The 203,610-nt window shown below is 71.0% G+C and carries 188 protein-coding genes, 3 tRNA genes, 1 other RNA gene, 2 pseudogenes and 1 riboswitch; of the genes and pseudogenes, 73 read left to right on the forward strand and 121 right to left on the reverse strand.

Translation table 11 applies throughout. The features are described 5' to 3' along the window. Positions 1-181 precede the first annotated feature (181 nt). From ABZU74_RS13415 to ABZU74_RS13435, 5 genes are all read right to left on the reverse strand, one after another. The gene (locus ABZU74_RS13415) at positions 182-769 is read right to left on the reverse strand and encodes a GNAT family N-acetyltransferase (protein WP_355422443.1); all 588 of its coding nucleotides are present in this window, start codon (positions 767-769) and stop codon (positions 182-184) included. Positions 770-909: 140 nt separating this feature from the next. After that, positions 910-1,851: a redoxin family protein gene (locus ABZU74_RS13420; protein WP_355422446.1), complete on the reverse strand. Its 942-nt coding sequence runs from the start codon at positions 1,849-1,851 to the stop codon at positions 910-912. Then, on the reverse strand, positions 1,852-3,075 hold the full coding sequence (locus ABZU74_RS13425; protein ID WP_355422449.1) for an epoxide hydrolase family protein: 1,224 nt from the start codon (positions 3,073-3,075) through the stop codon (positions 1,852-1,854). A 392-nt stretch (positions 3,076-3,467) separates the two neighbouring features. After that, positions 3,468-3,944: a nitroreductase/quinone reductase family protein gene (locus ABZU74_RS13430; protein WP_355422452.1), complete on the reverse strand. Its 477-nt coding sequence runs from the start codon at positions 3,942-3,944 to the stop codon at positions 3,468-3,470. Beyond that, positions 3,941-4,720: a glucose 1-dehydrogenase gene (locus ABZU74_RS13435; RefSeq protein WP_355422455.1), complete on the reverse strand. Its 780-nt coding sequence runs from the start codon at positions 4,718-4,720 to the stop codon at positions 3,941-3,943. The genes ABZU74_RS13430 and ABZU74_RS13435 overlap by 4 nt, the downstream gene beginning before the upstream one ends. Positions 4,721-4,864: 144 nt before the next feature. On the opposite strand from ABZU74_RS13435, the gene ABZU74_RS13440 reads away from it, so the two are divergent. Next, positions 4,865-5,509 (forward strand): TetR/AcrR family transcriptional regulator, encoded by a 645-nt coding sequence (locus ABZU74_RS13440; protein WP_355422458.1) that lies wholly within the window; start codon positions 4,865-4,867, stop codon positions 5,507-5,509. Between the two features lie 99 nt (positions 5,510-5,608). Here the strand turns inward: ABZU74_RS13440 and ABZU74_RS13445 are convergent, their stop codons facing one another. Then, positions 5,609-6,466, reverse strand: a complete 858-nt coding sequence (locus ABZU74_RS13445) for an SDR family oxidoreductase (RefSeq protein WP_355422461.1) — start codon at positions 6,464-6,466, stop codon at positions 5,609-5,611. A 124-nt stretch (positions 6,467-6,590) separates the two neighbouring features. Here ABZU74_RS13445 and ABZU74_RS13450 point away from each other — a divergent pair, with 124 nt between their 5' ends. Next, positions 6,591-7,193, forward strand: a complete 603-nt coding sequence (locus ABZU74_RS13450; protein WP_355422464.1) for a TetR/AcrR family transcriptional regulator — start codon at positions 6,591-6,593, stop codon at positions 7,191-7,193. Positions 7,194-7,298: 105 nt separating this feature from the next. On the opposite strand, the gene ABZU74_RS13455 is transcribed toward ABZU74_RS13450, so the two are convergent. Beyond that, positions 7,299-7,805: a cupin domain-containing protein gene (locus ABZU74_RS13455; protein WP_355422467.1), complete on the reverse strand. Its 507-nt coding sequence runs from the start codon at positions 7,803-7,805 to the stop codon at positions 7,299-7,301. Between the two features lie 112 nt (positions 7,806-7,917). Between ABZU74_RS13455 and ABZU74_RS13460 the strand changes: the two genes are divergently transcribed. From ABZU74_RS13460 to ABZU74_RS13475, 4 genes are all read left to right on the forward strand, one after another. Beyond that, on the forward strand, positions 7,918-8,835 hold the full coding sequence (locus ABZU74_RS13460) for an expansin EXLX1 family cellulose-binding protein (protein WP_355422469.1): 918 nt from the start codon (positions 7,918-7,920) through the stop codon (positions 8,833-8,835). A gap of 105 nt (positions 8,836-8,940) precedes the next feature. Continuing rightward, positions 8,941-9,447: a hypothetical protein gene (locus ABZU74_RS13465; RefSeq protein ID WP_355422472.1), complete on the forward strand. Its 507-nt coding sequence runs from the start codon at positions 8,941-8,943 to the stop codon at positions 9,445-9,447. A gap of 17 nt (positions 9,448-9,464) precedes the next feature. Then, positions 9,465-9,935 carry a hypothetical protein gene (locus tag ABZU74_RS13470; RefSeq protein WP_355422475.1) on the forward strand — a complete coding sequence of 157 codons (471 nt, stop codon included), beginning with the start codon at positions 9,465-9,467 and terminating at the stop codon, positions 9,933-9,935. A 155-nt stretch (positions 9,936-10,090) separates the two neighbouring features. Continuing rightward, the gene (locus tag ABZU74_RS13475) at positions 10,091-12,886 is read left to right on the forward strand and encodes a TIM-barrel domain-containing protein (protein ID WP_355422478.1); all 2,796 of its coding nucleotides are present in this window, start codon (positions 10,091-10,093) and stop codon (positions 12,884-12,886) included. 169 nt (positions 12,887-13,055) lie between these two features. Here the strand turns inward: ABZU74_RS13475 and ABZU74_RS13480 are convergent, their stop codons facing one another. The 14 genes from ABZU74_RS13480 to ABZU74_RS13545 form a co-directional block, all read right to left on the reverse strand. Continuing rightward, positions 13,056-13,766 (reverse strand): SDR family oxidoreductase, encoded by a 711-nt coding sequence (locus ABZU74_RS13480; protein ID WP_355422481.1) that lies wholly within the window; start codon positions 13,764-13,766, stop codon positions 13,056-13,058. 201 nt (positions 13,767-13,967) lie between these two features. Continuing rightward, complete coding sequence (locus ABZU74_RS13485; protein WP_355422484.1) at positions 13,968-15,167, reverse strand: site-specific integrase; 1,200 nt, start codon at positions 15,165-15,167, stop codon at positions 13,968-13,970. A gap of 2 nt (positions 15,168-15,169) precedes the next feature. Further along, positions 15,170-15,358 (reverse strand): helix-turn-helix domain-containing protein, encoded by a 189-nt coding sequence (locus ABZU74_RS13490; protein ID WP_355422487.1) that lies wholly within the window; start codon positions 15,356-15,358, stop codon positions 15,170-15,172. Between the two features lie 18 nt (positions 15,359-15,376). Beyond that, a complete protein-coding gene (locus tag ABZU74_RS13495) occupies positions 15,377-17,173 on the reverse strand; it encodes a replication initiator (protein WP_355422490.1) in 1,797 nt (598 codons plus the stop codon). Then, complete coding sequence (locus ABZU74_RS13500; RefSeq protein WP_355422493.1) at positions 17,173-17,436, reverse strand: hypothetical protein; 264 nt, start codon at positions 17,434-17,436, stop codon at positions 17,173-17,175. Before ABZU74_RS13500 ends, ABZU74_RS13495 begins: the two co-directional genes overlap by 1 nt. Further along, the gene (locus ABZU74_RS13505; RefSeq protein ID WP_355422495.1) at positions 17,433-18,290 is read right to left on the reverse strand and encodes a DUF2637 domain-containing protein; all 858 of its coding nucleotides are present in this window, start codon (positions 18,288-18,290) and stop codon (positions 17,433-17,435) included. Before ABZU74_RS13505 ends, ABZU74_RS13500 begins: the two co-directional genes overlap by 4 nt. Further along, positions 18,277-18,573: a hypothetical protein gene (locus tag ABZU74_RS13510; protein WP_355422498.1), complete on the reverse strand. Its 297-nt coding sequence runs from the start codon at positions 18,571-18,573 to the stop codon at positions 18,277-18,279. The genes ABZU74_RS13505 and ABZU74_RS13510 overlap by 14 nt, the downstream gene beginning before the upstream one ends. A 70-nt stretch (positions 18,574-18,643) precedes the next feature. Continuing rightward, on the reverse strand, positions 18,644-19,024 hold the full coding sequence (locus tag ABZU74_RS13515; RefSeq protein ID WP_355422914.1) for an RRQRL motif-containing zinc-binding protein: 381 nt from the start codon (positions 19,022-19,024) through the stop codon (positions 18,644-18,646). A gap of 20 nt (positions 19,025-19,044) precedes the next feature. Continuing rightward, on the reverse strand, positions 19,045-19,344 hold the full coding sequence (locus tag ABZU74_RS13520) for a hypothetical protein (RefSeq protein WP_196928500.1): 300 nt from the start codon (positions 19,342-19,344) through the stop codon (positions 19,045-19,047). Then, on the reverse strand, positions 19,341-19,739 hold the full coding sequence (locus tag ABZU74_RS13525; RefSeq protein ID WP_355422501.1) for a hypothetical protein: 399 nt from the start codon (positions 19,737-19,739) through the stop codon (positions 19,341-19,343). Before ABZU74_RS13525 ends, ABZU74_RS13520 begins: the two co-directional genes overlap by 4 nt. An 85-nt stretch (positions 19,740-19,824) precedes the next feature. Beyond that, a complete protein-coding gene (locus ABZU74_RS13530) occupies positions 19,825-20,034 on the reverse strand; it encodes a hypothetical protein (protein WP_112735095.1) in 210 nt (69 codons plus the stop codon). Continuing rightward, complete coding sequence (locus ABZU74_RS13535; protein ID WP_355422504.1) at positions 20,031-20,906, reverse strand: FtsK/SpoIIIE domain-containing protein; 876 nt, start codon at positions 20,904-20,906, stop codon at positions 20,031-20,033. Before ABZU74_RS13535 ends, ABZU74_RS13530 begins: the two co-directional genes overlap by 4 nt. An 83-nt stretch (positions 20,907-20,989) precedes the next feature. Further along, a complete protein-coding gene (locus tag ABZU74_RS13540) occupies positions 20,990-21,874 on the reverse strand; it encodes a hypothetical protein (RefSeq protein WP_355422917.1) in 885 nt (294 codons plus the stop codon). 294 nt (positions 21,875-22,168) lie between these two features. Beyond that, on the reverse strand, positions 22,169-22,486 hold the full coding sequence (locus ABZU74_RS13545; RefSeq protein ID WP_088951025.1) for a hypothetical protein: 318 nt from the start codon (positions 22,484-22,486) through the stop codon (positions 22,169-22,171). 146 nt (positions 22,487-22,632) lie between these two features. Here ABZU74_RS13545 and ABZU74_RS13550 point away from each other — a divergent pair, with 146 nt between their 5' ends. Together ABZU74_RS13550 and ABZU74_RS13555 are read left to right on the forward strand one after the other, a co-directional pair. After that, on the forward strand, positions 22,633-23,373 hold the full coding sequence (locus tag ABZU74_RS13550; protein ID WP_355422507.1) for an XRE family transcriptional regulator: 741 nt from the start codon (positions 22,633-22,635) through the stop codon (positions 23,371-23,373). A 3-nt stretch (positions 23,374-23,376) separates the two neighbouring features. Next, positions 23,377-23,844 (forward strand): NUDIX domain-containing protein, encoded by a 468-nt coding sequence (locus tag ABZU74_RS13555; RefSeq protein WP_355422511.1) that lies wholly within the window; start codon positions 23,377-23,379, stop codon positions 23,842-23,844. Here ABZU74_RS13555 and ABZU74_RS13560 read toward each other — a convergent pair. From ABZU74_RS13560 to rnpB, 4 genes are all read right to left on the reverse strand, one after another. Then, a complete protein-coding gene (locus ABZU74_RS13560; protein WP_355422514.1) occupies positions 23,841-24,389 on the reverse strand; it encodes an HD domain-containing protein in 549 nt (182 codons plus the stop codon). The two genes, ABZU74_RS13555 and ABZU74_RS13560, sit on opposite strands and share 4 nt — an antisense overlap. A gap of 618 nt (positions 24,390-25,007) precedes the next feature. Continuing rightward, positions 25,008-25,775, reverse strand: a complete 768-nt coding sequence (locus ABZU74_RS13565) for a hypothetical protein (protein ID WP_355422517.1) — start codon at positions 25,773-25,775, stop codon at positions 25,008-25,010. Positions 25,776-25,946: 171 nt separating this feature from the next. Then, on the reverse strand, positions 25,947-27,434 hold the full coding sequence (locus tag ABZU74_RS13570; RefSeq protein WP_355422519.1) for an RNA-directed DNA polymerase: 1,488 nt from the start codon (positions 27,432-27,434) through the stop codon (positions 25,947-25,949). Between the two features lie 287 nt (positions 27,435-27,721). Continuing rightward, an RNA gene (gene rnpB, locus ABZU74_RS13575) (RNase P RNA component class A) lies at positions 27,722-28,137 on the reverse strand. A 127-nt stretch (positions 28,138-28,264) separates the two neighbouring features. On the opposite strand from rnpB, the gene ABZU74_RS13580 reads away from it, so the two are divergent. Next, entirely contained in the window at positions 28,265-29,026 is a 762-nt protein-coding gene (locus tag ABZU74_RS13580; protein WP_355422522.1) for a sulfite exporter TauE/SafE family protein, read from the forward strand. A gap of 112 nt (positions 29,027-29,138) precedes the next feature. Here the strand turns inward: ABZU74_RS13580 and ABZU74_RS13585 are convergent, their stop codons facing one another. Further along, positions 29,139-30,371, reverse strand: a complete 1,233-nt coding sequence (locus tag ABZU74_RS13585; RefSeq protein WP_355422525.1) for an MFS transporter — start codon at positions 30,369-30,371, stop codon at positions 29,139-29,141. 54 nt (positions 30,372-30,425) lie between these two features. Between ABZU74_RS13585 and ABZU74_RS13590 the strand changes: the two genes are divergently transcribed. Next, complete coding sequence (locus ABZU74_RS13590) at positions 30,426-30,887, forward strand: MarR family transcriptional regulator (protein ID WP_355422527.1); 462 nt, start codon at positions 30,426-30,428, stop codon at positions 30,885-30,887. A 209-nt stretch (positions 30,888-31,096) separates the two neighbouring features. On the opposite strand, the gene mctP is transcribed toward ABZU74_RS13590, so the two are convergent. The 7 genes from mctP to ABZU74_RS13625 form a co-directional block, all read right to left on the reverse strand. Beyond that, positions 31,097-32,746, reverse strand: a complete 1,650-nt coding sequence (gene mctP / locus ABZU74_RS13595) for a monocarboxylate uptake permease MctP (RefSeq protein ID WP_355422529.1) — start codon at positions 32,744-32,746, stop codon at positions 31,097-31,099. Continuing rightward, complete coding sequence (locus ABZU74_RS13600) at positions 32,746-32,988, reverse strand: DUF3311 domain-containing protein (RefSeq protein WP_355422532.1); 243 nt, start codon at positions 32,986-32,988, stop codon at positions 32,746-32,748. The genes mctP and ABZU74_RS13600 overlap by 1 nt, the downstream gene beginning before the upstream one ends. Before the next feature lie 161 nt (positions 32,989-33,149). Beyond that, on the reverse strand, positions 33,150-34,319 hold the full coding sequence (locus ABZU74_RS13605) for a bifunctional RNase H/acid phosphatase (RefSeq protein ID WP_355422535.1): 1,170 nt from the start codon (positions 34,317-34,319) through the stop codon (positions 33,150-33,152). A gap of 3 nt (positions 34,320-34,322) precedes the next feature. Beyond that, the gene (locus ABZU74_RS13610; RefSeq protein ID WP_355422538.1) at positions 34,323-35,060 is read right to left on the reverse strand and encodes a C4-type zinc ribbon domain-containing protein; all 738 of its coding nucleotides are present in this window, start codon (positions 35,058-35,060) and stop codon (positions 34,323-34,325) included. Continuing rightward, positions 35,050-35,922, reverse strand: a complete 873-nt coding sequence (locus ABZU74_RS13615; protein ID WP_355422541.1) for a Nif3-like dinuclear metal center hexameric protein — start codon at positions 35,920-35,922, stop codon at positions 35,050-35,052. The genes ABZU74_RS13610 and ABZU74_RS13615 overlap by 11 nt, the downstream gene beginning before the upstream one ends. Positions 35,923-36,004: 82 nt before the next feature. After that, positions 36,005-36,577, reverse strand: coding sequence for a flavoprotein (locus ABZU74_RS13620; protein WP_355422544.1), 573 nt, complete (start codon positions 36,575-36,577; stop codon positions 36,005-36,007). Between the two features lie 16 nt (positions 36,578-36,593). Next, positions 36,594-37,823 (reverse strand): helix-turn-helix domain-containing protein, encoded by a 1,230-nt coding sequence (locus ABZU74_RS13625; protein ID WP_355422546.1) that lies wholly within the window; start codon positions 37,821-37,823, stop codon positions 36,594-36,596. A gap of 248 nt (positions 37,824-38,071) precedes the next feature. Between ABZU74_RS13625 and ABZU74_RS13630 the strand changes: the two genes are divergently transcribed. Then, entirely contained in the window at positions 38,072-38,743 is a 672-nt protein-coding gene (locus tag ABZU74_RS13630) for a bifunctional DNA primase/polymerase (protein ID WP_354972126.1), read from the forward strand. Positions 38,744-39,006: 263 nt separating this feature from the next. Here the strand turns inward: ABZU74_RS13630 and ABZU74_RS13635 are convergent, their stop codons facing one another. Genes ABZU74_RS13635 through ABZU74_RS13655 form a run of 5 tightly spaced genes read right to left on the reverse strand, consistent with a single transcriptional unit; the run spans position 39,007 to position 45,297 of the window. Further along, positions 39,007-39,729: an FAD:protein FMN transferase gene (locus ABZU74_RS13635; RefSeq protein WP_355422920.1), complete on the reverse strand. Its 723-nt coding sequence runs from the start codon at positions 39,727-39,729 to the stop codon at positions 39,007-39,009. A 49-nt stretch (positions 39,730-39,778) separates the two neighbouring features. Further along, the gene (locus ABZU74_RS13640; protein ID WP_355422549.1) at positions 39,779-40,396 is read right to left on the reverse strand and encodes an FMN-binding protein; all 618 of its coding nucleotides are present in this window, start codon (positions 40,394-40,396) and stop codon (positions 39,779-39,781) included. Positions 40,397-40,409: 13 nt separating this feature from the next. Continuing rightward, complete coding sequence (locus ABZU74_RS13645; protein WP_355422551.1) at positions 40,410-41,828, reverse strand: ferredoxin reductase family protein; 1,419 nt, start codon at positions 41,826-41,828, stop codon at positions 40,410-40,412. Then, a complete protein-coding gene (locus tag ABZU74_RS13650; RefSeq protein ID WP_355422554.1) occupies positions 41,825-43,207 on the reverse strand; it encodes a DUF1501 domain-containing protein in 1,383 nt (460 codons plus the stop codon). Before ABZU74_RS13650 ends, ABZU74_RS13645 begins: the two co-directional genes overlap by 4 nt. Before the next feature lie 8 nt (positions 43,208-43,215). Then, positions 43,216-45,297 carry a DUF1800 domain-containing protein gene (locus tag ABZU74_RS13655; RefSeq protein WP_355422557.1) on the reverse strand — a complete coding sequence of 694 codons (2,082 nt, stop codon included), beginning with the start codon at positions 45,295-45,297 and terminating at the stop codon, positions 43,216-43,218. A 431-nt stretch (positions 45,298-45,728) separates the two neighbouring features. Here ABZU74_RS13655 and ABZU74_RS13660 point away from each other — a divergent pair, with 431 nt between their 5' ends. Beyond that, the gene (locus ABZU74_RS13660; RefSeq protein ID WP_091409372.1) at positions 45,729-45,986 is read left to right on the forward strand and encodes a DUF3040 domain-containing protein; all 258 of its coding nucleotides are present in this window, start codon (positions 45,729-45,731) and stop codon (positions 45,984-45,986) included. A gap of 46 nt (positions 45,987-46,032) precedes the next feature. Here ABZU74_RS13660 and ABZU74_RS13665 read toward each other — a convergent pair whose 3' ends face one another. Both ABZU74_RS13665 and ABZU74_RS13670 read right to left on the reverse strand, forming a co-directional pair. After that, positions 46,033-46,929: an SWIM zinc finger family protein gene (locus ABZU74_RS13665; protein ID WP_355422560.1), complete on the reverse strand. Its 897-nt coding sequence runs from the start codon at positions 46,927-46,929 to the stop codon at positions 46,033-46,035. Positions 46,930-46,956: 27 nt separating this feature from the next. Then, entirely contained in the window at positions 46,957-50,136 is a 3,180-nt protein-coding gene (locus ABZU74_RS13670) for a DEAD/DEAH box helicase (protein ID WP_355422564.1), read from the reverse strand. 189 nt (positions 50,137-50,325) lie between these two features. On the opposite strand from ABZU74_RS13670, the gene ABZU74_RS13675 reads away from it, so the two are divergent. Then, positions 50,326-51,198, forward strand: a complete 873-nt coding sequence (locus tag ABZU74_RS13675; RefSeq protein ID WP_355422567.1) for a carbohydrate kinase family protein — start codon at positions 50,326-50,328, stop codon at positions 51,196-51,198. An 18-nt stretch (positions 51,199-51,216) separates the two neighbouring features. On the opposite strand, the gene ABZU74_RS13680 is transcribed toward ABZU74_RS13675, so the two are convergent. Beyond that, positions 51,217-51,735 carry a DinB family protein gene (locus ABZU74_RS13680; protein ID WP_355422570.1) on the reverse strand — a complete coding sequence of 173 codons (519 nt, stop codon included), beginning with the start codon at positions 51,733-51,735 and terminating at the stop codon, positions 51,217-51,219. 82 nt (positions 51,736-51,817) lie between these two features. Here ABZU74_RS13680 and ABZU74_RS13685 point away from each other — a divergent pair, with 82 nt between their 5' ends. Further along, a complete protein-coding gene (locus tag ABZU74_RS13685; protein WP_355422573.1) occupies positions 51,818-52,024 on the forward strand; it encodes a hypothetical protein in 207 nt (68 codons plus the stop codon). An 8-nt stretch (positions 52,025-52,032) separates the two neighbouring features. On the opposite strand, the gene ABZU74_RS13690 is transcribed toward ABZU74_RS13685, so the two are convergent. The 3 genes from ABZU74_RS13690 to ABZU74_RS13700 form a co-directional block, all read right to left on the reverse strand. Beyond that, complete coding sequence (locus ABZU74_RS13690; RefSeq protein ID WP_355422576.1) at positions 52,033-53,175, reverse strand: polysaccharide pyruvyl transferase family protein; 1,143 nt, start codon at positions 53,173-53,175, stop codon at positions 52,033-52,035. Positions 53,176-53,275: 100 nt separating this feature from the next. Then, positions 53,276-53,764: a GNAT family N-acetyltransferase gene (locus ABZU74_RS13695; RefSeq protein WP_355422579.1), complete on the reverse strand. Its 489-nt coding sequence runs from the start codon at positions 53,762-53,764 to the stop codon at positions 53,276-53,278. 109 nt (positions 53,765-53,873) lie between these two features. Beyond that, positions 53,874-54,536, reverse strand: coding sequence for an HAD-IA family hydrolase (locus tag ABZU74_RS13700; RefSeq protein ID WP_355422582.1), 663 nt, complete (start codon positions 54,534-54,536; stop codon positions 53,874-53,876). 204 nt (positions 54,537-54,740) lie between these two features. Here ABZU74_RS13700 and ABZU74_RS13705 point away from each other — a divergent pair, with 204 nt between their 5' ends. Next, on the forward strand, positions 54,741-55,484 hold the full coding sequence (locus ABZU74_RS13705) for an SDR family oxidoreductase (protein WP_355422585.1): 744 nt from the start codon (positions 54,741-54,743) through the stop codon (positions 55,482-55,484). Between the two features lie 100 nt (positions 55,485-55,584). On the opposite strand, the gene ABZU74_RS13710 is transcribed toward ABZU74_RS13705, so the two are convergent. The 7 genes from ABZU74_RS13710 to ABZU74_RS13740 all read right to left on the reverse strand — a co-directional run bounded on the left by ABZU74_RS13710 (position 55,585) and on the right by ABZU74_RS13740 (position 60,777). Continuing rightward, positions 55,585-55,656 (reverse strand) — tRNA-Val (locus ABZU74_RS13710). A gap of 75 nt (positions 55,657-55,731) precedes the next feature. Next, complete coding sequence (locus ABZU74_RS13715; protein ID WP_355422588.1) at positions 55,732-56,196, reverse strand: peroxiredoxin; 465 nt, start codon at positions 56,194-56,196, stop codon at positions 55,732-55,734. A 112-nt stretch (positions 56,197-56,308) separates the two neighbouring features. Then, positions 56,309-56,746 carry a DUF3052 domain-containing protein gene (locus tag ABZU74_RS13720; protein WP_030330240.1) on the reverse strand — a complete coding sequence of 146 codons (438 nt, stop codon included), beginning with the start codon at positions 56,744-56,746 and terminating at the stop codon, positions 56,309-56,311. A 112-nt stretch (positions 56,747-56,858) separates the two neighbouring features. Next, the gene (locus tag ABZU74_RS13725; protein WP_355422591.1) at positions 56,859-59,399 is read right to left on the reverse strand and encodes a thiamine pyrophosphate-dependent enzyme; all 2,541 of its coding nucleotides are present in this window, start codon (positions 59,397-59,399) and stop codon (positions 56,859-56,861) included. A gap of 51 nt (positions 59,400-59,450) precedes the next feature. After that, a complete protein-coding gene (locus tag ABZU74_RS13730; protein WP_355422923.1) occupies positions 59,451-59,855 on the reverse strand; it encodes a MarR family winged helix-turn-helix transcriptional regulator in 405 nt (134 codons plus the stop codon). A gap of 241 nt (positions 59,856-60,096) precedes the next feature. Beyond that, positions 60,097-60,501: a YjbQ family protein gene (locus tag ABZU74_RS13735; RefSeq protein WP_355422594.1), complete on the reverse strand. Its 405-nt coding sequence runs from the start codon at positions 60,499-60,501 to the stop codon at positions 60,097-60,099. A gap of 81 nt (positions 60,502-60,582) precedes the next feature. Then, entirely contained in the window at positions 60,583-60,777 is a 195-nt protein-coding gene (locus ABZU74_RS13740) for a hypothetical protein (protein WP_355422597.1), read from the reverse strand. Positions 60,778-60,955: 178 nt separating this feature from the next. Between ABZU74_RS13740 and aceE the strand changes: the two genes are divergently transcribed. Continuing rightward, positions 60,956-63,694 carry a pyruvate dehydrogenase (acetyl-transferring), homodimeric type gene (aceE, locus tag ABZU74_RS13745; protein WP_355422600.1) on the forward strand — a complete coding sequence of 913 codons (2,739 nt, stop codon included), beginning with the start codon at positions 60,956-60,958 and terminating at the stop codon, positions 63,692-63,694. Between the two features lie 134 nt (positions 63,695-63,828). On the opposite strand, the gene ABZU74_RS13750 is transcribed toward aceE, so the two are convergent. Beyond that, on the reverse strand, positions 63,829-64,275 hold the full coding sequence (locus tag ABZU74_RS13750; RefSeq protein WP_112582592.1) for an SRPBCC domain-containing protein: 447 nt from the start codon (positions 64,273-64,275) through the stop codon (positions 63,829-63,831). Positions 64,276-64,463: 188 nt separating this feature from the next. Here ABZU74_RS13750 and ABZU74_RS13755 point away from each other — a divergent pair, with 188 nt between their 5' ends. From ABZU74_RS13755 to gltX, 3 genes are read left to right on the forward strand one after another with little or no spacing between them, the layout of a single operon-like run. Continuing rightward, positions 64,464-65,813: a GH1 family beta-glucosidase gene (locus ABZU74_RS13755; protein WP_355422604.1), complete on the forward strand. Its 1,350-nt coding sequence runs from the start codon at positions 64,464-64,466 to the stop codon at positions 65,811-65,813. Then, complete coding sequence (locus tag ABZU74_RS13760) at positions 65,810-67,087, forward strand: MFS transporter (protein WP_355422607.1); 1,278 nt, start codon at positions 65,810-65,812, stop codon at positions 67,085-67,087. Before ABZU74_RS13755 ends, ABZU74_RS13760 begins: the two co-directional genes overlap by 4 nt. 51 nt (positions 67,088-67,138) lie before the next feature. Beyond that, a complete protein-coding gene (gene gltX, locus ABZU74_RS13765; RefSeq protein ID WP_355422610.1) occupies positions 67,139-68,548 on the forward strand; it encodes a glutamate--tRNA ligase in 1,410 nt (469 codons plus the stop codon). 171 nt (positions 68,549-68,719) lie between these two features. On the opposite strand, the gene ABZU74_RS13770 is transcribed toward gltX, so the two are convergent. Continuing rightward, entirely contained in the window at positions 68,720-69,325 is a 606-nt protein-coding gene (locus ABZU74_RS13770; protein WP_355422612.1) for a copper resistance CopC family protein, read from the reverse strand. A 252-nt stretch (positions 69,326-69,577) separates the two neighbouring features. Between ABZU74_RS13770 and ABZU74_RS13775 the strand changes: the two genes are divergently transcribed. Beyond that, positions 69,578-70,228, forward strand: coding sequence for a hypothetical protein (locus ABZU74_RS13775; RefSeq protein ID WP_355422615.1), 651 nt, complete (start codon positions 69,578-69,580; stop codon positions 70,226-70,228). Between the two features lie 56 nt (positions 70,229-70,284). Here ABZU74_RS13775 and ABZU74_RS13780 read toward each other — a convergent pair whose 3' ends face one another. Beyond that, positions 70,285-70,608, reverse strand: a complete 324-nt coding sequence (locus tag ABZU74_RS13780) for a hypothetical protein (RefSeq protein ID WP_355422618.1) — start codon at positions 70,606-70,608, stop codon at positions 70,285-70,287. Positions 70,609-70,821: 213 nt separating this feature from the next. Then, complete coding sequence (gene pyrE, locus ABZU74_RS13785) at positions 70,822-71,364, reverse strand: orotate phosphoribosyltransferase (RefSeq protein WP_355422621.1); 543 nt, start codon at positions 71,362-71,364, stop codon at positions 70,822-70,824. 119 nt (positions 71,365-71,483) lie between these two features. Between pyrE and ABZU74_RS13790 the strand changes: the two genes are divergently transcribed. The 7 genes and pseudogenes from ABZU74_RS13790 to fabF all read left to right on the forward strand — a co-directional run bounded on the left by ABZU74_RS13790 (position 71,484) and on the right by fabF (position 78,177). Then, positions 71,484-72,665: a histidine kinase gene (locus tag ABZU74_RS13790; RefSeq protein ID WP_355422624.1), complete on the forward strand. Its 1,182-nt coding sequence runs from the start codon at positions 71,484-71,486 to the stop codon at positions 72,663-72,665. Further along, positions 72,662-73,345: a response regulator transcription factor gene (locus ABZU74_RS13795; RefSeq protein WP_355422626.1), complete on the forward strand. Its 684-nt coding sequence runs from the start codon at positions 72,662-72,664 to the stop codon at positions 73,343-73,345. The genes ABZU74_RS13790 and ABZU74_RS13795 overlap by 4 nt, the downstream gene beginning before the upstream one ends. Before the next feature lie 30 nt (positions 73,346-73,375). Beyond that, entirely contained in the window at positions 73,376-74,677 is a 1,302-nt protein-coding gene (locus tag ABZU74_RS13800) for a helix-turn-helix domain-containing protein (RefSeq protein WP_355422629.1), read from the forward strand. A gap of 78 nt (positions 74,678-74,755) precedes the next feature. Next, positions 74,756-75,664 (forward strand): annotated as a pseudogene (locus ABZU74_RS13805) (ACP S-malonyltransferase); the annotation flags it as partial. Between the two features lie 14 nt (positions 75,665-75,678). Further along, complete coding sequence (locus ABZU74_RS13810; RefSeq protein WP_091409280.1) at positions 75,679-76,623, forward strand: beta-ketoacyl-ACP synthase III; 945 nt, start codon at positions 75,679-75,681, stop codon at positions 76,621-76,623. An 85-nt stretch (positions 76,624-76,708) separates the two neighbouring features. Continuing rightward, on the forward strand, positions 76,709-76,948 hold the full coding sequence (locus tag ABZU74_RS13815; RefSeq protein WP_030330276.1) for an acyl carrier protein: 240 nt from the start codon (positions 76,709-76,711) through the stop codon (positions 76,946-76,948). A 2-nt stretch (positions 76,949-76,950) separates the two neighbouring features. Further along, on the forward strand, positions 76,951-78,177 hold the full coding sequence (gene fabF / locus ABZU74_RS13820) for a beta-ketoacyl-ACP synthase II (RefSeq protein WP_355422632.1): 1,227 nt from the start codon (positions 76,951-76,953) through the stop codon (positions 78,175-78,177). Positions 78,178-78,227: 50 nt separating this feature from the next. Here the strand turns inward: fabF and ABZU74_RS13825 are convergent, their stop codons facing one another. Continuing rightward, complete coding sequence (locus ABZU74_RS13825) at positions 78,228-78,446, reverse strand: hypothetical protein (protein WP_112582579.1); 219 nt, start codon at positions 78,444-78,446, stop codon at positions 78,228-78,230. Positions 78,447-78,578: 132 nt separating this feature from the next. On the opposite strand from ABZU74_RS13825, the gene ABZU74_RS13830 reads away from it, so the two are divergent. Next, the gene (locus ABZU74_RS13830) at positions 78,579-79,247 is read left to right on the forward strand and encodes a lipoprotein (RefSeq protein ID WP_355422635.1); all 669 of its coding nucleotides are present in this window, start codon (positions 78,579-78,581) and stop codon (positions 79,245-79,247) included. Between the two features lie 30 nt (positions 79,248-79,277). On the opposite strand, the gene ABZU74_RS13835 is transcribed toward ABZU74_RS13830, so the two are convergent. Both ABZU74_RS13835 and ABZU74_RS13840 read right to left on the reverse strand, forming a co-directional pair. Beyond that, positions 79,278-81,011 (reverse strand): glycoside hydrolase family 3 N-terminal domain-containing protein, encoded by a 1,734-nt coding sequence (locus ABZU74_RS13835; RefSeq protein WP_355422638.1) that lies wholly within the window; start codon positions 81,009-81,011, stop codon positions 79,278-79,280. 87 nt (positions 81,012-81,098) lie between these two features. Further along, a complete protein-coding gene (locus ABZU74_RS13840) occupies positions 81,099-81,590 on the reverse strand; it encodes a DUF3145 domain-containing protein (protein ID WP_355422641.1) in 492 nt (163 codons plus the stop codon). A gap of 308 nt (positions 81,591-81,898) precedes the next feature. Here ABZU74_RS13840 and ABZU74_RS13845 point away from each other — a divergent pair, with 308 nt between their 5' ends. Continuing rightward, on the forward strand, positions 81,899-82,228 hold the full coding sequence (locus ABZU74_RS13845) for a hypothetical protein (protein WP_030330285.1): 330 nt from the start codon (positions 81,899-81,901) through the stop codon (positions 82,226-82,228). Between the two features lie 76 nt (positions 82,229-82,304). Here the strand turns inward: ABZU74_RS13845 and ABZU74_RS13850 are convergent, their stop codons facing one another. Continuing rightward, entirely contained in the window at positions 82,305-82,931 is a 627-nt protein-coding gene (locus ABZU74_RS13850; protein ID WP_355422926.1) for a carbonic anhydrase, read from the reverse strand. Positions 82,932-83,099: 168 nt separating this feature from the next. On the opposite strand from ABZU74_RS13850, the gene ABZU74_RS13855 reads away from it, so the two are divergent. From ABZU74_RS13855 to ABZU74_RS13875, 5 genes are all read left to right on the forward strand, one after another. Further along, positions 83,100-84,047 carry an alpha/beta hydrolase gene (locus ABZU74_RS13855; protein WP_355422644.1) on the forward strand — a complete coding sequence of 316 codons (948 nt, stop codon included), beginning with the start codon at positions 83,100-83,102 and terminating at the stop codon, positions 84,045-84,047. A gap of 108 nt (positions 84,048-84,155) precedes the next feature. Continuing rightward, positions 84,156-86,273 (forward strand): AAA family ATPase, encoded by a 2,118-nt coding sequence (locus tag ABZU74_RS13860; RefSeq protein WP_355422646.1) that lies wholly within the window; start codon positions 84,156-84,158, stop codon positions 86,271-86,273. A gap of 106 nt (positions 86,274-86,379) precedes the next feature. Continuing rightward, positions 86,380-87,297, forward strand: coding sequence for a cation diffusion facilitator family transporter (locus ABZU74_RS13865; RefSeq protein WP_355422648.1), 918 nt, complete (start codon positions 86,380-86,382; stop codon positions 87,295-87,297). Positions 87,298-87,415: 118 nt separating this feature from the next. Beyond that, a riboswitch (cyclic di-AMP (ydaO/yuaA leader) is annotated at positions 87,416-87,547 on the forward strand. Positions 87,548-87,603: 56 nt separating this feature from the next. After that, complete coding sequence (locus ABZU74_RS13870) at positions 87,604-88,617, forward strand: hypothetical protein (RefSeq protein ID WP_355422929.1); 1,014 nt, start codon at positions 87,604-87,606, stop codon at positions 88,615-88,617. A gap of 142 nt (positions 88,618-88,759) precedes the next feature. Continuing rightward, positions 88,760-89,269: a hypothetical protein gene (locus ABZU74_RS13875; protein WP_355422651.1), complete on the forward strand. Its 510-nt coding sequence runs from the start codon at positions 88,760-88,762 to the stop codon at positions 89,267-89,269. 68 nt (positions 89,270-89,337) lie between these two features. Here the strand turns inward: ABZU74_RS13875 and ABZU74_RS13880 are convergent, their stop codons facing one another. Further along, a complete protein-coding gene (locus tag ABZU74_RS13880; protein ID WP_355422653.1) occupies positions 89,338-89,805 on the reverse strand; it encodes an SRPBCC family protein in 468 nt (155 codons plus the stop codon). A gap of 188 nt (positions 89,806-89,993) precedes the next feature. On the opposite strand from ABZU74_RS13880, the gene ABZU74_RS13885 reads away from it, so the two are divergent. Together ABZU74_RS13885 and ABZU74_RS13890 are read left to right on the forward strand one after the other, a co-directional pair. Then, positions 89,994-90,971, forward strand: coding sequence for a PfkB family carbohydrate kinase (locus ABZU74_RS13885; protein WP_355422656.1), 978 nt, complete (start codon positions 89,994-89,996; stop codon positions 90,969-90,971). Then, positions 90,968-91,795: a 5'/3'-nucleotidase SurE gene (locus ABZU74_RS13890; protein WP_355422659.1), complete on the forward strand. Its 828-nt coding sequence runs from the start codon at positions 90,968-90,970 to the stop codon at positions 91,793-91,795. Before ABZU74_RS13885 ends, ABZU74_RS13890 begins: the two co-directional genes overlap by 4 nt. 18 nt (positions 91,796-91,813) lie before the next feature. Here ABZU74_RS13890 and ABZU74_RS13895 read toward each other — a convergent pair whose 3' ends face one another. Next, positions 91,814-92,176, reverse strand: a complete 363-nt coding sequence (locus ABZU74_RS13895) for an STAS domain-containing protein (protein ID WP_030330302.1) — start codon at positions 92,174-92,176, stop codon at positions 91,814-91,816. 388 nt (positions 92,177-92,564) lie between these two features. On the opposite strand from ABZU74_RS13895, the gene ABZU74_RS13900 reads away from it, so the two are divergent. Further along, positions 92,565-92,705, forward strand: coding sequence for a hypothetical protein (locus tag ABZU74_RS13900; RefSeq protein WP_238670080.1), 141 nt, complete (start codon positions 92,565-92,567; stop codon positions 92,703-92,705). A gap of 170 nt (positions 92,706-92,875) precedes the next feature. Further along, positions 92,876-93,274 (forward strand): hypothetical protein, encoded by a 399-nt coding sequence (locus ABZU74_RS13905; protein ID WP_355422662.1) that lies wholly within the window; start codon positions 92,876-92,878, stop codon positions 93,272-93,274. 154 nt (positions 93,275-93,428) lie between these two features. On the opposite strand, the gene ABZU74_RS13910 is transcribed toward ABZU74_RS13905, so the two are convergent. Continuing rightward, positions 93,429-96,152 carry a cellulose binding domain-containing protein gene (locus ABZU74_RS13910; protein ID WP_355422665.1) on the reverse strand — a complete coding sequence of 908 codons (2,724 nt, stop codon included), beginning with the start codon at positions 96,150-96,152 and terminating at the stop codon, positions 93,429-93,431. A gap of 357 nt (positions 96,153-96,509) precedes the next feature. Between ABZU74_RS13910 and ABZU74_RS13915 the strand changes: the two genes are divergently transcribed. The 3 genes from ABZU74_RS13915 to ABZU74_RS13925 all read left to right on the forward strand — a co-directional run bounded on the left by ABZU74_RS13915 (position 96,510) and on the right by ABZU74_RS13925 (position 98,324). After that, positions 96,510-97,196, forward strand: coding sequence for a BON domain-containing protein (locus tag ABZU74_RS13915; protein WP_355422667.1), 687 nt, complete (start codon positions 96,510-96,512; stop codon positions 97,194-97,196). 85 nt (positions 97,197-97,281) lie between these two features. Continuing rightward, positions 97,282-97,779, forward strand: a complete 498-nt coding sequence (locus tag ABZU74_RS13920) for a redoxin domain-containing protein (protein WP_355422670.1) — start codon at positions 97,282-97,284, stop codon at positions 97,777-97,779. Then, positions 97,776-98,324 carry a DsbA family protein gene (locus ABZU74_RS13925; protein WP_355422672.1) on the forward strand — a complete coding sequence of 183 codons (549 nt, stop codon included), beginning with the start codon at positions 97,776-97,778 and terminating at the stop codon, positions 98,322-98,324. Before ABZU74_RS13920 ends, ABZU74_RS13925 begins: the two co-directional genes overlap by 4 nt. 11 nt (positions 98,325-98,335) lie before the next feature. Here ABZU74_RS13925 and ABZU74_RS13930 read toward each other — a convergent pair whose 3' ends face one another. Further along, on the reverse strand, positions 98,336-101,182 hold the full coding sequence (locus tag ABZU74_RS13930) for a LuxR C-terminal-related transcriptional regulator (protein WP_355422674.1): 2,847 nt from the start codon (positions 101,180-101,182) through the stop codon (positions 98,336-98,338). 135 nt (positions 101,183-101,317) lie between these two features. On the opposite strand from ABZU74_RS13930, the gene ABZU74_RS13935 reads away from it, so the two are divergent. The 5 genes from ABZU74_RS13935 (at position 101,318) to serS (ending at position 106,673) form a co-directional block, all read left to right on the forward strand. Further along, the gene (locus ABZU74_RS13935) at positions 101,318-101,803 is read left to right on the forward strand and encodes a hypothetical protein (RefSeq protein WP_355422677.1); all 486 of its coding nucleotides are present in this window, start codon (positions 101,318-101,320) and stop codon (positions 101,801-101,803) included. Then, positions 101,800-102,948, forward strand: coding sequence for an alcohol dehydrogenase catalytic domain-containing protein (locus ABZU74_RS13940; RefSeq protein WP_355422679.1), 1,149 nt, complete (start codon positions 101,800-101,802; stop codon positions 102,946-102,948). The genes ABZU74_RS13935 and ABZU74_RS13940 overlap by 4 nt, the downstream gene beginning before the upstream one ends. 51 nt (positions 102,949-102,999) lie before the next feature. Continuing rightward, positions 103,000-104,181: a saccharopine dehydrogenase NADP-binding domain-containing protein gene (locus ABZU74_RS13945; protein WP_355422682.1), complete on the forward strand. Its 1,182-nt coding sequence runs from the start codon at positions 103,000-103,002 to the stop codon at positions 104,179-104,181. Positions 104,182-104,206: 25 nt separating this feature from the next. Then, complete coding sequence (locus ABZU74_RS13950; RefSeq protein ID WP_355422685.1) at positions 104,207-105,289, forward strand: MerR family transcriptional regulator; 1,083 nt, start codon at positions 104,207-104,209, stop codon at positions 105,287-105,289. A gap of 97 nt (positions 105,290-105,386) precedes the next feature. Further along, entirely contained in the window at positions 105,387-106,673 is a 1,287-nt protein-coding gene (gene serS / locus ABZU74_RS13955; protein ID WP_355422688.1) for a serine--tRNA ligase, read from the forward strand. A gap of 106 nt (positions 106,674-106,779) precedes the next feature. Here serS and ABZU74_RS13960 read toward each other — a convergent pair whose 3' ends face one another. From ABZU74_RS13960 to ABZU74_RS13980, 5 genes are all read right to left on the reverse strand, one after another. Further along, positions 106,780-109,923: a discoidin domain-containing protein gene (locus tag ABZU74_RS13960; RefSeq protein ID WP_355422691.1), complete on the reverse strand. Its 3,144-nt coding sequence runs from the start codon at positions 109,921-109,923 to the stop codon at positions 106,780-106,782. 77 nt (positions 109,924-110,000) lie between these two features. After that, a complete protein-coding gene (locus tag ABZU74_RS13965) occupies positions 110,001-110,840 on the reverse strand; it encodes a cytochrome c biogenesis protein CcdA (RefSeq protein WP_355422693.1) in 840 nt (279 codons plus the stop codon). Then, entirely contained in the window at positions 110,837-111,448 is a 612-nt protein-coding gene (locus tag ABZU74_RS13970) for a redoxin family protein (RefSeq protein ID WP_355422696.1), read from the reverse strand. Before ABZU74_RS13970 ends, ABZU74_RS13965 begins: the two co-directional genes overlap by 4 nt. Positions 111,449-111,499: 51 nt before the next feature. Next, on the reverse strand, positions 111,500-112,963 hold the full coding sequence (locus ABZU74_RS13975) for an NADH-ubiquinone oxidoreductase-F iron-sulfur binding region domain-containing protein (RefSeq protein ID WP_355422699.1): 1,464 nt from the start codon (positions 112,961-112,963) through the stop codon (positions 111,500-111,502). Then, entirely contained in the window at positions 112,963-114,609 is a 1,647-nt protein-coding gene (locus ABZU74_RS13980; RefSeq protein ID WP_355422702.1) for a ferric reductase-like transmembrane domain-containing protein, read from the reverse strand. The genes ABZU74_RS13975 and ABZU74_RS13980 overlap by 1 nt, the downstream gene beginning before the upstream one ends. Before the next feature lie 273 nt (positions 114,610-114,882). Between ABZU74_RS13980 and ABZU74_RS13985 the strand changes: the two genes are divergently transcribed. After that, a complete protein-coding gene (locus ABZU74_RS13985) occupies positions 114,883-116,328 on the forward strand; it encodes an alpha-amylase family protein (RefSeq protein ID WP_355422705.1) in 1,446 nt (481 codons plus the stop codon). 76 nt (positions 116,329-116,404) lie between these two features. Then, positions 116,405-117,316 carry a L,D-transpeptidase gene (locus ABZU74_RS13990; protein ID WP_355422708.1) on the forward strand — a complete coding sequence of 304 codons (912 nt, stop codon included), beginning with the start codon at positions 116,405-116,407 and terminating at the stop codon, positions 117,314-117,316. A gap of 16 nt (positions 117,317-117,332) precedes the next feature. Here ABZU74_RS13990 and ABZU74_RS13995 read toward each other — a convergent pair whose 3' ends face one another. The 4 genes from ABZU74_RS13995 to ABZU74_RS14010 are packed head-to-tail and all read right to left on the reverse strand — an operon-like array spanning position 117,333 to position 120,821. After that, a complete protein-coding gene (locus ABZU74_RS13995; protein WP_355422711.1) occupies positions 117,333-117,965 on the reverse strand; it encodes a response regulator transcription factor in 633 nt (210 codons plus the stop codon). After that, positions 117,962-119,092, reverse strand: coding sequence for a histidine kinase (locus tag ABZU74_RS14000; RefSeq protein ID WP_355422714.1), 1,131 nt, complete (start codon positions 119,090-119,092; stop codon positions 117,962-117,964). Before ABZU74_RS14000 ends, ABZU74_RS13995 begins: the two co-directional genes overlap by 4 nt. A 27-nt stretch (positions 119,093-119,119) precedes the next feature. Then, entirely contained in the window at positions 119,120-119,920 is an 801-nt protein-coding gene (locus ABZU74_RS14005) for an ABC transporter permease (protein WP_355422717.1), read from the reverse strand. A gap of 1 nt (position 119,921) precedes the next feature. After that, positions 119,922-120,821 (reverse strand): ABC transporter ATP-binding protein, encoded by a 900-nt coding sequence (locus ABZU74_RS14010; RefSeq protein ID WP_355422720.1) that lies wholly within the window; start codon positions 120,819-120,821, stop codon positions 119,922-119,924. 158 nt (positions 120,822-120,979) lie between these two features. Between ABZU74_RS14010 and ABZU74_RS14015 the strand changes: the two genes are divergently transcribed. Then, the gene (locus ABZU74_RS14015; RefSeq protein WP_355422723.1) at positions 120,980-121,834 is read left to right on the forward strand and encodes an alpha/beta fold hydrolase; all 855 of its coding nucleotides are present in this window, start codon (positions 120,980-120,982) and stop codon (positions 121,832-121,834) included. A gap of 201 nt (positions 121,835-122,035) precedes the next feature. Next, entirely contained in the window at positions 122,036-123,175 is a 1,140-nt protein-coding gene (locus ABZU74_RS14020) for a site-2 protease family protein (protein ID WP_355422726.1), read from the forward strand. A 23-nt stretch (positions 123,176-123,198) separates the two neighbouring features. On the opposite strand, the gene ABZU74_RS14025 is transcribed toward ABZU74_RS14020, so the two are convergent. Both ABZU74_RS14025 and ABZU74_RS14030 read right to left on the reverse strand, forming a co-directional pair. After that, positions 123,199-124,470 (reverse strand): FAD-binding protein, encoded by a 1,272-nt coding sequence (locus ABZU74_RS14025; protein WP_355422729.1) that lies wholly within the window; start codon positions 124,468-124,470, stop codon positions 123,199-123,201. Beyond that, positions 124,467-125,237, reverse strand: a complete 771-nt coding sequence (locus tag ABZU74_RS14030) for a hypothetical protein (protein ID WP_355422732.1) — start codon at positions 125,235-125,237, stop codon at positions 124,467-124,469. The genes ABZU74_RS14025 and ABZU74_RS14030 overlap by 4 nt, the downstream gene beginning before the upstream one ends. A gap of 101 nt (positions 125,238-125,338) precedes the next feature. Here ABZU74_RS14030 and ABZU74_RS14035 point away from each other — a divergent pair, with 101 nt between their 5' ends. After that, a complete protein-coding gene (locus ABZU74_RS14035) occupies positions 125,339-125,761 on the forward strand; it encodes a hypothetical protein (RefSeq protein WP_355422734.1) in 423 nt (140 codons plus the stop codon). Between the two features lie 33 nt (positions 125,762-125,794). On the opposite strand, the gene ABZU74_RS14040 is transcribed toward ABZU74_RS14035, so the two are convergent. After that, the gene (locus ABZU74_RS14040) at positions 125,795-126,724 is read right to left on the reverse strand and encodes an LLM class F420-dependent oxidoreductase (protein WP_355422737.1); all 930 of its coding nucleotides are present in this window, start codon (positions 126,722-126,724) and stop codon (positions 125,795-125,797) included. Positions 126,725-126,822: 98 nt separating this feature from the next. Here ABZU74_RS14040 and ABZU74_RS14045 point away from each other — a divergent pair, with 98 nt between their 5' ends. Together ABZU74_RS14045 and ABZU74_RS14050 are read left to right on the forward strand one after the other, a co-directional pair. Continuing rightward, complete coding sequence (locus tag ABZU74_RS14045; protein WP_355422739.1) at positions 126,823-127,134, forward strand: metalloregulator ArsR/SmtB family transcription factor; 312 nt, start codon at positions 126,823-126,825, stop codon at positions 127,132-127,134. Then, entirely contained in the window at positions 127,135-127,665 is a 531-nt protein-coding gene (locus tag ABZU74_RS14050) for an SRPBCC family protein (protein WP_355422742.1), read from the forward strand. It begins immediately after the preceding gene. Positions 127,666-127,695: 30 nt separating this feature from the next. Here ABZU74_RS14050 and ABZU74_RS14055 read toward each other — a convergent pair whose 3' ends face one another. From ABZU74_RS14055 to ABZU74_RS14070, 4 genes are all read right to left on the reverse strand, one after another. After that, complete coding sequence (locus tag ABZU74_RS14055) at positions 127,696-128,733, reverse strand: hypothetical protein (protein ID WP_355422745.1); 1,038 nt, start codon at positions 128,731-128,733, stop codon at positions 127,696-127,698. Further along, complete coding sequence (locus ABZU74_RS14060; RefSeq protein WP_355422748.1) at positions 128,733-129,002, reverse strand: hypothetical protein; 270 nt, start codon at positions 129,000-129,002, stop codon at positions 128,733-128,735. The genes ABZU74_RS14055 and ABZU74_RS14060 overlap by 1 nt, the downstream gene beginning before the upstream one ends. A 511-nt stretch (positions 129,003-129,513) precedes the next feature. Further along, entirely contained in the window at positions 129,514-130,308 is a 795-nt protein-coding gene (locus tag ABZU74_RS14065) for a class I SAM-dependent methyltransferase (protein WP_355422751.1), read from the reverse strand. Between the two features lie 168 nt (positions 130,309-130,476). Next, entirely contained in the window at positions 130,477-131,496 is a 1,020-nt protein-coding gene (locus ABZU74_RS14070) for an aldo/keto reductase (protein ID WP_355422754.1), read from the reverse strand. Positions 131,497-131,634: 138 nt separating this feature from the next. Between ABZU74_RS14070 and ABZU74_RS14075 the strand changes: the two genes are divergently transcribed. From ABZU74_RS14075 to ABZU74_RS14095, 5 genes are all read left to right on the forward strand, one after another. Further along, positions 131,635-132,042 (forward strand): GNAT family N-acetyltransferase, encoded by a 408-nt coding sequence (locus ABZU74_RS14075; protein ID WP_355422757.1) that lies wholly within the window; start codon positions 131,635-131,637, stop codon positions 132,040-132,042. 9 nt (positions 132,043-132,051) lie between these two features. Next, positions 132,052-132,531 (forward strand): hypothetical protein, encoded by a 480-nt coding sequence (locus ABZU74_RS14080; protein ID WP_355422760.1) that lies wholly within the window; start codon positions 132,052-132,054, stop codon positions 132,529-132,531. Between the two features lie 75 nt (positions 132,532-132,606). Continuing rightward, positions 132,607-133,902 carry an MFS transporter gene (locus ABZU74_RS14085; RefSeq protein ID WP_355422763.1) on the forward strand — a complete coding sequence of 432 codons (1,296 nt, stop codon included), beginning with the start codon at positions 132,607-132,609 and terminating at the stop codon, positions 133,900-133,902. Positions 133,903-134,034: 132 nt separating this feature from the next. Beyond that, positions 134,035-134,793 (forward strand): hypothetical protein, encoded by a 759-nt coding sequence (locus tag ABZU74_RS14090; protein ID WP_355422766.1) that lies wholly within the window; start codon positions 134,035-134,037, stop codon positions 134,791-134,793. Between the two features lie 33 nt (positions 134,794-134,826). After that, the gene (locus ABZU74_RS14095; protein ID WP_355422769.1) at positions 134,827-135,771 is read left to right on the forward strand and encodes an RNA polymerase sigma-70 factor; all 945 of its coding nucleotides are present in this window, start codon (positions 134,827-134,829) and stop codon (positions 135,769-135,771) included. A 16-nt stretch (positions 135,772-135,787) separates the two neighbouring features. Here the strand turns inward: ABZU74_RS14095 and ABZU74_RS14100 are convergent, their stop codons facing one another. The 3 genes from ABZU74_RS14100 to ABZU74_RS14110 all read right to left on the reverse strand — a co-directional run bounded on the left by ABZU74_RS14100 (position 135,788) and on the right by ABZU74_RS14110 (position 138,252). Next, positions 135,788-136,462: a response regulator transcription factor gene (locus tag ABZU74_RS14100; protein WP_355422772.1), complete on the reverse strand. Its 675-nt coding sequence runs from the start codon at positions 136,460-136,462 to the stop codon at positions 135,788-135,790. After that, on the reverse strand, positions 136,459-137,580 hold the full coding sequence (locus tag ABZU74_RS14105; RefSeq protein ID WP_355422775.1) for a histidine kinase: 1,122 nt from the start codon (positions 137,578-137,580) through the stop codon (positions 136,459-136,461). The genes ABZU74_RS14100 and ABZU74_RS14105 overlap by 4 nt, the downstream gene beginning before the upstream one ends. A gap of 84 nt (positions 137,581-137,664) precedes the next feature. Beyond that, positions 137,665-138,252 (reverse strand): hypothetical protein, encoded by a 588-nt coding sequence (locus tag ABZU74_RS14110; RefSeq protein ID WP_355422778.1) that lies wholly within the window; start codon positions 138,250-138,252, stop codon positions 137,665-137,667. Positions 138,253-138,504: 252 nt separating this feature from the next. Here ABZU74_RS14110 and ABZU74_RS14115 point away from each other — a divergent pair, with 252 nt between their 5' ends. Beyond that, on the forward strand, positions 138,505-139,692 hold the full coding sequence (locus ABZU74_RS14115) for an FAD-dependent oxidoreductase (RefSeq protein ID WP_355422781.1): 1,188 nt from the start codon (positions 138,505-138,507) through the stop codon (positions 139,690-139,692). Between the two features lie 112 nt (positions 139,693-139,804). On the opposite strand, the gene ABZU74_RS14120 is transcribed toward ABZU74_RS14115, so the two are convergent. From ABZU74_RS14120 to ABZU74_RS14135, 4 genes are all read right to left on the reverse strand, one after another. Continuing rightward, positions 139,805-141,232: a hypothetical protein gene (locus tag ABZU74_RS14120; protein ID WP_355422784.1), complete on the reverse strand. Its 1,428-nt coding sequence runs from the start codon at positions 141,230-141,232 to the stop codon at positions 139,805-139,807. Then, complete coding sequence (locus tag ABZU74_RS14125; RefSeq protein WP_355422786.1) at positions 141,229-141,759, reverse strand: SigE family RNA polymerase sigma factor; 531 nt, start codon at positions 141,757-141,759, stop codon at positions 141,229-141,231. Before ABZU74_RS14125 ends, ABZU74_RS14120 begins: the two co-directional genes overlap by 4 nt. A 333-nt stretch (positions 141,760-142,092) precedes the next feature. Further along, complete coding sequence (locus ABZU74_RS14130) at positions 142,093-142,977, reverse strand: hypothetical protein (protein ID WP_355422789.1); 885 nt, start codon at positions 142,975-142,977, stop codon at positions 142,093-142,095. A 33-nt stretch (positions 142,978-143,010) separates the two neighbouring features. Continuing rightward, the gene (locus tag ABZU74_RS14135) at positions 143,011-145,566 is read right to left on the reverse strand and encodes a BTAD domain-containing putative transcriptional regulator (RefSeq protein WP_355422932.1); all 2,556 of its coding nucleotides are present in this window, start codon (positions 145,564-145,566) and stop codon (positions 143,011-143,013) included. 126 nt (positions 145,567-145,692) lie between these two features. On the opposite strand from ABZU74_RS14135, the gene ABZU74_RS14140 reads away from it, so the two are divergent. From ABZU74_RS14140 to ABZU74_RS14165, 6 genes are all read left to right on the forward strand, one after another. Next, entirely contained in the window at positions 145,693-146,661 is a 969-nt protein-coding gene (locus ABZU74_RS14140; protein ID WP_355422791.1) for a helix-turn-helix domain-containing protein, read from the forward strand. A gap of 90 nt (positions 146,662-146,751) precedes the next feature. Then, positions 146,752-147,336 carry a hypothetical protein gene (locus tag ABZU74_RS14145; protein WP_355422794.1) on the forward strand — a complete coding sequence of 195 codons (585 nt, stop codon included), beginning with the start codon at positions 146,752-146,754 and terminating at the stop codon, positions 147,334-147,336. 35 nt (positions 147,337-147,371) lie between these two features. Beyond that, entirely contained in the window at positions 147,372-148,004 is a 633-nt protein-coding gene (locus ABZU74_RS14150) for a dihydrofolate reductase family protein (RefSeq protein ID WP_355422797.1), read from the forward strand. 57 nt (positions 148,005-148,061) lie between these two features. Then, positions 148,062-148,514, forward strand: a complete 453-nt coding sequence (locus tag ABZU74_RS14155) for a hypothetical protein (RefSeq protein ID WP_355422800.1) — start codon at positions 148,062-148,064, stop codon at positions 148,512-148,514. A 188-nt stretch (positions 148,515-148,702) separates the two neighbouring features. After that, positions 148,703-149,542, forward strand: coding sequence for a helix-turn-helix domain-containing protein (locus tag ABZU74_RS14160; RefSeq protein WP_355422803.1), 840 nt, complete (start codon positions 148,703-148,705; stop codon positions 149,540-149,542). Positions 149,543-149,607: 65 nt separating this feature from the next. Continuing rightward, on the forward strand, positions 149,608-150,189 hold the full coding sequence (locus ABZU74_RS14165; protein ID WP_355422806.1) for a dihydrofolate reductase family protein: 582 nt from the start codon (positions 149,608-149,610) through the stop codon (positions 150,187-150,189). Between the two features lie 490 nt (positions 150,190-150,679). Here the strand turns inward: ABZU74_RS14165 and ABZU74_RS14170 are convergent, their stop codons facing one another. Genes ABZU74_RS14170 through ABZU74_RS14180 form a run of 3 tightly spaced genes read right to left on the reverse strand, consistent with a single transcriptional unit; the run spans position 150,680 to position 152,434 of the window. Further along, positions 150,680-151,390, reverse strand: coding sequence for a uridylate kinase (locus tag ABZU74_RS14170; protein ID WP_355422809.1), 711 nt, complete (start codon positions 151,388-151,390; stop codon positions 150,680-150,682). Positions 151,391-151,407: 17 nt separating this feature from the next. Next, a complete protein-coding gene (locus ABZU74_RS14175; RefSeq protein WP_355422811.1) occupies positions 151,408-151,596 on the reverse strand; it encodes a DUF397 domain-containing protein in 189 nt (62 codons plus the stop codon). Further along, positions 151,586-152,434, reverse strand: coding sequence for a helix-turn-helix transcriptional regulator (locus ABZU74_RS14180; RefSeq protein ID WP_355422814.1), 849 nt, complete (start codon positions 152,432-152,434; stop codon positions 151,586-151,588). The genes ABZU74_RS14175 and ABZU74_RS14180 overlap by 11 nt, the downstream gene beginning before the upstream one ends. A 198-nt stretch (positions 152,435-152,632) precedes the next feature. Between ABZU74_RS14180 and ABZU74_RS14185 the strand changes: the two genes are divergently transcribed. Both ABZU74_RS14185 and ABZU74_RS14190 read left to right on the forward strand, forming a co-directional pair. Beyond that, positions 152,633-152,779 carry a hypothetical protein gene (locus ABZU74_RS14185; RefSeq protein ID WP_355422817.1) on the forward strand — a complete coding sequence of 49 codons (147 nt, stop codon included), beginning with the start codon at positions 152,633-152,635 and terminating at the stop codon, positions 152,777-152,779. Continuing rightward, the gene (locus ABZU74_RS14190; protein ID WP_355422820.1) at positions 152,779-153,963 is read left to right on the forward strand and encodes a helix-turn-helix domain-containing protein; all 1,185 of its coding nucleotides are present in this window, start codon (positions 152,779-152,781) and stop codon (positions 153,961-153,963) included. The genes ABZU74_RS14185 and ABZU74_RS14190 overlap by 1 nt, the downstream gene beginning before the upstream one ends. A gap of 259 nt (positions 153,964-154,222) precedes the next feature. Here ABZU74_RS14190 and ABZU74_RS14195 read toward each other — a convergent pair whose 3' ends face one another. The 5 genes from ABZU74_RS14195 to ABZU74_RS14215 form a co-directional block, all read right to left on the reverse strand. Beyond that, entirely contained in the window at positions 154,223-156,535 is a 2,313-nt protein-coding gene (locus ABZU74_RS14195; protein ID WP_355422823.1) for a P-loop NTPase fold protein, read from the reverse strand. Between the two features lie 460 nt (positions 156,536-156,995). After that, positions 156,996-157,072, reverse strand: a tRNA-Ile gene (locus tag ABZU74_RS14200). A 121-nt stretch (positions 157,073-157,193) separates the two neighbouring features. Next, positions 157,194-158,432: an FAD-dependent oxidoreductase gene (locus ABZU74_RS14205; RefSeq protein WP_355422825.1), complete on the reverse strand. Its 1,239-nt coding sequence runs from the start codon at positions 158,430-158,432 to the stop codon at positions 157,194-157,196. After that, positions 158,422-160,539, reverse strand: a complete 2,118-nt coding sequence (locus tag ABZU74_RS14210) for an MMPL family transporter (protein ID WP_355422828.1) — start codon at positions 160,537-160,539, stop codon at positions 158,422-158,424. The genes ABZU74_RS14205 and ABZU74_RS14210 overlap by 11 nt, the downstream gene beginning before the upstream one ends. A 156-nt stretch (positions 160,540-160,695) precedes the next feature. Then, positions 160,696-160,768: transfer RNA gene (locus ABZU74_RS14215), tRNA-Asn, on the reverse strand. Positions 160,769-161,029: 261 nt separating this feature from the next. Here ABZU74_RS14215 and ABZU74_RS14220 point away from each other — a divergent pair. Then, positions 161,030-161,434, forward strand: a complete 405-nt coding sequence (locus ABZU74_RS14220; RefSeq protein ID WP_355422831.1) for a hypothetical protein — start codon at positions 161,030-161,032, stop codon at positions 161,432-161,434. A 64-nt stretch (positions 161,435-161,498) separates the two neighbouring features. Here the strand turns inward: ABZU74_RS14220 and ABZU74_RS14225 are convergent, their stop codons facing one another. The 21 genes from ABZU74_RS14225 to ABZU74_RS14325 form a co-directional block, all read right to left on the reverse strand. Next, positions 161,499-162,506 carry a sugar phosphate isomerase/epimerase family protein gene (locus ABZU74_RS14225; RefSeq protein ID WP_030488695.1) on the reverse strand — a complete coding sequence of 336 codons (1,008 nt, stop codon included), beginning with the start codon at positions 162,504-162,506 and terminating at the stop codon, positions 161,499-161,501. Positions 162,507-162,719: 213 nt separating this feature from the next. Continuing rightward, positions 162,720-163,223 carry an ATP-binding protein gene (locus ABZU74_RS14230; RefSeq protein WP_355422834.1) on the reverse strand — a complete coding sequence of 168 codons (504 nt, stop codon included), beginning with the start codon at positions 163,221-163,223 and terminating at the stop codon, positions 162,720-162,722. A gap of 150 nt (positions 163,224-163,373) precedes the next feature. Continuing rightward, positions 163,374-165,482, reverse strand: a complete 2,109-nt coding sequence (locus ABZU74_RS14235; RefSeq protein ID WP_355422836.1) for a ThuA domain-containing protein — start codon at positions 165,480-165,482, stop codon at positions 163,374-163,376. 75 nt (positions 165,483-165,557) lie between these two features. Beyond that, entirely contained in the window at positions 165,558-168,413 is a 2,856-nt protein-coding gene (locus ABZU74_RS14240; protein WP_355422839.1) for a PQQ-dependent sugar dehydrogenase, read from the reverse strand. A 215-nt stretch (positions 168,414-168,628) separates the two neighbouring features. Beyond that, positions 168,629-169,696 (reverse strand): polyprenyl synthetase family protein, encoded by a 1,068-nt coding sequence (locus tag ABZU74_RS14245; RefSeq protein ID WP_355422842.1) that lies wholly within the window; start codon positions 169,694-169,696, stop codon positions 168,629-168,631. Beyond that, positions 169,693-171,108, reverse strand: coding sequence for a nucleotide pyrophosphatase/phosphodiesterase family protein (locus ABZU74_RS14250; protein WP_355422845.1), 1,416 nt, complete (start codon positions 171,106-171,108; stop codon positions 169,693-169,695). The genes ABZU74_RS14245 and ABZU74_RS14250 overlap by 4 nt, the downstream gene beginning before the upstream one ends. Continuing rightward, positions 171,105-172,304 carry a metabolite traffic protein EboE gene (gene eboE, locus ABZU74_RS14255; protein ID WP_355422848.1) on the reverse strand — a complete coding sequence of 400 codons (1,200 nt, stop codon included), beginning with the start codon at positions 172,302-172,304 and terminating at the stop codon, positions 171,105-171,107. Before eboE ends, ABZU74_RS14250 begins: the two co-directional genes overlap by 4 nt. After that, positions 172,304-173,161 carry a TatD family hydrolase gene (locus ABZU74_RS14260; protein ID WP_355422851.1) on the reverse strand — a complete coding sequence of 286 codons (858 nt, stop codon included), beginning with the start codon at positions 173,159-173,161 and terminating at the stop codon, positions 172,304-172,306. The genes eboE and ABZU74_RS14260 overlap by 1 nt, the downstream gene beginning before the upstream one ends. Continuing rightward, positions 173,162-173,770, reverse strand: a complete 609-nt coding sequence (locus ABZU74_RS14265) for an EboA domain-containing protein (RefSeq protein ID WP_355422854.1) — start codon at positions 173,768-173,770, stop codon at positions 173,162-173,164. Positions 173,771-173,825: 55 nt separating this feature from the next. Continuing rightward, entirely contained in the window at positions 173,826-174,920 is a 1,095-nt protein-coding gene (locus ABZU74_RS14270) for a sugar phosphate isomerase/epimerase family protein (protein ID WP_355422857.1), read from the reverse strand. Then, positions 174,917-175,864, reverse strand: coding sequence for an SCO3242 family prenyltransferase (locus ABZU74_RS14275; protein ID WP_355422860.1), 948 nt, complete (start codon positions 175,862-175,864; stop codon positions 174,917-174,919). Before ABZU74_RS14275 ends, ABZU74_RS14270 begins: the two co-directional genes overlap by 4 nt. Further along, a complete protein-coding gene (locus ABZU74_RS14280; protein WP_355422863.1) occupies positions 175,848-177,011 on the reverse strand; it encodes an inositol-3-phosphate synthase in 1,164 nt (387 codons plus the stop codon). Before ABZU74_RS14280 ends, ABZU74_RS14275 begins: the two co-directional genes overlap by 17 nt. Positions 177,012-177,649: 638 nt before the next feature. Further along, entirely contained in the window at positions 177,650-178,858 is a 1,209-nt protein-coding gene (locus ABZU74_RS14285; RefSeq protein WP_355422866.1) for a Gfo/Idh/MocA family oxidoreductase, read from the reverse strand. Between the two features lie 21 nt (positions 178,859-178,879). Next, the gene (locus ABZU74_RS14290) at positions 178,880-179,932 is read right to left on the reverse strand and encodes a substrate-binding domain-containing protein (protein WP_355422869.1); all 1,053 of its coding nucleotides are present in this window, start codon (positions 179,930-179,932) and stop codon (positions 178,880-178,882) included. Positions 179,933-180,029: 97 nt separating this feature from the next. Continuing rightward, the gene (locus ABZU74_RS14295; RefSeq protein ID WP_355422872.1) at positions 180,030-181,157 is read right to left on the reverse strand and encodes an ABC transporter permease; all 1,128 of its coding nucleotides are present in this window, start codon (positions 181,155-181,157) and stop codon (positions 180,030-180,032) included. Beyond that, positions 181,154-182,662 (reverse strand): sugar ABC transporter ATP-binding protein, encoded by a 1,509-nt coding sequence (locus ABZU74_RS14300; RefSeq protein ID WP_355422935.1) that lies wholly within the window; start codon positions 182,660-182,662, stop codon positions 181,154-181,156. Before ABZU74_RS14300 ends, ABZU74_RS14295 begins: the two co-directional genes overlap by 4 nt. Positions 182,663-182,795: 133 nt before the next feature. Then, positions 182,796-183,974 carry an ROK family protein gene (locus ABZU74_RS14305; protein WP_196919229.1) on the reverse strand — a complete coding sequence of 393 codons (1,179 nt, stop codon included), beginning with the start codon at positions 183,972-183,974 and terminating at the stop codon, positions 182,796-182,798. 290 nt (positions 183,975-184,264) lie between these two features. Beyond that, a complete protein-coding gene (locus tag ABZU74_RS14310) occupies positions 184,265-185,290 on the reverse strand; it encodes a YihY/virulence factor BrkB family protein (RefSeq protein WP_355422875.1) in 1,026 nt (341 codons plus the stop codon). A 64-nt stretch (positions 185,291-185,354) separates the two neighbouring features. Next, positions 185,355-186,164, reverse strand: a complete 810-nt coding sequence (locus tag ABZU74_RS14315) for an ABC transporter permease (RefSeq protein WP_355422878.1) — start codon at positions 186,162-186,164, stop codon at positions 185,355-185,357. A gap of 22 nt (positions 186,165-186,186) precedes the next feature. Further along, the gene (locus ABZU74_RS14320) at positions 186,187-186,975 is read right to left on the reverse strand and encodes an ABC transporter permease (RefSeq protein WP_355422881.1); all 789 of its coding nucleotides are present in this window, start codon (positions 186,973-186,975) and stop codon (positions 186,187-186,189) included. A gap of 289 nt (positions 186,976-187,264) precedes the next feature. Next, entirely contained in the window at positions 187,265-188,197 is a 933-nt protein-coding gene (locus ABZU74_RS14325; protein WP_355422884.1) for an ABC transporter ATP-binding protein, read from the reverse strand. A gap of 135 nt (positions 188,198-188,332) precedes the next feature. On the opposite strand from ABZU74_RS14325, the gene ABZU74_RS14330 reads away from it, so the two are divergent. Beyond that, positions 188,333-190,744, forward strand: coding sequence for a TRAP transporter fused permease subunit (locus ABZU74_RS14330; RefSeq protein ID WP_355422887.1), 2,412 nt, complete (start codon positions 188,333-188,335; stop codon positions 190,742-190,744). Beyond that, positions 190,741-191,760, forward strand: a complete 1,020-nt coding sequence (locus ABZU74_RS14335) for a TAXI family TRAP transporter solute-binding subunit (RefSeq protein ID WP_355422890.1) — start codon at positions 190,741-190,743, stop codon at positions 191,758-191,760. Before ABZU74_RS14330 ends, ABZU74_RS14335 begins: the two co-directional genes overlap by 4 nt. 9 nt (positions 191,761-191,769) lie before the next feature. Here the strand turns inward: ABZU74_RS14335 and ABZU74_RS14340 are convergent, their stop codons facing one another. Together ABZU74_RS14340 and dnaG are read right to left on the reverse strand one after the other, a co-directional pair. Next, positions 191,770-192,306, reverse strand: coding sequence for a hypothetical protein (locus tag ABZU74_RS14340; protein ID WP_355422893.1), 537 nt, complete (start codon positions 192,304-192,306; stop codon positions 191,770-191,772). After that, positions 192,307-194,209 (reverse strand): annotated as a pseudogene (dnaG, locus tag ABZU74_RS14345) (DNA primase). 113 nt (positions 194,210-194,322) lie between these two features. On the opposite strand from dnaG, the gene ABZU74_RS14350 reads away from it, so the two are divergent. Next, positions 194,323-195,528 carry a low temperature requirement protein A gene (locus tag ABZU74_RS14350; RefSeq protein WP_355422896.1) on the forward strand — a complete coding sequence of 402 codons (1,206 nt, stop codon included), beginning with the start codon at positions 194,323-194,325 and terminating at the stop codon, positions 195,526-195,528. A 7-nt stretch (positions 195,529-195,535) separates the two neighbouring features. Here the strand turns inward: ABZU74_RS14350 and ABZU74_RS14355 are convergent, their stop codons facing one another. From ABZU74_RS14355 to ABZU74_RS14365, 3 genes are read right to left on the reverse strand one after another with little or no spacing between them, the layout of a single operon-like run. Next, on the reverse strand, positions 195,536-196,384 hold the full coding sequence (locus ABZU74_RS14355; RefSeq protein ID WP_355422899.1) for a siderophore-interacting protein: 849 nt from the start codon (positions 196,382-196,384) through the stop codon (positions 195,536-195,538). A gap of 15 nt (positions 196,385-196,399) precedes the next feature. Then, positions 196,400-197,665 carry a deoxyguanosinetriphosphate triphosphohydrolase gene (locus tag ABZU74_RS14360; RefSeq protein ID WP_355422902.1) on the reverse strand — a complete coding sequence of 422 codons (1,266 nt, stop codon included), beginning with the start codon at positions 197,663-197,665 and terminating at the stop codon, positions 196,400-196,402. A 42-nt stretch (positions 197,666-197,707) separates the two neighbouring features. Then, positions 197,708-198,061 carry a VOC family protein gene (locus tag ABZU74_RS14365; RefSeq protein WP_355422905.1) on the reverse strand — a complete coding sequence of 118 codons (354 nt, stop codon included), beginning with the start codon at positions 198,059-198,061 and terminating at the stop codon, positions 197,708-197,710. Between ABZU74_RS14365 and ABZU74_RS14370 the strand changes: the two genes are divergently transcribed. Further along, positions 198,060-198,647, forward strand: coding sequence for a roadblock/LC7 domain-containing protein (locus ABZU74_RS14370; protein ID WP_355422908.1), 588 nt, complete (start codon positions 198,060-198,062; stop codon positions 198,645-198,647). The two genes, ABZU74_RS14365 and ABZU74_RS14370, sit on opposite strands and share 2 nt — an antisense overlap. A gap of 42 nt (positions 198,648-198,689) precedes the next feature. Here the strand turns inward: ABZU74_RS14370 and ppdK are convergent, their stop codons facing one another. Then, entirely contained in the window at positions 198,690-201,398 is a 2,709-nt protein-coding gene (gene ppdK, locus ABZU74_RS14375) for a pyruvate, phosphate dikinase (RefSeq protein ID WP_355422911.1), read from the reverse strand. 369 nt (positions 201,399-201,767) lie between these two features. On the opposite strand from ppdK, the gene ABZU74_RS14380 reads away from it, so the two are divergent. Beyond that, positions 201,768-203,396: a beta-N-acetylhexosaminidase gene (locus tag ABZU74_RS14380; protein ID WP_355422938.1), complete on the forward strand. Its 1,629-nt coding sequence runs from the start codon at positions 201,768-201,770 to the stop codon at positions 203,394-203,396. Positions 203,397-203,610: the final 214 nt, after the last annotated feature.

The raw sequence follows: 203,610 nt of genomic DNA on the forward strand, positions 1-203,610 counted from the left end.
ACTCAACGACCGCCCCCGCATGACCCTGAACTGGGCCACCCCCGGTGAGAAAATGACCCAGCTCCTCGGTGTTGCAACCACCGGTTGAGCCCGCCCAGCTAACGGAAACTGTCCAAGATCGGGCGGCGGGCCACGGGTGCACGGCTGCCAGCCCGGGGTTGATCCGCCAACCCGTGACGTCTCAGTGGGTCGGCTGCTGCATGATCCAGGTGGGCACCGGCACCGCCAGGGAGCCCACCACCTCCCAGCCGGCCCGGCGGTACAGCTCGACGTTGCCCGGGTTGCTGGTCTCCAGGATCGCCGGCAGGCCGTCAGCGGCGGCACGATCCAGCCCGGCCCGCATGACGGCGCGGCCCCAACCGCGTCCGGCGCTGTCGGGGTGGGTGCCAAGGACACCGAGATACCAGAACGGGTACGTCGGCAGGGCGGCGTGCACGACGTGGTCGTAGCCCTGCACCCGGGCCAGCACGTCGGCGGGGTACCGCGCTTCCTCCGGCGACCCGTGCCCGGCGGCCGGCACGGCAGCCGGTTGCCCGGCCGGCGGCTCCCAGATGGCGACTGACGCACCGCCAGCGATCGTCCAGATCGACGACCGGTGCACCCGCTTGTCGAAGAGGTGCCCGAAGAACGTGGCGGCGTGGCGCGGGTAGGTGTCCTCGTCGGGGAACAGGTGCCGCAGGACGGGGTCCTTGACGAACGCGGCGACCAGCGAACCGACCACGGCATCGCGGTCCGCTGGGGTGGCGATGGTGATCTCAGGCGTTGTCACAGCAGTCGACACTATCCGGACGAAGCGCCTTGACCCTGACACGGTGGCGGACCGGAGACCGGTTCCCTGGACCTCGACGACTACCGGAGACACTCGCCGACGCCGACCTCACGACACGGTGAGCACTGTCGATCTGCGGGTCAGCCGAAGGTGAAGGCGTACGCCTCGGCGTCGGGCTCGCCGAACGTGATCTCCAGGGTCCGTTCACCGACCGAGCCGTCCTGGCGGACGAGTTGGTAGAGGCGGCCGTCCTGGAGTACGCCGTTGCCGTCGGCGTCGACGTCGACGCCGTGTGACGGGCCGGGAGCCGCGCCGTCGAGCAGCACCCGGAACGGGATCGACCGGCCCGCCCCGGGGGCCAGCACGAGATGCGCGTCGCGGGCGTGGAACCGGACGGCGATGCCGCCGCCGGCCTGGTTCAGCACGACGTTCTCCGACCCGATCGTCCACTCCCCCGCCAGCGCCCACTGGTTGAGGCCGAGGTTCGCCGGCACCTGGTAGGCGCGGCGTTCGTCGAGCGCCGGGCCGTTCGGCGACGCGAAGTGTTCGCCGCGACTGAAACCGAGGTACGTCTCGGGCGTCCGCAGGTTGGCCCAGTCGGCCTCCGCCTCCGGGCCGACACCGTTGACGGGTACGGGGTCCCGCTCGATGCCCAGCAGTTGTTGCAGCGTCCGCTCGGACTGCTCGTAGCGTCCCTCGCCGAAGTGCTCGTCACGGATGACGCCGTCGGTGTCGACGAAGTAGAGCGCCGGCCAGTAGTGGTTGTCGAAGGCGCGCCAGATCGCGTAGTCGTTGTCGACCGCCACCGGATAGTCGATCGATCGGGCCGCGACCGCCCGCCGCACCCAGTCGACGTCGTGCTCGAACCCGAACTCCGGGGTGTGCACCCCGACGACGACCAGCCCGTCATCCCGGTATGCCTGCGACCAGGCCCGCACGTACGGCTCCTGACGCAGCCAGTTGATGCAGGTCAACGTCCAGAAGTTGACCAGGACGACGCGTCCGCCCAGGTCGGCCGGGCCGAGTGGCTCGGAGTTGAGCCACTCGGCCGCCCCGTTCAGTGGGGGCAGGTGCACGGCCATCTAGCGCAGCGACCGGAAGGCGGTGCGCATCTCTTCCGAGAAGAGTTGCGGCTGTTCCCAGGCCGCGAAGTGCCCGCCCTTGTCCAGCCTGTTGTAGTGGATGAGATTGGGATACGCCTGCTCTGCCCAACTCTGGGGAGCCTGGTAGAGCTCGTCAGGGAACACGCTCACGGCAACCGGGATCTGCACACCCTTGGCCGCGAAGAAGGAGAGCTGGTTCTCCGCATACAGGCGAGCCGAGGAAACCCCGGTGTTCGTCAGCCAGTAGAGCGAAATGTTGTCGAGGAGATCCTCCGGCGTGATGCCTCGGGGCTGGCCGGCGATGGACTCGGAAATGAGCTTCAGGCTGGCGGCGTCATGGTCGAGCATGTAGGTCGCCAAGGCGACGGGCGAGTCCGCCAATCCGGTCAGCGTCTGGGCGCGTCCCATCTCAAGGGCGTAGCTGGAGTGCTTCCAGAAGAAGTCCGCCTGCTCACAGGCGCGCTTCTCGTCCTCAGAGAGATTGGACGGGAGCGACCCGAGAGGATTGTTCGCACCGGTGATACCGGACTGGAGCATCGCGTCGATGTCGGGCGGATACACGCCCGGCATGTTGGTGTGAATGCCGATCAGTTCCGGAGGCGCCTGCACACCCATCAGCTCCGTGATGAGCGCTCCCCAGTCGCCGCCCTGCGCCACGAACCGCATGTAGCCGAGGCGCCTCATCAACTCGATCCAGGCGGTTGCGATGTGTTGCGGGTCCCAGCCAGGCATGCTCGGCTTGCCGGAGAAGCCGTAACCGGGCATCGACGGGATCACCAGATGGAAGGCGTCCGAGGCGCTCGCACCATGCGCGGTGGGATTGGTGAGCGGGTCGATGATCTTCATCTGCTCGATCACCGAGCCCGGCCACCCGTGCGTGATGATGAGCGGCAGTGCGTCCTCGTGCTTCGAACGGATGTGGAGGAAGTGGATGTCCAGGCCGTCGATCTCGGTCATGAACTGCGGCAGCGCGTTCAGCCTCGCCTCGACCTTGCGCCAGTCGTACTCTTTCTCCCAGTAACGCGCGAGGGCCTGCATCGTCGCAAGCTGCACTCCCTGCGACTGATCCGGCACGGTTTCCTTTTCGGGCCAGCGTGTGGCGGCGATACGCGCCCGCATCGCCTTGAGGTCCGCCTCGGGGATTTCCACCTTGAACGGCCGGATTTCCGTTGTTCCGGGTCGCGTCATGGTCTTGACAGCCATGGGTGTTTCCTCTCCGTCTAGGTTTGCGCCTCGCGAGGAGAAATCATGGGGTGAAGGCCCTGCCGGACTTTATGTGCCAACGATTGGGCACGCCGCCGCCATATCTCGGAGCCTAGTGTCGACCGACCGCGATGGCCGGCGAAGTTGCCACTTACTCGGCGGCCTTCCGGACACCGGGCGATACACCGACCATCAGGGTGGTTTCCCTATGCCGTCCACATGAAAGATCGGTCGATGTTGCGGGGACGACTACTGACCGAGAGCCTCCGTGTCGGCACCGACGTGCGCCTACCGTCATTACACAGGCCGCAGTGGAGCACGGCCGCGCCGTCGGCGTACCCGAGCATCAGCTCGACTGGGGCGACTGAGCGCATCTGTCGAGGGATCCGCGATCACGGCCGATGGCGGAAGCTGATGCGCATCAGCCGACTGTCAGCCCAGTCTTCGAGCCGAGTCGGCCGGATGGTGCCGGGGTCGTGGGGCTGATTGAGATCCGCCACGATCTCCGCCAGCACTGCCTGACGTTCAGCTGGGTCGGTGACAGGCGTGGCCCGTGCAGGCAGATCTGCACTAATCCCGTTCTTGAGGTGGAAGGTGAAGTTGGGATTGGCGAGAAGGTTCGCATGCCAGTCGGTCGCGGCACCGCCGGCGCCGCTACACAGGTAGGTGGCGCCCGCAGCTCGGTAGAAGAAGATCTCGATGCGGCGTGCTCGGCCGGTGCGGCGCCCCAGCGTCGTGATGTCGATGATCCGTTCTCTGGTGCCCGCGGCGGGGGTGATCTCGATGGCTTGTCGGATGTGGTTGGGCAGGTGGGACAAGGACGCGTCCCGTGCGGAGTCGTTCGGCCCGGTCGTGTCTGGAGTGCTCATGCGGCCTCGACCTGAAGGGCGGGGCCGAGGAGGAGTCCACCGTCGATGACGTACTCCGACCCGGTGATGAACGACGCGTCCGACGACGTGAGGAACAGGAGTAGACGGCTGACGTCGGTCGGCTCCCCGAGCCGGGGGATGGCGAACGGCTCGGGTGAGTAGAAGTCCGCGATTGCCGCGACCGCGCCAGCTGCTGGTTCGTGGATGAAGGAGGTCGATATCACGCCGGGGTGGATAGTGTTCACCCGGATGTGGTCGCGGCCGAGTTCGAGTGCTGCCGTCTGGGTGAGGCCTCGCACGGCCCACTTGCTGGCGACGTACGGCGCGTAGTGAGCCGTGCCGCCCAGGCCCATTGTCGAGGCGACGTTGACGATGGCTCCCCCTGCTGCCCGGCGCAGAGCGGGGGCTGCGACCTTGATGCCGAGGAAGGTCCCTGTGAGGTTGATGTCGAGGATGCGCGACCAGGTGGCCTGATCCGTGTTTTCGATTGTTGCGGGCGGGTTCTGCACGCCCGCGTTGTTGACGAGCACGTGCAGGGCGCCGAAGGCGCTCTCGGCGGCCAGCACGGCGGCGGACCACGAGCTCTCGTCGGTAACGTCAAGGCGGACGAAGCGAGCGCGGGTCCCGAGTTCGTCGGCGAGAGCGGCGCCGCGTTCCGCGTCGATGTCGCCGATCACCACGTTCGCTCCCTCGGCGTGAAAGGCGCGCACGTGGCTCGAGCCCTGGCCGCCGGTCCCACCGGTCACGAGCACTGTCTGGTTGTCGAAGCGGGGCATCAGATGTTCCTTCGGTGCGTGGGTGAATGACCGGGATCACCTGTGATGAGCCACGGCCAGTGGTGAGCCGATCGACTCACCACTCCCCTAACACTAGGTCGGCGGCAGTTGCGAGTCAAGCCACTCACCTCGTATGCTCGGCCCATGAGCAGGGTCGTGACGACGTATCACCAGCGCGTCGCCCAGGAGAAGCGCGCGCTGATCGTGACGGCCGCGACCGCCCTGTTTCTCGAGTTGGGCTACGACCGGACGTCGCTGGCGCGGATCGCAGAGTGCTCGGGCGTTTCACGGGCCACCTTGTTCAAGCAGTTTCCGAGCAAAGCTGCCCTGTTCGACGCCATCGTGGCCGAGTCCTGGTCGACCGCTGACGAGGAGGACCCTCCGCCAGCAGGCAACGTCGTCGACGGGCTCAGCATCATCGGTCGCCGTTACGCCGAGCTGCTAGGCCGTGCCCAGATGACCGACCTGTTCAGGATCGTCATCGCCGAGCTGCCGCGCTTCCCTGAGCTGGCCCATGCGCAGTTCTCGCACGGGAAGATGCCCTACTTCGAGTCCGTACGCAGCTACCTCCTGGCTGAACACGAGGCGGGAACGGTGCGGGTCGAGGACGTGGAGCTCGCCGCCACCCAGTTCCTGGGCATGATCTCCAACTACGTCTTCTGGCCGACACTCCTGGTGCCGGGCTGGGAGGTGAGCGCCGAACGCGTCGCTCAGGTGGTCGACGAGGCCGTCCGCACCATCGCCGCCCGGTACGCCACGACCGGACCAGGGGCGTCCAGCAACGACTGAGCCCCCACCGACCGTGACAGGGTCCCGGCACCCATGGGCGTTCGCGGGGCATCCCGGAAGAGCCGTGATGCCGCTCGTGGCCCGATCCGGGCTGGCCGGTTACGAGCGTCCAGGGGCCGCGACGGCGTGTTCGGCGGCGCGGCTGACCTGCTCCCAGCGCGCCCAGGTGTCCATCCGCCGGCGGGAGATGTCGAACGCCAGGTCGTAGACCATGCTCCCGAGCAGGAGCCGCAGCGGCGGGTCGTCGCTGTCGACCAACTGCAGCAGCGCCTCGGCGGCCAGCCGGGGCTCGCTGTCGATCGAGTCTTCCGCCCACTGTCGCTCCAGCTCGGCGCGCAGTGGCGCGTAGGCGTCCATCGGGGTGGTGGCGCTCAGACTGGTGTAGAGGTCGGTCCAGTATCCGCCCGGCTGCACGATGCTGACCGTGATGTCGAAGGCCGCCGCCTCCATCGCCAGCGCCTCACTCATCCCCTCCAGGGCGAACTTGCTCGCGCTGTACATGCCGGTGCTGGGGAAGCCGCCGAGGGCGGCGATGCTGGAGACCTGCACGATGTGGCCGGAGCGTTGGGCGCGCAGGTGTGGCAGCACGGCCTGGCTGACCCAGAGCGCGCCGAAGAGGTTCACCTCGAACTGGGCGCGCGCCTCGGCCTCGGTGAACTCCTCGATCATGCCCATGGACAGGGTGCCGGCGTTGTTGACGACGATGTCGAGCCGGCCGAAGTGCTCGACAGCGGTGTCCACGGCGGCGATGACCGCCGCACGGTCGGTCACGTCGAGGGTCAGGGCCAGCAGCCGGTCGGCGTACTTCTCGTCGAAGTCGTCCCTGGCGATGGTCCGGGCGGCGGCGACCACCCGGTCACCCCTGTCGAGTGCGCCGTCGGCGAAGGCGCGGCCCAAGCCGCGGCTGGCGCCGGTGATGAACCAGGTACGCGGGGCGGCGTCGGTTGAGGTGCGCATTGACTGTCACTCTCTTCTCTTGGCGAGACGAGACGGTCCGTCTCGTTATGCCAGAAGACTAGGCTGGTCGCGTCACTACGTCAAGACGAGACGGTTCGTCTCGCTGCTGCTACCGTGGTGCCCCATGACGCCCAACACGGCCCGCCGTCGAGAGACCTCGCGACGCGCCATCCTCACCGCGGCCTTCGACCTGCTTCAGGAAATGGGGTACGCGAAGCTCAGCATCGAGGGCATCGCCGCGCGGGCCGGCGTCGGCAAACAGACCATCTACCGCTGGTGGCCGTCGAAAGGCGCGGTCATCTTCGACGCCTTCCTCATGCTCAGCGAGGCCACCGAGGGTGGGCCGCCGACCCTGCCGGACACCGGCGACCTGGCGGCGGACCTGACCCTGGTGCTGCGCGCGACCGTCGAGGAGATGAACGACCCCCGGTACGAGCAACCGATGCGCGCGCTGGCCACCGAGATCGCGCTCGACCCCGAGCTGGCCGCTGCGTACGCCGAACGGTTGGACGGCCCGTTGAAGGAGGCCAAGCGGCAGCGCCTGCGCAGCGCGCAGCGAGCGGGCCAGATCGCCGAGGACGTCGACCTCGGCGTGGCGGTGGACCTGATCTGGGGTCCGTTGTTCAGCCGCTGGCTGCAACGCAGCGGGCCGCTCACCGCCGAGTACGCCGACCTCGTCGTCAGCACCGCACTCAACGGACTGCGCCCCCGCCGATCCGCCGAGTGACCAGCCCTGAGGCGCCGTGCACGTCACGGGATCACGTCCGCCAGCGGAGGGCGGTGCCAGGCGACCCGGCAGGCAGGAGCTGCCGGGCCGGCAGTCGCCGAGTTGTCAGAGCATTTCGGTGCGGTACGTAGGAGCCAGCTCGGCTGCGCGCTGCCGGCGCTCCGCTTTCTCGTCGTCGGTGAGCTGCGGCGGCGGCGCGTCCCTGCTCGCGACCTCGTCGCCGACGCGCATGAAGTATTCGTCCTGACCCGCCGGGGTGCACATGCACAGCATGCGCGCGGGAGCGCCGGAGACGTTGCGGAAGTTGTGCGGGGCGTTGGCCGGGATGTTCACCGTTGACCCGGCCCGCACAATGCGCTTCTCGTTGCGGAAATTGAACTCGATCTCGCCCTCGAGGATGGTGAACATCTCCTCGAAGTCGTGCCGGTGTGGCGGCGGGCCGCCGCCGTCGGGCACGCGCATGTCGATGAGGCAGTACTGCCCGTTGGTCTGCTTGCCCGTGATCAGGATGGCGTAGTTGCCCCCGGCGAGGGAGATGCAGGTGGTGGCGGGGTCGTCGGGGTTGGCCACCGTCAGCGTTCGGGTCGGGTCGTCGTCCGGGACTGCGGTCATGACTCGCATCCTAGGGACTCCGTTACGGCGAGGTACCGCAACCGAACTGACCGGAGCGGCCCGCTTTGGCGTTGTTGCGCCGCTGCGAGGTGCTGCGGCAACATCATGCGCCGTGACGGCACCAGGCACGGCCCCCGACAACGAGATCCCGGCCCGCACGCCCCGGTTGAGTCGGCGGCTCCGACACTGGTTGGCCGGCGCTGGGGTCACCGCTCTGGCCGCCGTCCTCGGCATCACCCTCGCCGTCCGCGGCGGTGCCACCCCGGCCTGCGCCGCGCCGCCGACGGGCAGCACCGTCCACAAGGGCAAGGCCAGTTTCTATGACGCGGGCCGTTCGGGCGGCAACTGCTCCTTCCCCGGCCCGCCGGCGGACCGGCTCTACGTGGCCCTCGGCGCGTCCCAATACGCCGGATCGGCGGCCTGCGGCAGCTACCTGGAGGTGACCGGCCCGAAGGGCAAGGTCCGGGTCATGGTGATGGACCAGTGTGGCGGCTGCGGGCCCAGCAAGATCGACCTTTCCACCGAGGCGTTCACCAGGATCGCCGACCGGTCGCAGGGCATCGCGCCCGTGACGTACCGGGCGGTGGTGAACCCGCCGCTCGACGGCGGGCTGACCTTCCGGATGAAGGGCGGCGCTTCGAAATACTGGTTCGCGGTGCAGGTCGGCAACCACGGCAACCCTCTGCGCTCGGTCGAGGCGAAGGGGCCGGGCGGCGGCTTCCGCAAGGCCGCCCGGCAGAGCGACAACCACTGGACCGTCGACGGCGGGCTCGGCCCCGGGCCGTTCACCATCAGGGTCACCGACGTGTACGGACGTCAGGCCACCGCCACCGGCATTCGCATGGTCACCAAGCAGTTGCAACGCAGCACGGCCATCCTCGCCAGCGCCTCCCCCACGCCCAGCAGCGCACCCTCGGCCCCGCCGAGCCCCACCGTCGCGCCCTCGCCGACGGCGACGGAGTCGGTCACACCGACGGCGACGATCGAAGCGCTCGCCGGCGCCGCTCCACTCGACCGTCCCCGCTGCTGATTCATCGCTCCCGCTCCACGGAGCATCATGTGGCTACCGGCCGGCGTTCTCCCTGCGAGGCTGAGTCGCCAGCGCAAAACAGTCGGATCGACAGAGGAGCGCGGCGTGGATTCGGTGGACTTGGAACTCTTCGCGGACTACCACCAGATCCACCTGAGCGACGACGGGTCGACGGGCGATCTGAGCGAGGCGTGGACCGATCAGGCGGTTGTCGACCGCCTGGCCGTGGTCGACGACGCGATGGCCATCGGCACCTCGGTCAACGTCACGGTGGCCGTGCGGGTCGACGTGTTGGATGCTCCGCCCGCCGACGACCTCGCCGACTACGACCACGTGGTCGAGGGGAGCATGCAGGTTCGGTCGGGGCGCATCGTGGTCATGGGTTGCACCGACTACGAGCCGGACGCGGCGCGGTTCCGGGTGCCGGTGGGGCCCGTTCGGGTCCGGGCGGCGAGCAGCAACCTTGCCGAGGCGGAGCGCTTGGGGGTCGACTCTGACGAAGCCCCGCAGACGATGGAGCGGCTGCGGGTGCAGGTGTGGCCGGCCCCGAGTGGCGAGCCCGTCGTGGTGAAACGCTGGGTGGGGGAATCTGGGTTGCGCCAGGGCAGGTAGCGGCGAAGCATCGCCGTGTGGATGCTGTGGTGCAATGGGTCCGCACGACGTGGACCAAGCGGTCGCGCGGCGGAGCCGAGGCAACCCGGCGTAACGCCGTACCGGTGTCGTTCGCCCTGCCGGCACAGGCGATGCCGCTCACCCATGAGGTTGACATGGCCGAGGCCGATGGGTTCGAGCCTCGTGAGGGCCTGGTACGCGCGCCGTACCGGAGCGAGGTGCGTCTCCGGCTGGCGGACGGCCAACTCCGGGTTGAACTGCTTGCGTCGGCCTGGGGTATGCCGCGCCGTCACCGCCGGCCGCCCGCGGTGCGACTCGCCTACGGCGAATGGCTGCGCTGGCAGATCAACTACCGCTTCACCGGGATGAGTGGTGGCGCCTGGCGGTACCGCTTGGACACGCTCAACCTGGCGCACGGCGCGGTTCCCGCCGACACCTTCCTCGGCGAGCCGCCTCGATTCATCGACGAACGCGCGCACATCTGGTAGCTGGGCCGGGACGCCGAACGTCCTGGCCCTGGACCGAGTGGTGGTCGTGCGGTAAAGAGAGAAGAGACACCCACCAAGATCCGTTGACATCCGTTTCGGGCGAGTGACAGCGTTGTCATCGACTCATTTCCTCCATATGAGACGAGGAGCGCATCTTGCTCTATCGGAACTCACAGCGTCGCCGCGCGACGGCAGCCGCAGCGGTCGGCATTCTCGTCACCGGGTTGGCGCTCGCTCCGGCCGGGCCGGCGCAGGCCAGCCACCACCGGGCGCAGGACGAAGCCATACGGTCGGGTGACGCACGTTTCGAGGTGCTGTCCCCGACCCTGATCCGCACCGAGTACCAGCAGGACGGCAGGTTCACCGACGCCGCCACCTTCAACGCCATCGGGCGCGACGACTTCCCCCGTACGCGGTTCAACAAGCGCATCGAGCATGGCTGGCTCACCATCGACACCGGCGCGATGACGTTGCGTTACCAGGTCGGCTCGGGCGCGTTCACCGCCGACAACCTCACCGTGCAGCTCAAGACCGGTAAGCAGGTCGTGCAGGGCCGACCCTGGGCCGGCCACACTGCCCCGGCCTGCGCGTTCGGCGCGCTCTGCGAGGCGGAATCACTGCAGCTGAGCGGTCCCGGCGTGGCCACCGACCACAAGGGATTCACCGGGCGCGGCTTCGCGGCCGGTTTCGCCTCCTCCGGCGACTCGGTCACGTTCGCGCTCGACGCGCCGGAAGCCGGCACGAAGCAGCTCACCCTCCGGTACGCCAACAGCACCGGCGGCGACGGCCAGAACGTGGCCCGCACCCTGACGGTGCAGGTCGACGGCGACGCCGGCCACACGCTGACCCTGCCGCCCACCGCGAACTGGGACACCTGGGGCACGGCCAGCGTGCCTGTCGACCTCACCGCGGGCCGGCACGAGATCAGCGTCGTACGGGGTCCCAACGATTCCGGCAACGTGAACGTCGACAGCCTCGCGGTGGTCAACCCGGGCGACCCGTTCCCGGCGCCGGCCCCACCCCAGCCGCAGCCGCTGCGGTTCGGCACGCTGGGCGAGGCCGAGACCGGCGCGCTGACCGGCGGCGCGAAGCCCGCGAACGACCACAACGGCGCCTCCGGTACGGGATTCCTGGCCGGCATGGAGAACACCACGTCCGCCGTCGCGCTCACCGTGACGGACGTTCCGTCCGCAGGCGACTACCAGGTGCAGATCCGTTACGCCAACGGCCAGGCCGGCGCCCAGCCGAGCCAGGCACGCACCATGTCGGTCACGGCCGGAACGGCCACGCCGGTCACGGCAACCCTTCCGCCGACCAGCGGGTGGGACTACTGGAACACCGTTTCCGTCCCGGTCCACCTCGACCGCGGCACCAACACCGTGACCATGGGGTGCCCCACGGCCGCCAGCTGCAACGTCAACGTGGACACGGTCGCCGTCACGAGCAAGGACTCCCCGCTGCTCGCCCCGCATGCGCCGCTCGGCGGCTACCGCCGGGGCCTGGACGGCGTGACAGGCGCCGCGCTCACCGCCCCGGGCCTGCTCTACCAGGACGGCTGGTACCTGCTCGACGACTCGGCCTCGGCCCTGAGCAACACCAAGCCCCGGCCCGCCCCCGAGCAGGACGGCTACGTCTTCGCGTACGGGCAGAACTTCACCCGGGCTCTGCAGGACCTGTCGACCCTGACCGGGCCCACGAAGCTGCTGCCCAAGTGGGCGTACGGCGTGTGGTACTCCGAGTACTACGACCGCACCGCCACCGAGTTCCAGAACCTGGTCGCCCGGGCCAAGGCCGAGGGTGTGCCGCTGGACGTGCTCGTCCTCGACACCGACATCAAGGCGCCGGACAAGTGGAACGGCTGGAGCATCGACCCCACCCGGATCCCCGACCCGAAGGCGTTCTTCGACTGGGCCAAGAAGCAGGGCCTGCACACCGGCATCAACATCCACCCGAGCATCCTCGGCTCGGACCCGAAGTTCGCCCAAGCGCAGGCCACCGCCAAGGGCAAGCTGCAGCGCGTCGGCTGCAACGGCGGCCCCGACTGCTACGCGTTCGACTTCGGCGACCCCGACCAGCTCACTGCGTACCTGCAGCTGCACGACGGGATGATCCCGGCGGGCAGCAAGGGCCCCGACCTGTGGTGGCTGGACTGGTGCTGCGACAACACGAAGTCCTCGCTCGCCGGGGTGACCGCGGACGCCTGGATCAACAAGCAGTACGCCGACAAGACCGGCTTCGCGTTCTCCCGCGCGTACGGCTCGTTGCAGGCCGGCGGCTACGGCAGCCCGACGCCGGTGTCGACCGGCCCGTGGGCCGACAAGCGCACCACGCTGCACTTCACCGGCGACACCACCTCCGACTGGTCGACGCTGCAGATGGAGGTCGGCTACACGCCGGGCGAGTCGGCAGCGACCGGGCTGGCCGCGGTCAGCCACGACATCGGCGGGCACACCGGCGGTCTCCAGGAGCCGGGCACCGAGCCGGGCAGCACCAAGCTGCCCGACGACCTCTACGCCCGGTGGGTGCAGTTCGGCACGTTCCAGCCGATCGACCGGCTGCACTCCAACCACAGCGACCGGTTGCCCTGGCAGTACGGCCCGGCGGCGAACGCGTCGGCCAAGAAGTTCCTGAACCTGCGGAAGGAACTGCAGCCGTACACCTACGCCGCCGCCAAGGAGGCCACCCGCACGGGCACGCCCATCGTCCGGTCGATGTACCTGGCGTACCCGAATGAGCAGGCCGCGTACGCCACCGCCGGTTCCCAGTACCTCTACGGCCCGGACTACCTGGTGGCACCCGTGACGACGCCCGGCAACACTGCGACCACGTCGGTGTGGTTCCCGCCGGGCAACAGCTGGACCGACATCTTCACCGGGAAGACGTACCGGGGCGGCACCACGCAGAACATCACCACCACGCTGGACACCATGCCGGTGTTCAAGAAGCACTGACGGTCGCCAGCCCTACGGGGCTGGCTTCCAGGGATCCGGACACCGGCCGGGTGGGGCAACCCACCCGGCCGGTTCGTGTCACGGAGCTCCGGGAGTTGACGCGGTCCAGAACAGATCTCTTGCTGGATTGTTGAGCCGCCTCACATTTCCTGGCGGCAGGAGGTGGTGGTCAGCTGAAGAGGGCGGTGGAGATGTCGGCGTAGAAGAGAGCCGGGTCGCGGGAGAGCGAGGCCTTCACATTGGCGGTGGGACTGTCGGCGATTACCTCGAGCTTGCCCGCTTCCAGGCCGTCCAGGGCCATGGCGACCACCTCGTGGGGTGGCAGTTTAGGGATGTCGTAGGCGGCCATCATGTCGGTGTCGGCTATCGCCAGGGCCAGAGCGGTGACCTGGGTTTTCTGGTCGGCAAGTTCGAGTCTGATGCCGTTGGTGAGAGACCATTCCGCGGCTTTGGAGGCGGCGTAGCCATTGCTGGCAGGGGCGAAGGCGTACCAGCTCAGCGCTGAGATGACGTTGAGAATGGCACCCCCGCCAAGCTTGGGAGCGAAGGCGCGGATGACGTTGAGGGTGCCCCAGAAGTTGGTGTCGAACTCGCGGCGGATGTTCTCCATGGAGGGGCCGAGCAGGGGCGCGTCCGTGGAGATGCCAGCGTTGTTGATGAGGACATCAAGTTCGCCCACCTCGGCTGCCGCGGCCTCGATGGACGTCGGGTCGGTGATGTCCAGTTGGAGAGGGACGACGCCGGGGATGTCGATGCGGTCGGGGCGGCGGGCGGTGGCGTAGACGGTGGTGGCACCGCGGGCGACGAGAGCCTCGGCAAAGGCCTTGCCGAGCCCACGGTTGGCACCTGTTACGAGGGCTTTCGTACCGTTGATCTGCATGCCCCCACGCTAAAACCTTACGTTAACGTCAGAGGCAAATATTTGCGACGTGGGTCACTGAACGGATCGGGGACGCGGCAATCGCGGCTCTGAGCTGGTGGGCGACGGACGAGTCGACCTGTACGCCGGATTCTGATAGTGCAACAGATGCTGAGCTGGGCAAACTCTGCCACTCCCCCACCTCAGGCCGTCTCCGGGCCGTCAGCAGGGGCCGGGTCGAAACAGCCGGTCGATGGCGTTGCGGGTGCGTTCCTCGCTGGCCGGCATGAGGTGCGTGTACACCCGGAGGGTGAAGCCGGGATCGGAGTGGCCGAGGTAGGAGGCGAGCGCCTTGACGCTCTCCCCGGCGTCGAGCAGCGCCGAGGCGTAGAAGTGCCGCAGCGCGTGCATCCCGGTCGACCGAGATGGCACGATGCCTGCCGCCGTCACGGCCGGTCGCCACGCTTTGGCGTCAAACCAGCAACGGTTGATCGGCTTGCGCCGGGTGGTGGTCAGGATCAGGCCGGTGGTGACCCGCTCCGCGCTGGTGGGGTCCTCCCAAGGAAGGGTGATGGTCAGCGGCGGGTGATCTTTCATGTGCTGCCGGAGGGCATCGGCGACTGATCCGGGTAGCGGTATCCGCCGGTCCCGGTTGTTCTTGGGCAGACCGAACACGAGCCGGTGACGGACCAACTTGACCTGACGTTGGACATGCAGCCAGCCGGCGTCGAGGTCGATGTCGTCGACGGCCAGGCCGAAGACCTCACCCTGCCTAATCCCACAGCCGGCCCCAAGGTTGACGACGGCCCGGTATCGCTCAGGCAGGCCGGCACGGATCGCGGCGATGTCGTCGAGCTTCCACGGCACCACGCGACGCTCGACGGGGCGTGGTTGGCTGACCGACCGAGCTGTGCACGGGTTCTTTGGTATGCGCTCGTCGTCGACGGCCGCGCCGAGGATGGTGCGCAGGTGGGCGAAGATCACGGACCGAGTCGACAGTGCCAGCTTGCCGACCATGCTGGCGTCCCACTCTCGGATGTGGCCTGGCTTGATGGCGGCGAGCTGGCGTGTGCCGAAGTACGGCAGCAGGTGCCTGCGTACCCGAATCTCGGTAGTCTCCCGGGTCGACTCGTCAAAGCTGCGAGTGCGGAGCCAGTTCTCGGCGTATTCAGCGAAGGTGATCCGGCCGGCCGCCGGATCGACGTACGCGCCACGCAGCTTGTCGGACTCGACCGAGACGAGGAACGCCTCCGCGTCTCGTTTGCCCCGGTCTGGGAAGGACTGGCTGCGCTCGCGTCCGTCCGGGCCGATGTAGCGCACCCGGTAGCGCTTCCCGGTGCCATGCCGGTCGGTCCTTTCGCGTTTGGTTCGCCCGTCCGGCCCGGTGGTGGTCCGGTACCAACGGTCCTCGACGTGGCCCATGGTCAGGCCACCCGACTTCTGACCCAGGCGCGGACCTCTGCCGGGTCGTAGCGCAGGTGCCGGCCGATGCGAGCGGCCGGCGGGCCGTACTTCACCTTCCGCCAGCGGTAGAGGGTTTCCACCGGCACCCGCAGGAAGGCGGCAACGTCGTCGACGGACCAGAGTTCGTCGACCGAATTTCGCGCGGTCACGGTCATCCTTTCGTGTCATCAGGCGGCGACCGGCACGGTGCCGGCGGGGATGGTGCCGAGTTCGTGGGCGAGTTCTTCGCGGCCGGTGGCGTGTCGGGCGCGGGCCATGGCGGCGGCCGTGTTGGCGAGCAGGGCGTCTCCGGTGGTGTGCCAGCCGACGCCGGCGAAGGTGAGGGTGCCGACGAGCAGGGTGGTGTCGTCGAGGTGGTCGACGGCCTTGATGGGGTCGGTGACGGCCTGGTCCTGGTCGTCGTTGCGTCGGTAGGTGACGCGGGTGTCGCGTAGGAGTTGGAAGGTGACGGAGTAGCGGCGGGTTTTGGTGAGGAAGTGGCCGCCGAAGCCGAGCATGTGTGCCCAGCGGCGCAGCCGGGCGTACGGATTGGTCGTGGCTCGTTTCGCCGGTTCGGCGTCAAGGCTGGCTTGACGTTCGGCGACGCAGACGGGGCAGGCGGCGTAGCGGGTGTGGGTGCCGCAGTCGGGGCACTCCCAGCGCTTCACGAAGCCGGGCCGGGGTCGGTGGTCCCGGGGCCGCTGCGAGAGCGGGACGGGGGTGCTGGTGGGTCGGCCGAGTCGCCAGCAGGCGTCGATGAGGCGGGCGGTGTGGTCGCCGTCGGGGTCGGCATAGTCGCCGATTGAATCGGCGGTGAGCCTGACGGAGCGGTGCCCGGTTACCTCGGTGCTCTTGGTGGCGTACTTGGCAAGGTAGCCGGCGACCATGCCGTCGGTTACCTCACCGCTTCCAGTCAGGCTGATGGGTCGGATGTCGAGGCCCTTGGACGGGTCGCCCCAGGCGATCGACCAGCCTTCGGGCCGGTCGGGGTGGGTAGGGGTCGTGTAGCTGACCTGGGACACGGCGTGGCGGATGGCGTCGTCGAGGTCGGCGGCGGTGAACCCGGGCGGTGGGGGGATGACGGCGGTGGGGTCGGTGGGGTCGACGCCGTCGAGGCGCACCAGGGCGTGGAAGTGGACTGCTCCGCGTGCTTGGAACTCGGCGGCTTTGCCGTGGGACAGCCGGACCGGGGCGACCGTGCGGACCTTGCCCGAGTTGGTGACCATCCGGGCCGGCGGGATGCCACGTCGGCGAGCAACCTGAGCCAGGTAGCGTTCCGCGGCTTGCTTCGTCCGCCGCCATAGTTCGCCTGCGAACACGTTCCAGACGACCTGGTGGTCGTGGTCGTAGCAGTCCAGGCACAGCGGCTGACCGAGAGCAGCGTCTGCGGATTCGTGGCGTGCCCAGCAGACGGCCGGGCGACCGTGGGCGCAGAGTCCGGCGGTGGGGTCGGTGCTGCGGCGGGCGTGGCAGGGGTCGGGTCGGCAGTCGCAGCGTTTGCGGTTGGCGCAGGTGTGCCGCTTGACCGCGCGGACGTGGACGGGGCCGAAGGACGGTGCGGTGAAGGTGGCGAACACGGCCGGGTGTCGCGAGACGGTGTCGGGGACGCCTTTGCCGCCGATGAGGCCGGCGCGCAGGAGTTGGTAGGCGTCGCGTTGGTAGACGCCTGCGCAGGTGGGGCAGACGGTGGCGCGGCGGTTGCCGCACGCCTTGTAGATCGCGGCGTCGGGCATGGCGTCGGTGTGCCGGGCGTCGAGGAGCCGGCCGGTGGCGGGCTCGACGGTGAGGAGCTGCCCGGCGAGGCGGATGGGCCGGGTGCAGCCGGCGGCGGCGCGGACGTGTTCGAGCCAGCCGAAGTAGTCGGGTTGTTGGGCGCGGGTGAACGCGGACCCAGCGGCGGTGTAGCCGACGAGCGGGACGGTGTCGGCGTTCGAGCCCACACCCCGGGCCGTAGCACGGGGTGTGAGGTCCAGCGTCGAATCCATCAGCCGACGACCTCGTGGTGCCGGTTGGTGATGGTGTGTTGGGTGACGATGATGCGGCAGGCGCCGCACTGGCGGTCGGCCGGTTCGTGCCGGTGGCATGCGATGGTGGCGGTCGTGTCGCCGCAGCGGATCGTGACCGGGGTCCGGCAGGGTCCGCCGGGGATGACGTCGATGACGGTGCGTCGGGTGTCGTAGGGGTGTGGCTCGGCGAAGGCCGGGCAGGTGTGGAAGGTGTAGTCGATGTCGACGACGTGGATGGTCATCGGGCACCACCCGTGACGGGGGTGCCGTTGACGGCCGGGGTGTGGCCGGTGATGGTGTGCAGCAGTTCCCGGGCGATGTCCGGGGTGACGGAGAGCAGGCCGGCGAGTTCGACGGTGGTGATGGGTCGACCGGTGCTCTGTTCGTGGCGTCCGATGACGAAGCGGGCGGTGGGCATCAGGTGCGCCGGGACCTCGGGCCGGGCGACCGGAATCGGAGTGAAGGCGGGTGCCGTGATGGCGGCCGGCGCAGGTGCTGGCGTGGTGTCGACGACCGGAACGGGTGCCGGTGTGGTGTCGACAGCCGGCGCAGGAGTCGGGGTGGTGTCGACGGGCGGGGTGGTGGTCGGTTCGGTGGCTGGTGTCGTGTCGGTGAGGTCGTTGACGGCGGCGAGGAGGGCGGCGGCTTCGGCTTGGATGGCGGCGAAGTCGGGGCGGATGCGTCCGGCGACGAGTTCGACGCCGATGACGAGGACGACGACCAGGGCGAAGACCAGGCGCAGGCCGAGGCTGCCTGGGGAGGCGAAGTTGATGGTGGCCGACAGCATGGCGGCGGCGGCGAAGACGACCATGGCTCCGCGTTTGGCGTCTTTGGCGATGCCGGAGGTGCGGACGACGGTCAGCATCGACACCATCGCGGCGTCGAAGATTAGCGGGACGAGGTAGGCGAAGTAGCCGGCGTTTTGGGTCCACAGGTAGTGGGCTTGGTGCAGGTAGCTGGTCAGCAGCGCACCGAGGAGAACGAAGCGGTTGTACCGCTTGATGGAGCTGATCGCCTTGAGCATGGTCGGTACGGCGTTGCGGGCGTACTCGGCGGCGAACTGCTCGGTGACGGCAGTGGGGTCAGTGGTGGCCATGGGGAGTCACCTCCGGGGCCGGGATGGCGTCGAGGGGGATGAGGTCGACCACGCCGGAGCAGTGGGCGCACATGATGGGGGTCAGCCCTTGGGCGGCGAGCTGCTGCCGGAAGCAGGGCAGGCAGGCGAAGTCGGCCGGGAACAGTCCGTCGCCCTCGCAGAGGGCGCAAGGACCGAGGCAGACGGGGCAGGGCTTGTAGACCGGGCCGAGGATGTCGTGAATGCCGGCAGGGCTGCTGCCCTCGATGCACCACAGGCACGGGTCAGACAGGTGGAAACTCATCGCACGCCTCCCATGTAAGCCATGGCGATACCGATGAGCAGGACGACGGCGAACGTGATCAGGACAGCCATCAGTGACCTCCGTGGCAGTCGAGGCAGCAGCCGTAACGGCGGGGGATGTAGTAGGGCTTGACCTGGCCGCAGTGCCGGCAGGTCCGGCGGGCAAGCAGGGCCTTGGCGATGGCCTCCCGCTGAGCGGGCGTGGCAGTGCGCTTCGGCGCGGCCATGTCGAGGCGGTAGAGGTAGGCGACTCGCCGGTTGTTGCGGTGCCGCCAATAGATCTGCGCAATGGGGTTTTGGCCGTTGGGGCGAAGACCGGCGGCGCGGAGCTGCCGCACGGTGGCCAGGCCGGTAGGGGCGCAGTGGTAGGGGAAGGTGGGGAACCCGTAGCGGGTGCCGAGCGGGTCGTAGAACTCGACCCGGATGCCGGTGCGATCGGCCAGGTTGTCCAGGTCGACGCTGCGCAGGTCGGTCATGGCTTGTCTCCCCAACGCTGCTGGGCGGCCTGCTTGGAGATCCCGAGCCGGGAACCGATCTCCGACCAGGAGTAGCCGAACGCGCGAAGCCCGATCACGGCCTCACCAATGGCGTCGTCAATGACCGATGACAGGGCGACCAGGTCGCGCAGTGCTTCCACATCGCCGGTGGCGACGCGACGACCGTGAGCACGGATGATCCGACGGCCGAACGCGGCGAACTCGTCGTTCTCGACGACCGTGCGTCGCTTCTGCCGAGGCACACGTGGCGTCAAGGGCTTCTTGACGGTGCTCATCGGTTGTCGCCTCCCTCGGTGTGGAGGGAGTCCCACCGGTCAGCGGCGGCGGTGAGGGCGTTGATGACGTCGTCGGCGGTGCGGCCGGGCTTGTCGTTCCACCCGAACAGGCGGGAGGTGCAACCCAGGTCGAGGAAGTCCCGCAGGACGCCCAAGGCGGCACGGAAGTCGGGCCGCTCGGGCCGGTCGACACCGAACGGGAAATCGGTGGCAGTGCCGTAGGCGGCCATGGCGACAGCGCCGGAGACGCAGGCCCGGGGGGTGAGGGCGTCGAAGACGACGGTGTAGTAGTCGCCCTGGGTCCAGCCGTGCTGGCGCAGGTAGAGGGCGGCCATCCGCAGCAGATCGGCCGGTGTGACCGGAGCGGCGGTGGGTGGGTTGTGGGTAGCCTTCATGGCAGCCACGTCCTTTCGGTAGGGCTTGGTGGGAGGTCGGCAGCACCGGCTTGCTTGCGAGGCTTGGTCCGGTGCTGTCGGCCGATCAGTGGGTGCGCAGCCGCAGGTAGCGGCGGTGGCGGGTGTCGTCGCCACCCATGAGGCGCGGGGCGGAGACGTAGACGAGTCGCCCGGTCTGGGCGGCGGCGTGGAGCATCGCGGCCAGGTCTTCGGGTGAGCCGACGATCCACATCTCGGTGAATTGCGCGGCGCGTTGGTTGTTGGCCTTGGCGTAGGTGCGCTCGCGGGTGGTCATGCCGCCATCTCCCATTCGGTGGGGTTGACCGCCGGGGTGCTGGCGCTGGTGCCGACGGGGCGGCGGGTCCAGGCGGCGTAGTCGGCGATGTTGTAGATGTCGGTGTCGGTGAGGTAGGCGGCTTTGATGCGGCGGGGGACGCCAACTTCGGCCAGGAGGTAGGCCGCGCCTTGGTTGGTGGGTGAGATGTCGGAGGCGGTGTAGCCCTGCTCGGCCCAGCCCTGTCCGAGGATGATGTTGGAGCTGTTCAGCGAGGTGCACCGGAACGCGGCCCGGTAGCCGAACAGGTCCCGCAACGAAGCGGGAATGATGTCCCAACTTGGGCGCTGTGTGGCGGCGACGACGGGCATGCCGCAGGCCCGGCCGAGGGAGACGAGGCCGCGCAGGAGGGTGGAGAACTCTTCCTGCTGGGCCTTGGTGCCGAGCACCGTGGAGAACATGGCGAGTTCGTCGATGATGGTGACGATGACGGACATGCCGTCGCCGTCGGCGAGCTTGCGGCGCCGGTTGGCAAGGAGCCAGGCGTAGCGGTTGGTGGCGACGACCAGGAGGCGACGCAGGACGTCGATGCCCTGGTCGATGTCGGGGCCGATGAACGCGTCGGCGAGGTCACGCCAGGGGCCGAGTTCGACGAGTTTCGCGTCGAAGAGCACCAGGCGGGTGTTGTCGCACAGGGCGGCGTGGCCGCAGATGTTGTTGATCAGGCCGGACTTACCGCCGCCGGGTTCACCTGCGGTGAGCAGGTTGCGGTAGACGACGTCCAGGTAGACGGGTTGGCCGAACTCGTCGATCCCGATGAAGATCGGGTCGAACATCGACAGGCCAGGACCCACCGGCACCGCCTCAGCAGTGGTGGGAATCGTGGTGGTCATGAGGTGCCCTCCTGGGCGTTGTGGGCGCGAGGAACCACACGAACGAGCCGCCATGGCTCCTCGCGTCCCGGGTTGGGTGTGGGTCAGATCCAGTCGGCGACGTCGTCGGTGTCGTCCGACGCGGAGGAAGCCGCGGGCTTGCTGCCGTTGGCCGTTGTCGCCGGCTTCTTCGCCGGCTTGCCCTGGGTCGGGAGGGTGACCGTCGGCATGTGAACGTCCGGCAGGTCCAGGGCGGTGGGCACCGTCAGCGGCGACGCCGAAACCGGTGCCGCAGGGTCGATCACGTCGACCAGCGGTGAACCGACGTGAGCGGTCAGCACCTCACGGCGTTTGATGTCGAACCGCAGGTAGGCGGCGTTGTTCTCCGAAGCGCGCTCGATGAGCACCGTGGAGGCGTGACAGGTGACCGCGATCTTGTCCAGGCGGCCTTCCAAGTCCTTCTCGGACAGGCCGGGGCGCAGGTAGACCCAGACCCGCTCGCCAACCGGGGTGGGACGTGCCCACAGGATCAGCGGGAGGCTGCCGGACTGGTTGGCGATGATGAACTGCGCGAAGCACACACGCAGCCGATGCCTCACCACGAGGCACCAGGTCCAGGCGATGACCTGGCGGCGGACCGGGCGAATGGCGGCGGGGACGCCGACGACCAGGGCGACCACGAGCAGGGTCACCAGGGTCGGGGTGTGGTTGGCGAGCTGCACCCACGCGGTGAGCAGCAGAACACCGAGGAGGGTTTCCGGGGCCCACCACCACAGCAGCCGGATCACCGGCCAGATCCGGACGAGCACCCAGACGAGCCCGCCGGTCGGGACGCCGATGACCGCGCCGACGAAGGCGGCGAGGATCGGGTGGATGGAGGAAGCGGCCACCACGGCCGCGAGAAGGCCGACGATGACCGCCGTGAGGATGAACGCCATGCGGGCGTTACGGGCCGAGGAGCGGTGGACTTTGGCCTCGATGACCGTCACCGTTCCGGTTGACCTGCCGGCGAACCGGCGGGGGCTAGACTTGGACACGACGAGTCCTCCCAAGTGCAAGTTGGGTTGGATGAGTTGGAGGGCACGGGGTCGGGTGATGTAGGAGTCAGACCGACCCCGCGCCAGCTCTACGGGGATGCCATCACCACAGGTGATGACCAGGTTCGGGAATGTAGGAGTCAGATTCACTCCCGGACCCATGGTGTGGAATTGGTCAGCGGACCATCAGGCCGCTTCGCGAGCCACGGACACCTGCGGCTCACACAGCACAGCGGTGCGAGGGACCTACTTGGCCGGAGAGCCAGTCTTCGGCTTCAGCGAGACCGCCCGGAACGCGACGCCGTTACGCCCGTTGGTCGCCCACGGAATGGCCTCCAACTGCTCGACGGCCAGGAAGTCGCCCACCTTCACGCTCGGCTTCTCTCCCGCCGTGGTGATGGTGATGACCTCCCCGCCGTTCTCGTCGAGCACGAAGACCTGGGTGGACCACATGAGCCGGCCCGTGTTCTTCTCGGACTTCTGATTGCCGTTCTGGTCGTTCTTCGGCTCCGGGTCCTTCGACGCCGTCACCTGCTTGCTCGTGGTGTCCACGTACAGCTTCACAACAGACCTCCTGTGTCTGAGCGCGTCCCCAGTGGACGACTGCTCCTGCTTCAAGAAGACATCGACGCAGGTGACGCCGAAACGCCTTTGCGTGGACGCTTGGGACGTTTATAGTGATGGAAACGTCCCCACCGTGAGGAGCGACGATGGCCAACGATCGTCTGCGAGATGCGCTTGACCGGTCCCGAGTGTCGCCGGCCGAGCTAGCGCTTCTCACTGAGTGCGACGTAAAAACCGTGAGCCGCTGGCTCGCTGGCAGGGTTCCGCATCCTCGCACCCGTTTCATGATCGCGAAGCGATTGAAGGAAGACGAAGACTTCCTGTGGCCGGGAGCGCAAAGAGCCGCCGACGACGTATCAAATTCCGCCGGGATGGTGCAGTTCTATCCCACACGAGGGGCGGTGCCGCCGAACCTCTGGGACCGGCTACTCGACGCAGCGACAGCAGATGTGGGCATTCTTGTCTACGTGGGAATGTTTCTTACGGAGAAGCCTGACCTCTTGAATCACATGCACAAGAAGGCGGCTGCTGGCGCGAGGATACGCATACTGCTTGGCGACCGGGAAAGCATAGCGGTCAAACAGCGAAGTGTTGATGAGGGGATCGGACCAGAAACAATTTCGGCAAAGATCGACCAGGCCAATGCTTTCTTTGGCTCGCTCACGGACGTGCCGAACATCGAGGTGCGGAACCATTCGACAGTTCTCTACAACTCTATCTACCGCTTCGACAACGAAATGATTGTTAATCCTCATGTCTACGGTAAGACCGCACCTATGGCACCGGCGATGCATCTCCGCAAGACGGCAACGTACGGCCTCTTCAACACGTACTCGGACAGCTTCGAGGCAGTCTGGCGATCGGCAACACGCGAAAGCAGGAGCTAGTTGATGCCCAAGACTGACTACCTAAACGACCCAGCCGCGCCTCTGGCCAACTCCCTGGTGGTGGCCGTGACAGTCTTCGTCCAGGACGAACGAGGACATGTCCTGCTCATCAGACGATCTGATAACAGCCTCTGGGCCTTGCCCGGTGGCGCGCAGGACGTCGGAGAGTCGACCGCACAGGCGGCCGTGCGTGAAGTCGAGGAGGAGACGGGCCTCCACGTCAAACTCACCGGGATCTCTGGCATTTACTCGGACCCTGCTCACGTTATCGCCTACGACGACGGCGAGGTGCGGCAGGAGTTTTCGATCTGCCTGCGAGCCCGGGTAGTCGGCGGCCAGCTCCGCACTAGCAGCGAATCGTCAGAGGTAAAATGGGTCGACCCAGAGAGCGTCCAGACCCTTCCGATCCATCCGTCCATGCTTCTACGGATCGAACACGGCTTGGAGGACAGACCGCCCTACCTGGGTTAGCCGGCGAACTCGCGAAGTCGGCTCGTCGTTCTGGCAATAGCATCTGCCAGGTCACGCTGGGCGCTGTCTATAAAAACGGTTACTAAATCACCCGGACCATACCGCTCCTTGATCTCAGCAACCCTGCTCACGAAATCCGTCGGCTCTCCGTCAGGCGTTGTGGTGAGATCACACATCCACAACGCGTCTCTGACCGGCCCTTCTTCATCCCGAAAGTCGGCCAGTTGTCCTTCCAGACCTCGGAGATGGGCCTCCCTCACAGCGCATGAGTGATGCGCGACGAGATGGACGAGCCGACCCGGTGCGTCTATGCCCTTCAGATAGACAGCACCATCGAGCGGATGAAATCCAGTCTTCGCCAGGTGCGGTGCGTAGCCGACATCATGCAGGATCGCTGCGGCTTCAAGCAGGGCAGCATCATCACCAACAGCTGCGGCAAGAGCCTGTGCCTTCTGAGCGACGCCCTGGACGTGAGCCCAGCGGCGAGGCAAGGTGCTCGCCAGGTTTTGGCGGGAGACCTCGTAGGCCCACGGAACCAGCGACATGGATAGACGATAACGCCGTTGCTAGCCCCTTCAGCACTGCCCATTCGTACGGCTAGCCGGCCGAACTGCCGGCGATGTTGTGCAAAGTTTCTGTACGTCTTCAAGGCGGCCCGAGACGGGCCGCACGCGCCGCCGCCTGGGCGCGCGTCTGACCCCTCCCTTGGCCGGTCGGGGCCAGCCACGCCATCGCCCGGCGGCTGGCGCGGAGAGCGGGAAGCCCAGGGGCCGCCGTAGACGGTAGTGGCGAGAGCGGTTGGGATTCGTGGGCCGGCAGCCGGCCGGGCCGCGCCGATCGGCGCGGCGGAGGCAAGGGCACGCCGGGTCCGTGCGGCGGGTCGCGGCGGGGGTTGGTCGCGGTTACCGCGCCTCCGGCGGGGGCGCAACGACTCCGAGATGGTCGGGGGTCCGTCGGCGGGTTGCGGTCCGTGGTGGTTGCGCTGGGCCATCCCGTTTGCCGTCGACCCGGGCAAGCCGAGCAGACCACCGCCCGACCCGCCAGCGTCCGAACGTGCGTCAAGGCCGTCTTGACGTGGCGGGCCGGGCAATGGCCCGCTCCCAGGAGGGCGGGTCGACGGCAAACGGGATGGCGAGAGCTGAGGTTAGCTTTACGACCCGCGTTTACTGGGGGTCTTCGAGGGCCTTTTGCCGTTCAACGAGCCGAATCACCAATGCGATTGAAGCTAGATAGACGTAAAAGAGCCACGCCCACCACAGTTCCCGGTCGTAATCTTTATACTGATCCGGCTTGTTGTGACGAATCCAAAATTTGTTCGCAATCTCAAAGAAAGCGCCCTCATCCTTTGGCAGGAGATGAGCCTTCACGCTCGGCCGGTAATGTTCTAGCACGTCAGCCAAATCTCGAATTGCATCTCGCCGATCGGTTGGCGTTGCGCCCCTCCGCCGAAACTTGCTGATTGCCGCTTCCACAAGAGTGCGATTGTGGGGATCGATCCCTTTCGGTGCGCTCTTCATCAACGCCTCAGTGCCAGGAACAAGAGTGCGCTCAATTACGCCATCTTGCCCTAGCTGAAATCCAATCTCGCATCGCCGAAAGATCGTGTTGATTCGGCCTCGATACTCATCCTGAGCCGACTTGGCATGGAACCGCGAATAGTGCCATCCGCAGCCAGAGTACGAATGAAAACCGCCTGCCGTTTCGTCGCCCTGGGAGACACGGTCATAAAGGTACTCGACCATATCGAATAATGTGTCCTCGTCCCATGCTTGAACCTCAGCGCTGGACAAGGGCCATGAGATTTCCCGCCCGAGATCCAGAAGGATCCGGTCTCCAATCTCTTCGCCCATCAACCCAGGCACATAGCCAGCGTCGACGCATTCATATCCGAAGTGCTCTTGCAGGAGGTTGCGGCGGTCAAAATCCTGCACCAGGACAACGAAAAGCCGGCGAACTGCGGCTTGCCCTATTGCACCACCAGGGCGACGACCTTGCCGCTCGGACCAGTAAGTCCGCTCCAGGTCAGTGAACCCTGGACGAGGCTCCATGCAACACCTCCAACAATCATGCAAGGGAGCAGCAGAAAGGCTGTTTGTACAACGTTAGCTGCCAGTAAAGTCCGGCTTCAACGGAAGCTTGCTAAATGATCGATCCCGTAGCAATTCTAGGGTAACCGCGTTCTCAGGGAACTCACTCAGCCACTTAGTAACAGTGGTACGGGAGCAGCCGGCTTCTAGACCTGCAAGGGCAAGAACGCGCCTGTGGAGCGGATTCTCAGTCCGTTTGACGGCCTCAGCGATTACGACCTGGGCTGCCTTGGGGTTCCACTTCGCAAGACGCTGGGCAGCGACTGCGGTCATGGGTAGCGAGGTTCCAGCTCGGGAGAGGATGGACGCAAACTCGTCCTGAATGGGGCGACCAACTTTTCCGCGCGACGGGAACATGGTCCCGAGTTGGGCCGCCGCCCACTCTACCTTGGACCAGGGCTTTCCGAGGTAATCGATGTACCAGTCCTCCATGTCGCCGGTCTTTTTCGCATCCCGGAAAAGCCGCGCTAGCGAGTCAGCAGCTTGCGGCATTCGCATGGCCACTTCGATGAAGCTGTCGATCTTTACGAAATGCTTGTAGGTACGCATCCGAGTGGTGGCGAACTTGATGGAAGTGCGGCTTGCGGTTTCTTTGGCATCAACTAGCCGCTCTACTAGTTCATCAAGTCGCTTGGTGACGAGCTTCCTTCTGAAGAGGATTTTCCCAAATGAGAGTTCCTCGTCGATTGCGCTGTGCTCGACCTCACGAGCACTGATAGCAACCTGATCCCCCTCCAGCAGTTCAGTCTTCCCGGAGTTCATGTGGAGGCCTAAATCATTGAGCGCACTATTGATCTCGACTTGGGCACGGCGGAGGTCGCCAGCGTCGCCACCGAAGAGCCATACATCGTCCATCCATCGCACGAAGCTACGCCGCGTACCCGAACCGTAATCGACGTCGGATGAATGGTGATCAAGAACCGCGTCCAACTGTGACAGATATAGATTCGCAAGCACGGCTGACGCCTGAAAGCGTTGAGGAATGCCACTTCGACCTGAGACCCTGCTCCAATTCCTTAGGCGAGGAAAAAGGTGGTCAACTATGGGTCGAGCGCTTGCCCGAATGATTTTATCTTCGATCTCTTCGATCAGCCGGTCGATTGGGATACTTGCAAAGCAAGAAACGATGTCAGTTTTTAGCGCTACATCGAACTCTCCGGCTAGGTGCGACAAGTACGAACGGTAATTCTCCCACTGCCTGTCATTTGGGGAATAGACGCCTGGAGTCATACCCTTCACAGGGAGCCGCCACCCGTATGCGTTGCGATGCATTCCGCCGATCAAGGGCTGGCTGAGGTGGCCTACGAGCGCCTGATAGGCGAGTCGATCCAGCGGGTCCATCACCATCGCCGGCCGGATCCCGAAGTTCTCCTTCGGGACATCGATCTTGGAGATGGTCCTCACATCCGTGCTCTCGATGCGTGCCTCTATGAAGTCACGCCGGGTTGAAACCACCCAGTCCAGCTCGGGCCAGCCCCATGGATCACGGAACCAGTCGCCCACCAGGTCATAGTGGCACGCGGCCAGAGCCCTGTTCAGGTCCAATGATGAGGCCCAAGACACGGCGCACCTACCTTCTCAATTGGGCGCGAGAGTCCCAATCTTCGCCGAGCCGACCCGATGTTGGCTAGCCACTATTGGGCCAGTTGAACTGCCGTCTGGGCCGTCGCGGGGCCGTCTGGGACGTGACGGGGCCGTCAAACGCCGACCGACGATGACCAACGGAGACCGGCAGCACCCAAAGAAACGGCAGGTCAGCCCCCTGCGAAGGCGGCCGACCTGGTGGGCGACGGACGAGTCGACCTGTACGCCGGATTCTGTGCGCGGCGCGTACCCCGAGGGGTTTGCGCCGGCGGCGGCCATCCATCTCGGCCTGCCGTTGCCGGCAGGCTCCAGCGGCCTACCCGCAGACATCGGGCGGGCAGCCCTCAAGCGTCTGCGCCGGGTCGTCATCTTGCGGTGACGGCCCTTGCTTGGCCTTGCTCCGGGTGGGGTTTACCGAGCCACCCCGGTCACCCGGGGTGCTGGTGGGCTCTTACCCCACCGTTTCACCCTTACCGTCCCCGTTGGGGTCGGCGGTCTGTTTTCTGTGGCACTGTCCCGCGGGTCGCCCCGGGTTGCCGTTAACAACCACCCTGCCCTGTGGAGTCCGGACGTTCCTCGGCGGCGGGCCGAAGCCCGCCGACGCGGCCGCCCGGTCGACTCGTCCGTCGCGCTCTCATCCTAACGACGAGCGTGCGGCCGGTATTGCCACCCCGCCCGGGCAAGATCGCGCAGTTCAACTGCGATCCGGCGAATCTCTCTCGCGGGGCGGCGGCTAGCCTCGTGGGGCTATGGATCTCTCCCACGCCGCGCTGCTGCTCGCCGCCGGTCTCGCCGCTGGCACTGTCAACGCGGTGGCTGGTGGCGGTTCGCTGATCACCTTTCCGGCGATGATCGCGATCGGGTTGCCGCCGGTGCCGGCGAACGTCAGCAATTCTGTCGCCGTCTTCCCCGGGTATCTGGCCAGTGTGGCGGGCAGCCGGCAGGATTTGCCGCGCCCCCGCGCGCTGGCCACGCTGGTGCCCACCACCATCGTGGGCACGATTGTCGGGGCGTTGCTGCTGCTGGCCACTCCGGCCCGCGCGTTCGAGCTGGTCGTACCGTTTCTGGTGCTCGGCGCGACAGCGGTCCTGGCCTTTCAGGACCCGCTGCGCCGGCTGGTCGGCCACCCCCGGGACCTGTCGCCACGCCGGCGGACGGTCACCGTGCAGACGATGGTCGCGCTGGGTGCGGTGTACGGCGGGTACTTCGGTGCGGCGCTCGGGGTGATGTTGGTGGCCGGGCTGGCCCTGGTGCTGGACGCGACACTGGCCCGGGTGAGCGCGATCAAGAATCTGCTCTCCGCGCTGGTGGGGTGCACGACGCTCGTGGTTTTCGCCCTGTTCGGCCCGTTGAACTGGGCGGCCGTCGCGGTGGTCGCTCCGGCCACCCTGATTGGCGGGTACGCGGGCGCCCGGCTGGTCCGTCGGCTGCCGCCGGTGGTGCTCAAGACGGTGATCGTGGTGTTCGGCACGACGATCGGCCTCTACCTGCTCTGGCGCGCCCTGAACTGACCCGCCGCCGGACGCCAAGATCCTCGCGGCTTACCGGGAAACCGCCGCGTCAGCGCGCGTTGAAGCAGCGATTTCCCGGTAAAGCGTGTGGATTCTCGGAAGCGAACCGGGGTCAGTACGCCTCGCCGACCGGCTCTTCGGTGGAGTTCTCGGCACTCGCGGCGCTGCGGTTCCAGCGGGACCAGAGCACCCGCTCGCCGTAGCCGGCGGCCATCACGTGCGCGAAGGCCAGGTAGACGAGCACGCCCACGGCGAGCACCCCGAAGCCGACCCAGAACGGCAGCGCCAGCGACTGCTCGGCGAGCTTGCCGGAGATGATCGGTGCCGGCGCTGCGGCACCCCAGCGGACCAGGTTGAACGCGCCGGTGGCCACCCGACGGTCGCTGGAGCCGAGGCCGAGCGCCAGGTCGGTGAGGTTGGCGTTGGCGAGCCCCATGCAGAGGCCGGCGAGCACCAGCACCACGAGCGCCTCGGCGGTGCTGGTGGAGGTGGCGAAGAGGACCATGCAGACCAGCAGGCCGGCGATGGCCACGCCGACGGTCTGTACCGCGCCGATGCGGTGGGCCAGCCGGTGACCGATGATCAGGATGCCGGTGGCCAGGCCGAGACCCCAGCCGGTGAACGCGAGCCCCAGCGGGACGATGCCCAGACCGAGGAAGAGCGGCGTGTAGCCGAGCACCACGAAGAACACGAAGTTGTACGCGGCGGTGACCACGCAGAGGGCGATGAACGCCGGCCGGCGGTAGGTGGCGAAGATCTGGCCGACGCGTACCGGGGCCTGCCGGTTGGTGGGTTCGCGGAGTTTGCGGGAGGCCACGCCGAGGGCGAGGACCATGAACACGCCGCAGACGAAGAACGGCAGCCGCCAGCTGACCTGGCCGAGCAGGCCACCGATCAGTGGTCCGACGGCGAAGCCGAGACCGAGGGCGGTTTCGAAGAGGCCCACCACCCATTCCCGGTCGATGGCCAGGTTGACCAGCACCACCATGGCGGTGGCGAAGAACATCGCGTTGCCGAGCCCCCAGACGCCGCGCAGCACGGACAGCTGGACGATGTTGTCGCTGAACGAGGCGAGGATCGCGGCGAGGCCGACCACGGAGACGCCGGTGATGAGCACCGGCTTGAAGCCGAACCGGCCGCTGGCCAGCGTCGCGGGGATCATGCCAAGGGCCATGACCGCGATGTACGCGGTGAACAGCAGCTCGACCTGCCAGGCGGTGACACCGATCGCCTCGCCGATGGCGGGGAGGATCGGGTCGACGACGGCGATGCCGGCGATGGCGAGGAAGGCCACCAGCGTGGTGGCGTAGATGGCACTGCGGTTCGGTTCGGAACGCCGATCCACTCCGACTCCTCAGATAGCTGTATTGCACAGGTACTTATTCTGTATCATACAGCTATGAGCGACGACCATGACGCGAGCATCCTCGGCCGGATCGAGACCGAGGTGGCCCTGTTGATGCGCTTCGGCGAGGCCACCCGGCGGGCCACCGGCACCGCCGAGCACCGGGTGCTGGACCGCGCGGCGTACGTCATCCTGCGCCACCTGGCCGACGCCGGCCCACAGAACGTCTCGGCGCTCGCCGCCCGGCTCAATCTCGACGGCTCGACAGTCACCCGGCAGGTGTCCGCGCTTCAGCGCGACGGCCTGATCACCCGCACCCCGGACCCGTCCGACGGGCGCGGCACCGTCATCTCCCCCACCCCGGCCGGTCTGCAGCGGATGGCCGCCGTGCAGGCCGCCCGCACCCGGCTCTACGGCGACATGCTGGCCGACTGGAGCGCCGAGGACCGGGACACGCTGGCGGCCCTGCTGAGCCGCCTCAACCAGGCCCTGGTGAACCGCAACCGCCGCCGCTGACCAACCCGCGACGCCTTTGCCACCGCGACGCCACCACCACCGCCAAGATCGCGCAAGATCCTGGTTGTAGTGGTCTCCCTCGCGGTCCGACACCACTACAACAGAGAGATCGAGCACGATCTTGACGCCTTGGCTGCCAGGTCGGGCTGGCGACCAGCGGGCGCGCCGCTACCCGGGCGCCGACCTCGCGTCGACGCCCGGGAGCGGTGTCAGGCGACCGGCTCGCGGGCCGAGTCGGCGTCGCGCTCGATGCCCGGGGTGACCCGGGGGTCGCCCTCGTCGGCGAAGTAGTCGTCCGGCTCGGTGCCGTCGACCCCTTCCTCGACCTTGCTGGCCCGCAGCGCCAGCGTCACCAGCGCCGCCACGGCCAGGTTGACCGCCACCGCCACGATGCCGACGTAGATCGTCCGGGTGGTGTCGAACCCGAATTCCGACAGCGGGAACGCCGAGCCACCGAAGTGCTTCTTCGTCGGGCTGGCCACCTGGTAGAGCATCCACATGCCCAGCCCCATGCCGACCGCCCAGCCGACGATCAGGCCGGTGCGGTGGAACCAGCGGGTGTAGAGACCCAACGCCACCGCCGGCAGCGTCTGCAGGATGATCACGCCGCCGATCAGCTGGAGGTCGATCGAGAACTGCGGGTCGAGGAACACGATGCAGGCCACCGCGCCGACCTTCACGACCAGTGAGGTGATCTTCGAGACGTTCGCCTCCTGGGCCGGGGAGGCGTCCCGCTTGAGGTACTCCTTGTAGATGTTGCGGGTGAACAGGTTCGCCGCCGCGATCGACATGATCGCCGCCGGCACCAGCGCGCCGATGCCGATCGCCGCGTACGCGACACCGGCGAACCAGTCCGGGAACTGCTGGTCGAACAGCAAGGGCACGACGGTGTTGTTGTCCACACTGCCGGTCGAGGCCCCAGGCAGCGGCTTCACGCCTGCCGCGATGGCCATGTAGCCGAGCAGCGCGATCAACCCGAGCAGCAGGCTGTACGCGGGCAGCGCCGACATGTTCCGCTTGATCACGTCGCGGTTCCTGCTGGCCAGCACACCGGTGATGCTGTGCGGGTAGAGGAAGAGCGCCAACGCCGAGCCGAGCGCCAGCGTCACGTACTGAAGCTGGTTGTTGCCGTTGAGCAGGATGCCGTCGTTCGGGTTGGGTGAGGCGTCGAACTTCGCGTCGGCGGCGGCGAAGATGTCACCCCAGCCGCCCAGCTTGTACGGCAGGTAGATGACCGCCACCAGGATCACGATGTAGATCAGGCTGTCCTTGACGAACGCGATCAGCGCGGGCGCGCGCAACCCCGACTGGTACGTGTAGGCGGCCAGGATGGCGAACGCGATGATGATCGGCAGGTGCCGGGCCAGCGCGTTGTCGCCGGTGACGCCCATCGTCTTGAGCACCGCCTCGATGCCGACCAACTGCAACGCGATGTACGGCATGGTGGCGACGATGCCGGTGATGGCGATCAGCAGCGCCAGCACCGGCGAGTCGAACCTGCTGCGGACGAAGTCGGCAGGCGTGACGAACCCGTGCCGGTGCGACACCGACCAGAGCCGCACCAACACCAGGAAGACCAGCGGGTAGATGACGATGGTGTACGGCACGGCGAAGAACCCGGCCGCGCCGGCACCGAACATCAACGCCGGCACCGCCACGAAGGTGTACGCGGTGTAGAGGTCACCGCCGACCAGGAACCAGGTGATCCAGCCGCCGAAGCTGCGCCCGCCCAGCCCCCACTCGTCCAGGTGCGCCATGTCCTTCGGTGCCCGCCATCGGGCGGCCACGAAGCCCATCGCGCTCACCAGCAGGAAGAGGAACGAGAAGACGATGATCTCGGTGAGATGGTCGCGCCACATCAGGATCCACCCCGCTTCTTCGTCATCTGGTAGACCAAGGTGGTGGTGCTGACGCCGAGCAGGATGAAGGCCAGTTGCAGCCAGTAGAAGCGCGGGAAGCCGAAGACCCGGGGCGAGTCGCCATTGAAGAACGCCGGGATCAGCGGCACCACGATGGGGATGAAGAGCAACCAGTTCCAGGGGCTGTGGTCCTTCGCCCTGGTCGGCGCCGTGGTCGGCGCCTCTGGTTCGGGTGCAGCCATCAGACACACCTCCGGGGAGTCGTGGCTTCCGATGTAACGGCCGGAGGCTACGACTCTGTGATGGCGGTCACCTGACCCGCCCGGAGGGTGCTGCGCCGAACGGCCGGTCGGCTGCGCCGAACGGCGCGGCCGGCCGGCCGTGGCAACGGAGGTGCGGCGGGTCAGTCGAGCGCGGCGAGGTGGGCGGTGTCGTTGACAGTGCGCACGGCCACGCCGCCGTCGGGCCACATGTCGAGCACCGAGATGCCGGCCGCGTCCAGGAAGAGCCGGTGCAGGAAACCGTCGCCGGCCGCGAGGGCGTCGCGCAGCATCAGCTTGATCGGCGAGACGTGCGAGACGACCACCACGGTCTCACCGGGGTACGCGGTGAGCAGCCCGGTGATGACCCGGTGGGCGCGTTCGGCGACGTGGGTGAACGACTCCCCGCCCGGCGGCGCGATCCGCGGTGAGGCGAGCCAGGCGTCCATCTCCCCCGGCCACTGCTGGCGCACCTCGGCGAAGGTCCGCCCCTCCCACTGGCCGAAGTCACACTCGATCAGGTCGTCCTCGGTGCGGACCGGCACGTCACCGAGCGCCCCGGCGATCGACGCCGCGGTGGCCGTACACCGGGACAACGGTGAGCTGAGCACGGCCGCGACGGACGGGGCCAGCTCGGCCACCCGGGCGCCGGTGGCCTGGGCCTGGGCCCGGCCGCGCTCGGAGAGCGGCACGTCGCCGCGCCCGGAGTAGCGCCGCTGCTCGGTGTACGCGGTCTCGCCGTGCCGGACCAGGATCAGCCGGGTGGCGGTGAAAGTCGGCCGTGGCTCCCAGGAGGCCGGCGCGGTCGCCGGGTCGCTGCCGGTCGCGGGCGTCCCCGCAGGCTGTGCGGTGGCTGCCGGCGCCGCGGCACGGCCAGGGGCCGCAGTCGCCGGCGGACGACCCGCGGCGGCGTCCATTGCGGCGTTGGCGAGGGCGTCGGCGTGCCGGTTCTGCTCACGCGGGATCCAGCTGAACCGGACCGCTGCGAACCGGCCCACCAGCGCGGCGGCCTGGGCCGCGAGGGGGCGCAGGCCGGGGTGCTTGATCTGCCACCGGCCGCACATCTGCTCGACCACCAGCTTGGAGTCCATCCGGACGTCCACCTCGACGGCGCCCAACTCGGCGGCGGCGGTCAACCCGGCGATCAGACCCTGGTACTCGGCGACGTTGTTGGTGGCCGTGCCGAGCGACTCGGAGCGCTCGGCGAGCACCTCACCGGTCTCCGGGTCGCGCACCACCGCGCCGTAGCCGGCAGGGCCGGGGTTGCCCCGGGACCCACCGTCGGCCTCGACGGAGACCACGCGCGGCGCCATGACCTACAGGCCCGACTCGTTGGTACGAACCATGATCCGTCGGCAGTCCTCGCAGCGGACCACGTCGTCGGGGGCGGCCTTACGGATCCGGGCCAGGTCGGCACCGGACAGCTCCAGGCGGCATCCGCCGCAGCGGCCCGCGGTGAGCAGTGCGGCACCCAGCCCGGTGTCCTCGCGGATCTTGTCGTAGAGGTTGACCAGCTCGCTCGGGAGGTCGGCGGCGAGCGGCTGACGGGCGCCCCGCTTGAACTCCTCCTCCTTGGCGATCTCGGCCAACGCTTCGTCGCGGCGCTGCTCGGTGGCGGCCCGCTTGTCCCGGGTCTCGGCCAGCCGCTGCTCCACGCCGTCCAGTACGCCCTGCGCGGTCTCCCGCTGCTCCATCAGCTCCAGCTCGGCGTCCTCCAGGTCGCCCTGGCGGCGCTTGAGCGAGACCAGCTCGTGCTGCAGCGCCTCCAGCTCGCGGGCCGGACCGGTGCCGGCGGCCAGCCGGTTCTCGTCCTTCTCCTTGCGGGCCCGGACCTGCTCGACGTCCTTCTCCAACCGGGCGATGTCCCGGTCCAGGTCGTCCACCGCCACCTGGGCGCGGACCCGCTCGTCCTCCATCGACGACAGCTCCCGGGCCAGCGACTCCAGCTCGGCCCGCTCGGGCAGGGAACGCCGACGGTGGGCGAGCTGGGCGAGGTTGGTGTCGATCGCCTGGAGGTCGAGCAGGCGGCGCTGCACCTGAGGGTCAGCCTTCACGGTCGGGCTCCTTGTCGTCCACAACGGGTGCGGCGGCGTGCACGGTCCACGGGTCGGTGTCCAGGTCGGACACCAGCGTCTCGACGTCCAGCGCCTCCCTGAGGAAGGCGGCCAGGTCGTCCAGCCACGGTCGTTCCGTCGCCCAGTGAGCGGCGTCGATCAGGGCGGGACCATCGGCGGCGAGGTGCTCGCCGGCCGGGTGGTGCCGCAGGTCGGCGGTGAGGAACGCGTCCACCCCCGCGGCGGTCGCGGCGCCGAGGAAGCTGTCCCCCGACCCGCCGCTGACGGCGAGGGTACGAACCATACGCCCGGGATCCCCCGCCGCGCGAACTCCCCAGGACGTGACGGGAAGCACCGCGGCGGCGTGCCGGGTCAGTTCGGCGAGGGTCATCGGCTGAGGCAGCTCGCCGATCCGGCCGAAACCCCTGTCGTCGCCGTGGGCGGGCGACCCGGGCGCGGGCCGCTGGAGCGGGCGTAGATCGGTGAGCCCGAAGCGGGCGGCGAGGGCGTCGGAGACGCCCGGGGAGGCCACGTCGGCGTTGGTGTGCGCCGCGTAGAGCGCCACCCCGGCCCGGATCAACCGGTGGATGATCCGGCCCTTGAAGGTCGTCGCCGCGACCGTCGAGACCCCGCGCAGCAGCAGCGGGTGATGCGCGACGATCATGTCCGCGTCGGCGGCCAACGCTTCGTCGACGGTCTCGGGCACCACGTCGACCACGCAGAGCACCCGGCGGACCGGGGCGGCCGGCTCGCCGAGCACCAGGCCCACCCGGTCCCATTCTTCCGCCCAGACTGGCGGAAAGCGCCCTTCCAGCTCGGCTACCACGTCGCTCACCGTGGGGGCGGATCCGCTTGTGCTCACGGCGGGCCAGCTTACCGGCGTGGAGGCCACCGGACGGTGACACCCGGCCCGGCCGCGTCGGGCCGAAGATCTGCCGGATGCGCTAGGCGGCGCTCCAGGAGACGGTCTGCAACGCGGCCAGCGGCATCGCCCAGGGGAAGGCGTGCGTGTGCTGCTCCCCCGTTCCGGGCGGATGCAGAGCGATCACATCGTCGCCGAAGAGCACCGTGACGCCCCACTCGGCCAACCGGGCCACCCCGGCACGAAACGCCGGGTGGCAGGCCATCGCCGCGTTTGTGTACGGCACCGCCACGATGGGGACGCCCTTGCCCTGGGCCTCGACCAACAGCCCGAGCGCCAGGGTGTCGGTGATCCCGGCCGCCCACTTGTTCACAGTGTTGACGGTGGCCGGGCAGACGATCATGGCGTCGGCGGACGGTAACACATCCGGGTCACCGGGATTCTTGTAATGCGTCCGCACCGGATGGCCGGTCTGCCGGATCAGGGCCGGCTGGTCGACGAACTTCGCGCCGTCCGGCGTGGTGATCACGCAGACGTCCCAACCGTCCTGTTGAGCCAGGTCGACCAGACGACCGACGTGCCGGGCCAACGGCGAACCGCAGGCGATGACGTAGAGCACCTCGCGGTGCCCGCTGTTGCGCGCTCCGCCGGCCATCACACCGGCTCCGCGCTCATACCCCTACTCCCATGTGCTCAGCCAACTCCGCTACCGGAGAAGGCGGCGCACCACGTGTGCGACGAAGGATGTCGGACATCACCTCGTGCGCGATCGGCCGGCAGCGGATCTCCGACGGAGCGAGCCGATCACCGAGCAGCAACATCTCGCCGGCGTTCGCCACGTCACCCAGCTGGGCGTACCCGCGGGCGATGTCGAGCAGGTGGTGGGCGCGACGCTCGGGCAGCAACGCGTTGAACGACGGCTCCGCGATGCGCAGCTGGTGCACCTCCACGGCCCGCCCTCCGTCGCCCAGCTCCACAGCGGCGGCAGCCCGGTGCAGTTCGACGTTTGTCGGGCCGAACGACGTCCAGTAGTGGTTGTGGTCGCCGCCGAGCAGCGTGGCGGCCTCCTGCGCGCAGTTGATCAGGTCGTCGACGCTCGCCGAGTCGCCGATGCGGGACGCGGCCATCGCGCCCTGGAGCAGCAGCATGCCGTAGACGGAGAGCCGGGCCGGGGAGACCTCGTTGCTCCCACCCGGTGCCAGCCGGTTGGCGATCTGGACGTTCAGCTCCAGCGCGGGACGGGCCCGCCCCATCGCGACCAGGGCGTTGCACACCCGGGTGGTGGCGATCCCGGCCAGCAGCGGGTCGTCAGCCCGCTGGGCCACCGCCATCGACCGGTCGGCGGCCAACCAGGCGAGCTCGCACTCGCCGAGCTTGCGCAGCACCGAGGAGGCGATCTGGTAGACCTGCCCGAGCAGGTGGGCCGCCTCGGCGGCCTGGTCACCGCCGTACGCGGCGTCGGCCGCCTGGGCGTCGCGCAGCAGCTTCGGCAGCGCCCGGGTGAGCATCCCGTAGCGGCCGTACTGGTAGGTGAGCCAGGCGTGGTTGACGGCCTTGCGCATGTCGCCCATCGGCGGCGGGCACGGCACCGCGTCGAAGTACGCGCTCATCGAGTCGTAGCGTTCCAGCGCCGCCCGGATCTCCTGCACCTCGACCTGGTCGATGCAGTTGAGGGCGTCGGCGCGCCGCTCCGGGTCCCTGCCCATCAGCAGTTGGACATCCATCTGCAGGATGTCGGCGATCTCGTAGAGGACGGAGAACTTGTCCAACCGGCGGACGCCGCGTTCGACCTTGTCCACCCAGCTCTTGGACTTGCCCAGCCGGTCCGCGAAGACCTGTTGCGACATCTTGCGTCGCCCCCGCCAGTAGGCCACTCGCCGGCCTATGGGTAGCTCGTCCATCTCCCCATCCTCCCCTGCCACCGACGACCAATCGAGTCGGGGCGATGTCCGCGGGTGCGGCGACTGCCGTTCACTTTCAGGTTTTGCCTGGTCGCACAGGATGTACGTCAGCCGTACAGCTGGTCCTCGTACTTTTCGTGCAAGTTGCACGGGCCGTTCGTCAACCTCAACGATCGTGGGTTACGGCAGTGACGGTGCTCGACATGCGACCTGGCGAACGCCGGGACCGCCGAGAGGAGTTGGCACACATGTGGGGGAATGTCGGACCGCGCGTCGCCGAACTGTCGCCGTTGGAACGGGTCCGGCTGCGCCGGGTCGCCATCCGTTACGCCGTACACGGTTGGGAGGTCACCCCGGGTGCCTGTCTGGCCCGCAGCCGCTTCGTCTGTGGCCGGGCCGGCTGTCCCACAGTGGGCTGCCACCCCGCCCTGGAGAACTGGGAACTGGCCGCCAGCGCCGACCCGGCCCGGGTGGCGACCTGGTGGCGGAGCCGACCGCACGGGGTGCTGTTGCCCACCGGCCGGGCCTTCGACGTGCTGGAGGTGCCCGCCCACCTTGGCCGGCACGTGCTCGACGCGGTCCAGATCCACCCGGCCGGGACCGGCGTACGCGGGCCGGTGCTGGTCACGCCCACCGGGCGGTGGATGTTCCTGGTCCGCCCCGGCGATCCGCTCCGGCCGGAGTTGGAGCACTGCTTCCACGTCGTCCGGCACGGGCCGGGCTCGTGGATCCCCGCGCCGCCCACCCGGCTGCCGGAGGGCACCGTCCGCTGGGCGGTCGCCCCGGAACAGGCGCGCTGGCAGCTGCCGGACTCGTACCTCGTGCAGAACACGTTGATCGGGGCGCTGCGCGCCGCCGGGGTGACGCTCGCCCCCGACCTGCTCCCCGGTCACCTGCCGCTGCCCCGACGAGGCATGTGAAAGCGGCCCGATCGACGATTCGATCCGGTGCCCGACAGCGTCGCCGAGGCGCTGGTCCTCGTTGACAGGGGGACGGTGCGAACGCGCGCCACGAACGGGGGAACGATGTCCACCAACGACAGAGCGCCTCACCCTGGCGGCACCGAGCCGCCCCGGCGCAGCCACCCAGGACGCCGCTGGGCCGGCACCCGACCGTCCGGCTCCCGCCCCGGCCGTCCACGCCCCACCGGATCCCGCCCAGCCGGCACCCACCGCCCCCTCCGCTAGTCGGTGAGGGGGAGGTCGACGGAGTGGTACTGGCGGGCGTTGTCGGTTATCGCGGCGTGGGTGTGGTCGTTCAGGCGGCCCAGCCAGTTGAGGCCGGGGGTGCCCATGGCGAGGGCGGCGGTGGCGTACGCGTCGGCCAACCCGAGGTCGGTGCCGACCACAGTCACCGAGCGCAGCCCACTGGCCGGCGCGCCCCGGCGCGGGTCCAGCACGTGCCGGCCCCGCTCGTACACCCCGGACGTGGCCACGGCCAGGTCGGTGCCGGTGAGCACCAGGCAGGCCGCCATCGCGTCCCACGGGTGCCGGATGCCGATGCGCCACGGCTCCCCCGACGGTGACAGGCCCCGCACCCGTACGTCGCCGCCGGCGTTCACGCAGTGGTTGACGGCACCGGCGGCGACGAGGCGGTCCGAGGCGACCTGAGCGGCCCAACCCTTGACGAAGCCGGACGGGTCGAGCCGACCGGTGGCGTACGCGTCGAAGAACCCGTCGGTGGCGCCCCACAGGTCGGCGCAGGTCTCCAGCACGTACCGCAGGTCAGCGGACGCCTCGGAGAGCAGCACCTCACCCCTGTCGAAGCGGCACACCTCGCTGTCCGGCTGGTAGGTGCTGAACCGCCCGTCCACCTCGTGCATCCAGGCGAAGACCTCGTCCGCCAGCTCGCGCAGGGTCGCCGGTGGCAGATCGTCGGCGAGGTCCAGGGTGATCGTCGTACCCATGATCTGTTCGACCCGGCACAGCCCGGGTCGGGTCAGCGTGGCCCGCACGTCAGAACGCCTGCTCGATGGCGGAGCGCAGGGACTTCTTGTAGGCGTCGCTGGTCGCTGTGGCACCGGAGACGGTGTTGAGGTTGGCGTTCTGCTTCTGCACCACCTGGCCGCCGCTGCCGTCGTAGGAGCCGCGGACGTCGCCGCTGTGGATGTCGGACTCACCTCCGCTGGGCAGCGACAGCGCGACGGCCTCGACGATCCGGTTGCCGGAGACGACGATCTGCACCTGCACGTACCCGTACTTCTCGGAGCTGTCCTCCGCGTCGAAGCCGGTGCCGGTGATCCTCCGGGTGGTCGACTGGGGCGCCTTGGTGGTGGTCCGCGGAGCGCTGGTGGCCTTCGTCGTCCTGGTGCCCGACGGGCGGGCGGTGGTCTTGCCGGGCTTGGGCGACGTCGACGGCTTGGCGCTTTCCGATGGTGTCGGCGTGCCGCCGGCCGGGTCGGTGCCCGGCGCACCCGCGGCGACGCCAGGTTCGGTGCCCGGCCCGGAGGGGTTGACCGGCTGGGCGGTCGGCAGGTTCTGGGCGACCTGGTTGGTGCCGGGCGAGCCCTTGAACACCACAAGCGCTGTGGTGCTGGCGGCCAGGCCGGTGATCGCGAGGAGCGCGCGACGCATGGGGATGCCCTTCCTACAGCTCGAACGTGGCCAGGTGGATCTGCCGGCGGGGCACGCCGGCCCGCCGCAGTGCCCGCACCGACTGTTCCACCAGACCGGGTGGCCCGCACAGGTAGACGTCGCGCCGGGCCACGTCGGGCACCAGTTGCCGCAGCCCGTCCGGGCTCATCAGCTGGCGGGGGCCGGGGTCGTCGCGGGAGCCGATGACGTACCAGACGGAGGTGTCGCGTTCCTGGGCCAGCCAGTCCAACTCTCGGCTGAGCAGCACGTCGGCCGGTGTGCGGGCCCGGTAGATCAGCGCGGCGCCCGGCGGCAACTCCTCCAGCATGGCCCGGATCGGCGTGATGCCGCTGCCACCGGCGATCAGCAGCGCCCGCTCCCGGAGCCGGTGCGCGGCGGTGAAGGTGCCCGACGGGCCTTCGGCCCAGACCCGGGTGCCCGGTTCCAGGTCGCGCAGGTCGGCGGTGTGGGTGCCGACCACCTTGACGGTGACCCGCAGCCAGCGGCCGTTGGCAGCGGCGGAGACGGAGAACGGGTGCGACTGCCACCAGCAGCCCCGGGTGAGGAACCGCCAGCGGAAGTGTTGGCCGCCGAGCATCGCCAGTCGGCCGAGCCGCTCCCCGGTGAGGTAGATGGAGATGGTGTCGGTGCTCTCGGCGACCACGTCGGCGACCCGCAGCTTGTAGCGCAGGTTGAACGCCAGCGGTGCGATCACGCGGCCCCAGAGCAGGGCGGCGACCACCAGCAGGTAGAGCGCGATCCAGCCGGTGCGCACCGGGCCCGGCCGGTACAGCTGCGCGCCGTGGGTGAACTGGTGGCCGTAGCCGAGCAGCAGGATCAGGTAGCTGGACAGGTGCAGCAGGTGCCACATCTCGTAGGGCAACGCCCGCCGGATCGCCCGGATGCTGGTGAACCCGACAAGCATCATGATGCCGGCGGCGACGAACGCCGAGAGCATGTCCTCGTAGTCGCCGAGCAACGTGCCGACCTCGGCGAAGATCGACTGGTTACGGAGGTCGGCGTAACCGACCAGGATCAGCGACATGTGCGCCAGCACGGTGACCAGCAGGGTGGCACCGATGTCCCGGTGCCAGCGGGCCGTCTGCTCGCCGCCGATCCACCGTTCCAGCACCGGCAGTCGGCTCATCATCAGCACCTGCACCAGCAGCAGGTAGCCGGCGATCAGGCCGGTGATCCGGCCGGCCGCAGTGACGGTGGACGCTGTGGTCCGCAACGATCCGGCGGGAGTGCCCAGCCACCAGGGCAGCACGCTGGCGAGCAGGCCGACCAGGAGCAGCGCGGCCAGCAGCCGTCGGCCGCCAGGCCCGCGCCGGTCCGGGATCTGCGGGGGTACGGGCGCAGCCGACCGGCCGCCGTGCCGGGACGAGGTCCCGGTACGACGGCCGGCGGCGTGGGTGTGCGAATGCGTCACGCGTACAGCTTCATCGGGGCGTACTTCTGGCGGGGGAAGACCTTGTCGACCTCCGCGTTGGTGAGCCCGAACCGGCCCTGCGCCACCGCGCCGTAGACGTTGAACATGTTGTTGTACTCCGGCACGTCACCGGAGTCCAGCTTGTCCAGGCCGTTCCAGGTGCCGAGCAGCGAACCGGCCAGCTTCTTGCCGGAGAGCACTGTGACCACGCCGCCGTGCCCGTGGTCGGTGCCGCCGGTGTTGGAGCCGACCCGACGGCCGAACTCGCTGGACACCATGATCGTCACGTCGGCGGCCTTCGGGCCGAGGTCGGTGAAGAAGGCGGCCATCGCGCTGGCCAGCTCGTTCAGCCGGCGGTACAGCTGGCCGCCCTCGCGGGTGCCCTGGTTCTCGTGGGTGTCGTAGCCGCCCATGCCGACAGTGGCGACCCGCACGTTGGCGCCGCCCTTGATGAGCTGAGCGAGTTGCTGGAACGCGTTGCCGACGCCCTCGTACTTGACGCCCTCGGCGGGCTGGTACGGCTTTGCGGCGAGCTGCTGGGCGGTGGCCAGCGCCCCCATGCCCTCCTTCACTGCCTCCTCGACCGGGTGGTTGATCCCGGTGAAGAGCCCCTTGATGGCCTTCTCGGTGGCGGCGCGGAACCGCTCGTCACCGTTGAGCCGCAGGGAGCCGACGCTGTTCAGTGAGAGCGCGCCGTTGTTGCCGACCAGCGAGCGGGGCAGCGTGCTGCCGACGCCGACGCTGCGGAACGCGGTGCCCTTGCCCAGGTTGTCGACCAGACCGTCGAGCCAACCCCGGCCGCCGGTCTCGTTGGGCAGCCCGCCCAGGTTGCAGGCGTCCGCGGCCTGGAAGTGGCTGCGGGACAGCCGCTCGTCGGAGACCGCCGGGATGAAGCCCAACTGACCGGCCGTGAGCCACTTCTCCAGCGGCTTGAACGCGCTGGTCAGCTTGAAACCGCGGCCCAGGGCCAGCGAGTCGTTGCCGAGCAGCAGGTCGGGGCGGGCCTTGTTGAGCGTCGGGTCGTTGTCCGGCGCGACGAGGCTCAGCCCGTCCAACCCGCCGTAGAGGAAGACGTGGATCAGGGTGCCGGTCTTGGTCGCCGCGAACGACGCCGAGGTGGTGACGAACTGGGCGGTGGCCAGCGCGGTGGCGGTGGCGGCGGCACCGGCGACGAAGGTCCGCCGGGTCACGCCCCGCCCGTCCTGCTGGGCCTCCTCCAGGTTCTCCAGGGTGCGGTACCTGTCGAACTCGGCGGCGTTCTCGGCGGCGACGATGTCCGCCTCGGCGCGCAGCAACGCCTCGGCCGGGTTGTCGGCCAGCCGCCGCACGTCGGGGCATTCGGGGTGCAGGGGGAAAGAGTTGTACACAGTCTTCTCCATCGGGTGCCTCACCGGAGGTGGTGCTGGGGGGAAGCGAGGATCGCCCGCGCGACGGCGGTGATGGCCCCGTTGAACGTGGCGTCGACCTTGGCGGTCGCCGCCACACCGGCCACGCCGAGGATGAGGTTCTTCTCCCGCGTGCTCAACTTCTGGCCCACCAGCCGCTGGGAGAGCGCGTCCACGTACGCCCCGGCCGTCGCCGGCGGCTTGGCGACCAGCTTCTCCGGTGCCGTGTACGTGAAGGTGGTGCGGTAGCCGGCGAGGATCTCGCCCGCCTCGTTCCAGCCGTTGACCATGGCGCCGGCCGAGGTCCAGGCGACGTAGACGTCCGGGTAGCCGTCCGGGGTGGGCTGACCCATTGGGTACTGGCCCAGCTCGCGCATCTTGTCGTGGATCTGGCGCAGCCCTCGGGCGTACGCGGTGCGCTTGCTGTCGCCGTTGTCGTGCTTCGGCGACGCGTCCGGCGAGACGCCCAGGGTGCGGTACGTGGCGACCAGGTACTCCATCGGCCGGCGCACCTTCTGGCCCACACCGGCCCAGAACTCCGAGGAGCAGAACAGCGTCATCAGGACCGGCTTGATCATGCCCTTGTTGGTGGTGTACGTCTTGGCCAGCCGGTCCACGAGGGACTTCGGCGGGGTGTCCGAGACGAACCGGGTGGCGAGGCTCTGCGCCACGTACTTCGCTGTCGACGGGTGCGTCGCGATGTAGGTGATGTACGCGTCGATCGCCGCTTCGGCCTTCTTCGGGTCGGCCGAGTTGTTCGCGTGGGTGAAGCCGAGGATCTTCACCTTGCCGACGTAGTGCTGCTCGGGTCGGAAGACGTACTTGCCCTTGTCGTCGACACCGCGGCCGGTCTGCAACATGGCGGCCTGCCGGACGTCCGGCTCCTTGTAGCCGCCGTCGACGCCGACCGAGTAGAGCTCGAGGTTCTCCCGGGCGAGGTTCTCGTTGATCGCGTCCTTGCGGGAGTCCTTCTGGTTCAGGTAGATCAGCAGCGCCGGGTGCTTGTTCGCGGCGACCAGCATCTCCGGGTAGCTGCCCAGCGCGTGCTTGCGCACGACGTCCTGGTCGAACGAGTTGCGGTACACCTCGCCGCCGTCGAAGTCGGCCGCGACGTGCAGGAAGTCGTTCCAGAAGTCGACCATCACCTCGAACAGCTGGCGCTTGGACCAGATCTGCCGGGCGATGGTGGCGTCGACCATCTCCCGCTCCGGATTGGCGCCCTGCTCGTTGAGCTTGTCCCGCTGGTCGCGCAACTGCTGCACGGAGAGCTTCTGGGTCGGCAGCTCGGCGAGCTTCAGCTCGCCCTTGCTCGGCTCCAACTTGTCCGGGTCCAGTTGGGCGCGGATCCAGGCGTCCATGCCCTCGCGCTTGATGTCGGCGACCACCGCGGGCGTCACGCCGAAGGTGGCGCGCCGGGCCAGGTGCAGGATGGGGTCCTTGGCCAGCACCGTCTTCACTGTCACCTTGGTCGCCGCCGCGGCGGCGGCCGGTCCGGAGAAGGTCCGCCCACCGGCCGGCGCGTTCTTCTTCAGCGCCTCACCGGCCCGGGAGCCCATGTAGCTCTCGTTCTGCTCGGTGTAGGTACGCACCGTGCTGGGCTGCTGGCCGCTGGGCCGCGCCGCGGTGCCGTCGGTCACCGTGCTGCCGGTCGCGTCGCCAGCCGCCGCCTCGTCGCCGAAGAGGCCACGGAACTGCGGGGTCATGGCGAGCGCGGCGCCACCGGCGACGACGGCGGCGGTGCCACCGAGGGCCACCATCGCCTTACGTCGGCCGACCTTGCGACCCGACTCGTCGTCATCGTCGAGGGTGGGCAGTCCGGTGCCGGCCGGTCGCGCCGGGGCCGGGCGGCCAAGGCCCTCCGGGCCGACCCACTGCGGACCGCGCGGGGCGGGCGCGGGCTGCCCGGCGTACTGCTCACGCGGGTCGGCCTGCGCGGCGTAGCCGCCCTGGTGGGGGTGGGGTGAGTCGTAGCCGTAGGGCGCGGGCGTGTGGGGGTCGCCGTAGCCGTCAGCGCTGGGGTGCTGGTGTCCGTCCCAACCGCGGTCGTCCCGCGGTCGACGTGGTGGCACATTCTGGTCGGCCATGTACCAATCCCGATTTCTGATGAGCGCCGAAAACTGCTACCGGGCAGGTGCGGCAGGTGCGGCGACTGTTGCCTGAGGGGGTTGCTACGGCAAGGTAACTAAGGCCCCGGGGCCCTTCAAGGTGGCCGGAACCCACCCGTGAGGGCACTTAAGACAGCGCTCAGCGCGACGTCGGCGGCGGGCGGTGCGGCGGGCTGACCCGCAGACCTTCCCAGCAGGGCGTACGCGCGGCAGCCGAGCACGGATCGGACCACGCTGCCGTACCCGACACTTTCGGCGCCGTTCACCACCAAAGGCAAACTTAAGGTCCAGGTAAGCCCGACATGAAACGCGCTCGCGTGGGGGAAAAGTAGCAGCAGCGGGCGAGCGTGAGCCGCCATCGCAGCGGGTATGCCGCCGAACCGCTGAACGCGTGAGGGGAAGGCAGCGCCATGCTCAGCAAAGAGGATCAGCGCAGATTCGACCAGATCACCCGTCAGCTCCGGGAAAGTGACCCGGCATTCTTCAACCGGCTGGACCACCGGGCCCGGGCCCGCAGGGGCCGCTATCTGATGTTGTTGACCATCGTGCTGTGGGCGTCGCTGCCGGCGATAGCCGTGTTCGCCGGTCGACTGACCGGCGCGATCTGCGCGGTGGTGCTGGTGGCCAACGCGGCGATCATGTGGCGGTTCCGCCGCCGCTGGACGTGACTGCTCGACCGCTCGACGGGGCGGCTGCACCGGTGGACGTGACGGCTCACCGGTCGGCCGGTCCGAACGCCCGGTACGCGCGGCGCAACCGTTCCAGCAGTCCCGGCCCACCGATGGCCGGGGCCGGCGCGCCGAGCTGGCGCAGCAGCAGGTCGGTGCCGGTCACCAGTCGGGGCGGCCGATCCGGCAACGGCACCGGCGCTGACCAGAACCGGTCCGCCGTCTCCGCCAGCGGCGTCGCCGACAGTCCGGTGAGCGCGCGGGCGGCGCCGACCGGCGCGGGAGCGTCCACTGTCGACACCAGACCGTCCGGTTCGGACGGTGGGGCGACCGGCGGGGTGGCACCCGTGGTCGCGGCGCGCCGGGCGCGGAGCGCGTCGAGCAACTCCGCGCGGGACCGGCCGCGCCAGTGCAGCAGCTCGAACGGGTCCGCGTCGAACGCCTCGGCCAGCAGGTAGAACGTCGCCGCGAGGTGCTTGCACGGCACCGCGAAGTCGGGGCAGTTGCAGTGCTGGGTCAGCTCGTCCACGGCGGCCGGGAAGAGCGGCGCGCCGGCGGCGGCGAACAGCTCCTCCAACTCGTCGGGGAGGTCCCCGGCGAGCAGCCGGGCGCTGAAGAACGCCTGCCCGGCCAGCTCGTCCTCGATTCGGGACCAGAGCGCCGCCGGAAACGGCTTCAGCGCGATCGACACCTGGTACGGCTGCGGCCGGGAGCCCTGCACCACAGCGCTGACCCGTCCGGGTCCGATGTCGAGGGTGAGCACCTGACCGGCCCGCGCGTACGACCGGCCCCGGGTCAACCGGGTGCCGAGCGCGAACGACTCCAACACCTCCAGGAAACGCCGCGACCACCAGGACCGGCCGATCGCGCCCCGGGCGCTGCGCGCCCGCAGACCCCCGTCGACCCGACGGGGGCGCCCGTAGTCGGAAAAGTCAGTGCTCACGTCGGCGCTCCGCTGCACTTCGCTCGCTCACTCCACCACCGCGCCGGCTTCCAGGGCGAACAGGTCCCGCAACTGGCCGGTGGACAACTCGGTGATCCACTGCTCGCCGGTGCCGACCACCCGCTCGGCGAGGCTGCGCTTGTCGGCGATCAGCGCGGCCACCTTCTCCTCGACGGTGCCGGCGCAGACGAACTTGCGGACCTGCACCCGTCGGCGCTGTCCGATCCGGAACGCCCGGTCGGTGGCCTGGTCCTCGACCGCCGGGTTCCACCACCGGTCCACGTGCACCACGTGGTTCGCGGCGGTCAGGGTCAGCCCGGTGCCGCCGGCCTTGAGGGACAGGACGAACAGCGGCGGACCCTCCGCCGACTGGAAGCGCTGCACCAGGGCGTCCCGCTCGGCCTTGCCGAGACCACCGTGCAGGAACAGCACCTCCCGGCCGAACCGCGCCGACAGGTGACCGCGCAGCATCGCACCGAACTCGGCGTACTGGGTGAAGAGCAGCGCCCGCTCCCCCGCCGCCAACACCTCCTCGAGGATCTCGGTGAGCCGGGCCAGCTTGCCGGACCGGCCCTCCAGCGGCGAACCGTCGCGCAGCAGCTGGGCGGGGTGGTTGCAGACCTGCTTGAGTCGGGTCATGGTGGCCAGCACCAGGCCGCGTCGCTCGATGCCGTCGCTGGTCTCGATCCGGGCGAGCATGTCGTCGACCACCACCCGGTACAGCGCTGCCTGCTCGGCGGTGAGGTTGCAGAGCACCTCCATCTCCAGCTTCTCCGGCAGATCCGAGATGATCGACGAGTCGGTCTTGAGTCGGCGCAACACGAACGGGCCGGTGATCCGGCGTAGCCGCTCGGCGGCCTCGGCGTCACCGTGCCGCTCGATCGGCTCGGCGAACCGCTTGCGGAACGTCGCCGCCGGCCCGAGCAGACCCGGGTTGGCGAACTGCATGATCGACCAGAGGTCGGCGAGGCGGTTCTCCACCGGCGTACCGGTCACCGCCACCCGCTGCCGGGCGGGCAGCGCGCGAACCGCCTCGGCCTGCCGGGTCGACGCGTTCTTTATCGCCTGCGCCTCGTCCACCACCACCCGGTGCCAGTCGATGCCGGCCAGGTCGGCGGCGTCGCGGGCGGCCACCGAGTAGGTGGTGAGGACCAGGTCCGCGCCGTGCGCGGCCGCCGTGAACTCCGCCCCCCGCGCCCGCTCGGCACCATGGTGTACGTGCACCCGCAGCTCCGGGGTGAACCGCGCCGCCTCCCGCTGCCAGTTGCCGACCAGCGACATCGGACAGACCAGCAGTGTCGGCCCGGCCTCCGGCGGGTCTCCGGCGAGCAGCGCGAGCAGTTGCACGGTCTTGCCCAGCCCCATGTCGTCGGCGAGCACACCACCCAGGCCGAGTGAGCGCAGGAAGGCCAGCCAGGCCAGTCCGCGCTGCTGGTACGGCCGCAGCGTCCCCTGGAAGCTGGGGGGCGGGTCCAACGGGGTGAGCCGCCGCTCGACCGCGCCGGCGAGCAGGTCGCCCAGCGCCCCGTCGGCGGTCACCTCCAGCACCGGCAGCGCGCCGGTGGCGTCGCCGTCGGCCAGCCCGAGGCGGAGCAGGTCGGCGACGGTCAACTCGCCGGCGGAGCGGAGCAGCCGCAGACCGGCGGCGAGCCGCCCCGGGTCCAGCTCCACCCACCGGCCGCGCAGCCGTACCAGCGGGGTCTTCATCTCGGCCAGCGCCGCCAACTCCTCGGCGGAGAGCGGCTGGTCACCGAGCGCGATCTCCCAGCGGTAGTCGACCAGGGCGTCCAGACCGACCCCGGCATCGGCGCCACCCACCGTGCCCGGCGCGGTGCGGCTGCGCGCCCGCAACCGGGCGCCCAGTCGCGCTGACGGACGCTGCCACCAGGACGGCAGCAGCACCCCGAAACCGGCCGCGTGCAGCACCGGGGCGCCCGCGCTGAGGAACCGGTGCGCCCCGTCGACGTCGAGTTCCATCGCCTCCGGGGCGGCGGTACGCAGTGCGGCATCCAGGTCCGGCCAGAGCCGGCTGGCCCGGCCCAGCTCGGCGAGGAGTGTCTCCTGCGGGCTGGTGGTCCGGCCGGCCAGGCCGCCGAGCGTCTGTGGCGCCCGCCAGATCTCCGCGGCGTCGACGTGCAGGCCGGGCTCGTCCGCGGCCTGCAACCCGAACTCCAGCCGCCAGCGCCCGCCACCGGCCGACTCGACCGGCACCGGCGAGCTGTCGACGGGCACCGGCCGGGTGGCCAGGATCGGTTCGGTGACCTCGTCGGGGGCCGGTTCCACCAGGCGGAAACCGGCCCGCACCGGGCCACCGGCGGCGTCGCGCTGCCACGCGTCCAGTTCGGCGGCGAGGGTGGTCAGCCCGGAGGGGTCGATGGTGAAGTTCCGCTGCGGGCCGGCGAGCGCGGCCAACCAGGCCGGTGCCGGACCACCCGGGCGCAGCCCTCGGGCCAGCGTGGTGGTCGCCAGCGCTGCCCGCGCGGCGGCGTCGGTCAGCGCGTCGAGCGCGTCCGCGACCAGTGCGGCGGCGGTCAGCTCGGTAGCGGTCAGCTGGGTACCGGTCAGCTCGGTAGCGGGCGGCAGGACGGCGGCTCGGGCGGCGGGTGGCAGGGCCAGCGCCAGCGACCGCGCCCAAGCGGCGTCGGTGCCGGTCAGCAGCGGACGCCACACCGCCTGCGCGGCAACGCCCGACGCCGCCGTCGCGCCAGCGCCGGGCGTCTCGTCGCCCGTGGACGTGCGCACGCCGGGGAGGACGCGGCCACGGGTCACCAGGTCGGCGGCGAAGTCGGCCAGCTCGGCGAGGTGCCGCACTGTGGCCCCGGGCACCGCCGGGATGTCGTCCAGGGCTTGGAGCAGCGACAGGGCGTCGTCCGGGGCGTACACCAGAATGGGGACCCGCCACCTGGCCAGGGTGAGCCGACCGCGGGCCGCAGGTGCGACGGTGGTCCGGATCAGCTCGGGTGAGTCGGTCGGCGCGCCCGCCAGGGTGGGCAGCGTGAGCAGCGCGGTGTCCGGCCGGGTCGGCTCGGCAGCATCGGCGAGGACGGCGGCCAGGTCGCTGTGCCCGGCGGCGAAGGGGTGCGGGCGTTCCCGGGCCGTGCGGCCCGAACGCGGAGTGGGAATCGGCGCGGTGCTGTCCTCGGCCCAGACGGCGAGGCCGCCGGTCGAGCTGTCACCAGGCAACCACAGCCCGTGGATGACCAGCACCTGCTCCCCCTACTCGCCGCCCGCCCCCACAATAGGCGGCCCGGCTGGCCAGGCCCCCGCACCCATCGCCCACCTGCGCAATCTTGCAGTGCGTGTCGACGATCTGCGAATAATGTGCCTTTTGTCGCCGCAGAAAGTGCACGATCGCGGGGCTGGAGGTGGGAGCGGCAACGGTCTAGCGTCGGCGTTGTGGTCGATCTGCTGGTTCTCGGCGGGCTTGGGGTGGACGTGCGGGTCCGGGTGCCCGCGCTGCCGTTACCGGCTGCCGATTCCCACACCGTCGAACCGATCGAGCTGCGGATCGGCAACACCGGCGCCGGGGTGGCGTTGGCCGCCCGGGCGCTCGGCCTGCGGGTGCTGATGGTCGACACCCTCGGTGCGGATCCGGCCGGTGAGCTGGTCCAGACGGCGTTGACCCGGGCCGGCGTGCCGGCGCTGCTGGCCGAGCACCGGGCCGGCACCCGCCGGTCGGTGAACCTGGTGGACCCGGGCGGGCGGCGCACCTCGCTGTACGACCCGCGCCCATGGCAGGGCGCCCCACCCTTTCCCGCCACCGAGTTGGCCGCACTGGTCCGCGACGCCCGGCACGTACACCTTTCGATCATGGATTGGGCGGTGCCGTTGCTGCCCGCCGTGCGGGCTGCCGTTCCGGCGGGCGTGGCGCTCTCCACCGACCTGCACGACTGGGACGGCGAGAACACCTACCATCGGCCGTTCGCCGAGGTCGCCGACCTGGTCCTGCTGAGCGGGGTGCGGGTGGGCGACCGGGCCGCGTCGCTCGCCGGCACGCTGGCGCCGCGGACGGTGGTGGTGACCCACGGAGCGGACGGCGCGAACCTGTACCCGGGCGACGGCACGACGGTGCCGGTGCCGCCCGCCGAGCCGGGAAAGCCGGTGGTGGACAGCAACGGGGCCGGCGACGCCTTCGCGGCCGGGCTGATCGCCGGCCGGCTACGCGGCGAGCCACTGGCACGTGCCGCGCAATATGCGGCGCGGGTCGCCGCCGCGGCGTGCACCCACGACGGCATGGAGTATCCGCAGGGCCTGCTGCCCACCATCTGACAGCCGACAGCCCGGGGTTCAGAGCGCGCCACACTCGCCGTCGGTCAGTTCGCGCAGGATGTCGGCGTGGCCCGCGTGCCGGGCCGTCTCCTCGATCATGTGCACCAGAATCCAGCGCACCGACACCTCGCCGAGCTGCGGGTGCGGCACCACGTGGTCGAGGTCGACGCTCGCGGCGACCTCCCGGGAACGGGCGCAGGCCCGCTCGTACGCCGCGATGAGCCCCGCCACGGTCTCCTGATCGCCGAGCGTGAAGCTGGCGACAGCGTCCTCCTCCGAGGTCAGGTAGACGTCGCCGGGTTCAGGGGCCAGCAGGGTCGGGAACCAGTTCCGCTCGACCAGGGTCAGGTGCTTGACCAGCCCGGCGAGCGTGGTCGCCGAGGGCACCAGCCGGCGGCGGGCGTCGGCGTCGGCGAGACCGCGCAGTTTGCGCAGCAGCACCGCCCGGTGGAAGTCGAGGAACGAGGTCAGGACGGCGCGCTCGTCGCCGGTGCGGGCGAGCACCGGACCGAGCGTCGGATCGATCGTCTGCTCCATCCGCCGACCGTAGCCACGAGTCGAGTCCCCCGCTGCCCCGCTATCCGCTGCGGGCGGGCGCTACGCCCGGCAGGATGGGCGCATGGCTTCATCCGTGCAGATCCTTCTCGTCGGCGGCACGGCGGACGGGCAGACCATCACCGTCGAACTGGACAGCAACGGCCGTCCACCGCTGACCCACCACCACCTCGGCTCCGGTGGGCTGGCCGACGCGCAGATCTACGAGTTGGAGACCGCCCGCGAGGACGCCCACGAGTGGCGCTACCGGTGGACCGGCCCAGCGGTGTGACCGCCCGCTCAGACCCGGGTGAGGGCCTGGCTGCGCAAGCTCTCCAACACGCCACGGGTGACCTCCGAGGTGCCCCGCGCCTGATCGCACACCTCCGCCACCCGTCGTGCGGTGGCCTCGGCGCGTTCCTCACGCTCGTCCCACAGGCGGTCAACCTCTGCCAGCAGCGGCCCCTCGACCTCGCGTTCCACGCCGCGTAGCGCCGGCACACCGAGCCGTTGGGCCAGGTCGAAGACCTTGCCGGCGTACGGCAGGGGCAGGAACGGCGTACCGACCATCGCCGCGAAGATCAGGAAGTGCAGGCGCATGCCGACGGCCAGGTCGAAGTGACGCATCAGCCCCAACACCTGCTGCGGAGAGTAGGTGCCGTGCAGGATCCGACCCCGCTCGGCGGCGACCATGTGCGACAGCACCCCGTGCGAGTGCCGGATGTCGTCGCGCTCCATCGGCACGAACAACACGTACGCGTCGATCCGGTGCACCAGGAAGTCACCGATCTGGGCCAGCAGCCGGTGGTAACCATCCACGTCGAGGCGTTCGGCGGCCCGGCCGGGCTCCCGCACGCTTATCCCGACCAACCGCTTGCCGACCGGCACGCCCTCCTCGGCCAGCAGGTGGGCCGGGAACTCCGCCGGTTGCAGGAGGAACGCCGGGTCCGCGGTGACAGTGATCGGGTTCAGCAGGCCGGCCTCCTCCAGCACCATCCGGGACTCCTGGTCCCGGACGGTCACCTGGGTCGCGCTGGAGAGCGTTTCCCGAACCATGCCGGTGTCCACCCCGTCGCTGAGCGGCCCGACCCCCACCGCGTACGTGATCAGCGGCAGGCCCCGCTCCTGGGCGACCCGGACCACCCGCAGGTAGCGGCGGGCCTCCCGGTCGTAGAGGATGCCGCCGCCGCCCAGGATGAGCAGGTCGAGCTGGGCCAGGACCAGGGCCGAGTCGGTACGGCTCACGCCCTCCCAGGGCACCGCTTCGACGTCCGGGTGGGCGGCCCGGGTGTGCTCGGGGTTCCGGGAGAAGACGATGATCCGGGCGTTCGGTTCCTGCGTACGCAGATCGGTGAGCAGGCCGGTGAGGATCGCCTCGTCGCCGAGGTTTCGCCCACCGTACGAGCCGAGCACACCGATGGTCAGTCCGGCGCCGTGCGTCATCCGTCGCTCCTCCCCAGGTGCGGTTCGCGCCGGTTTCCCGCTGGGCAGGTGAACAGTCCTGCCGAAGGGACCGCTCCCCTGGGCGGCAGCCGACCGCAGTTCAGTTCGCCGGGGTGAGGCGCTTCGCCATTTGCTGCGAGGTGACCTCGAACCCCAGACTGCGGTAGAGGCCGATCGCCACGGTGTTCGTACCGAAGACGTTCAGACCAAGCTCGGGTACGCCGAGCTGGGCGAGTTCGGCCTCGATGAGCTGGATCATCCGCCGCGCGTACCCGCGTCCCCGGTGCTCCTCGTGCACCTCGATGTTGTGGATCCAGGCACGTTCGGAGCCAGCGGTGGTCGTCGCGCCGGGCAGGGTCACCCAGATCCAGCCGACCTCGGTGTCGCCGACCCGGCCCACCCGCAACAACGCCCCCTCGGTGGCCACGCCCGCCGGCAGCGACTCCCGGATCTGGTCCACCGACCGCTCAAGGGCCGCCTCCGGACTCATTCCCCGGTGCGCCACCAGGTCCTCGGCGTACCCCTGCTCCAGCGGCCCCAACAACCGGTCCAGCTCCGGCGCCGTCATCGGCGTCAGCGTCAACTCCACAGTGCCTCTCCCCTCGTCGTCGCCAGCGGGTAGTGCAGCAGAACCGGCCCGGACGCGCCAACCGTTTCCCCATTGGCGGCAGACGGGTCGGCAGCGCTCGGCGACCCGGTCAGGGTGCCGGCGGCGTCGACTCCAGCAGGCGGGCCAGTTGCGCCAGGTCGCGCAGGAGCAGGTCGCCGTCGAGCCCCTTCAGCGCGGCGGTCATCGCCCCGGCCGCCCGCCCGGCCCGCAGGCCAACCTCGGCGTCCTCGACGACCAGGCACCGCGCCACGGGTACGCCCAGCAGCGCCGCGCCCCGCAGATAGCCCTCCGGATCCGGTTTGCCGACCCTGACGTCCTCCACCGTGACGAGCACCGGCGGCTTGATGCCGGCGGCACCGAGCCGGGCCTCGGCTAGCCGCGCGTCGGCGCTTGTCACCACCGCCCAGGGCAACCCCAACCGGGTCAGCACGTTCAGCAGCTCGTGCGCGCCGGGGGTGGCCGTCACGTCGGACAGGTCGTCGTACTGCAACGAGAGCTGCCGGGCCGCTGCGGCGGCGACCGCGCTGTCGTCGAGCGCGGGCAGCACCCGGCGGATGGTCCGGTCGGCGGGGCTGCCGTGCGCGATCGCCAGCGCCGCCGCCGGGTCGACGGCGTACTCGGCGGCCCACCGCTCCCAGGCCCGCTCGACGGCGGCGTCGGAGTCGACGAGGGTGCCATCCATGTCGAACAGCACCGCGCCAATGCCTGCCAGCTCCACCAGCACACTCCCCTCGCAGGTTGACGCGGCCACCCTCCCCCACCTCGCAAGATCCGCGCAACTTCGGTGATCCCGCTGTTCCGTCGCCTGATGAGGCAGCAGGACCGTTGCGCGGATCTTGGGTGTCGGCAGAGGCTCGGCAGGCCGTCGCGGGTCGCGGGTATCGGACCTGGAGATCGGAGCGAGGGGTCCGATAGCCGCCAGACGGAAGGTCGGCGCGGCCAGATGATCGTTTGCATGACGACGACACTCAACGACAAGGTGGCGCTGGTGACCGGGGGTTCCCGGGGCATCGGGGCCGGCATCGCCCTGCGTCTGGCACAGGACGGGGCCGACGTGGCGCTGACCTACCGGCAGGACGCCGAGCGGGCCGCGACAGTGGTGAAGCAGATCGAGGCGCTGGGCCGGCGGGCGCTGGCCATCCAGGCGGACGGCGCCGACCCGGCCGCTGTGCAGGGCGCGGTCGACCGGGCGGCCGCCGAACTGGGTCGGCTGGACATCCTGGTGAACAACGCCGCGGTGTTCACGGTCGGGGCCATGGACGAGCTTGGCTCGGCGGAAGTGGAGCAGACGGTCGCCGTCAACATCCGGGCACCGTACGTCGCCGCGCGGGCGGCGCTGCGGCACCTGGGCGAGGGCGGACGGATCATCAGCATCGGCAGCAACGTCGGTGAACGGGCGGTCTTTCCCGGGCTGACGCTCTACGCGATGAGCAAGACCGCTCTCGTCGGGCTGACCCGGGGTCTGGCCCGTGAGCTGGGCCCCCGAGCCATCACCGTCAACCTGGTCAACCCCGGGCCAACGGACACCGACGCCAACCCGGCGGACGGACCGAACGCGGCAGCGATCCACGGATTCACCGCCGTCGGCCGGTACGCTCGCCCGGCCGATATCGCGGCCACCGTCGCGCACCTGGCCAGCCCCGAGGCCGGCTACGTGACCGGTGCGGTGTTCAACGTGGACGGCGGCTTCACCAGCTGAGGAGCCCGGGCGGTGCCGCCGCGCCATCCGGCGCCGCCCGGGCTCAACCATCTCCTGGGTGGGGGGCGTTTTACGCGGGTGGTTCGGCAGCGGTGCAGGGTGGGCGCGGCAGGTTTCGAACCTGCGACCCCCCGCTTGTAAGGCGGGTGCTCTCCCACTGAGCTACGCGCCCGGATCGCCCGTGTGGCGGGCCGGTGGCTGGCAAGCTTACCTGCCCGCCACCGACCCGGGCGCACGGCGTACCCGGTCAGCTGGTCGCTTCGGCGATGGCCTTGCGCCAGCGCTGCTGGTCGCGGGCCTCGCCCGGGCCGTTCATCTCGGCGAAGCGGACCACGCCGGTCTTGTCGATGACGAAGGTGCCCCGGTTGGCGAAGCCGGCCACCTCGTTGAAGACCCCGTACGCCTGGGCGACGGCGCCGTGCGGCCAGAAGTCGGCCAGCATCGGGAACTGGTAGCCCTCACGGTCGGCCCAGATCTTGTGGCTGTAGGCCGAGTCGACGCTGATGGTCAGCACCTGGACGTCGTCGTTCACGTACTCGCCGAGGTTGTCTCGCATCTCACCCAGCTCGCCCTGGCAGGTGCCGGTGAAGGCGAGCGGGTAGAAGACCAGCAGGACGGTGCGCCTGCCCCGGAAGTCCGAGAGTCGGACCTCCTGGTTGTTCTGGTCCTTGAGCACGAAGTCGGGTGCCTCGGCGCCAGCCTCGATGGGCATGCGAACTCTCCTCGCTGCTCGGCCTCGCCAGCGACGGCGTCGGGTCGGGTGAACGGCGTCAGCCTGCTACCCGGCGGTGGGCGGACCGTCGGGCGAGCGAGAGTGGCGCCGGCTACTTCTTGGCCTTGGCCCCTCGGCGCAGCACCAGACGTGCGCCGCTCCAGTCCCGGCCGGCGTTGACGGTCGAGGTCTGCTGAAGGCCTGCGGTGGGCGCGGACTCCGCGACCTCGCTCGGCTCGACGTGCCCCTCGCGCCCCGCCTTCGGGGTGAGCAGCCACACGACGCCGTTGTCGGCCAGCGGGCCGAGGGCATCGACGAGCAGCTCGAAAAGGTCACCGTCGCCGTCCCGGTACCAGACCAGCACCGCGTCGACCACCTCGTCGGTGTCCTCGTCGACCAGATCTCCACAGCGGTCGGTCAGGGCGTCTCGGAGATCCTGGTCGACGTCGTCGTCGTACCCCATCTCCATGACGACCATCCCCGGTTCGATTCCGAACCGGTCCGCCAGGCTGCGTACCCCGTCGGCGGCCTGACCAGCGGTCGCGCTCACTGTCGCGTGCCTCCTCATCTCGTCCCTGCTCGCGGCGTCGGTGCGACGCCGTCAGGCAAAGTCCACACAGTTGTTGGTCTGCGCGCAAGTGGCGCACCGGGTGGAACGGAATTTACCGTGCCAGCAGCGTACGGGCACCGTCGGTAATGGCTTCCGCGGAGACCAGTACGTGACGTGCTGCCGGACCTAATGGTACAAACGAGTCAACTCCCGCCACTCGACGCGCGGCACCTACATATCCGGCGTCGACAAGCGCGGCGATCACCCCCTCGCCGACCCCGCCGGAGCGGCGCGTCTCGTCCACCACCAGCACCCGGCCGGTCGCCGAGGACTCCCGGATGATGTCGGCCACCGGCAGCGGGGCGAGCCAGCGCAGATCCACCACGCGGGTGCCCACCCCCTCCTCGGCGAGGACGGCCGCGGCCCGCAGCGACATCCGTACCCCGTTACCGAACGTGATGATGGTGAGGTCGTCCGCCGAGCCGACCCGGTAGACCCGGGCCCGCCCGATCGGCACATGCCCGGCCACCCACGCGCCCGGCTCCGGATAGCCGGCCAACCACTCTCCGTCACCATCCGCGTACAGGTCGCGGGTGTGGTAGAGCGCGATCGGTTCCAGGAACACGCAGACACTGCCGTCCACCGCCGCGCTCGCCAGACAGGTCCGCAGCATGGGCGCGGCATCGTCCGGCCGCGCCGGCACCGCGATCACCAGACCGGGCACATCCCGGAGTACGGCCACCGAGTTGTCGTTGTGGAAGTGCCCGCCGAACCCCTCCTGGTACGCCAGGCCCGCCACCCGCACCACCATCGGGTTGCGGAACGCCCCCTGGGAGAAGAACCGCATGGTGGCCGCCTCACCGCGCAGCTGGTCCTCGGCGTTGTGCAGGTACGCCAGGTACTGGATCTCCGGCACCGGCAGCATCCCGGCCAGCCCGGCACCCAGGCCCAGCCCGAGCACCGACGTCTCGTCGAGCAGGGTGTCGAAGACCCGGGCCGCCCCGAACCGGTCGCGCAACCCCTTCGTCACCCCGTACACGCCGCCCTTCGCGGCCACGTCCTCCCCGAAGATCGCCATCTGCGGGTGGTCGAGCATCCCGTCGGCGAGTGCGGCGTTGATGCTCTGCGCCAGCGTCATCGGCCCGGCCAGCTCCGGCGGCTTTCCGCCGAACGCCTCCGCCCGGGCGCCCGCCCCCGGCCCGCTGGCCCGCGCCGCGGCGTCGGCCACCGCCCGCGCCACCCGCACCGGACGGCGGGGTGCCAGCGCCGACACCACGTCGGCCGCGGACGTCAGCTTCGGCTCGCCCAGCACCTCCTCGGCCAGCCGGCGTATCTGCCAGCCGGTCTCGTCGTACCGGGCCAGCAGCTCCTCGCCGGTCGCCACGCCGGCGTCGACGAGCAGCCGCGCGGTGGCGGCCACCGGGTCCCGGTCCAGGTCCTCGGCCAGCTCGGCGGGGCTCCGGTACGCCGACTCCGCGTCCGCCCCGGCGTGCCCCATCAACCGCACGGCGCGCAGGTGCAGCACGGCCGGCCGCCGGTTGCGGCGTACCCAGGCCGCGGCCTCCGCCGCCACCGCGTACGTCCGCACCGGGTCGACCCCGTCCGCGCTGAAGTAGCGGATGCCCGGCTTCGCCCGCAGGGTCGCCTCGACCCAGCCCTCCGGGGAGCGGACGCTGATGCCCAGCCCGTTGTCCTCACAGACGAAGAGCACCGGGATCCGCAGCCCGGCGTGGTCGTACCACCCGGCGGTGTTGAAGGCGGCGGTGGCGCTGGCGTGGTTGACCGAAGCGTCGCCGAAGGAGCAGACCACTATCGCGTCCGGTGGCCAGGGGGCGTGCGCGGCACCAGCGCCGCTGCCGACCCGCACCCCGGCGCCGGTACGCCGTCCGGCGCTGTCCAACCGGCGCAGCCGCTCCACTGCCAGTCCCATCCCCACCGCGCGGGGCAGGTGCGAAGCGATTGTGGAGGTGGTCGGCACGATGGCCAGGTCGGCCCGGCCGAACACCTTGTGCCGGCCCCCGGCGATCGGCTCAAGGCTGGACGCGACCATCCCGCGCAGCACGTCCCGGGCCGCGTCGGCGTACGCGGCGAACCCGCTGGCGGCCATGCTCGCCGAGGTCGGTTCGGTGCCGGACGGCTCCGATTCGGACACCTCACGATCGGCGGCCGGCTCGGGGCCACGGGCCGATGCCCCGTCGGCGGTCGACTCGGTGCCGGCTGACGACTCGGAGCCGGCGGTGAGCGTCGAGTCGGCGGCCCGTACCGGGTCTGCGGCCAACGGCGACTCGGCTGCCAACGGCGAGTCGGCGGCGGCCTGGGCGGCACGGAGGCAGTAGAAGGCGCCCGAGCGGTAGTGCAGCAGCGCCGGATCGGTGGGGCGCAGCGCCGCGGCGACCGCGGCGTTGCCCTCGTGGCCGGCCGAGCCGATCGTGTAGAAACCCTCCCCGAAGCTGCGCAACCAACGGCCGGCCAGGTCGAGTTGTCGGCTGGTCACCTGCGCGTCGAACAGGTCCAGCACCTGCGCGCCGGTCAGTGGGGCGTCGTCGGTGACGGGGTCAGCGGGGTCACGCCGCCGCTCGGCGGCAGGCAGCGCCGCCAGCGTCTCCCGGAACCGGTCGTCGAGATCTTGCGGGGTGGTCACGTCGGACAGCATTACCGACGGAAGCCCTGCTCGCCCAGTGGGACACGGCCGGCGGGGGTGCGCTCACTCCGGCTCGAAGGACTCCGGACAACCGCCGTCGGACACCTTCCAGACCAGGTCACGAAGGGTGCTCAGCTCCTCGTCGCTCAGCCCGGACAGGAGTCGGGAGTCGGACATCATCTCGATCACCCGGGCTCGCACGACCCGGCCCTCCCCGGTCACCAGCAGCGTCTTCTGCCGCCGGTCCGTCGGGTCGGTGCGGCGCTCGACAAGCCCGGCCTGCTCCAGTTTGTCGACCAGCACCGTCACGTTCGACCGGTCACAACCCAGCTGACCGGCGAGGTCACGGGCCGGCAGCGGGTGGTTTGGGTCCAACTCGTACAGCGCCCGGGCAGCCGCCGGGGTGAGCCCCAACTCGGCGAACGCGGAACCCTGCCGGTGTCGCAGCGCGTCGGTGACGTGCGCCATCCGCCGCACCACGTCGGCGGCGAGACCGGCCCGATCCACCGGCCCGCCCACCGCGGAACCCACCCGCCGCGTCACGACCACATCCTACGCAGCACACCCATCCAGCCCGCTCAACGTCCAGCCCAACCACGCCCCGCTGGCGCCGATCGTGCGGTTTCGGTTGCCGGCATGAGTGGGGGTGCCCGCTATGCGGGGACAGCTAGTGCGAGATCGCCGAGAAGTGGCGGGGGCGGACGGGCGGTCAGCCGGGGAGGAAGGAGAAGCGGACCTGGCGGGTTGGGTTGTCGCCGTTGGTGTCGACGAGGCAGATCGACTGCCAGGTGCCCAGCGCCAGCCGGCCGCCGAGCACCGGCAGCGTGGCGTACGGCGGGATGAACGCCGGCAGCACGTGGTCGCGCCCGTGGCCGGGCGATCCGTGTCGGTGCCGCCAGCGGTCCTCGGCGGGGAGCAGGTCGGCCAGCGCGCTGAGCAGGTCGTCGTCAGAGCCCGACCCGGTCTCGATGATCGCCAGACCGGCGGTGGCGTGCGGCACGAAGACGTGCAGCAGGCCGTCGCCCTCGCCCGAGACGAACTGCTGGGCCTCCGCGGTGATGTCCCGGACGGTCGGCCGGGACCCGGTCTGGACGGTGATCACGTCGCTGCGCATACGTCGCATTCTGCCGCAGGGTGAGGTCAGGAGCCGCCACCGCCGCCGGAGTCGCCGCCGCCGGACCAGCCGCCGCCGGAGTCACCGCACGCTCAGCCGGGCCGCGCGGATCGTGTCCAGCAGCAGGGCCGCGCCGAGCGCTGCCACCAGGGCGCCGATGGCCACCAGCCCCACCATCGGCAGGCTGCCGGCGGCGAGGGCGACCGCACCGATGACCAAGCCGACCGCACCGACAACGATCATGCTCGCAGCGACAGCGACATGGCGTCCGTTCATGGTGGTGACGGTAGGAGTGACGGTCAAACCGCTCAGGTTCCATCCGGTCGTCGCGCTAAGTTACCGACGAGTACCTGTGTTCAGCATCGCGTCGGGGGGACCTAGACGTGACGAGGGGTGCCACCAGGGGGCAGGATGGCGCTAGAGACCTATCCCACACACAACCGAGGGAACGCCTGTGGCTACGGAACGCAAGCGCCCGGTGATCAGCGACGGCCTACCGAGCCAGCTTCCGGACATCGACCCTGACGAGACAAGCGAATGGGTCGAGTCGCTTGACGGTGTCATCGACGAACGCGGCGCCAAACGCGCCCGCTACGTCATGCTGCGCCTGCTGGAGCGGGCCCGTGAGCGCCAGGTCGGGGTTCCGCCCCTGACCACCACCGATTACATCAACACCATCCCGTCCGAGCGCGAGCCCTGGTTCCCGGGTGACGAGCACGTCGAGCGGCGGATCCGGGCGTACGTCCGGTGGAACGCCGCCATGCTGGTGCACCGGGCGCAGCGCCCGGAGATCGGCGTCGGCGGGCACATCTCCACCTTCGCCAGCTCGGCGTCGCTCTACGAGGTGGGCTTCAACCACTTCTTCCGGGGCAAGAACCACCCGGGCGGTGGCGACCACATCTTCTACCAGGGCCACGCATCCCCCGGCATGTACGCGCGGGCGTTCCTGGAGGGGCGGCTCAGCGAGCACCAGCTCGACGGGTTCCGCCAGGAGCTGTCGCACCCCGGTGGTGGGCTGCCCTCGTACCCGCACCCTCGGCTGATGCCGGACTTCTGGGAGTTCCCCACCGTCTCGATGGGCCTCGGCGGTCTGAACGCGATCTACCAGGCCCGGTTCAACCGGTACCTGCAGCACCGCGGCATCAAGGACACCTCCCAGCAGCACGTCTGGGCGTTTCTCGGCGACGGTGAGATGGACGAGCCGGAGACGCTCGGCGCCATCGGCGTGGCCGCCCGCGAGGAGCTGGACAACCTCACCTTCGTGATCAACTGCAACCTGCAGCGGCTGGACGGCCCGGTCCGGGGCAACGGCAAGGTCATGCAGGAGCTGGAGGCGTTCTTCCGGGGCGCCGGCTGGAACGTGATCAAGGTTGTCTGGGGTCGTGAGTGGGACCCGCTGCTCGCCGCGGACACCGATGGCGCGTTGGTCAACCTGATGAACACCACTACCGACGGCGACTACCAGACCTACAAGGCGGAGTCGGGCGCGTACGTGCGGGAGCACTTCTTCGGCCGGGACGCCCGGACCCGCAAGATGGTCGAGCCGCTGAGCGACGACGAGATCTGGAACCTCAAGCGGGGTGGGCACGACTACCGCAAGCTCTACGCGGCCTACAAGGCGGCCACCGAGCACACCGGTCAGCCGACGGTCATCCTGGCGAAGACGATCAAGGGCTGGACGCTCGGCTCGCACTTCGAGGGCCGCAACGCGACCCACCAGATGAAGAAGCTGACGCTGGAGGACTTGAAGACCTTCCGCGACCGGCTCTACCTGGACATCCCGGACAAGGCGCTGGAGGACAACCCCTACCTGCCGCCGTACTACCACCCGGGTGAGAAGTCCGAGGAGCTGGCGTACCTGAAGGAGCGCCGCGAGCAGCTCGGCGGCTACCTGCCGTCGCGGCGGACCAGCACCAAGCGGCTGACCATCCCCGGTCCGGAGCGGTTCGCCGACGTCAAGCGCGGCTCGGGCAAGCAGAAGGTGGCCACCACGATGGCCTTCGTCCGCCTGCTCAAGGACGTCATGAAGGACAAGGAGTTCGGCAAGCGCTGGGTGCCGATCATCCCGGACGAGGCCCGCACCTTCGGCCTCGACTCGATCTTCCCGACCGCGAAGATCTACTCGCCGCACGGCCAGCGCTACACCTCGGTCGACCGGGAGCTGTTCCTGTCGTACAAGGAGTCGACGACCGGGCAGATTCTGCACGAGGGCATCAACGAGGCCGGTTCGGTCGCCTCGTTCACCGCCGCGGGCTCGGCGTACGCCACCCACGACGAGCCGATGATCCCGATGTACATCTTCTACTCGATGTTCGGGTTCCAGCGGACCGCCGACGGGCTGTGGGCGGCGGCTGACCAGATGGCACGGGGCTTCCTGCTCGGCGCCACCGCCGGTCGGACGACGCTCAACGGTGAGGGCCTGCAGCACGAGGACGGCCACTCGATGCTGATCGCCGCCACCAACCCGGCAGTGGTCGCGTACGACCCGGCGTTCTCCTTCGAGATCGCGCACATCATGGAAGCCGGCCTGCACCGGATGTACGGGGACGCGCAGGAGAACGTCTTCTACTACCTGACGGTCTACAACGAGCCGATCCTGCAGCCGGCCGAGCCGGCCGGGGTGGACGTGGAGGGCCTGCTCAAGGGCATCTACCGCTACTCCCCGGCACCGCAGGTCGACGGCCCGAAGGCCAACGTGCTCGCCTCCGGCACCGGCATGCAGTGGGCGCTCAAGGCCCAGCAGCTGCTCGCCCAGGATTGGGGCGTGGCCGCCGACGTGTGGTCGGTGACCTCCTGGACCGAGCTGCGTCGCGACGCGGTGGAGACCGAGGAGTACAACCTGCTCAACCCGGGCGCCGAGGCCAAGGTGCCGTACATCGCGCAGAAGCTGGCCGACGCGGACGGGCCGAAGGTCGCGGTCAGCGACTGGATGCGTGCCGTACCGGACCTGATCGCCCGCTGGGTACCCGGCGACTACACGTCGCTGGGCACCGACGGCTTCGGGATGTCGGACACCCGGCACGCGCTGCGCCGGCACTTCCACGTCGACGCGGAGTCGATCGTGGTGGCCACGCTGCGGCAGCTCGCCCGCAGCGGCGCGGTGGCGACCACGGTGCCGGCCGAGGCCGCCAAGAAGTACGCGATCGACGACGTCAACGCCGCCCCGGTCGGCGAGACCGGCGGCGACAGCTGACACCGCACCACTGAGCAGGGCCCGGCGCATCCGCGCCGGGCCCTTTTCGGTGTACGGAGCGGCGGTGGTCCGGGGGCCCTGGCGGGGATCCGGACCACCGCCGTCGCGGGTGACGCCGGGAGGATGGGCGCTCGTCAGCCGACGGCGGCCAGGTCGGTGAGCCGGGCCAGCGAGTCCTCCAGGTCGGCGCCGACCCGACGCAGTCCGAGGCGTAGCAGGGCCGCCTTGACCGGTCCGGCTGGCCAGCGGACCACGATGAGGCGCACGATGGTCCCGCCCTCCTCCTCGTCTCCGGTGAGCTGGACGTAGATTTCGGTGCGCGCCTCCGCACGAGCACCGGCACCCTTGGCCCGCTCCCGCCAGCCGATCAGCGTCGGCTCCTGGTAGGCGATCACCTCGGCCTCATGCGCCGAGCCGCGTCCCGCCTGGACCAGCTGTCGTCGCCCGAAGCCCTCTCCCGAGAGCACTTCGGCCGCGCGGACCCCGGCCAGCCATGCCGGCAACTGCTCGGCCCGCTGTACGACATCCCAGACCACTTCAATTGGCGCCGCCACGTGCGCACTGCGTTCCACGAGGATCATTTCCGTCTTTCCTCCGGTGAGGACATCCCACGATATCGGCACTCTATGCGCTAAATCGGACTTACCTGGACGGGTTCGGAAAAAGACACGCCGATCAACCATTGCGCATTGCGCCAGGCCGGCCTATGGCGCATTCATCGAGAGCGCCCTAAAGTCCCGAGCACGTTTCACGTTGACCGGGAGGGCGCATGTCGACCGCACCGATGCCCCAGTTCCCCACCGGCTTCCGCTGGGGCGTCTCCACATCGGCCCACCAGATCGAGGGCGCCGCGTCGGCCGACGGCCGAGGTCCGTCCATCTGGGACACGTTCGCGCGCTCCCCCGGGCGGATCAGCGACGGCAGCAGCGGCGAGGTGGCCTGCGACCACTACCACCGGCACGCCGAGGACGTGGCGCTGCTGGCCGGCCTGGGCGTCTCGGCGTACCGGTTCTCCATCGCCTGGCCCCGGGTCCAACCCACCGGCGCCGGCCCGACCAACCCGGCCGGCCTGAACTTCTACGACCGACTGGTGGACGAGTTGCTGACCGTCGGCGTCGACCCGGTGGCCACCCTCTACCACTGGGACCTGCCGCAACCCCTCGAAGACGCCGGCGGCTGGCTGCACCGCGACACCGCCGCCCGGTTCGCCGAGTACGCCGAGAAGACCGCCGCCCGGCTCGGCGACCGGGTCCGGCTCTGGATCACCCTGAACGAGCCGTTCATCCACATGAGCCTCGGCTACGGCCTGGGCGAGCACGCCCCCGGCCGGATGCTGCTGTTCGACGCCTTCCCGGTCGCCCACCACCAACTGCTCGGGCACGGGCTCGCTGTCGCCGCGCTGCGGGCCCACACCGCCAGCCCGGTGGCGATCGCCAACAACTACTCGCCGGTGCGGGTGCTCGGCGACAGCGACGCCGACCGGGCCGCCGGGGCGGCGTACGAGGCGCTGCACAACCGGCTCTTCACCGATCCACTGCTCGGCCGGGGCTACCCGGACCTGCCCGGCTTCGACGCGAGCGTCATCCACCCCGGCGACCTCGACACGATCGCCGCGCCTGTCGACGTGCTCGGGGTCAACTACTACAACCCCACCGGTGTACGGGCCGCCGAGGAGGGCTCGCCCCTGCCGTTCGACCTGGTCCCGCTGGACGGCTACCCGCGTACCGCCTTCGACTGGCCGGTGGCCCCCGACGGGTTGCGCGAACTGCTCGGCTGGCTGCGCGACACGTACGGCGAGGCACTGCCGCCCATCGAGATCACCGAGAGCGGCTGCGCGTACGACGACACACCCGACGCCGACGTGCAGGTGACCGACCCGGAGCGGATTGCGTACCTCGACGGGCACCTGCGCGCCGTCCGGGCCGCCATCGACGACGGGGTGGACGTGCGCGGGTACTTCGTCTGGTCGCTGCTGGACAACTGGGAGTGGGCCGAGGGGTTCACCAAGCGCTTCGGTCTGGTGCACGTCGACTACGCCACCCAGACCCGTACGCCGAAGTCGTCGTACACCTGGTTGCGGGACGTGATCGCGGCCAGCCGGCCGGGGTCGGCGCGGTGACCACCCTCGACCCGTCGCCGGCGTCGCTGCCGGCGGCGCTCGCCGAGCCGACGGTGCCGGTGCGGCGCGGCTGGATCGGTTTGATCTTCGCGGCCAACCTCGGCGTGTGGATGGCGTTCTTCACGCCCATCCAGGTGCTGCTGCCGCAGCAGATCGAGCAGATCGCGCCCGGCGACAAGGAGAACATGCTGGCCGTGGTCACCGGCCTCGGTGCGCTGGCCGCGGTGCTGGCCAACCCCCTGGCGGGCGCGCTCTCCGACCGGACCTGCCTGCGGATCGCCGGCCGCGAACTCGGTCGTCGCCACGTCTGGACGGCGGGCGGGGCCGTGCTGGGCGCGGCGGCCCTGGTGCTGCTGGCCCAGCAGCGGACCATCCTCGGGGTCGCCCTCGGCTGGGTCGCCGCGCAGGTCTGCTTCAACGCGATGCTGGCCAGCCTCGCCGCGGCCATCCCGGACCGGGTGCCGGTGCGCCAGCGCGGCGGGGTCTCCGGTTGGGTGGGCATCCCGCAGGCGCTCGGGCTGGTGCTCGGCGCGGTGCTGGTCACCGCAGTGGTCACCGGCAACGCCGCCGGCTATCTGGCCATCGCCGTGGCCATTCTGCTGCTGTCGCTGCCGTTCGCGCTGCTCACCCCCGACGAACCGCTGCCGCGTACCCATCGGCCGGTGATCCGGACGCGGGCGCTGCTGGCCTCGATGTGGATCAGCCCTCGGCGGCACCCGGATTTCGCCTGGGCCTGGATCACCCGGTTCCTGGTCCAGTTGGGCAACGCGCTGGGCACCCTCTACCTGCTGTACTTCCTCAGCGACGGGGTGCGCCACCCCGATCCCGAGGGCGGCCTGCTGGTGCTGATCCTGCTCTACACGCTCGGGATGATGCTGACCGCTGTGGTCGCCGGCCGGATGTCCGACCGTTCCGGCCGGCGCAAGATCTACGTGATCGTTTCCGGGCTGATCATGGCGGTGGCGGCGTTGCTGCTCGCGGTCGCGCCGGTCTGGCCGATGGCCATCGTCGCGGCAATGCTGCTCGGCGCCGGCTACGGCGTCTACCTCTCGGTGGACGCCGCGTTGATCACGCAGGTGCTGCCCCGGGCCACCGACCGGGCCAAGGACCTGGGCGTCATCAACATCGCCAACTCGGCGCCGCAGGTGCTCGGCCCGGCGCTCTCCGCCCCGCTCGTGGTCTACCTGGGCGGCTATCCCACGCTCTACGCGGTCACCGCCGTGGTCACCCTGCTCGGCAGCGCCCTGGTCGTCAAGATCCGCTCAGTCGCTTGAGCCAGGGGGCCGTGGCGGAAAGCAGTCGCGTACCGCCGTAGGCTGGGGGACGTGACAGTACGTGTGCGCTTCGCCCCTTCCCCGACCGGTATGTTCCACGTCGGCGGCGCCCGCTCGGCGCTGCAGAACTGGATCTACGCCAAGCAGCAGGGCGGCGTGTTCGTGCTGCGCATCGAGGACACCGACGCGGCGCGCAACAAGCCCGAATGGACCGAGGGCATCCTCTCCGCGCTGGACTGGATCGGGATCTCCCGGGGCAGCTATGAGGGCCCGTACTTCCAGTCGGCGAACGCGGGCGAGCACCGCGCCGCCGCCGCCCGCCTCTACGACTCCGGCCGCGCCTACTACTGCGACTGCACCCGTGAGGACGTGCAGGCCCGCACCGGCTCGCAGTACCAGGGCTACGACGGCTACCACCGCGACCGTGGCCTCGGCCCGGGCCCGGGGCACGCGCTGCGCTTCCGTACGCCGGACGAGGGCACGACGGTGGTGGTCGACCTGATCCGCGGTGAGCCCACGTTCGAGAACAAGCTCATCGAGGACTTCGTCATCGCCCGGGGCGACGGCTCGCCGGTCTTCCTGCTGGCCAACGTCGTCGACGACATGACCATGGGGATCACCCACGTGATCCGGGCCGAGGAACACCTGCCCAACACCCCCAAGCAGCAGCTGCTCTGGGAAGCTCTCGGGGTCAAGCCGCCGGTCTGGGCGCACGTGCCGGTGGTGGTCAACGAGAAGCGGCAGAAGCTCTCCAAGCGCCGGGACAAGGTCGCCCTGGAGGCGTACCGCGACGAGGGTTACCTCGCCGGCGCGATGCGCAACTACCTCATGCTGCTCGGCTGGGCCCCCTCCGGCGACCGGGAGATCGTCCCCTGGTCGGTGATCGAGGACGAGTTCCGGCTGGACGAGGTCAACCTCTCCTCCGCGTTCTTCGACGAGAAGAAGCTGCGCGCGTTCAACGGTGAGTACATTCGCGCGCTGCCGGTGGCCGACTTCATCGACGCCTGCCAGCCCTGGCTGACCGGCACCGGGACCATCGCGCCGCCGCCGTGGCAGCCGGAGGAGTTCGACGCCGACGCGTTCGCCGCCGTGGCGCCGCTGGCCCAGACGCGCATCGCGGTGCTCAGCGAGATCGTGCCGAACGTCGACTTCCTCTTCCTGGCCTCGCCACTGATCGACGAGGCCGCCTGGACCAAGACGATGAAGGACGGCTCCGCCGAGCTGCTGGACGACGCCGTCGCGGCGTTCGAGGCGCTGGATTCCTGGGACGCCGAGTCGCTGAAGTCGACGCTGGAGGCGGTCGGCGCCGAGCGGGGCCTCAAGCTCGGCAAGACGCAGGCGCCGGTGCGGGTGGCGGTCACCGGCCGCACCGTGGGTCTGCCGCTGTTCGAGTCGCTGGAGGTGCTCGGTCGCGAGCGCACCCTGACCCGGATCCGCGCCGCCCGCCTGCGCCTGGTCTGACTGTCGCCCGTCGACGCGTCACGAGCGCGTCGCCGGCGTAACTCCGCATCACCCGCCTTTGCTCTGCACCCCAATAGGCACCGGTCGCAGACCGTAGCCGTCGCATCCGCGGGTGCAGAGCAAAGGATGACTCGCGCACCTGACCCACCGGGAGCGGTGGGCATCAGAGGGTCATCGAACCCGTCGCCGGCGGCGGAACACGAGGCCGGCCGCGAGGGCGGCGAGCAGGACCAGGCCGCCGACCGGCCAGAGCCACCAGCGATTGCCGGAGTCGGACCGCTCCGACGCCGCCGGCACCGTTGCGGCCGTCGAGCTGCCGGGCGTCGCCGACGCGGGCCCGGCGGAGGGTGCGCCGACGGCCGACGGCGACCCGGCCGGGCTGGTGCTGGCGGCGGCCGGCGGCGAAGCGGACGGGTCGGCGGCGGTGCCGGTGGTGAGGGTGAACCGCACCTCGCCCTTCACCGGATGCCCGTCGGACGACGCGAGCTGGTAGCCGACGATGTAGAGCCCCGCGGCGGCCGGCGTGAACGGCACCCGTACCCGACTGCCGTCGAACGCGGGACTCCCGCCGGCGACCACATTGTCCGGTCCAGTTATTGTGATCTTCGTCGTAGCCGGTGACGGCTTGGCGAGGAACCGCAGCTCGATCCGGGCGGGCGCCGTCGCGACGCGGGCGCCGTTGCGCGGGTTGCTGCCGGTCAGCTCGTTGTGGGCGGCGGCCGGTGTCGCCGGCGCCAAAAACGACACACCGAACGCCACGCCGAGCACCACTGGCATGACCCGCACCGTACGTGTAACCCTGCCCCCCATGAACCCCTCCGTAAGGGTACGATCCGCCCGCTGATCAAACGGCTCCTCATTAGTCGAGCAGAGATCGCAGATAGTTCCAATTACTGTTCCGAATGCTGCAACTCATCGACGTTCTGCGGAGTCTGTAGGAGTGGACGCGACCATCTGGTCCATGCCGCACCGGCAGATCGGTCCGGACGTCACGACGAAGCCATCCATCGAACGGGGCGAGGAGACGGGATGGTCCGACACATGAGGCGGTTGGCCGCCGTGTTGGCGGGCACGCTGGCGGCGGCACTGCTGTCGCTGGGCACCGCCGGCTCGGCCTCGGCGGCGCCGAAGCCGGCACCCGCCGGAGTGGACATCACCGGCACGGGGCTGTCCGCGCCGCTGCGAATGCACGCGGACAAGGAACCCGCCCTCGTGGGCGCGGTCATCGACCAGGTCAACTTCCTCGCTCGCACCGGCATGCCGACCGGTCCGAAAGCGGCCAACCTCGGTCCGAAGTACACGGTCGTGGTGCTCGCCGGCGACACGCCGAAACAGACCTACGACCTCTATCCCAAGGCGATCGGCGGCCCCCGCGTCTACCGGCCGGCGAAGCAGCCGGACGGCCGCAAGACCACCGCCGGCTGGTTCCTGGGTCGGCTCAGCATGTCCGAGACCCTGCGTACCGCGGGTGTGCCGCTGGAGCGGCAGTTCGACACGGTCAGCGGCGGTGCGGGCGGCGGCGAACGGGTGCTCCCGGAGGACACGCTCGACCCGGCGAAGGACCTTGACGAGGCGCTCGGCGACCTGCAACGCCTGCTGCTGCTCAACGTCGGCGTGATGCTGACCATCACTGTCGGCCTCGCCGGGATCGCCCTGCTGATCCGCCGCCGTACGCGCTGACCCGACGCACGCACTGACCCGACGCACGCACTGATCAGCGGGTGCGTCGGCGGTGATCAGCACCAGCGACGCGGTGGGCGCTCCCGTCGGGTGGCCCGTGGACGCGGCCGGACCGCGCCGTGCCGATGCGCCCCAGCCCAGCCGGGAAGTTCACTGAGGCAACCAGTGGGCACGTCCGAGTCGGGCTCGGCGAGACCGGCGGGCTCGGCGGAGCGCTGACGCGGGATGTCCTCATCGGCCCGGCCGGAGAGCGGATCCACCGGGTGCGATGGTGCGCCGCCGGCCGCCCGGCGGTGCTTGCCAGCCGCCTGCGGGTCGTGGTGCCCCGGTCGGCAAGGCTCGCCCTGGGCGCAGCCGTGCTCGGCCTCCCCGTGCGCCATCCCCGGTCTCCTCACGCTCGTCCCACCCTCGGGTGCTCTCCCCGAGGTGCCCTGTCACCGTACTGGCCGGGACCGACGGGCCGCGCGCAGCGTACCCGGGGTCCGGACCGGCCGGTCCTCGAAGGCGCCGCTGAGCGCGGGACCCGGTTACGCAGTTCACAGGTCCTTTCCGTGCCGTTCACCGTGGTGCTCGGTGGCGGGGCGGTCCGGCGCTCAGCGGGTGCGGTGAGCTTCCAGGTCGGCCCGGGTGAACAGCGCCCGCAGTGTCACGCCATGACGGGCGAGCGCCTGCGCCCCGCCCTCGGCCCGGTCGATCACGCAGAGAGCGTGCTCCACCCGGGCACCCAGATCGCGTAGTTGCTCGGTGGAGATGACCACCTGACCACCGGAGGTGACCACGTCCTCGACCACCAGCACCCGTCGACCGATCAGCTCCGCCCCCTCGGCCAGCCGGGCCGTCCCGTACGCCTTGGCGCTCTTGCGGACGAAGGCGCAGGGCAGCCCGGTGTGCCGACCGAGCGCGGTGACCACTGGAATACCGCCCATCTCCAACCCGGCCAGCACCTCGGTGTCGGTCGGGACCAGGAGCGCCAGTTGGGCGGCCACCCGGTCCAGCAGACGGGGATCGGCCTCGAAGCGGTACTTGTCGAAGTACTCGTCGGCGGTCCGTCCGGAGCGGAGCACGAACGTGCCGGTCAGTCGGCAGGTGGTGTCGATCTCGCGAGCCAGCGCGGCCAGGGCCTCCACATCGGTCATGGTGATCATTATCGGGCTGGTGTGGAATGGTCCGGGTACCCCTTTCGGCGCATGGCGGTGCGGTCGAGCTCCTCCCCCGGTCGGAGTTCGGCGGGCGCGGGCTGTGGTGGGATCGGGGCATGCGTCCGCCACCGTGGCTCGACTCCGGCACCCTCGGCCGTGACCTCGTGCTGGCCGGCGCGTCGTTGGCCGGCGGCCTGGTGCTCTACGCGCTGGGTTGGCAACCGCAGGTCCGTACGGGCGCGGACGTGCCGTCGGCGCTGTTCCTGCCGCCGTTGCTCGCTGTCTGCGTCGCCGTCGGCCTGCGGCGGGTCGCACCGCGGGCCAGCCTGGCCGTGGGGACCGGCGCGCTGGTGGTCGACACGGTGCTGGGCAGTTCGCTGGGCACGGTCCTGATCTACACGCAGGTGCTCTACGACGCCTGCGTGTACGGCCCGCCCCGGCTGTGGCGGTGGTTGCTGCGGATCATCGTGGCGCTGAGCCTGATCGGGGTGGTCGTCGGCCTGCTCGGGTACGGCCGGCGCGGGGCGGCGCTCGGGGTGCTGGTGGTGCTCGTCGGGCTGCTGCCGGTGCTCACCGGCATCAGTGTGCGGCAGTACCGCGACCAGGCCGCCGCCGAGCGGGCCCGGGCCGAGCAGACCGCCCGGCTGGTCGAGTTGGACCGTCGGCAGGCGGTCAGCGCCGAGCGGGCCCGGATGGCCCGGGAGCTGCACGACGTGGTCGCGAACCACCTGAGCGCGGTGGCCATTCACGCCACCGCGGTGCTGTCCGTGGCCGGGTTGGATCGCGGTCAGGTGGAGTCGGCGTTGCGGGTGATCCGGGAGAGCAGCGTGCAGGGGCTGGCGGAGATGCGGCAGATGATCGAGGTGTTGCGGGAGCCCGGAACCAGCGGTGGATCGGGTACGCCGGAGGTGGTCACCGCGCGGCTGGCCGAGGCGGACGGGCTGGTCGAGCGGGTCCGGGCGGCCGGCCTCGCGGTGCGGGTCCGCACCGATGGCACGCCGGGCGCGCTGCCGGTGGGGGTGGACCTCGCCGCGTACCGGATCGTGCAGGAGTCGCTGACGAACGCGCTCAAGCACGGTACGGGTGAGGCGGAGCTGACGATCGCGTACCGGCCGGCCGAGGTGGTGCTGACTCTGGAGAACCCGGTCCGTCGGGGCGGAACCGGGCTGCCGGGCGCCGGGGCCGGGCTGATCGGCATGCGGGAGCGGGCCACCCTGCTGTCCGGCCGGTTCACCGCCGGGCCGCACGACGGCCGCTGGCAGGTGCGGGCGGCCCTGCCCACCGGGGAGGGCGGGTGACCGGGCCGGCGGACACCGCGACGGTACGGGTGGTGCTCGCCGACGACCAGTCGGCGGTACGGGCCGGGCTGGCCCTGATTCTGAACAGCTCACCGGGCGTCGAGGTGGTCGGCGAGGCGGCCGACGGCGACGCCGCGGTGCGCCTGTGCCGGGAGTTGCGTCCCGACGTGGCGGTGCTGGATGTGCGGATGCCGCACCGGGACGGGATCTCCGCGACCCGGGCGATCGTCAGCGACGGGCTCGCCGACGTGCTGGTGCTCACCACCTTCGACCTCGACGAGTACGTCTTCGGAGCGTTGCGGGCCGGCGCGGCCGGGTTTCTGCTCAAGGACACCGACGCCGACGGCCTGATCAGCGCGGTGCGGACGGTGGCGCGGGGCGACGGGTTCATCGCGCCCACGGTGACCCGCCGGCTGATCACCGCGTTCGCGGCCACCGCGCCGGGCGCGTCCGCGGACGTACGGGCCGCGCTGAGCACCCTCACCCCGCGCGAGCGCGATGTGCTGGCCTGCCTCGGGTTGGGCCTGTCCAACCAGCAGATCGCCGATCGGCTGGTGCTGGCGGAGAGCACCACAAAGACCCACGTGAGCCGGATCCTCGCCAAGCTGGACCTGCGCAGCCGGGTGCAGGCGGCGATCCTGGCCCAGGAGGTCGGCCTGCCCGCTCCTCCGCCCCCGTGAGCCGGGCTCACCGTGCCGACCGGTGCCGGCGTGGTTGGCCTGCTCACGACGTGTCAGGCTAGGGCGGTGAGCACGCCGGGCGGTGGGGAGCTGTCGGCCACGCTGCGTCGGATCGAACGATCGGCGGGGGCGTTGGCCACCTCCAGCGTGGCCCGGATGGACGAGACGCTGCCCTGGTTCCGGGCGCTGCCGGCCGACCAGCGTTCCTGGGTGATGCTCGTCGCCCAGGCGGGCGCGAGGTCGCTGGTGCAGTGGCTGCGCGAGGGCGGCGGTACGGCGGACAGCACCCAGGAGGTCTCGGACGAGGTCTTCGCCGCCGCCCCGCAGGCGCTGGCCCGGTCGATCACCCTCCAGCAGACCGTGGCGTTGATCAAGGTGACGATCGACGTGGTCGAGGAGCAGGTGACGCACCTGGCCGCCGAGGGCGAGGAGCAGCAGCTCCGCGAGGCGGTGCTGCGCTTCTCCCGGGAGATCGCGTTCTCCGCCGCCCGGGTGTACGCGCGGGCCGCCGAGTCGCGCGGCGCCTGGGACGCCCGGTTGCAGGCGCTGCTTGTCGACGCGCTGCTGCGCGGTGACTCGCCGGACGTCCTGGCCAGTCGGGCTGCGGCGCTCGGCTGGGCGGACGCACCGCCGGTGGCGGTGGCGGTCGGTCGGTCGCCCGGCGGCGAGGTCTCCGCGGTGCTGCACGTGGTCTACCGGCAGGCCCGGCGGATCGGCGTGGAGGTGATTGGTGGCGTCCACGGCGACCGGCTGGTGATCGTGCTGGGCGGCGCACCAGACCCGCTGACCGCCACGGCGAAGCTGCTGAGCGCGTTCGGGGACGGCCCGGTGGTGGTTGGTCCCGCCGTACCGAGCCTGGACGAGGCGACCGAGTCGGCGCGGGCCGCGCTCTCCGGCTTTCGGGCCGCGCCGGCCTGGCCCGGCGCGCCGCGGCCGGTGCCGGCTGCGGACCTGCTGCCGGAGCGGGCCCTCGCCGGCGACGCGGAGGCCCGTCGGCGGCTTCGTCACGATGTGTACGCGACACTTGTGCGCGCCGGCGGGGAACTGCTGGCGACCCTGGACGCCTTCCTGGCCGCCGGCGGCACGTTGGAGAGCGCGGCCCGGGCGTTGTTCGTGCACCCGAACACGGTGCGTTACCGGTTGCGCCGGATCGCCGAGGTGACCGGCTTCTCGCCGCTGTCGCCGCGTGACGCGTTCGCCCTTCAGGTCGCGTTGACGGTGGGCCGGTTGGATCCGGTCGCCCCGCTCGCCTCGGCGGTCTCAACTCAGACAATCACCCCAGCCACCCGGAAACCCGCCCAAACCGAGGATGATTCCCGCCGATCTTTGTAGGAAACCTCCAAAGGTCCTAGTGTGGTTTGGTCGAAGGCGGCACCGCGTTACCCGCCATTATCCGGGAGAGTCATAGGCGTGCTCGCCGTACTTAGTCCCGGCCAGGGTTCTCAGAAACCCGGCTTCCTGACCCCCTGGCTCGACCTGCCCGGCACTGAGGCGCGACTGCGCGAGTGGTCGGCGTTGGCCGGGGTCGACCTGCTGCACCTGGGCACCGCCGCCGACGCCGACGAGATCAAGGACACCGCCCGCACCCAGCCGTTGCTGGTCGCCGCGGCGTTGCTCGCGGCCGAGCACCTGCCGCTGGACGGCGTCGCGCTCACCGCCGGGCACAGCGTCGGCGAGTTGGGTGCCGCCGCCCTGGCCGGTGTGCTGTCGGCCGACGCCGCGATCACCCTGGCCGGCGTCCGCGGCCGGGAGATGGCCGCCGCGTGCGCGCTGGAGCCGACCGGAATGGCCGCGGTGCTCGGCGGTGACCCCGACGAGGTGATCGCCGCGATCGAGGCGAACGGGCTCTACCCGGCCAACCGCAACGGCGCCGGGCAGATCGTCGCCGCTGGCGCCCTGGACGGGCTCGACAAGCTCGCCGCCGCGCCGCCCGCCCGGACCCGGGTCATCCGGCTCCAGGTGGCCGGCGCGTTCCACACGCCGTACATGGCCCCGGCCGAGACCGCGCTCGCCGCTGAGGCCGCCGGGATCACCCCCGCCGACCCGGCCCGGACCCTGCTGTCGAACCTCGACGGCACCGCGGTCGACGACGGCGCGGCCATGGTGCAGCGCCTCGTCCGTCAGGTCACCGCGCCGGTGCGCTGGGACCTGTGCATGCGTACGCTGGCCGACCTCGGGGTCACCGGCGTGATCGAGCTGCCCCCGGCCGGCACCCTCGCCGGCCTGGTCAAGCGGGAACTCAAGGGCGACGGCGCCCCGGAGATCGTCACCCTCAACACCCCGGACGACCTGCCGGCCGCACGGGACCTGATCGCCCGTATCGGAGGTCGTTCATGACTGGCAGTCGCATCGTCTCGATGGGGCACTACCAGCCTTCCCGGGTGGTGACCAACGACGACATCGCCCAACTCGTCGACACCAACGACGAGTGGATTCGCGACCGGGTCGGCATCGTCAGCCGGCGGATCGCCGACAGCGAGACGGTCGCCGACATGGCCGCCGCGGCCGCTGGCAAGGCACTGGCCAACTCGGGTCTGACCGCCGCCGACATCGACCTGGTCGTGGTCGCCACCTGCTCCTCCATCGACCGCAGCCCGAACGTGGCCTGCCGGGTCGCCGCCAAGCTGGGCATCACCGCTCCGGGCGCGTTCGACCTCAACACCGCCTGCTCGGGCTTCGCCTACGCGCTGGGCACCGTCGACCACGCCATCCGGGCCGGGGCGTCGCGCAACGCGATCGTCATCGGCGCCGAGAAGCTGTCCGACTTCACCGACTGGACCGACCGCTCCACCTGCATCATCTTCGCGGACGGGGCCGGCGCCGCTGTGGTCTCCGCCACCGCCGACGACGAACCGACCGGGATCGGCCCGGTCGTCTGGGGTTCGGTGCCGGACAAGAGCGACGCGGTGCGCATCGAGGGCTGGCGCCCGTACATCCAGCAGGAGGGCCAGGCGGTGTTCCGCTGGGCCACCACCGCGATCGCGCCACTGGCGCTGCAGGCCTGCGAGCGGGCCGGGGTCGACCCGTCGGAGCTGGCCGCATTCGTGCCGCACCAGGCCAACGCCCGGATCATCGACGGCATCGCCAAGCGGCTCAACATCCCCGACGCGATCATCGCGAAGGACATCGTCGAGTCCGGCAACACCTCCGCGGCGAGCGTGCCGCTGGCCCTGTCCAAGCTGGTCGAGCGCCGGGAGGTGCCCTCGGGTGCGCCGGTGCTGCTGTTCGGCTTCGGCGGTGGCCTGACCTACGCCGGTCAGGTCGTCCGCTGCCCCTGATGACCCCCTCGGGCGCGTACGCGTCCAGGAGCGGCGGTCGGCGACGCCGGCCGCCGGAGAACCCCGATGAAAGGAACCCACCGCAATGACCCGTGACGAGATCACCACCGGCCTCGCCGAGATCCTCGAAGAGGTTGCCGGGGTGAACCCGGACGACGTGGCCGAGGGGAAGTCCTTCACCGACGACCTCGATGTCGACTCGCTCTCCATGGTGGAGGTCGTGGTCGCGGCCGAGGAGAAGTTCGGCGTCAAGATCCCGGACAACGAGGTGCAGAACCTCAAGACCGTCGGCGACGCTGTCAGCTACATCGCGGCGCAGTCCTGATCATGACTCGTCCTGACGTCGTCGTCACCGGGCTCGGCGCGACGACCCCGCTTGGCGGGGACGTCGCGTCGACCTGGGACGCCATGCTCGCCGGCCGCTCCGGGGTGAGTGCCCTCACCCAGGAGTGGGCCGAGCAACTGCCGGTCCGGATCGCCGCCCAGCTGGCCGTGGAGCCGTCCGAGGTGCTGGACCGGGTCCGCCTACGCCGCCTGGACCGTTCCGAGGCGATCGCGATCATCGCGGCGCAGCAGGCCTGGGCGGACGCCGGCCTCGCCGGCTCCGACCTCGACGGGGAGCGGTTGGCCGTCAGCGTCGGCTCCGGTATCGGCGGTGCCACCACCCTGCTCGCACAGGACGACATCCTGGAGGCCTCCGGGCCACGGCGGGTGTCCCCGCACACCATCCCCATGCTGATGCCGAACGGTCCGGCCGCCTGGGTCGGGCTGGAGCTGGGAGCCAAGGCCGGCGTGCACTCGGTGGCCAGCGCCTGCGCCACCGGCGCGGAGGCGATCGCCCTCGGTCTGGACATCATCCGCTCCGGCCGGGCCGACGTGGTGGTGGCCGGCGGCACCGAAGCGGTCATCCACCCGCTGCCGATCGCCGGCTTCAGCTCGATGCGGGCCATGTCGACCCGCAACGACGACCCGGAGCGGGCCTCCCGCCCGTGGGACCGGGGCCGGGACGGCTTCGTCCTCGGCGAAGGCGCCGGCATCGTGGTGCTGGAGCGGGCCGAGCACGCCGCGGCCCGGGGCGCCCGGGTCTACGCGCGCCTCGCCGGCGCCGGCATCACCTCCGACGCGTACGACATCGTGCAGCCGCACGCCGAGGGCGAGGGCGCCATCCGGGCCATCGCCAAGGCGATCGCCGACGCGGACGTGGCGAAGCGGGACATCGTGCACGTCAACGCGCACGCCACCTCGACCCCGGTCGGGGACATGCTGGAGATCGGCGGGCTGCACAAGGCGCTCGGCGACCACCCGGTGCTGTCCGCGACGAAGTCGATGACGGGTCACCTGCTCGGTGCGGCCGGCGCGTTGGAGTCGATCGCCACCATCCTGGCGATCCGCGACAGCGTCGTCCCTCCGACGATCAACCTCGACGACCCGGAGCCAGGCCTCACCCTGGATGTCGCCGCGCACAAGGCCCGCCACATGGAGATCCCGGCCGCGTTGAACAACGCGTTCGGCTTCGGCGGCCACAACGTGGCGCTCGTCTTCGCCCGTCCCTGAGATCCTCCGCAAGGGCCCCTCCTCTTGTCGAGGAGGGGCCCTTGCGTCGTTCAGCCCCGGTTGCGGGGGTGCTGTTTCGCGGTGCGCTCGTTGCCGTGGCGGTAGTTGCCGGTCCAGCGGGCCATCACCAACTGCGGGTCGTCATCGACCTCGGCCAGGAACTCCGCGGCCCGAGCGCCGCGCAGCGTGCCGGCGACCCGTCCGTGGTGGGTGATCACCACAGTGCCGTCTGCCCGTTGCACGTGCCGGAATCCTGCTGCCGCTCCCATGGGAGGAGGCTGTCAGACCGATCGGGGGCGCGGCGACCGGTTTCGGACGTGGGGGCCGCAATCCGGATTGACGTCGGGAGACCCCACGGCTTAGATGGGCCGACTGAAGATCGACTGACGGGGATCACCACCATGGACACTCGTACCCGCTTCGCCGTGTCGGCGGCGGCACTCACCCTCGGCCTGCTGGCCGGCTGCGGCGACGACGCAGACGCTCCCGCCGGGCCCGCGGCCGGCAGCCCGGCCCCGCAGGCCACCGGCGAGCCCTGGTACGACGAGGTGGCCCCGGCGTCGCCCGGCGGCACCACCGGCGGCACGGGTTCCCCCTGCCCGGTGCCGGTGTCGTTTCCGCTGGCCGACGGGTGGACGGCCAAGGCCATCGAGCCGCCCAAAGGTGAGCTGGCCGAACTGGTCGGCGAGGCGTTCACCAAGCGCGGCGGCACCACAGTGCGCTGCGAGGTGGACGGCCGCTCGGCCGGCGGCGGATTCCTGCGGATCTGGGCTGCGGACTCGCCGACTGTCACGCCGCGCGTCGCGCTGGAGGGTTTCGCCGCCGGGGCCGGCGAGACGGTCGCCGGCGCACAGTTCCGCGACGTCCGCGCCGGCGGCTTCGACGCCACCGAGATGACCTGGATCGCCACCAACCCGCTGGTCGAGGAGGAGTCGCGCAACTGGGCGCTGGCCGTCCAGTCGGCCGGGCAGACGCTTGTCTTCGCTGTCAACGAGGGGCTGATCACCGAGCGGACCGACGTGCTGCCGGCGTACCGGCTCGCGGTGCGAGGTCTCGCGAAGGGCGAGTGACGTGGGCGTCGACCTGTCCGCGCCGGCCGGTCAGGTGCGACAGGTCGTGGCGGGCAGTCCGGGCACTGTCACCGGGGACCGGCCGACCGGGCGGGCCTTGCCGGCGAGCACGGCGGCCAGGCCGGTCATCGACGCCCGACTGGACGAGTACGTGGCCAGCAGCGTCGGTGACTTGGCGTCGGCCAGCACGTACGGGGTGTCCATGGCGACCGTGACCGCGGCGTCCGGGCGCAGGTCCTTGGCGCCGTCGCCGTAGCCCACCAGGTGCACGACGGTGCCGCCGCTGGGCTTGACCTGCACCCCGGCGGCGGTCAACGCGGCGGTGAGGGTGGCTCGGGTGCCGTCCCGGCCGCCGGACGAGGTGACGGTGACCGGCCCGCGTACCGCGCCGCCGCAGGCACCCCGCAGCACTGTGACGGCGGCGGCGGCCAGCGCGTCGGCGGCCGCCCGGTGCTCCGGGGTGTTCAGCGTGGACATCTGCGCCGCCGGCACCTGCGCGAGCTGGAACTTCATGGTCAGCACCCGGGTGACCGCCTCGACCAGCCGGGGCCGGGGCAGCGATCCGCCGCGCAGCGCGGCGAGCAACCCGTCGTACGCCTGACCGACGTTCGGGGTCATCAGGATGAGGTCGTTACCGGCGTTGAGCGCCCGGACGGCCGCCTCCCCGGGAGCCCAGCGCTTCGCGGGCGGCATGTTCATCCCGTCGGTGATCACCACGCCCTTGAAGCCGAGCTGGCCGCGCAGCACGTCGGTGAGCAGCTTGTGCGAGAACGTCGCCGGGGTCCCCGGGTCGATCGCGCGCGCGTCCAGGTGACCGGACATCACTGCCATCGCCCCCGCGTCCATCCCGGCGGTGAACGGCGGCCACGCGCCGCTCTGCAACGCCGCGGCGGACTGGGTGAGCACGGGAAGGTCCTGGTGCGAGTCGTCGGCGCTGTGGCCGTGCCCGGGGAAGTGCTTGAGGGTGGCCGCGACCCCGGCTGCCTGGAGGCCCCGGACCGCGCCGCCCACCTGCGTGGCGGCCTGCTTCGGGTCGGCACCGTACGACCGGGAGCCGATCACGGTGCTGCGGGTGGCCAGTACGTCGGCCACCGGAGCGAAGTCGATGTTGATGCCCATCGCGGCCAACTCGGCGCCGGCGGCCCGCCAGGCGGCCTCGGTGAGCTTCGGGTCACCGGCCGCGCCGGCCGCGAGGGCGCTGGGCAGCACGGTGACCCCGTCGGTCACCCGGGTGACGACGCCGTACTCCTGGTCGGTGCCGATCAGCAGCGGCGCGGGACCGGCGGCGAGCCGACCGGCGGCGGTACGCAGCCCGGTGGTGAGCTCGTGCACCTGCTTGGGGTTGTCGACGTTCGTGGTCTCCTGGTTGCCCTTGGTCGGGTCGTCGGCGCTGAAGCCGACCAGGATCAGGCCACCCAGGCGGTACTTGGCGATCATGTCGGCGGGGGTGTCGACCCCGGCGAGGGCCTGGTTACCGGCCGCCGAGCCGGCGGAGACCTTCGTCGCCGAGTCGCCGTAGGCGTACGGCATCAGCACCTGGCCGACCAGGTCCTCGTCGGAGAGCGTCGCCACCAGCGCAGCGGCGCGGCTGGCGGGGTCGCCGGCCGGCGGCGCGGCCGGGACGCTCGGGCCGGCGGACTGGGCGGCCGGGCTGGGCGTCGGAGCGGGGCGGGGCGAGCCGCCCGTGCAGCCGGAGACGAGCAGGGCGGTCAGGGCGGCGACAGCGACACGGGCGCGCCACGGGCGATTCGACACGCCGCCCATCCCACCAGCTTCTCCCTTATCGGGGCAACTTGACCTTACCGGTCGTCACCGGCTGGACGGCGTACGGCCAGCGGCCCGTCGGTCGGGTCAGCCGACCCGAGTGAGCAAGGTCACCGGGGCGCCGTCGCCGGCGTACCGGTAGGGCTCCAGGTCAGCGTCCCACGCCGTGCCGAGCGCCTTGTCGAGGGCGTGCGCCAGCGCCTCCGGGGCCCGGGAGGCCGCCATCAGCGCCCGAAGTCGGTCCTCGCCGAGCTGGATGTCGCCGGCCACGCCGACGGTTGCCCGGAACAGGCCACGGGCCGGCACGTACATGAAGCGTTCGCCGTCGGCACCGGCACTCGGCTCCTCGGTGACCTCGAAACGGATCATGGGCCACTGCCGTAGGGCAGCAGCCAGCTCGGCGCCCGTTCCCGGACGACCGGTCCACCCGCACTCGGCCCGGCGTGCGCCGGGGTCGACGGGCTGAGCCGTCCACTGCAGGTTGACCGGCGCGGCTAGGACGCGCGCGATCGCCCACTCGACGTGTGAGCACACGGCGAGCGGGGTCGAGTGGACGTATACGACGCCACGCGTTGGCACGGTGACCTCCCGGAGAGCGAGGTGCGTCTTCCCCTACGACCTCGTCCACCCAGGTGGCTGCTGCAACACATGATGACTCCTGTGACGCGTGGTGCGCCAGAGAATCGGAAAAAACGCCGGGTGGAATAGCCGGACGGGTGGTCGCCGTTGCCTCTCAGGACACCGCGACGACCAGCATGATGTCGTGGTCCTGTACAGTTCCACCGGCGGCTTATGCCGCGTTACACCTTCGCGGGCCGAGTCACGTACGACCCGCACACAGCCCCCGGACGTCCAGTCCTCCCGTACGTCTTGCAAGGAGTACCTCCGTGGCGAGCAACACCTCTAAGACCGCGCGCGCGTCCGTCCGGGCCGGCCAGGCTGGCCAGGGTGGCGCCCTCAGCGTGCTGGGCGAGTTCAAGTACCTCATCCCGCTCAACGGCGGCAAGCACGCCTACGTGCGGAACCTGACCAACGGCAAGACCGCGCACCTGCGCACGGACTCCGACGCCTTCGTCGAGGAGATCCGCGTGCTGGCCGCCGCCGGCCACGCCGCCAAGATCCGGGCGGAGATCAACAACCTGGCTGCCACCCACCCGGGTGACGGCTGGGAGGCCACCGAGAAGCGCCTGGTCGCGGCCGGCGTCTTCGAGGGCTGAGCCCTCCCCCACCGCACCACTGAAACCGCCCGTCGGGAGTTCCCGGCGGGCGGTTTCGCATGTCCACGACCCCGGGTCAACCGGGATCGAGCAGGGCGACCTCGCCGGTGGCCAGGTCGTAGAGGCCACCGACCACTGCCACCCGGCCGGCGGCCACCGGCCCGGCCAGCAGGTCGTCCTCCCGCAGGGTGCGCACCGTGCGCCGGACGTGCCGGCGGATCGCCAGCGGCTGCACCGCCGGATCGTCGATCCCCGCCTCGGTCACCGCCGGGGCGATCTCGTCCACCAGGTGCGCCAGCGATCCCCCGGGACGCTGGCCGGTGCGCAGCGCCGCCACAGTGGCCTCCACCGCGCCACACCGCTCGTGGCCGAGGACCATCACCAGCGGTACACCGAGCTGGCCGACCACGTACTCGATCGAGCCGCAGACCGCGCGATCGAGCACGTGCCCCCCGGTACGGATCACGCAGATCGCACCGAAGGTCTGGTCGAAGATCGCCTCCAACGGCACTCGGGAGTCGATGCAGCCGAGCACCACGGCGTACGGCTGCTGGTCGCCGGAGGCCGCTGCGGCAGCGGCCGTGACGTCGTGTCCGTGCACCGGCTGGCCGCTGATGAACCGTCGATTACCGGCGAGCAGATCGGCCAGCGCGGCGCGGGGCGTACCGCCGGCCTGCCGCTCCTGCCCCGACGTCGCGCCCATGGGCGCTCCCGACGACCCCATGCCGTCCAGCTTGGCCCGCCGCCGTCCCGCACGGGCGAGGTCGGGAATGTTCGCCACGGCGCGATTGGCGTGGTGTCATGGCGGGTAGCCGGTGTTACCGCCGGGTATCCCGGTGCTCGTGGTGCTGGGCGGCCTGGGGAGGTGGCGATGCCGGAGCGGTTAGAGATCGGTCTGCCGGACGGTGTACGGCTCAACGTCGAGGCGACGGGTCCGACGGGCGCCCAGGTCACCGCCATCCTGCTGCACGGCTGGACGTTGGACGGGCGCGCCTGGCACCGGCAGGTCGATGCGCTCACCGCGCCGCCGTTCGACGGCGCGGTACGGGTGGTCAGCTACGACGCGCGGGGGCACGGCCGGTCCAGCTGCATGGCGCTGCCCACGGCCACCCTGGCCCAGTTGGGTGACGACCTGGCCGCGGTGATCGACGCCGTGGCGCCGAGCGGCCCGGTGGTGCTGGTCGGGCACTCGATGGGCGGTATGACGATCATGGAGTACGCCCACCGCCACCCCGCGCACTTCGCCGCGCGCACCGCCGGCCTGGTCTTCGTCTCGACCACCGCCGAGGGGCACACGCACACCGTCTACGGGCTCTCGCCACGGATCGCCCGGTTGATCCGGCTGGCGGAGACGACCGGCGCCGGCGTGCTGGCCCGGTGCGGCTCGTGGCGCGCGCCCCGGGCACTGCTGAACGCGCTGCAACCGAGCATCCGGTGGATGCTCTTCGGCGACCGCTGCGAACCGGCCGACATCCGCCTGGTGACGTCGGCGGTGGCTCGGGCCTCGCTGCGCTCGATCGGCGGGTTCCGCGCTTCCATCGGCACTCAGCACCGACTGGACACCCTCGCCGCGTTGGCCCACCTGCCGGCCGCCGCCCTGGTCGGTGACCGGGACCGGTTGACCCCGCCGCCGTGCGCGGAGTCGATCGCGGCGGCTCTGCCGGCCACCGAGCTGACCGTCTGCCCAGGTGCCGGGCACATGCTGATGATGGAACGCCCGGATGAGGTCAACGCCGCGCTCACCGGCGTGCTGCGGCGGGTGCTCGCCGAATCGCCGCCGGCCCACAGTGCCGCGACCCCCGCCGAGACGGGTGCCTGAGCACGTTCGCGCACCTCGGGCGCGGCGGGTCGGGCCCGGGGCCGTACCCTTCTGCGGTTGGCCCGCGCGGTTCCCGCCGCCTGCCGGCGACCTTTGAAGGAGCGTGCGTTGACCGACCAGACCGGCCTCGAGCAGGAGATCGCCGTCGAGCAACGACACCTCGACCGGGTGTACGCCCGACTGGCCGAGCTGCGGCAGTCGGCCGTCCGCGCCGAGCGGGACGGCTACCGGATGGCAAGGGTGGGCACGCACGGCGCCCTGGTCGAGCGCGACGCGATGGTGTTCCACGCGGCGCAGCGGCGGCACACCCTGGACGCCGAGCACGAGGGGCTGGTCTTCGGCCGGCTGGACCTGCGCGACCGTCAGGTGCTGCACGTCGGGCGGCTCGGGATCCGCGACGAGGACGCCGTCACGCTGGTCGTCGACTGGCGCGCGCCGGCCGCTGCCGCCTTCTACCAGGCCACCCCGGCGCAGCCGCTGGACGTGGTGCGGCGCCGCACGATCCAGTCGCGCGCCGAGCGGGTCACCCGGATCGAGGACGACCTGCTGGACCCGTCGGCCGCCCCGGAGGGGATGACCGTCGTCGGTGACGGCGCGTTGCTGGCCACCCTGTCCAAGGCCACCGGCAGGGGCATGCGCGACATCGTGGCGACCATCCAACGGGAGCAGGACGAGGCGATCCGCTCTCCGGGCTCCGGGGTGACCATCGTCGCGGGCGGCCCCGGCACCGGCAAGACCGCTGTCGCCCTGCACCGGGCCGCGTTCCTGCTGTATTCCGACCGCAGTCGCTACGCGGGCGGCGGCATCCTGGTGGTCGGCCCGTCGTCGGTTTTCGTCGAGTACATCGGCTCCGTGCTGCCGTCGCTCGGTGAGGACACCGCGACCCTGCACTCGCTGGGCACGCTCTTTCCGGGGATGACCGCGACCCGCCCCGACCCGCCCGAGGTGGCGGCGGTGAAGGGCTCGCTGCGGATGCGCCGGGTGCTGGAGCGGGCGGCCCGCGACGCGGTGCCGGGCGGCCCGGGTGAGCTGCGGCTGCTCTATCGGGGCACGTTGCTGCGGCTGGACCGGGCCGCGCTGGACCGGATCCGGGACCGCGCGCTGCAACGCGGCGCGCGGCGCAACGAGGTGCGCCGGGCCGGTTTCGACGGGGTGTTCGCCGCGCTCTGGGCGCAGGCCCGTGAGGTGAGCAGCGGTCGGCTGCCGGAGCAACCGGCCTTCGAGGCGGAGATCGCCGAGCGGTCGGAGTTCCGGGAGTTCCTCAAGGCGTGGTGGCCCCGGCTGCACCCCCGGCACGTGCTCGGCTGGCTGGGGCAGCCGGACCGGCTGCGCCGGTACGCCGAAGGGATCCTCTCCTCGGCGGAGATCCGGCTGCTCAACGCCGCGTACCGGAACCTGGACTCGGCTGGGCTGACCATCGCCGACGTGGCGCTGCTGGACGAGCTGGACGCGCTGCTCGGTAAGCCCGCGCAGCCGGCCCGCGCGCGACGTGACCCGTTCCAGCTCGCGGGCGGCGTCCGCGAGCTGAGCACCCTCGGCGAACGGCAGCGGGCCGCCCGCGCGGCGGCCCGGGAGCGCCCGGAGGACTACCGGGAGTACGCGCACGTGGTGGTGGACGAGGCGCAGGACGTCTCGCCGATGCAGTGGCGGATGATCGGTCGACGCGGCCGCCTGGCCTCCTGGACCGTGGTGGGCGATCCGGCGCAGACCGCGTGGACCGGTGACCCGGAGGAGCTGACCCGGGCCCGCGACCAGGCGCTGGGCCGGCGCAAGCGACACGATTTCACGCTCACCACGAACTACCGCAACTCGGCGGAGATCTTCGCGGTGGCGGCGGCGGAGATCCGTCGGCTCTACCCCGACCTGCCGTTGCCGACCGCTGTCCGCTCGACCGGGGTCGAGCCGGTCGAGCTGGTGGTGCCCGCGACGGAGTTGGAGACCGCGACAGTGGAGGCCGCCGCCGGCCTGCTGGCCGAGGTGGAGGGCACGGTCGGGGTGATCACGCCGGTCCCCCGCCGGGACGAGGTCGCCGGTTGGCTCGGCGCGCTCGGCGCGCCGAGGTTGCAGGTGGTGACCAGCCTGGAGGCCAAGGGCATGGAGTACGACGGGGTGGTGCTGGTCGCCCCGAGCGAGATCCGGGCGGATCCGGGCGCCGGGGTACGCACCCTGTACGTGGCGCTCTCCCGGGCCACCCAGCGGCTCACCACCATCGACCCGACCGGCTGACGTGCGCGGACTGCCGCCAGCGAGAGGCGCTACCCGTACACTTGCATACATAGCGATGTGAACATACATTTGACCGGGTCCCGACCAGCGGCGGAAGGTGGTTCTCGTGGGCGCAGGTCATGACCACCACCACGGGTCCGTCGCCAATGCCGCACACCAGCACCGAGGTCGACTCTGGGCGGCATTCGGGCTGCTCGCCACCCTGATGGTGGTCGAGGCGGTGGTCGCCCTGCACACCGGCTCGCTCGCCCTGCTCTCCGACGCCGGGCACATGTTCACCGACGTCCTCGGCATCGGGATGGCGCTCGCCGCGATCACGGCGACCCGGCGGGCCACCGGCGACCCGCAGCGCACCTTCGGCCTCTACCGACTCGAGGTGCTCGCCGCACTGGCCAACGCCGTCCTGCTCTCCGGCGTCGCGATCTACGTGGTGATCGAGGCGATCCGCCGTTTCGGCGACCCGCATGAGGTCGTCGCCGGGCCGATGCTCGTCGTGGCCGTGCTGGGCCTGCTCGCGAACATCGTCGCCTTCGCCCTGCTCCGGGCCGGTGCCAAGGAGAGCATCAACCTCCAGGGCGCCTACCTGGAGGTGGTGGGCGACCTGCTCGGCTCACTCGGCGTCATCGGTGCGGCGCTGCTCATCACCGTCACCGACTGGTGGTGGGCCGACCCCCTGGTCGCGGTCGCCATCGGCGTGTTCATCCTGCCGCGCACCTGGCGGCTGGCCCGCGCCGCCATCCGCATCCTGGTGCAGGCCGCCCCGGAGCACCTCCAGGTGACCGCGGTGCACGACCGACTGGCCGCCGTCCCAGGTGTCGTCGAGGTGCACGACCTGCACGTCTGGACGCTCACCTCGGGCATGGAGGTGGCCTCGGCGCACCTGACCATGGCACCCGGCGCGGAGGTCGGCGCGGTGCTCACCGCGGCGCGTACCGCCCTGCACGACGACTTCCGCATCGAGCACGCGACGTTGCAGATCGAGCCGGGTGCCGCCTCCGGCGCGTGTGGCTCCATCGAATGGTGACGGGGCCGTAATTTTGCGTGGTGACGCACGCACCGTCCGTCACATCAGCTGCAGAGGTCCCACCGGCACCGGTAGGCTCGGTCCCGGCCTCCACCAGGCGGCGCCCTCCCGGCGCCGGTGGCGGTCGCCGCCTAATCGCCCACCTGGGCGAACCGGGGAACCATGTTCCTGGGGTGCATCCGCGTCAGCGGTAGGGATCTTCCGTCCCGAACCCGTCAGCTAACCCGGTCGGCGGCTGACGGAAGGACATGCGCAGTGGCACCAGCACGACCACCCGCCGCCCGACTGGCGGCACTGATTGTCGCGATGTTCACCCTCGGCGTCGCGCTTCCGGCCGGCACCGCCTCGGCTGCTCCCCCGACCGGCCTGCGGGCCGCCGCACCCGACTCCGACGAGGAGGGCGGCACCCCGGCGCTGCGCGCCCAACTCGATGCGGCCAGCAAGGGCTACCTGGACGCGAAGCGCGCCCTCGACACCTCCGTACGACGGCAGCAGCAGCTCGCCACGCAACTGAAGACCATCGAGGGCGAGATCGACCAGCGCAACGGCAAGGTCGGCGAGATCGCCGAAGTGGCGTACCGCACCGGCCGGCTCGGTGCGATGTCGGCGCTGCTCAACAGCAACACCCCGGAAGGCTTCATGGACCGGGCGGCCGCGCTGGACGCGGTGGCCGCCAACGAGGACCGGGTGCTGCGCGACCTGCTGGCCAGCAAGGACAAGGCCAACCGGACCCGGGTCGCCCTGGACGGCGAGATCAACGAACAGCGCAAGCAGGTAGCGGTGATGGCCAAGCGCAAGGAACAGGCCGAACGGGCCCTGACAGTGGCCACCACGCCCAAGCCTCAGACCACCGCCGACGCCGGCTCCAACCGGGGCACCTCCAGCGCCAACGCGAAGGCCGCGCCGCGCAACTCCGACGGCTCCTGGCCTTCCGAGTCGTGCAGCGTGAACGACCCCACGCCGGCCAGCGGCTGCATCACCCCGCGCACCCTGCACGCGCTCAACCAGGCCAAGGCAGCGGGCTTCACCCGGTACGTCTCGTGCCACCGCCCCAGCGGCTCCGGTGAACACCCGAAGGGCCGGGCCTGCGACTTCGCCGCGCAGAAGAACGGCTTCGGCGGAAACGCGACCGGCGGAGACAAGACGTACGGCAACAATCTGGCCGCGTACTTCATCCGCAACGCGGACCGGCTCGCCGTGCTCTACGTGATCTGGTACAGGCAGATCTGGCTGCCCAGCAGCGGGTGGAAGTCGTACAGCGGGGCGCAGGGCACCCCGTCCACCGACCACACCAACCACGTACACCTGTCGGTCTACTGACCCACGCGTCGTGATGCCTGTGAGCCATCGTGATGACTCACAGGCATCACGTGCGTCCGGGGCCGGGCTACGTCACCGGGCGTACCCCTGATGTCGTCGCTCGTCGGACGACCCGGCCGGGGCTGGCGGGCAGCATCGCGGTATGCCTCGGATCCGACCCACCACCCGCAAGGCGCTGCTCACCCTGCACCTCGTCACCTCGCTCGGCTGGCTGGGCGCCGACCTGGTGCTACTCACCCTCGGCATCGCCGTGCAGCGGGGCGCCGACCCGGCGGTGGTCTATCCGGTCACCGCCCTGGTCGGCACGGTGCTGTTCGCGCCGCTGAGCGTCCTGGTCTGGCTGATCGGAGTCGCCAGCTCGCTGCTCACCCCGTGGGGCCTGCTGCGCCACCGCTGGGTGCTGGTCAAGCTCGTGCTCACCACTGTGATGGTCGGGCTGGTGCTGTTCCTGCTCACCCCGAACCTGCGCCACGCCGGAGCGGTCGGCGCCGCCCTGCCCGCACGCGATCGCGCCGACCTGGTCATCGCGCCGGCGGTGTCAACCAGCCTGATGATCATCGCGACGGTGCTGTCCACCTACAAGCCGTGGGGCCGGCGTCCCGTCGCCCGAACCACCCGCACGAGCCGTGATCGCGCTGCAACCACGATCTAGGTGCCTCCGCCGGGCATCTCACCGAGATCGACAAACCGGAACTGCGAGATCGGCGCAGCGGCGGCGGGTCAGGCCGGGGGTGGGGGGTTGCCGGTGCGGTCGAGGGCCGCGCCCAGCCGGGTGGCCAGGGCCAGGTGGGCGGCCTGGGCCTGGCGGAACGCGTAGCGGAACAGTGGCGTCGGCGCGGTCAGGGTGATCTCGACGTCGATGCGGATCAGGCCGTCCGGCTCGGCGCGCAGGCGGGTGTGGTTGCGCACGGTGGTGGCCGGCCACTGACGGGCCACCGTGACGATCTCGTCGGCCTCGCTGACCAACACGTCCGCGTGGTAGGTGGTCCGGAAGCGCAGCGGACCGGCCGCCAACCGGTCGTTGATCGTGTAGCTGGCCTGGGCGCCGGGCCGGGGCGGCACCCGGCGGACCCGGACGATCAGCGGATGCAGTTCGCCCTGCCGGGTCAGGTCGCTGAGCAGCGCGGCAGCCTCGGCGGGTGAACACCGGGCCTGGACGGTGTAGCTGAAGGTATCGCTGCTGAGCACACCGTCTCCTGCCGTCGTTTGTCGCCCGATCGTCCCGTACCGATGCCTGCCTGGCAACGCCCGACGGCCCCCAGCGCCGCGCCGGACCGGGCCGATGCGACGACCTGCCACCACCTGCCCGATTAAGGTCGGTTATTACGAATCTTCCGTAGATGCCGGAGGGCGGCCAGCATGAACGGCGACGACCGATGAGCGGGCACGTGATGGTCTTCGCGCCCACTCCACAGCTGACGGTGACATTGGACCAGCCCAACGACCACCCCGAGCTGCACCTGCACCCCGGCGGACAGGGCGTCTGGCAGGCCCGAATGGTGATCTCCCTCGGTGTCGACGTGGTGCTCTGCGCCGCCCTCGGCGGTGAGATCGGTCAGGTGTTGGAACCGCTGCTGGTCAGCGAGGGCGTGGACCTCAAGGTGGTGGTCCGTGACTCCGGCAGCGGCGGGTACGTGCACGATCGCCGGGAGGGCTCCCGGCAGGAGATCGCCGACGTGCCCGGGCAGCCGCTGAGCCGACACGAGATCGACGAGCTCTACAACCTCGCCCTCGGCGAGGGCCTGCGGGCCTCGGTGAGCATCCTCAGTGGGCCGAACGAACCGTGGCTCGTGCCGGCCGACCTGTACCGACGCTTCGCCGCCGATCTCGGCGCCAACGGCGGCCGGGTGGTGGTCGACCTCTCCGGCGACCACCTCGGTTCAGTGTTGGAGAGCGGGGTGTTCTTCCTCAAGGTGAGCCACGAGGAGTTGATCCGCGACGGCCGCGCGCGCAGCGACGACACCGCGGAGCTGACCCGGGCCATGTACGAACTGCACGCGGGCGGCGCCGAGACGGTGGTGGTGAGCCGCGCCGACCAGCCGGCGTTGGCGCTCATCGACGGGGAGTTGTTCCAGGTCGAGATGCCCCGGCTGGAGGCCGCCGACCCGCGCGGCGCGGGCGACTCGATGACCGCCGGAGTGGCGGCCGTGGTGGCCAGGGGCGGAGACATCCGGACCGCCATCCGCACCGGCGCCGCCGCTGGCGCGCTGAACGTGACCCGGCACGGCCTCGGCACCGGGCGGCTGGATTCGATCACCGGCCTGGTGGACCGGGTCCGGCTGGTGCCGGCGGACAGCCGGCAGCAGGAGCGGACCACCCCTGACGAGTTGGCCGACCGGGTGGTCGAGCGATGACCCTGCGGGTGCTGATCACCAACGACGACGGGATCGCAGCGCCGGGCATCCAGGCGCTGGCCTGGGCGGCCAGGCAGCGGGGCCTGGACGTGGTGGTAGCCGCGCCGATGGAGGAGGCGAGCGGCACCAGCGCCGCGATGAGCGCCATCGAACGCGACGGGCGGGTCGTCGTGAACGATCACCCGCTGCCGGACCTGGCGGGTGTGCCGGCGTACGGGGTCGCCGGGTCCCCGGGCTTCATCACGCTGATCGCCCTGCACGGGGCGTTCGGCCCACCGCCGTCGGTGGTGCTCTCCGGGGTCAACCGGGGCGCCAACGCCGGCCGGGCGGTGCTGCACTCCGGGACCGTGGGCGCCGCGTTCACCGCCGCCACGAACGGCTGCCGGGCGATGGCGGTCTCCCTCGACGTGCTCTCGGCCGGCGAGGCGACGGCCGCGAGCGGAGGCGCCGCGGTGGACGCCGCCGCCCGGGTACGCGACGTCGAGCGGCACTGGGGCACCGCCGCGCGGGTCGCCCTGGACCTGCTCCCCCGGTTGACCTCCGCGCCGATGGAGAGCGTGCTCAACGTGAACGCCCCGGACCTGCCGCACGGGCAGCTGCGCGGGGTGCGGCGCGGCGCCCTGGCCAGCTTCGGTCAGGTGCAGATGACGGTGGCCGAATCCGGCCACGGGTTCGTCCGTACCTCACTGGAGGAGCCGGGGCAGGCCGCACAGCCCGGCACGGACGTAGCGTTGCTGGCTGCCGGGTACGCGTCGGTCACGGCCATCCGGGCGGTCACCGAGGCGACCGACATCGACCTGACCGGCCTGGACGAGCAGCCCTGACGGGGTGCCGCGACGCGCTCAGGCGCCGGGCAGCACCTCGGGGGTGGCGGCGCCTGCGAAGTAGGGCTCGGGGGCACCGAAGAGGCCGAGCAGGCCGGTCACCCAGAGCTGCCGGTGCACGAACCGGCTCGGCTCGGTGACCACCAGCTTGACGTCGCTGACCTCGGCCGTCTGGAAGCCGGCGACCATGGCGCTGATGCCGACCGAGTCGATGAAGGTGACCAACCTCATGTTGAGTTCGATGCGCAGCGGACGGCCCTTGGCCAGGACCTCCGCGATCGCTTCGCGCACCTCGTACGCTGTGTCGACGTCGATCTCGCCCCGGGGGGCGATTTCCACGACACCACCGGACAGAACCGACTTCACGATCGACAGGCTCACGCGAGCACCTCCACCCGCCCGTCCCCCGGGCGCCTCATCAGTACGCGGGCCGCGACCGAGAGTATTCCTCCGGCGGCCTCGGTCGCCACCCCTCGGGATGAGCAATTCGCGGATCCGGACCCACAAAGCGGCCCATATCCGCACTTTTCAGTATCTGATTACTCAAGACTTTTTGTTATTTGAGCATCGGCGATCGGTCGTGACCGGCGCGCCGCCGAACCAGGGTAGCGGTCCCGACCCGACGCACCCGACAACCGCCCCACGACGTACGCCTGCCCCGTGTGCCGTCGGCGTGTCGTCCACCGCCGGCCGGCGCGATCCGCGCCCACCGGTTGCCGACGCGCCCTAGCATCGACCGGGACACCAACCGCGACGGAGAGGATCTTCGATGATCAAGCGACTTGCCGGGTTGGCCGGCGTCGGTGTTCTGCTCGCCCTCGTCTTGGCCTGCGGTTTCGGTGGCGGTGACGACGATGACGACGATGACGACGACTTCGCCCGGGGCGTCGCCGTGTCAGCGGTGCGCTGAGTCGGTGGCGCGCCCGATTCCGGCGCGCCGAGCTTCCGGTGCCTTCACGGAGGTCGGGGTTTGCGTCCGGCTGACGCTGGGCACTGCGGGGTAGGCGACACCGTGACGCGCTGGAAAGACGCCGAAGTCCGAAGTGGCCGGCGGCTTCGGCACCTGAGGAGGTAACCACGATGTTCGGAACCAACCTGCTGGACCGCCGCAGCAAGCCGGAGCGGATCGCGGACCAGGCCTGGGAGCACCTGCTCTCGGCCGTCAGCTACGCCGGAGACAGTGTGCGGGACACCGCCCGCTCGGCCCGCCAGAACAGCAGCGATCTCGCCGACGGGGCGGGTGAGCTGGTGGGATCCGCCGCCGACGAGGCGCGACGCCGCGCCTCACTGGCCTTCGACGCGCTCGCCGGCCGCCGGCCGGCACTGCCGTGGACGCTCCTGATCGGCGCCGCGCTCGTCGGCGCGGCGGTCGGCTGGGCCGTCGGCTCCGCCGCGCGGGCCGCCGGCAGCCGGGACGACCGCGCCGTCGACGACGTGGAGTTCGTCGACGTCGACCGCCCCAGCTCCCCCGCCGTCTGAACGACAGCACCACCTGCGGGCCCCGGTCGACTCACGTCGAGCGGGGCCCGCAGTGGTGCGGGGATGGGACCGGTCCGCCGGGTGCCGGACCCCTCAGGCGGCCCGGCGGACCGGTGTGTGGTGGTGATCCGGGGTCCCGGCCCGGATCACCTGCTCAGCGACTCGTGCAGCTGACGGCGGCCGGGGGCGTGTTGCTGCCGGTCCACGAGCCGAGGAAACCGGCGGTGGTGCTGGCTCCGGCGGCGAGCGCGCCGTTCCAGCCGGTGTCCCGGACCGATACGGCGGCCCCGGTCTGGGTGTGGGTGCCGCCCCAGAACTGGTCGATCCGCTGGCCGTCGGTGAAGGTCCAGCCCAGCGTCCAGCCGGCGATGGGGGCGCTTCCGGTGTTACGCACTACCAGCTCGGCCTGGAAACCGCCCGACCAGGAGCCGGTCACCCGGTAGGTCGCCGCGCAACCGGCGGACGGCGGCGGCGTGGTGGGCGGCGGCGTGGTGGGCGGCGGCGTGGTGGGCGGCGGAGTGGTCGGGGGCGGGGTGGTGGGCGGTGGGGTCGTCGGCGGCGGGGTGGTCGGGGGCTCGCCGCTGGTGCGGTCGGCGACCAGGATGCCGCGACCGTTGGTGCCGAGGTAGACCCGACCGTGGACACGCGGATCGCCGGTCAGCGCCTCGGTCGGATTGCCGTACTGGTGGCGGTCGTCGTTGACGCGTACCCAGGTCCCGCCGGCGTCGTCGGAACGGTGCACGCCCGGTTGACCGTTCACGGTGCCGTAGAGGAACACGGCGGGGTTGGTCCGCCCGGGTGCCGCCTTGCCGAAACCGACGTTGCCGGAGGCGCTGACGCCGTCCAGCCTGGTGAAGCTGGCGCCGGCGTCGGTGGAGCGCCACAGGCCACCGGGCCCGGCCAGCCACAACTCGCCGGCCCGACCCGGCAGGGCCTTGAACCGCACGTCGGTGCTGGGCAGCCCGGTCGCAGCGGTCGGGGTGAAGCTGGCCCCGCCGTCGGTGCTCAGGTAGAAACGCCCGCCGCTGAAGCCGTAGAACCGGGTGCTGTCGATCCGGTCGGACTCGATCGTGGCGTTCGCCGGGATGCCTGTCGACGGTGCCCAGGAGTTGCCGAAACCGACCGAGTGGACGACACGTTGACCCGCGTCGCCGGGTGCCCAGACGAAGCGGCTGCCGTCGGCCGCCGCGGCCACCGTGCCGCCCAGGTTGACCCCGGACGGTTCGGTGCCCTGGAACCAGGTGGCTCCGCCGTCGGTGGAGAAGGCGACATGACTGTCGTTGGGCCGGTCGGCGTCGGTGAAGTTGCCGGCGCGCACCAGCACCGCAGGCTTGCTCTCGGCGTAGTCCAGGCTGGTGGTGGACGTGAACACCGGCTGGGTGAACAGCATCGACGGAATCGCGTTCAGGTCGGTGTGTCGGAAGCCGCCGACGTCGCCGAGCGCGCTGATCAGGGGTGCGCCGCTGGGCGGGCTGATCAGGTCGAGGACGGCGGTCTCCTCCAGCCCCCGGACCATCGGCCGGAGGGTGAACTGACCGCCGGTGTCCCACCTGGTCAGGTCGGTGGTGCCGTAGATGGTGGCGCCGGTGCCGTACATCATGCGGTTGGAGTCGTGCGGGTCGATCTCCACCGACTCGTTCATCCAGCCGAGCTTGGGCGTGGCCTCCGGGGGCGCCGGGTTGAGGCCGAAGGTCAACCAGGGCACCGAGCTGATGTCCATGGTGTAGCGGCGGGACCTTTCCGGATAGTTGCTGAACTCCCAGATCCGCGTCCAGCTCGCCCCGCCGTCGGTGCTGCGGAAGAAGATGGCGTCCGGCCACCAGGACACCTGGGTGGCCACCAGCAGGGTGTTCGGCCGTTGCCGGTCGATGGTCAGCCCGCTGTAGCCGAAGTAGGCGTCCGCGCTGGTGGACGGCACCGGGCTGATCCGCGTCCAGGCCCCGGTGGACCTGGTGAACTTCCAGACGTCGCCCTTGCCGCCGTCGTACGGGCCACCGGTGTCACTGCTGGCGATGTAGAGGTGACCACCGACCGGGTCGACGACGCCCTTGTGGGCCAGGTAGCCGGTGGGCTGGCCGGGGATGCGCGCCCAGGTGACGCCGCCGTCGGTGCTGCGGTAGACCGGGTTCTCCTTGTCCGCCACGCCCACGTAGATGGTCTGCGTGGTGGAACCGGCGGTGCCTGTGCTCTTGTCGAAACTGACCCAGGTCAGGCCCTGGTTCTGCCCGTTGTAGCCGTTCGGGTCGCTCGGGTCGGCCCGGTAGTTGCCGACGTTGGGGAAGGCGGCGACGCGGGCCCAGGTCACGCCGTGGTCGGTGCTGCGCCACAGCCCGTTGCCGCCCTCGGCGCCGTAGTAGACGATGCTGTTCCGGTTGGGGTCGACGGCGAGCCGCTCCCCCATTCCCCGGCCCGGCATGTTGCCGCCGTTCTTGAACGGCAGTTCGGTGGCCTGCCAGGTGGCGCCCTTGTCGGCCGAGCGCAGGATCGCGCCGTTGTTCGGGTCCCAGCCGTTGGTGTACATGCCGACCGCGGCGTACACCCGGTTGGTCTGCACCGGGTCGGTGGCGATGCTGACCACGCCGTTGTAGCCCCACCGGTCGGCGCCGACCCAGTCGAGCAGCGGCGTCCAGGACTGGCTGGCCTGTTCCCAGCGGTACGCCCCGCCGATGTCGGTGCGCGCGTAGATGAGGTTCTTCTCGGTGGGGTTGAAGACGATGCCGGGTACGAAGCCGCCGCCGCCCACCGGGACGTTTCGCCAGGTGTACGTCTCCGCTGCGGCCGGGGTGGGGGCCGACCAGGCGGCGGTGAACGGGACCACCACGACGGCTGTGGCGGCGGCCAACACGGACACGACCGTGCCGGCGAGACTTCTCCGCATCTGCGGTTCCTCTCGGGATGGAGCCCCGGGGGACGGGGTCGATCGCCTGGGTGACGCCGTGGCCCGGGGGACGAGCACGACGACGGGGACGGGCGGAGCTGCCCTGGCTCCACCACCCGACGCGACGGCTCCCGCGATCGAGGAACGCGATTACCGTAACCGAAAACAGCTCGCTTTGGAAGCGCTCCCATCATCGATGTTCGCCCCCGTCTCCCACCCGCTCCGCCCAGGTCGGCCATGCCGTCACCCGGTCCGGGCGAGGACGGCTCACCCGGCGCGGCGGCAGGATCGCAGCACGGCGGACCTCGGGCCGCAGCCACCACCAGGTCCGCCATCGGAACAGCGGAGGAGGGACAGATGGCCATCGCGGAGATCTACCGCACCGACCAGGACATCCAGTCCGCCGTGCTCGACGAGCTGACCTGGGAACCACGGGTGCAGCCGCACGAGATCGGCGTGACGGTCGCCGAGGGCGTCGTCACCCTGACCGGCCGGGTGGACAGCTACGCCAAGAAGTGGGCCGCCGAACGTGCCGCCCACCGGGTCACCTCGGTCCGGGCGGTCGCCAACGACGTGGCCGTGCAGCTCACCAACGACACCGAACGCGCCGACAGCGACCTCGCCGCCGCGGCCAGCCACGGGCTGGAGTGGGACGCGTTCGTGCCCATCGAGAAGCTCCAGGTCACCGTCTCGGCCGGCTGGGTGACGCTGCACGGCGACGTCGAGTGGGAGTACCAGCGCCGCGCCGCCGAACGGGCGGTTGCCCGGCTCACCGGCGTACGCGGGGTGAGCAACGGCATCACCGTCCGACCGGCCACCTCGCCGGACGGCCGCAACCTGGCCGACCGGATCGTCGACGCCCTCGCCCGGGCCGGAGCGACAGAGGCCGAACGGATCAGCGTCCGGGTGCACGGCGACACCGCGATACTCGCCGGGTTGGTGCACTCGATGCCCGAACGGGCGGAGGTGGAACAGGTGGCCTGGTCCGCGCCGGGCATCCGGGAGGTGCAGAACCACATCGCGGTCGCCCCGGTGCTGCGCTGAGCGGGCGCGGGCCGGCGCTGCGCGAGCGCGGAACCACCCGGGGTGGGTGAGGGCCCCTCACCCACCCCGGGAGCAGGCTGGCGGCATGAGTGATCCGAACGGGCTGATCCAACCGGGGCGCACCGCGCCCGGTTTCTCAGTGCCGGCCACCCCGGACGGGGCTCTGCTGGGGCCTGAGCAGTTCCGCGGCCGGCCGGTAGTGCTCGCCTTCTACCCCGCCGACTGGAGCCCGGTCTGCGGTGACCAGATGTCGCTCTACCAGTCGGCGGCACCTGTCTTCGCCCAGTACCAGGCGGTGGTGCTCGGCATCTCGGTGGACAGCATCTGGTCGCACCGGGCGTTCGCGGAGAGCCGGGGCATCGAGTTCCCGCTGCTGGCCGACTTCGAACCCAAGGGCGAGGTGGCCCGCAGCTACGGCGCGTACATGCCGAACGGTGAGGCGGCCCGCGCGCTCGTGGTGCTGGACCCCGCGGGGAAGGTGACCTGGAGCTACCTGTCTCCGCCCGACGTCAACCCCGGCGCCGACGGCATCTTCGACGCGCTGGACCAACTCGCCGCCGATCGGAAGGTGATGGCCGGATGAGCACGCCACTGCAGGTCACCGCCCGACTTCGAGACCCGGTGACCACCGAGGACCACATCCGGGGGCCGGCCGACGCGGCGGTGACAGTCGTCGAGTACGGCGACTTCCAGTGCCAGTTCTGCGGTGCGGCGTACCCGAACCTGCACGAGTTGCTGCGGCAGCGGGCCGACACCGTACGGCTGGTCTATCGGTACTTCCCGATCGCCAACGTGCACCCGTACGCCGAACGCGCCGCCGAGACGGCCGAGGCCGCCGGGGTTCGGGGCCGGTTCTGGGAGATGCACGACTGGCTCTACGAGCACCAGGACCAACTCGATCCGGTGCACCTCTCGCTCGGTGTCGAGCAGGTCGGGTTGCCGCCGGACGAGTTGAACGCCGAGGTGGAGAACCGCGCGCACGCGGACCGGGTGCGCCGGGACTTCGTGGGGGGCATCCGCAGCGGGGTGAACGGCACCCCCACCGTGTTCGTCAACGGCGTCCGGCACGACGGCGGGTACGACCTGCCCGACCTGCTGACGGCCGTGGACGCCGCCGCCAACCCCTGACCGCCATCCGCTCAGATCAGCCGCAACTCGCGCGCCCGCCGGACCGCCTCGCGCCGGCGGGTCGCGTCGAGTTTGCGGTAGATGTTGCGGACGTGGGTCTTCACCGTGTTGACCGAGAGGGACAGCTCGCTGGCGATCTCCACGTTGGACAGGATGCTCTGCAGGTAGCGCAGGATGGTCAGCTCCCGCTCGGTGAGGGGCTCGTCGAGCGTGCCCCTCGGCCCGGCAGCCGGCCCGGCGGTGCTCTGCCCCGCGCCCCGCACCAGGTCACTGACCAGCGCGAAGTGCGCGGTGCCCGCGTCCAGGTGGGCGGCCAGCAGGTCCCGCACCTGTGGTTCGGCACGGGTGAAGACCCTTCGGCAGCCCTGCGGCCCGGCCAGGTCCAGTGTCTGCTCCAGGATCCGACCCGCCCGACGCCCGTCCCCGGCGCGCTCGGCCAGCACCGCGTTCAGCAGCCCCGCGTCCAGGCGTACCGGCAGCGGCCAGGCCGTGGCGGCCGGCGCCTGCCAGTCCGGCAGGGTCCGCCCGGCGGCGGCGGGGTCGCCGGCCAGCAGTTGCACCTTCGCCAACATCACCGCGAGCACCGGCTCGGCCCCCTCGTCGGCGGCGCCGGTCAGCAGGTCGCGGGCAGAGTCCAGGTCGCCCCGCACGGCCCGCAGTTCGGCCTCGGCGGCGCGCAGCAGGCCGGCCAACTCGGCGGTGGACGGGCGGTCGGCCAGCACCTCCCGGGCCCGGACTAGCAGCCGCTGGCCGGCCGCCGGGTCGCCGGAGTCGCGGCTCAGCTGCGCCCGGCACAGCGCCGCCACCGCTGCCGCCACCGGTTCGTCGGAGGCGGCGGCCACCCAGTCGTCGCTCATCTCGGGGTCGCCCGCCCAGCCGCCCGCCACGTCGAGCGCCGGGAGGGCGAGGGCGAGGTTCGCCGTAGCCTCCTCAGGCTGGTCGCGCAGCAGCGCCACCACGGCGAGAGCCAGGTACGCGTAGCCGCAGTCGAGCCGACAGGACCAGCCCTTCCGGGGCGGCATGCCGAGGGCGTCCCGGGCCGCCCGCTCGGCCACCCGCAGCTCGCCGCGCACAGCGAGGAGCAGCGCGGCGCGGCTCGCGGCGACCAGCTCGGTACGCGGTCGGTCGGCCTCCCGGGCCGCCGCCCGGGCCCGGACGAACCGGGCGGCGGGCAGCGCGCCGTCGGCCAACTCGACAAGCCCCAGCGCGGTGCCGGTGAACGCCCGCAGGTCCAGGTCGTCGGCCGCACCGCCACCACCGGACGTCGGGGCGGAACCGGACACCCCGGCCGGCACCCGGGTCGGCGTGGCCTCCGCCGGGCGGGTGCGCAGCAGGCGAGCGGCGGCGGCCCGGACCTCAGCGCGGTCGTCGGCGAGCCGGGCGACTGTCAACTCCAGCGCGGTGACCAACCGCAGGAACCGATCCCGGCGCGGCACCGGCAGGCCCGCGGCGTGCCCGGCTGCGGCCCGCAGGTGACCGGTGGCGGCCGGCAGGTCACCGGCGTACGCGCGCTCGGCGGCGCACGCCAACGCCACCTCCGGGTCGGCGCGGATCACCTCCTCCGGTGCTGACGCGGGCGCCGGGGCGTGCACCGGGTCCCGGTCGTAGCGGGTCAGCTCCGGCCAGTGGGCGACGAACAGGTCGCCGGCCAGGTCCCAGCGGCCGGCGGCCAGGGCGTGCCGCAGAGCATCGGCGGGCCGGCCGTCGCCCGCGTACCAGTCGGCGGCCCGGTCGTGCAGCTCGCGAAGCTCGTCGGCGGGCAACCGAGCCAGGTCGGCGCGGAGCAGGTCGGCGAGGAGCGACTCGCACCGGTACCAGGGCGGCCTGGTGTCCTCCCGGTGCAGCAGACCACCGGTCCCGGCCAGGTCGGCCAGCGCCTGCCCGGCGTCGGGGCGGCCGGTCAGGGCTTCGGCCAGGTCGGCGCAGACGCTGTCGACGAGGGCGGTACGGCGCAGCAGGTCCTGCGCGGCAGGGTCGAGCGTCGCGAGCACCTCCTCGTGCAGGTAGCCGGCGATCTCCGGTTGGTCGCCGCCGAACTGCCCCACCCAGCGCTCCGGGTCGGGCTGTCCGCGTACCGCCAGGGCCGCGATGCGCAGCGCGGCCGGCCAGCCGCCGGTGCGCTCCCGCAGCCGGTGCACGGCGGTCGCCGGCAGCGCGGCGGCGTGGGCGGTGAGCAGGTCGGCCACCTCGTCGTCGGTGAACGCCAGCTCGTCCGGGCCGATCTCGGTCAGCTCGCCGGCGAGCCGGAGCCGGTGCAGTGGCAGGTGCAGTCCGGCCCGCGCGCCGATCACCAGACGCAGCCGACGCCCGGCATGCCGCAGCAGGAACTCCAGGCCGGTCAGGGCCGTCGGGTCGGCGACCCGGTGCAGGTCGTCCAGGATCAGCAGCACCGGCCGATCGGCGGCGGCGAGCGTGGCGGCCAGCGCCTCCAACTGGTCGGGGCGCGGCGGCCGGTCGGGCACCGGGCCGCCCTCGGCCGACCCGGTCGCCGAGCGCAGCGCCGCGGCGAGGTACGCCCAGAGCCGGTCGGAGTCGTCGCCGGCCTCCACCGACATCCATGCCGAGACCGGGTCGTCGGAGGACGAAACCGACAGGTCACCGGAGTCAGGGACGACCGCGCCCGGCTCCACGTCGGGCGGCGCGCCGCCCAACCGCGCCCAGGAGGCGAGCAGTGTGGTCTTGCCCCAGCCGGCGGGGGCGGCCACCAGGGTGACCGGTCCCGCGCTGCCCTCGTCCAACCGGCGTAGCAGGCGGGGCCGGGCCACCACCGGCTCCGGCGGCACGGCCGGCGTCAGCCGGGACGCCAACAGCGGTGGCCCCGATGCCGGCTCGACCCGTACGTGATTCTGCTCCGGCACCCAGCCCCACCCCCACCACGCGCTCCGCCCCCGGTCGGCGAGCGGTTACCCGGCGCGGGCCGGTTCACCCCTTCCGGGCGAGCGCGCTTCACCCGGCCCCGACCGACGATCGGGGGACGTGAACCGGGAGGACGGGTGGTACCGATGGGACGGCTGGCGCGGGCGGGACCCGCCATCGGCGGCGCGGCGCTGGCCGGGGCGGCACGGCTGCTGCGCGTACCCCGTCGGGGTGGCCGGCCGGGCGCGGACGGCGGCGCTGCCGCGCGTGGCCGGGGCGGTGCGGACGGGCAGGTCGCCACGGCGGCCCGGTGGGAGGTGGTGACCGTCGACCGGCCGCCGGAGCAGGTGCTTCCGGACGGCCGCTGGCCGGAGCCGCTGCGCCGCCTGGACGGGGCGGTCGAGGTCCGGGTGCGGCCGGCGCCCGGCGACCGGGGCACCGAGCTGGCCGCCCGGCCGCTGGCCGGCGTCACCCCGCCCACCGGCCTGGCCGCGCACCTGGTCGGCGACGACCCGGGTCTGCTGGTCCGCCGGACGCTGCGCCAGACCAAGCAACGGGTGGAGGCCGGCGAGGTGCTCCGCGCGGACCGCTCCGCGCTGGACCGCCCCGAGGTCCACGGGTGAGGGCGCTGTGCTGGGTGGCCGCCGGCGAGCTGGCGGTACGCGAGGTGCCCGACCCGGAGCTGCGCAACGAGCGTGACGTCATCGTCCGGGTCCGGCGCAGCGCCACCTGCGGAGGTGACCTGCCGCTGCTGGCCGGCCGGCACCCGCTGCTGCGGGCCGGCGACGTGCTCGGCGCGGAGTTCCTGGGCGAGGTGGTCGAGGTCGGCCCCGGGGTCCGCCGACACCGCCCCGGCGATCGGGTGGTCGTCGGCGCGGGCGTGGCCTGCGGTGGCTGCTGGTACTGCCGCCGGGGCCTGCACTCCTGCTGCGACAACGCCCATGCCGACCTGGCCAGCGCCGACCCCGAGTGGGCCCGCTCCGACGCCGGCTGCTTCGGCCGGCCCCGGGCGGCGGGCGGCTTCGCGGGCGGTCACGCCGAGTACGTGCGGGTGCCGTACGCCGACGTGAGCGCGTTCCGGGTGCCGGACGCCGTCGACGACGACCGGGCGGTGTTCGCCGCGGATGCGGCGCCGACCGGGTGGCTCGCCACCGAGTTGGGTGCGGTCCGCCCCGGCGACGTGGTGGCGATCTGGGGCGCCGGAGCGGTCGGCCAGATGACCGCCCGGTCGGCGGTGCTGCGCGGCGCCGCCCGGGTGCTGGTCGTGGACCGGCACGAGGAGCGGTTGCGGATGGCCGCGCTTCACTCCGACGCCGAGCCGCTCGACTACCGCCGCACCGACGTCGCCGCCGAGCTGCGCGACCGCAGCGGTGGGCGCGGGCCGGACGTGTGCGTGGTGGCGGTCGGCACGCCGCCGGCCCGATCGAGGGCCGACCGGTTCACCGGCCAGCACGCCGACCGACCGGACGCGCTGCGGGAGGCCGTACACGCGTGCCGCAAGAGCGGCGTGGTGGTGGTGCTCGGCGGGACGGGCGGGTTCGTCGACGCGTTCCCGTTGGGTGCGCTGGCCGAGCGCCGGCTCACCCTGCGCGGCGCCGCTCGGCCGGATCTGCGGGACGTGCCGATGCTGCTGGACCGGATGGCCCGCGACGAGCTGCGGACCGAACACCTGGCCACCCACCGGCTGCCGTTGGCGCGGGGCCCCGAGGGGTACGCGCTGTTCCGGGACCGGGCCGACGGCTGCGTACGCGCTGTGTTCACGCCCTGACCGGCCCCTCGTGATCACCTCATCGTCGGCGGTGGATGACAGACTCCGGGGATGGCCGTGGAGCGAACGTACGACGTGGTGTTGTTCGGAGCGACCGGGTTCACCGGCGGTCTGACAGCTGAATACCTGGCCCGACATGCGCCGGCCGAGCTGCGCTGGGCGCTGGCCGGGCGCAACCCGCAGCGCCTCGCCGCCGTCCGCAATCGGCTCGCCACGATCGACCCGCGCCTGGCCGACCTGCCGCTGCTGACCGCCGACGTGACCGACGCCGACTCCCTAAGGGCGGTGGCGGAGAGCGCCCGGGTGGTGGCCAGCACTGTCGGCCCGTTCATCCACCACGGGGAGCCGCTGGTCGGGGCCTGCGCCCGGGCCGGCACCGACTACCTGGACATCACCGGCGAGCCGGAGTTCGTCGACCTCATGTACGTGCGTCACCACGCCGAGGCGACAAGCACCGGCGCGCGGCTGGTGCACGCCTGCGGCTTCGACTCCGTCCCGCACGACCTGGGCGTCTGGTTCACCGTCAAGCAGCTGCCCGCCGACGTGCCGATCACTGTGGACGGGTACGTGCGTGCCGGCGGCCGGTTCTCCGCCGGCACCTACCACTCGGCGCTCACCGCGTTCTCGCGTACCGGGCAGGCCAGCCGGGCCGCCCGGGACCGTCGGGCGGTCGAGCCGCGCCCCACCGACCGTCGGGTCCGGGCGGTGCCCGGCCGGCTGGCCCGCTCGGCGGAGCTGGGCAGCTGGGCGGTGCCGCTGCCGACCATCGACCCGCAGGTGGTCCGCCGCTCGGCCGCGGCCCGGCCGGAATATGGTCCGGATTTCCGCTACCGGCACTTCGCGGCGGTGAAGCGGCTGCCCACCGTGCTGGCCGGCGCGGCGGGGCTCGGCGCGCTGATCGGGTTGATGAAGCTGCCGCCCAGCCGACGCTGGTTGCTCGGCCGGCTCTCGTCCGGGCAGGGGCCCACCGCTCAGCAGCGGGCGTCGTCCTGGTTCCGGGTCCGGTTCGTCGGCACCGGCGGCGGGCAGCGGGTGGTCACCGAGGTCGCCGGGCGTGACCCCGGCTACGACGAGACGGCGAAGATGCTCGCCGAGTCGGCGCTGTGCCTGGCGCTCGACGAGTTGCCGCCGACCGCCGGCCAGCTCACCCCGGTCGCCGCGATGGGTGACGCGCTGCTCGACCGGCTCGTCCGGGCCGGTCTCACCTTCCGGGTGTTGGGCCGCTCGGCTTGACCCTCAACCGGGTCGAGGGGGCAGGATGCCCGGCGTGAGCGACCTGCACAGCATCGGCGAGCTGGCCCGGGCCAGCGGCCTGACCGTCAGCGCCCTGCGCTTCTACGACTCGGCGGGGGTGCTGGAGCCGACACTTGTCGACCCGGTGACCGGCTACCGCTGGTACACCGAGGAGCAGATCGCCCCGGCCAGGCTGGTGGCCGGGCTGCGGCGGATCGGCATGCCGGTGCCGGAGATCGCCGCCGCGGTACGCGCCGAGCCGTCCGTGGTGCACCACCTGCTCGACGTGCACCTGCGCCGGCTCGCCGACGGGCTCAGCGACGCCCGCCGCGAGGTCGACAGGCTCCGGGCCCTGCTGGACCCGGCCCCGCCGACCGCCACCACGTTGCTGATCTCCCCCGCCGCCCTGGCCACGGCGCTCGACGCGGTGCGCTTCGCCGTCACCGTCGACCCGGAGCTGCCGATGCTCGCCGGCGTGCTGTTCGACGTGGAGCCCGACGGCGTCCGGCTGGTCGCCACCGACAGGTACCGGCTCGCGCTGGCGCGGGCCGCGGCCGACGTCGACGGAGCACCGGTGCGGGTGTTCGTCCCGGTGGCGCTCGTCGACCAGCTCCGGCCACTGCTCGACACCGCCGACACCTGGCCGGTCCGGCTGACAGTTGCCGGCGCGGACCTGCGGGTGCGGGTGGCCGAGCGCACCGTGACCGGCACCGCCCTGCCGTACGACTTCCCGGACTACCACCGGCTGCTGCGCAAGTCCGTCGGTGAGCGGCCGACCGCGCGCCGGATCCCGGTGGACGTTGCCACCCTGCGCGCCGCGCTGGCCGACCCGGCGGCCCCCACTGTCGCCCGTGACCACGACGGCACGACCCGGGCGGTCACCGTGCTCGGCGTCGACGACCAGGGCGGGCTGCGGCTGCTCCCCTCCGCCGACCTGGGCTCCGACGCGCTGCGGGTCGGGGTGGACGGTGGTTACCTGCTGGACGCGCTGAACGCGGCCGGCGGGCCGCAACTGGTGCTGGAGCTGGACGGGCCGATCGCCCCGCTGGCCGTCCGCCGACCGGACGACGCGGACACCTACTCGGTGCTCATGCCGATCCGGCTCTGAGGCGGCGGCCAGCACTCCCCGTCCAGGGAGGAAAAGCCCGCGACGGTAGCATCTGGTGGTTCACCTGTGAACCCCGGACGGAGGCGTACGGAGCAGCATGCTCGACATGGAGTTGATCCGGAAGGATCGCGAGGCGGTGGCGACCGCGCTGGCGAAGCGTCTGGATCCCGCCGAGGTCACCCGGGCCCTGGACGAGATCCAGCGGCTCGACCAGGAACGCCGCGCCCTGATCACGGAGATCGACGCCGAGCGGCAGCGCCGCAAGGCCGAGGCCCGGGCGTACGCGCAGGCGAAGCGGGCCGGCGAGGAGCCGCAGGCCGCCGCGCCGGAGGCGGAGCGTAAGCAGCTCGCCGAGCTGGAGTCCCAGCTGGACGAGGTGCAGGCCCGGCTGCGCGACGCGATGAGTGAGCTGCCCAACCTGCCCAGCGACGATGTCGTGGCCGGCGGCAAGGAAGCCAACCGGGTGGTGAAGACCTTCGGTGAGCCGCCGGTGATCGAGAAGGTCCGCGACCACGTGGAGCTGAGCCGCGCGCTGGGCCTGGTCGACTACGAGCGCGGCGTCAAGCTCGGCGGGTCCGGTTTCTGGATCTACACCGGCGTCGGGGCCCGGCTGGAGTGGGCGCTGCTCAACTACTTCGTCGACCAGCACATCAAGGCCGGCTACGAGTTCCTGCTCCCGCCGCACCTGCTGCTGGACTCGGCCGGCTTCGCCGCCGGGCAGTTCCCCAAGTTCTACGACGACGTCTACCACCTGGATTCGGCGTCCGCCCCACGTGGCCAGTTCCTGCTGCCCACGTCCGAGACGGCGATCCTCGGCGCGTACCAGGACGAGATCCTGGAGACCCCGAAGCTGCCGCTGAAGGCATTCGCGTACACCCCGTGCTACCGGCGGGAGTCGGCCGGCTCGCACTCGGACGAGCGCGGCACGGTGCGCGGCCACCAGTTCAACAAGGTGGAGATCTTCCAGTTCACTCTGCCGGAGCAGGCGGACGCGGCGCTGGAGGAGATGCTCGCCCACGCCGAGAGCCTGGTCGAGGGGCTGGGTCTGCACTACCAGCGCACGCTGCTCTCGGCCGGTGACGCCAGCGCCTCGATGAAGAAGACCCTCGACATCGAGGTGTGGATGCCGAGCACCGGCAAGTACAAGGAGGTGTCGTCGGTCTCCTGGGCCGGCGACTACCAGGCTCGTCGGGCCGCCATCCGCTACCGCGAGCCGGGCGGCAAGCAGACCCGCTTCGTGCACACCCTCAACGGGTCGGCGCTGGCCACGAGCCGGCTCTTCCCGGCCATCCTGGAGCAGTACCAGCAGGCCGACGGCAGCGTCCTGATCCCCAAGGTCCTGCAGGACCGCCTGGGCACCGACCGGCTGACCCCCCTGCGTTAGCCGGCCCCCGCAGCATCGGACGGCGGCGGGGGCCGGTGCGTCCGCACCGGTCCCCGCCGCCGTCCGTTCGAGCCACGGGTGTCACACCGTGCTCAATCCCGCCGGTTCAGGCACCGAACACCTCCGCGTGGGTCAGCCGGGCGTCACCGGGCTGCCAGTCGGCGACCGCGATCGCCACGTACCGTCCGGAGGACCTGGTCGAGATGGTCGTCTCGGGTCGCGGCTTCGGGACCGAGGCGACCGTCACGTAGCCGAGTCCGTCGGCCGAGGTGGCCACGGTGATCGGCCGCCGCCGACCGGGGGTCCAGGTCAGGCGGACCGATGCCAGATCCCGGAGCGATCCGAGGTCGATCACTAGTCGGCCGTTCGGGCCGGGTTGCCAGGCGGTCCCCGGGTCGCCGTCGACGGCGGCCGACGGGTCGGTCATGCCGGCCGGGAGCGGTGACGTCGGGTAGGTCGTCCGGGACCGGGCCAGGTCGCTGGTCGGCGTCACCGTCCCGCCCGCGAACGCGACATCCCTGCTGCGTCCCGCGGGGACCGTCACTCGCTGCCGGACGCCGCCGGCCGCGGACTCCAGTTGCACCATGACGATGTGCCCGGCGGGTGCGGTGATTCGCAGGTGGTGCGAGTCGGTGACGTCGAACCGGGTACCGGCGGGGATCGCCTTCCCCGGCTGTGCCGCGGTCGCGGTGAACCGGGGCGGCTCGACGCGTGCGGTGGCGGCGGCAAGGTCGACCTGGTAGTCGGTGGTCCCCGAGCCGGTGACCTGGCTTCCGTGGTACAGCCGCAGCGTGGCGCGCTGCGGAAGCGTGACGGCCGCCGTGATGTCGTCGTCGGACAGGTTGAACAGGCTGAGGTATCCGTCGGCGTCACTCACCCGCAACGCCTCCGGACCCCCGCTGGGCAGAGTTCGAGACGCCGCGGCGGCCAGGGCCGACCTGTTCGCGCCCGCGTACCCCTCGATGATCAACCGAGTGCTGCCGGTGGCCGGTCCGCTGGACAGGGTGACGGTGGTGGCGGTCACGGTGATCGGATTCTGGGCGTTGTGGACCACCAGACCCGCTCGTCCGTCGACGTCGAGCCAGGAGCCGGTGATGGTCGGGCTGTCCGGCACCACCGCCGCGTCGCTCCAGTCGGTGCCGTCCAGAGAGGTCTGGATGACGTAGCGGGTGCCGTACGCGGCCTCCCAGTCCAGGCGTACGGCGCTGATGTCGATGGACTCGCCGAGGTCGATGGCGAGCCAACTGTCCGCCCGGGCGCGTTCCTCGCGGGCGACCGCCCAGCGGGTGCCGGAGTTGCCGTCGGTCGCGCGCGCTGCGGGGTAGGCGGGGTCGGCGGACGAGGCCGTGGTGGGCCGGCCGATGGCGAGGTCGACCCCGCCGGCGTCGAGCACGGCGAAGGCGAACAGCGAGTAGCCGTACTGGTTGACGGGGGATCGGCCGAGCATCCGCACGTACCGGGCTGGACGAGGCGCGAAGCTGATCTGGTCGGTTCCGCCGTCGCCGACGCCCTGTTGTCCGGCCAGGGTGACGGACCCCTGTTCGCCGGTGAAGGTACGGGTGCCGGTGAGCCCGGGTACGCCGGGCATGTCCAGGTTGAACAGGGTGAGCGCGCCCTCGTCGGCACCGATGCCGGTGGTGGCGTACACGACCGTTCCGGTGGGCAGCGTGACGTATCCGGCGGTGCCGCCGGCGACGCGGAGAACGGTCGCCGTGGCGTCGGCACCGTCCCGGGCCACGGTGTACGCGGCGGAGGTGCGGCCGAGGACCGGCGCGGACTGCCTCGGCAGCAGCGAGGCGGCCCGGGTGTCGAACAACCAGTTGTCGTGGGCGGGGGCCCACTGGAACGAGACGAATCCGGTCTTGCTGACCGCCGCGGCGAAGGCGGTCGCTGTCTGGTGGGCGGTCAGCCCGGCCTGCTCCCCGAAGTCCCTGGTGCCCGCCGCCGCCGCGAAGAACGCGGTGCTGGCGACCGGCTGGACCACGCCGCCGTTGGCTGCCCGCCAGGCATGGAAGAGATAGCTGATGGCGAGTTCGGCCCGGGCCTCGGGCTCGTACTTCGGCTCGCCGCTGAACTTGGTGAGCCGATTCTCGGGCGGGTAGTTCAGGTAGGGCATGAGCCGGTCGGCGAGGTCCGCCTCGGCCCGGGCGGCGTGCCGGTCGCCTTGGACCTGCGCGAGGAAGGCGAGCGGCAGGACGTCACGGCCGTACAGGTGGTAGCGGTCCGCGACCATCGGCATGAAGGGTTCGCCGGCGTCGCTGGCCAGCAGCCGCATGGTCCGCCACAGCTGGGCGCCGCTGGGCTGCCGGGTGAGTGCCTCGGGGAGCGGTTGGCCGGCGGCCATGAAGTGCGCCGCGGTACGACCCGCGGTGCGCCACAGTTCCTCCTGGTAGTGCGGGCCGAAGGAGCCGTGGTTCTCGACCAGGAACGTGTCGTGGATGTTGTGGGCGGTGTTCCAGTCCGCGACCGCCCGCCCGTCGACGACGGCGGGGTTGGCACGGTCGGCTGCCGGTAGTCCGTTCGCGTTGAGCGTCCACGTCAGGAACCGCTCGCGCCACGCCGCGGCTGCGGGGTCGTCCGGCGCCCAGGCCAGGCCGGGCGCGATCGCCTGGGCGTAGACCCCCATCTCCTCGAGCTTGGTGTCACCGATCCAGCCACCGGTGAGGCCGTTCGGCGTCCAACTGCCACTCAGCGGGTCGTTACCGGTGCCGAGGGAGTGGGCGTACGCGGCCTGCCCACGGGCGATGCGGTCAACGTTGTTGCGGGTCACCTCGTCCAGTTCGGACCACAGCAGTCGGGCGGCCAGGACGAAGTACAGCTCGAAGGTGCTGTCCCAGAAGAGCTGTCGGCCCCACTCGGTGCCGCCGGCGAGCCGGTTGGTGGCCGCAAATCGGCGGATGGTGGCGACGGTACGGGCGTGCAGCGTGTCCCGGTCGACGCCTGCTGCCGCCGCGTCGTACCCGGGCGAGGTGAGCAGGACCGCGTTACCGAGGACGACCGCGAACCTGAAGTCCGCGAGGCGGTACGCGTTGATCGCCGGATCCCACTGCTCCTCGGACCATCGGGTGTGGGCGAGCAGCAGCGCGTGGTAGGTGTTGGCAACCGGGCCGGTGGCCGCAGCGTATGACGTGGTGGCGGCTGGCGCGGCTTGGGCGGTGGCGGCGGGTCGGGCGATGGCGAGTCCAGCGCCGACGGCGCTGCCAAGGATGAGGAGCCGCCGCCTGCTCAACTCGAATTCGGATATACGCATGGTGGCCCTTCGGTGTGACAACGTTGTCAGACAGACTCTGACGATCGTTTCCGGATGTCAAGACCAACGCCGTCGCCTCAGGGTTGACGAGGGCGGTGGGCGCGCTTCGCCACGAGCGCGGCCAGGAGCAGGGTGGCCAGGGCGGCCAGCAGCACCGCCGGGCCGATCCGGTCGAGGGCGTCGGCCAGGGCTCGCTGGACCTGGGCGGTCACCCGGATGACCGGGTCGTGCAGCGCGTCGCGGCGGCCGGCGGCCAGGCGCAGCTCGTACCAGCCGTACCAGGCGACGTAGCCGCCGGCGAGCAGCAGCACCAGGCCACTGAGGCGGGGCACCAGCGCGCCCGCGACGCGCAGCCGGGCCACCAGGCCGTCGCGCAGCAGCGCCACCCCGAGCGCGGCGACCGCGACCACCAGACCCATGCCGAGGGCGTACGCGCCGAACAGAGCCAACCCCTGGCCGGTCGAGCCGGCCTGGAGGCTGGTCACCACGATGGCCAGGAACGGTGCGATGGCGCAGCCGAGCGACGCCAGCGCGTACGCCGCGCCGAACAGCGCCATCGACGGCCAGGACCGGGTCAGTCGGGGCGCCCGGGCGGACCAGCCGGGGGCAGGCAGCCGCCGACCGGCGAGCAGCCAACAGCCGGCCAGGACCAGCAGCACGCCGAGCGCCACGGTCAGCCACGGCAGCCGGGGCCGCAGCCAGCCGGCCAGCGGCGCGAGCGCCAGCCCGAACGCGCCGAAGACCAGCACGTACCCCACTGTCAGCCCGGCCGCCGCGGTGAGCGCGCGGCCGACCGCGCCGCGGGTGTCCGACCCGGCGACCAACAGCGAGAGGTACGCGGGCAGCAACGCGAAGCCGCACGGGTTGACCGCGCCGAGCATGCCGGCGGTCAGCGCGAGCAGCAGTGTGGCGGTCACGCCCCGGCCAGTGCGGCGACCTTTGCGGTGAGCGCCTCACCGTCCAGGAAGCCCTGGTGGACGATCGCGCCGCTCCGGTCGATGATCACGAAGATGCTCTGCTCGGTCACCTTGAACCGCTTCCAGAGCGCGCCCTTGCCGTCCTCGATCTGCGGCGTCGCGCCGAGGTCGAACTCGGTGACGAACTCCTTCATGGCCTTCCGTTCGCCCAGCCCGGCGACGCCGACGATCGGCACGGTGTCCCGGTACCGGGGTGCGATCTCGGCCACCGTCCAGGCCTGGCTGGCGCAGGTGGCGCACCACGGCGCCCAGAACCACAGCACCACCGGCTTGCCGGCGAGCTGCGCCGCGTCGAACGTGGCCCCGCCGAGTGTGGTCCCGGTGAAGCGCAGCACGTCCGGGACCTGCGCCGCGGGTGGTCCGCCGGTCGCCGCGCCGGTCGGTGTGGGCGCGGCGCCGGTCGGGGTTGCGGCCGGGGCGGCGGCGACGGGCCCTCCCGGCGCGGTGCCGGTGCAGGCGGCGGTGCCGAACAGAGCCACCACCAGCGCCCCGGCGGTGGCCGCTCGGCGCAGTCGCCCGGCCCCCGTCCACGCCATGCCGATCCGCATCCGCTTCTCCGTTCCGGTCCGGAAGGGACCCTTGCTGCGCCTGAGGCTTCGCTACTCGGCTTTGGCGAGTCGGAGAGCCAGCTCCGGGCAGACCTTGACCGCCTTCAGCGCGCCCTCCCGCAGCCAGGTCGGCACGGGGGTGGCCGGGAAGGCGGGATATCCGTTCGCGTCGAGCCGGATGAAGTCCGGTACGACGTGCGCGCACAGGCCGTGCCCGTCACAGCGCGACCAGTCCAGGGTGAGCTTCTGCGGGTTCGCGTCGGGTGCGCCCGGCAGCCCCATCACGCCCTTGACCCGTCGGCCGCAGCCGTCGCCGGTGCTGTGCAGCCGCAGGTCCTCGGCGAAGACCTCGATCGCGGAGAGCGCGAACCGGGCGGTGCCGTCCGGGTGGCTGCACGCGCCCCGGCCTCTCACCTCGCCGGCGGCGGCGCGTACCACCTCCGCCGGTTGGCTGCCGGCGACGGCCAGGTCGACAGCGCGGGCCAGGTCCGGCAGGCCCATCTTGCACGGCCCGCACTGCCCGGCGGACTCGCCGGCCAGGTAACGCACCACCTGGGCGGCCTCGCCGAGCGGGCAGGTGTCGACACCGAGCGGGACGATGATGCCCGCGCCGAGGGTGCCGCCGACCGCGGCCAGCCCCTTGCGGGAGACCTCGGCCTTCTCCGCCGCCTCCGGAGTGATCCACTTGCCGTGGTAGCCGCCCATCAGGATGCCCTGGACGTCCGGCACCTCGCACAGGTCGAGGACGTCGCGCAGCGGCATGCCGGCGGTGCACTCCACCACTGCCGGTCGACCGGCCGCGCCGGTCACGGTGAGCAGCACGGTGCCTGGCTCGTCGTCGGTGCCGAGCGCCGCGTACTCGTACGGGCCCAAACGGGCGCCGACGGCGAGCTGGGCGTACGTCTCGGCGTTGGACAGCAGGGTGGGCAGGCCGCTGACCCCGGAGTCGCTGGAGCGCTTCTTGGTGCCCGGCGGAATGTGCGGCAGCCCGTTGATCCCGTTGACAAGTGCGCCGCCCTCGCCGGAGATGAACCGGTGCGGCACGGTGACGATTGTCGTCTGCACCGGCATCCGGCGCTCCTCGAGCGCGTCCATCAGCGAGTCCCGGCCGACCCCGTCGTCCGCCACACCGATCACGATCTCGTCGGCGTCCAAGGCGTACGCGGCCAGCGCCGCGCCGTCCAGGATCAGGTGCGGGGCGCGGGTCAGCAGCACCTTGTCCTTCCAGCTGGCCGGCTCCCCCTCGGTGGCGTTGACCACCACCACGGCGGCGAGGTCCTGCCGCTCGCAGGACTCCAGCACCGCGCGCAGTTTGCGGGCGAACGGGAACCCCGCGCCGCCCTTGCCCTTGAGCTGCATGCCCTCGGCGAGCTGGAGCAGTTGCGCGGGCTCCATCGGGCCGATGGGCCCGTGCACCTCCTCGTGCGCGAGCAGGTCGAGTCGGCCGTACTCGGCGAAGCCGGCGGTGAGTCGGGGCTCGCCCACACAGGCGACCGGTGGCACGGCGGTGCGCATCACTTCGCCTCACCCCGCAGCCCGGCCCAGTACGCCCCGTCCACAGCGTCGGCGCTGGCCTTGCGGCGCTTGGACCGGCCCTCGCCGGCTGCCCGGCGCGCACGGCGGGACGCCAGGTCGACAAGGGTCGGGGTGTCGTCGACGGGCGGCGGCACCTCGTCCGGCACGTACCGGGCCGGCGGACGCCAGTAGTCCGGCTCCTCGGGCAGGTCGTCCTCGACGCTGTGCCGGCCGCTGCCGCTGCGCGGCGCCGACGAGATGGGGCTGCTGGAGACCGGGCCGACCGAGATCGGCTCGACGGAGATCGGGCCGGCGGAGATCGGTTCGTCGGCCTGCCACCGGCGCGGGCTGTCCCACGGCTCCTCGGGCTCGTCGAGGGTCGGCTGCGGCGGTGCCGAGTAGCGGCTGCCGTCGTCCTCGCTGCGGGACCGGCGACGGGACCGCTCAGAGGTGATTTCGTCGGCGCGTCGCCGGCGGGTCGGCACGTCCTCGTCCCGGGTACGGGAGGCGCGTCGCCGGGTCACCGGCTCCAGCTCCTCCTCGTCACGTCGGCGGGTGCCGGTCTCCTCCACGCTGCGGCGAGCCAATCGGCTGGTCGTGGTCTCCTCGGCCCGCCGGCTGCGCGAGGACCGTTCGGTGTCGCGGCGCGCCGCCGGCTCCTCTTCCCGCCGACGTCGGCTCGGCCGGGTCGGCTCGACGAGGGAACCGGGCTCGGGCACCACCGGGACGGTGAACCGTTCGGGGTCACGTCGCGCGGCCGGCGCGGCCCAGGTGGCGGTGGTGGTGTCCGCCCAGGCGGGACGCTTGTCGGCGGCCTTGCTGCGCCGACCCAACCCGGCCAGCAGCGATCGGGCGGTCTTCGCCTCCTCGGCCCGGCCGACCATCACCGCGTTGCGCACCGCCGCCTGGTGCTGCTCGCGGCTGCGTCGACCGATGCTGACCGAGAACCGGACCAGCAGGGCCAGCACCACCAGCAGGATGCAGCCGAGGTAGCTGAACATCACCCATGGCGCTGCGGCCCGACCGGCGTTGAGGCCGTGAAAGACAGCGAACGGCCAGGCCAGGTACGCGACGGAGTGCAGCGTGCGCCACAGCCACTTCGGACCGACGCCGGCGAAGCGGGCCCGGATGATGCCGGTCCAGATCACGCTGACCATCAGCAGGGCGGCCACCGTGCCGAGCCCGACGTAGAGCCCTCGGCCGCCGACGAACGGCACCAGCGCGTCGGTCGCCGCCGCCCGTCCGGTGGCGATCTTGGTGAGGACGTGGAAGCCGAGGCCGGCCACGCCGAGCACGCCGGTGGCCCGGTGCGCCGACTGCATCAGCACCCGGTGCGGGATGCGCAGCACCAGCCGGTCGGTGGCGAGCAGGCCGAGCATCACGGTGAGGCTCAACGCCACCAGGGAGATCACCCCGGCGAAGAACTCGGTGAAGAAGAAGCCGTACGCGTACGCCGTCTGGCCGACGCCGGTCAGCATGATCGCCGCCCAGAGCGCGGCCAGCGCCGATGCGATCAGCATGCCGACCGCCGGCCGCGAGGGGGTTCGCACCCCCCGACTGCTGGCGCTGGTCCGGACGGTAGCCGCCTTCTTGTCCTGCTGTGCCCGGGCCATCTGCTCCTCGATCGTCTCGCGGCGGCGTACCACCGGCCGACCCCTGCTCCCCCATCCAGTACGGACCGGCGGGGCGCGCGGATCACCCGGCGACGGAAATTTCTGGGCGGAAATCGAACCGAGGGGCGCGGCAGTGCGTTGTGCTCGATCCCACCGACCGATCTGGACAGTGACAAGCATCCATGCATTGACAGTGGCTGCAACACGCTTGTAACCTTTCAGCAAATTTCAGCCAGGCTTGCAAGATTCCGGCAATCTGGCTCTCCCCCACCGCACCACCACCCCCCGCTCCCGTCAGGAGTCCCCATGCACCGACGTCGACGCGGCTCGGCGCTCCTCGCCCTCGGCCTGATCGCCAGCCTGCTCGTCCCCGCCACCGTGACGGCACCCCCGGCCGTTGCCGCCCCGTCCGGCGGCAAGAAGGTCATCGTCCAGCTCTTCGAGTGGAACTGGCAGTCGGTAGCCAGCGAGTGCCAGAGCACCCTCGGCCCGAAGGGTTACGGCTACGTGCAGGTCTCGCCCCCGCAGGAGCACGTGCGGGGCAACCAGTGGTGGCTGGCGTACCAGCCGGTCAGCTATCGGGTCGAGTCCCGCAAGGGCACCCGGGCCCAGTTCCAGTCGATGGTGAACACCTGCCACGCGGCCGGGGTCAAGGTGATCGTCGACGCGGTGATCAACCACATGTCCGGTCAGGACAACGGCGGCACCGGCTGGGCCGGCTCGTCCTACTCGCACTACGACTACCCGGGCATCTACCAGACCCAGGACTTCCACTACTGCGGACGCAACGGCGGCGACGACATCGCCAACTACAACGACCGGTACGAGGTGCAGAACTGCGAGCTGGTCAACCTCTCGGACCTGTTGACCGAGTCGGACTACGTGCGTACGAAGATCGCCGCGTACCTCAACGACCTGCTCTCGCTCGGCGTCGACGGCTTCCGACTGGACGCCAGCAAGCACATGCCGGCCGCCGACATCGCAGCCATCAGGGGCAAGCTGTCGCGCTCCGCGTACCTCGTGCAGGAGGTCATCTACGGCGCCGGCGAGCCGGTCCAGCCGACCGAGTACACCGGCAACGGTGACGTGCACGAGTTCCGCTACGGCAAGGACCTGGCCCGGGTGTTCCGCTCCGAGAGGTTGGCGTACCTGCGCAACTTCGGCGAGGGCTGGGGGCACCTGCCCACCGGCCCGGCCTCGGTGTTCGTCGACAACCACGACACCCAGCGCGACTCCGGCGGGGTGCTGACCTACCGCGACCGGGGCATCTACGCGCTGGCGAACGCCTTCATGCTGGCCTGGCCGTACGGCTCCCCGACCGTCATGTCCAGCTACACCTTCAGCAACCGGGACGCCGGCCCGCCGTCGGACGGCGCCAACAAGACGCTCAACACCACCTGCTACTCCGGCTGGGAGTGCGAGCACCGCTGGCCGGTGATCGCCAACATGGTCGGCTTCCGCAACGCCACCGAGGGCGCCGGCGTGGCCAACTGGTACGACAACGGCAACAACCACATAGCGTTCAGCCGCAGCGGCAAGGGCTTCATCACCGTCAACGACGAGGACGCCGCGGTGAACGGCCGCTCCTACTACACGGGGCTGCCCGCCGGCCGATACTGCGACGTCATCCACGGCACGTACGCGGGCGGCACGTGCAGCGGACCGGTGGTCACGGTGGACGGTAGCGGTTGGTTCGCGGCCAACGTGCCGGCGCACGACGCCGTGGCCATCCACATCGGCGCACGAATCTGATTCGACCCGGGGCCTCCGGGCGGCGGGTCTCGCCGAACCGGGGGCCCCGAAGCGTCCGCCACTATAGAGTGGTTTCGTGTCGTTTGACCGAAAGACTCCGTACCGTCGTCGCGTCTTCTGGGTGGCCGCTGCGATCGGCGTACCCGCGCTGCTGGTGACCGCGCTGCTGGTCGGCCAGGCCCTCACCCCCAGCTCGACGGCCCCCGACGACCGCAACGTGGTGGTGGCCGACCCGACACCGAGCAGTGTGGAGCAGAGCCCGGAGGAGTCGGTCCCCCCGGCCGCGCCCGCCCCGGACGGGCTGCCGGTGGTCGACTACGACCCCGCACCCGGAGGGTTCCCCGCCGATCCGCACACCATGGACGTCACGCCGCTGACCGACGGCGCGCACCCCACCCGACGGATCGCCGCGTACGACGCACCCGGCGGTCGGCCACGCGCCTTCCTCGAACCGACCATCCGCGGTGTCGAGCTGACCATGCCGATCACCCAGCGGCGCGCCGGCTGGACCGCCGTCCTGCTGCCCTCGGCCAACCGCCGGCTCGCCTGGCTGCCGCCCGGCGGGTTCGAGACGGTGCCGCTGCGGGACCAGATCGTGGTGGAACGCAAGGTCCACCGACTCACCTGGTACCGGGCCGGCAAGGCGGTGCGCTCCTGGGAGGTCAGCCTCGGCCAGTCGGGCCAGGAGACTCCACTCGGGCGGACCTTCATCCTGGGCCGCACCCCACCGCCGGAGGAGGTCTATGGCGGGGTGGACATCTACGCCCTCGGTTCGGTGCCCGACGACCCGGAGTCGGTGCCGTCCGGGCTGCGCGGCGCGCACATCGGGGTGCACACCTGGAGCCACGACGGCGAGCTGGGCGAGAACACCACGAACGGCTGTATCCGGCTGACCCGCAGCGGTCAGCGGGAACTGCTCGCCGAAGTGCGTCCCGGCAGCAGCGTCGTCGTGGTCGACCAACTTGCCGCCCCGCCGCCGACCGCCTGAGCGCCGGCACGCGCTGTCACTCGCCGAGCAGCCAGCCGTTCTGCTCGGCGACCCGGATCGCGTCGGCCCGGTTGCGGGCACCGGTCTTGCCGATCGCTGCCGACAGGTGGTTGCGTACCGTCCCCTCGGAGAGGTGCAACGCCCTGGCCAGGTCGGCGGCGCTGCCACCGCCGCGAGCGGTGCGCAGCACCTCGGTCTCCCGCTCGGTCAGCGGACTGACCCCGGCGGCCAGCGTCTCCGCGGCCAGCGTCGGGTCGACCACCCGCAGGCCGGCGTGCACCCGGCGGACCGCGTCGGCGAGCTGCCGGGCCGGGGTGTCCTTGACCACGAAACCGCTCGCACCGGCCTCCATCGCCCGACGCAGGTAGCCCGGTCGGCCGAAGGTGGTCACCACCAGCACCCGGCAGGTCGGCAGCGCGGCGCGCAACGCCGCGGTGGCGGCGATCCCGTCCAGGCCGGGCATCTCCACGTCCAGCAGGGCGACGTCCGGGGACCTGCGTCGAGCCTCGGGCACCACCTCGTCGCCCCGGCCGACCTCGGCGACCACTGTCAGGTCCTCCTCCAACGAGAGCAGGGCGGCCAGCGCGCCCCGGACCAGCGCCTGGTCGTCGGCGAGCAGCAGCCGGATCGGCGTGGACCCGCCGCTCACCGGGCCTCCCCCGGCGCGTGCACCCGCAACAGAAACCCGTCACCCTCCGGGCGACGACCGACGGTCACCACCGCGTCCAGCCGCCGCGCCCGCTCCCGCAGGCCGACCAGCCCGTGCCCGCTCGGGTCGGGAGTGGACGGGCCACGACCGTCGTCACTGATCTCGACCCGATCCGGGTGTACCCGGATCACGCAGCACCGCGCCCCGCTGTGCCGGACCACGTTCGTCACACCTTCCCGTACCGCCCAGCCGAACAACCGGTCCCACTCCTCCGGCAGCTCCGGCACCTCGGCCGACACGTCCGCCGCGATGCCCGCCGCGGCCAGCGCGGAGCGGGCGCCGGCCAGCTCGGCGGCGAGGCTTACCTCGCGGTACGCCCCGACCGTCTGTCGGACGTCGGCCAACGCGGCCCGGGCCAGCGCCTCCACCTCGGCGATCTCGGCGGCGGCCCGCTCCCGGTCGACAGCGATCAGACGCCCGGCCAACTCGGCCTTGATCGCCACCACGGTCAACGAGTGGCCCAGGATGTCGTGCAGGTCGCGGGCGGCGCGGGACCGCTCCTCGGCGACCGCGAGCCGGCCAATCTCCTGCTGGGCGGCGCGGAGTTCGCTGTTGCGCTGGGCCAACTGGGAAACCCCGAACATGGCGAACGAGGCGAGCAGCACCGCGAAGACGATGCCGTTCTCCGCCTCCCACCCCGGCACCAGCCAGGACGCCAGCACGGGGGTCACCGCGCAGAGCACCACGGCGGCCAACGCCTCCCACGGCGGCAGCAGGAACACCGCCGCCGCGGCCACGTAGACCAGTGTGGCCAGCCAGTCCCCGCCGGTACCCGGGAGGCTGGCCAGGCCCACCGCGAGCAGCAGCGCCAGCCCGGCCCGCGCCCGGCCCGCCGGAACGGGCAGCAGGGACTGGCGCAGCTTGCGGGCCCACTGGAACAGCAGCACGTAACCGACGCCGAAGACGACCAGGGCCACCACACCGAGGACCCGCCGCCACAGCTCCGGCTGGTGCAGCGCGGTGGCGAGCGGCACGTTGAGGAAGAACAGCCAGACGGCGGCCAGCAGCCAGCCGGTGATCCGCCAGTGGCGGCTCACCGGCCAGGGCTGCCCGGTCGAGAAATCCATCGGGTTCACGCTAGCGGTCGCGGCCGGTCAGACCCGCGCGGTGTCCCGGCGGAACAGCCGGGCCGCGCCGACGCCGAAGAGCAGCGCCCAGACGACGAGGTTCGCCACCGCCGCCATGCTCACCCCGTCACCGGTCAGTGGGGCGCGGGCCAGCACGCCCATGCCGTACACCGGGGTGAACTTCGCGACCTGCTGGAGCACGTCCGGCAGCACCTCGACCGGGACGAACAGCCCGCCGAACATGGCCAGCACCGCCAGGACCGGGCCGATGATCTGCATGACGTTCTCGGCCGGCGCCAGGTAGCCGATGAAGAGACCGAACGCGGCGAAGACCAGCGAACCCACCCAGGCGGCGAGTCCGGACAGCAGCCAGACGTACGCCGGGACGCGGACGCCGGCCACGGCGCCCACCAGGAACTCGATGACGACCGCGAGCAGACCGAGGCTCATCGCGGTGATCAGCTTGGTCGCCACGTACGCCGCCGGGCGTAGCGGGGTGAGCCGCAGTTGCCGGCTCCAGCCCAGCGCCCGCTCGGTGGCCACCGCGCCACCGACACTTGTGGTCGCCACCATGGCCGCGTAGACGGCCAGGCTGATCATGACGTACGCCGTCACCGGCCGACCGTTGTCCAGTGACTGCCCGCCCTGTGGCAGGCCGAAGATGAGGAAGAAGACGCCCGGCATGATCAGCGTGAAGGCGAGGGTGCGACGGTTGCGCAGCACCCGGCGTAGCTCGATGAGCAGGGCGCCCGGGGCGAACCCGCCCAGTGCGGGCAGCCGACGGTCCGGCTCGGTGAAACCGGGGCGGGTGGGGGTGGAGGTGGTCATCTCAGGCTCCGGTCTGCGCTGTGGTCAGGGCGAGGAAGGCGTCCTCGAGGTTGCGGGAGGTGATCTCGACGTCCCGGGCCGCGGTCCGGGTCAGCAGGTGCCGGGCGATCGCGTCCGAGTCGCCGGTCCGCACCAGCACGCTGTCGCCGCGCACCTCCACTGCGTCCACGCCGGGCAGCGCGGCGAGCGCGGCCTGGTCGGCGCCGGGCAGGGTGGCCCGCACGGTACGGCCGGCGGCCAGGTTCTTGATCTCGGCGGTGGTGCCGTCGGCCACGATCCGCCCCTGCCGGACCAGCACGATCCGGTCGGCGTACGCGTCCGCCTCGTCCAGGTAGTGGGTGGCGAAGATGACGGTCCGCCCGCGTCGGGCGTCGCGGCGCAGGGCCTGCCAGAAGTCCCGCCGACCCTCGACGTCCATGCCGGTGGTCGGCTCGTCGAGCACCATCAGGTCCGGGTCGGGCAGCAGGGCCAACGCGAAGCGCAGTCGCTGCTGCTGACCGCCCGAGCAGCGCCCGACCACCCGGTCGGCGATGCCGGTGATACCGGCCCGCTCCAGCACCTCCGCGGCCGGGCGGGTGTGCCGGTAGAAGTGCGCGGTCATCCGCACCGTCTCGCCCACGGTAAGGTCCTTGAGCAGCCCGCCGGTCTGGAGTACTGCGGCCACCCGACCTCGGGCCACCGCCTCGTCCGGGGTGCCGCCGAGGACCCGGACAGTGCCCGTGTCCGGGCGGGACAGCCCGAGCAGCATGTCGATGGTGGTGGTCTTGCCGGCGCCGTTCGGGCCGAGGAACGCCACCACCTCGCCGGGCTGCACCCGGAGGCTCAACCCGTCGACAGCGGTGACCGTGCCGAAGCTCTTGGTGAGGCCGTCCAACTCGACAGCCAGATGCGTACTGGTCATGCCACTGATGCTCCGGCGACGCGTACCCCGATGCCCGGAGCGGTCGTCACGCCCCGACCGTGACATTTGTCAGGGGCCACCCCGCTCGGTCCCGGAGGGTTTTCCCGCCCGGCAGCGGGTAACCGCCGGGCCGAACGCCGCGACACCGGGAGGACGCGATGGGTGGCACGCCGCAGGGTCAGGTCGACACGATCGTGCTGATCCACGGGCTCTGGATGACGCCGCGCAGCTGGGAGGGGTGGGCCCAGCGGTACACCGAGCGCGGCATGCACGTCGTCGCCCCCGCCTGGCCCGGCATGGACCGGTCCGTGGAGCAGTTGCGCGACGACCCCGGCCCGATCGCCGAGCAGAGCATGGCCACGATCGTCGCGCACTACGACAAGATCATCCGGGCGCTGCCCCGACCGCCGATCATCATGGGGCACTCGTTCGGCGGCCTGTTCGCCCAGGTCCTCGCCGACCGGGGTCTCGGTGCGGCGGTGGTGGGGGTGCATCCCGCGGCGATCAAGGGGGTGCTCAAGGTGCCGCTGAGTCAGCTGCGCTCCGGCTTCCCGATCCTGCGCAGCCCCGGCAACCGCAGCAAGGCAGTCCCGTTCACCCCGGACGACTTCGCCTACACCTTCGGCAACACGATGAGCCGCGAGGACTCCGACCGGGCCTGGCAGCGCTACGCCGTCCCCGGCGCCGGTCGGGTCTTCTTCGAGGGCGCGTTCGCCAACGTCGACCCGCGCTCGCCGGCCCGGGTGGACGTCGGGCGTAACGACCGGGCGCCGCTGCTGCTGATGGCCGGCGGGGCCGACCACGTGGTGCCGGCGTCGGTGGTCCGCACCAACGCGGGGCTGTACCAGAAGTCCCGGGCGCTCACCGCGTACGAGGAGTTTCCCGGCCGCTCGCACTTCACCGTCGGGCAGGACGGGTGGGAGCAGATCGCCGACTACGCGCTGGACTGGGCGCTGCGGGCGGCGGCGCTGCCCCGCGAGGCGACCATCGCCAGCGAAGCCCCCCGCCGCTGACCGTCGCTCGGCCATCAGTCGGACACACATGATCCACTCGTCTTTCATGAAGTCGCGGCATTCCGGGCGCCAGGACACCCCGACTTCACGAAGCCCGAGTGGATCTCCGCTCACCTGGTGAGCCCGTCCCCACCTGGCACCGCCGACTGATCAGGCGGGGCGCCCTCGCATGCCCACGGCCTGGCGGGGTATGTCGGTCGGATGAGGGCCAGTTTCCGGCTTGGCCGGGTCGCGGGGGTGCCGGTCGGCGTCAACTGGAGCGTGCTGGTCATCTTCGCGCTGATCGCGTGGGGGTTGGCCGCGAACCAGTTCCCCCATTCGTACCCCGATCACTCGCCCGTGGCGTACCTGCTCGCCGGGCTGGCCGCGGCGGTGGTCTTCTTCGTCGGCCTGCTCGCCCACGAGGTGTCGCACGCGGTGGTGGCCAAGCGCAACGGGCTGACTGTCGACGGCATCACGCTGTGGCTGTTCGGCGGCGTGGCCGAGTTGCGGGGCGAGCCGCGTGACCCAGGCGCGGAGTTGCGGATCGCAGGCGTCGGCCCGCTGGTCAGCCTGCTGATCGGGGCGTTCTTCGGTGCCATCGCGGCGCTGCTCGCGCTAGCCGGGCAGGGCGGGCTGCTGTTCGGGGCGGTGGCCTGGCTGGCGGGCATCAACGTGCTGCTGGCCATCTTCAACGTGCTGCCGGCCGCGCCCCTGGACGGTGGTCGACTGCTGCGCGCCGCGGTCTGGAAGGCCACCGGCGACCGGACCCGAGCGTCAGTGGTCGCCGCCCGCGCCGGCTGGGTGCTCGGGGTGCTGCTGATCGGCCTGGGGCTGTGGCAGTTCCTGTCCGGGGTCGGTTTCGGTGGGCTCTGGCTGGCGCTGATCGGCTGGTTCCTGATCGGCGCGGCCGGGATGGAGGAGCGACAGGCCCGCACCGGCAACGCGCTGCGCGGGATCCGGGTGGGCGACGTGATGACCCCGCGGCCGCAGACCGCCTCGGCGGAGATGACCGTCGCGGACTTCGTCGACCATTACCTGTTCGCGTACCGGCATTCGGCGCTGCCGCTGACCGATGACGGCCGGCCGACCGGCCTGGTCACCGTCGACCGGGTGCGGGGCGTACCACCGGAGCGGCGGGCATCGACCACGCTGGCCGAGGTGGCCTGCCGAGCCGACCAACTGGTGCTGGCCAAGCCCGGCGAACAGCTCAACGACCTGCTCCCCCGGCTCTCCGAGTGCGCCGACGGCCGCGCCCTGGTGGTGACCGACGACGGCCACCTGACCGGCATCGTCTCCCCCAGCGACATCAGCCGAGCCGTCCAACGCAGCACCCTCCGCACCCCCACCCCCTCTCGTTGAGGATGCGGCGGGGCCGTCGGGGGTCAGCGGGGGAAGTAGTGGTTCAGGGCGTCGGTGTGGAACTTCGCCTTTGGGTCCAGGTCGGTCAGGAGCGCCGTGAAGTCGGCGTATCTGGGGTAGCGGGCGGAGAGTTCGGCCGGATCGGTGACGAAGACCTTGCCCCAGTGTGGGCGGGGCGCGAAGGGTGCCAGGCGCTCCTCCACGGCGGCCACCACCGGCAGCACCGCCGCGGTGTCGTCGATCCAGGTGAAGTGCAGCACGAAGCTGTCCCGCCGGTAGTTCGGGCTGAGCCACAGCTCGTCGGCCGCCACGGTGCGCAGCTCGGAGACCAGCAGCACCGGGGCGATCAGGTCCGCCACGTCGTCAAGCGCGGCGAGCGCGTCAGCCGCCGACGTACGCACGACGTGGTACTCGGACTGCAGTTCGTCGCCGCTGCTCGGGGTGAAGCCGAGCTTGAAGTGCGGCAGCCGCTCGTGCCACGGGCCCGGCTCGCCGAGCTGCGTGGTGCAGTTCTCCGCCGGCATCCCGAGCACCGGGTGCCGGGGCTGGTCGGCTGCTGTGGTGCCCAGCCAGTCCGCCGGGGGCGGCGGCTGGTCCGCCAGCTGTTTGCGCCACACCTCGCGCAGCCGGGGCGCCCGGAAGTCGGTGAAGACACTCACGCTGTACGCCGAGCCGAGCGCCTCGTCCAACGCCGTCCGGTCGAGGCCGAGGCGTACGTACTGGCTCAGCGCGAAGGTCGGCACGACATCCAGTGTGACCCGGGTGACCAGGCCGAGCGCGCCGAGCCCGACCACCATGCCGGCGAACGCGTCGGTGTCGCGGTCCACCCGGAGCAGGTCGCCGTCGGCGGTGACCAGCTCCAGGCCGGCGACCGCGCTGGCCAGGTTGCCGTGGGCCTGGCCGGAGCCGTGGGTGGCGGTGGCCACCGCGCCGGCCACCGAGATGTGCGGCAGCGAGGCGAGGTTGGCCAGCGCGTACCCCTGGGTGTGCAGTTGTCGGGCGACGTCGCCGTAGCGCAGCGCGCCGCTCACCGTGACCTGCCCCCGCTCGCGGTCCACCTCGACGACCGGGGAGAGCCCGGCGAGGCTGACCAGGTCACCGTCGGTGTCGCCGAGACGGTTGAAGGAGTGCCCGCTGCCCACCGCCCGGATCCGGCTGCTGTCGGCGACCAGCCGGCGCAGTTCGTCGACTGACGTGGGCCGGTGGAACGCCTTCGCGGCGTACCGCACGTTGCCGGCCCAGTTGCGGCGCGGAACGTCGGTGGTCGACCCGGCCTGCGGTCCCTGCGCGGTCATGTGGCGGTCTCCCGATCGGTGGTCTCGTGGTCGGCCAACGCGGCGACGAGGGCGTCCAGAACCGTATCCGTCTGGAACGTGTGGTAGCCACGCTGGGCGATCGGCAGACCGGCCGCGGTCGCGCGTTCGATCTCCCCCCGGGCCGCCTGCCGGGTCGACGCGTCTCCGGACATCAGGGCGTCCTGGCCGCGTCGGATCAACCGGTCGACCCGGTCCATCTGGTAGCCACGCAGGCCGACCGGGAGATCCGGGGTGTCGAAGGCGGCGCGCCGCAGCGCGAGCAGGTCGACGAACCGGCCTCCGGCGTAGCGGGTGAGCGCGGCGGACACCTGCTCGGGCTGCTCGCGGACCTGGTCGAGAACGAGCAACTCGACGGCGGGCCGGCCGTCGAGCGGATGGCGGGCGGTCACCGGTTCGATCGTCACACCCGGCACGGAAACCAGCAGCAGTCGCGGCGGCTCGGGACGCCCGTCGCGTCGGGGCGGCTCGTCGAGGACCAGCGCGTCGACCTCGGCCCACCGGATGTCCCGACGCAGGCCGGGCCGGCGGATGCTGAGCCCGTCCGCGTGGATTCCGAACCGGAACGGACGCAACGCGCTGACCAGCGCCACCGCGCCGAGCGCGATCGCCCCCACCGCGATGATCGTTCGTAGCAGGGCGCCGTCGCTGGGATAGACCAACAAGAGCACTCCACCGAGTACGCAGACCAGGGCGAGCAGCCGGGCGCCCCGACTCCGGCGCAGTTCCACGCTCGGACCCCCGTTCATGACCGTGGCGTCGGTCCCCGCATCTTGCGCCAAACCGGTCACCGAGGACACCGGTCGATCGGGCACGGTTGTTCTCGTCATCGTCGGGGAACCCTACGCTCATGAGCAGCTACCGTGATCCGGCCCCACGGGGCCACGTCTTCCCCTCCGAGGAGGAGCTGGACCCCACCGGCACCGGGGTAGAGCAGGCCAGCGCGCCGCCGGTCGGCGGGTTGCCGGGCCACCCGTCGCCCACACCTGGTCCTCGGCCCACACCGGCGCCCGCGCCCGCCCCGACGCCGGTGCCGGCACCCGGGCCGCCGCCGCGCGCCCCCGGCGCGCAGTCGATCGTGACCCGCCACCTGGACGGTTCGGTGGAGGTGGTCACCGACCTGGACGGTGACGGTGTCGCCGACGTCGTCCAGATCGACGTGGACGGTGACGGGATCCCGGACATCACCTACGTGGACAGTGACCGTGACGGACGGCTGGACACCGTGCTGGGCGACCCGAACGCGGTCGGGACGGGCGCCCACCGGGCCTGACCGGCGGCGGCTTTCCACGGCCGTCCGGTCGGCTCAGAGCTTCGCCATCACCTCGCTGGCGACCAGCTCCAGGTGCTCCAGGTCGCTGAGGTCCAGCACCTGGAGGTAGAGCCGCTCGCTGCCGATCTCCGCGTACCGGCCGATGGTGTCGAGCACCTCACCGGGCGTACCCGCCAGGCCGTTGGCCCGCAGCTCGTCCGGTTCGCGGCCAATGGCCGCCGCCCGGCGGGCCACCTCGGCGTCGTCGCGCCCGCAGCAGAGCACAAGGGCGTTGGACCAGACCATCCCGGTCGGGTCCCGGCCGATGTCGACGCAGGCCGCGCGGACCCGGTCGAACTGCGCCGCAGTGTCCGGCACCGAGGCGAACGGAAGGTTGAACTCGTCGGCGTAGCGGGCGGCCAGCCGAGGGGTGCGCTTCGGGCCCGTTCCGCCGAGCAGGATCGGTGGACGCGGCTGCTGCACGGGCTTGGGCAGGGCGGGCGAGTTCCGGACCGGGTAGTACCGGCCGTCGTGGTCGAACCGCTCCCCCGCCGGGGTGGACCACAGCCCGGTGATGACGGCGAGCTGCTCCTCCAGCCGGTCGAACCGCTCGGCCAGCGCCGGGAACGGGATGCCGTACGCGCTGTGCTCCTCGGCGTACCAGCCGGTGCCGATGCCCAGCTCCACCCGGCCGCCGCTCATCTGGTCGACCTGCGCCACGGTGATCGCCAGCGGACCGGGCAGCCGGAAGGTGGCGGCGGTCATCAACGTGCCGAGCCGGATGCGGCTGGTGTCCCGGGCCAGGCCGGCGAGCGTGGTCCACGCGTCGGTGGGGCCGGGTTCGCCGCTCACGTCTCCCATCATCAGGTAGTGGTCGGACCGGAAGAACGCGCCGTAGCCGGCGTCCTCGGCGCAGCGGGCGACGGCGAGCAACTGGTCGTAGCTGGCGCCCTGCTGGGGCTCGGTGAAGATCCGAAGTTCCATGATCCGAGCATAGGGAGCCGGTCGACGGTGCCGCGTCGGGATGGAAACCCAGGTCATATGCTTTGACAGTCATATGACTGGGAAGGCATATTGGGAGGGTGTCGACCGACGCCTTCACCGTCCTCGCCGAGCCCACCCGACGCCGGATCCTCGATCAGCTCCGCGACGCCGAACGCAGCGTCGGCGAACTGGTCGATGGGCTCGGGGTCAGCCAGCCAGCCGTCTCCAAACACCTGCGGGTGCTTCGCGACGCCGGCTTCGTCACCTGCCGGACGGCCGCTCGACAGCGGATCTACCGCCTCGACCCGGGCCCACTGCGGGATGTCGACGGCTGGCTCGACCCGTACCGGCGGCTCTGGGCCCGACACCTGGACGCCCTGGAACAGCACCTCGACAGTCAGGAGCAGTGAATGGACCGCGACGCGTTCCGCCCGAGCGCACCCGCCGACGTGCGCGCCGAGCCCGCCGACGATGGCGCGACACTGGTCTTCGTCCGCGACCTACGGCATCCGCCAGCCACCGTCTGGGCTGCGCTGACCGAGCCGGCCCAGCTCGCGCAGTGGGCGCCGTTTCTCGCCGACCGGGATCTCGGCACCGCCGGCGCCGCCGTGCTCACCCTCGTCGACGGCGAGACCACCCAGGAGCACCCGGCGACGGTACGTCGGGCCGAGCCGCCGCACCTGCTGGAGTACACCTGGGGCGACGACCTGCTGCGCTGGGAGCTGAGCCCGCTGGGCAGCGGCACCCGGCTCATCCTGCGGCACACCGTCGCCGACCGGGGCATGCTGCCGATGGTGGCGGCCGGCTGGCACCTCTGCCTCGACGTGGCCGACCGGCTGCTCGACGGCGACCCGGTCGGCCCGATCCGGGGCGCGGAGGCCAAGGACTTCGGCTGGCCCGAGCTGCGCGACGCGTATGCCGAACGGCTCGGTGAGGGCTGACCGGCACGGCCCGGAGCCACCGCAACCCGGTCAGACGTACGGCCGCTTGGCGTACGCCTCGTGGAGCGCGGCCAACCCGGTGGCCTTCGGCGTCAGGGTGCCCCACCCGGAGTTGAAGTAGTTGGTCCGCACGATCCGGGGCCCACCCTCCGCGTTGAGCTGGGCGATCGCCGGCGGCACCGTGGCGATCCAGGCCGCCTGGTTCGGGATCTCGGCCGACCTGACCCCCCACTCGGCGATGATCACGGGCCGGGACAGCGCCACCGGGCCGAGATCCGCCACCGCCCAGTCCTTGGTGCGCCGAAACCGGGCCAGCGCCGTGTGGCTGGCGTTGGTGCCGTACGCGTTCCACTGGAGATAGTCGAGGCGGGACATCAGCGACTCCGGGTGGGTGCGCTGGAAACAGGCCCGGTCGAAGCCGCCCAGCCCCACCGAGAACGTCGTCCCGACTGGCAGCGTCCGCGCCTTGAACCACGTCAGGATGTAGTTCATCGCCTGCACCGCCCGGGCGTCCGACTCGGCCCAGGTGTACGCCTTACCGTCCTCGGTGGTGCCGAACTCGTGATCGGTGTCCAACTCCGAGGCGAGCTGGATGTTCACCCCGAAGCCGAGCGTCCGGTACTGCGACAGCGCGCGGGCCAGCAACCCGTCGCACTGCCCCCTGATCACCTGGCCGTATCCGTACGCCCTCGGCCAGGTCGTGCCGGGTCGCTGCTGGATGGTCATCGTCGGCGCCGGCACTGTGTAGTTCGTGCCGTCCACCGCGAAGCTCTGCGCCGCGTAGTTCGGAGCGCCGTAGTGCTTCAGCTCCAGGACCATGTTCATCTGCACCCCGGCCTTGCCCAGGTTGACCAGCCAGGGCCGGTTGTAGCCGGGGAAGATGTAGCCGTCGGCAAGGCTGCGGTACTGGGTGAGCGACCGGAAGTTGCCGCCGGCCATGTCGGCGGTCGGATCGGCGCCACCGGAGAGGTAGTAGCCGCCGAGCACGGGTTGGCCCAGGCTGTAGTCGGCCACGGCCGTCGCGGTGTTGCCGGCGGCGTCGCGGACCTGGACGGTAACCCGGGGCATCACGCCACCGACCGATACACGGCCACGGAGCCGTTGTCGGAGACCCGGGTCCAGGTACGACCGGAGTTGTCGGTGACGGTCACTGTGAGCGGGTCGATGACCGCCGTGACCTTCACCGGCGCGCTGCTGTTGCCCTGCGCGTCGGTGACCACGACGGTGACGGTCAGCGGTTTGGTGTCGGCGTCCGAGTAGGTGACGGTCAACAGCATCTGGGCGCCCGGCGCGAAGACGGATGCGTTCAGGGCTGCGGTTGCGGTGGGAGCGGCCATGTCGGGCCCTTTCTGGCTCGATCGCCAGGGCTCGGCGCGCGGTCAGGCGACGCCGGACCCCGGCGGGGTCCACAGTGCGAAAGGCCGGCGGGGCACGGGGACGGTGGGCACGACCGGCGGACGGCGTTGCCTGACTGCCGGAGGTGCTGACGTCCTTGTCCCGATGGGCGGAAGCACCGCTGCGGGCGCCCGCAGGGGTGTCGGTGGCAGCCGCGGCCCGTCGTACGCGCGATCGGCACGGCAACTGTGCCGTGACCGCAACGGCCTCGAGGCCGGGCTGGGTGCGGGCGGCACCGGTGCGGACGATGGTGTCCCCGCCGGGCCGGAGGATCGGGATGTGGCCCGCCACCCGTCTACCTCCACCTGCCCCAAGGGTGCTCTACCAGGGGCTTTACCGTCTTGTCCGGTTTGCGACAAGGGTCGGCGGCGGGGCTCGGCGACGGGGGTCGGCGGCAGGGCTCGGCAGGGCTCGGCGGGGCTGGGCGGGGCTGGGCGGGGCTCGGTGCGACGGCTACTCGGGCCTGGTGCCCCGCACGGCCCAGGCCCGTGCGGTGAGCCGGATCGACCCGTCCGGCTCGACCGGCAGCCGGGTGGCCAGCAACTCCCGCAACGCGGCCCGGTCGGATTCGGCCAACGTCGCGACGTACCCCGGCGCCGACCCCTGACCGCCGAGGAACGGTGTCCAGTAGTCGGCGAAGTCGGTGAAGGCCGTCGGCACGTCGACCGGCCGGACCGATACCTCCCGCAATCCGACCTGCTCCCACAGCGCGTGGAGCGTTTCGGGCTGGCCCACCGTGGTGCGTCTGCCTTCGTCCCGCTCGGCCGAGGCCGGGTCGAGCTGGGCCGCGGCGGCCCAGAAGTGCCGCATCATCGCCATCCCCTCGGCGTAGTCCCAGACGTAGGCGGCCACCACCCCGGCCGGCCGGACCACCCGGGCGAACTCCGCCACCGCCCGCGCGGGCTCCGGCACGAAGTTGAGCGTCAATCCGCTGACCACCACGTCCGCGACACGGTCGGGCAGCGGCAGCGCCCGCGCGTCACCGACCTGGAAGGCCGCCCGGGGGTCGGTGACCCGGGTACGCGCGACCGCGACGAACCCCTCCGACGGGTCGATGCCGGTCACCCGGACGGGATCCGTGGTGGTGAGGATCGTCGAGGTCAGCGCCCCGGTGCCGCAGCCCACATCGAGCCAGTGCCTCCCCGGCGGCACGGCCAACCCGCGCAGGAAGTCCACCGCGACCAGGCGGCTCCACCGACCCACGTACGCCTCGTACGCGTCACCGTTCGCCCACACCGGCTGCGCCATCCCGGCACGATACGACAGGCCAGGGCTGTCGGTGACCGTTCGGATCGGCGGCGTTCATCGCCGTCACGTCGTCGAGCGTCACAACGGCGGGCATGTGCATGCCGACAGCCTCAGCGCTCATGAGTCTCATCCTAGGTAACCAAAGGCACCAACCACCGCACCGAAGGCTCAGCGACGCCGCCGCGCCGGGTCGAGCAGGGCGGGCGGGGTGTCGAACTTCTCGGCCGCGGCAAGGTCGACCCCGGGTGCGACGATCGCGTCGATCGCGTCGAGCACGTCGGGCGGGAGCACGGTGTCCGCGGCGGCGAGCTGGGCGTGCAGGTGGTCGATGGTGCGGGGGCCGATGATCGCGCTGGTCACGGCCGGGTGCGCGGTGACGAACCCGAGGGCGAGCTGGATCAGGGTGAGTCCCGCCTCGTCGGCGACGGTGGCCAACTGCTCGACGGCGTGCAGCCGGGCCTGGTTGGCTGGGACGCTGAGGTCGAAGCGGGCGGGCAGGAGCGCCGAGCGGCTGGTGGTGATCTCCCGGCCGGCGCGGACCGCACCGGAGAGCCAGCCTGAGGCGAGCGGGCTCCAGGCGAGCACGCCGAGCCCGTACTGCTCGGTCACGGGCAGGACGTGGGTCTCGATCCCCCGTTGCAGGATCGAGTAGCTGGGCTGCTCCGTGACGTAACGGCTCAGGTGGTGCTCCCGCGCGGCCCACTCGGCCTGCACCAACCGGTACGCGGGAAAGGTCGAGGAGCCGAAGTAGCGGATCTTTCCGGCCCGTTGCAGGTCGGTCAGCGCCGACAGGGTCTCCTCGTCGCTGGTGGTCGGATCCCACCGGTGGATCTGGTAGAGGTCGACGTGGTCGACGCCGAGACGACGCAGGCTGTTGTCCAGCTCGGTGACCAGCCAGCGGCGCGAGCTGCCGCGCTGATTGCGCTCGTCGCCCATCGGCATGCCGGCCTTCGTGGCCAGCACGATGTCGTCGCGGCGGCCGGCGATGGCCTTGCCGACCATCTCCTCCGATTCGCCCTGGCTGTACATGTCGGCAGTGTCGATCAGGTTGATTCCGGCCTCCAGCGCGGCGTCGACGATCGCCGTCGCCTCGCCCTGGGTGGTGTGCCCCAGTTTGCCGAAGTTCATCGCGCCGAGCACGAGGGTGCTGACCTGGACGCCGGTGCGCCCCAGGGTGCGGTACTGCATGGTTGTTCCTCCACGGAAGGGGTGAGGTGGCACTCGTCCACAAGCTCTGGCATCCTGAGCAAGTGGAACCATGTTCCGCTAAGAACCATACGGAACACGGTTCCGTTTGCCAAGTCGAGCGGTGGGGGTAACGGCGCGGTGGCCGACATCGACTGGAAGCTTCGGCCGGCCTCGGTGGCGGACGTCGAGGTGGTGGCCGAGCTGCGGGACGGGTTCGCACCGGCGTACACCTGGGTCGTCGAGGTGGACGGCGCCTTCGCCGGCTGCGTGGCGCTGCGGCCTGACGCGGACGCCCACTGGCTGGAGCACTTCTACCTGACCCCGCGGCTACAGGGCAGTGGCATCGGCACGGCCGTGCTGCGCGAGGTGCTGGCCCGGTGTGACCGCGCCGGCACGCCGGTCCGACTGAACGTGTTGCGGGGCAGCCCGGCCCGACGGCTGTACGAGCGGCACGGTTTCACGCTCGACACCGAGGATCCGGTGGACGTCTTCATGGTCCGCGCACCCAGGACGATCACCGCCGAGGCCCCGACGGTGTCAATGTAACGTTGACAGATGACGTCGGAGCTGGCCCGGTTGGCGGAGGTTCGCGCTACCCGCGTCCGCCTGGACGCGCAGGAGTTGGAGATCATCGACCGGGCGCGCCACGACGGGGCGACGTGGGCGCAGATCGCGACGGCACTCGGCCTCGGCAGCCGGCAGGCCGCCGAGCAGCGTCGACAGCGGCTGGTGGCGGCGCGGTGGTCGCGGCGGCGGCAGCTCGACCTCCGGCTGCCCCCGCAGATCCCGGCGCTGCGGGCGGCGGTGGCCGACCTCGGCCGGTGGATCGGTGCCGATCAGCGGTGGGACAGCCGCTTTCGTCGAGCGGCACTCGTGCGGAGCACTGTGGACGCCGCGCTGGATGCCGCCCCGGGCTCGCTGTACGAGTTGGCCCTGCACCTCTCCACCGACCTCGCCCAGGCGGGTGAGCGACTACCCGCGCCCGCTCGATCCGCCGCGACGAAGCTCGACATCGCTCTGTCAACGACCCGTTGACAGAGGGCGGCGGCATTGCTTGTGCTTCGCTCAAGCTTGAGGATGTGAGTCACCTCGACTCAACTCGGAGCGCTCATGCGTCGCAACGCGGGCCTGTTCGTGGCGATCTCCCTGCTGTCCGGCTTCGGCAGCAGCGCGATGTCCCTGGTCGCCGGCATCTGGATCCTGGACCTCACCGGCTCCACCAGCCTCGCCGCTCTCGCCGGGCTCTGCGTCTACGCCCCGGTGCTCGCCGGGCCGTGGCTGGGCGGTCTGCTCGACCGGGCGCCCCGACGGCCCCTGGTCATCGCCGTCAACCTCCTGTTGGCCGCCGCCCTGTCGGCACTCCTGGCCGTGCGCGGGCCGGGGCAGACCTGGCTCATCTTCACCGTCTCGTGCGCCTACGGCGTCAGCTACGTGCTGATCGACGCCGGCGAGACGGCCCTGCTGCCGGCGGCGCTGGCACCGACCGAACTCGGCCACGTCAACGGGTGGCGCTCCAGCGCCCAGGAGGGCATGAAGCTCGTCGCTCCCCTGGCCGGGGCCGGCCTCTACGCGTGGCGGGGCGGCCACGCGGTCGCCCTCCTCAGCGCGGCCACGCCGGTCCTGGTCGCCCTCCTGTACGCGGTGCTCCGCCTCGACCGGGCACCCATCGACCAGCCCACCGAACGAGGCGGCGGCCCGCGTACCGGATTGGTGGTCCTGTTCGGACAGCGGGCGACACGGCTGCCGGTCGTGCTCGCGGCGGTGTCGATCGCCATGTCCGGCTTCACCACGGCGGGGATCTACGCGGTCGTCGTCACCGAACTGCGCCTGCCGACGACGTTCCTGGGGGTGCTGGCCAGCGCGCAGGGTGCCGGCTCCATTCTCGGTGGCCTGATCGTCGGCCGGCTCATCGCGGCGAGAGGTGCCGGTGCCGTCGGTGTCGCCGGGACGGCGCTGTTCGCCGTCGGCTGCCTGGCGCGTTGCCTGCCGTGGTGGCCGGCCACCGTCGTCGGGGCGGTGGTGGCCGGCGTCGGGCTGCCCTGGACCCTGGTCGCGGCGGTGACCGCCGTGCAGACCCACACGCCGTCGGCGCTGTTGGGACGGGTCTCCGCGACGGCCAACACCGCGATGTTCGGACCGCTCGTCGTGGCGATACCGCTCGGCGCCGTGGCCGTCCACCTCGGCGCCCGCCCGCCGGTCATCGCCGCCGCGGCGATTTGCCTGACAGCCGTGGTGGTGGCCACGTTCCACCGCCAGTCGGCACCGTCCGACGAGACGCCGACCGCGCCGGCGCCGCGTCGAACGGCGAGAGGTGCGCGGCGAGGCGCGGCGGCGCGTGCAGCGCCTCCAGCAGGGCCACGACCCGGTCGGGCAGGGGCCGGAGCGGCGGGTCCGCGGGTGCGGTGAGGGCGCGGCACAACGAGTCGACCGTCACCGCGGCAAGGGTACGACCACCACGCGCGCCCGGTCCCTCTCGCGGGGCATCCAGAGCTGGTTCGTCTTGGCTACGCTCCCCGCACCAGGGGAAGGGGTCCACCGGTGAGAATTCGCCTACGGCAGGTCGCGATGGTGCTGCTCGGCGCGGCGCTGTTCGGCACGGCCGGCCTGAGCCTCGGCTCCTGGTACGCCGGCCGCGGCAGCGCACCACTCAACGTCGACCAGGCACAGAGCATGGCGGCGGAGCTGCTCCCCGGCACCGAACCAGTCGGGTCGGACTTGGGCCACCGCTCCTTCTACGGTGCCCTCGGCCGCGACGACTTCGGCTCGGCGTTTACGGAATACCTCTACCTCGACACTGCCACCTGCGCGCACTCCGAATCGGTGCGGCGCAACGCCACCGCACGGGGTTGGCAGGGCAGTCAGCGGGTTACGGGCACGCCCTGCGATGGCTGGCGGGCCGAGCGGGACGGACTGACCGCCACGCTCACCCAGGTGGACAGCACGGCGATCCTGAGGTTCGCGCCAGCCGCGCCCGACGGCTACGTCACCGTCACGCTCGCTGCCGCCGCCCTGGGTGCCGCGGCCGGGGCGGTGCTGTTCTGGCTGGTGGGACGGCGACGTCCACCCGTACCCCGACTGGTTGGCACGCTGGTGACGATCGTTCTCCTCCCGGGCGTCGTTCCCACCTGGCAGGGCCTGATGGCGAATGGATTGACGGAGCCGACGTGGCCAATCTGGCCGGCTCTGGCGCCCGTGCTGGTGCCGCTGGCGCTCGTCCTGCTGTGGGCCGGGGTGATCTTCTACGCGGGTCGACGGGAACCGAGCCGGGTTTCCGGCCCGGGCACGAGCCAGCTCTGAACCGTTCGCCGTGCGCCCGGATACTGTCTAGCCATGCCGCTCAGTCCGGACGAGGTCGAGCTGTTCGAGCACTCCAGGGCCCGCCTGGAGGCGATCGCCTATCGCCTGCTGGGCTCGGCCAGCGACGCGGAGGACGCCGTCCAGGACACCTTCCTGCGCTGGCAGGGCGCCGACCGGGAGCACGTCGAGACGCCCGAGGCGTGGCTGACGAAGGTCCTCACCAACGTGTGCCTCAATCAGCTGACCTCGGCGCGGGCCAGGCGGGAAACCTATGTGGGCACCTGGCTGCCCGAGCCGGTCCTCGCCGGCGATCGGATGCTCGGTCCGCTCGACACCGCCGAGCAGCGCGAATCGGTCTCGATGGCGGTGCTCACCCTGCTGGAGCGGTTGTCGCCAAACGAGCGCGCGGTGTACGTGCTGCGGGAGGCCTTCGGCTACTCGCACGGCGAGATCGCCGAGATCCTCGGCATCACCGAGTCGAATTGCCAGCAGACCTACCGGCGTGCCAAGCAGCACGTCACCGCCGAACGGGCCCGCGCGGAGGTCGACCAGGCTGCCGCGCGGAAGATCGTCGCGGAGTTTCTCACCGCGGCCAACAACGGCGAGATCCAGCGACTGGTGGAGTTGCTGACCGACGACGCGACGAGCACCGCCGACGGTGGCGGCAAGATCCCGGCCCGGGCCGCGCCGATCGTCGGCGCACTGGCGGTGGCGAAGTTCCTGCGTGGCCTCTTCAGACCGGCCGACGTCAAACGGGACCTGGTCGGTGGCAGCCCAGCCATGTACGTCACCACCGCCAACGGCGCCCCGGCGGTGGTGGTCGTGATCGACGACCGGGTCATCGGCGTGATGTCGCTGGGGGTGACGCCCGAGGGTGTCACGGCCATCCACAACCAGGTGAACCCCGACAAGCTCGTGCGCGCCACCCGGCAGTGGTCGGCCTCCGAGCACGAGGAGCCCACCCTCCATGTCTGGTGACCTGCTGTGACGCCGCTCAGTTCTCGCCAACGGTGATCAGGCCGGTCTCGTAGGCGCAGATCACCGCCTGGGTGCGGTCGCGGAGGCCGAGTTTGGTCAGCACGTTGCTGACGTGGGTCTTCACTGTGTGCTCGCTGACCACCAGGGTCTGGGCGATCTCCGCGTTGGCCAGGCCGCGGCCCAGCAGGTGCAGGGTCTCCCGTTCGCGGGTGGTGAGCACGTCGAGGCGGGCGTCGGGTGTGGCGGCCAACCGGGGCGGCCCGGACCGGTGGCGGCCGGTGATGTCCGAGATGATCTGCCGGGTCACCGACGGGGCGAGCAGTGAGTCACCGGCGGCCACGACCCGTACGGCGTGGACGAGGTCGTCGCGGCGTACGTCCTTGAGCAGGAAGCCGCTGGCGCCGGCGTAGAGCGCCTCGTAGACGTAGTCGTCCTGGTCGAAGGTGGTCAGCATGATCACCCGACTGGTGCTCTCCGCGCAGATGCGGCGGGCGGCCTCGATGCCGTCCATCGTCGGCATGCGGATGTCCAGGAGCGTCACCTCCGGCTGGTGCTCCCGGACGGCGGCCACGGCTGCGGCGCCGTCACCGACGTCGGCGACGACGGTGATGTCCGGCTGGGCGTCGAGGATCATGGAGAATCCGCTGCGGACGAGCTCCTGGTCGTCCGCGATCACCACCCGAATCGTCACGCCGGGAACGGTAGCCGAGCCTCGACGGTGAATCCCCGTCCACCTACCGTCGGTTCGGCCCTCGCCGTACCGCCGCAGGCGGTCGCGCGTTCCCGGATGCCGACGAGGCCGTGTCCGCCGCCCGGGCCGCCGGTTCCCGCGCCGTCGTCGGTCACGGTGACCGTGAGGGCGTCGGGCGACCAGTCCAGGTGTACGTCCACAGTGCTGGCCGCAGCGTGCTTGACCGCGTTGGTGAGGGCCTCCTGCACGATCCGGTACGCGGCCAACTCCACGTCGGCCGACACCGGGCGCGGCTCCCCGGTCACCCGCAGGCCGGCCACCGGGACGCCGTCGACCAGTGTCCGCAGTTGGGCCAGGGTGGGCTGCGGGCTGCGGGGCCCGGGCTCCGAGCGCAGCAGGCCGAGCATGCCGCGTAGCTGCACCATGGCGTCCCGGCCGGCGGCGGCGATCGCGTCGAACGCCGCTTCGGCCCGGTCCGGTGCGGTGCGTACCGCGACCGGCCCGGCCTCGGCCTGCACGATCATGAGGCTCACCGCGTGGGACAGCACGTCGTGCATCTCCCGGGCGATCCGGGCCCGCTCGCGGACGGCGGCCCGATCGGCCTCGAACTCGCGCTCACGCTCGGCCCGGAGGGCCCGGTCCTCCAGGGCGGTGGCGCGCTCCTGCCGGGCGGCGCTGAGCCGACCCAGCACGTACGCGGTGAAGAAGACCAGGAAGGTGTAGAAGTACTCGCTGACGCGGTTGGTGTTGAACGCCACCCCCGCGGCCACCCCCGGGAACGTCGCGGCGAGTGCCCACCAGCGCTGCCGGCGACCACCGACTGCCGCGACCGTGTAGAGGGCGACCAGTCCCCCGTACGCGAGCGGCTGCCCCGGCGCGTCTGCGGCTTTGCCCGCGATCGTGGTCAGTGCCACCACCAGCAGGACGGTGAGTGGCACCCGCCTGCGCCAGATCAGCGGAATCGCCGTGCCCGCTGTCAGCAGGTAGGCCAGCGGACCGGGCACGCCACCCGGTCGGGGAAGCACGAACGGCACTGACACCGCGATCAGGACGAACACGGTGATCGCCGCATCCACCACGTACGGATTGGTGGTACGCACGAGGCGGGCAAGCGACATCGCGACAGTATTCACAGCCCCTGACCTCCTCCCCACGGGCACCCGATCCCCCGCTGGCGGGGGGACCGGTTCGGGACTCGCCACTCAGGCGAGCGCGGGCACCGGCCGCGTCGGGGTGACGGCGGCGCCCCGGGCCAGCGGGAGGAAGGAGACCAGCAGCAGGGCCGAGCCCAGCGGGATGAGGTCCTTGTCGATGAACGGCGTGGCGAGGTCGGCCAGCACCAGGATCGGCGTCCACAGCTTGACCCGGCGCTGCACGGCGAGCAGGACGACCAGGACGAGCTGACCGAGGTAGAAGGCGTAGGGCCCGAAGTCGTAGGCCAGCTGGGAGATGCCGGGCAGGGTGCGCACGTCGTGAATGATCATGCTCATGCCGTAGTTGTCGGTGGCCAGGAATCCGGCGACGAGGTCGATCGAGAACTGGGTGATCAGCGCCAGCGCACCGAAGGTGCCGGCAGTGGCGCTCACCGTCGCAAGGGTCCGGCCGCCAGCCATGCCGCGCATCTGCCAGAACACCGAGATGAACGCGACGAGCGCGCCGAGGAACGCGAGGTGCCCGATGGTCCAGGCCGGGCCGGGGCCACGAACATCGTCCAGACCGTCGATCAGGCGGATGATGCCGTAACCCATGACCAGGACCGGGGCGGCGACGAATGCGGGGCGAAACTGCATAGTGGTGACTCCTTGGGAGGCGTTCATGTCGGGTGTTCGACGTGATTGAGCCTGCCGTTTCGCCGCCGCGCGGACATCGCTCCGCCCGGCGATCTTGCCGCCGCCCGGCCCCTCCCCCGCACGCATGAGCCTCTCCCTCGCACGGGCGAGTGAAGATCAACGCCTGGTGACCCAGGTCATAGCTCGGCCCTGTCAGGAATCGCGGCGCTGTCCGGTTCAGGAAGCGACCACCACCGAGACAGGAGTGCCACCATGAAGCACCGCATCGTCGTCCTCGGAGCGGGGTACGCCGGAGCCATGGCCGCCGGGCGCCTCGCCAAGCGGCTGCACGCCGACGACACCGAGATCACGGTCGTCAACGCCGACGCGGATTTCGTCGAGCGGGTCCGCATGCACCAACTCGCCACCGGGCAGGACCTCAAGCGCCGCCCGCTGAGCGAGGTCTACGCCGGCACCGCGGTCAAGCCTCGGCTGGCGCGGGTCACCGCCGTCGACGTCGACCGCCGGACCGTCGCGCTCGCCGACGACAACGGCACCGACGAGATCGCGTACGACACGCTCGTCTACGCCCTCGGTAGCGTCACCGCGGACCACGGCGTTCCCGGGGTCGCCGAGCACGCGTACGACATCGCCGGCAGGCCCTCGGCGCTGCGGTTGCGCGACCGCCTCGCCCACCTCGCGGCCGGCGGAACCGTGCTCGTCGTCGGCGGGGGCCTCACCGGCCTCGAAGCGGTCACCGAGATCGCGGAGGCCCGACCGGACCTCGACGTCGCGCTCGCCGCCCGCGGCGGTCTCGGCGACTGGCTCAACGGCAAGGCGCAGCAGCACCTGCGCGGCGTCTGCGACCGGCTCGGCATCACCGTGCACGAACACACCGACATCGCGCGGGTCGAGGCGGCCGGCGCGGTCACCCGCGACGGCCGGGAGATCCCGACCCAGGTGACAGTGTGGACAACCGGCTTCGCCGTGCACCCCATCGCCGCCGCCACGGCCCTGGCGGTCGCGGAGACCGGGCAGATCATCGTCGACCCCACCATGCGGTCGGTCTCACACCCCGAGGTGTACGCGGTGGGCGACGCCGCGATCGCCGCAGGACCGGGCGGCAAGCCACTGCGGATGTCCTGCGCGTCGGGCATCCCGATGGCCTGGCAGGCCGCCGACGCCATCGCCGCACGGCTGACCGGGCGGGCGAAGTTCCCGAAGGCCCCGCTGCGCTACTTCAACCAGTGCATCAGCCTCGGCCGCCGCGACGGCATCATCCAGTACGTGACCGCCGACGACCGGGCCAGGCCGGCCCAACTCACCGGGAAGCTGGCGGCCCGGTACAAGGAGTTTGTCTGCACGGGCGCAGCCTGGAGCATCGCCCACCCGGTGCTCTACCCGGTGCGCCGCCACCGCGTCGTTCCGACTCGAACGGAGATCCGCACGGCCACCTACTGACAGGTGAATGAGGCACAGCTCCCGGCTCCGGTCCTCCGGCAGCGAGCCACACCAGGCGGGCGGCCCGCGCGGCCGAGCCGTCCTCGGACGGCTCGGCCCGCTCGTCGCTGCGTCAGGGTGTCACCCGGGTGGCCGGGCTGTCGCCCGGCAGACCTCCCGCGTCGCTGGCCGTCTCCACCGGATGCAACGGGGTGGTCCCGAGGACACCACCATTTCTGGAGTACGCGGTGAGAGTGGCCGGCTGGTCCGGCGACACCCGGGTGGTGCCGGCGTTGGACCCGTCGAGGCCGACAGTGGCCGGGGGTGCGCCGCCGACCGTCACCGTGACTCGGGCCGCGTCCGGCGGGGCGATCACCCGCACCTCGCCCGTTGCGGGACGGGCGCCGTCCTCGGTCCGGACCCGCCAGCCGATCGGACGCTGGTCGGCGCCCTCGGACGGCAACAGCAGCCGCAGGTCGGTCCACCATCCGGTCCGGTCGTCGCCGTGCATGGCGTACGCGATCACTCCGCCACCGGCGGGTTGCACGGTGAGCAGCGCCGCGGCCTGGCCATGCTCGCGGCCCGACCACCGCACCCGTACCGTCGTGCCGACGGCCGGAAGGTGGCTGTCCTGAAGTGCCGTATGGACGAAGTTGCGGAGGTTGGCGTCATCGAGCGGCGCACCTCGGGCTGGTTGGCGAGCGCCGGTGAGCAGGGCGTCCATCTCCGGCCCGGTCGGATCGATCCCCGCGTACGGGCCGCCGCCCAGACCGCCCTGGAAGAACACCCGGTCGCCGCGGCTGACCCGGACGACGGGTTCGTGCGGAAGCGGTTCGGAAGGCAGGACGGCGAATCCGACACCTGCCCCGTCCGCCCTGGCGATGTCCTGGTACTCCACCGTCCCCCTCGACGTGTACCGGGGTTCGCCACTGATCGTCACTGTGGATTCGGCAGGACCCACGGCGACCGCGAACCCGGCCCGGTCCGGGTAGGCCCGCATCAGCGTCATCACCGGGTCGTCACCCTCGCTGTGGCCGCCGTAGCGCATCTGCTGGGCACCGGCCCCGGCCGGGCCCACGTACCAGACCAGTGCCTGCCTGGTCAGCAGGCCGAACCGCAGCGGCACCGCGACCAGCGCGACCCGGTGGCCCGCCTGGTCACTGCCGTAGATCAGACGGATCCGGTCACGATCACCGATCTTCCAGGCACCCAGCAGGGCGTCGATTCTCACCGGCGAATCGGTGCTGATCCGCGTCCGGAGCGTGTCCAGCCAGGCCCGGTCCCCGGCCAGCGCGCCGCGCGGTGCCGCGTCGAGCAGTGCCGTCGGGGTGGAGGCAACAGCGATGCCCGGTGCCCACCCGGGCAGCGGAACCACGTTGGTCTGGACCCCGACGAGCGCGACCCCGACCGCGGCGACCAACGCGGTCCGGATCAACCGCGTCCGCTGGTGCCGTCGCTCGCGGCGCGCGAACCCGGGCCAGGGATCCTCGGGTACGTCGACTGCGTGCGCGGCCTCCCGCAGGGCGGGGCTGAGTGTCGAATTGGCGAAGTTTCCGGTCATGCCAGTTCCTCCTTGAGCCGTACCGGGGACCGATCGGCGGATGGGGCGAAGTCACTTCGCAGCCGGGCCAACCCGCGCGACGCCTGACTCTTCACCGCGCCGACGGAGCAGCCGAGGACCTTTGCGGTGTCCGCCTCGCTGAGATCCTCGAAGTAGCGCAGCACCAGCACCGCCCGCGTCCTGGGCGGTAATCGCCGCAACGCGGCGAGGAGTAATTGCCGCTGCTCCACCTGCACGTACGCGTCATGCGCCGGCTGGCTGTCGGTGGTGAGCAGCGGCACCTCCAACGGCCGCCGCCGACGCCGCCAGGAGATCGCCGTGTTCACCATCGCCCGGCGTACGTAGACCTCGGGCGCGTCCCGGCGCAGCACCCGCCCCCAGCGCCGATGGGTCTTCTCCAACGCCGACTGCGTCAGGTCCTCGGCGGTCCCTCGGTCACCGGTCAGCAGGTAGGCCGTTCGGAGCAGCGACCCCCACTGTCGTTGGACGAACAGCCGAAACTCTTCGTCGTCGTCGTGCCGACTCACGCCACCTCCAGGTCGCGTCCACCTCGCGTCTGAGTGCGGACGCTGAGTGAGACGCCACCGGCGGCGTAAAGGGTTGAGTGGACGGCCCACCGGGCTCGGTCTGGCGCTCAGCCAGCCAGGTCGCGTGTCCTTTGAGCAGGTATCCGATCCAGTAGACCGCGAAGAGGATCAGGGGCAATGCCGAATTGTCCGCCGGGTGAGACGCGCGGGCCACGGAACGCGAGGGTCGCTGCTGATCATCGTGTGAGTATGAGCGGCTCGCCCGAACGTGGATGTCCGCTCCGCGTCGATCCATGAGGTCGACGCGGAGCGGGACCGTGGACGGTCTACCGGTCAGAACCCGCCCCACTGGCGGGCCGAGCACTTCCAGGTCTTCCCGTTGTCCTGCGAGACGCAGAACACGAGGATCTTCCCGAGGATCGGATGGTTGAGGGTGAAGAGGTGGCCCTTGGTCTTCGCGTACACGACGCCGGACTTCTCGGCGAGGTCGGCCAGCGCCCACCCGGGGTCCGGCCCGTCCACTGTCGCCACCCGGCGCATCGACTCGATGTCCTTGCCGTCGAGCAGCGTCTTGATCTCGTCCGCCGAGGGCTCGCCGTCGCCGACGAGCGTGTCCACGGCGTACGGACCTTCGGCGGCGACGCCGTTGGCCTTCTCGAAGGCGGCCTTCATTCCGCCCACCGTGGTGCCGCCGGCGAGGTCGAGGGTGAGGATCAGCTCGCCGGTCCGGCGCGACAGCAGGCACTCCCAGACGGACTTGCCCGAGGCGACGCACATGGTCAGGCACCACTCCCGGCCGTCCGGGGTGGACGAGGAGAAGAGCACAGACGTCGCCGTCCCGCTGTCGCCCCGGCCGTCGTACGCCCCGTCGGCGAGGTCGGCCATTGTCGTGCCGAGGACGCCCCGGCTGCCCGGAATCGTGCCGACGACAGTGACGCCGTCGACCTCCTTGCCGGCGGCGAGCGCCGCGAGTTGGTCGCCGGTGAGGTTCCGCCCGCCGGTGTCGACTGCCAGCACCTTGTCCAGGTCGCCGACGGGCCGCCCGGTCAGGTCCTCGAACTGTCGAAGCATCGACCCAGGGGCACCGGGGTGATCGGTGATCGTCGTCCGGGCGTCACCCTCGGCGGCCTGCGACGGGGCGTACGAAGCGGTCAGCCCGACGATCAGGGCGGTCGTGACGATGGTGGCGCGCCTGGTGATGTCCCGCAGAGTTGTCATGCTGTCCTCAATTCGGTGATCGGTGTAGGCGGGCTACCAGCGACACGTGACGATGTCGCCGACGGTGTTGGGGGACCCCCAGTCGCAGTGATCGTCGATCCACTCGCCGATCTCGCCGATCGTGTCCACGATCCAGGCGAACACGGACTTGATCGCGCCCCAGAGGCTGAAGTAGACGACTGTCGTCTCGGGTGTTCCGCCGGCCTCGTCGATGAGGGTGTAGCCCTGCCCGGCCCGGTTTCCGGTCCCCCGGAACAGGGCCGGGGCCCGCCGGGAGTGGCGCAGCGCCTGCTGGTGCTGCCCCTGACGCTCCGCCAGTTGGCCGAGGTTCAGGCAGGTGTGCGCCCGCCCGGCGTCGTCGCCGACGTCGGTGAACAGGTCGAGCGCGCGCCGCAGGTGGTCGTCGGCCTCGTCGTACCGTCGGAGCCGGGAGCAGGCGAGACCGAGGCTGCGGTGCGCGTGGCCCTGCCCGGCCTGATCCCCGATGCGGGATGCGGCGGCCAGCGCGATCCGCTGCGTGCCGAGCCAGTCCTGCCAGTGCCCCTGCCGGTGCAGGAAGCCGGCCATGGTCCAGGCCAGCCGCCAGGCGTGGCCCTCGAACCCGGACCGCGCCGCGAGCGGTACGGCGGCGAGCAGGACGGGGACCTCGGTGGTGAACCAGGCGGCGGCAGCTGACCGGCTCCTGGGGCGTTCCGGCGTCACGCCGGCCCGGGGTGGCGGGAGGCTGATCGCGCTGAAGTGCGGGTGCAGTGCGAGGTCGGCGGCGTGGGCGGTGTGCAGGCAGTGGTCGAGCAGTCGGTGCGTGGCGGCTCGACGCTCGGCCGGCGGCTCAGCCTCGTCGGCGAGGTCGGCGGCGTACGCGCGCAGCAGGTCGTGGAACGCGTAGCGCCCGTAGGTGTGCTCGGTGAAGAGGTTCGCCCGGGTCAGCTCGGTGAGCAGGGAACCGGTCGCCTGGCCGTCGACGCCGGAGAGGCTGGCCACGGCCGGGGCGGAGACGTCCGGGCCGGGATGCAGGCTCAGCAGCCGGAACAGCTGGGCCGCGGGTGGGCTGAGCGTCCGGCACGACCAGGAGAAGACCGCCCGGACGTCGGTGGCCTCGTCGCCCGCGCGGAAGGCGTCCAGGTCGCCCAACTCGCCGGCGACGGCGGCCAACGAGAAGTGCCGGTTGGTGGAGGCTCTGGCCGCGACGATGGCCAGGGCGATGGGCAGCCGCGCGCACCGCTCGGCGATGGTGTCGGCCGCGGCGGGTTCGGCGGCGACCTGGCGCTCCCCGAGCCGGCGGACCAGCATGTCGCGGGCTTCGCCGGGGCTCAGCAGGTCGAGGGGCACCGGCTGGGCGCTCTCGGTGACGACAAGCGGGATGAGCTGGTCGCGGCTGGTGACGATCGCGAGGCAGTCCGGCGAGCCGGGCAACAGCGGCCGGACCTGTTCGGCGTCGCGCGCGTTGTCCAGCACCACCAGCAGTCGCTTGCCCGCCACCGTCGTGCGGTACAAACTCACCATCGTGTCCGGGTCGCTGGGCATCCGGGCCACCGGAACGCCGAGCGCCTCCAGGAAGCCGTGCAGCGCTCGCGCCGGTTCGGTCGGTGTGGCCGCCGGGTCGAAGCCGCGCAGGTTGACGTAGAGCTGCCCGTCGGGGAGGCGCTCGGCCGCGTGGTGCGCCCAGTGCAGGGCGAGGGCGGTCTTGCCGACGCCGGCGGTCCCGGACACCACGACGGCGCCGCCCCTGTCGACCAGCGCGTCGAGGGCGGCGAGCTCCGCGTCGCGTCCGGTGAACGTGGGTACGGGGGGAGGCAGTTGCGCCGCGACCGGGGCCGCCGCCACCGGGGCGGGTGCGGCGATCGCGGTGTCCTGGCGCAGGATGGCGCGTTCCAGGTCCCGCAGCCGCGGCCCCGGATCGATGCCCAGGTTCTCCCGCAGGTTGTCGCGCAGCCGCCGGTACGTGGCGACCGCGTCGCCCTGCCGGCCGTCGCGGTACAGGGCGAGCATCAGCTGCGCGTGCAGGTGCTCGTCGAGGGGATGCTGCCGGACGAGCCGTTCCAATCCGGGGACGAGCCCGGCGTGCTCACCGACGGACAGCCGGGCCTCGGCGAGCGACCGTTCGGCCTCCAACCGCAGACGTGCCAGGTGTTCCGCCTGCTCCTCGAGCCAGGGCGACCCGGCCACGTCGGCCAGCGGTGGGCCCCGCCACAGTGCCACAGCGTCCGTCAGGTGCTTCACCTGCTCGTTGCGGTCCGTCGACCGCCGGGCCAGCTCGATGAGGCGCTCGGCGGCCTGGACGTCAGTGGAGTCCGGCCCGGTGTCGAGCAGATAACCGGGCTGGCGCGCCACGATCGACCCGGGTTCGCCGAGCACCCCGCGTAGATAGGACACGTGACGCTGCAACGTGTTCGCCGCGGTGGCCGGTAGCTGGTCGCCCCAGACCACGTCGAGGAGCCGGTCGACGCTGACCACCCGGCCCGCGTGCAGCGCCAACGTCGCCAGTACCGCCTTGCGGCGCAGGCCGTTGACCGCCTGCGGGCTGCCGGCGACGACCACCTCCACCGGCCCGAGCAGCCTGACGCGTACGCCCGTGCCAGCCATTGACATCACCGAATCAGGCTAAAACTCCAGTCCGGCAAGCTCGTTCTGATCGTCGCGCACTGGACACGATCCAGCGGGCCGCCGAGGCTGCCGGCACTACCAATACCCCTGGGGGGTAGTTACGCTGTGGCCATGCGCGAACGGGTGATCCTCGTCGTCGGGTACGACGGGGCCGAGCTGCTCGACATCGCCTGCGTCACGTCCAGTCTCGACATCGCCAACCGGATCGGCGCCGCGCCGCCGTACCGGATCGTCCTGGCCACCCCCGGCCAGCGGGAGATCACCTGCGACTCCGGGTTGCGACTCGCGGGCGAGGCGAGCCTGGAACGGTTCACCGGACCGGTGCACACGCTGCTGGTGACCGGCGGCCGCGGGCATGAGCGGGCGGCGGCGAGCCCACACCTCGTCGGGCACGTCCGGCGGCTGGCCGCTCTGGCGGTACGGGTCGCGTCGGTCTGCACCGGGTCGACGGTGCTGGCCGAGGCCGGTCTGCTCAACGGCCGGCGGGCCACCACGCACTGGATGTACGCCCACCGGCTGGCGGAGCGGTTTCCCGACGTACGCGTCGACGCCGGACCGATCTACGTCCGGGACGGTGACGTCGCGACCTCGGGTGGCATGACGAGCGCCCTGGACCTGACCCTCGCCTTCATCGAGGAGGATCACGGGGCGGCCCTGGCCCGGGGCGTGGCGATGGGCACTGTGGCGTACCTGCAACGGCCCGGCGGGCAGGCCCAGATGAGCATGTTCCTGGTCCGCCGGACCACCGACGACGTCATGGTCCGCGAGATCAGCGACCACATCGTGAGCCACCTCGCCGACGACCTGAGCACCGCGGCGCTGGCCCGGCTCACCGGCGTCAGCGAGCGCCACCTGTCCCGACTGTTCGTCGAGCACCTCGGGCAGACGCCGGGGCGCTACGTGCGTCGGGTGCGGACCGAAGCCGCCGCGCAGCTGCTGGCCTCCACCGCTCTGCCACTGGTGGCCGTGGCACGACGGTGCGGATTCGGCTCGCCGGAGTCACTGCGGCAGGCGTTCGTCGACCGGTACGCGATGCCGCCCGCCCGCTATCGAACGACGCAGGCGGCGCTTACGGGTTGATGCCACGGCTTCGGCCCAGCGCCCCAGCGATTCGGACACGATCGATCCCGAAACAGTGCCGCCCGCGGCGACGCCGGCAGGATCGGGGCCATGACAGAGCAGCCGTCAGCGCGCCGGCCGCGACTGGTCGACCGATGGCCGATCGCGGTCGCACTCGTCGTCGTCGCTGGCGCGGCCACCGTGATCGCACTGGTGAACGAGCAGGCCGAGCTCTTCGGGCCGGCAGTGGCCACCATGGCTGCCATCTACCTCATGGCGTACGCCCTCGGCCGACAGTGGACCGCGTGGCTGGCATTCGTCATCCTGAGCGCCGTGGTGACCGGCCTGCACCTGCTGGCACGGCTGCTCACGCTGCCGGTCGACCCGGCGGTCGGGATGACGCTGCTGCTGGTGCCGTTGTGGGTGTGGGCGGCAACTCGCCGTCGCTTCACCCCGACCCGGGCGTTCTCGGTGCAGACCGCCGGCATGATGGTCTTCGGCGCGATCACTCTGCTGACAGTGGCCACGCAACCGCAGGTGGGCACCGCCGTGGCGGGTGTCGGCTTCCTGGCACACGGCATCTGGGACGCCTACCACTACCGGGCCAAGCTGGTGGTGAGTCGCTCGTGGGCGCAGTTCTGCGCGATTGTCGACCTCGGAGTCGGCATCGCGCTGCTCATCGCGGCCCTAGGCTGACTGCCCGGCACATCGACATCAATGGAGAGTTCGCAATGACCACACGTAACGGCAAGGTGATCGTCGACCAGACCATCTCTGCCGACGGGTATTCTGCCGGGCTCAACCAGACCGAGGAGCGCCCCTTCGGTGACGACGGCGGTGACGGCTGGGGCCGCCGGCTGCATTCCTGGATGTTCGACTTCGCCGAGGAGAACCGGCCCGAGGTCGACCAGATCAACGCCGCCTCGGCGGTCATCATGGGGCGCAACATGTTCGGCCCGGTGCGGGGCGAGTGGGATTGGCAGTGGAACGGCTGGTGGGGTGACAACCCACCGTTCCACAAGCCGGTGTTCGTGCTCACCCATCACGCGCGTGAGCCGGAGCCGATGGCGGGCGACACCACCTTCCACTTCGTCACCGACGGAATCGAGTCGGCGCTCGCACAGGCACGCGCCGCGGCCGGTGGAGGCGACATCTCGATCCACGGCGGCGCGACCACCATCAACCAGTACCTCGCCGCCGGTCTGGTCGACGAGCTGCGGCTGCACATCGTGCCGGTCACCCTCGGCGCCGGCGTGCGGTTGTTCGACGGTGTCCCGCCGCTGAACCTCGAACAGGTGACGGCGCGGGCGGCGAGCACGGTCCTGCACGTCACCTACCGCGTACTCGTCACTCCCTCTCAGTAGCCTGCCCGACGAGCCGGCGGAGAGCCGGAGCGGCAGAGTCGTACGACGGAGGACGTGTTGTCTGCTATCGCGTCACTGACAGTGGTCCCCACTGACAGCATCACCGAGCTGGCCCGCCTGGCCCGCACATCGTCGTCGTCGTTCCGCGCGTACCTGGCGGAACACGGGAGTCAGGCGCGCCAGGAGTACGACTGGTCCGGGTACTGCATGCTCTACGTCCTGACCTACCTGGAGGAGCACGGCATCGACCTGGAGCAGTCGGAGTTCAATGCCGAGTCGGAGGCCATCACCAGCGTGTACGGCCTGACCACGCTCATCACTCCAGCCCCAGGGTTACTGGATCAGCTCGATCCCAGCGCGCACCGCGCGGAGGAGTTGGCCGCGCACTTCGAGGAGATGGGGATGGACTTCGAGGAGAGCGGCACCGTCGGTCTGGACACGTTGCGGGTGTTGCGCGACTGCCTCTCCGACCTCCGCGACGACCAGGTCCTGCTGCTCAACATTGGCTGAGGCCGCTCTGCCTGTCGACCCTCTGCGGACCAGGTGCGGACCGCACGACCACCCCCGGCTGCCTGCGGCAGCATCAAGCGCACCCGCGAGCAGAGTCACGGTGACCCGTAGCTGGTTGCCGAGGGGATCGGCGCGGGCCGTAGCGTGGCTGGACCGTCCCGGCGCGCGGTGCCGGCGATACTGTGCGCGTGGAGTACGTGTCCAGAGTGCCGCGACCGCCGCTGGACGGGCTGATCGACGACCTTTACTACCTAAAGGGTGTGCCGCCGTACGCCCGGTTGACGTTGCCGGCAAGTCCGGCGGCGTTGCTCATCGTCAACCTCGGGGCGCCGTTCCGCATCCGCGCCGGCGCCGACATCGAGGCGGCCGAGTACGCCGACGGCTGCGTGGTCACCACGCCCAGTCGCGCCTTCGAGTTCGGCTACCCGCCGCAGACCCGGTCCGTCGGCGTGCACTTCAAGCCGTGGGGTCCGGCACCCTTCCTGCCGATGCCCGCAGCCGAGCTGTGTGACCGGCCGGTGACGCTGGAACAGGTCTGGGGCCGGCCCGCCGTCGCCGAGCTGCGCGACCGGCTGGCCACGGCGGACGGACCGCAGAAGATGCTGACGCTGCTCGAGGAGGAGCTGATGCGACGGCTGCGCGAGACCACCGGTCTGGGGCTGGTCCGCCGTACGAGCGGCGTCATCGCGGCGACCAGCGGGGCGGTGGCGATCGGCGACCTGCGGGTGGCAGCCGGTGTCAGCAGCACTCATCTGGCACAACGGTTCAAGGAGTTCATCGGCGTCACGCCGAAGCAGCTGGCCCGCAGCTACCGCTTCACCGCCACCGTGTTCGCGATCGACCCCGCCGGACCGATCGACTGGGGCGACCTCGCCGGCGGCGCCGGCTACTTCGACCAGGCTCACTTCGGTCACGAGTTCCGGGCCTTCACCGGGCTCACGCCGACCCGGTACGTCGAGATCCGGCGACGGTTCCTGCGCGAACACCCCGGCCACGTGCTGGACGGCTGGCCGCTGCCGGCCGATTGATTTCTTACAAGAGCGACCGCCCACGACACGCTAGTTTGGCCGCACCCGAAGCAGAGGAGAGCCGCGTGGGCAAGGTGGTCATGTACAGCTCGGTGTCGGTGGACGGCTTCATCGCGGACGACAACGACCAGCCCGGACCGCTGTTCGACTGGTTGACCAGCGGTGACGTCCCGTTGGACGAGAGCGGCGTACTGAGGGTGTCGCAGACCTCCTACGACCACACCCGGCCGTACTGGGACCAGATCGGGGCGACGATCGCCGGCCGCCACGTCTTCGACATGACTGACGGCTGGGACGGCAAGCCTCCGGGCGGGGTCGACCACGCGGTCGTCGTGACGCACCGGCCGAAGCCCGAGGGCTGGAACCCCGAGGCGCCGTTTCACTTCGTCGACGGCGTCGAGGCAGCCGTGGCCACGGCGCAGAAGCTTGCGGGTGACCGCATCGTCGAGGTTGCCGCCGGCGACGTCGGTGGCCAGGTGCTGGCCGCGGGCCTGGTCGACGAGGTGCGCATGGACGTCGTACCCGTCGTGTTCGGGTCCGGCAAGCGCTACTTCGGGTCGGTCGACGCGCAGCACCTGTTGGAGGACCCTGACGTGGTGATTCAGGGCAACCGGGTGCTTCACCTGAGCTACCGGGTGCGCCGTTGACCGATCTGAGCGGACCCCGCCGTTCGCCCGCAGGATTAGGGCATCGACCGTTGTAGGGTGCGCGCCGTGGGATACACGGTGGCGCCCTCAGGTCGTCTGCACCTCCCGAAGTCGGACGACGCCGCTGCGGTCGCCGCTGTCCAGGCCGCCATGGCTCAGCGAGGTGGCTGGCACGAGCCCGAGGCGTTCCCGACGGATGGCACGCTGGTCGACCTGGCGGAGACCGCCAGGGCCACGATCATCCGCGACGGAGACTGGATCGAGTTCGGGTACGACGACGACGGTGACCCCAAGTGGTCGGACCGGGCTACTGCCTTCTACGTCGCGATCGCGCCGTTCGTACGCTCGGGAACCGTTCAGATCGAGGGCGAGGATGGCGCCCGCTGGTCATACACCTACGCGGACCGGCAGGTCACCCAACAGGGCTGGAACGGCTGGATGGTTCCATCGAGCCGTTCGGCGAGTATGTGGACCTCCCATAGGCGGCGGCTCACTCACCGGCTGCCCGGGCATCGGGGAGCGGATCTCCTCGTCGGGCAATCTCCCAGACCGGGCGCTCGGGATCGTCGTTGTGCACGACGATGTCGGCGTGCCGGGTCGGGCGGGCCGTCGCGAAGTAGAGCTGCTGCGACGGGATGTAACGCTCGCGCCAGCGTCGCTCGACGTCGGCCCGGGTTGACACCTGGCGCTCCCGGATCACGGCACGATCCACTGTCCTCTCGAGTGCCGTCGACACGAAGACGCGCAGGTCCCACCTGTCGATCAGTTCCGGGCGCAACAGGAAGACGCCGTCGAAGACGAGCACGGCGTCGGCCGGGGCGGTCGTGACCGGCGGGGACAGCGCGGCATCCGCGGTGCTGTCGTAGACCGCGCGCTGGAAGCCCCGATCGCCACCCGGGCCGAGCGGCTCGAGCAGAACCCGGTTCAGCGCCTCGTTGTCGTGGGTGTCGTAGTAACAGCCTTCGGCCGAGTACTCGCCGCGCGGATAGCGCTGCGCCCGCGGGAAGAGGAAGTCGTCGATCGTGGCGCGGATGACGTCGCGGCCCCGATCGCGCAGGACGACGGCCAACTCGTCGGCGAGGGTGGTCTTGCCGGCGGCGGGTGGCCCGTCGACGGCAACCCGCGTCGGGTGGGCCACGGTGACGGACCCGACTGCCTCAACCAGGCGCCCGATCAGCTCGTCGCGGGTGCCGTGAACCACGTCAACGTTTGAGCGGGTCAGGGCCGGCAGGTGTTCGTCTTGATCGTTTCGACGAATGCGTCCCAGGCGGCGGGCGCGAAGCTCAACATCCCGGCGTCGGGCGCCTTGGAGTCGCGAACGTCGACCTGGGCGCGTCGGTCGCGGACCTCCACGCACTGACCGTTGTTGCCGGAACGGCTCGACGTGCGCCAGGCGTTACGTTCCATGCTTGCTCAGCTCCCTGATGAACGTGATCGACTCGGCGGGTGACCGCGCCAGCGTCCTCAGATTGTCGTACGCCGCTGACAACCGCGCCAGGTCGCGACTCGACTCAAGGAAGAGCTCGCCAGCCAGGGTCTCGATGTAGCCCAGTGGTGGTTCGTCCTGCTCGAAGCTGAGCAGGGCGAAGCCGCTGCTGATCGCAAGATGGGCACCAGCCTCGAAGCGCAGCACCTGGATCGTCACGTTCGGCAGCCGGCTCAAGGTGACCAGGTGATCCAACTGCTCACGCAGCACGTCCGGGCCGCCAACCTCGGTGCGCAGAGACGCCTCGGACAGGATGGCGTGCATCCGCAGCGGAGTCGGCTGCCGACGCAGCACCTCCTGCCGAGTCATCCGGGCGGAAACCCGCTGGTCGATGGTTTCCTGGTCGGTCTCCCGGCCGATGACATTGACCTCGCGGGCATAGCTCTCGGTCTGGAGGAGACCGGGCACGAGCATCGGCTCGAAGTTCTTGAGTTCCACGGCCTCGATCTCATACGCGATGTAGGTGGCGTACTTGCCACCGAGGCGCTGCCACCAGCCGTCCTCCCGCAGACCGCGCGCCTGATCGAGCAGCGAGGTCCCCGGCTCCTCGTCAATCTTGACGCCGTACGCGACCAGCAACTCCATGACGTCACCGACGCGAGGTCTGATCTCGCCCGACTCGATCCGACTGATCCGAGACGGCGAGCAGGCAACGGTTTCCGCCACTCCCTCACCAGTCAGACCCTTGGCTTCGCGGAGCTTGCGCAGCTCCCGGCCCAGTCGCCGAGAGCGCGGTGTCGCGGGCGTAAATCGAGGCATGTCGTGATTCTGCGCCCTGCCTCGCATTTCTCCATGCCCTGACTCACGTGCTCGGCGTGTCGATCATGTCCATCTTCTTGCTTTGCATCACATGATGCGCAACTCTGATGACTGTCAGCAACACAGCGTCGCCACAGCGTGAGCCATTGACGTGGCACCCACCCGGCTCCCCGGCGTCTCCAGAAAGCGAGCGTGCGCATGGTTTCCGAAGCCGTGTCGATCGTGTTCGGCGGCCTGGTGCCGGGGTTCCTGTTCGGGCTCCTCGCCTTCCGGGTCAAGACACGATGGTGCCCGCGCTGCGGGGAGTCCACCGACGCCATCCAGCCGTCGCCGGAGCGGAAGTGATGACCGAGCCGGGCCGCCGCAACGGCAACGAGCCGCCAATCGGACGGCGGATGGCAGAGCTGCGGGCACGCCGGGGCATGAGCCAGCAGGTCTTCGCCGACCGGATCCGCAAGTCGAAGAGCTGGGTGGACAAGGTCGAGCGAGGGGTGCGCACCCTCGACCGACTCTCGGTGATCGAGACGGTCGCCGCAGCCCTCGGCGTCGCCCCGGACGTCCTGCTCGCGGGCAAGGCCCCACGCCAGCAACTCCCCGACACCGGCGGCGACGTGGAACGAATCCGCGCGGCGCTGGCCCGCTACGACCTACCCGCCAGCGGCAGGCCAGCGCCGTCGTTGGCCCAGCTCGATGCCCAAGCGGGGTACGCGTGGACGGCATACCGCCACGGCCACCACCCGCAGGTGCTGCGGCTGCTGCCCGACCTGCTCTGCGACAGCCGCGCACAGCCAGGAGACACCGCAGAGCTGCTGGTACGGGTGTACCGGCTCGCCGCCCAGGTGCTGGTCAAGCTCGGTGAGGCCGACCTGGCCTGGCTGGCCGCCGACCGGGCGATGAGCGCCGCCGCCGGTAACCCCTGGCGTGCCGGCCTTGCGGCAATCTCTCTCGCGCAGGCGCTGCGAGCCCTGGGGCGAGGCCGGTTGGCGATGACGGCGGCTGTCGCTGCCGTACACCAATTGGATGTGGAACCGCCCCACGTCCGGGGGCCGGGCGTAACCGGGACCCTGTTGATCGAAGCGGCGCTCGCTGCCGCAGTGTGTGGAGACGCCAACGCGGCAGGCGAACTAACCGAGCGCGCCGCTCGCCTCGCTGGCGGCCAGTCCCAGCACGACTGCGACGGCATCGGGTTCGGTCCGACACCTGTAGACCTCGCCCGCGCACTGATCGCGATGTGGTCGGGCGACCACCAACTGGCCGTGACCATCCACAAGCGGGCCACCAGCGGCAACGCTTGGCACCTCCTCCCCGCCGAACATCGAGCTTCCCACCTGATCGACATCACTCATGCCTATCTGGACCTCGGCGACACGCGCGCCGCCGGCCGGGCGCTGGTCGCCGCCGGCCGGATCGCCACCTGGGAGACACGAATTCGCCCCGTGGCCCGCGCAGCGCTGACCGCCGTGTTCCGTGCCGGACCGGATGCGGCCGACCTGTCCGGCTTGGCCGCCACCCTCGGATTGACGCGATAAGGAACCTTGGCACGTCCGCCGTTCAACGCCGGGTCGCCCTATTCCGAGTCCAACAACTAATACCGCCTAAGCGAGCACATCGCATGTTTCCGAGTGATGTCACCTGCAGCCGCAGCCTCTACACGGACCATCGCTTCGGGGGTGTGTAGGCGAGTAGATCTCCCGCCACCTGGCGAAAGCGCGGAAGAAGGACCATTTCCGACCCTAAGCGCTCCTCAAACCCGGTATACGCCGCCGGTCCAGCCCGGAGCGGGCAAGATTAGTCGTCCGATTTCCAGCCACTAAGATACTTGTCTGCCAGCTCCACAACCTCAGCGAGCGCCGCATCACCGGCAGCTTGACCCTTCAGCAATTCCACAGCCCGCCTCAACTTCTCCTCGCCGCCGTACACATTTAGGAGTGTGTCCCAATGAAGGCGAGCTTCCCTGACCACCGCGCGGTCCCCCATCGTCTGCATCACCCTTTCGGTCCGAGCCAACAGGAGAAGTTTCGCGTTCAAGGCAACGTGGTCCACTTCGGCTAGCGCCCGGCGCTTGCCGCTCTTACGCTGCGCCCATGCCAGAAGCCTGAGCAGGTCCCATTCTTCAAGAAGGGAGTCGGTTGTGCTTTGGTCCACCGCGTCGCAAACAGCCGCCTCCAATTCGGCAATAAAGGATTTTGAAGCGAGCTGACCCCGGACACTATCCTTCGAACTCACCAGGTCAACGAGCTGCAGCCGGGAAGAGAGACTGGTAATCCCTGGAAGAATATTAGCAACTACTTCACCCACAGCATCTTGGTCGGGCAAGCGACGCAACAATCGCCGAATAGTGGCTGAGACTACAGTACGGGGTTCAACAACAAACAGCCCACCACGGCCGCTGGGCGGCATTTTCGGAAGCAGATTAAGCAGAACAACGGTGGCGACAGGAACGGCCTCAACCGGGAAGTCCTCCTCGTAAACGCGAAGGGCAGCGACCACATCCTCGAGGTGACCCTCATCCAATGAGTTCAGGAAGTCCTCAAGGCCACTGCGATCGGCGAGGAGGGAAAAAGCTCGCTCGGCATCAGCAAAGGCATGAATTCCTGCATTCCAGTGTCTTTCCAAGTAGAAATTGAGCACATCGAGGTGCGCTACACGCCTCGCCCTCAACCAAATGGCCAGCCATTCAGAGCCGTTATGAGGACCCTCAACACGATGAAGGCTGGCCGGGAAAAGCCGTTCGATTATCGACCGGACGATCTCCCGATTCTCGCCAGCCACCTCAAGCAGCCCCTCTACTAGCCGTTGGAATTCGGACTCGTGCGAATCCCTAGCGCCGGACGGAGACGGTGCAGTGAGTGCCCTGCGAGCAGCCGCGATGGCCGCGAAGACATCAGGCATGAAAATCCGCACCGCTTCGAGCCCTAGGACATCCACAGCCTCAATTTGGTCACCTAGAGCGTCCAGTGTGCCCCGGACGGCCGCGCCGTACTGACGCACACCCCGCATACTGACAACCAAGGGGTAGATGACCTCTGCGAGAACATCAGGCCAGCGACTTCTGTCGAATTGCTTGACCTCCACATCGTCTAAGGCGTCTTGTAGAGCCCGACCTAACTGGTTCAGCAATAACGTGCCAGGCACCGAAGGGAGATCGATAGGAAGTTGGACTATCTTCTCAATATATGCTCGACCTTCCACGCCGGACCGGTCAAGGCTCCGCTCCACCTGAGGGCGGTCGAATATGAGCACGTAGACAACGTTCGGGAAGCTGGCAGTTAAGCGCACCAACTTGAAGACGTCCCTGACTTCCTCTGGGAGCAGTCGGTCGATGTCATCGATCATAACTATTAGCGGGGTTTCGAGGGCGGCCAACTTATCTGAGAGAGCATCCCGAACTTCCGTGGCTGTCCGTCTATTGCTAAACTTTGCGACGGCGCCTGCGGCGTTGGCAATCCGCCCGATCCACGGACCAGCAACAGGAACCGAAGAAAATGGGCTTAGCAGCTGACCGTACGTCTCAATCTCTGAGGAAATAGCAGCAAGCCGCCCTTCCTTGAGGCGAAGCTGCCCGGCAATCTCCCGAAAAAAGATCTCCACTAGCTGCTCGGCGCCCGAGAACATCCACGGGTTAAACTCAAGCACTGGAACGACGGGGTCTTCTTCAAGTCGCCTGCGCGTGAGGTTGATTAGTGATGTCTTACCGGACCCCCATGGGCCCATTACCGCAACAACATAGCCGTTTGGGGCTTGTATGGCACGAAGCTGCTTCGCCAGACTTGCAGCGACCGGCACTCGACTCAGCAGGTCTTCTGCGTCCATACCAATCGGATCATCTCGTGCACTATCGTGACTAATGGTCCACTTTAAGCGCCGGGCTTGAAGACGCTCCATCTTGGCTCGGCGCAGCAGCAAGATTCCGCCGGCGGCAATTCCTGTGCCGCCGAGGACTAGAACCAGCGCAAGCCATCGCCAGTCTTGACCTAGATCTGGGAGCTGCCACAGCGGCCAAAGGATGTACTCCCAAGCCCTAGTCCAAAGGATGACGCCGGATGCAACGGCGACACCACCGCCGATGTTCAGGGTTATGCCCGTGCGCCGCTTGCTCATCACGGAGGCAGCTTTCCCCAGTAAGGTGCTCGCCGCAAGAGCGGGTGACCTCAGCAGTCACACCCGGGGGGCACGCTGAGGAAGCCTGCGCACGAGGAGCAGGTTTCGACGCATCCGCTGATCAGACTCTGCGAGCCAGGCGGGATATACCCCTCCCCGCCATGTCCCAGACGCCAGACAACTGTCCGCAAATCGAGATCAGCGACGATGAGCTCCGTTGTCGAGTAGTGCCGAGGTGCGCCTGTTTGTAGCAACACCGAAGCGCGCGACCGTCTGGCTGAACCGCCGAGGCGGCAGTGTCAGGGACGGACGGTTTACTACTCCCGGGGACCGGTAAGAACCCGTAGCCGTCGGTCAAGGTTGGAGATCCCCGGTACCGACGTACGAACCTCGCGGCCCGCCAGTGGACGGTTCGGATGCCGCCGCATCCGGTTCCACGTTTGCCCAGCTCAGAGGCGTTTGGTGGGGCGGGCGGGACTCGAACCCGCGACCGAGGGATTATGAGTCCCCTGCTCTAACCGGCTGAGCTACCGCCCCGAACACCGCGCCGGATCTTATCCCGCTCGGCGATCAGCAGCCAGCACCGAGCCGGCCGGCGCCCACGCCTGCACCAGCACGATGGGCAACAGGAATATAACAGCGCGCTCGGGTACGCCTGTCAGCCGGCGCGCAGCTCGTCCAGCACGGCGCCGGCGGCGCGCCAGCCGCTGGTGAGAGCGCCCTGGATCGATGGGCTGTCCCGGTGGTCACCGGCCACGAAGAGCCCCTTCCCCAATGCCACCGGCTTGCGCAGCCGTCCCTGTGGTGGCGGCGCGGCGGGTAGCGCCTCGGGGATGGCCACTGTGGTGAGGTGGGTCCAGTCGGCGGTGGAGCGGCCGTACAGCCGGGTCAACTCGGTCCGGATGGACGGCTCGGGTGGGGCCGTCGGGCCGACCACCGAGGTGGCGATCAGGTGCCGTCCGGCGGGCGCGTATGTCGCGGCGGCGTTGCTGAGCACCACCGTGTTGGCGACGAGTTCGCGTCGGTCGCCGTCGACGAGCAGGATCGCCTCGGTGAGCGGCGGCTCGGGGGCGCTGTGGTAGTAGGTGGTGTAGCTGTGCATGCGTACCATCGCCAGGGCCGGCAGGAGCGCGGACGCGGCGGGCGGGTCGACGGCGACCACGACGGCCCGGCAGCGGATGTCGCCGGCCTGGGTGCGGACCCGGCCCGGGGTGACCTCGGCGACCGGGGTGTCCAGGTCGAGCAGGTCGGCGGGCAGCGGCGCGGCGATGGCCCGGGGCAGCGCGGCCATGCCTTCGGCGGGCAGGCCGATCCGGCCGCGGGCGAAGGAGCGCAGCACCATCGCCAGTACGTGACTGGAGGTGGAGAGTTCCCGGTCGATGAACACACCGGACAGGAATGGTCGCAGCAGCTCCTCGATGATGGCGTCGGAGAGGCCGGCGCGGCGCAGCGCGGTCTCGGTGCTGGTTTCCGGCGCGGCGAGCAGCCGGGATGTGGGCAGGGTGGCGCAGCCGGTGGCGAGCGCGGCGAAGCGCAGCCGGTCGAGCAGGGAGCCGACCCCGGCGAGCGCGGTACCGGGCCCGCCGGTCGGCTCGCGCAGCGGGTTGACCAATCGCAGCAGGTTGTCGCCCTTGCGGACCAGCACGCCGGAGGTGAAGTACCCGAGGTTGAGCTGGTCGGTGTCGAGCAGCGTCCCGAGCCGGGGGTAGGCGGTGTTGAGCACCTGGAAGCCCCGGTCGATGAGGTGACCGTCGACCACGTCGGTGGCGACCCGGCCGCCGAGCCGGCCCTCGGCCTCCACCAGCCGCCAGGGCATGCCGGCGCGGTGCAGCCGGCGGGCGGCGGCGAGGCCGGCCAGGCCGCCGCCGACGATGACCACATCGGTCTCAGCCAGCACCGCGCGCCTCCCGCTCACCGTTCGCCCGGGACAACCGGCCCGGCCACCAGATCTTCGGCCCGATGTCGTACGCGAGTGCGGGCACCAGCAGCGACCGGACGATGATGGTGTCGATCAGTACCCCGACCGCGACCGCCGTACCCAACTCGACGAGTACCACAAGTGGCAGGACGGCGAGGGCGGAGAACGTCGCGGCGAGCACGATGCCGGCGGAGGTGATCACCCCGCCGGTGACGGCGAGGCCGGCGAGCACCCCGGCGCGGGTGCCGCGCTTGACCGATTCTTCGCGGACCCGGCTCATCAGGAAGATGTTGTAGTCGATGCCGAGCGCGACCAGGAAGACGAACGCGAACAGCGGGAACGACGAGTCCACGCCGGGAAAGTCGAAGACGTGGCGGAACAGCAGCGCGCAGAGGCCGAGGGTCGCCGCGAAGCTGAGCAGCACGGTGGCGATCAGCAGCACCGGGGCGAGCAGGGCGCGCAGCAGGAGCGCCAGGATGACCGCGATGACCACCAGCACCACCGGGATGATGACGTTCTGGTCGCGCTTCGCGGCGTCCGAGGTGTCCACGTTGATCGCGGTGAAGCCGCCGACCACCGCGTCCGCGCCCGGCACCTGGTGTACGGCCACCCGCAGCTCGCGGATGGTCCGCTCGGCGCCGTCGCTGTCGGGCGGGTCGGTCAGGGTCGCGTCCAGCTGCACCCGCCCGTCGACGACCTTGGGGGTGGCGTTCTCCTGGGGCGGGCCGGTCTGTGGGCCGGCCGTGAGCGGACGGACGTCGGCGACGCCGGGCACGCCGGTCGCCACCTGGGCGACCTGTCGGGCGGTCTGTTCGGTGGTGAAGATGGTGGCCGGGCTGCCGGTGCCGGCCGGGTAGTGCCGGGCGATCACCTCCTGGCCGTCGACCGAGTCGGTGCGCTGGGTGAACAGGTCGGACTGGCCGAGGGTGGTGGCGCCGAGCTGGGTGAGGCCGAGGGTCAGCAGGGCCAGCACGACGGCGGTGGTCAGCCAGATCGGGCGGGCGTGCCGGGCCACGAAGCCGGCAACGCGGCTCCAGATGCCGTGTTCGGCCCGCGGGTCGGCCTGGTCGGCTCGTGGGCGTCGGGGCCAGAACGCCCACCGGCCGCCGAGCACCAGCAGCGCCGGCAGGAAGGTGAGCATCACCAGCAGGGTGGCGGCGATGCCGATGGCGGCGACCGGGCCGAGCGCCCGGTTGGAGTTGAGGCTGGACAGCAGCAGGCAGAGCAGGCTGACGATGACAGTGCCGCCGGACGCGATGATGGCCGGCGCGGCGCCCTTCCAGGCGGTCTTCATGGCGTCCCAGGGGCGGTCGTGCCGGTGCAGCTCCTCCCGGTAGCGGGCGATCAGCAGCAGCGCGTAGTCGGTGCCGGCGCCGAAGACCAGCACTGTGAGGATGCCCTGGGCCTGCCCGTTGAGCTTGACCACGTCCGCGTCGGCGAGCAGGTAGACGAAGACCGAGGCGAGGGCGTACGACATCCCGGCGGCGAGCAGCGGAAAGATCCACAGGACCGGGCTGCGGTAGACGATCAGCAGGATGACCAGCACCACGACCAGGGTGACCAGCAGCAGTGGCCCGTCGATGGCGGAGAAGACCTCGATCAGGTCGGCGAGCAGGCCGGCGGGCCCGGAGACGTCCACGGTGAGTCCGTCCCGGTCACCGCCGGTGATGTCGCGGAGCTGCTCGACGACCGCGCCGATCTCCTCGCCCTCGGCGTCGTCCACAGGCACGACGACCTGGAGGGCCTGGCCGTCGTCGCTCGGGATGGGTGGGGGCAGCGGGGTGACCACGCCGGGGACCTGGGCGAACCGGGTGGCGTCGACGCTCACCCGTTGCCGGTCCGCGTCCGTGATCCCGGCGGCCCGCTCGTAGACGACCAGCGCCGGGATGGTCTGCCGGTCGACGAACTCGCCGGCGAGGTCCTGGGCGCGGGTCGCCTCGGCGTCGGTGGGCAGGAAGGCGGCGTTGTCGTTGGTGGCGACCTCGCTGAGGCGCCCCGCGTAGGGGCCGGCCACGCCGCCGATCACCAACCAGGCCAGCACGACCGCCACCGCGATCAGCGTGGCCCTGCCGCCTCGTCCGGACATCCACACTCACCCCAAGGATCGACGCATCAATCGACGCAGCGGGAGCCTCAGTCGACATCGACCATCCTGCCGGGCAAGCAGGTCGACTGTGGGTGAAACCGGATCACACACGAAAACGCCCGCCGGCCGGTGGGCTGACGGGCGTGCGTGGGAAAGCTCCCCCGATTGGACTCGAACCAATAACCTGCCGGTTAACAGCCGGCTGCTCTGCCAATTGAGCTACAGGGGACCGTGCACCGCGCGACTTCGGATCTCCCCGACGCCGTGCGACGGGACAAGAGTACCTGACATCCCCCGGTGGTGGTCCAGTGGGTTCCCTCCCCGCCGCCGCATTGACAATCGGGATAAATCGCCATCCCGGCACAAGCAGGCTTGAGCGGAGAGCAGGATGGGTAGTTAGCTGCGGACAGAGGACGCAGGCGCGAACAGGTCGCCTTCCGACGGGGCAACTCGCCGGGGTGACGGCGCGTCAGGTACGGAAGGAGCCGCCATGCGCGGAAAGATCATGTTTCTTGGCGGGCTGGCTGCGGGATTCGTCCTGGGCGCCCGTGCCGGCCGGGAAAAGTACGAAGAGCTCGTGGTCCGGGGCCGCAAGGTGCTCGACCACCCGACCGTCCAGGAGGCGGCAGGGGTCGCGCAGGCCCAGGCCAACAAGCTCTACAGCGAGGGCAAAGACAAGCTCGGCCAGACCAAACTGGGCGAGAAGCTGGGTACCGGTAACGGCAGCACCGGCAAGCAGGAGCTGACCGCAGCCGACGACGCGTTCGCCGGCACGCCCGCCACCGTGGGCGCCAAGTCGAGCACCAGCACGGTCGGCACGACCTCCGGGTCGCCGTCGTCCACGAACCCCCGCACCAAGCCGTCCGGCTCGGGCACGAACGCCAGCACGCTCTGACCAATCGCACGTCGACGGGCCGGTCGCCGCAGGGCGACCGGCCCGTGGTCTGTCCGACGTGCGGTCAGTCCTTGCTGCTGAACGCCGCGTCGAAGGCGGCACTCGGGGCGTCGAAGGCGAGCCGGCGGACGAACTGCAACGCCTCCGGGGCACCGACCAGCCGGTCCATGCCGGCGTCCTCCCACTCGACCGAGATCGGGCCGGTGTAGCCGATCGCGTTCAACGCGCGGAAGCAGTCCTCCCAGGGCACGTCGCCGTGGCCGGTGGAGACGAAGTCCCACCCGCGCCGCAGGTCGGCCCAGGGCAGGTGCGAGGCGAGTCGGCCACGCCGGCCGTCGCCGGTGCGCACCTTCGCGTCCTTGCAGTCCACGTGGTAGATCCGGTCGGCGAAGTCGAAGATGAAGTTCACCGGGTCCAGCTCCTGCCAGACGAAGTGCGACGGGTCCCAGTTCAGCCCGAACGCGGGCCGGTTGCCGATCGCCTCCAGCGTCCGCTTCGTCGTCCAGTAGTCGTACGCGATCTCACTGGGGTGCACCTCGTGCGCGAACCGCACCCCCACCTCGTCGAACACGTCGAGGATGGGGTTCCACCGGTCGGCGAAGTCCTGGTAGCCGCGCTCGATCATCGACGGTGGCACCGGCGGGAACATCGCGAGGGTGTGCCAGATCGACGAACCGGTGAAGCCGACGACCGTCTTCACCCCGAGCTTCGCCGCCGCCCGCGCGGTGTCCTTGATCTCCTCGGCGGCCCGCTGGCGGACCCCCTCGGGCTCCCCGTCGCCCCAGATGCGGCCGGGCAGGATGTCCTGGTGCCGCTCGTCGATCGGGTGGTCGCAGACCGCCTGACCAACCAGGTGGTTGGAGATCGTGAAGACCTCAAGGTTGTGCTTCGCGAGGGTCTCCCGCTTGCGCTCGACGTACGAGTCGTCGGCGAGCGCCTTGTCGACCTCGAAGTGGTCGCCCCAGCAGGCGATCTCCAGACCGTCGTAGCCCCACTCGGAGGCGAGCCGGCAGACCTCCTCGAACGGAAGGTCGGCCCACTGGCCGGTGAAGAGCGTGATGGGTCGCGCCATTGTCCTTCTCCCCTGATGTGATGGGGATTCCTTGTGCGGACCGGGGCGAGGGTGACCGGACGTAACGCGGCACCCGGGCGGTCACCGGTGGGTGCGGAACACACCTGAGCCCGGCGGGTTGCGCCTCCCACCGGGTCACCGGCCACCAGCACGGTCGCCGCCCCCCAGCCTATTTCCGCAGTGCCCCATCGGGGAAGCCCTGGCGTCGGCTGATCATCCGACCATTTCCTCGGGCGCGGGCAGCACCGCCCGAACGGTGAAGCCGCCACCGGCGCGCGGGCCGGCGGAGAACGTGCCGCCGAGCCGCTCGGCGCGCCTGCGTACCCCGAGCAGACCCCGACCGGCGGCCTGGGTGCCGCCGCCGGACGGAGCGGGACCGGTGCCCTCGTCGCGGACCTCGATGGTGATGCCGGCGGCGTCGTAGCGCAGGCGGACCCCGACCGGAGCGCCCGGCGCGTGCCGGCACGCGTTGGTCAGCGCTTCCTCGATGATCCGGTACGCCACCACGTCGACCGGGCCGGGCAGCGGCCGGGGTTGCCCGGCCATGCTCCACCGCACCGGTTGACCGGCGGTGAAGCCCTCCACCAACGCGTCGAGACGGTTCAGGCTGGGCGCCGGCTCGGACGGGTCGTCGGGCTCATCCACCCGGCCCAGCGCACCGAGCAGCTGATGGCCTCGCGCCAGCACCGTCCCACGCCACTGCGCGAACAACCCCATGCAGGTCAAGGTACGGCAGCAAGCTGTGCGCCACCCTCCGGCGTCCCCACCCCCCACCGGCCACAGGCATAACGCTCGCGGGCGACACGTTGCCGGAGACTGGGCCGGAGGGGCCGCGACTCAGGTCGCGGCCCCTCCGGGTTCAGTCGGTCAGGGCAGGATCCACTTCTGGTTGGCCGCGTTGAGGCAGGTCCAGAGGTGCACGACGGTGCTGTCGGCGGAGTTGTTGCCGGAGACGTCCAGGCACTTGCCCGACGACGGGTTGCGCAGGGTGCCGTCGGACTGGGCCGCCCAGTTCTGCGCGCCGCTGCCGTTGCAGGTCCAGAGCTGGATCTTGGTGCCGTCGGCGGTGCCGCTGCCGTTGACGTCCAGGCACTTGCCGAGCGCCTTGATCGTCGAGTTCGGCGTCACGGTCCAGGTCTGCGCGGCGCTGCTGTTGCAGGTGTAGATCTGGATCTGGGTGCCGTCGGCGGTGCCGGCGTTACGCACATCCAGGCACTTGCCGGCGAGACCCTTGATCGGGCCGACTCCGGTGCCGCCGCCGCTGCCCTTGACCAGTGTGAAGTCGTCCAGGTCGAAGAGCCCCGTGCCGTTACCGGTGAAGGTGAGGTAGAGGTTCTGGGAGCTGGACGGGACGTTGGACAGTGCGGTGGAGACGTTGGCGAAGGTCGTCCAACTGCCGGTGTTGGGGACGGCGACGGTGCCGAGCACCGGGCCGGTGGCCGAACCGGTGCGCACCTGGATGTTGCCACCCGCGCCGCCGGAGACGACCCGGGCCGTGAACGAGGTGACTCCGGTCAGGTTGACCCCGTTGTACGCTGCCCAGTCACCCGGGTCGATGTAGCCGACGGTCTGCCCACCGTTGGCGCCCGCCTTGGTGAACGCGGAGACGCCGTTGGCCGAGCTGAACGCCTCGGCCTGGATCGTGCCGGTGGGCGGTGGCGTGGTGCCCAACTCCTTGATCCGGATGTTGCGGAACGAGGCGTCGTCACCGGTGCCGTGGTTCTGGATGCCGATGTGACCGGCCAGCGAGCGGACCGGGTTGGTGTTGGTGAAGTCGTTGATCTTCACCCCGTTGAGGAAGATCTGCAGCCGCTCGCCCTCGACCAGCAGCTCGTAGGTGTTCCACTCCCCCGGCGCGTTCAGCGCCGCGTCGCGAGCGGCGATGTCGGCGGACTTGAAGGTGTAGACCGCGCCGGTGGTGCGGTCGGTCGCGTCGGTGGCGTCGATCTGGATCTCGTAACCGTTGTCGACCGCCGACCACGGGTCACTCGACGGTGGGAACCCGATGAAGATGCCGGAGTTGTCGTCGCCGGCCAGCTTCCAGTCCAGCTTCAGTGAGTAGTTGGTGAACTGCTTGGCGTTGTACCAGTACAGCCCCATGCCGCCGACCGAGGTCAGTGTGGCGTCGGAGTTGGTGAAGCTGCCCGGGCCGGCCTGTGACCAACCGGCCGTCGAGCCGTTGAACAGCGGGGTGTAGCCGGTCTCGGGCCGGCAGTCGGCCTTGCTTCGACCAGAGGCGTACCGGATGCCGCCGAGCAGGTGGTTCCGGAAGTTCGGCTCCGCGTACGACGCCTGGGTGTGCCCCGCGCCGGTGTAGAAGGACCGGCCGCCGCTGTAGCTCTTGCACCAGCTCAGCGGGTGGTCGGCGCCCATGCCGCCGCCGGAGTACGACGACTCGTCCAGGGTGGCCAGCACGTGCGCTGTCGACCGGGCGTTGGTGCGGTAGTTGTACCACTCGTCGGTGCGGGTCCAGGTCTGCGGCAGGTGAGCGGTGGCCGCGTGGCCGCGGTCCTCCACCTTCATGTTGGCTTGCTGGATGGCGGGGTGCGAGGCGAACCACGCGCCGACGAGGTTGCCGTAGAACGGCCAGTCGTACTCGGTGTCGGCTGCGGCGTGCACACCCACGTACCCGCGGCCGGAGCCGATGTACGACTCGAAGGCGGTCTGCTGGCTGGCGTTGAGCACGTCGCCTGTGGTGTTGAGGAAGACGACAGCTTCGTACTGGTTGAGGTTGCTGGTGGTGAACGCGGCGGCGTCCTCGGTCGCGGTGACTGTGAAGTTGTTCGCCGCACCCAGGTCGCGGATGGTCTGGATGCCGACCGGGATGGCGTCGTGCCGGAACCCGGCGGTCTTGGAGAAGACCAACACGTCGTACGGGGCGTCGGCAGCGCTGGCCGGGGTGGCCGGGGTGGTGCAGGCGATGACGGCCAGTGCGGCCATTGCCGCACCGAGGACGGGTCGCAGGCGTCTGCGCATATCGCTCTCCTAATTGCGGTTAGGAGGGGCCCCTCGCACCACACTAGGCGTTGTCGAAGGGCCCCTCCCGCCAGCTCAGGGCAGGGTCCACTTTTGGTTGGCGGCGGCGGTGCAGGTCCACAGGTGGACCACCGTGCTGTCAGCGGAGCTGTTGCCGGAGACGTCGAGGCACTTGCCCGACGACGTGTTGCGGACGGTGCCGTCGGCCTGGGCGGCCCAGTTCTGCGCGGCGGTCCCGTTGCAGGTCCAGAGCTGGATCTTGGTGCCGTCGGCGGTGGCACCACCCGAGACGTCCAGGCACTTGCCCAACGACTTGATCGTGGAGTTGGGAGTCACCGCCCAGGTCTGCGCGGCGCTGCCGTTGCAGGTGTAGATCTGGATCTGCGTGCCGTCGGCCGTGGCGGCGTTGCGCACGTCGAGGCACTTGCCGCCGAGGCCCTGGATCGGCCCGGTACCACCGGCCGGGGGCGTCCCGGTGACGAAGGTGAAGGCGTCCAGGTCGTAGAGCGCCCCGGTGCCCGACCCGGCGAAGGTCAGGTAGAGCGTGGTCGTGCCGGTCGGCGGGTTGGTGATCGTCCCGGTGACAGTGGTGAAGGTTTCCCAGCCGCCGGTAACCGGGACGGTGGCCGAGCCGAGCACCGTGCCGGTGGCCGAGCCGGCCCGGACCTGGAGGGTGCCGCCGGCGCCCGCCGAGGAGACCCGGGCGTTGAACGAGGTCACGTTGCCCAGCCGGTACGGCTGGAACGCGATCCAGTCGCCGTTGTTGATGTCACCGACGGTCTTGCCACCCTCGGCCGGGGTCTTGCTGAACACGTTGATCCCGGACGAGGTGCCGTAGAACTCGGCCTGGCGGTGCCGTGGCGGCAGCGTGTGCTGGGTGTGCGTGGTCAGTCCACCGGCGTCGGTGTACTCGGCGTCGAAGATCGCGAAGATGTTCGCCGCGTCGTCGTGCTCACCGTCGACCGGGATGGTGATCGAGCCCGAGCAACCGGTCTTCGAGGTGATCTGGTGGCCGTGCTGGTCGTGCCCGAGCACATAGGTCATCTTGACCTTCGTGCAGTCGATGGTGCCGTCCTCCGGGTCGGTCACCGTGATGCTGTACGGCACCGTGTCGCCGAAGCTGAACAGCTGACCGTTGCCCGGGTTGTTGATCGTGACGGTGGGCGCGGTGTTGCCGACGCTGATCTGCACGCTGCTGCTGCCGGTGGCGCCCTGCGGGTCCCGCACCGTCAGCGTGGCGGTGTAGGTGCCGTTGGCGCTGTAGGTCTTCGTCGGGTTGGCGGCGGTCGAGGTGGTCCCGTCACCGAACGCCCACGAGTAGGTCAACGCGCCACCCTCGGGGTCGGACGAGCCGGCCGAGGAGAAGGTCACCGCGAGCGGGGCCGCCCCGGAGGTGCGGTTGGCGCTGGCTTTCGCGGTGGGTGCCCGGTTGCCGCCGCCGACGTAGTCGAAGCGGTAGAGCGCCGAGTTGGCGTCACCGTTGAAGTAACCGGTGCCGTAGTCGAGCACGTAGTACGCGCCGTCCGGGCCGAACGCCGAGTCCATCACCTGCTTGCCGACCCAGGGGAAGGTGTCGATGGTGCCCCGGGAGCCGTCGGAGTTGACGTGGATCGGCTTGATCCAGCCTCGGCCGAACTCGGTGGCGAAGAACTGCCCGTCGAACGACTGCGGGAACTTGGTGGTGGAGGTCGACGAGGCGTTGTACCGGTAGACCGGGCCGCCCATCGGCGACTCGGAGCCGCCGCCGAACTCGGTCGGGGTGCCGGCGTCGCCGGCGTACCGGATCCACGCCGGCTGGGCCGGCGGCAGGGTGGTCAGGCCGGTGTTGCGGAACGAGTTGTTGGTGGGCCCGCCGGTGCAGTTGTACTTCGCGCCGCTGGCGCTGGTCGCGAAGTCGAACTCGTTGTACGTCTCGGTGGTGGTGTTGGTGCCGGTGCAGTACGGCCAGCCGTAGTTGCCCGGCGCGGCGATCCGGTTGAACTCCACCTGGCCGGACGGCCCGCGGGTGGAGCTGGTGGAGCCGGCGTCCGGCCCGTAGTCACCGACGTACACCACACCGGTGGCCTTGTCCACGCTGATCCGGAACGGGTTGCGGAACCCCATCGCGTAGATCTCCGGCCGGGTCTTGGCCGTGCCGGGGGCGAACAGGTTGCCCGACGGGATGGAGTACGTGCCGTTGGCGTTCACCTTGATCCGCAGGATCTTGCCGCGCAGGTCGTTGGTGTTGCCGGCGCTGCGCTGCGCGTCGTACGCGGGGTTGCGGTTGGTCCGCTCGTCCAGCGGCGAGTAGCCGGAGGACTCGAACGGGTTGGTGTCGTCGCCGGTGGACAGGTAGAGGTTGCCGGCGGCGTCGAAGTCGATGTCCCCACCGACGTGGCAGCACAGGCCCCGGTTGGCCGGGACGTCGAGCACGTCGACCTTGCTGGACTGGTTGAGCGTGAAGTCCGAGTTGAGGGTGAACCGGGAGAGCCGGTTGACGCCGTTCCAGGCCGAGAAGTCGGTGCCGGTGGCCGGCGCGTCGCCGCTGGGGGTGGAGAGCGGCGGCGCGTAGTAGAGGTAGATGTAGCGGTTGGAGGCGAAGCCCGGGTCGACCCCGACGCCCTGCAACCCCTCCTCGTCGTGCGTGTAGACCGACAGGGTGCCGATCACGCTGGTGGTGCCGTTGGCGTCGGTGCGGCGCAGGGTGCCGTTGCGGGCCGTGTGCAGGACCGAGCGGTCCGGAAGCACCGCCAGCGACATCGGCTCACCCATGTCGGTCACGCCGCGGGCCAGCTCAACCTGCTGGAAGTCGCTGGCGACGATCGTGTGCGCCTGGGCGGGGGCCGAGCCGGCGGCGAGGGTGACAGTGCCGGCGGCGACCGCCAGCAGCAGCGCTGATCCGGCGGAGAACCATCGTCGGGACCGTTGTCTGGGAGCGTCCTTCATGGACATCTGTGCTGTCCCTTCCTGACGTGTGACTGCCAGGCCGGGCGCGCGCCGTCGCGCCGGATGCCGTAGCGGTGGGGGGTCGATGGGTTACCGCGCCGCCGGTTCACCTCGACGAAACATTGTCGTGTTGGTCACGACACTAAGTCGCGGGTGTCGATGTGTCCATACCTTCCGGCGGTTCAGCATCAACTTTTGTCGATTTGATCGAAAGTCGCCGGTCAGGCGCGTCGGTCGATCGCCTGCCCGGCCAGCGCAACCAAGGCCGCGCGGGCCTCGTCGGCCACCGCGGCGCTCTGCAGGGCGGAGAGCGCGGCCTCGGTCCGGACCCGGATCATCTGCTCGATCCGCTCCCGGGCGCCGGTCGCCTCGATGATGTCGCGCAGCTCCGCCGCGCCATCGGCGTCCAGCCCCGGGTTGCCGAACAACTCCCGCAGCCGGATGGTCTGCGGCCGGTCGGCGGCGCTGCGGGCCAGCGCCATCATCACAGTGGGCTTGCCCTCACGCAGGTCGTCGAGGACCGACTTTCCGGTGACCGCCGGGTCGCCGAACACGCCCAGGACGTCGTCACGGAGCTGGAACGCGTCACCAAGCGGGTCACCGAACTCGCCCAGCGCGGCGATCAACTCCGGGCCCGCGCCGGCCAGGGCCGCGCCGATCTGCAACGGCCGGGTGACCGTGTACCGGGCAGCCTTCATCCGGATCACGGTGAGCGCGCTGGCCACCGAGCCGTCACCCACACCCGAGACCAGGTCCAGGTACTCCCCTGCGATCACCTCGGTACGCATCAGCGCGAACACGCTGTACCCCCGGTGCACCTCCTCGGTGCTCAGCCCGCACTCGTGGAACATCTGATCCGACCAGGCGGCACAGAGGTCCCCGCAGAGCAGCGCTGTGTTGCGGCCGTACGCCTCGGGGTCACCGCGCCACGACGAGCGGGCGTGCAGGTCGGCGAAGAGCCGGTGCACCGACGGCTCACCCCGGCGGCGGTCGCTGCCGTCCAGGATGTCGTCGTGGATCAGCGCGAACGCGTGGAACAGCTCCAGGGCCGCCGCGGCCACCACGATCGGGGTGCCGTCGGCCGCCCCCGCGCCACGCCAACCCCAGTAGCAGAAGAGCGGCCGCAACCGCTTGCCACCGGCCAGCACGAACCGTTGCAGCGCGGTGAACACGCCACGCGGCGCCCCGTCCGGCCAGTCCGGGCCCTGCCGGCTGAGAAACCCGGCCAGCTCCGCGTCGAAGCGCGCCCGCAGCCCGCTGGCGTCGGTGGGCGCGACGGTGACCGTCATGAGCCCTCCCCCGACCCGCCCGTACCGCCCGGGCTCAGCCCGGCCAGCTCCAACAGCAACGCCTTGACCTCGGTCGCCGCGATCTTGTCCCGGGCCGCTGTCGGGTCGGAGCAGAGCAGCACCGGGCCGTCCGCCGGGTCGCCCGGCAGCCGCCCGTGCGAGCCCCGCACCGCCCGCGCGCCGGCGTCCAGGCCGACAGCGCTCATCAGGTACCGCATGCCGAGCTTCTTGCGGGCCAGGGCCACCCCGGCACGAGCCTTCGCGGCACCGGGGTTGGCCGGGTCGAAGAACAACTCGGCCGGGTCGTACCCGGGCTTGCGGTGGATTTCCACCAGCCGGGCGAAGTCCGGTGCCTGGGCGTCGTCCAGCCAGTAGTAGTAGGTGAACCAGGCGTCCGGCTCGGCGACCAGCACCAGCTCACCGGCGCGCGGATGGTCCAGCCCGTGTGCGGCCTTGCCCTCGGCGTCGAGCACCTCGGCCACCCCGGGCAGGCCGGCGCAGAGCTTCGCCACCGCCGGCACGTCGGCCGGGTCCTTGACGTAGACGTGCGCGATCTGGTGGTCGGCGACAGCGAACGCCTTCGACGTCCACGGGTCGAGGTATTCCATGCCCGCCTGGGTGTGCACCCGCAACAGGCCCTCGGCGCGCAGCAGCCGGTTGACGTCCACCGGGCGGGACACGTCGGTGATGCCGTACTCCGACAACACCACCACTGTCGCGTCCCGCGCTCGGGCGGCGTCCAGGAGCGGACCGAGCACCGCGTCCAGTTCCGCCGCCGCGGCGGCGGCCTGGGCCGACGACGGGCCGAAGCGTTGCAGGTCATAGTCGAGGTGCGGAACGTAGACAAGCGTCAGGTCGGGTGACACGTCGGCGAGGAGCTGCTCGGCCGCCTGGCAGATCCACCGCGACGACGGCAGCCCGGCGGTCGGCCCCCAGTAGGTGAAGAGCGGGAACGTGCCCAGCCGCCCGGTGAGCGCGTCGTGCAGCTCCGGCGGGTCGGTGTAGCAGTCCGGCTCCTTGCGCCCGTCGGCGTAGTAGACCGGGCGGGGTGTCACCGTCCAGTTGACGTCCGCGCCCATGGCGTACCACCAGCAGACGTTGGCCACCGTGTAGCCGGGTTCGGCCCGACGGGCGGCCTGCCAGAGCTTGTCCCCGCCGACCAGCGCGTTGTGCTGCCGCCACAGCAACACCTCGCCCAGCTCCCGGAAATACCACCCGTTGCCGACGATCCCGTGCCCGCTGGGCGGCTCGCCGGTGAGGAAGGTGGACTGCACCGAGCAGGTCACTGCGGGCAGCACGGTGCCCAGCTCGGCTCGGAAGCCGCCGTCGGCGACCCCCCGCAGTCGAGGCATGTGCGCCAGTAGTCGGGGCGTCAACCCCACCACGTCGAGCACCACCAGTCGCCGGCTCATCGCTTCACCCCCATGCTCACGGTTCGCTCTGCGGTCAGGCCGAGGCCGACCAGTTCGTCCCGGGCGAAGGCCAGTTCCGCGGCGATGCCGGCGGCCAGCTCCCCGTCGGTGCCGGGCCGTCGTGCGGCCGGCAGCACCCCCCAGGTGTACGTCTCGACGTCGAGGTGGTCGCAGCCGGCGCTCGGGCCATCGAAGAGCGCTCTCAGGGCTGCGCGGAGCACCGGCAGGGTCGAGCCGAGCGGCTCCTCGGGTGGGGCGTGCAGGGGCACGTGGTAGTGCACCCGCCACGGTCCGGGCAACACCCGGTCCAGCGCCTCGTCCAGGTCGTCGGCCGCGTACGCCGGGTCGGCGGGGTCGGCCAGACCGGCACAACCGGCGCCCCGGGTCTGGTGCAGGAAGCGCGGCTCCACCCAGCGGCGCAACGCCTCGGCCCCGCCCTCCGGGTCGGCGGCCTCGACGGCGGCCGAGACCTGCACCTTCACCACCGGCAGTCCGGCCGCCCGCAGTCGCTGCAGCGCCTCGGCCGGCTCCTCCCAGGCGCAGGCCAGGTGGGCCAGGTCGAGGCAGACACCCAGCCGTTCGGTGTCCATCCCGGACAGCAACGCGGCCGCCTGACCGGTGCTCTCCACGACGCAGCCCGGCTCCGGTTCGAAGGCGACGCGCACCTCGCGGCCGGTGTCCCGTTGCACGGTGGCCAGGCCGGTGGCCAACTGGTCCAGCCGGCGTCGGGCCGCGTCGGCCCGGCCGGTGTCCCAGGGTTGACGCCAGGCCAGCGGCAGGGTGGAGATCGAGCCCCGGGCGGCGTCGTCGGGCAGCAGGTCGGCGAGCACCCGGGCCAGATCCAGGGTGTACGTCAGGCGCTGTTCGGAGGTCCAGTCCGGGTGGTACACGTCCTGTTTGACCACCGGCGCCTGGAAGGCCGCGTACGGGAAGCCGTTGAGGGTGACCACCTCCAGGCCGCGCGCGTCGAGTTCGGCGCGGAGCCGGCGACGCAGCGCCGGGTCGGCGGCCAACTCGGCGGCGGCCGGGGCGGCCAGCCACAAGCCGAGCCCGAGCAGGTCGCTGCCCAGCGCCTCGCGGACCGGCACCGCGTAGGTGTCCAGTTGACCGAGGATGCCGGCGAGGTCCTCGGCGGGGTGCACGTTTGTGCAGTAGCCCAGGTGGACGGTCTCACCGCCGGCATGTCGCAGCCGCATCAGCTGCCGCCGCGCAGGATCGAGTTGCCGGTCTGCGGGTCCACGGCGGCGGCGACGTCCAGGTCGCTGAGGTCGAGCCGCCCGGACTGCCCGTAGAACTCCACCGGGTTTCGCCACAGCACCTTGTCGACGTCGTCGTCGCTGAAGCCGGCCAGCAGCATCGCCTCGCCGGTGGCCCGGGTCAGCAGCGGGTCGGAGCGCCCCCAGTCGGCCGCCGAGTTGACGAGCATCCGTTCCGTGCCGTACGCCCGCAGCAGCTCCACCATCCGCTGCGGGGTCATCTTGGTGTCGGGGTAGATGGAGAAGCCCAGCCAGCAGCCGCTGTCGCGGACCAGCTTCACTGTCACCTCGTTGAGGTGGTCGACGACCACCCGACCGGCGTCGATGCCGGACTCGGCGACCACGGCGAGGGTCCGCTCGCAGCCACGCGCCTTGTCCCGGTGCGGGGTGTGCACCAGCGCCGGAAGCTCGTACGCCACAGCGAGGGCGAGCTGCGCCGCGAACGCCTCGTCCTCCTCGGGCGTCATCGAGTCGTAGCCGATCTCGCCGACCGCCACCACCGCGTCCTTGTCCAGGTAGCGGGGCAGCAGGTCGAGGACCGGGCGGCAGCGCGGATCGTTGGCTTCCTTGGGGTTCAGCGCGATGGTGGCGAAGTGGCGCACCCCGAACTGCCCGGCCCGGAACGGCTCCCAGCCGATCAGCGAGTCGAAGTAGTCGGTGAACGAGGCGGCGCTGGTACGCGGCTGACCCAGCCAGAACGCCGGCTCCACCACCGCGCGCACACCGGCGGCGGCCATTCGTTCGTAGTCGTCGGTGGTGCGTGAGGTCATGTGGATGTGGGGGTCGAAGATGCGCATTCACGCCTCCCGGGGCAGTGCGGCGGTGAGCCGGTCGAGCAGGTCGGTGGCGTCGGCGGGCAGCTCCCGGCCGGCGGCGTGCCGTTCGGCGGCCAGCGCGGCCAGCATCGCGGTCAGCTCGCTGTCGGCCCGGGTGTCCAGATCGGCCACGGTGGCCAGGGGGACGCCGCTGAACACGCACTTGAGCACCGCCTGCCGCCAGGCGGCCTGGTCGAGGTGCTGGGCGTACGGGCCGAGCGCGGCGGCGACCAGCCGGGTGTCGTTGGTCCGGATCGCGTCGTGCAGCAACGGCACCCCGTCGGCGCCGATCGGCAGCAGCGGCAGGGCCCGCAGCACGGCTCGTCGTTCGGCGGCGTCACCGTGCTGGTAGAGGCGCTCGGCGTACGCGGCGTGCTCGCCGGGCAGGCTGACCAGCAGCAGCACCCGGGCCGCGTCGTCGGCGGTCCAACCGGGGGCGTCGGGCAGCGCGGCCCGACCGCAGCGTCGGCCGGCGGCGGGAAAGAGCCGGGTGATCGCGGTGGGCTCGGTGGTGACCCGGCGCAGCGCCGTGTCCAGCCAATCGGGATCGGGTACGCCTCCCAGCGCGGCCCGTAGTGAATCCGGTGTCATCCCGTCTCCTCCCCTTGTGCTGCTCCCCGGTGCCTCGCCACCCTTTGCTCTGCACCTACATATGCACCGGGGCCTCTTCGGTGGTCTTCGCCGCAGTGGTCTTCGCCTCGGCGGTCGTCGCCTCAGCGGATGTCGCCTCGGCGGATGTCGCCTCGGCGGATGTCGCCTCAGTGGCCGTCGCCTTGGCGGATGTCGCGGCGGCGGGTGTTCCCTCGGCCGTTGGCGCCTCGGCGGGTGCAGAGCAAAGGCTGCGGGCAGGGTGGCGATCGGTGGCCGTCGCGGCGGCGGCGCGCAGGAACTCGATCGACCGGGCGGCCACGGCGGGCGCGGCGTGCGAGTCCCGGGGCAGCTCGACGGCGACCAGGCCGCGGTACCCGGCGTCGCGCAGCGCGGCCAGCACCGGCGGGAAATCGATCTCGCCGACGCCGAACTCCAGGTGCTCGTGCACGCCCCGGCGCATGTCGTCGATCTGCACGTTGACCAGGTGGTCGGCCACTTCGGCGACGCACTGCGGCACCGGCCAGGGCTCCAGGCACCGGCAGTGGCCGATGTCGAGGGTGATGCCGAAGCGGGCCGGGTTGTCGAGCGCGGCGTGCAGCCGACGCCAGTCCGCGATGTCCTGCACCAGCATGCCCGGCTCCGGTTCGAAGCCGACTGTGACGCCGGCGACGTCGGCCGCGTCGACAACTGTGGCGCAGCCGGCCACCAGCCGGTCCCAGGCGCACTGCGGTGACACCGTCTCGGGTCGGACCCCGGCCCAGAACGAGACCGCCTCCGCGCCCAGGTCGGCGCCGATCCGCACGGCCCGGCGCAGGAACTCGATCCGCCGGGTCGGGTCGTCGTGCAACAACGTCGGGGCGTGCTTCTGCCACGGGTCGAGCAGATAGCGGGCCCCGGTCTCGATGACCACCGCCAGCCCCAGCGACTCCAACCGTCGACCGACCGCGGCGACCCGCCGGGTGAGCCCGGGCGCGAACGGGTCCAGGTGGTCGTGGTCCAGGGTGAGCGCCACCCCGTCGTAGCCGAGATCGGCGATGACGGTGAGGGCGTCGTCGAGCCGGTGGTTGGCGAAGCCGTTCGTGCCGTAGCCGAGGCGCAGCGTGGTGGCGTCGGCGACCGGCGCGCCGCCCCGGGGCTCGGGGACGCTCATGTCGGGGAGACCTTCCGGGCCAGCCGTCGCCCCAGCGGCGCGGCCGCCGCGACGGCCACCCCGAGCAGACCTGCTCCACCCCGCGCGGTGAGGGCCCCCTGGAGGGCCGGCAACCCGGTGATCCCGGCGCCGACGGCCGCGCGGACCCGCCCGGCCGACGGGTCCCGGACCACCTCGGCCTGGGCCGCGCCGTAGCGGGCCGCGTACCAGCCGGCCAGCACTGCGGGCAGCGCCGCCGCGATCGTGGCCGAGCGGCTGCGACCCGCGCGCACGCCGGCCGCGTCGACGGTCCCGGCCCGGTCGGTGGCGCCGGCCCGGTCCGCGGCGCGTCGGGCGCCCGGCACGGCGACGGCGGCACTGGCGGCGACCAGCGCGGTGCCGGCGAGGGTACGCATCGGCAGGGTGGCGTCGGCGCCGCTGACCTCCCGACGGGACAGCGCGGTGACGGTCCAGGTGTGCGCGGCGACGGTGGCCGCCGCCGGCAACGCCCGGGTCATCCGGCCACCGGACGCGCCGAGCAGCACGTCCAGCCCTCGGCAGGCGGCCATCACGGCCGGGCCGGCTGCGGTGTTCTTGGCCAGCAGGTCGTACCCCCAGATGGTGGCGGCCAGCGGCACGGCGAGGGCGACGGCGCGGCGACCGCCCACGGCGGCGGCCAGGCCCACGCCGGCGGCCGTGAGGCCCGCCGCGAGACCGACAGCGGCGGCCGGGGTGACCCGCCCGCTCGGGATCGGCCGCTCGGGCCGCTCCTCGGCGTCCAGGCGCCGGTCGGCCCAGTCGTTGGCGGCCATGCCGGCCCAGTAGAGCAGCACCGACGCGCCGGCCAGGGCAGGGGTACGCGGGCTCAACGCGCCGGCCGCCGCGGCCCCGGCGATCACGTCACCGGGCACCGAGAGCGCCGCCGGAGCGCGGACCAGCTCGGCGAGGTCAGCCAACGTTGTCATGGGCACCGTCCCCGCCGTGTAGTTGCCGGGTGAAGGCGGTCAGCCGGGCCCACTGCTCGCCCAGCGAGTGGGTGGGCGCGCCCAACGGGTCCTTGAAGAAGAAGCCCAGGTCGGCCAGCGGCCCCACCAGGCCGGCGGCGTGCGCGGCGGCGGTGAGTCGGGCCAGGTCGAGCACCAGCGGCGCGGCCAGCGCGGAGTCGCAGCCGTGCCAGGTGAACTCCATCCGCATGCCGGTGCCGAGGAAACCGCTGAAGGTGATCAGATCCCAGGCGGTCTTGAAGTCGCCCAGCTCCTCGACGTACTCGATGCGGGTGCCGCCCTGCGGGACGTAGCCCAGCGTCTCGCCGAGCACCCGCTGCTTGCTCTGCACCTTCGCCGCGTTGGCGGCCGGGTCGGCGAGGGTGGCGCCGTCGCCACCGCCGAGCAGGTTGACCCCGGACCAGGAGCCCACGGCCAGGTTGCGCATCGCGAACATCGGCGCGAGCACCGACTTGACCAGGGTCTCCCCGGTCTTGCCGTCATGCCCGGCGTACGGCAGTCGGGCCTCCTCGGCCAGCGCGGCCAACGCCGGCAGCCGCAGCCCGGTGGACGGGGTGAAGTCGACGTACGGGCAGCCGGCCGACAGTGCCGCGTACGCGTAGAGGGAGCTGACCGGCAGCACCTCGTCCGGCCCGTCGAGGGCGGCACGCAGCGCGGCCGGATCGGCGTGCCCAGGGTGTGGTCGAGGGGCCGGCTCGGTGGCGGAGACGTTGACCACCACCACCCGGTCCAGCTGGTGGCGTTCGCGGAAGCTGGTCAGATCGCGGACCACTGCGGCGGCCCGATCGGCCTGGGTGTCGCCGACCGGCGCGGGGCGCAGCTCCTGCTCGACCACGCCCAGCTCGGCGCGGAGCGCGGCGACCAGCCGCCAGGGGATGACTCCGGCGTCGGCCAGCGCCTCGGCGCGCTTGCACAGCGGGGTGGTGGCGAGGTCGTGTCCGCCGAAGACCAGATCGGCGAAGGCGGGAAGGGCCGGGCCGCGCAGCTCGGGAAGCTCGGTGACGCAGCCGGTGGGCCCAGCCAGGCCGGCCCGCAGCGCGAGCCCCCCGACGATGCTGGTGGTCGCGACGGAACCGCGCGCCCCTACCAGCCAGACACCTGTTCGCATGGTGCTCCTTCCCCATTCACGAGGAACCGTCGGTACCGCTAAATATAGGAATATCAGAATATGTTTCGGAAAGATACGGCCCGGTTTCGGAAATAGCCCGGGTGGATGGGCCCCGTCCGCCCGTCCCGCACCGGAACAGCACCGGCTTCCGACGTCGGCGTCGGCGGCGACGACGACGGACCGGATCCCGGCAGGTACGAGCAGACGGGGCTGGTAGGCAGGGTCGGGTCGGCGTCTCGACCCTGCCTCCCCCGCATCCGCCGGTCGGGGCGTTGGCACGCCCCGGCCGGGCGTCTCAGGCCGCCGCGCGCACCGGAACACCTACCGAACCACGACCCGCCGGGAACCGGCGAGGGGGTGCGATACGGGTGGGGGCAGCGGCGGGCGGTGTCATCAGGTCCTCCGGAGGTCACCGGTGGTGGCGGTCCTCCGGTGCGGCCGGGGAATCCCGGTCCGGTCGCACCGGACGACCGTCCTGCTCGTGCGCCACCGGGCCGTGGGGCCCGGCTGCACGCTCTCCGCTGCCGACCTCTGGCCCGACCACGGGGCGCAATCCGTGGCTGGTCCCTCGCCGGTCGGCTTCGGAAAGCCGGTCGGGCGACGGCGGTGCGAACACCGCCGTCGCGGATGGTCGATGGTCAGACAGCCGCCGCGGTCAGCGTCGGTTCCACCTCGGCCCAGGAAGAGCCGAGCTCCGCCGAACGGGCCACCGCGTCCAGCACCAGCTGGACCTGCAACGCGTCGGCGAAGGAGGGAGTCGGGTCGACACCGGTGGCGACCGCCTCGATGAAGTCGCGCATCTCGTGCGTGAACGAGTGCTCGTAGCCGATGATGTGGCCCGGGGGCCACCACGCCGACATGTACGGGTGCTCGCCCTCGGTCACCAGGATGCGGCTGAAGCCCTGCTCCACAGCCGGGCGGGTCGCGTCGTAGAACTCCAGCTCGTTGAGGCGCTCCAGGTCGAAGACCACGCTGCCCAGCGAGCCGTTGATCTCGACCCGCAGCGCGTTCTTACGGCCGGTCGCGAACCGGCTCGCCTCGTACGTGGCCAGGGCGCCACCATCGAGCCGCGCCACGAAGACCGCGGCGTCGTCGACGGTGACCGTCCCGGTGGGCGCGGTGCGGCCGTCCACAGTGGCCGCCAGACCGCTCGACTCGGCCGGCAACGGCCGCTCCTTGACGAAGGTCTCGGTGACCGCGCTGACGCCGCTGATCCGCTGGCCCGTGACGAACTGGGTCAGGTCGATGATGTGCGCCCCGATGTCACCGAGCGCGCCGGAGCCCGCCCTGTCCTTCTGCAACCGCCAGACCAGCGGGAACTGCGGGTCCACAATCCAGTCCTGCAGGTACGTCGCACGGACGTGTCGAATCACCCCGAGCCGTCCGTCGGCGACCAACTGGCGCATCATCGTGACCGCGGGGACCCGGCGGTAGTTGAACCCGCACATCGACCGCACTCCGGTGGCCCGGGCGACGTCCGCCGCAGCGGTCATCGCCCGTGCCTCCTCCACCGAGTTGGCCAACGGCTTCTCGCACAGGACGTGCTTGCCGGCGGCCAACGCGGCGAGAGCGATCTCGGCGTGACTGTCGCCCGGGGTGCAGATATCGACGACGTCGATGTCGTCCCGGTTGATCAGGTCACGCCAGTCGGTGGTGTACGCATCCCAGCCGAGCGTGTCGGCGGCATCCGCCACCTTCGCTGTGTCTCGGCCGCAGATCAACGCCATCCGGGCTCGCGCCGGCAGGTCGAAGACGCGGTTCACGGTGCGCCACGCCTGCGAGTGCGCGGCGCCCATGAACGCGTAGCCGACCATGCCGACCCGCAGTTCTCTGTCTGTCGTGGACAAGGTGGGTCTCCCCCCGGTATGTCAGAACCCGAGCTTGTCGTAGCTGCTCGCGTTCTCCTTGGTGATCGTCTCCGAGGCCAGGGTCACTTCCTTGGGCACCTGCAGCTCCGTCAGGTCGCCCAAGCCCCGGCCCTGCGCGATGAGCCGCGCGAGGGAGACCGCCGACGAGGCCATCGACGGGTTGTAGGTGACAGTGGCCTTCAGCACGGTGTTGTCGGCCTTGATCGCGTCGATCGCGAGCTTGGAGCCCGCGCCGCCGACCATGAAGAACTCCGACCGGTTGGCCTGCTTGACCGCCGCGAGGACACCGATGCCCTGGTCGTCGTCGTGGTTCCAGATAGCGTCGATCTTCGGCAGCGCCTGGAGCAGCTGGGACGCCTCGCGCTGACCGCTGTCCGAGGTGAACTCGGCCGAGCGACGGTTGTTCACCTTGAACCCGTAGGTCGCCAGCGCCGCCGCGAAGCCGGCGCTGCGCTCGACGGTCAGCGGGATCTCCAGACCGGCGATCTCACCGATGATCGGGTTGGCGACGCCCTTGGCCTTGAGCTGCTTGCCGATGAAGTGCCCGGCCGAGACGCCCATGCCGTAGTTGTCACCCTTGATGACCAGCCGCGAGGCCAGCGCGTCGGGGAACGCCCGGTCGAGGTTCACGATCGGGATGCCGGCCTGCATCGCCTGGAGGGCAACGGCGTTGACCTCCTTGCCGTCGTGCGGCAGCACGACGATGATGTCCGGCTTCTGGGCGATCAGGGTGCCGAGCGTGGAGCGCTGGGCCTCGGAGTTCGACCCGCCGTCGACCTCCTTGAACTCCACGTCCGAGTAGGCAGCGGCCTGCGCCTTGGCGTTGGCGTGGATCGCGCCCATCCAGCCGTGGTCGGCGGCCGGGGCGGAGAAGCCGATGACCACCTTCTTGCCCGGGGCGTTGTTGCCTTCACTGTCTCCGGCGGCCTTGGTCTGGGTGCTGGCGGCCGGGGTCTCGTTGCTGGTGCAGGCGGTGAGAAGGGTGGCAGCGCCCACTGCGGCTCCACCGAAGAGCAACCGGCGGCGCGACAGGTCGCGACTGTGCTGGGTCATGAATGACCTCCTGGGAGCGGGATTTGACTTAGTGAGGGTGTGCGAGGCCCGGCCACCGTCGAATTTCTCGACGTCGCCAGGACAACGGTGCGGTGCGTCAGGTTGCGGTGGTGACCCTGTTCCGCGCGAGGAGCCGAGTGACGGACTTGAACTGGAACTGCTGGACCAGGACGGCGGCGACGATGATGCCGCCCTTGACCATGTTCTGCGCCTCGATGGAGAGGCCGTTGATGGCGAAGAGGTTCGTGATGGTGGCGAAGATGATGACGCCGAGCAGCGAGCCGACAATGGTGCCCCGGCCGCCGCTGAGCAACGTCCCGCCGATGATCGCCGCGGCGATCGCGTCCAACTCGTACAGGTTGGCCATCGCCGCCTGCGCCGAGGTTGCCTGCGAGGTGAGCATGATGGCGGCGATGCCGCAGCACAGACCGGAGAGCGCGTAGAGCAGCATGGTGTGGCGGCGGACGTTGATGCCGGCCAACCGGGCCGCCTCCGGGTTGCCACCGACGGCGATGGTCCGCCGGCCGAAGGTCGTGCGGTTGAGCACCACCCAACCGGCCAGCACGACGGCGCCGAGGATGTAGACGAGGATCGGGATGCCGATCACCTTGCGCGCCGCGATGTCGTTGATGAAGGTGCTGCTCGACACCTGGGTCTGCTTGTTGGAGATCGATGCCGCGAGCCCACGCGCGGCCACCAGCATCGCGAGCGTCGCGATGAAGGGGACCAGCCGCCCGTACGAGATGAGCACACCGTTGACGAGGCCGACGCAGATGCCGACCACCAGGGCGGTGAAGATCATGCCGCCGGCGCCGTAGCTCTGGGTGGCCACGGTGGTGCACCAGACCCCGGCCAGCGCGACGATCGCGCCGACCGACAGGTCGATGCCACCACCGATGATCACGAAGGTCATCCCGACCGTGACCACGCCGACGACCGACGCCAACTGGAGGATCGCCAGGACGTTGTTCCAGACCCAGTTCGGGTCGCCGTACAGGTCGGGCTTGGTGACCGCGCCGACCACGATGAGCGCGGCCAGCACCCCGATCAGACCGAGGTTGCGCTTGGCACCGTCGCCACCGTCACCCCGCCACCAGGAGAGCTTGCCCCCGGATCCTGCCTTGTCGCTGGCCACCGCCGTCTCCGCCGGGTCCACCGGCGGCGACTGCGCCGGAAGCTGCGGGCGCTCCGGTGTCGCAGTGGGAGTGGGAGTCGCGTCGCTCATGCCGGTGCGCCTTCCATCAAGGACCCCGCCATCACGAGGTCAAGCACAGTGTTCTCGTCGAGTTCGCCGGCCGCGGCTTCGCGGACGACCCGCCCTTCCCGCATCACCAGCACCCGGTCGGCCAGGCCCAGCACCTCGGGCACCTCGCTGGAGACCAGCAGCACCCCCACGCCCTGAGCGGCCAATGCCCGGATGACCTGGTAGAGCTCGGCCCGGGCGCCCACGTCCACGCCCCGGGTCGGCTCGTCGAGCAGCAGCAACTTGGTGCCGCCGAGCAGCCACCGCCCGACCACCACCTTCTGCTGGTTGCCGCCGGACAGCGTGCGTACCGGCCGGTCGACGTCCCGGGGCCGCAACTCCAGAGTCTCGGCGATCCGGTCCGCCTCGGCGCGTTCCTTGGCGGCGTTGGTGAAGCCGAGCCGCGCGTACCGGCCGAAGGTGGCCAGCGTGACGTTGCGGTAGATCGGCTCGCCGAGCAGCAGCGCCTGGCTCTTGCGTTCCTCCGGGGCCATTCCCATGCCGGCGCGAACCGCCGCGCCGACGCCGGGGCGCAGCACCTTCCCGTCCATCCGCACCGTGCCGGCCTCCGGGAGGCGAGCACCGTAGATCGTCTCCAGCAGTTCGGAACGACCGGAGCCGACCAGGCCCGCGATGCCCACGATCTCCCCGGCCCGCACGCTCAGCGAGACGTCGGCGAACTCGCCCGGGCGGGTCAACCCCTCCACCTGGAGCAGGTCGCCACCCGCGGAGTCGTCGGTCGGCCGGTCCGGGAAGACGTACTCGATGGTGCGGCCGGTCATCCGGCTCACCAGGTCACGGGTCGGGGTGTCGCGCGCCGGCAGGTTCGCCGCCGTGGTCCGGCCGTCCTTGAGTACGGTGACCCGGTCGCCGATCTCGCGGATCTCCTCCAACCGGTGGGAGATGTAGATGACGGCGATGCCCTGCGCGGTCAGCTCACGGATGATCCGGAACAGGTTGCCGACCTCGTCGTGGGCCAGCACCGCGCTCGGCTCGTCCATGATGATCAGTCGGGCCTCGTGCGACAGCGCCCGCGCCATGCTGACGATCTGCTTGCCGGCCGCCGGCAGTGACCGGACCATCCGCCCCGGCGGAATCTCACCGTGGCCGAGCCGGCTGAGGATCTGCCGGGTGTGCCGGGCCATCCGGCCGCGCCGGACGAACCCGAAGCTGCGGTACTCGTGCCCGAGGAACGCGTTCTCCGCCACCGACAGGTCCTCGACGAGGTCGAGCTCCTGGTAGATCGTGGCGATGCCGGCCTTCATGGCGGCCTGCGGGTTGGCGAACGTGGCCGGCTCACCGCGCCACTCCACCAGGCCGGAATCCGGTTGGTGCACCCCGGCCAGCACCTTGATGAGGGTGGACTTGCCAGCGCCGTTCTGCCCGAGCAGGCAGTGCACCTCACCAGCACGCACCTCCAGCTGCACGCCGTCGAGCGCGCGTACGCCGGGGAAGGTCTTCACCACATCGGTGAGGCGCAGGACCACCTCGCCCGCGACGGTGTCGGCAGGAGCCTCGACCAGCGGCGCCTCGGCGACGGCCTCGGCCGACGCGGTGGCGGGGTCATCCTCGGGCAGGGCCACAGTCTCCTCCTCGCTCACGACGGAATCTCGAACAGCTTCATGCGGCTTCCCCGAAGGCGACGTCGCTCGCGAGCACCGCCGCGCCGGTGACACCGGCACGGCCGCCCAGCTCGGACAGGACGACGGGAAGGTTGCCGGTGGCCAGCGGCAGTGACCGGCGGTAGACCACACTGCGGATCTCGGCGAGCAGGATGTGACCCAGCTGGGCCAGCCCACCGCCGATCACGATCATCGACGGGTTGGTGAAGCTGACCAGGCCGGCGAGCACGCCGCCGACCCGCCGTCCGCCGTCCCGGATCAACTGGATGCAGGTCACGTCACCCTCGACGGCGCCCTCGGCGACGTCCAGGGCGGTCACCACGCCACGCAGGGCCAGCCGCTCGGCCAGCGCCGGCGACGTCCCGCTGCGGGCGGCGGCTGCGGCGTCCTTGGCGAGTGCGGCACCGCTGAACAGCGCCTCCAGGCAGCCGACGTTGCCGCACGAGCACATCGGACCGTGCGAGTCGACCTGGATGTGGCCGATGTCGCCGGCACAGCCGTCGGTGCCCCGGTAGACCTCGCCGGTGAGGTAGATGCCGCACCCGATCCCGGTGCCGATCTTCACGAAGAGGAAGTCGTCCACCGAATGGGCGACCCCGCCGTGCCGCTCGCCGATCGCCATGATGTTGACGTCGTTGTCGACCACCGCCGGGCAGCCGTGCTCCCGGCTGAGCAGTTCACGCACGGGGAACCGGTCCCAGCCCGGCATGATCGGTGGTGAGACCGGAACGCCGTCGCGGAAGCTGACCGGGCCGGGTACGCCGATGCCTACCGCGTCCAGTCGCTCGTACGCGCCGTCGACCCGGGCCTTGTGCAGCAGCTCGTTGACCCGTTGCAGGGTCACCTTCGGGCCGTTGCGGATGTCGGCTGCCTCGGCGTAGTGGGCCACCGGTTCGAGGCGGCCGTTGACCACCTCGACGTCCATCGAACTCGCGCCGAGGTCGACGGCGGCGAAGCGCAGCTTCGGGTTCAACTCGACGAGCGTCGAGCGACGCCCACCTCGGGATGCGGCGAGCCCCGCCTCGGCGACGTAACCCAGCGCCACCAGGCGATCCAGCTCGGCCAGCATGCGCGGACGCGGCATCTGAAGTCGGTCGCCCAGCTCGGCCCGGGACACGGCGCCCTCGTCGCGGAGCAACCGCAACAGTCGCACGTGCAGGGGGTCGACGGTCCGCACCCGGGGAGCCCCCTCTTCATTGGCAGCGTTCACATCGACGCAATGCCGATGTGTTGTGTCCGACACAGTAAGAGCGTTCAGCGCCGCCTGTCCAGAGCTTCAACCGTTCCGAGACCAACTTTTGTCCGAAAGAACAAAAGCTACTAGTCGATCAAGGAAAGGATCACGGACGGCCCGCGCCCCCTCGCCCGCAGTTTTATCGACAGACATGCAATCGCCCCGCCAGCCGATCCTCGGTGGCGGGGCGATTGGCGCTGAGCCGTGGCGGCCCGGCGGTCGGCGCTGAGCCGTCAGCGACGGCCGGCGGAGTTGCGCTTCTTGCGGAGCTTGCGGTCGTCGCGCAGCTCGACGTACGGCTCGTCGTCCACCGCGTGGCCGGCCGAGATGGCGCGACCGCGCTCCAACTCCGCGTCGAACTCCGCCCCCAACAGGATCGCGATGTTGCTCAGCCAGAGCCAGATCAGGAAAATGATCACCCCGGCCAGCGTCCCGTACGTCTTGTTGTACGAACCGAAGTTGCTCACGTAGAAGGCGAACAGGCCGGAGATCACCAGCCAGATCACCACGGCCAGCACCCCGCCCGGGCTGACCCAGCGGAAGCCGCCGTGCCGCGCGTTCGGCGAGGCCCAGTACAGGATCGCGAACATCAGGCTGACCAGGATCAGCAGCACCGGCCACTTGGCGACGTCCCACACCGCCACCGCCGTCGAGCCGACCCCGATCACGTCACCCACCGATTCGGCGAGCCGGCCGGTGAAGACCACGATCACCGCGCTGGCCAGCAGCAGCACCCCGATCACAGCGGTCACGCCGAGTCGGATCGGCAGGGTCTTCCAGATCGGCCGCCCCTCCGGCACGTCGTAGATGGTGTTCGAGGCGCGCATGAACGCGCCGATGTAACCGGAGGCCGACCAGAACGCCGCCAGCAGACCGATGATCGCGGCAATGCTGGCGAGGCCACCGTTGCGGTCCGCGGTGCCGATCGCGTCGGTGATGATCTGCCGGATGCTGCCGTCCGGCACCGCCTGGTTGACGGTGTCCGTGACACCCTGGGTGGCGCTCTCACCGAGCAGGCCGAGCAGGGAAATCAGCACCAGCACGCCGGGGAAGATGGACAGCACCCCGTAGTAGGTGAGTGCCGCCGCCCAGTCGGTCAGGCTGTCGTCCTGGAACTCGGTGATCGTCCGGCGCAACGCCGCCTTCCACCCACTGCCGGGCAGGTCGGTGGGGCTGTCCGGGCCCGCGTCGGGCCCAACGGGCGTGGTGGCGGGGTCGCGCTCACGCTCCCGATGGGCGGAAGACTCGTCCGAGGCCATCGCCCCTCCTCCTGGTCGGCGGTGTCACCTCCGGACATGCCCCGTCGACCGGCGCGAATAACCCCTACTTGTAGAGCAACCTCGCCATTCGCCGGGAAGCCACCAGCAGGCCGAGCACCACCATCGCCAGCAGGTAGAGCACGTCGAGCAGCCAGAGCCAGCCACCACCGCCCAGCGTGACGCCGCGGATCAGGTGCACCGCGCGGTACAGCGGGGTGATCTCGACGAGCCAGTGCAGCACTGTCGGATAGGCCTGCGCCGGCACGAAGGTGCCGGAGAAGAGGAAGAGCGTGAACTGTGCGGAGCCCATCAGGTCAAAATCCTGCCAGCTGCGCATCAAGGTGGAGATCGCCATGCCGAGCGCCCCGAACGCGAACCCGACCAGCACCGCGGCCGGGAGGGCGGTCAGCGCGCGGGCGACGCTTGTCAGGTCCAGGGCGACCATCACCCCGAGGAACGCCGCCGAGTAGGCGCTGCCCCGCAGCATCGCCCAACCCAACTCGCCCACCGCGATCTCGAACGGCCGTACCGGGGTGGCGATCATCCCGTCGTACAGCTTCATGTACTTCATCTTGCCGAAGAAGTTGAAGGTGGTCTCCGCGAGCGCCCCGGTCATCGCCGAGGAGGCGAGCATCGCCGGGGCCACGAACTCGGCGTACGAGACCAGCCGCCCGTCGGGCAGCGGCAGGTCGCCGATGAGCGCGCCGACGCCCACCCCGATGGAGAGCAGGTAGAGCAGCGGCTCCACGAAGCCGGAGAGCAGCAGCAGCCAGTAGACCGACTTCAGCGCCGCGACGTTGCGCCCGACCACCGACGCCGACCGCCGGGACGCGGCGGAGACGTCGACCAGCCGGGGCAGGATCAGCGTGACCACGACACCCCTCTCTGCATGGTGTTCAGACGACGAGCTTGCGACGGAACGCCCGCACCGCCAGCAACCAGCCGGCGACCGCCCAGGCGGTCAGGTAGAGCAGGTGCCCGACGATCGACCACTGTGGGGCGACGCCGAGCGTGGCCGCGCGGCACAGGTCCACGGCGTGCCACAACGGCGTCGCGTACGCCAGCCAGCGCAGCGCGTCGGGCAACGACTCGACCGGAAAGAACACCCCGGCGAAGAGCGTCATCGGGATGACAGCGAACCGGAAGAGCATCGCGAGCCAACTGTCGCTCGACACCGACGCGGCGTACGCGAAGGTCGGCGCGGCGACGGCCAGCCCGAGCAACGCCACCACCGGCAGGGTGGCCACCGCCCACGGTGACCGCAGAGCCCCGAACAGCCCGGTGACCAGCAGGAACGCCACGATCGTGGTGAGCACCCGGAACAGCACGAAGGCCAGGTGCCCGGCCACGATGTCACCCACCCGCAGCGGTGACGCGCCCTGGGCGAAGTAGGTCTTGACCCACTGGAAGTTGCTGAACACCGGCCAGGTCGAGTCACCGACGGTCACCTGGAGGGCGGTCGAGGCGATCAGCCCGGGGACCAGCCAGTCGAGGTAACGCACCCCGCCGACGCCCTGGTCGATGTAGGCGCCGACGCCCAGCCCGAACCCGAGAACGGTAAGCACCGGCAGGAGGAACGAGGAGAACACCCCGGCCCGCCAGGTGCGTCGCAAACCCACCAGGTAGTGCTCGAACACCGCGTACGCCGGCACCCAGGGGAACCGCGCCGATCCCGCCACACTCACCCGACCACCCCGCCCTGCCGCGCCGGTCACGACGACCTGTCTACCCCCCGGGTACGACAGACCGCCGGTCACCCTACGACGACCCCGCCGACGTGTCGCCCGGGTTTCGCCGCCGCCGTCGGCGAGCTCCGCGCCCTCGCCGAGCATGATCGACTCGGGTTTCAGGAAATCGGGCTGTCCGCCCCGCCGTATCACCCCGACTTCCAGGAAGCCGAGTGGATCTTCGCGGAGCCCGGGTGGTATGCCGGCATTGTCGCGGGCCAAGCCGCCAACGCCGCTCCCCCGACGGTCAGTCGACCAGGGTGCGGCCGGTCAGGTGCAGGAAGACGTCCTCCAGGCCGCTGCGCCGGACCAGCACGTTCGCCGGCTGGAGCCCCAACGCGGCAACCTCGGCGACCGCCGCGTCGCCGTCGGGCACATAGAGCAGGACCCGGTCGGGCAACACCTCGACCCGCTCCCCCAGCCCGTCGAGCTTGCCGGCGAATGGCTCCTGCGACTCGGCGGCGAAGCGCAGCTCGACCACCTCACGGGTCGAATGTTGCTCGATCAACGCCCGGGGTGAGCCCTCCGCGACGATCCGGCCGCCGTCCATCACCACCAGGCGGTCGCAGAGCTGCTCGGCCTCGTCCATGTAGTGCGTGGTGAGCACAAGCGTGACGCCCTGCTGCTTGAGCCGGAACAGCCGCTCCCACACCAGGTGCCGGGCCTGCGGGTCCAGCCCGGTGGTCGGTTCGTCGAGCAGCACGATCTCCGGATCGTTCACCAGCGCGCGGGCGATGGTCAGCCGGCGCTTCATGCCACCCGAGAGCGGCTCGACCTTGCTGTCGGCCCGCTCAGTGAGTTGGACGAAGTCGAGCAGCTCGGCGGCGCGCTCCCGGGCCGCCCGGCGGGAGATGCCGAAGTAACGGGCGTAGACGGTGAGGTTTTCCCGGACGGTCAGCTCCGGATCGAGATTGTCGAGCTGGGGGCACACCCCGAGGCGCGCCCGGATCGCCGGCCCGTCAGCCACCGGATCCATGTCGAGGATGCGCAGCTCACCCCCGCTGGGTGGGGAGATGCAGCCGACCATCCGCATGGTGGACGACTTGCCCGCTCCGTTTGGCCCGAGGAAGCCGAACGCCTCACCCGGGCGCACCTCGACGTCGATGCCGTCCACGGCGGTGAAATCACCGAACCGCTTCACCAGCCCGCGAGCCTGAATCAGTGGTCGCCCCGAAGTCACCGCCCGACCCTAACCGCCAGGTCCGACAGCCCTCCACGCAAATACGCGCCGCGCCCCGCCGGTCACCCCGACCACTGGCGACGAAACGCCGGTCGATGCCCCACCCGTCGGCCAATCGACGTGTATCGTCCTGTCGTGTCGCCCATCAGCGCGCCCGATGGTTCGTCGTCACCTGCCCGACCAGCCAACTCTCCCGCCGGTGGGTCCGCAGGAAGGCCCGACGGCGGGCCACCCCGACCACGACCGGAAGCCGAGCCGACGAAGCCCGGCGAACCCGGCCGCACCCACCCGCCCAACCCCACCACCCTCGCGACCGAGCCCGACGCGAGCAAGCCCCACCCGAGCGGACCCGACGCGACCGAGCCCCACCCGACCGGGCCCGACGCGAGCAAGCCCGACCCGACCAGGCCCGACGCAAGGAAACCCGACCCGACCGAGCCCGACCCGATCGGGCCTGGCGTCGCCGAGCCGGCGATTCGGGACCTGGCCGCCCAGTTCGAGGACGAGAAACCGGGACGGATGCTCTCCGGGCCGGCGGGTCTGCTCCTCACCACCGCGGCGCTGGCAATCGGCGCTCTCGCCCTGTGGCAGGTGTTCCGCCCCCTGTCGCAGGGCAGCAAGTATTACCTGATCATCTTCCTGGCCGGCGTACTCCCGCTGGTCTTCCTCGCCTACCCGGCCGACCTGCGGCTGCCGGCCCGGCTACGCAGACGGCGAGCCGGAAGCGCGGACAACAGCGACCGGCCCATCCAGGCGCCGGCGTCGACGGGTCCGACCGTGACCGACTGGGTTCTGGTCGCCCTGGCGGTCGCGGCCTGTCTCTACCCCGTCCTGCCGATCCGGATCGGCAGCGGTGGCGGCGGCTACAACGCGTTCCTCGACAGGCAGGGTCTGCTGGCGACGACGGACCTGGTGCTGGGCACCGTCCTGCTGCTCCTGCTGCTCGAAGCGTGTCGACGCACCACGGGTTGGATCCTGCCCGCGGTCTGCCTGGTGTTCCTCGGCTACGGCTACTACGGCGGGTTGCTGCCGCAGACCTGGCCGGTCGCGCACGCCGGGCTCGACTTCCGTCAACTGGTCGACGCGTTCTACAACTCCGACAGCGGCTTCTACGGCACACCACTCGACGTGGCCGCCTCGTACATCGTGCTGTTCACCATCTACGGCGCGGTGCTGGAGCTGTCCGGGGCCGGGCGGTTCTTCGTCGAACTGTCGGCTGCGGCGTTCCGGCGTTCGCGTACCGCCGCCGGCCGGACGGCGGTGGCCTCCGGTTTCCTGCTCGGCACCGTCTCCGGCTCCGGCGCGGCCACGACGGTGAGCATCGGCGCTGTCACGTGGCCGCTGCTGCGCCGCGCCGGCTACCCGCCGGAGCGGGCCGGCGGCATGCTGGCCGCGGCGGGGGTGGGCGCCATCCTCTCCCCGCCCACGTTGGGCGCGGCGGCGTTCATCATCGCCGAGTACCTGGGCGTCTCATACCTGCAGGTGCTGGGCTGGGCGACGGTGCCGACGGTGCTCTACTACCTCGGCATCCTGCTGGCCGTGGAGATCGACGCTCGCCGCTCCGGCGTACGCCCAGTGGTGATCGACGTGGGCTCGCCCTGGCGTCTGCTGGCCCGGTTCGGCTACCACTTCGCCTCGCTGATCGCCATCATCGTCTTCCTCGCGGTCGGCGTGTCCGCGACGAGGGCTGTCGTCTTCGCCATCGTGCTCGCCGTCGCGTTGTCCTTCCTGGACCGCGCGCACCGGCTCACCCCGGGCCGGCTGGTGACCGCGCTCGTCACCGGCGTACGCGGCGTCCTCGCCGTCACCGCGGTCTGCGCCGCCGCCGGCATCATCACGGCGACCACCACGAAGACCGGCCTCGGGCCGCAGGCGGCGGCGCTGCTGATCGGCGGGGCGCAGGCGGCCACCTCGGACCCGACGCTGGTGCTGGTGCTCACCGCGCTGCTCGCCGCCGTCGCGCTCACCCTGCTGGGTCTGGCCGTGCCGGTCACCGCGTCGTTCGTGATCGGTTGGGTGATCGTCGGTCCGGCCCTGCTCGACCTGGGCGTCACCGCTCCGGCGGCGGCGATGTTCGTCTTCTACTTCGCGGTGCTGTCCGAGGTGTCCCCACCGACCGCGCTCGCCGCGGTGGCCGCCGCCGCGGTCACCGGCGGCCGGCTGGTGCCGACCATGTGGCAGACCCTGCGGTACGCGCTGCCGGCGTACCTGACTCCGATCGCGTTCGTCATCACGCCGGCCGGGCTCGGTCTGCTCGGCATCGGTGGCGTCCAGCGGATGGCCTTCGCCGCCGTGGTCACCGCGCTCAGCGTGGCGGTGCTCGCGGTCGCCGCCGGTGGCTGGTTGCCCGGCGTGGGGCCGGCCGGCGCACCGGAACGGGTGCTGGGTGCTGTCGCCGGCGTCACACTGCTCTGGCTCGAACCCGTGCCGGTCACGGTCGGCGTGGTGCTGGCCGTCGTCGCTGCGGCGGGTGTGTTCGTCCGACGTGGAGCCGCCGGCCGGTCATCGTCCGGATCACCAGCCAATCCTGTGGAGGAACAACTGTGAGACGAATCGACGTACGGCTCGCGGCGGGCCTGAGCGTGCTCGCCCTCGTCGCTGTCGGGGCCGCGGGGTGCGGAGGTCAGAAGGGCGGTGCGGCCACTGACGACGCGGCCAGCGAGGTGACCTGCGAGGTGACCCGGGAGACCCGCGTCGGCATCGCCACCGGCAACGCGACGGGCGTCTACTACGTGGTGGGCAACGCCCTGGCCGGGCAGTTGTCCGGGGCGACCGGCGGCAAGCTCACCGGCACCGCCGCCGAGACCGGCGCGTCGGTGCAGAACGTCGAGCAACTCGTCGGCGGCCAGTACGACGTGGCGTTCTCGCTCTTCGACACGGCGGTCAACGCGGTCGAGGGCAAGGGCAGCTTCACCGCGCCGCAGCCGGTGCAGGCGCTGACCCGCATCTACGACAACTACACCCAGGTAGTGGTCCGCAACGACTCCGGGATCACCTCGGTGGCCGACATGCGGGGCAAGCGGATCTCCACCGGCTCACCGAAGTCCGGCACCGAGGTGATCGCCAACCGGCTTTTGGAGGCCGCGGGCCTCGACCCGGCCAAGGACATCCGGGCGCAGCGACTGGACCTGACCAAGACGGTCGAGGGGATCAAGGACGGCAGTGTCGACGGCTTCTTCTGGTCCGGCGGTCTGCCCACCGGGGGCCTCACCGACCTGTTCACCACTGCCCGCGACACGGTGAAGTTCGTCAACCTCGCGCCGCTGCTGCCGAAGATGGCCGCGCTGAGCCCCGGCTACCAGGAAGGCACGATCGGGCGGGACGTGTACCGGACGGCGACCGACACCCCGACCATCGTCGTGCCCAACGTTCTGTTGGTCCGCAAGGACCTGGACGCCAACGTCGCCTGCGCGATCACCCGGACCGTGTTCGACAAGCGCGACGCCCTGGCCCAGGCCAACCCGGCGGCCAAGGGGATCTCGCTGGAGAGGGCCCGCAGGACCCTGCCGGTGCCGCTGCACCGCGGTGCCGAGAAGGCGCTGAACGACCTCGGGGCGAACTGACCCGGCCGGTCAAACGTCGTCCGGCGCGGTGGCCGCGCGCGCCACGCCGACCAGCCGGTCGGTCTCGGCGAGCAGTGCCTCGTCGTCCGCCGGAGTGCCGGGGTCGAGTCGGACCGTCCAGGTCAGACCGTCGACCCCGGCCACGCGCCGGGCCGCGATCCGCGCCGCGCCGCCGGGCACCGGCTGGTGCTCGGTGTACGCGACCGAGCGGGTCACCCGGGCACGCACCTGGTGCGGCAGCTCCCCCGGGTCGAGCAGCAGGTACGTCTCGGCCGGACCGTCGGCGACCACCGTGTAGGCGTCCCGCTCGACGACCGGTTCGGCGGGGGTGACTGTCAACTCCCGGCCGGACCAGACCGCCTTGAGGATGGTGTGCCAACCGAGCCGGTGCCCCCGACCGGGCAGCCACAGCCCGAGGTTGGTGGCGACCACCACCCCGTCGCCCTCGCCGTTGCCGGCGGCGGCCCAGGCCAGCACCCGCTCGTCGGCGGTCAGCGGCGGACGGTCGGCCGGCGGCAGCTTCGGCTTGCGGCTGAACAGTCCCATCTAGAGGCCTCCCGCGGCCTGCTCGCGCAGCGCTCGGGCGTGCTGCTCAAGGGACAGCAGCTCACCGAAGGCGGCGAAGTACTCGTCCTTGTTGTTGACCGGGTTGATTCGCTGGATGCGTGACTTGAGGTCCCGGACCCGGGCGGTCACCGACCCGAACTGCACCCGGGCCATGGTGATCGACACGTAGCGTGGGTCCGGTTCGCCGTCGATCCGCAGTGGTTCGACGGCCAGCTCGCCGACCAGCGCCGCAGCCGCCAGGTCGTCGCAGGCGTCGCGGACCGACTCGATCCAGACCGCGCCGCCGGTCGCCGACGCGGCACCACCGGCCGCCGCGATTGCGGCACGCACAGCGACGTGCACCGGGTGGCGGTATTCGGTGGCCTCGACCGCGTCGAACATCGGCCCGGCCAGGACCGGCTGCTGGAGGGCGAGCTTGAGCGCCTCCCGCTCGACCATGGACTGCGGGCTGTCCACCGCCGGCGCGGGCCGGGCCGAGGTGGGCCGGGCGGCGGGGGCGGCGTCGCGGGCGCCGGTCGGCGCGGTGTTGCCGGCGGCGAGCACCGCCCGCTGCACCGGCTCGATCTCCATGCCGAGGTCCATGGCGAGCTTGCGAACGTACTCCGGGCGCTTTTCCCGGTCCTTGAGTCGCGCGACCAGTGGTGCGGCGTGGCGCATCGCCTCGACCCGGCCGTCCACGGTGTCCAGGTCGAAGCGGCCGATCACGTGTCGCAGCGCGAAGTCGACGAGCGGCTCGCGCCGGGCGACCAGGTCACGCACCGCCAGGTCGCCCTTGGCCAGCCGCAGATCGCACGGGTCCATGTTGTCCGGGCTGACCGCGATGAAGGTGCGCCCGACGAACCGCTGATCGTCTTCGAAGGCGCGCAGCGCGGCCTTCTGCCCGGCGGCGTCGCCGTCGAAGGTGAAGATGATCTCGCCGGCCACCTCGTCGCTGTCGAACAGGAGCCGCCGCAGGACGGAGATGTGGTCCGCGGCGAAGGCGGTGCCGCAGGTCGCCACGGCCGTGGTCACCCCGGCCAGGTGACAGGCCATCACGTCGGTGTAACCCTCGACGATCACCGCCCGCCCCTGCTTGGCGATCTCCCGTTTGGCCTGGTCGATGCCGTAGAGCACGTGTGACTTCTTGTAGATCGGCGTCTCGGGGGTGTTCAGGTACTTCGGGCCGTCGTCGTCGTCGAAGAGCTTGCGCGCGCCGAAGCCGATCACGTCACCGGCGAGGTCGCGGATCGGCCAGAGCAACCGGCGGCGGAACCTGTCGATCAGGGAACCGGAGCGGGCCTCCCGGGACAGCCCGGCGGTGACCAGCTCCTGGTGGGTGAAGCCCTGCTGGCGCAGGTGCTTGGTGAGCAGGTCCCAACCCTCCGGCGCGAACCCACAGCCGTAGCGCTCGGCGGCGGCCCGGTCGAAGCCCCGTCGCGCCAGGAACTCCCGTGCCGGCCGGGCGCCGGCGGTGCTCAGTTGCGCCCGGTAGAACTCGACGGCGGCGGCGTGCGCGGCGACCAGACGTTGCCGCTGACCCTGCTGCGGGCGGGGTCGCGGGGTGCCCTTGTCGTCTTCGATGTAGCGCAGTTGGATGCCGGCGCGGCCGGCCAGCCGCTCGACGGACTCCACGAAGCTGAGGTGGTCGGCGTCCATCAGGAACTTGATCGCGTCGCCGCCGGCCCCGCAGCCGAAGCAGTACCAGACGTTGCGGGCCGGGGACACGTTGAACGACGGACTCTTCTCGTCGTGGAACGGGCACAGGCCCTTGAGGTTGCCTCCGCCGGCGGACTTCAGGGTGACCGTCTCGGAGATCACATCCCCGATCGAGGTGCGTTCCCGGACCAGTGCGATGTCCTCGTCCCGGATCCGCCCAGCCATGCGCCACCCCCTCGCCGTACATCCTGCCCTGCCGGACCGACGACCCGCCGGCCGGGGGACGCCGGTGTGGCGGCGGCCGCTGCCAGCTGGGCGGTTCCGGCCCGCCGGCCGGGTCCGCACGGGGACCATGACCAGATGCGCCGGGTACGGACCGAAGCCCCCCGCCTGCCGAGATGGCTGGCCGCTCGGATGGGGCTACCCGGGCAGAGCCCGCAGGCAGACGAGGCCGGCCACCGGCATGCCACCTGGTTGGAGCTCTTCCTCGACCTCATCTTCGTGTACGCGTTGGCGGCCGTGGTGGCCCGGCTGGGTAACGAACCGACCCCGTCGCCGGCGGAAGTGCTGGCCGTGATCGGGCTCTTCGTGGTGATCCAGTGGGCCTGGATCGGGCAGGTCTACTACGACACCCGGTTCGATCCCGACGACACGCTGCACCGGGTGCTGGTGCTTGTCGCGTTGGTCGGCGCGGGCGCGATGACGCTCGGGGTCGACGAGGTGCCGGAGAGCGTGCTGCTGCCGGTCGGGTACCTGATCGTGCGGGGCGTGCTGCTCCTGCTGTACCTGCGCGCCCGCCCCACCAGTCCGATGGCCCGGATGGTGACGACTGTCTACCTGATCGGCTTCGGGTCGGGCTGGTTGATCTGGCTGGTGTCGCTGACCGTGCCCACCGAACTGCGCCCGGTGCTGTGGGTGGTCGCGATGGTCATCGAACTGGCCACGCCCTGGGTCGGAGTGCGCTGGCTCAACCGCTGGCCGGTGGACAACCGGCACCTGCCGGAACGGATCGGACAGTTCACCATCATCGTGCTGGGTAGCGCACTGGCCAGCCTGCTCTTCGCGGTGCCGGACCATCCCCCGCCACACATGATCCTCACCGCCGCGTTGGCCTTCCTGATCCCGGCGGCCGTCTGGTGGGTCTACACCACGTTCGTCACCACCCGCCTGACCCAGCGGCGGTTACGTGGCGGGCAGGCGTACAGCTACCTGCACATTCCGCTCGGCGGTGCGCTGCTGCTGCTCGGTTGGTCCCTCGGGCAGGTGGTCCGGCTGGTCGACGACAACGCGAACCGCCTGCCGCTGGAACTGCGGCTGCTGCTGGGCGCCTCGATGGTGGTGTGGACCGCCTGCGGGCTCGCCCTGTACTGGCTGTGGACCCGACCGAGCGCCGCCCGGTTGGCGATCGCCGCCTACGGGGTGGTCTCGGTCAGCCTGATCAGCTCGACGGTGCACCAGCCCAGGCTGATGCTGGCGCTGCTCTCCCTGGCGGTGGTCGGGTACGCCGTACTGCTCAGCCGACGGCTCGCCCGGGCCGGCGAGGAGATGAACACGCCCGAGGGATGACCGGCGCTCAGGCCGCCGCGGCCGGCTCCGGGATGGTCGTCTCCTCGGCCGCCACCTGCTGGTTCCAGTCCGCCTTGGTGGAGCGCCAACCCTCGTCGTCCATGCCGCGCCGCCAGTAGCCGGAGATGGAGAGCCGGTCGAGGGGTACGCCCCGCTCGCCGCGCAGCAGCCGGCGTAGCTCCCGGACGAAGGCGGCCTCACCGTGCACGAACGCGTGCACCCGGCCGGGCGGGAACTCCAACGCCCGCACCGCCGCGACCAGCGCCTCGCCCACCGGGCGTTCGCCGCGATGCAGCCAGGTCAGCTGGACCGCCCCGGGGCTGAGCAGCTTCTGCTCCTCCGCCGGATCGGCGATCTCGACGAAGACGTGGGCCGGGGCACCCAGCGGCAGGCGCTCGCACGCGGCGGCGATCGCCGGCAGGGCGCTCTCGTCACCGACCAGCAGGTGCCAGTCGGCGTCCGGGTTCGGGGCGTACGCGCCGCCGGGGCCGACGAAGTGCACCGGATCGCCGGGGCGCAGCGCGGCGGCCCACGGCCCGGCCAACCCCTCGTCGCCGTGGTGCACCACGTCGACGGTCAGCTCCCCGGCCAGCGGATCCCAGCGCCGCACCGTGTAGGCGCGCAGCCGGGGCCACTGCTCCCGGGGCAGGTCCCGACGGATCACGGCGAGGTCCAACGGCTGCGGGTACGCGACGCCCGGCTGCGGGAACACCACCTTGATGTAGTGGTCGGTGAACTCGCCCACCGGCAGGCCAACCAGCTCGTCCCCACCGAGGACGAGCCGGATCAGGTGCGGGGTGGGCCGCTCGGTGCGCAGCACCCGGGCCGAGGTGACGTTCCTGGGGCGTTCCGTCATGTCAGTTAGGCTAGCCTAAGCTGGCTCGTGGTCAACCGGCGGCGTGCCACCCCCGACCAGGCGGGTGTGCCAGCTCACGGCCGCCGGGTCGGTGAGCGAGGCGACCTGGTCGATCACCACCCGCAGCCGGGCCGCGTCATCCTCAGCGGCCCGCCACAGCGGGGCGAAGACCGGATCGAGCCCCTCCGGGGCGTACCGGACCAGCGCGGCGACCAACTCCGCCAGCATCGTCCGCTGCCGCTCATAGCGGCCCCGGAAGCCACTGCGGCGCATCACGTACCGCAGCGCGATGCCCTTGAGCAGAGCACACTGCGCCCGGACCAGCCGGGGAACCACCAGGTCAGCGGCGTAGCGGCGATGCGGGCCCGGACCGAAGCGCTCCTCCGTGGCCGCCACCGCCGCCGACACGAACAGCCCGGTCACCCCACTTGTGGTGGCCTTCAGCGCGACCTGGGCGCGATGGCTGCCGTCGTACCCGGCGAACGGAGCGAGCAGCGGACCGGCCAGCAGATCGACAAGCACCTCGGCCAGGTCCTCCGCGGACTCCCCAGAGTAGGCGGCGGCCACGTCGGCGCAGAGCGCGGCCCGCTCGTCGGCGTCGGTGAGCAGCTGGTGCAACGTGACATAGCCACCGTGGATGCCGTCCTCCACGTCGTGCACCGAGTACGCGACGTCGTCGGCCCAGTCCATCACCTGCGCCTCCAGGCAGCGCCGGTCGCCGGGCGCGCCGGCCCTGATCCAGTCGAAGACTGCGGCGTCGTCGGCGTACACCCCGAACTTGCGCTCCCCGGGCCGGCGCGGCCAGGGGTACTTGCCGATCGCGTCCAGCGACGCCCGGGTCAGGTTCAGCCCGGCGGACGAACCGTCCGGGGCGAGCACCTTCGCCTCCAGCCGGGTCAACACCCGCAGAGTCTGCGCGTTGCCCTCGAAGCCACCGCACGGCGTGGCGAGCAGGTCCAGCGCAGCCTCGCCGTTGTGCCCGAACGGTGGGTGCCCGAGGTCGTGCGCGAGCCCCGCGACGTCCACCACGTCCGGGTCGCAGCCCAGCCGGGCACCCATCTCCCGGGCGATCTGAGCCACCTCCAACGAGTGGGTCAGCCGCGTACGCAGGAAGTCGTCAGTGCCGGCGGTGTGCACCTGGGTCTTGGTGGCCAGCCGGCGAAACGCCGCTGAGTGCAGCACCCGGGCCCGGTCGCGCTCGTACGGCGACCGACGATGCCCGGTGTCCTTGGGCGGCTCCTCGACCAACCGCGCGTCCGCCGCGTCACCCCTCCCGGGCATCAGGCCGCTGCTGTTCGCGACTGCGGGGCTCGCAAGACCGGCTCACTCCTCGCGCTCACGGAGCACGCAGAACTCGTTGCCCTCGGGGTCGGACAGCACCGTCCACTCGACGTCACCCTGACCGATGTCGACGTGCCGGGCGCCCATGTCGACCAGACGCTCGACTTCGGCCTCCTGGTTGGCGGGGCGCAGGTCGAGGTGCAGCCGGTTCTTGCGCTCCTTGCCCTCGGCCACCGGGGCGAAGAACAGGGCGGGCAGTTGGTCCGGGGACTGGCGGATCTCCACGCCGCTCGGCGTCTCGGTGACGACCTGATAGCCGAGCGCCTCGGCCCACCAACGGGCAAGTCGGGCCGGATCGCGGGCGTCGACAGTCAGGCTCTCCCAGACACTGGTCATGCAGTCACCTCTTCCCGTTCGACGCGGCGCCCAATCGGCCGTGTGCGAGCGAGCCAAGATTACGCCCGCCACCACTGCCCGACCTGCCCACGACGCATCGACGAAGGGCACGCAACCACCGATTGGCCCCCAGTTGCCAACCGATCGCCGAGGGTTACGGGCTCGCGACCTGAAGTCGCCGCCGGTAGCGCTCCCAGCGCGGAACGTAACCAGCACCCATCTCGCCGCGCTCGCCGCCGCGAGTTTCGGGCTCGGGCATCGGGTGGCCGACACCGTCCGACAGGGTGAGTTCCGGGAGTCGGTCGTGTGCACCACCGCCGGCTGCGTGGTGACCTACCCGGCCGGGCGCAGCGCCCTGCTGACCCTCGTCACCGTGTCGGCCGCTGGGGACCTGGAGGCGCTGCACGAGGAGGCGCGGGCGGTGGCCCACCGGGCGGGCTCATTCCTGGACGTTCGCGGCGCAGGCATCGGCGCGGCCTCGGTGCCCGACGCGCACGCCCCGCTGGCCACGCGTACCCCGATGGCGACCCTGCCGGCGCAGTTGTGCCGCTCGTCCCGACCGACCTGGCGTCGCCCGCCGATCTGAGGGTCGGCGGCGGCCGGGTGACCGGGCCGCCGCCGACGCGCGTCAGCGGCTGTCCGACCCGCCGCTCTCCACCACCGCCCGACCGGCCTCCAGCCGGGCCACCGGCACCCGGAACGGCGAGCAGGACACGTAGTCCAGGCCGACCTCGTGGAAGAAGTGCACCGAGTCCGGGTCGCCACCGTGCTCACCGCAGATGCCGAGCTTCAGCCCGGGCCGGGCCGCCCGACCCTCCTCGGCGGCGATCCGCACCAGCCGGCCGACGCCGTCACGGTCGATCGACTCGAACGGCGAGATGCCGAAGATGCCCAGCTCCAGGTAGCGCCAGAAGAACGCGCCCTCGACGTCGTCGCGGGAGAAGCCCCAGCCCATCTGGGTCAGGTCGTTGGTGCCGAAGGAGAAGAACTCGGCGGCCTCGGCGATCTGCCCGGCGGTCAGCGCCGCCCGGGGCACCTCGATCATGGTGCCGATCAGCACCTCGACGCCACTGTCCCCGACCACCTCGGCAATGATCTTCTCGGCTTCGGCGCGGACCGTCTCCAGCTCCTGCACCGCCCCGACCAGCGGCACCATGATCTCCGGCTTGGCCACACCCCCGTTACGGGCGCAACTCACCGCCGCCTCGGCGATGGCCCGGACCTGCATGGCGAACAGGCCGGGGATGACCAGACCGAGGCGGACGCCCCGCAGCCCGAGCATCGGGTTCTCCTCGTGCATCCGCCGCACGGCGGCGAGCAGCGCCTCTTCCTTGGCCACGTCCTCACCGCGTTCCTGGGCGACCGCCACGTTGACGGCGAGCTGCTCCAACGGCGGCAGGAACTCGTGCAACGGCGGGTCGATCAGCCGGACGGTGACCGGCAGGCCGTCCATCTCGCGGAAGATCTCCTCGAAGTCGGCCCGCTGCAACGGCAGCAACGCTTGCAGCGCCGCCTCCCGCTCGTCTGCGGCGCGGGCCAGGATCAGCCGCTCCACCAACTCCCGCCGGTCGCCGAGGAACATGTGCTCTGTGCGGCACAGCCCGATGCCCTCGGCGCCGAAGCGCCGGGCCCGGGCGGCGTCCGCACCGGTGTCGGCGTTCGTGCGGACCGCCAGCCGCCGCTTCCCGTCGGCGTGCGTCATGATCCGGTGTACGGCCCGGACCAACGCGTTGTCGATGTGCTCGGGGTCGAGGCTGCCCTCGAAGTACTGCACGACCTCCGACGGCATGACCGGTACCTCGCCGAGGTAGACCTTGCCGGTGGTGCCGTCGATGGACACCACGTCGCCCTCGTTGACGGTCTGCCCGGCGACGGTGAACCGCTTCGCCGGGACGTTCACCTCGATCTCGTCGGCGCCGGAGACGCAGGTCTTGCCCATCCCCCGGGCCACCACCGCGGCGTGGCTGGTCTTGCCGCCGCGCGAGGTGAGAATGCCCTTCGCGGCGATCATGCCGTTCAGGTCGTCCGGGTTGGTCTCCCGACGCACCAGGATCACCGACTCGCCCTCGGCGGCCAGCTCGACGGCCCGGGCGGAGGTGAAGACCACGGTGCCGGACGCCGCGCCGGGCGAGGCGCCGATGCCCTTGGCGACCGGCTGGAACTCGTGGTCGAGCTGGAAGCGGGGGAACATCAGCTGAGCCAGTTGCGCCCCGTTGACCCGGTGCAGCGCCTCGTCCAGGTCGATCAGGCCCTCGTCGACGAGCTGCCCGGCGATGACGAACGCGGCGGCGGCGGTGCGCTTCCCCACCCGGGTCTGCAACATCCACAGCTTGCCGCGCTCGATGGTGAACTCGATGTCGCACAGGTCTTTGTAGTGCTCCTCAAGCCGGGCCATGATGCCGAGCAGCTCGTCGTAGGAGGACTTGTCGAGCTGCTCCAACTCCTGCAACGGCACTGTGTTGCGGATGCCGGCGACCACGTCCTCACCCTGGGCGTTTGCCAGGTAGTCGCCGTAGATGCCCTGCGCGCCGCTGGCCGGGTCACGGGTGAACGCGACACCGGTGCCGGAGTCGGGCCCGAGGTTGCCGAAGACCATTGTCACCACGTTGACAGCGGTGCCGAGGTCGGCCGGGATCCGCTCCTGGCGGCGGTAGAGCACCGCGCGCTCGGCGTTCCACGACTCGAAGACCGCCCGGATGGCCAGGTCGAGCTGCTCGCGTGGCTGCTGCGGGAACTCCCGACCGGTGTGCTTCAAGAAGATCTTCTTGTACGCGTCGACCAGCCCACGCAGGTCGTCGGCGTCCAGATCCAGGTCGTTGTGGGTGCCCTTGGCGTGCTTGGCCTCGTCGAGCGCGTGCTCGAACTCCTCGCCCGGCACCTCGCAGACGGTCTTGCCGAACATCTGGATGAGCCGCCGGTAGGAGTCCCAGGCGAACCTGTCGTTGCCTCCCGCCTGCGCGGAGAGCCCGACCACGCTCTGGTCGTTGAGACCGACGTTGAGGACGGTCTCCATCATGCCGGGCATGGAGAACTTGGCACCGGAGCGGACGGAGACCAGCAGTGGGTCCTGCGGGTCGCCGAGGCGCTTGCCCATCGCGCGCTCCAGCGATTCCAGGTGCGCCTCGATCTGACCGGCGAGCCCGTCCGGCTCCCGTCCGGTCGCGAGGTACGCCTGACACGCCTCGGTGGTGATGGTGAAGCCGGGCGGGACGGGCAGGCCCAGGTTTGTCATCTCGGCGAGGTTTGCCCCCTTGCCGCCGAGCAACTCCTTAAGGTCCTTGTTGCCTTCGGAGAAGTCGTAGACGTACTTGTGATCGACGGTCTCTTGCGCTGCCACCAGAGCCTCCACAACACACGCGCCGGATTGACACTTAACGAAGGTTCAGTTTTCTTCTTCCCCGGGACGGACCGCCGGTAATCCCGGGGTCAACGTCGATCGGTGGGCGAAGGTTAAGCGAACATCGAGTGACCTGGGACCGTTCGGTGACAATTGGCACAGCCATCACGACTATCCGTGTTCGTACCGGTTTTTGGGAACGCTTCCATGCGCACCATCACGCATCCCGGCCGAGAGTCGTACGCTTGACGCCACGCCAGCCGGTGAACCTCACTTTTGCCATAACCGACGCGAATACACCCCTCCGGAGTCGCCGCCGTGTCGACCACCCCCTCTCCCGGCCCCACCGCCGTCCCCGCCACCGGCGAGATGCCGCTGCCGACGCGGGAACCGGACGCGGCCACGCTGGCCCAGGCCGCCGAACGGGCGGCCGGCGACCTGCTCGCCCCGTCGGCCCCACACCGGCTGGCCGACGTCATCCCCGCGCCGCGGCAGATCCAGCCGAACCCGACCGACGACTGGGTCCTCCCGGCCGACGCGGTCATCGTGGCCAACGCCGAGCCCGCCGCGCTGGCCGCCGCCGAGCAGCTCGCCCAGCTCCTGCGCCCGGCCACCGGCTACCCGCTGCCAGTCACCGACGCCACCGCGCCGGAACCCGCCGGCGGCATCGCGCTGGTGCTCGACGACACCGCCGACCTCGGCGCGGAGGGCTACCGCCTCGACATCGCCACCGGCGGGGTACGCGTCACCGCCCCCACCGGCGCCGGCCTCTTCTACGGCGTACAGACGCTCCGCCAGCTGCTACCGGCGGCCATCGAGAGCCCCCACCCGGTCACCGAACGCTGGGCGCTGCCCGGAGGGACCATCACCGACGCACCCCGCTTCCCCTACCGGGGCGCGATGCTCGACGTCGCGCGGCACTTCTTCGCCGTCGAGGACGTGCTGCGGGTGATCGACCACCTGGCCCGCTACAAGCTCAACCACCTGCACCTGCACCTCACCGACGACCAGGGTTGGCGGATCACCGTCGACTCCTGGCCGAAGCTGACCGCCATCGGCGGGACGACCGAGGTCGGCGGCGGCCTCGGCGGGCACTACACGAAGGCCGACTACGCGCGGATCGTCCTCTACGCGGCCGCCCGCCACATCACCGTCGTCCCGGAAATCGACCTTCCGGGGCACACCAACTCGGCGCTGGTCGCCTACCCGGAGCTGGCACCGGACAAGATCGCGCCGCCGCCGTACACCGGCACCGAGGTCGGCTTCAGCTACGTCGACCCCGCCGACGAGCGGACGTACGACTTCGTCGCCGACGTGTTGGGCGAGGTCGCCGCGCTCACCCCCGGCCCCTGGCTGCACATCGGCGGCGACGAGGCGTTCAAGGTGAAGGGCGAGGTCTACACCGGTTTCGTCGAGCGGGTCCAGCGCATCGTGGCCGACCTCGGCAAGACCGTCGTCGGCTGGCACCAGCTCGCACCGGCCGCCCACCTCGACGGGCGGGTCCTGCAGTGGTGGGGCACGAACGGTGAAGACCCCACCACCGTCGACGCCGTACGCCGGGGCGCCCGGCTGATCGTCTCCCCCGGCAACCACGCCTACCTGGACATGAAGTACGCCCCGGACACCCCGATCGGGCACGACTGGGCCGGCCTCATCGACGTACGAAAGTCCTACGACTGGGATCCGGGTACGCACGTCACCGGCGTACCCGCCGAGGCTGTGCTCGGTGTGGAGGCCCCGCTCTGGACCGAATCGGTCACCTCGCTGGCCGACATCGAACTCCTGCTCCTGCCCCGCCTCCCGGCCATCGCCGAACTGAGTTGGTCCCCCCGGGCAACCCACGGCTGGGCCAGCTTCCGCGACCGGCTGGCCGGCCAGGGCCTGCGCTGGACGACGGCCGGGATCACCTTCCACCGCGCGCCGGAGATCCCCTGGTCGACCACGCCGACCATCCCCACACAACGCAACGTGCCCCAAACCGACACCGCCACCCCCTGACCGGTGCAGCGCGGACCTCGGGCGGCCGGCACCCCGGCGCCCGCGCCCACGCTGTGAGTAGGCCGGCCCACCCGGCCCCTGTCGCCCTGGGTCGGGCCGGTCAGGGTGCACGGACAGCGCAGACCGGCGTGATCCACTCGGTTTTCATGATGTCGGGGTGTGCCCGGCACCCGGACACCGCGTTTTCCGTGAACCCGAGTCGATCATCCCGCCA

Source organism: Micromonospora sp. NPDC005171, from assembly GCF_040608575.1.
In the GTDB taxonomy this organism is placed as follows: Bacteria; Actinomycetota; Actinomycetes; order Mycobacteriales; family Micromonosporaceae; genus Micromonospora.

What these genes read in the sequence shown, in the direction of transcription:
- ABZU74_RS13420 (WP_355422446.1), bottom strand. Translation starts at nt 1,851, where the DNA reads ATGGCCGTGCACCTGCCCCCACTGAACGGGGCGGCCGAGTGGCTCAAC.
- ABZU74_RS13425 (WP_355422449.1), bottom strand. Translation starts at nt 3,075, where the DNA reads ATGGCTGTCAAGACCATGACGCGACCCGGAACAACGGAAATCCGGCCG.
- ABZU74_RS13430 (WP_355422452.1), bottom strand. Translation starts at nt 3,944, where the DNA reads ATGAGCACTCCAGACACGACCGGGCCGAACGACTCCGCACGGGACGCG.
- ABZU74_RS13435 (WP_355422455.1), bottom strand. Translation starts at nt 4,720, where the DNA reads ATGCCCCGCTTCGACAACCAGACAGTGCTCGTGACCGGTGGGACCGGC.
- ABZU74_RS13440 (WP_355422458.1), top strand. Translation starts at nt 4,865, where the DNA reads ATGAGCAGGGTCGTGACGACGTATCACCAGCGCGTCGCCCAGGAGAAG.
- ABZU74_RS13445 (WP_355422461.1), bottom strand. Translation starts at nt 6,466, where the DNA reads ATGCGCACCTCAACCGACGCCGCCCCGCGTACCTGGTTCATCACCGGC.
- ABZU74_RS13450 (WP_355422464.1), top strand. Translation starts at nt 6,591, where the DNA reads ATGACGCCCAACACGGCCCGCCGTCGAGAGACCTCGCGACGCGCCATC.
- ABZU74_RS13455 (WP_355422467.1), bottom strand. Translation starts at nt 7,805, where the DNA reads ATGACCGCAGTCCCGGACGACGACCCGACCCGAACGCTGACGGTGGCC.
- ABZU74_RS13480 (WP_355422481.1), bottom strand. Translation starts at nt 13,766, where the DNA reads ATGCAGATCAACGGTACGAAAGCCCTCGTAACAGGTGCCAACCGTGGG.
- ABZU74_RS13485 (WP_355422484.1), bottom strand. Translation starts at nt 15,167, where the DNA reads ATGGGCCACGTCGAGGACCGTTGGTACCGGACCACCACCGGGCCGGAC.
- ABZU74_RS13495 (WP_355422490.1), bottom strand. Translation starts at nt 17,173, where the DNA reads ATGGATTCGACGCTGGACCTCACACCCCGTGCTACGGCCCGGGGTGTG.
- ABZU74_RS13500 (WP_355422493.1), bottom strand. Translation starts at nt 17,436, where the DNA reads ATGACCATCCACGTCGTCGACATCGACTACACCTTCCACACCTGCCCG.
- ABZU74_RS13505 (WP_355422495.1), bottom strand. Translation starts at nt 18,290, where the DNA reads ATGGCCACCACTGACCCCACTGCCGTCACCGAGCAGTTCGCCGCCGAG.
- ABZU74_RS13510 (WP_355422498.1), bottom strand. Translation starts at nt 18,573, where the DNA reads ATGAGTTTCCACCTGTCTGACCCGTGCCTGTGGTGCATCGAGGGCAGC.
- ABZU74_RS13520 (WP_196928500.1), bottom strand. Translation starts at nt 19,344, where the DNA reads ATGAGCACCGTCAAGAAGCCCTTGACGCCACGTGTGCCTCGGCAGAAG.
- ABZU74_RS13525 (WP_355422501.1), bottom strand. Translation starts at nt 19,739, where the DNA reads ATGAAGGCTACCCACAACCCACCCACCGCCGCTCCGGTCACACCGGCC.
- ABZU74_RS13530 (WP_112735095.1), bottom strand. Translation starts at nt 20,034, where the DNA reads ATGACCACCCGCGAGCGCACCTACGCCAAGGCCAACAACCAACGCGCC.
- ABZU74_RS13535 (WP_355422504.1), bottom strand. Translation starts at nt 20,906, where the DNA reads ATGACCACCACGATTCCCACCACTGCTGAGGCGGTGCCGGTGGGTCCT.
- ABZU74_RS13550 (WP_355422507.1), top strand. Translation starts at nt 22,633, where the DNA reads ATGGCCAACGATCGTCTGCGAGATGCGCTTGACCGGTCCCGAGTGTCG.
- ABZU74_RS13555 (WP_355422511.1), top strand. Translation starts at nt 23,377, where the DNA reads ATGCCCAAGACTGACTACCTAAACGACCCAGCCGCGCCTCTGGCCAAC.
- ABZU74_RS13560 (WP_355422514.1), bottom strand. Translation starts at nt 24,389, where the DNA reads ATGTCGCTGGTTCCGTGGGCCTACGAGGTCTCCCGCCAAAACCTGGCG.
- ABZU74_RS13580 (WP_355422522.1), top strand. Translation starts at nt 28,265, where the DNA reads ATGGATCTCTCCCACGCCGCGCTGCTGCTCGCCGCCGGTCTCGCCGCT.
- ABZU74_RS13590 (WP_355422527.1), top strand. Translation starts at nt 30,426, where the DNA reads ATGAGCGACGACCATGACGCGAGCATCCTCGGCCGGATCGAGACCGAG.
- mctP (WP_355422529.1), bottom strand. Translation starts at nt 32,746, where the DNA reads ATGTGGCGCGACCATCTCACCGAGATCATCGTCTTCTCGTTCCTCTTC.
- ABZU74_RS13600 (WP_355422532.1), bottom strand. Translation starts at nt 32,988, where the DNA reads ATGGCTGCACCCGAACCAGAGGCGCCGACCACGGCGCCGACCAGGGCG.
- ABZU74_RS13605 (WP_355422535.1), bottom strand. Translation starts at nt 34,319, where the DNA reads ATGGCGCCGCGCGTGGTCTCCGTCGAGGCCGACGGTGGGTCCCGGGGC.
- ABZU74_RS13620 (WP_355422544.1), bottom strand. Translation starts at nt 36,577, where the DNA reads ATGGCCGGCGGAGCGCGCAACAGCGGGCACCGCGAGGTGCTCTACGTC.
- ABZU74_RS13625 (WP_355422546.1), bottom strand. Translation starts at nt 37,823, where the DNA reads ATGGACGAGCTACCCATAGGCCGGCGAGTGGCCTACTGGCGGGGGCGA.
- ABZU74_RS13630 (WP_354972126.1), top strand. Translation starts at nt 38,072, where the DNA reads ATGTGGGGGAATGTCGGACCGCGCGTCGCCGAACTGTCGCCGTTGGAA.
- ABZU74_RS13635 (WP_355422920.1), bottom strand. Translation starts at nt 39,729, where the DNA reads ATGGGTACGACGATCACCCTGGACCTCGCCGACGATCTGCCACCGGCG.
- ABZU74_RS13640 (WP_355422549.1), bottom strand. Translation starts at nt 40,396, where the DNA reads ATGCGTCGCGCGCTCCTCGCGATCACCGGCCTGGCCGCCAGCACCACA.
- ABZU74_RS13650 (WP_355422554.1), bottom strand. Translation starts at nt 43,207, where the DNA reads ATGGAGAAGACTGTGTACAACTCTTTCCCCCTGCACCCCGAATGCCCC.
- ABZU74_RS13655 (WP_355422557.1), bottom strand. Translation starts at nt 45,297, where the DNA reads ATGGCCGACCAGAATGTGCCACCACGTCGACCGCGGGACGACCGCGGT.
- ABZU74_RS13660 (WP_091409372.1), top strand. Translation starts at nt 45,729, where the DNA reads ATGCTCAGCAAAGAGGATCAGCGCAGATTCGACCAGATCACCCGTCAG.
- ABZU74_RS13680 (WP_355422570.1), bottom strand. Translation starts at nt 51,735, where the DNA reads ATGGAGCAGACGATCGATCCGACGCTCGGTCCGGTGCTCGCCCGCACC.
- ABZU74_RS13685 (WP_355422573.1), top strand. Translation starts at nt 51,818, where the DNA reads ATGGCTTCATCCGTGCAGATCCTTCTCGTCGGCGGCACGGCGGACGGG.
- ABZU74_RS13690 (WP_355422576.1), bottom strand. Translation starts at nt 53,175, where the DNA reads ATGACGCACGGCGCCGGACTGACCATCGGTGTGCTCGGCTCGTACGGT.
- ABZU74_RS13705 (WP_355422585.1), top strand. Translation starts at nt 54,741, where the DNA reads ATGACGACGACACTCAACGACAAGGTGGCGCTGGTGACCGGGGGTTCC.
- ABZU74_RS13715 (WP_355422588.1), bottom strand. Translation starts at nt 56,196, where the DNA reads ATGCCCATCGAGGCTGGCGCCGAGGCACCCGACTTCGTGCTCAAGGAC.
- ABZU74_RS13725 (WP_355422591.1), bottom strand. Translation starts at nt 59,399, where the DNA reads ATGCTGTCCGACGTGACCACCCCGCAAGATCTCGACGACCGGTTCCGG.
- ABZU74_RS13730 (WP_355422923.1), bottom strand. Translation starts at nt 59,855, where the DNA reads ATGGCGCACGTCACCGACGCGCTGCGACACCGGCAGGGTTCCGCGTTC.
- ABZU74_RS13735 (WP_355422594.1), bottom strand. Translation starts at nt 60,501, where the DNA reads ATGCGCAGCGACGTGATCACCGTCCAGACCGGGTCCCGGCCGACCGTC.
- ABZU74_RS13740 (WP_355422597.1), bottom strand. Translation starts at nt 60,777, where the DNA reads ATGAACGGACGCCATGTCGCTGTCGCTGCGAGCATGATCGTTGTCGGT.
- ABZU74_RS13750 (WP_112582592.1), bottom strand. Translation starts at nt 64,275, where the DNA reads ATGATCCTCGTGGAACGCAGTGCGCACGTGGCGGCGCCAATTGAAGTG.
- ABZU74_RS13755 (WP_355422604.1), top strand. Translation starts at nt 64,464, where the DNA reads ATGTCGACCGCACCGATGCCCCAGTTCCCCACCGGCTTCCGCTGGGGC.
- ABZU74_RS13770 (WP_355422612.1), bottom strand. Translation starts at nt 69,325, where the DNA reads ATGCCAGTGGTGCTCGGCGTGGCGTTCGGTGTGTCGTTTTTGGCGCCG.
- ABZU74_RS13775 (WP_355422615.1), top strand. Translation starts at nt 69,578, where the DNA reads ATGGTCCGACACATGAGGCGGTTGGCCGCCGTGTTGGCGGGCACGCTG.
- ABZU74_RS13780 (WP_355422618.1), bottom strand. Translation starts at nt 70,608, where the DNA reads ATGGCGCACGGGGAGGCCGAGCACGGCTGCGCCCAGGGCGAGCCTTGC.
- pyrE (WP_355422621.1), bottom strand. Translation starts at nt 71,364, where the DNA reads ATGACCGATGTGGAGGCCCTGGCCGCGCTGGCTCGCGAGATCGACACC.
- ABZU74_RS13790 (WP_355422624.1), top strand. Translation starts at nt 71,484, where the DNA reads ATGCGTCCGCCACCGTGGCTCGACTCCGGCACCCTCGGCCGTGACCTC.
- ABZU74_RS13810 (WP_091409280.1), top strand. Translation starts at nt 75,679, where the DNA reads ATGACTGGCAGTCGCATCGTCTCGATGGGGCACTACCAGCCTTCCCGG.
- ABZU74_RS13815 (WP_030330276.1), top strand. Translation starts at nt 76,709, where the DNA reads ATGACCCGTGACGAGATCACCACCGGCCTCGCCGAGATCCTCGAAGAG.
- fabF (WP_355422632.1), top strand. Translation starts at nt 76,951, where the DNA reads ATGACTCGTCCTGACGTCGTCGTCACCGGGCTCGGCGCGACGACCCCG.
- ABZU74_RS13825 (WP_112582579.1), bottom strand. Translation starts at nt 78,446, where the DNA reads ATGGGAGCGGCAGCAGGATTCCGGCACGTGCAACGGGCAGACGGCACT.
- ABZU74_RS13830 (WP_355422635.1), top strand. Translation starts at nt 78,579, where the DNA reads ATGGACACTCGTACCCGCTTCGCCGTGTCGGCGGCGGCACTCACCCTC.
- ABZU74_RS13835 (WP_355422638.1), bottom strand. Translation starts at nt 81,011, where the DNA reads ATGGGCGGCGTGTCGAATCGCCCGTGGCGCGCCCGTGTCGCTGTCGCC.
- ABZU74_RS13850 (WP_355422926.1), bottom strand. Translation starts at nt 82,931, where the DNA reads ATGGGCGCGACGTCGGGGCAGGAGCGGCAGGCCGGCGGTACGCCCCGC.
- ABZU74_RS13855 (WP_355422644.1), top strand. Translation starts at nt 83,100, where the DNA reads ATGCCGGAGCGGTTAGAGATCGGTCTGCCGGACGGTGTACGGCTCAAC.
- ABZU74_RS13870 (WP_355422929.1), top strand. Translation starts at nt 87,604, where the DNA reads ATGTTCACCCTCGGCGTCGCGCTTCCGGCCGGCACCGCCTCGGCTGCT.
- ABZU74_RS13875 (WP_355422651.1), top strand. Translation starts at nt 88,760, where the DNA reads ATGCCTCGGATCCGACCCACCACCCGCAAGGCGCTGCTCACCCTGCAC.
- ABZU74_RS13885 (WP_355422656.1), top strand. Translation starts at nt 89,994, where the DNA reads ATGAGCGGGCACGTGATGGTCTTCGCGCCCACTCCACAGCTGACGGTG.
- ABZU74_RS13890 (WP_355422659.1), top strand. Translation starts at nt 90,968, where the DNA reads ATGACCCTGCGGGTGCTGATCACCAACGACGACGGGATCGCAGCGCCG.
- ABZU74_RS13900 (WP_238670080.1), top strand. Translation starts at nt 92,565, where the DNA reads ATGATCAAGCGACTTGCCGGGTTGGCCGGCGTCGGTGTTCTGCTCGCC.
- ABZU74_RS13905 (WP_355422662.1), top strand. Translation starts at nt 92,876, where the DNA reads ATGTTCGGAACCAACCTGCTGGACCGCCGCAGCAAGCCGGAGCGGATC.
- ABZU74_RS13910 (WP_355422665.1), bottom strand. Translation starts at nt 96,152, where the DNA reads ATGCGGAGAAGTCTCGCCGGCACGGTCGTGTCCGTGTTGGCCGCCGCC.
- ABZU74_RS13915 (WP_355422667.1), top strand. Translation starts at nt 96,510, where the DNA reads ATGGCCATCGCGGAGATCTACCGCACCGACCAGGACATCCAGTCCGCC.
- ABZU74_RS13920 (WP_355422670.1), top strand. Translation starts at nt 97,282, where the DNA reads ATGAGTGATCCGAACGGGCTGATCCAACCGGGGCGCACCGCGCCCGGT.
- ABZU74_RS13925 (WP_355422672.1), top strand. Translation starts at nt 97,776, where the DNA reads ATGAGCACGCCACTGCAGGTCACCGCCCGACTTCGAGACCCGGTGACC.
- ABZU74_RS13945 (WP_355422682.1), top strand. Translation starts at nt 103,000, where the DNA reads ATGGCCGTGGAGCGAACGTACGACGTGGTGTTGTTCGGAGCGACCGGG.
- ABZU74_RS13950 (WP_355422685.1), top strand. Translation starts at nt 104,207, where the DNA reads ATGCCCGGCGTGAGCGACCTGCACAGCATCGGCGAGCTGGCCCGGGCC.
- serS (WP_355422688.1), top strand. Translation starts at nt 105,387, where the DNA reads ATGCTCGACATGGAGTTGATCCGGAAGGATCGCGAGGCGGTGGCGACC.
- ABZU74_RS13960 (WP_355422691.1), bottom strand. Translation starts at nt 109,923, where the DNA reads ATGCGTATATCCGAATTCGAGTTGAGCAGGCGGCGGCTCCTCATCCTT.
- ABZU74_RS13970 (WP_355422696.1), bottom strand. Translation starts at nt 111,448, where the DNA reads ATGCGGATCGGCATGGCGTGGACGGGGGCCGGGCGACTGCGCCGAGCG.
- ABZU74_RS13975 (WP_355422699.1), bottom strand. Translation starts at nt 112,963, where the DNA reads ATGCGCACCGCCGTGCCACCGGTCGCCTGTGTGGGCGAGCCCCGACTC.
- ABZU74_RS13985 (WP_355422705.1), top strand. Translation starts at nt 114,883, where the DNA reads ATGCACCGACGTCGACGCGGCTCGGCGCTCCTCGCCCTCGGCCTGATC.
- ABZU74_RS14000 (WP_355422714.1), bottom strand. Translation starts at nt 119,092, where the DNA reads ATGGATTTCTCGACCGGGCAGCCCTGGCCGGTGAGCCGCCACTGGCGG.
- ABZU74_RS14005 (WP_355422717.1), bottom strand. Translation starts at nt 119,920, where the DNA reads ATGACCACCTCCACCCCCACCCGCCCCGGTTTCACCGAGCCGGACCGT.
- ABZU74_RS14010 (WP_355422720.1), bottom strand. Translation starts at nt 120,821, where the DNA reads ATGACCAGTACGCATCTGGCTGTCGAGTTGGACGGCCTCACCAAGAGC.
- ABZU74_RS14015 (WP_355422723.1), top strand. Translation starts at nt 120,980, where the DNA reads ATGGGTGGCACGCCGCAGGGTCAGGTCGACACGATCGTGCTGATCCAC.
- ABZU74_RS14020 (WP_355422726.1), top strand. Translation starts at nt 122,036, where the DNA reads ATGAGGGCCAGTTTCCGGCTTGGCCGGGTCGCGGGGGTGCCGGTCGGC.
- ABZU74_RS14025 (WP_355422729.1), bottom strand. Translation starts at nt 124,470, where the DNA reads ATGACCGCGCAGGGACCGCAGGCCGGGTCGACCACCGACGTTCCGCGC.
- ABZU74_RS14030 (WP_355422732.1), bottom strand. Translation starts at nt 125,237, where the DNA reads ATGAACGGGGGTCCGAGCGTGGAACTGCGCCGGAGTCGGGGCGCCCGG.
- ABZU74_RS14035 (WP_355422734.1), top strand. Translation starts at nt 125,339, where the DNA reads ATGAGCAGCTACCGTGATCCGGCCCCACGGGGCCACGTCTTCCCCTCC.
- ABZU74_RS14040 (WP_355422737.1), bottom strand. Translation starts at nt 126,724, where the DNA reads ATGGAACTTCGGATCTTCACCGAGCCCCAGCAGGGCGCCAGCTACGAC.
- ABZU74_RS14050 (WP_355422742.1), top strand. Translation starts at nt 127,135, where the DNA reads ATGGACCGCGACGCGTTCCGCCCGAGCGCACCCGCCGACGTGCGCGCC.
- ABZU74_RS14055 (WP_355422745.1), bottom strand. Translation starts at nt 128,733, where the DNA reads ATGCCCCGGGTTACCGTCCAGGTCCGCGACGCCGCCGGCAACACCGCG.
- ABZU74_RS14060 (WP_355422748.1), bottom strand. Translation starts at nt 129,002, where the DNA reads ATGGCCGCTCCCACCGCAACCGCAGCCCTGAACGCATCCGTCTTCGCG.
- ABZU74_RS14065 (WP_355422751.1), bottom strand. Translation starts at nt 130,308, where the DNA reads ATGGCGCAGCCGGTGTGGGCGAACGGTGACGCGTACGAGGCGTACGTG.
- ABZU74_RS14070 (WP_355422754.1), bottom strand. Translation starts at nt 131,496, where the DNA reads ATGCAGTACCGCACCCTGGGGCGCACCGGCGTCCAGGTCAGCACCCTC.
- ABZU74_RS14080 (WP_355422760.1), top strand. Translation starts at nt 132,052, where the DNA reads ATGACGTCGGAGCTGGCCCGGTTGGCGGAGGTTCGCGCTACCCGCGTC.
- ABZU74_RS14085 (WP_355422763.1), top strand. Translation starts at nt 132,607, where the DNA reads ATGCGTCGCAACGCGGGCCTGTTCGTGGCGATCTCCCTGCTGTCCGGC.
- ABZU74_RS14095 (WP_355422769.1), top strand. Translation starts at nt 134,827, where the DNA reads ATGCCGCTCAGTCCGGACGAGGTCGAGCTGTTCGAGCACTCCAGGGCC.
- ABZU74_RS14105 (WP_355422775.1), bottom strand. Translation starts at nt 137,580, where the DNA reads ATGTCGCTTGCCCGCCTCGTGCGTACCACCAATCCGTACGTGGTGGAT.
- ABZU74_RS14110 (WP_355422778.1), bottom strand. Translation starts at nt 138,252, where the DNA reads ATGCAGTTTCGCCCCGCATTCGTCGCCGCCCCGGTCCTGGTCATGGGT.
- ABZU74_RS14115 (WP_355422781.1), top strand. Translation starts at nt 138,505, where the DNA reads ATGAAGCACCGCATCGTCGTCCTCGGAGCGGGGTACGCCGGAGCCATG.
- ABZU74_RS14120 (WP_355422784.1), bottom strand. Translation starts at nt 141,232, where the DNA reads ATGACCGGAAACTTCGCCAATTCGACACTCAGCCCCGCCCTGCGGGAG.
- ABZU74_RS14130 (WP_355422789.1), bottom strand. Translation starts at nt 142,977, where the DNA reads ATGACAACTCTGCGGGACATCACCAGGCGCGCCACCATCGTCACGACC.
- ABZU74_RS14135 (WP_355422932.1), bottom strand. Translation starts at nt 145,566, where the DNA reads ATGTCAATGGCTGGCACGGGCGTACGCGTCAGGCTGCTCGGGCCGGTG.
- ABZU74_RS14140 (WP_355422791.1), top strand. Translation starts at nt 145,693, where the DNA reads ATGCGCGAACGGGTGATCCTCGTCGTCGGGTACGACGGGGCCGAGCTG.
- ABZU74_RS14145 (WP_355422794.1), top strand. Translation starts at nt 146,752, where the DNA reads ATGACAGAGCAGCCGTCAGCGCGCCGGCCGCGACTGGTCGACCGATGG.
- ABZU74_RS14150 (WP_355422797.1), top strand. Translation starts at nt 147,372, where the DNA reads ATGACCACACGTAACGGCAAGGTGATCGTCGACCAGACCATCTCTGCC.
- ABZU74_RS14175 (WP_355422811.1), bottom strand. Translation starts at nt 151,596, where the DNA reads ATGGAACGTAACGCCTGGCGCACGTCGAGCCGTTCCGGCAACAACGGT.
- ABZU74_RS14180 (WP_355422814.1), bottom strand. Translation starts at nt 152,434, where the DNA reads ATGCCTCGATTTACGCCCGCGACACCGCGCTCTCGGCGACTGGGCCGG.
- ABZU74_RS14185 (WP_355422817.1), top strand. Translation starts at nt 152,633, where the DNA reads ATGGTTTCCGAAGCCGTGTCGATCGTGTTCGGCGGCCTGGTGCCGGGG.
- ABZU74_RS14190 (WP_355422820.1), top strand. Translation starts at nt 152,779, where the DNA reads ATGACCGAGCCGGGCCGCCGCAACGGCAACGAGCCGCCAATCGGACGG.
- ABZU74_RS14195 (WP_355422823.1), bottom strand. Translation starts at nt 156,535, where the DNA reads ATGAGCAAGCGGCGCACGGGCATAACCCTGAACATCGGCGGTGGTGTC.
- ABZU74_RS14210 (WP_355422828.1), bottom strand. Translation starts at nt 160,539, where the DNA reads ATGTCCGGACGAGGCGGCAGGGCCACGCTGATCGCGGTGGCGGTCGTG.
- ABZU74_RS14220 (WP_355422831.1), top strand. Translation starts at nt 161,030, where the DNA reads ATGCGCGGAAAGATCATGTTTCTTGGCGGGCTGGCTGCGGGATTCGTC.
- ABZU74_RS14225 (WP_030488695.1), bottom strand. Translation starts at nt 162,506, where the DNA reads ATGGCGCGACCCATCACGCTCTTCACCGGCCAGTGGGCCGACCTTCCG.
- ABZU74_RS14230 (WP_355422834.1), bottom strand. Translation starts at nt 163,223, where the DNA reads ATGGGGTTGTTCGCGCAGTGGCGTGGGACGGTGCTGGCGCGAGGCCAT.
- ABZU74_RS14235 (WP_355422836.1), bottom strand. Translation starts at nt 165,482, where the DNA reads ATGCGCAGACGCCTGCGACCCGTCCTCGGTGCGGCAATGGCCGCACTG.
- ABZU74_RS14240 (WP_355422839.1), bottom strand. Translation starts at nt 168,413, where the DNA reads ATGTCCATGAAGGACGCTCCCAGACAACGGTCCCGACGATGGTTCTCC.
- ABZU74_RS14245 (WP_355422842.1), bottom strand. Translation starts at nt 169,696, where the DNA reads ATGACGGTCACCGTCGCGCCCACCGACGCCAGCGGGCTGCGGGCGCGC.
- ABZU74_RS14250 (WP_355422845.1), bottom strand. Translation starts at nt 171,108, where the DNA reads ATGAGCCGGCGACTGGTGGTGCTCGACGTGGTGGGGTTGACGCCCCGA.
- eboE (WP_355422848.1), bottom strand. Translation starts at nt 172,304, where the DNA reads ATGCGGCTGCGACATGCCGGCGGTGAGACCGTCCACCTGGGCTACTGC.
- ABZU74_RS14260 (WP_355422851.1), bottom strand. Translation starts at nt 173,161, where the DNA reads ATGCGCATCTTCGACCCCCACATCCACATGACCTCACGCACCACCGAC.
- ABZU74_RS14265 (WP_355422854.1), bottom strand. Translation starts at nt 173,770, where the DNA reads ATGACACCGGATTCACTACGGGCCGCGCTGGGAGGCGTACCCGATCCC.
- ABZU74_RS14270 (WP_355422857.1), bottom strand. Translation starts at nt 174,920, where the DNA reads ATGAGCGTCCCCGAGCCCCGGGGCGGCGCGCCGGTCGCCGACGCCACC.
- ABZU74_RS14275 (WP_355422860.1), bottom strand. Translation starts at nt 175,864, where the DNA reads ATGACAACGTTGGCTGACCTCGCCGAGCTGGTCCGCGCTCCGGCGGCG.
- ABZU74_RS14280 (WP_355422863.1), bottom strand. Translation starts at nt 177,011, where the DNA reads ATGCGAACAGGTGTCTGGCTGGTAGGGGCGCGCGGTTCCGTCGCGACC.
- ABZU74_RS14290 (WP_355422869.1), bottom strand. Translation starts at nt 179,932, where the DNA reads ATGACCCAGCACAGTCGCGACCTGTCGCGCCGCCGGTTGCTCTTCGGT.
- ABZU74_RS14295 (WP_355422872.1), bottom strand. Translation starts at nt 181,157, where the DNA reads ATGAGCGACGCGACTCCCACTCCCACTGCGACACCGGAGCGCCCGCAG.
- ABZU74_RS14310 (WP_355422875.1), bottom strand. Translation starts at nt 185,290, where the DNA reads ATGGCCTCGGACGAGTCTTCCGCCCATCGGGAGCGTGAGCGCGACCCC.
- ABZU74_RS14340 (WP_355422893.1), bottom strand. Translation starts at nt 192,306, where the DNA reads ATGGGACTGTTCAGCCGCAAGCCGAAGCTGCCGCCGGCCGACCGTCCG.
- ABZU74_RS14350 (WP_355422896.1), top strand. Translation starts at nt 194,323, where the DNA reads ATGCGCCGGGTACGGACCGAAGCCCCCCGCCTGCCGAGATGGCTGGCC.
- ABZU74_RS14355 (WP_355422899.1), bottom strand. Translation starts at nt 196,384, where the DNA reads ATGACGGAACGCCCCAGGAACGTCACCTCGGCCCGGGTGCTGCGCACC.
- ABZU74_RS14360 (WP_355422902.1), bottom strand. Translation starts at nt 197,665, where the DNA reads ATGCCCGGGAGGGGTGACGCGGCGGACGCGCGGTTGGTCGAGGAGCCG.
- ABZU74_RS14370 (WP_355422908.1), top strand. Translation starts at nt 198,060, where the DNA reads ATGCAGTCACCTCTTCCCGTTCGACGCGGCGCCCAATCGGCCGTGTGC.
- ABZU74_RS14365 (WP_355422905.1), bottom strand. Translation starts at nt 198,061, where the DNA reads ATGACCAGTGTCTGGGAGAGCCTGACTGTCGACGCCCGCGATCCGGCC.
- ABZU74_RS14380 (WP_355422938.1), top strand. Translation starts at nt 201,768, where the DNA reads ATGCCGCTGCCGACGCGGGAACCGGACGCGGCCACGCTGGCCCAGGCC.